We start from the raw sequence: 229946 nt of genomic DNA on the forward strand, positions 1-229946 counted from the left end.
GGCCCCCATCTTCGACCTGGTCGACTACGGCGTGGTCGGCGACCTCTTCGACGTCGTCCCCGCCCTCACCGAAGAGATCAACACCCGCAAGGGCTGAGCTCATCGACTCATCGTGCGCACGAGGCCCTCACCCTGCACCGAGCGGGGTGGGGGCCTCGCCGCGTCACAGGCTCAGCGAGGCCTGCACCGGCAGATGATCGCTCGGGAACTGCCCGCCCTGCGAGAAGGTGTTGATGGCCGCCGAGTGGACGCGCACATCGGGCGTCGCCAGAATCCAGTCGATCCGGTCGCCGTCCGGCACCAGCGGCCGGTAGCCGTGGAAGGTGGCGTAGGCCTTGCTGCGCTCGTCCGCCGCGTCCCACGTGTCGACGAGACCGGCGGCAAGCATCGTGTCGTAGACCGGGTTCTTGTGTGCCGCGACGTTGAAGTCACCCGTGACCAGAAGCGGCAGGGACGGGTCGAGACGGGTGATCCGTTCGGTGATCAGACTCGCGGCACGCGCGCGTGCGTACTGGCTCGCGTTGTCGAGGTGGGTGTTGAGGACGTACAGCTCGGTGCCCGTGCGCAGGTCGTGGAAGCGGACCCAGGTGACCATGCGGATGGAGCCGCCGCCCCAGGTGTTCGAGCCGATGACGTCCGGGGTGTCGGAGAGCCAGTAGTGGTCGTACTCGATGGGCGCGAGTCTGCGGGTGTCGTAGTAGACACTCATGAACTCGTTGCGGCTGCCGCCCGCGCGGCCGGTGCCGATCCAGTCGTAGTGCGGGCCCAGATCCTCGGCGATGTCCCGTACCTGCTGGTAGAGGCCTTCCTGGGTGCCGATGACGTGAGGGCGTGCGCGGCGAAGGAGTTCCCGGGTCACCGGGCGGCGGTCGGCCCAGGCGTTGGGCGGCGTGGTGCTCGCGTAGCGGAGGTTGAACGACATGACCTCCAGGCGGCGCCCCGAGCGTTCCACCGCGTGGGCGGGCGATGCGGCCAGCGCGGTGGTGAACAGGGGCACGGCCACCGCGGCGAGCGCGGTCTGCAGGCCGAGGCGGCGCGTTACTCGGGTGTCATTCGGCACGCGGTCTCCTTCAAGGGGTGGCGGTCAGGATGAGGTGCGGGCACGCGAGTGCGGAAGCAGGATCTGAGACAGGGATGAACGGACGAGGTCCGGCAGACGAGAGGGTGTTGACCAGCGGGAAGGTCGCCGGATAACTTCGCCATACGGATTGTTGATTCCGTGGAGCGGAAACATCGAGTGGTCCTGAGTGTGAGGACCCGATCGTGTGGAGGGTGCAGGAATGGGTCAGCAAGAGAAGGTGGCGACGAGCCTCGCGGGCGCGGTCAGCGAGGGCATCAGCGCTTCCCTCGCCCCGGTGGACGCGGAGCTCGAGCGCCGCTACCCCGGAGACCCGGGCACCCGCCAGCCGGTCCACACCGTGTACGTCCCCGGAGAGCTCTTCGGCGCCGACACCATCCGCACGTGGGGTGACCAGGCGCTGAAGGCCCTCGACGAGCACGCGCCGGACGCCGCCTCCTTCGCGTCCGTCCTCGGCCTCGCCGACGACCTGGCCGCTCCGGTGTACGACCGCGTGCGCGCCAAGCTGGAGCGCGAGCCGATCGAGGACCTGCGCATCGACTTCGAGGACGGCTACAAGGGCGCGGACGAGGACCAGGACGCCGCCCGCGCGGCCCGCCTGATCTCCGAGGCGTACAAGAACGGCACCGCGGCCCCGTACATGGGCATCCGCATGAAGTGCTTCGAGGAGAACGTGCGCGACCGCGCCATCCGCACCCTCGACATCTTCCTTTCCGGCCTCATGGAGGCGGGCGGCCTGCCCGACGGCCTCGTCCTGACCCTGCCCAAGGTCACGTACCCCGAGCAGGTCACCGCGATGGTGCGCCTCCTGGAGGAGTTCGAGAAGGTACGCGGCCTCGAGCCGGGCCGGATCGGCTTCGAGATCCAGATCGAGACCAGCCAGTCCATCCTGGCCGCCGACGGCACCGCCACCGTGGCCCGCATGATCGGCGCCGCCGAGGGCCGCGCCACCGGCCTGCACTACGGCACCTTCGACTACAGCGCCTGCCTCGGCGTCAGCGCCGCCTACCAGACCAGCGACCACCCGGCCGCCGACCACGCCAAGGCGATCATGCAGGTCGCGGCGGCCGGCACCGGCGTCCGCGTCTCGGACGGCTCCACCAACGTCCTGCCCGTCGGCAGCACCGAGAAGGTGCACGACGCCTGGCGGCTGCACTACGGCCTCACGCGCCGCGCCCTGGCTCGCGCCTACTACCAGGGCTGGGACATGCACCCCGGCCACATCCCCACGCGATACGCCGCCGTGTTCGCCTTCTACCGCGAGGGCTTCGAGCAGGCCGCCGCGCGCCTGTCCGCGTACGCCGCACACCGCGAGGGCGGCGACGTGGCGGACGAGCCGGCATCGGCCAAGGCGCTGGCCGGATACCTGCTGCGCGGCCTGGACTGCGGCGCCCTCGACGTCGGCGAGGTCACCCGGCTCACCGGTCTGACGCTGGCCCGCCTGCAGCACTTCTCGGGCCCGCGCCGCGGGGACCTCACGCCCCACGGCAAGTAACTCCCGGCACGCGCCGTCACCCCTGCCCCGTAGTCTGTGAGCCACGCACAGTGGTGTCACAGGAACGGGGCAGCGGTGACTTCGGGGGATCAGGAACAGACCGGCGGTGTGGGCCGCCTGCTCGCCGGGCGCTATCGCGTGACCGCGCAGCTCGGGCGCGGCGGCATGGGCGTCGTCTGGCGCGCCGTCGACGAGGTGCTCGGCCGCGAGGTCGCCGTCAAGGAACTGCGCACGTACACGGACGCGGCCGGGCCCGAACTGGCCGACCTGCGGGTTCGGATGCAGCGCGAGGCCCGCGCGGCCGCCCGGGTGCGCCACCCCGGAGTCGTCGCCGTGCACGACGTGGCGGAGGTCGACGGGCGGCCCCTGATCGTCATGGAGCTGGTCGAAGGACCCTCCCTGGACGACGTGCTGCGGGAGCGCGGCACCCTCGGCCCCCGCGAGGCGGCGGCCATCGGCGCCAAGGTCATGGAGGCGCTCGCCGCCGCCCACCGCGCCGGAGTCCTGCACCGCGACGTGAAGCCCGGCAACATCCTCCTGGAGACCGGTGGCCGCGTCGTCCTGACCGACTTCGGCATCGCCACGATGGACGATCCGGGCGACGGCTCCGCCACCCACCTCACCCGCAGCGGCGAACTCGTCGGCTCCCTGGACTACTTGGCGCCCGAGCGCGCCCAGGGCCAGGACCCGGGACCCGCGTCCGACGTCTGGGCCCTGGGCGCCACCCTCTACGCGGCGGTCGAAGGCGCGTCCCCGTTCCGCCGTACGTCGACCTGGTCCACGCTCACCGCGATCGTCACCGACCCGCTTCCCGAGCCGCGGAGGGCCGGGCCCCTCATCCCCGTGCTGCGACAGCTGATGCACAAGGACCCGCAGGCCCGCCCGGCCGCGGAGCAGGCGGCCCTGATCCTCGCCGACGCGGCCGACGGCGCCGTCACGGCCCCGCCGCGCGAGCCCGCCCCGCGGCCGAGGGAGGCCACCGAGCGCAGCATCCCCAGCGGCCCACCGCCGGGCTTCGGACCACCGCTCGCCGACACGGCGGTGCCCTCCGGGGCCGTGCCGCCGCCCGCCGCCACAGCCACCGGGCGTCGCCCGCGCCGCGGCCGGGCGCTGCTCGCCGCGGTGGCCGTGGTCGTCGTCCTCGCGGCGACCGGCGTAACCGTCGCCCTCCTCAACGGCCAAGAGGACAGCGGAAGTCAGGCCGGGCGAGCCGCCGCCTCCGGGGAAGCCGCCGAGCCGGAGGCCGACAGCAGCCGGGGCGCGCTGGAGGGCACGGACGGCCCCAAGCCGTCGAAGCAGGGTGACGAGAAGTCCCGCAAACCTGAGGCGAAGCCCTCCGCGGGCAAGGACGACGACCCCAAGTCCACGGACAGACCGGCGACCCGCCCCAAACCCTCCACCGAGCCCACCGGGGACGGCGGCACGACAGGCGGCGACTCGGAGGGCTCCGGCGGCACGACGGGCGGCGGCGAACCGGCCCCCGAAGCCGCCTGCCACGCCGCGGGCGGCGGCAAGTACGACTGCTCGGTCTGGCGTACGGCGACGTCGTACACCGCGTCGGGCGCCGAGGCGGGCGTGCTGAACGCGGGCACGAACTACTTCTACTGCCAGCAGAACCTGGGCCGCCGCGAGACGCACGGCGAGTGGACGAACGTCTGGTGGGCGAAGACGGACGACGACAGCGGCAACACCGGCGTCTTCATCAGCGACGTCTACATCAAGGGCGGCGACAACGACAAGCCGCTGCCCGGCCTCCCCGTCTGCTGACCGCCCCCGCACTCCGCCCGCCGGCCGTCAGCCCGCGGGCGGCAGTTCGCCCGACCCGCGCTTGATGAGCCGCGTCGGGAGTTCGATGCGCTCCGGGGCGTCGGACGCGCCGTCCAGCTGACGGAACAGGCGCTCGGCGGCGGTCCTGCCCAACTGCGCGGCGTCCTGGGCGACGACGGTCACGCCCGGCTGCAGGAGGTCCGCGAGTTCGATGTCGTCGAAGCCGACGAGGGCCACGGGGCGGGAGAGCCCGGCGAGGACGCGGACGACGGTCACCGTCACACGGTTGTTGCCCGCGAAGATCGCCGTGACGGGGTCGGGGCCGCCCAGCATCATCCTGGTGGCCTGCTCGACGCGGTCCGGGGCGGTGGGGCCGAGCGACATCCACGCGTCCTCGACGGGGATGTCCGCGTCCTCCATGGCGGCGCGGTAGCCGCGCAGGCGTTCTATGGCGGTGTGGATGCGCGGCTGGTCGCCGATGAAGCCGATGCGGCGGTGACCGTGGGCGATGAGGTGGGCGACGCCGTCACGCGCGCCGCCGAAGCTGTCGGAGAGCACGACATCCGCGTCGATCTTCCCCGCGGGCCGGTCGACGAAGACGGTCGCGACACCCGCGGCGATCTCCGGCTCCAGGTAGCGGTGGTCGTCACCGGCCGGGATGACGACGAGACCGTCGACCCGGCGCGCGCACAGCGCGAGCACCAACTCCTGCTCGCGGTCCGGGTCTTCGGCGCTCGAACCGTTGATGAGGAGCGCGCCGTGGGCGCGGGCCACTTCCTCCACGGCGCGGCTGAGCGGGCCGTAGAAGGGGTCGGCGAGGTCTTCGAGCACGAGGCCGATGCTGGCCGTGCGGCCCTTGCGCAGGACGCGCGCGCTGTCGTTGCGCCGGAAGCCGAGGGCGTCGATGGCCTCCTGCACACGGCGTTCGGTGTCCGGGGTGACGCCCGGCTCGCCGTTGACGACACGGGAGACCGTCTTGAGGCCGACTCCGGCGCGGGCGGCGACGTCCTTCATGGTCGGACGGTTGCCGTAGCGGGGTTCGGGTCGCTCGGGTCGGCTGGCGGTCTCGGCCACGGTGCGCTGTCCTGTCGTCGACGAAGGTGAGCTGAAAGTGGTGCTTAAGTGATGTGGCGTCGAGCATAGAACCTGGACAACGTTGTCAGATGCAAGAGAGACTGTCCATCACATTCTCCGGCCTGCCCTTTCACCAGATGAGCGGCCTGCCCTTTCACCAGGAGATCTGACACTGATGCACACGGACCTCGTCGCCGCACTCGACATCGGCGGCACCAAGATCGCCGGCGCCCTGGTGGACGGGCGCGGCCGGATCCTGCTGCGCGCCCAGCGGCCCACGCCCGCGCGCGAGGACGGCGACATCGTGATGCGGGCGGTCGAAGAGGTCATCGGCGAGCTCACGCGTTCCCCGATGTGGGGCAGGGCGCGCGCGGTGGGCATCGGCAGCGCGGGCCCCGTGGACGCATCGGCGGGCACGGTCAGCCCCGTGAACGTCCCCGGCTGGCGCGGCTACCCGCTGGTCGAGCGGGTACGCGCGGCCACCGGCGGCCTTCGGGTCGAACTGGTGGGAGACGGCGTCGCGATGACGGCGGCCGAGCACTGGCTGGGCGCGGCCCGCGGGCACGACAACGCCCTGTGCCTGGTGGTGTCCACGGGCGTCGGGGGCGGACTGATCCTCGGGGGCAAGCTGCACCCCGGCCCCACCGGGAACGCGGGGCACATCGGTCACATCAGCGTCGACCTGGACGGTGATGCCTGCCCGTGCGGGGCGCGCGGATGCGTGGAGCGCCTGGCCAGTGGGCCCAACATCGCCCGGCGTGCGCTGGAGGGCGGCTGGCTGCCGGGGCCCGACGGCGACACGTCCGCCGCCGCGGTGGCCCTCGCCGCACGTGCCGGGGACCCGGTCGCCGTCGCCTCCTTCGAGCGGGCGGCGCAGGCGCTCGCCGCGGGGATCGCCGCGACGGCGACGCTCGTCGAGATCGACATCGCGGTCATCGGGGGCGGGGTGGGCAAGGCGGGAGACGTGCTCTTCGATCCGCTGCGGCGGTCCTTGAAGGACTACGCCACGCTGTCGTTCGTACGCCAACTGACCGTGGCCCCCGCCCTGATGGGCACGGACGCCGGTCTCGTGGGGGCCGCGGCCGCCGCGCTCAGCCAGGAGGAGAGGGCCGCGGACCTGCGGCCCGCGGTGGGGAGCTGACGGCTCGGGGCCGGACGCCTTCTCGTGGCCGCGGGGCCGGTTCGTCGTCGCGGGGCCGGCGCTGGGGCCGAGCAAGGGGTGAGCCGTCCGCATGACCCGGTCCGTGTCACGGGCTGCCATGTCCCGCGCTGACCAGCGGGATTGAGAGTGTCGGGGCGTGGCCACCGACAACACTCAGCAGACGGAGCGCTCCGCATGAAAGCCCCGAAGTACGCCCGTGACATTCCCGGCCTGTGCTGGGACGAGAGGCCCGGTGACGTCCTGCACTGCACCCTCGGGCAGGACCACGCCGGCGACCACTTTCACGCCTACACCCGGACCCGGTGGCCCAACCGTGCCCGCGCGGCCCGGCCCGCGGCGAAGCCACGGTGAGTGCCCCGTTCACACGGGGTGTGAACGGAATGCATATATGCACCGTGCGCGCCTACTCCCGGCAACGGCGTCCGCGAGGCAGGCTTTTGGTGCTGCCCGGACCCCGCAGCACCCCCCTGAGCCCGTCCAGTGGCCGCGGAGACCCGCCGCCTCTGGTGCGGGCTCACTCCTGCCGCAGTGCTTCCTCAAGCGTGGGGACCGGCGACAGCATGGGCATGAGGCCCGTGAGTCGCAGGACGCGGAGCGTCAGGGGGTCGGTGCAGACCACGGCGAGGCGGGCGTCTCTGGCCTTCGTGCGGCGGCGCGCACGGACGAGCAGTCCGAGGCCGGAGCAGTCGAAGAACGTGGTGTGGGTGAGGTCGATGACCACTGTGGTCGCTGTGCCGCCGGTGATGGGGTCGAGGAGCGGGACGATCTGCTGATAGGCCAACAGGTCGACCTCGCCGTGCAGTTCGACGACGACGGCGCCGTTGTGGCCGTACACGCGGGGCTGGTTGTCGGAGTCCTCGAAGGCGAATTCGTTCAGTGCATCGAGTTGCACGTGTCCCCCAGGTTCGAGCATCGGCCGGATCCTCGCGTGAGCGGGGCGCATCGGAAGAGCCGGATTCAGGAGGTCACCAGGGGCTGGGGCGCCTGGCGGATCACGCTAGCGAAGGGGGGCCTGCCCCGCAGTGAGGGAACGATTCATGCAGGGCGACTGCCACCCGATGGGGTGAAGTGCGTGCGAATCGCTTGACAGTTGAGGGCGCCTTTCGGTCCGGGGAATGGCGGCCTCATCAGGGCCTGGTTTCCGTGGCAGGGTGTTGCGGGCAAGCCACAGGGGGCCAACAGAAGAGGGGGAACCGTGATCGTCTGGGTCAACGGCGCGTTCGGTGCGGGCAAGACCAGCGCCGCACGGGAACTGATCGAGCTGATCCCGAACAGCACACTCTTCGACCCCGAGGTCATCGGCGGCGGACTGCACGAACTGCTGCCCGCCAAGCGCCTCGCCGAGGTGAGCGACTACCAGGACCTGCCGCTCTGGCGGCGGCTCGTCGTGGACACGGCGGCAGCCCTGCTCGCCGAGGTCGGCGGTGTCCTCGTGGTGCCGATGACCCTGCTCAGGCAGGACTACCGCGACGAGATCTTCGGCGGCCTCGCCTCGCGCAGGATCACCGTGTGCCATGTCGTCCTGACCCCGGATGAAACGATCCTGCGCGAACGAATAGCAGGACGCCCCGTCCCGGACCTGCCCGACGGCGAGTCCCGCGTACGGCAGTGGTCGTTCGACCACATCGAGCCCTACCGCACCGCGCTCGCGGGCTGGCTCGGCGCCGACGCCCTCCGCATCGACACCGGCGCGCTCGACCCCTGCGAGACCGCCGCGCGCATCGCCGACGCCGTACGCACCGGGGCGGCGTCCGTCTGCGACATCGTGCAGACCCCGGAGCCCACCGCGGAAACCCTCGCGGCCGGTGTGCTGCTCTTCGACGAGCGGGACCGGGTGCTGCTCGTCGACCCGACGTACAAGGCCGGCTGGGAGTTCCCCGGCGGTGTCGTCGAACCGGGAGAGGCGCCCGCGCGCGCGGGCATGCGCGAGGTGGCCGAGGAGACCGGCATCCAACTCGCCGACGCCCCCCGGCTCCTCGTCGCCGACTGGGAGCCGCCGAGGCCGCCCGGCTACGGCGGCATGCGGTTCCTCTTCGACGGCGGACGCCTCGACGGCGCCGAGGCGCGCCAGATGCTGCTGCCGGGCCCCGAACTGCGCGACTGCCGCTTCGTCACCGAGGAGGAGGCGGCCCGCCTCCTGCCCTCCGTGCGCTACGAACGACTGCGCTGGGCCCTGCGCGCGCGGGAGCGCGGGGTCACCCTGTACCTGGAGGCGGGGGTCCCGGTCGGCCCCGAATGACCTACGGGCCCTCGGTGTACCTCTCCACGGCGGCCCCGCTCAGCTGCGCCGACGCGCCCGGTGGCTCAGCCGGCCGCCGCCGCGTACTTCTGGAGGAACAGCGCCTCCGCGACCGAGAGCCGCTCCAACTCCTGGGGCGACACGCTCTCGTCGACCGCGTGGATCTGCGCCTCCGGCTCGCTCAGGCCGATCAGCAGGATCTCCGCGCCGGGGTACAGCGCGGCGAGGGCGTTGCACAGCGGGATCGAGCCGCCCTGCCCCGCGTACTGCATCTCCTCGCCCGGGTACGCCTCGCCCATCGCCTCCGCCATCGCCGCGTACGCCGGGCTGGTGGTGTCCGCGCGGAACGGCTGGCCCTGCCCGATCTGCTCGGTGGTCACCTGCGCGCCCCAGGGGGTGTGCGTCTCCAGGTGCGCCTGAAGCAGCTTGGTGGCCTCGGCCGCGTCCACGCCCGGCGGCACCCGCAGGCTGATCAGCGCCCGCGCGGCGGCCTGCACGGACGGGGTCGCGCCGACCACCGGCGGGCAGTCGATGCCGAGCACCGTGACCGCGGGGCGCGCCCAGATGCGGTCGGCGACCGTGCCCTTGCCGACCAGACGAACGCCGTCGAGGACCTTGGCGTCCCTGCGGAAATCGTCCTCTTCGTACTGAAGCCCGTCCCACACCTCGTCGCCGGTGAGCCCGTCGACCGTCGTCGAGCCGTCCTCCGCGCGCAGCGAGTCGAGCACCCGTACCAGCGCCGCGAGCGCGTCGGGGGCCGCACCGCCGAACTGTCCCGAGTGCAGGTTGCCCGCAAGGGTGTCGATGCGGACGCGCACCAGCGTCATGCCGCGGAGCGTGGCCGTCACCGTCGGCAGGCCGACACGGAAGTTGCCCGCGTCGCCGATGACGATGGTGTCGGCGGCGAGGAGGTCGGGGTGCTGCTCGGCGTACCGCTCAAGACCGCCCGTGCCCTGCTCCTCGGAACCCTCGGCGATCACCTTGACGGTCACCGGGACGCCGCCGTTCGCCTTCAGGGCGCGCAGCGCGAGCAGGTGCATCAGGACGCCGCCCTTGCAGTCGGCGCTGCCGCGTCCGTACCAGCGGCCGTCGCGCTCCGTCAGCTCGAAGGGCGGGCTCGTCCACGCCGCCTCGTCGAGCGGCGGCTGCACGTCGTAGTGCGCGTAGAGCAGCACGGTGGGCGCGCCCTCGGGGCCCGGCAGCACGCCGTACACCGACTGGGTGCCGTCCGGGGTGTCGAGCAGGGCCACGTCCTGGAACCCCTCGGCGCGCAGGGCGTCCGCCACCCAGTTCGCGGCGGCCTCGCTCTCGCTCCTCGGGAACTGCTCGAAGTCCGCCACCGACTTGAAGGCCACCAGTTCGGCGAGCTCCGCCTTCGCCCTCGGCATGAGTGAGGCGATGGTCTCGGTGATCGGATCCGGCGACATGGGCACGCTCCTCGTGGGTGCGACGTTGTACGTACGTGGGTGTGGTGATCCTCCCACAGCAGGGTGCCCGGGGTGCCCGCCGTAGGATGCCCTGGAAAGCGCGGCCAACAGCTGGATCGGGAGCGGTAGACCAACGTGAGCAGCGAGAACTCAGCGGACGACGCGCAGTACGTATGGGACGTCGTCGTGGTGGGAGCAGGGCCCGCGGGGGCGTCGGCGGCCTACGCGGCAGCCGTCGCGGGACGCAGCGTCCTCGTCCTGGAGAAAGCCGAACTGCCCCGGTACAAGACGTGTGGCGGCGGCATCATCGGCCCCTCGCGTGACTCGCTCCCCCCGGGGTTCGAGCTGCCCTTCAGGGACCGGGTGCACGCGGTGACGTTCTCCCTGGACGGCAAGTTCGCCCGCACGCGCCGCTCGAAGCAGATGCTCTTCGGGCTGATCAACCGCCCCGAGTTCGACCAGCAACTGGTCGAGCACGCGCAGAAGGCGGGCGCCGAGGTGCGCACGGGTGTCACCGTCGCGCGCGTGGAGCAGCACGGCTCCGTGGTGCCCGACCGGCGGACGGTCGCGGTGGTTCTGCAGGGCGGCGAGACGGTGCTTGCGCGCGCGGTCGTCGGGGCCGACGGCAGTGCGAGCCGCATAGGAGCACATGTCGGCGTGAAGCTCGACCAGGTGGACCTGGGCCTGGAGGCCGAGATCCCGGTGCCGCAGAGCGTCGCCGAGGACTGGGCGGGGCGCGTGCTCATCGACTGGGGTCCCATGCCGGGCAGTTACGGCTGGGTGTTCCCCAAGGGCGACACCCTGACCGTCGGCGTCATCTCCGCACGCGGCGAAGGCTCGGCGACCAAGCGGTACTTGGAGGACTTCATCGCCCGCCTCGGGCTCGCGGGCTTCGAGCCGAGCATCTCCTCCGGCCATCTCACGCGCTGCCGCAGTGACGACTCGCCGCTCTCGCGCGGCCGGGTCCTGGTGTGCGGTGACGCGGCGGGCCTGCTCGAACCGTGGACCCGCGAAGGCATCTCCTTCGCGCTGCGCTCGGGGCGGCTCGCGGGGGAGTGGGCGGTGCGGATCGGTGAGGCGCACGACGCGGTCGACGCCCGCCGCCAGGCCCTGAACTACGCCTTCGCCGTCAAGGCCGGCCTCGGTGTCGAGATGAGCGTGGGCAAGCGCATGCTCGCCATCTTCGAGCGCCGTCCGGGCACGCTGCACGCGGCGATCACCGGGTTCCGGCCCGCGTGGAACGCGTTCGCGAGGATCACCCGCGGTTCGACGACGCTCGGCGAGCTGGTGCGCAACCATCCGCTGGCGGGACGGGCGCTGAGCGCCTTCGACCGGTAGTCGCTGAGCGCCTTCGACCGATAGGCGGGGTTCGTCTGCTCGTGGGCGCTCGGCCTCACTTGGTGAGGGTGACGCGGAAGACGGGGTGGTCGCCCGCGGCTGCCTCGATCTCCGCGTCCGTGGACTTCGCGGTGACGCCCTTGAAGTACTGGTTGACCTCCCAGCCCCACTTCTCCAGGTAGCCACGCAGCAGCGGCAGCTTCTGCGCGTCCTGGACCTCCTCGACCGTGAACGCGCGCACCTTGCGGCCCACGCGAAGCTCGCCCCCGCCCGCCGCGCGCATGTTGCGCACCCACTGCGAGTGGCCGCGCGCCGAGACCAGGTACTGGGTGCCTTCGTACGTGAACGGGTTGACCGGGATGCGCTGCATCTGGCCGCTCTTGCGTCCCCGTACGGAGAGCTCGGCCGATCCCATCAGGCTGATCCCGTGCCGCGCCAGCCAGCCGATCACGTTGTTCAGCCGCACGGCGAGCGGGCTGCCCTGGAGGTAGTAGGGGGTGGGGGAGCCCGAAGAGGAGGAAGCGGAGGAGGACGACGAGGACGGGGACGACGAGGACATGGTGACCGCCAGAGTCTGAGGATTTCCGAGAGCACTGCTCTCGCTTAAGAGCAGTGTGCACGAGACGGGTGCTCCATTTCAAGAGCAGTGCTCTCTAATTTGTGCGGGGCTCGCTTAGCGGTGCGCTGCTCACGTTTTGGTGCACTGCTCCGAACTCGTGGCACACTGCCCGTATGAGCAGCGCCACCAGCGGGGCCAGGGCCCGCGCCCGAGTCGAAGTCACCGCCGCCATCAAGGACGAGGCACGCAGACAGCTTGCGGCCGACGGGGCGGCCAAGCTCTCCCTGCGCGCCGTCGCCCGCGAGCTCGGCATGGTGTCCTCCGCCCTCTACCGCTACTTCCCCAGCCGGGACGAACTCCTGACCGCGCTCATCATCGACGCGTACGACTCGCTAGGCGCCGCCGCCGAGTCGGCGCACGCCGAGGTCGCGTCGGCCGAGCCCGTGCGGCGCTGGACGGTCGTGTGCGAAGCCGTGCGGACCTGGGCGCTCGCGCATCCCCACGAGTACGCCCTCATCTACGGCTCGCCCGTCCCCGGGTACAGCGCGCCCGCCTCCACGGTCGAAGCCGCCGCCCGCGTCGGGCTGCTGCTCATCGGGATCGTGCGCGACGCCCACCAGGGACGTGGTGTCGCCGTGCAGCCGCTGCCCAAGGGCCTGCGTCCGGAGGCCGAGCGCATCGCCGCCGACCTCGCCCCCGACCTGCCGCCCGCGGTGATCACGGCGATGGTCGCGGCGTGGGCCCAGCTCTTCGGGCTCGTCGGCTTCGAGGTGTTCGGGCAGTTCAACCGCGTCGTCGAGGACCGTGCGGAGTTCTTCTCGCACGCGGCGACGCAACTCGCCCGCGGGGTCGGGCTGCTGGAGCAGAGCTGAGCCCTCGCCGTCCGGGTTCTCCTCAGGGAGCTACTCCCGCGGGAGTACGCGTGATCGCCACGCTGGGGTGACGACCGCCGAACGGCTCTCGGTCTAGCGTTGCCGCCATGGATGAGCAGCGCGAACGCGGGCGCGGCGGTCCGGCCCTGCCCTGGGGCGGACCGGCGCTGTGGCGGCAGGGGCCGCCCTGGTGGAACCGGCAGGACGAGGCCGAGGGCGCCGGCAGGCTGCCGTGGCTGACGACGCTGGCGATCACCGTGTTCGTACAGATCGGCTCGAAGTACGCGGCGGAGGGCCAGCTCGACCGGGAGCCCCTCGATGTCTACGCCCGGCTGATCCTGCTCGCGGGCACGGCTTCGCTCCTGCTGCGTCACCGCCACCCGGTCCCGGTCGCGTATGTCACGGCCGGGACCGCGCTGCTCTACCTGGGGGCGGGGTATGCGTACGGCCCCGTCCTGATCACCGTCGCCGTCGGCTGCTTCGCCGCCGTCGTCTCGGGGCACCGGCGCGCCGCGTGGGGCGCCGTCGGGATGCTGTGGGCGGGGCATCTGCTGGTCGCGCACTGGCTCTACCAGTGGCTGCCGCCGGACGGCGACAATGCCCGGACCTGGGGCGAGGAAACGGTCGTCGCCGTCTGGGTCGTCGCCATCATCGCCGTGTCCGAACTGGCCCGCGTACGACGTGAGCAGTGGATGAAGGAACGTGCTGAGCGCGCGCAGGCCGCCAGGCGGCGGGCCGACGAGGAGCGGCTGCGGATGGCCCGCGAACTGCACGACGTCCTCGCGCACAGCATCTCCGTGATCAACGTCCAGGCGGGCGTCGGCCTGGCCTTGCTCGACTCCGATCCCGAGCAGGCCCGCACCGCCCTGACCACCATCAAGACCGCGAGCAAGGAAGCCCTGGGGGAGGTCCGCCAGGTCCTCGACACCCTCCGAACGCCCGGTGACGCCCCCCGCGCCCCGGCCCCCGGACTCGACCGGCTGCCCGAACTCGTGCAGCAGGCCGCGAGCACAGGACTCACCGTCGAGGTCGACATACAGGGGCCCCGCAGCAAGCTCGCACCCGGCGTCGATCTCGCCGCGTTCCGCATCGTCCAGGAGGCCCTCACGAACGTCGTACGCCACTCCGGCTCACGCCACGCACGCGTGCTGGTGCGGTACGAGGCCGCGGCGCTCACCCTGCGGATCGACGACGACGGCCCGGCCACCGGCGCCGACGCGGGCGGCAGCGGCAACGGACTCGCGGGAATGCGGGAACGCGCTGCCGCCCTCAATGGCACGATCGACGCGGGCTCGCGCCCGGACGGGGGCTTCCGGGTCACCGCCGTACTGCCCACGCGCACGGCACCTCAGGAGGACCAGTGATCCGCGTACTGCTCGCCGACGACCAGTCGCTGGTCAGGGCCGGTTTCAAGGCGCTGCTCGACGCCCAGCGGGACATCGAGGTCGCGGGGGAGGCGGCGGACGGCGAGGAAGCCGTGCGCAAGGTGCGTGAACTGCGCCCCGACGTCGTCCTGATGGACATCCGCATGCCGCTGCTCGACGGCCTCGCCGCGACCCGCAAGATCACCGACGAGCCGGACCTGAACGACGTCAAGGTGGTCATGCTGACCACCTTCGAGCTGGACGAGTACGTCTTCGAAGCGATCCGCTCCGGGGCCTCGGGCTTCCTGGTCAAGGACACCGAGCCCGAGGAGCTGCTGCGCGCCGTCCGCGCGGTGGTCGACGGCGACGCGCTGCTCTCGCCCGGTGTCACGCGCCGCCTGATCTCCGAGTTCGCGGCCCGCTCCAAGGAGCCCGCGAGTGCCGAGCCGCTGGGTGAACTCACCGAGCGGGAACGGGAGGTGATGGCGCTGGTCGGCATCGGCCTGTCGAACGAGGAGATCGCCCGTCGCCTCGTGGTCAGCCCGCTCACCGCGAAGACGCACGTCAGCCGCACGATGGTGAAGCTCGGTGCCCGCGACCGCGCCCAACTGGTCGTCCTGGCCTATGAGTCGGGCTTGGTGCGCCCCGGCTGGCTCGGCTGACGCGTCGTGCGCCGGTGGCGTACGAGAATCGTCACCAGGACCGCGACGAACACGACGACTCCCACGATCTTGCCGGCCAGGACCAGCGTGCCCTGGCTGGGGGACGTCACGCCGAAGAAGAACGCCGGTGACGCCACGGCCAGCATCGTGGCGCCCGCCAGGGACGTGGCGGCGAAGAGCGCGAAACCGATCTCCACAGTGTTCGCGTCGCGCTCGGCCTGCGTCCTTCGCCCCATCTTCGAAGTGTGCGGTGCGCGCTCCCGGCGGGCAAGCAACTGCACGCCGGGAGCGCTCTGTTGATCGGCCGAGCGGTCAGTCGCGGGCGGCCACCGGCTCCCTCTCCGCCGCCTCCTGGGGCTGAGACTTCGCGACGACGACGGTTTCCCGCGTACGCCGCGTCCGCACCCCGGTGAGAGTGATGAGCAGGCCCGCGACCGCGATGAGCGTCACCACGATCAGGCCGGGCCGGTAGCTGTCGAGCACTGCCTGCGGTGAGGCGTCGGAGCCGTGCGAGGAAGCGGTGATCACCGCGGTGACGACGGCGAGGAAGATCGCGCCGCCCACCTGGATCGAGGTGTTCAGGAGGCCCGACACCATGCCTTGCTCGTCGTCGTCCACGCCGTTGGTGGCCTGGATGTTGAGCGAGGGGAAGACGAGGGCGCACGCGAAGCCGAGCAGGATCATGGACGGCAGCACCATGGACGCGTACGACGGGGCGAGGCTGACGCGCAGGAACAGCGCGTACGAGGCGACGAGCAGGACGAAGCCCGCCACGATGACCCGCGGTGTGCCGAACCGGTCGATCACCGAGCCGACCTTCGTGGACGACAGGGCGACGAGCGCTCCCGCGGGCAGGAAGGCGAGCGCGGTCTCCAGGGCGGACCAGCCGAGCAGCGTCTGGAAGTACTGCGTGGCCAGGAATTGGAAGGACACATAGCCGCCGAAGAACGTCATAGCGCCGATCTGAGCCCGGAGTTGAGGCCCCGAGCGTAGGACGCCGAGGCGGATCAACGGGCTCGCGGAGCGCAGTTCGATGCGTACGAAGACGGTGAGCAGCACGGCCGCGGCGAGGAACGACAGAAGAGTACGGGCCGACGCCCATCCTGCCTCCGGCGCCTCGACGACGGTGAAGACGAGCAGCAGCATCGCCGCTGTGCCGGTGACGGCGCCCGGCACGTCGTAGCCGCCGGCGTTCTTCTCGCGGGCGCTGCGCGGGATCAGCTTGAGTCCGGCGATCAGCGCGATGACGGCGATGGGCGCGGGCAGCAGCATCGTCAGGCGCCAGCTGGCCTCGGTGAGCAGCCCGGAGAGGACCAGGCCCATGGAGAAGCCGGTGGCGGCGCAGGTGGTGTAGATGGTGAGCGCGCGGTTGCGGACCGGGCCCTCGGCGAACGTCGTGGTGATGATGGAGAGGCCGGCGGGCGCGGTGAAGGCGGCGCTCAGGCCCTTGATGAAGCGGCTGGCGATCAACAGCGGACCCGAGTCGACGAACCCGCCGAGCAGCGAGGCGAGGGCGAACACGGCGAGCGCGATCAGGAAGACGCGGCGCCGTCCGAGCAGGTCGGCCGCTCGCCCGCCCAGGAGCAACAGGCCGCCGTATCCGAGGATGTAGCCGCTGACGACCCATTGGAGGGTCGAGGTGGAGAGGTTCAGTTCGGAGCCGATGGAGGGCAGTGCGACGCCGACCATCGACACGTCGAGTGCGTCGAGGAACATCGCGGCGCAGAGCACCAGGAGAGTGCCCCACAGACGCGGGGACCAGCGCTCCGGGGACGCGGAGGCAGCTGTGAGCGGAGAAGTCATGCGGAGCACAGTACATGCACGTGCATTGACTGCAAGTGCATTTAATTCCGATGCAACAAAGGGCGGATTCTCTGCTACCGTGCGATGTCATGGCGGCGAAAAAGGCCGAGCAAGAGCTCAGGACGGTCAATCAAGGGCTCAAGACGGCCGAGCATGAGCTCGTGGATCAATGGCGCGACATCCTCGCGGTGCACGCGCGCACCCTGTGTGAACTCGACGGCGCCCTGCGTGAGCACGGCCTCGGGGCGAGCGACTTCGAGGTCCTCGATGTCCTGTCCGAGGGCGCCGCGGCGGACGGCGACTGCGCCTACCGCGTGCAGGACATCGCGGGCCGGATTCATCTGAGCCAGAGCGCGTTGTCCCGCCTCATCGGCCGCCTGGAGAAGGACGGCCTGGTGGAGCGCGCGATGTGCAGCGAGGACCGGCGCGGGGTGCGGGTCGTGCTCACCGACAAGGGGCGCAGGCTGCACGCCCAGGTACGGCCGTTGCAGCGTGCGGTGCTCGAACGGATGCTGGCGCGCCCCGCCTCCCCCTAGTCCACCCTCGCCCGCCCCCTTACACGCCCGACGTCTCGCTCCACAGCGTGCTCAGCGCGGCGTCGCCGCTGACGTGCGGGAACGCTGCGCGGTTCCACAGCGCGAGATAGAGGCGCTCCGCGGGCCCTGACACCTCGCAGTCGGCCCGGCCGTCCTCGCCCCGCACCGTGACGGGCGGCTCTTGCGAGAGGCGTACGGTCCACACCGCGTCCGCGTCCGTCGGGCGCACCCTCAGAATCCGCGGCTCCTCCGTACGCACCCTGCTGCGTTCACGCGCGTGGAACCCGCACAGCAACTCGTCGATCCCGTCCGCGGCGAACTCGGTGCCGATCGGCGACGGCGCACCCCCGCGCGCGGACTCGGCGTCCACGCGATGGATCGCCGTCTCGTTCGCCTGCCGCCGCGCCCAGAAGGCGAGCGGTGAGGGCGCGGGCAGGAACGCCCAGCACTGTACGTCGGGTGCGGCGGCGCGAAGTGTCGTGACCAGGTCGGCGTGCGCCTGCCGGTACCAGTCGATCAAGGCGGCGCCGTCGAGCTCCGGCGGTTCACCCATGGGGCGCGGCGAGGTCTGCTCATCGGCGACGAACGCCGCGGCCCAGCGGTGCACCACGCCCGTGTGCCTCAGCAGATCGCGCACCGACCAACCGGGACAGGTGGCCACTTTGGCGTCCGTCCCGGCCGCTTCGGCGGTGCGGGCCAGCAACTTGCCTTCCGCATCGAGTATTTCGAGGTGCTCGGAGATCTCCATGCGCGGGATTCTGCCGGATGGAGCGGGTTCGAGGGGAGGCGCGTTCGCCTTGGGGCAGCACCAGTCGCTACCAAGGCGTACGACGTACGGCTTGCCCGCCCCACGAGGGTCAGCGACGGGTCGTGTACCCGATGGCGGCGGCGAGGCCCGCGAGTACGGCGACGCTGGTGAGGGCGATCGGCAGGGAGAACCAGTCGGCCATGAAGCCGATCGCGGGCGGGCCGAGGAGCATGCCGCCGTAGCCGAGGGTGGAGGCGGTGGCGACGCCGTTGGGACCGGCCAGGGCGCCCGCGCGTTCGACGGCCACGGGGAAGATGTTGGCGAGGCCGAGGCCGGTGACGGCGAAGCCGACGAGGGCGAGCCAGACGTTGGGGGCGAGTGCTCCCAGGAGCATGCCGGCGGCGGCCGTAGTGCCACCGCCGACGAGTATCGGGGTCTGGCCGAGGCGTTCGAGCAGGGTGGTTCCGCTGAGGCGGCCGACGGTCATGGCGAGGGCGAAGCAGGAGTAACCGGCGGCTGCGATGCCGGGGTGGGCCGCGAGGTCCTGTTCGAGGTGGAGGGCGCCCCAGTCGGCGAGCGCACCTTCGCCGAAGGCGGTGCACAGGGCGATGAACCCGAAGACGATCACCAGGCGGCGGGTGCGGGTGTCGAGGTGGCGCGGCGTGGTTTCTTGCCCCTGCCGCTCCACGGGTGGGGTGGGGGGTTCGAGCCGCAGCAGGGTTCGCCCCGCGACGGCGGTGACGACCAGGCCGATCACGGTGAGGCCGAGCAGGTGGCGGGTGGGGGAGAGGGACCCGGCGATCAGCCCGCCGAGCCCCGCGCCGACCATGCCGCCCAGGCTGAACGCGGCGTGAAAGCTGGGCATGATCGGTCGCCGCATGGCGGCCACCAGGTCGACGGCGGCGCTGTTCATGGCGACGTTGATGCCGCCGTACGCGGCACCGAACACCAGGAGCACGAGCCCGAGCGCGAGTGCCGAGTGTGTCAGCGGCGGCAGCGCGATGCTCAACGGCAGCAGCACTCCGCAGGCCACGGTGACCGGATGGCTGCCGAAGCGGCGGCAGAGCCGTCCGGTGAGCGTCATCGTGATCACGGCGCCGGCGGACACCCCGAGCAGTGCGAGCCCGAGGTCGCTGGCCGACGCGCCGGTCTGTTCCTTGATGGCGGGGATGCGGACGACCCATCCGGCGAAGATGAAGCCGTCGAGCGCGAAGAAGACGGTGAGTGCGACACGGAGCCGGACAAGGCCCGGGGGAGTGGCCCGCGACGCTGCGGACGTGGTTTTGTTTACTAGCGGCACAAAGTCAGAGTAGAGGTGTGCCCCCATGGCGTACAAGACGCGCAAGACGGTTGCTGTGAGGTGACGGTCACGCGTGGGTGGCGGGGGCCGGTAGGACGGCAGCGACAGTGGCGGAGTGCGGGTGGGGGGCCAGGGCGGTCGGCATGCGAAGAAATCCCGGTACGCGGGTCGACGGCCCGTGCTGAGTGGGATTTCGTTGCGGTCGTCACTGAACGAGTGGCGCGCGTGAGGTGGCTGGAGTGTCCGGAGTGGGAGATAGATCCCTGCGAGGCGGCAGGGGAAGGGAAGTGGGCGGGCGGTGTACGGGCAGATGACGGCTGAACGGCGAGGCGGCGTACGGATCATGGGAGACTCGCCCTCATGAACGGCAAGGCTGCCCCCCGCGTCGAGGGGGATCTGTCCACGCGTACGCGCCTGGAGCGAGGGCGTGGAGCGCTCGGGCCCGCTCTTGAGCTCGTCCACACCGGACGCGCCCCGACCCGTGCCGTACTCACCGCCGAACTCGGCGTCACCCGCGCCACGGCGGGCGCCGTCGCCGCCGAACTGGAGGCGCTCGGCCTGATCAGGATCGACGCGAGGCCGAGTGCGCCCGCGGGATCCCAGGGGCGCCCCTCGCACGGCCTCTCCATCGCGGAGGACGGTCCTGTCGCGCTCGCCGCGCAGGTGCACTCCGACGGTTTCCGGGCGGCGCTCGTCGGGCTCGGCGGCCGGATCGTCGCCACCGCGCCCGGCTGCGAGACGATCGACGCCGACCCCGCGCAGGTGCTCGGCTCGGTCATCGACGCGGGTGCGCAGTTGCTGCGGGAGACCGGCAGGCGATGCGTGGGCGCGGGCCTCGCCGTGCCGTCGGCCGTCGCGGAACCGGAGGGCACCGCGCTCAATCCGCTGCACCTGGCGTGGCCCGCGGGCTCGCAGGTCCGCCAGATCTTCGCCGACTGCGTACGGGACGCGGGGATCGCCGGGCCCGCGTTCGCCGCCAACGACGTCAACCTCGCCGCGCTCGCCGAGCACCGGCACGGCGCCGGGCGTGGCGCACGTGATCTGCTGTGCGTGGCGACCGGACACCGGGGGGTCGGCGGCGCGCTCGTGCTCGACGGGCGTCTGCACACGGGCAGTTCGGGCCTCGCGCTCGAAGTCGGGCACCTCACCGTCAATCCGGAGGGCCGCCCCTGCCACTGCGGCAGCCGGGGCTGCCTGGACGTCGAGACGGACCCGCTGGCCTTCCTCACGGCGGCGGGCCGCGAGCCGGGCCCCGAAGGACTGTTGCTGCAGGCCCGCGAACTGCTCCGTGACGGGGGCGGGGACCCCGCGGTCCGTGCGGCGGCCGAGGAACTCATCGACCGCCTCGGCCTCGGGCTCGCGGGCCTGGTCAACATCCTCAACCCGGATCGCATCATCCTGGGCGGCCTGCACCGCGCACTCCTTGAGGCCGACCCCGAGCGGCTGCGCGCCGTCGTCGCCGACCGGAGCCTGTGGGGGCGCAGCGGAGGCGTACCGATCCTCGCCTGCACGCTGGACCACAACAGCCTGGTGGGGGCCGCCGAACTGGCCTGGCAGCCGGTGCTCGACGACCCCCTCGCGGCGTTGGGTTAGGGGCTTTCAGAAGGCATCAGGCGCGGGCTGCGGTCTCCTTCGCGTTCGCGGGAGCCGCGCCCTGGGGCTCGATGGCTGGCTCCAGGGCCTCAACCCCCGCTGCGGCGGCTGAGGTTCGCTCCTCACGCAGCCGCTTCAGGTCGGGCAGCAGCGTGAGGAGACCGAGCGCCGCGAGGGCGGCGCCGATCCACAGGGGCGCCCGCAGGCCGAACGTATCGATGGCGGGCCCGCCCACGGACGTCGCGATGATGATGCCGAGGGTGATGAACGAGGTGTGGACGGTGTTCACCAGCGGCCGGGCGTTGCCCGTGCGCTGTACGCGCGTCACCAGCGCCGGGTTCATGGTGACGCCGACGAGGCCGATGCCCATCATCAACGCCACGGCCACCACGCTCAGTTGGGCGAATATGGCGAAGCCGGCGAGGAACGCGAGGTTGAGCAGAAGGCCGGTGAGCAGGACCGGCACGGTGTGCTTGTCGGCGAACCGGCCGACGACGGTGTTACCGATCAGGGTGGCCGCTCCGTAGGCGATGAGCAGCAGCGGGACGGTACCCGTGGAGAAGCCGGTGACCTCGGTGAGGATCGGGTTGAAGTAGCTGAAGGCGGAGAACGTGGCGCCGATGACGAAGGTGCTGGTGGTGAGCGTGAGCCAGAGCCGGGGGTTGCGGAAGGCGCCCAGTTCCTGGCGCAGGCTGGGACCTGTCTCGCTGTCGGCGCCCTCGGAACCGGCGTCCTCCATGCGAGGCACTCCGACGAGGGTGGCGAGTGCCGCGACGACGGTCAGACCGGTGATGGCCCAGAACGCGGCGCGCCAGCCCAGGTGTTCACCGACGACGGTGGCGAGCGGCAGCCCGAGGAGAGTGCCGAGCATCAGCCCGTTCAGGGCCACCGAGATGGCCCTGCCCCGCACTTCGGGGCGGGTGAGTTCCGAGCACATCGAGATGGAGACGCCGAAGAAGGCCTGCGACGCGATGCCGGTGATGATGCGGGCCACCAGCATGGTGCGATAGTCCGGGGCCAAGGCGGCGAGGACGTTGCCTGCCAGGAAGACGCCGAACAGGACCATCAGAGCCGACTTGTGACGCACCTTCAGCAGGGCGATCGTCAGGAAGGGCCCGCCGAGAGCCATCGCCGCGGCGAAGGCGGTGATCAAGTAACCGATCTCCGGAATCGTGGCGTCGAGTCCGTCGGCCATCTGCGGCATCAGACCGGCGACCACGAATTCACTGGTCACCATGGCGAAGATGCCGAGGGCCAGTAGGTAGACGGCGCGGGGCATGGGGGCTCCTGTCGGGATGGGGGTGGAGAGATAGTTATGGACTGTCCAGTTCAAAACTTATGGACTGGTCGTTACAAAACGAGGATGTGCGGCATGTGGGGGCAGCCCAGGGGAGCGAAGGGGCGGTCGATGGGTCGAGAGAGTCAGACCGTTAGGTCGTCAAGCTCAGGCCGTCAAGCGTCAATGCGTCAACGCGTCCAAGGCCGTCTCGGCGATGGCCGTCAGGGCCGCGCGGTCGACGCCGCCCTGTGCGGAGACCCGCATGCCGCCGATGACGGCGTTCAGGAAGTGGGCCAGGTCGCCCGCGTCCCGCGTGGAGGTGATGTCGCCGCCGCTCTGTCCCGTACGGATGACGGCGCTCATGGCGGCCAGTCGTACTGCGAGGTCACCGGCGAGCATCTCGGCGGCCTCGGGGTCGCGCCCGGCCAGTTCCACCGTCGTGTTGACCGTGAGGCAGCCGATGCTGTGACCGTTCTCGCGGCACTCGAACTCGGAGTCGATGACGCGCTGGAACAGCGCGCGAAGGCGCTCCATCGGGGACCGTTCCACGTCCTCCAGGATCTCGACCTGGACGGATGTCATGGAGTCCATGTAGCGGGCCAGGGCCCGCCGGAACAGTTCGTGCTTGCTGCTGAAGGTGTTGTAGATGCTGCTGCGGCCCAGGCCGGTGGCTTCGCACAGGTCCTGGGTCGAGGTGGCCTCGTAGCCGTTCGCCCAGAAGGCATGCATCGCCGCGTCCAGGGCCCGTTCCTCGTCAAAGGTTCTCGGTCGGGCCATGTCGGTACGGTACAAGTTTTGGAACGCTCAGTGCAATACGCGAGGCAGTACGCAAGTCTGGCGTGAGGTCGCCCCCGTCCTCGCCCCCGCCCTCGCCCCGATGCCCAAGGTGAACGGGGCTCGCCGATGCCTACGCCCACTCCACCGCGAACGCGCGAGCCGGGTTGTCCCGCAGGATTCTTTCGACCAGCTCTTCCCTCACGGCGAGTTCGAGCCGTGGGCGCACCCTGCGCAGCAGATAGGGCAGACCTGGCCCGCCGTTCACCGCGCGGGCTCCGGCCGTCGTCGTGTCGCCGCCCAGGAGCAGTTGGTCGGCGAAACCCACCTCGACCAGGGTCTGTACCGCTTCCGGCATGCGCCAATCCGTGGCGTGGTGGGCACGGGAGGGCCCGTCGAAGGCGAGGTACGCGCCGGTTTCGGCCGCCTGGCGGTGGATCGCGAGGTCGGGGAGGCGGTTCAGGTGGCCGAGGATCAGGCGATCGGGCGGGACGCTCAACTCGCCGCACAGCAGGTCGAGTACGTCCAGTGCGCCGGTGCCGAGCTCCAGGTGGACGGCGATGGGCGCGCCCGTCGCGTGGTGGGTCTCGGCCGCTGCTTCCATCGTCCAGCGGGCGTGCGCGTCCAGGCCGTGGAACCCGCCTGCGACCTTGATCAGCCCGGCCCGCACGCCGGTGTCGGCGATCCCCTTGGTGATCTCGCGTGCGAAGAGGTCCGCGAGTCCGTCGGCGCGGAGGCGGTCGAGCAACTCCGGTGCGTAGTGGGCCGCTTGGTGGAGACCTGTCGCCGTGACGATGCGTACGCCTGATGTCTGAGACAGCTCCGGCAGGTCCGCCGCGCGGCGTCCCATCCCGTGCGGCGTCCACTGGATCAGGCTTTCACCGCCGGCATTCCGGAAGGCCGCTAGCTCCTGGGCCGCCGCGGTGGGCGAGTCCAGTTCCTGGCCAGGGAGTTGTGGGCTCGTCAGGAAGAGGTGGTCGTGGGCGTCGCAGGTGCCCAGCCCTGCCGGATCGATGTCTCCGAGGACCGTACGGACCGTACGGACCGTACGGACTGGACGGGCCATATGGACCGCGCTCACCATTGCCGACCCTTGGGGAGCATGTGCCGCTCCGGCGCGGACAGGTGCAGCACCTGGAACACATCGCCTTCGCCCTTGCCCTTGGGTGATGCGTGGTCCCAGACGGAGAAGTGCACTGCCTCCCACGTGCGCGGGTCGATGGCCGCTGCCGCGTAGAGCACTCCGTCCTGGCGCGCCAACCGCTCGGTCTCGTGGACGAGTTCGGTCGCCAGGGCGCCGACGGGCGTGCCGGTAGGGATGCGCGTCCGACGTCGTACCGCCGCCTGCGCGGACGGTGCGGCACCTGAGTCAGCCCCCGAGACGGCACCCGAGACGGCACCTGAGGCGACCCCCTCCACGAACGCTAGCCCCGTCCAGTGCTGCACCTCCGGTCTCCCGAAGTCGTCGACGATGCCCTGGAATCCGGGGCCCCAGAGGAAGGAGGTCATGCCTACGGCTGTGTTCCAGAGGTAGAACGGTGCGTACTGGTTGACGGGGGAGCCGTCGACGCCGCGTTCGCGGATCAGGTACGCCTTGGCCCCGAGGCCCGGAAAGTCGTCCAGCAGATGGCCTTTGGCGGCGACTCTGCCGCGGATGATGCCCATGTCGTAGTCGGCCGGAAGTGTGATCTCGTACTGCATCGCGTGCACGGTGTTCCGCTCCTCGCTTTTCAGCTCTCGCTCCGCGTTCTCAAGCCGCCGGGCGATCGCCCCGGCCTTTCAAGTCGCTTGCGGCGAGGGGCTGGTGGCGGTGAAAAGGAGCGCGAGCAACCCCCGCACCCCTGTGTCGAATGCCGCAGGCGATCCCGCGGCGCGGGCCAGCACGTAACCGCCCTGGACCGTCGCGACGACCGTCGCCGCGATCGCCTGTGCGTCGAGCGTTGCCATGAACTCGCCGTTCCTCTTGCCCTCTTCGACGATTCCCGCGATGCGGCCCCGCAGCCAGTCGAGCGTCTCGGTGACGGGTGCGCGCAGCTCCTCGCTCGCGATGACATCCGGGTCCATCGTCAGCCGTCCGATCGGGCATCCGCGCAGTACGTCGCGCTCGCGCAGCAGATACGCCTCGATGCGTTCGTACGCCGATCCGGTGCCGCTGAGCACGCCCTCGGCCGCGGCGCGCATCTCCTCCGCCGTACGCCTGATCGCGGCGAGCGCGAGGTCGGGCTTCCCTGCGAAGTGGTGATACATGCTGCCCTGGCCGGCGCCCGCGTGCTGCTGGATCGCCTTGGGGCTCGTGCCGACGTATCCGCGCTCCCACAACAGTTCGCGGGTGGACTCGATCAGACGCTCCGGGGTGCTCATGAACCCACTGTACATACTAGTAGGTACAGAAGTCTCGCAAACGGGCGGCGGTCAGGCAGCGTGCCCGCTCGCCTCACCCCGGAAGCAGCCCCGCGCCCCCCACGTACTCCCGCAGTGGTACGCGCACTGCCGCTGGCCGTACGACGACTCGGACCCCCTCGGAGCGCGAGCCTGAAGGCACCGGAAGAAACACCGGCCAGAACCGGTCAGCAGCGCACCGAGGAGATGGACACCATGAACACCCTGGCTCACTTCGACGGCGGGCCCGGCCCGTGGATCCTGTTCTTTCCGCTCATCTGGGCAGCCGTCGTGACCGGCGGCATCACCCTCCTCCGCCGCACCGTCTGGCGAGGCCGCCGCGCGCCGTGGCAACGGGACGGCGCCGAGCGGAACGTACGCATCGACGAGAACTCGCCCATCGCCGTTCTCGGTCGCCGGTTCGCCTCCGGCGAGATCGACGAGGACGAGTACTGGCGTCGTCTTTCCGTCCTGAACGAGGAGTTCGGGAGCGCCGCCAAGGGTGGTGCGGCATGACCACCCCGACCGGACCCGGACATCTTGCCGCGACTACGACCACGCCTACGGTCGCGACCACCACCGTCCACGCCGCCCGCGTCACCGACGCCGTCAAGGTCTACGGCAGCGGCGACACCGCCGTACGGGCCCTGGACGGGGTCAGCGTCGGGTTTCCCGCCGGGCGTTTCACCGCGATCATGGGCCCCTCGGGCTCCGGCAAGTCCACGCTGATGCACTGTGCCGCGGGCCTCGACACCCTCACCTCGGGAGCCGCCCACATCGGCGACACCGAGCTCGGCTCGCTCGACGACCGGCGGCTCACCCTCCTGCGCCGCGACCGCATCGGCTTCGTCTTCCAGGCCTTCAACCTGGTGCCGACGCTGACCGTGGCCGAGAACATCACGCTCCCGAGGGACCTCGCGGGCACGCGTCATGACGGGGCATCAGCGGAGTGGAGCGATGCTCTCATCGATGTGGTGGGGCTGCGTGACCGGCTCCATCACCGGCCCGCCGAACTCTCCGGCGGGCAGCAACAACGCGTCGCCGTGGCGCGGGCGTTCGCGGGCCGGCCCGACGTGGTCTTCGCCGACGAGCCGACCGGCAACCTCGACTCGCGCTCCGGCGAGGAGGTGCTGCGCCTCCTCGGCCGCGCGGTGCGGCAGATGGACCGCACCGTCGTCATGGTCACGCATGACCCGGTGGCCGCGGCCCACGCCGACGAGGTCGTCTTCCTGGCCGACGGCCGCCTCGTGGACCGGATGGCGGACCCGACCGCCGACAAGGTCCTCGACCGGCTCAAGGCCTTCGATGCCAAGGGGGCGCCCCCGTCATGAATTCCTTCAACTCGTCCGCGCGCACGAGCAGTTCTCTATGGTCGTCCGCGCGCATCAGCTTGTCCTCCCTACGCGGCCACAAGCGACGTTTCGCGGGTACGTTCCTCGCGGTCATGCTCGGTGTCGCCTTCCTGGCGGGCACGCTGGTCATGGGCGACACCCTGCGCGGCAGCTTCGACACGATGTTCGGCAACGCGACGCGCGGCACCGATGCCGTCGTGCGCAGCGCCGACACCATCACCACCCCCGACGACAGCCAGGGCACCCGGCAGCCCGTCAAGACCTCGCTCGTCGAGAAGATCGAGCGGACCGAAGGCGTCGCCGCCGCCGCGCCCGCCATCCAGGGCGCGGGCCAACTCCTGGGCAAGGACCGCGAGCCCATCGGCGGCGAGGGCCCGCCCACGCTCGCCGGCAACTGGATCGACGACAAGGAGCTGAACGCCTACCAGTTGGCCGAGGGGCGCGCCCCCGCCAAGTCCGGCGAGGTCGTCGTCAACCGCGGCGCCGCGAAATCCGGCGACCTGAAGATCGGCGACACGACCACGCTGCGCACCCCCGACCCCGTCCAGGTGACGATCGTGGGCCTCGCCACCTTCGGCGGCGAGGACGGCATGGCGCAGACCACCTTCACCGGCATGACGCAGGCCGACGCCGAGAAGTACCTGACGCCCAAGCCCGGCGAGGCCGCGACCATCCAGGTGCGGGCCGGGCCCGGCGTGAGCGAGCGGGAACTCGTCGACGCGCTGAGTCCCGTACTGCCCAAGGGAGTTGAGGCGATCACCGGTGAGGCGTCGGCGGCGGAGAACACGGACAACCTCTCCGGCCAGTTCCTGACGCTCTTCACCGGCTTCCTGCTGGTCTTCTCCGGGGTCGCGCTGCTCGTCGCCACCTTCAGCATCCACAACACCTTCGCGATCGTCGTCGCCCAGCGCACCCGCGAGAACGCCCTCCTGCGCGCGCTCGGTGCCTCGCGCCGACAGGTCACGGCGGCCACCCTGATCGAGGCGAGCGTGGTCGCCGTGGTGGCGTCGGCCGCGGGGCTCGCGGGTGGCATCGGGATCGCGGCCGGGCTCCAGGAGCTCTTCCCGGCCATCGGATTCCCCTTCCCCGAGGGCGATTTGGTGATCAGCGGCCTGTCGATGCTGCTGCCGCTCGCCGTGGGCATCGTGGTGTGCGTCGGTTCCGCCCTGCTGCCCGCCGTACGCGCCGGGCGCACCGCGCCCCTGGCCGCGCTGCGCGAGACCGCGGTCGACCACTCCGGGGGATCGCGCACGCGCGCGGTCGCGGGTGGGGTCCTCGCGCTCGCCGCCGTAGGGCTCTCGCTTGTCGGTGTCCTCGTCAGTCCGTCCGTGTGGCTGGCCGGGGCCGGGGCCGTCCTCGCGCTCGTCGCGTTCGTGGTGCTGGGGCCGGTGGCGTCCTCGCGGGCGGTACGTGTTCTCGGCTGGCCCCTCGACCGGCTGCGCGGCGTCACGGGCGGGCTCGCCCGGCGCAACGCGCTGCGCAGTCCCAGGCGGACCGCCGCCACCGCGAGCGCCTTGATGATCGGTGTCGCCGTCGTCTCGCTCTTCACGGTCTTCGGCGCCTCCCTGAAGGCGACCATGGACCAGACGGTGAACCGGTCCTTCGCCGGTGACCTCGCCATCAGCACCCCGGGCTTCGGCGCGGGCGGCAGCGGACTCAGCCCCAGGCTGGCCCCCGCGCTCGCCGAGCGGCCGGAGGTGGCGACCGCGGTGGGCCTCGGCAAGGGCGCGGCGGAGGTCGACGGGGAAGGCCGCGCCCTGACGGTCACCGACCCGGGCCCCTTCGCCAAGTCCTTCGACCTCGGCAAGGTCGACGGGACGCTGGACGGCCTCGGCGCCGACGGCATGGCGATCAACAGGGAGGAGGCTGAGAAGCAGGACCTGAAGGTCGGCTCCAGGACCGAGCTCACCTTCGCGGACGGCAAGAAGGTCACCTTCACCGTCCATGCGTTGTACGGCCGGTCGGAGCTTGCCGGGGATTACGTCATCACCCGCGAGGCCTGGGCGCCGCACCGTATGCAGGACGCCGACAGTCTCGTCTCCGTCAGCTTCGAGGAAGGCGTGAGCGCGGACGAGGGCAGGGCCGCGGTCTCCGAGGTCGCCCGGGAGTACGGAAACCCGGATGTGCAGACGCGCGGTGAGTACGCGCAGTCGGCGGCGGGCGGCATCGACATGATGCTCACGCTGGTCTACGCCCTGCTGGCGCTCGCCGTCCTGATCGCCCTGCTCGGTATCGCCAACACGCTCACCCTCGCCGTCCACGAACGGACCCGTGAGCTGGGGCTGTTGCGCGCCGTCGGGCAGACCAGGGCGCAGCTGCGGGCCATGGTCCGCTGGGAGTCGGTGCTGGTCGCCGCCTTCGGCACGGCCGGTGGCCTGGTGCTCGGCGGCTTCCTCGGGTGGGTGCTCGTCAAGGCTTCGGACGGCGCGACGAGCAGTGCCTTCGCGTTCGCGGTGCCGCCCGTGCAGCTGGCGGTGGTCGTCCTGGTGGGCCTGACGGCGGGAGCCCTCGCGGGTCTGCGTCCGGCACGGCGGGCCGCACGCCTGGACGTGCTGCGTGCCATCGCCACCGAGTGACGTAGGACGCGCGCTCCACGGGGCCTGTCACCGCCCGGTCAGCCGACAACGGCCGACCGGGCGGGAGCATGTCCGGGCGCGTGCCCGTCGGCGAGCGCCCGCGTCCCCGTGTCCAGGTCCGCGAAGGGGCCCGCGGTGGTGGCGCCGTATGCCGGAAAGGCGGACGGCGGCGCGACGGTGGTCGTGGGGGCCGGAAGGGTGAACCAGACGACCTTGCCCGTGTCGCCGTGGGGGCGCACCCCCCAGCTCTCGCTGACGGCGGCGACCATGGCGAGCCCGCGGCCACAGGTCGCGAACGGCTCCGCGTCGCTGACCTCGGGGAGGCGGGGATCGTGGTCGTGCACGGAGACCGTGAGGCGGTCGAGCAGCAGCTCGATCTCCACGGTGCACACCTTGTCCGGCTCCGCGTGCCGGTGCACGTTGGTCAGGAGTTCGGTCACACCGAGCTCCGCCTGGTCTATCAACGGATCGAGATGCCAGTAGCGCAACTGCGCCGATACGATTCTGCGGACCTGGCCGATCCGCGACGGCAGAGCCTGGAGCTCCACCGTGCAATACCTGCTTGGCTGGCTGATCACGACTGCGGCTCCCCGAATTGTGGTCCGGAAGAAGACGACGATCGGATCCAGCAGCGGCCGCGGGGTCTGCCGGTCGTTGTATGTGACCGGCGGGCTGGTTCGCAGCGTCATCGCCGATGAACCCAGAGTGATGTGAGACCAGAGTGACTCAGGGGGTGCGGGCGTGCAACTCGCACCCTCCCGGCCGGGAGCTCGCGGGCTCCTCCTCGGGTTCGTGCCCAGCGGTCAGGCAGGTGCCCGGTGGCCCTTGGCCCTGCGTACCGCGTCGATGAACTTGCGGACCGTGGGCGGCCCACCCTTGCCGGGCGCCGGGTCGTGATCGGCGAGGGTCAGGCGATAGCGCGTGCCGTTCAGTTCGGCAAGGGCCCGGTCGTCGGCGGCGAACCACGGCTTGCCGGCTCGCACCGTCTGCACGGGCGCGCTGTCGATCTCCCTGCCATAACTGGTCAGCAGCTCGAACCTGCCGTCGGTGATACGGATTTGGCCCGCCCGGGTGAGGGAGCGCAGCCGTCGTCCGATCCGCACGCCTGTGGCCGTGAACTCCGGCTCCGCCATGACGTTCCGCCCCCTTGAGCGCTTCGGTATGTCGTTCCGTACGGGACCGCCTTCCCGTGCGGTGCAGTCTGCACGCACCTGACGTCGAGCACCAGTGCGTATGAAGACGTGGTCACAACTGGACCACATCCCCTCCTCAGTGTGCCGTGCCCCTGTGTCAGTCGGCTGTGCCAGGTGTGCCTTTGAGGTGCTCAAAGGTGTGTTTATGCAGGTGAGAAGCGTGCGGAAGGTGCCTATGATCGAGGTGTCCGGCCCGCTCCGAGCGTGGCCAGGTTGACGCCAAGGAGCCGCGCGGTGAGCACCACACAGCAGGATCAAGCCGACGAGCCGATGACCACGCTCGACGTGGACCGCAGCGACGCGGAGTACCGGGCCTGGCTCAAAGAAGCCGTGCGCAAAGTGCAGGCGGACGCCAACCGTTCCGCCGACACGCACCTGCTGCGCTTCCCGCTGCCGGAACAATGGGGCATCGACCTGTATCTCAAGGACGAATCGACCCACCCGACCGGCAGCCTCAAGCACCGCCTCGCCCGCTCGCTCTTCCTCTACGGCCTGTGCAACGGCTGGATCCGGCCGGGACGGCCGGTCATCGAGGCGTCCAGCGGCTCGACGGCCGTCTCCGAGGCGTACTTCGCCAAGCTGATCGGGGTGCCCTTCATCGCGGTGATGCCGCGCACGACCAGCGCCGAGAAGTGCCGCCTGATCGAATTCCACGGCGGTCGATGTCACTTCGTGGACGACTCACGCACGATGTACGCCGAGTCGGCCGCCCTCGCCGTCGAGACCGGCGGCCACTACATGGACCAGTTCACCTACGCGGAACGGGCCACGGACTGGCGGGGCAACAACAACATCGCCGAGTCGATCTACCAGCAGATGAGGCTGGAGCGCTACCCGGAGCCCGCGTGGATCGTCGCCACGGCGGGCACGGGCGGCACGTCGGCGACCATCGCCCGCTATGTGCACTACATGCAGCACGACACCCGGCTCTGCGTCGCCGACCCCGAGAACTCGTGCTTCTTCGACGGCTGGACCCACCACGACCCCGACGCCACCAGTGACTGCGGGTCCCGCATCGAGGGAATCGGCAGGCCGCGGATGGAGCCGAGCTTCGTGCCCGGCGCGATCGACCGCATGATGAAGGTGCCCGACGCGGCGAGCGTCGCCGCCGTGCGCGCCCTGGAGCAGGCGATCGGCCGCAAGGCGGGCGGATCGACCGGCACCGGCCTGTGGAGCTCCCTGAAGATCGTCGCCGAGATGGTGGCCGAGGGCCGCACCGGCAGCGTCGTCACGCTCATCTGCGACCCGGGCGACCGCTACCTGGACAAGTACTACTCGGACGCGTGGCTGGCCGAACAGGGGATGGACATCACGCCGTACTCCGCCGCGATCAAGTCGCTCCTGGCGAACGGGACCTGGACCTAGTCGGCCCTCAACTCCGGTACGGAACTCAGGCGTTGGCCGCGGCCAGGCGCCGGTCCAGGGCGGTGACGGCGTCGCGGAAGGCGCGGCCCATGCCCGGCCTGCCGAGCTTCAGGGCGAGGCGGAACGGCGCGACGCCGTCCGCGGCGAACGTCCACTGCACGCGGGTGCCGGTCCCGGCCGGGGTGAGCCGCCACTCCTCCAACAGGGCCCGCACGCCCGGGGCGTTCGTCTCGTCGACGCGATAGGCGTACCGCTGGGAGGCATCGGCCGCGACGATCGTCTCCCAGAAGCGGGTGCCGCCCTTGAGCCGGACCTCGCGGCCCTTGCCGCCATCCGCACAGTCGATGGGTTCGCACAGCGTGACAGCCGTGAACCACTCGGGCCAGCCGGTCATGTCGTCGGCCAGCGCGCCGTACACCGCCTCCGGGGGTGCGCTCACCTCACGCGCGAAGACCAGACGCACGGGAGCGGACTCGACGAACCGCAGTCCCACGGGCCTCAATCGGCGTGCCATCGAACTCAGCCCCCAAGCGGAATCGGGTCGTTGACCGGGCACCGACACCATAGCTGGCGGGCCGTCAGATGTCTGCGGTGCTCCCGGCGCTCTCCGCCCGCCCCGCGTCCACGCCGTGCTCGGCCCGCCCGTCGGCGCCCGGCTCCTCGGGCTCGCCCGTGATCACCAGACGCCGCAGCCGCTCGGAGATCTCCGTCCGCGCCTCCGCGGGCAGCCCCGCGTCCGTCACCAGCGTGTCGACCTGATCCAGGCCGGCGAACGAACTGAGGCCCACCGTTCCCCACTTGGTGTGGTCGGCGACCACGATGACGCGGCGCGCCGACTGCACCAGACGCCGGTTGGTCTCCGCCTCCGCGAGATTGGGCGTGGACAGACCGGCCTCCGCCGATATGCCGTGCACCCCCAGGAAGAGCACATCGAAGTGCAGCGCGCCGATCGCCTGGTCGGCGACCGGGCCGACCAGCGAGTCCGACGGGGTGCGCACACCGCCGGTGAGGACGACGGTCGCCGCTCCCTGGCGCTGGCCCGAGGTGCGCTGCGCGGAGTGGAAGACATCGGCGACCCGCACCGAGTTCGTCACCACCGTCAGGTCCGGCACGTCCAGCAGATGATGGGCCAGTGCGTACGTCGTCGTGCCGCCGGAGAGCGCGATCGCCGTGCCCGGCGCCACCAGGGAGGCCGCGGTGCGCGCGATGTCCTCCTTGGCGTTCAGCTCGAGGCCCGACTTGGCCTCGAACCCCGGCTCGTGCGTACTCGCCTCCACCACCGGGACGGCGCCGCCGTGCACCTTCTCCAGGACACCCTGGCGGGCGAGGGCGTCGAGATCGCGGCGGACCGTCATGTCCGACACACCCAGCTTGCGGGTCAGTTCATTGACACGGACCCCGCCCCGGCGGCGTACCTCATCGAGGATCAAGGCGCGGCGCTGCTCCGCGAGGAGGTTCTGATTCTCACTCACGTCCGTCCCGGCCCTTCTGCCTCGTCACACCCGTCGCGCCCGTCCATCACGCTGCCTCATCCTCGCACGGGCCACCGACAGGCGGTCCACCGCCCGATTCCGCGCGGTCACCTGGAACGGGGAGATTACGTGATGGCTGGTGTGGACGGGGTCAGGAATGGAGATCCTTCTCCCCTGACCACGCGCACATCGGGGGAAGCGAACAGTGGCAGCTGACCACAGAGAAGAGACGGCTCTCGAACTCCTCGTCCATGGGGTGGGGGGCACGACACCCGAACAGATGCTGGGCGATCCACGGACCGTCCGGATCTCCGGCGACGAGACGGCGGCCGTGTTCCGCCGCACCGAGGACGCCGACGCCGAGAAACGCCCCGACGACTACCGGGGCAAGCCGGTCCCCGAGGCGTACGTCTGGTGCAATCTGACCTCCGGCAACGGCTCACGGGCCCTGTGGCTCCTGCTGCTGCCGTTCATGGTGGTCAATCTCGCGCACTGGATGCGCCCCACCTCACGGCGCATGCGCAAGACCGTCCGGACGTACGGCGTCCTGGTGCGCCTGACCGGGCTCACCCTCACCGTCCTGCTGGTCGCCGCCGCCTGTGAGGTGGCCATCGACCTGGTCGCCTGGCAGTGCGCGGGCACTCCCGAGTGCGCCGCCGAGCGCTCCTGGCTCGGCTTCCTCGCGACCGACGCCTCCGGGCACGGCGGCTGGTGGAGCCAGCCGGGGCGCCGTCTCGCCTTCGCCGCCCTGCTGCCGGCCGCGCTCACCGGGCTGCTCTGGTACCTGTCCCAGCGCACTTGGAGCGCGTACGAGTCCCAGACGCCGCTGCCCCACCAGGACGACCCGGAGGAGGAGGCCGGCCGCGCCGCGCTCGGCAAGCCCGGCTTCTGGTACGGCCGCCGCCTCGTGGCCCGGCTGCGCGCCGCGCACACGGCCGCCGGATTTCTCACGGTGGCCGCCGCGGTCGGCGCCGCTGCCGCTCGCCACGACCGGCGGGCCGGCGGTCCCGCGCTGCTCGACGTCCTCGGCTGGCTTCTCGTCGTGACGCTGCTCCTGGGAGGCGGCTTCGTCGGACTGGTGGTCTGGCGCAGGGGCCGCAGCGAGAGCAGGCTCGACCGGCACCTCGACGAGAAGCTGATCCGCAGGCTGCCCCTGGGCGCGCTCACCCTGCTCGTCCTGACGCTTCTGTACGCGGGGTGGTCACGCCCGGACTGGACCTCCGAGGGCAGACTGCCGGGCAACGCGACCTTCGGCGGCATCGCCCTGGTCCAGGGGCTCCTGGTCGTCGCGCTCGCGGTGGTCGCCCGCATGCTCTACCGCACGGCCCCCGACCCGCGCACCGCCCTGCGGGGCTTCGCGGGCCCCTCCGTTGCCATGCTCGCCTGCGCGCTCGGTGGTGTGATGTCCGGAGGCGGCGCCCAGCGCGTCGCCGACTGGCTCGACGGTGCGGGGGAGCCGGGCTCCGGTGGCACCATCGATGGCCCACCCGTGCTCCTGACCTGGCAGGCATCCGTCATCCCGCCCCTCCTCGTGGTGCTCGCCGCGCTCTGCGGCTGGCTCGGCGTGCGCACCTGGCGGCGGGCACGCCGCGACCGGGAGAACATCCCGCTCGAATACCCCGGCGAGCCGAAGGACGCGGCCCGCAGCCGCCGTATCGCGGGCACACGCGCGCGTGCCGCCCTCACCGACCGTGCCCCCCTTCTGGTGGGGATCACCTCGGCGGTGACGCTGCTGCTCGGCGCGGGCGCTCTGGTGGGCGCATGGGTGAGCGAGGAAGTCCCGAGCAAGGCCGCGCAGGGGCTGCCACTCTTCTTCGAGGGCGCGGCCGAGACCTCGCAGGCGCTCGGCTCCTGGCTGATCGGCTTCGGTTTCATACTGTTCGTGACGTGGGGCCGCCGTGCCTACCGCGACGCTTCCGCACGGCGCACCATCGGCATCCTGTGGGACGTCGGCACCTTCTGGCCGCGTGCCGCCCACCCCTTCGCCCCGCCCTGCTATGCCGAGCGCGCGGTCCCCGACCTGACCTGGCGCATGCACACCTGGACCCGCGCGACGCGCGCCACCGGGGGCAGGCTTGTCATCTCCGGCCACTCGCAGGGCAGCGTTCTCGCCGCCGCGGCCGCCTGGCAGCTGTGGCCGTCCGTCCGCAAGAGGGTCGCTCTCCTCACCTACGGCTCACCCCTGGAGCGCCTCTACGGCCGCTGGTTCCCCGCCCACTTCGGCCCGGCCGCCCTCGGCTCCCTGCACCGCGAGGTCGACTGCTGGCGCAACCTGTACCGCGGCACCGACCCGATCGGCGGCCCCGTCCGGGTCCAGCCCGATGACGACGGACCCAAGGTCGACCACGACGCGCTCAAGGACCCCCTGGTCTACGGACGCACGGAGGAACACCCGCTCCCCGCACCGATCCTGGGCCACTCCGACTACCAGGCCGATCCCGCCTTCGCCGAGGAGCGGGCAAAACTGCTCGCCCGGCTCAAGCCCGCCGTGCCGGCGCCGCGCACCCTCGAACCCGCGGCCGAGCCCGTGGCGGCGGTCACGGCAGCTCCGGCAGATCCTCCGGATACAGCAGGGTGAGGTCGTCCTTGCTCGGCTCCTCGAACTGCGCGACCCGCCCCGCGTGCCGCTCCACCATCGCCTCGAACGTCTGGCGCGCGGTGCGGCCGTTGCCGAACGCGGGACCCTTCGGAAGCGCCGTGAAGTACTTCAGGAGGGCCTCGCCCGTCCCGGTGTCGAGGCGGTACTCGTGCTCCTCTGCCTGCTGCTCGACGATCCGCAGCAGCTCCTCGGGGGCGTAGTCGCCGAAGGTGATGGTCCGTGAGAAGCGGGAGGCCACACCGGGGTTGACCGAAAGGAAGCGCTGCATCTCGGCCGTGTAGCCCGCGACGATCACCACCACGGCCTCGCGGTGGTCCTCCATCAGCTTCACCAGCGTGTCGATGGCCTCCCGGCCGAAGTCGCGCCCGGAGTCCTCGGGCGACAGGGCGTACGCCTCGTCGATGAACAGCACACCGCCGCGCGCCCGGTCGAACGCCTCCTGGGTGCGGATCGCCGTCGACCCGATGTGCTCGCCCACCAGGTCGACCCGGGACACCTCGACGAGATGCCCGCTCTCCAGGACGCCGAGCGAGGCCAGGATCTCGCCGTAGAGCCGCGCCACGGTCGTCTTGCCGGTGCCGGGGGAGCCGGTGAACACCAGATGGCGGCGCACGGACGCGGCCTTGAGACCGGCGAGCTGCCTGCGCCGCCCCACCTCGATCATGTCCGTGAGGGCGCGCACCTCGCGCTTGACGCTCTCCAGGCCGACCAGGGTGTCGAGTTCACCGAGCACGTCCTTGGAGGAGCGGGACGGCGGCTCGGGGGCCGTGGCCGTCGCGGGCGCCAGATCCGTGCGCTGACCGGGGATCGCGCCGAGCAGCCCCACGGTCTGCTTGGCCGTCTGCGGGGCGGCCTCCTGTGCCGTGGACGCCGAGGCTGCCGCGGTCCGTACCCCGCCGCTCTCGTCGCTCGTGCAGTCCTCGATGAGCGGCCCGTCCTCGGCGAACTCGAAGCCGCCGCGCGCGCACCGCTCCGTGCGGCACTTCTTCAGCGTCGTACGGCAGCCGTCGATGACGTGGAAGCCGTACCCTCCGCTGTCGGTCACCCGGCAGCCGTGCAGGCTGCCGCGGCCGCCCGCCGAGACGTAGAAACCCGCCTCCGCGGGTGAAGTGACCGTGCAGCGCTCGAGGGTGGGGTCGGCGCCCTTGGTGACGATGACGCCCGTCTGGACACCGTCGACCGTGCAGTTGGCCAGGGTGCCGCCGCTGCCGTGGTCGCGGAACCACGCGCCGGTGGCGGCATCGCGGATGCGGCAGTCGTCCAGCTGCGCCGTCGCGCCGTCGCTCACGGAAACCGCCGTGTTGCGCACCTGGGAGAGATCGCTGTCGACGACGTCGGCGCGCGAGCCGCGGTCGAGGACGAACAGGGCGTCCGGCACGTCGTGCACCCGGCAGGACTCCAGGACGGCCGTCGCGCCGTCGCTGACCCACACCGCGGGGTAGTCGCCCGTGCTGTCGTGCATCTCGCACTGGTTGGCGTCCACGCGGGTGCCCGGGTCCCACACCGAGAGGCCGTTGCGGCCGAACTGCCGCACGGTGGAACGCGTGAGGGTCAGGACCGAGCGGGAACGCAGGTCGATCGCGTTCTCCGGGATGTCGTGGATGCGGCAGTCGGCGAGCGTGAGGACCGCGTCCGTGTCGAGCGTGACGCCGTCCGACGTCGTGCGGTGCACGTCGCAGTCCGTCAGATGCGCGGCGGCCCGCCCGGTGATCTGCACGCCCGAGCCCTTGACCTCGTACACCTCGCAGCCGATCGCCTCCAGGCCCGAGTGCTCACCGGTCACCGAGAGGCCCGCGCCCGATGCGTGATGCACCCGGCAGCGCTCGAGACGGGGGTGCGCGCCGCCGCGCACCGCTATGCCCGACTGCCCGGCCGAGACGACCTCGCACTCCTCGAAGACGCCGCCCCCGCCGTCGAGCACGGCGATGCCGATGCCGCCGGGGTTGTCGACCGTGCAGCGCCGCACGGTGGGGCGTGCGCCGCCGCGCACCTCGATGCCGCTCGCGGAACGTGTCACCACGCGTACGTCGATGAGTTCGGGCGCGCCGTCCTCGACGAGCAGCGCGGGCGCGGCCGAGTCCTGGCCCTCGACATGCAGGTCCTGCACCACGGCGGAGGACCGGACGGTGAGCGGCACCCCGTCGGAGGGCGCGATGCGGACGGAGCCGGGGGAGCCCTCGGGGCCGCGCAGCGTCACCGCCCGCTGGACGACGAGGTTCTCGCGGTACGTGCCGGGGGCGATGGTGAGGACGTCCCCGTCGCTCGCGGCCTCCAAGGCGGCAGCGAGCGATGCGTACTCACCCGTGCGGCGCCGCCACCGCGAGGTTCCGGTGTGCGTCACCTGGACCGTGCCCTGTGCCATGGAGTTGCTCTGCCCCCACCTTGTCGTACGCGGGACCTCACGACCTCGCGCAAGGCGCCGAAGAGTTCGGCCGGTCCACCGTAGCGCGCGCGGCGAGGGCGAGTTGACCCGATCGCCAGGCTCTCACCTGGTCATCGCCGCTCTCTCACCGGACCCGGAGGTCCGTATCGGTGCCCCGATCAGGGCTTCATGAGCCGGTGCCGGTCCGTCCCCAGTCCGGTCCCGCCTTCTCCCAGGCCTGGTCCCAGCGCTCGTGACGCCGCACCACGATCCGCCAGACGACGATCCGGCGGGCTGCCTCGACGAGTCCGGCGGCCGCCACGGCGGCGCCGATCCCGGCCAGTGCCGCGTGCGTGCTCGCGGTCGCGTCGTCCAGCGGGCGGCCGACCACCTGGCCGTGCTCGTCCGTCCAGAGCCGGAAGCGGTCGCCGGGGTCGGGGGACTCGAGGGCGGCCAGCACCGTGCCGGTGTGCGACGTGCCGTCCGGGGCGGTCCATTCGGCGAGCACACGGCTGTGCCTGTCGCGCGCGGAAGACGTCTCGGGATCGGGGTCGACCGGGGGTCTGGAAACCTTCCTGATCACCGTGCCCGCGACTTCGTGCCGCACTTCGCGCTGTTCCCGCACCGACTGAAGCAGGGCGTCCCGCGAGAGGCCGCCGACCGTGAAGCCGGCCAGCGGCACGGACACGGCGATGAGCAGCACGGCCACGAGGGCCACCCAGGCTTCGACGAGGTCGGTCTTTCGGCGCAGCGGATTGTGCCGCCAGCGCCAGAGCCCGACGAGTGCTCGCACAGTCCCGCACCCCCTTCCGCGTCCGTCCTCACCACGAGCGGCACGGCCCACGCGCCGGCGGGAAGAAGAGAGAGGCAGATCACCCTTCTCATCCACGCTCAACGACCGTGCCGGGCCCTCGAGTTCCCGAGCCGCCGACTCTCAATCGAGGACGGTGAACGCGTCGCCGACCCTGATCGATCCGGTCGTCTCCGGCACCAGATTCTGGCCGAAGACAAGCTGGTCACCGAACCGGCGGTGCTTGGCGAGCGTGCGCAGCGGCTCCTTGCCGCGCTCCGCGCTGCGCTGGTCGGTGGTGGTCACGACACAGCGTCCGCACGTCTTGGCCACCCGGAAGGTGACCTCGCCGATGGCGACGCGCGACCAGTCGTCCTCGGCCCACGGAGCCGTCCCGTCCACGACCACATTCGGCCGGAAACGGTTCATGGGGAGCGGCCCCTCGTCGGAGTGGTCGCCTTGCGCGATGAGCGAGTTCAGGGCGTCGAGGGAGGAGAGCGTGGTCAGGAGCAGCGGATACCCGTCGGCGAAAGAGACGGTCTCGCCGTCCTTGGCGTACGCCGGGTCGATGGGGCGCTTGGTCGCGGGGTCGTCGAGGTGGACGAGCCGGGCGTCCGTGTCCAGGTAGGCGCTGAACCAGGCGTGCGCCGCCGCGTCCGCGGGCACCGCCTCGACCAGGTCCTTCCAGATGTCCACCGTGACGGTCTTGCCCGAGGGCGGCACGGCGACCGTCAGCGGCTCGCGGCCGGGCGCGGACATGCGTATGCCGCCGCCGGGCAGGAGCTCGGCGGCGGCCAACGCCAGCCTCGGATGCGGTCGTTGCGTGATGATTCGTCCGTCGCTGTCCACCAGGACCCACCGCCGGTCACCCGCGAGCCCCCAGGGCTCGACGACGGCCTCACGCGGAGCGTGTCCCCCGACCGCCTTGAGCGGGTAGAAGTGGATCGAGTGCAGCGCTGGATTCGACATGCCGCCATCCTGCCAGCAGCCGCTGACAGGGGCGCATGCGACCGAATCAGTAGCCGCGGTAGGGGCGGTTGTACGGGTCCTCGTACGTCGCCGGGGCGGGGCGGGGTGCCGCGGGGCGCATGGCCTCGTAGCCCGTTCCGGCCGGGGGACGGTGTTGTTGCTGCTGGGGCCCCGGGTAGCCGCGCGGCGCCGAAGGCTGCTGCGGGATGTACGGCGCGGGCGCCTGCTGCAGCGGTGCGGGCTGCTGCGCGTAGCCGTACGAGGGGTTGTGGTGGGACGGGGCTGCGGGCAGCGCGGGAAGAGCCGACTGCAGCGCGGGCAGGTGACTGCCCGTGTCGTACGCGGAGGGGACCCGGATCGGGGCGATCTGAGGAGTACCCCGCTCGGCGACAAGGGAGTCGTAGATCGGAGTGTCCGGGAAGGACGGCGCGGAGTAGTAACCGCCGCCATAGGTGGAGCGGGGGGAGGTCATGACACATAAGTTAAGCCCTTGATGTGCTGGTTGGGGAGACCGATAAGAGGGTTGTTTTACGTGTCGGTAGTGACCGGACGTCCCCAATGTGAGCGAACTTAGGAAAAATCGGTCGCGCGGCGGCGTAGGGATCCTGTAAAAGCCAAGCTCCGTACGGGTTACCGGCGGTTGACGCTCGGTTGACGTGCGGGCCGTGCGGCAGGGTGTCGACGGTGGACATGGGCCTCTCGGGGGTCCGGGTAATAGGTTGGTCATGAACGGGACGGCGGCCTGGCCGGACGTGGCGACTTGCGATGGGGGCGGACATGACAATGCCTAAAGGATCGAATGTTCCCGTGCCGGCACCTGCCGTGCGCGTCGAACTGGGGTGGGCCTCAGGAGCCGGGGTGCCGGACGCCGACGCGTCGGCGTTGCTCCTCGCCGCTTCCGGAAAGGTGCGCTCGGACGACGACTTCGTCTTCTACAACCAGGCGGTCCACACCTCCGGTGCGGTGCGCCACGAGGGCAAGAAGACCGACGGCGGCCGGGTGACCGACGCGCTCGTGGTGGACCTCGCGCGCGTGGAGCCCGCCGTGGAGACCGTGGTGCTCGCCGCCTCGACGGACGGCGGCACGTTCGGGCAGGTCCCCGGCCTCTTCATCCGGGTCGTCGACGCGGCGAACGGCGCCGAGATCGCGCGTTACGACAGCGAGGACGCGACCGTGGAGACGGCGTTCGTCCTCGGCGAGCTCTACCGCCGCCAGGGCGCGTGGAAGTTCCGCGCCGTCGGGCAGGGTTACGGCAGCGGACTCCAGGGGCTTGCCACCGACTACGGGATCTCGGTGGACGAACCGCAGCAGGCGCCCGCGCCCGCCCCGGCCGCGGTGCAGCCGCCGCCCGCGCCGGCCCCGGTGGCTCCCGCCGCCCCCGTCCAGGCCCCGCCGCCACCCGCCGCGTCCCCCGCGCCCGGGGGCCAGCCCGTGCGCCTGACCAAGGTCACGCTCACCAAGGACGCCCCGTCCGTCTCGCTCACCAAGCAGGGCGGCACCTCCGGGGCGATGCGCGTGAACCTCAACTGGGAGGTGCGCAAGCAGTTCAAGGGCTGGGCCAGCAAGCTCGGCCGGGCCGTGGCCATGCACGCGGACCTCGACCTGGACCTGTGCGCCCTGTACGAACTGAGCGACGGCCGCAAGGGCGTCGTCCAGGCGCTCGGCAACGCCTTCGGATCCCTCGACCAGCCGCCGTATCTGCTGCTCGACGGCGACGACCGCACCGGAGCCGTGGCCAGCGGCGAGAACCTCACGGTCAACCTCGACCACATCAAGGACTTCAAGCGCATCGTCATCTTCGTGACGATCTACGAAGGCGCGCGCAGCTTCGCCGACCTGAACGCCACGGTGACCCTGCAGCCGCAGCACGGCGCCTCCATCGACTTCTCGCTGGACGAGTGCACGGTGCCCTCCACGGTGTGCGCGCTCGCGCTGCTCACGAACAACAACGGCGACCTCTTCGTCCAGCGCGAGGCCCGCTACCTGGTCCCGGAGCGCGGCGTGAGCCCGCAGCGCACCATCGACTACGCGTACGGCTGGGGCATGAACTGGACGCCCGGAAGGAAGTAGCGGGGGGGGGGCTTCAGTTCTGCTCGGGAGCGGGGTCGGGGCGGCTGTACGTCCGCCCCTTCCACGCCGCTCCGCGCCCCCTGTAGTGCTGCACCGCCGAATCCACCGTCATGAGGAGGTAGAGGAAAGCGGTGAACGGCAGCAGGGGAGCGAGCCAGAGGGTCTGCCGGTAGTAGCGCAGCATCGGGACGTACGTCGCCGTCATCACCAGCCACGCGAAGCCGCCGAGCACGGCCGGTCCCGCGCTGCCCGTGACCAGCCCGCCGAACAGCGCGACCGGCGGCAGCAGATAGATCAGGGCGAGCCCCAGGACCGTGCCGAGCAGGATCAGCGGGTTGTGGCGGAGCTGGGCGTAGGCGCTGCGCGAGATCATCCGCCATAGGTCGCCGAGCCCGGGGTAGGGGCGCACGCTGTCGACGCGCTCCGCCAGCCCCAGCCAGACGCGGCCGCCCGAGCGCTTCACCGCCCGGGCCAGCGTCACGTCGTCGATCACCGCGTGCCGGATGGAGTCGGGGATCGCCGCGCGCTCGGCGGCGGCCGTGCTCAGCAGGACGCATCCGCCGGCGGCCGCGGCCGTGCGCGAGCCCTTCTTCGCGATCCAGCGGAACGGATAGAGCTGCGCGAAGAAGTAGACGAACGCCGGGACGACGAGCCGCTCCCACAGGCTCGCGACGCGCAGCCGCGCCATCTGCGAGACAAGGTCGAATCCGGCCGTCTCCGCCGCCGCGACCAACTCCCGCAGGCTGTCGGGCTCATGGGCGATGTCCGCGTCGGTGAGCAGCAGATAGCGGGGTGCACGCGCGCGTGCCAGACCGATGCCGTGCCGCAGGGCCCACAGCTTGCCGGTCCAGCCCGGCGGTGGCTCTCCCGGTGAACCGATGGTGAGCGGCAGGCCGCCGTGCCGGTCGGCGAGGGACCGGGCCAGCGTGCCGGTGCCGTCCGAACTCCCGTCGTCGACAAGGAAGATCTCCGCCTGCCCCGGGTAGTCCTGGGCGAGCAGCGAGGGCAGGCTCTCGGGAAGGACGGCGGCCTCGTCGCGGGCGGGGACGATGACGCAGACCGGGGGCCAGACGTCCGGTTCGCGGCGCGGCGGCAGACGCAGGTCCGTGCGCCAGAAGAAGCCCTGTCCCAGCAGGAGCCACAGCCAGGCGGCAAGCGATGCGGCGGCGGTCCACACAACGGCGCTCATCCGCCGCAGTCTGCCCCACGCCGCCGGGCTCAGGAGGCCGATCGACTATGGTGACCGGGTGAAGATCGCGCTCATGGACTCCGGTATCGGCCTGCTCCCCGCCGCGGCGGCGGTACGTCGTCTGCGGCCTGACGCCGATCTCGTCCTCTCCTCGGACCCCGACGGACTGCCCTGGGGACCGCGCACCGCACAGGACATCACGGAGCGCTCGCTCGCCGTCGCGGAGGCCGCCGCCGCGCACCACCCCCAGGCGCTGATCGTGGCCTGCAACACCTCGTCCGTGCACGCCCTGCCCGCCCTGCGCGCCCGCCTCGAACCCGGCCTGCCCGTCATCGGGACCGTACCTGCGATCAAGCCGGCCGTGGCCGGCGGCGGCCCCGTCGCCATCTGGGCCACCCCCGCCACCACCGGTAGCCCCTACCAGCGCGGCCTCATCGAGGAGTTCGCCGGCGGCGTCGCCGTCACGGAGGTGCCGTGCCCCGGCCTCGCGGACGCCGTGCAGTCCGCCGACGAGGCGGCCATCGACAGGGCGGTCGCCGCGGCGGCGGCACTCACCCCGCGTGATGTAAGCGCCGTCGTCCTGGGCTGCACCCATTACGAGCTGGTCGGGGAGCGCATCCGCGCGGCCCTCCAGCAGCCCCACCTGCCGCCCCTGGTCCTGCACGGCTCCGCCGGAGCGGTCGCCGCCCAGGCGCTGCGCAGGGCCGGAGAGCTTCCCGGCCCCGGCAACGGCACGGAAGGCGGCCTCACGGTCATCCTCAGTGGCCGCGCCGCCGAGCTGCCCCTCGCCGCCCACACGTACGCCGAAGGCAGGCTCCTCGCGGCGGCCACTCCCGCACGCTGAGACCCGTACCGCCGGAGTGGTGACGCTCCGCGATGCCGTGCCTTCCCTCCGGAACGTGGGTACTCTCGGTCGCATGAGGGACCACACCCACGGCGAGCGGGGCAGCACGGCCGACGCCCTGCCGGAAGTCTGGACCGGAAGCGCGACCAACCGCGTGCAGTGGCTGCTGGCTCTGGCCGGCGCTCTCTGCCTGGCGCTGGGGATCGAGCTGGCCGTCGACAACATGTGGACGTCCGGGATCGCCGCCCTCGCCATGTCCGTCGTGGGGTGCATCGCCGCCGGGCTGCTGATCCTGTTCGGCACCCTCGCCTTCGTCCATGTCGCCGTGACGGTCGACAAGGACTGCCTGGAGGTGCGCTGCGGGCACATGGGCCTGCCGCGCCGCCGCATCCTTCTCTCCCACGTGGTGGGGGCCGAGTTCGCGCAGGTCGTCTGCCCCAGACAGTGGGGCGGCTGGGGCTACCGCTCGCGGCCCGAACTCGGCACCGCCGTCGTCGTCAGGCGCGGTGAGGGCCTGGTCCTCAGCCTGGGCGACGGCAGGAAGTTCACGGTCACCGTCGACGACGCCGAAGCGGCCGTGCGGATCATCCGCCACCGGCTGTCCCTGGCGGGGCGCCAGGCGGCCTGACCTGCGCCGGTTCATCGCCCAGCGGTCGCGCCGTGGCGATGCCCGCCAGATAGCCCGCTCCCGTCGTCACCGCCGTGAGGCTCAGCGCGTTGCCGACCGACGCCACCGCGGCCAGCGCCGTCAGGGCCGCTCCCGCCGACAGGACGACCTGGGTGGAGCGCGGCGAGCGGTACAGGGCGTACAGAAGCCAGCAGAACACCGCCGCGAGAAGGACCACACCCACCAGGCCCTGCTCGGCCACCTGCTGCAACGGCGCCGAATGGGGCTTGCCGTCGGTCAGGAGATGCTCGGCCACCGTCGGGCTGGAATCGGCGAACCGGCCGGGGCCCACGCCCACCGCGGGTTCCTGGCCCGCGAGCGCCAGCGCGTCCTGCCACAGCTCGACCCGGTGCCCGTCGAGCTGCCCCTCCAGGGACGCGCTCAGCCCCTCCGGCAGTACGTCGTCGGCGATCGCCCAGGTCAGACCGGTCACCACCGCCGTCGCCAGGGCGAGACCCGCCAGGCCGAGCACCCTGCGCCGCATCAGCGCGGTCGCCAGCGAGCACAGCAGGATGCCGGTACAGGCGACGACCCCGGCCACGGAACCCAGCGCCGCGGCGGCCACCACGATCCCCACGGCCAGCAGCCGCATCGCCAGCCGCGTCGAGGCACCGCGGGCCGCCCACGCCGCGGCGCAGGCCGCCCCCGAGGCCAGGATCAAAAGCGCCGCCGTGGCCCCGGTATGGCCGAGCGGCGCCGCGCTGACGGGGCCCGGCGAGAGCTGCGGTGCCGCCGCCGCGAGGCCCACCCCGGCCAGCGCACCGGCACAGGGCGCGGCGACCGGCAGCAGCGCGCCGCAGATGCGCCCGCCCGCGTAGCCCGCGGCCACGGCGAGTACCGCGAGCAGCACTCCCTCGGGCCGGCCGCCGTGCACCCCCGCTGTGATCAAGGTCCAGGCGGCGCACACGCCGAGCAGCGCGCAGCCCGTCGCGTCGGACGCGCTGCGTCTTTCGTATGCCCCTGGCGGCCCGGCCGTAGCGGCCATCCCCGTTGTCCCCACCCCGTCGCCCCCCGCCGTATGACGGGCCCCGAACGCTGTGGCTCGATCCGGCCGCAGGTCAGGGACTCGGGCACACCGTAGTCGCTGGAACGCTGAGATGTGGACGTCTTGCGCAGGAACGATTTGCCGATCGTGTGGAACAAGACCCTCGGCGGCCGGGCACGACCGTCCTGTCTTTGTCCAAGTGACGCGCCGTACACTCCCCGAGTGACCGCCACCACCACCTCCGTAGACGAGTCGGAGCAGCTCGGACCGCAGCCCGCGCCCGTTTCGCGCAAGGCCCGCTTTTTGCGCGCGCTCGTCCCGGCCACCGCGGCGGCACTCTCCGGAGTGCTGCTCTACGTCAGTTTCCCGCCACGCACCCTGTGGTGGCTGGCCCTGCCGGCCTTCGCGGTGTTCGCCTGGTGTCTGCACGGCCGCGGCTGGAAGGCGGGCCTCGGGCTCGGTTACCTCTTCGGCCTCGGCTTCCTCCTTCCGCTCCTGGTGTGGACCGGGGTGGAGGTCGGGCCCGGTCCCTGGCTGGCGCTCGCCGCCATCGAGGCGATGTTCGTCGCCCTCGTCGGAGCGGGCATCGCCGCCGTCTCCCGGCTGCCCGGATATCCGCTGTGGGCCGCCGCCCTGTGGATCGCCGGTGAGGCGGCACGCGCGCGCGTGCCGTTCAGCGGATTCCCCTGGGGGAAGATCGCCTTCGGACAGGCGGACGGCGTCTTCCTGCCCCTTGCCGCGCTCGGCGGCACCCCGGTGCTCGGGTTCGCGGTGGTCCTGTGCGGCTTCGGCCTGTACGAGATCGTCCGGCAGGTGCGCGACGCCCGCGACCCACACGGCCCCCGCGTCGTACGCCGCGGCGCGGCGGCAGCGGCCCTGCTCAGCGTGCTCGTCCCGGTGGCAGGGGCCTTCGCCGCACGCCCGCTCGTCAGTGACGACGCCGAGGACGGCACCGCGACGGTCGCCGCCATCCAGGGCAACGTCCCGCAGGCGGGCCTGGAGTTCAACGCCCAGCGCCGCGCCGTGCTCGACCACCATGTGCGCGAGACCGAGCGGCTCGCGGAGCGGGTGAAGGCGGGCAAGGCGAAGCAGCCCGACTTCGTCCTGTGGCCGGAGAACTCCTCCGACATCGACCCGTTCACCAACCCCGACGCCCACGCGGCGATCGAGCGCGCGGTGAAGGCGATCGGCGCCCCCATCTCGGTGGGCGGGGTCGTCGAGTCCAAGGACGGCAAGCTCTTCAACGAGCAGATCCTGTGGGACCCCAAGAAGGGCCCCACGGACACCTACGACAAGCGGCAGATCCAGCCCTTCGGCGAGTACATCCCGCTGCGCGACGTCGTCGGCTTCTTCAGCAGCGACGTCGGCATGGTGCGCCAGGACTTCAGCCGCGGCACCGAGCCCGGTGTCTTCACCATGGCGGGCACCGAGGTGGGCCTCGCCACCTGCTACGAAGCCGCCTTCGACTGGGCCGTGCGCGACACCGTCACCCATGGCGCGCAGATCATCTCGGTGCCCAGCAACAACGCGACGTTCGACCGCAGCGAGATGACGTACCAGCAGCTGGCCATGTCGCGCATCCGTGCCGTGGAGCACAGCCGCACCGTCACCGTCCCGGTGACCAGCGGCGTCAGCGCGATCATCCGGCCGGACGGCCATGTCTCGCAGAAGACGAAGTGGTTCACCGCCGACTCACTCGTCGAGGAGGTGCCGCTGCGTTCCTCGCAGACCCCGGCCACCCGGTTCGGCACCCTGCCCGAGGGCATCCTCGTGCTGATCGCCGCGGGCGGTCTCGGCTGGGCGGTGACGGGCGCCGTACGGGCCAGGCGCATCCGGCAGGGCCGTTAGGGTCGACTGCATGGCAACTCCTGACTTCATCCGCACGATCCGGGCCGACGCCGGTCACCAGCTGCTCTGGCTCCCCGGGGTCACCGCCATCGTCTTCGACGACGAGGGCAGAGTGCTCCTCGGGCGGCGCTCCGACAACGGCAAGTGGTCGGTCATCGGCGGCATCCCGGACCCGGGGGAGCAGCCCGCCGCGTGCGCCGTGCGCGAGGTCTTCGAGGAGACCGCGGTGCACTGCGTCGCCGAGCGCGTCGTGCTCATCGAGGCCCTGGAGCCGGTCACGTACCCCAACGGCGACACCTGCCAGTTCATGGACATCACCGTGCGCTGCCGCGCCGTCGGCGGCGAGGCCCGCGTCAACGACGACGAGTCGCTCGAAGTGGGCTGGTTCGCGCTCGACCGACTGCCCGACCTGCACGAGACCGGCATCTTCCGGATCAAGCAGGCCATGGCGGAGGACCAGCCCACCTGGTTCGACCGGAGCTGACGGGCCCAGCGGGCCGGCTCAGGTCGCCTTGATCATGTCGGCGCACTTCTCGCCGATCATCATCGTGGTGATGCACGGGTTGACCGCGGGCAGGAACGGCATGACCGAGGCGTCGGCGACCCGGAGCCCGCTGACGCCCTTGACGCGCAGTTGCGGGTCGAGCGGCGAGTCCGCGTCGTCGACCGCTCCCATCCGCACGGTGCCCGCCGGGTGGTAGACGGTGTTGTGGGTCTGGCGGATGTAGGCGAAGAGCTCGTCGTCGGTCGTGGCTTCCGGGCCCGGAGCGAGTTCGGCGCCCGCCCAGTCCGCCATCGGGGCCTGCGCCGCGATCTCCCGGGCGAGCCGCAGCCCGTACGTCATGACGCGGATGTCGTGCTCGTGCGTGAAGTAGCGCGGGTCGACCTTCGGCTTGTCACGGAAGTCGCGGGTGCGCAGCCGGACGATGCCCATCGAGCGGGCCCGGGTGACGTTCGGGGTGAGGCAGAAGGCGTTGTCGGTGGTCGGGTAGCCGCGCCGGTAGGTGTTCATGTCGAAGGGCACCGAGCCGTAGTGGAACATCAGGTCAGGGCGGTCGAGGCCCGGTTCGGTGTCCGCGAAGATCCCGATCTCCCACCACTGGGTGGAGGAGGTGACCATCGGCTGCTTCGCCTCCCACATGATCACGCCCTCGGGGTGGTCCTGGAGGTGGGAGCCGACGCCGGGGGAGTCCACCCGCACCTCCACCCCGCACTCCCGCAGATGCCCGGCGGGACCGATGCCCGACAGCATCAGGAGCTTCGGCGAGTCGATGGCCCCGCAGGCCACGATCACCTCGCGGCGCGCCCCGACGCTGTCGCTGTGAATGGTGTCGGGCTGCAGGAACTCGACGCCCGTGCAGCGCCGGTTCTCGTCGAACAGCAGCCGCCGTGCCTGCAGCCCGGTGCGCACCTCAAGGTTCGGCCGCATGCCGAGGATCGGGTGCAGGTACGACACCGAGGCGGACGAACGGGTGCCGTCCGGACGGGAGTTGATCTGGAACCAGTGCGCGCCGCGCTTCACCGTCTTGCCGGTGTTGAACGGGGTGGTGGGGATACCCGCCGCCGCGCACGCCTCCAGCAGGGCTGATCCGCACGGGTCGTTCGGCGGCACGCTCATGATGTTCACCGGGCCCGAGCGGCCGTGGTGGTCACCGGGCGCGTCGTTGGTCTCCAGGCGCTGGTAGAGGGGGAAGCAGTCCGCCGCGCTCCAGCCCGTGCAGCCCAGCGAGCCCCACTCGTCGAGGTCCTCGGCGGGCGCCCAGAACGCGATGCAGGAGTTGTGCGAGGAGCAGCCGCCGAGCACCTTGGCGCGGGCATGCCGCATGAAGCTGTTGCCGTTCTCCTGCGGCTCCACCGGGTAGTCCCAGTCGTAGCCGGACTCCAGGAGGGCCATCCAGCCCTCCAGGCGCAGGATGTTGTCGTCGCCGACGTCCGAGGGCCCGGCCTCCAGGACGCAGACGCTGACGTCCGGGTCCTCGGTCAGCCGCGCGGCGACGACCGCGCCTGCCGTACCGCCGCCGACCACCACGTAGTCGTACTCGGACCGAGGGCTCTTAGCGGGCATGGTGACTCCAGATCAGCGGGGTTCAGGGGGCGGCCGGGGGCGACGGGGGAGTGGTGGGGTCGGCGGGTGCCTCTTCGAAGCGGTGCTCGGCGAGTACGCCCGCCTTGTGCCGCTGCACGAACCAGTAGTAGGCGAAGCCGCCGCAGGCCACGATGCCGATGAAGACGAACGCGCCCCAGCGCAGGTACCAGTGCTGCGGTCCCGTCGCGTTGTAGACCTCCGCGCGCGGCCAGGCCAGGTTCAGGGACATGGCCGCGCCCCAGAGCACGGCCAGGATATTGACCGGCAGGCCGAACCTGCCGAGCGAGAACTTGCCCTCCGCGGGCTGCCACTGGCCGCGCAGCCGCCTGATCAGCATCGGCAGGGTGACCAGCAGATAGGCCAGGTAGATCATGATGATCGCGATGCTCGTGATCACCGAGAAGATCTGCGGCTGGTTGATGTTGATCACCAGGATGGCGACGCCGACGACGCCGATGATGATCGCGGGCAGCACGGGGGTCTGGAAGCGCGGGCTGACCTTGGCGAGCAGCGAGGAAGCGGGCAGCGTGCCGTCGCGGGCCATGGCGAACGCGAGACGGATGCCCGCCGCCTGGACCGCGAGTTCACAGACGGTGATGGCGACGACCACGCACCACAGCACGATCTCGCCGATCGTCGAACCGAGCGTGCTCAGGACCACGTACTGCAGGCCGTCCACGGACAGTTCCTCCGCGTGCAGGTCCGGCACGGCGAGGAGCGCGAACAGCAGGATGAGCCCGCCGATCAGGAACGAGAAGACGAGCGCCCGCAGGATGGCCCGCGGGGCGTTGCGGCTCGGGTCGAGGGACTCCTCGCCGAGCGAGGACGCGGTGTCGAAGCCGTACATCACGTACGCCGATGCCAGCGACGCCGTCAGGAACGCGCCGAAGTAGCCGAGGTTCTGGCCCTGGCCCAGGCCGCCGGTCTCCATGATGGCGCTGGGGCCGCGCGTGATGTGCGCGGCGAGCAGCACGATCAGGACGACGGCCGCGATCAGCTCGATCAGTACGCCCGCGGAGTTGATCCGGGCCATCAGCTTGACGCCGAACGCGTTGATCAGGGTCGTGAACAGGATCAGCACGGAGCCGAGCAGCACCGCGTTCTTCGCCGCGTCGGTCGTCCCGCTGCCGTCCCCGATGAACTGGAACGTGTCGGAGATCTGCGGCAGCGTGATCTGGTACGCGAGGGCGACCGCCGCCAGGGACACCATGGTGGCCGTCAGCATCATCCAGCCGCCGAGCCAGCCGATGTGCTTGCCGCCGAGCTGTTTGCCCCAGTTGTAGACGGACCCCGCGACGGGGTAGCGGGCGGCGAGCTCGCAGAAGCAGAGCGCCACCATCAGCTGTCCGACGAAGACCATCGGCCAGGACCACCAGTAAGCGGGGCCGCCGAAGCTCACGCCGAAGTAGAAGAGCTGGAAGGTGCCGGTCAGGATCGAGATGTAGCTGATCCCGGCGGCGAAGGTGTGGAAGTTGCCCAGGGTGCGCTTGAGTTCGGGCCGGTAGCCGAGCTTGCCGAGCGCGTCGTCGTCGTCCTGGTGCTGCTGCCGGGCGGCGTCGGCGGCCTCGGCGCCCTTGCCGGGATCCGTGCTCATTCGAACCACCTCTGTGGTGTCGGGGCGAGGTTGCGCCAGATGTGCTTGGCCTCCTGGTACTCGGCGAGACCGGCCGGTCCCAGCTCGCGCCCGAAGCCGGACTGCTTCATGCCGCCCCACTCCGCCTGCGGCACGTAGGGATGGAAGTCGTTGATCCACACCGTGCCCGCGCGCATCCGGGACGCCACCCGGTGCGCCTTGCCGCCGTCCTGCGTCCAGACGGCGCCCGCGAGCCCGTAAACGGTGTCGTTGGCGAGCGCCACCGCCTCGTCCTCGTCCCGGAACCGCTCGACGGTGAGCACCGGTCCGAACGACTCGTCGGTGATCACGGACATGCCCGGGGTGCACTCGTCGAGCACGGTCGGCGGGTAGTAGTAGCCGTCCGCGAGGGCCGCGTCGTCGGGCCGCGCGCCGCCGCACCGCAGCACCGCGCCCTCGGCGAGGCCCGCCGCCACGTACGCCTCGACCTTGTCGCGGTGTGCCGCGGAGATCAGCGGTCCGGTGCGGGCGTCGTCGTCGAAGGGACCGCCGAGCCTGATCCGCTGGGCGCGCGCGACCACCTCGTCGACGAACCTGTCGTGCAGCTCGTCCTCGACGAGCAGCCGGGCCCCGGCCGAACAGACCTGGCCCGAGTGCAGGAAGATCGCCATCAGGGCGTAGTCGACGGCCGCCTCGAAGTCGGCGTCGGCGAAGACGATGTTCGGGTTCTTGCCGCCGAGCTCCAGGGCGACCTTCTTCACCGTGGGGGCCGCGGCGGCCATGATGCGGCGGCCGGTGACGAGCCCGCCGGTGAACGACACCATGTCGACCCGCGGGTCCTCGCTGAGCGGGGCGCCCGCGGTGGGGCCCGCGCCCAGGATCAGGTTGGCGGCACCGCCGGGCAGCCCGGCCTCGGTGAGCAGGCGCATCAGGATGATGGCGGTGTGCGGGGTCAGCTCGCTGGGCTTGAGGACGAAGGTGTTGCCGGCGCCGAGCGCGGGGGCGACCTTCCAGGCGGTCTGGAGCAGCGGATAGTTCCACGGCGTGATCAGCGCGCACACCCCGACCGGCTCGTGCACCACCCGGCTGTCCACCTCCGGGCTGCCGGCGTCGACGACCCGGTCGGTGCCGCCCGCCGCCGTCAGGTTGCCGAAGTAGCGGAAGCAGTTCGCGATGTCGTCCATGTCGTACTCGCTCTCCACGAGCCGCTTCCCGGTGTCGAGGGATTCGGCGCGGGCGAGTGCGTCCTTGTCGCGTTCGAGGAGGTCGGCCACGCGCAGCAGCAGACGGCCGCGTTCGGCCGCCGGGGTGCGGGGCCACGGACCGGTGTCGAAGGCGTCACGCGCGGCGGCGATCGCCGCCGCGGCGTCCTTCGGCCCTGCCTCGTCGACGGTGGCGACCAGGGTGTTGTCCGCCGGGCAGCGGATCTCCCGTGTCTGCCCGTCCACGGCAGTGGTCCATGTTCCGCCGATGAACAGCTCCGGCATGACGGCTCCTCGGGGGGATGGGATGCGCGGGTGCTCCACCAATGGACGCTATGGAGATCGGCCCGCACGCGCACCACAGGAGCCGCTGATCGGGGCAGCCGTCCCCCTCCGTTAGCCTGAAGGCACGATGAACCGGCTGAGCACGTCATGGGGCGCGTACGACCTCACACGATTTCCCGAGGACCCGCGCGACCCGCTGCGCGCCTGGTCCGCCGCCGACGCCTACCTGCTGCGGTACCTCGCGGGCGAGGACGGCGGGCCCGTCGGGGCCGAGGAGGCGGCGAAGCCCGTCGACCTCTCCGGCACCGTGGCCGTCGTCGGTGACCGCTGGGGCGCGCTGACCACCGCGCTCGCCGAACACGGGCCGACGCTGATCACCGACTCGTTCCTCGCGCGCGAGGCGACGCGGGCGAACGTGGCGCGCGCCGGGTTCGCGCCGGACGCGGTGCGCCTGACGACGACGGGCGACGCCCCGCCGAGCCGGATCGACGTACTCCTGGTCCGCGTGCCGAAGAGCCTCGCGCTCCTGGAGGACCAGCTGCACCGGCTCGCGCCCGCCCTGCACGCGGGCACGGTCGTCGTCGGCACCGGGATGGTCACCGAGATCCACACCTCGACGCTCGACCTCTTCGAGCGGATCATCGGGCCCACGCGCACGTCGCTGGCCCGGCAGAAGGCCCGGCTGATCTTCAGCACGCCGGACCCGGAGCGCGACCCCGGTCCCAGCCCCTGGCCGCGCAGCTACGTCCTCGACGACGACTCCGGGGCGGGAGCGGGACTGACGGCCGTCAACCACGCCGGGGTGTTCTGCGCCGAGCGGCTCGACATCGGCACCCGCTTCCTTCTGCAGCACCTGCCGGCCGGCAGGGGAGCCGCCGGGGGCGCCGCGCACGTCGTGGACCTGGGCTGCGGCAACGGCGTGCTCGGCACGGCCGCCGCCGTAGCCGACCCCGAGGCCACGGTCACCTTCATCGACGAGTCGTACCCCGCCGTCGCCTCGGCCGAGGCCACCTTCCGCGCCAACGCCGCCGAGACGGCGCGTGCGGAATTCATCGCGGGCGACGCGCTGGCGGCCGTCCCCGCGGGCACGGTGGACCTCGTCCTGAACAACCCGCCCTTCCACACCCACCAGGCGACGTCCGCCGCGACCGCCTGGCGGATGTTCAGCGGGGCACGCGCCGCGCTGCGCCCCGGCGGCGAGCTCTGGGTGGTCGGCAACCGCCACCTCGACTACCACGTGAAGCTGCGGAAGCTCTTCGGCAACGCTCAAGTCGCCGCCAGTAACCCCAAGTTCGTGATCCTGCGGGCGGTCAAGCGCGACCGCTGACACCGGCCGCTCGCCGCGCCCCCTCGTCTGTCTCAGGCGTCGAAGGCGGTCGCGCGGGTCACCTTCTCCCAGGTCGCGATCTCCGCGCGGACCGAGTCGAGGTGGCCGACGACCGCGTCCACGGCGTCCTCGCCCAGCGGCAGGCGCAGCGGGGTCTCGTCGGCGTCGAGCGCGGTGAGGATCGCCGCCGCGGCCTTGGCCGGGTCGCCGGGCTGCGTGCCGTCACCGCCCGCGACCATCGTGCGGGTGGCGCCCGCCGTCGGCGCGTAGTCCGGGATCTCCACCGGGCTCGCGCTGGTGTTGCCGAACAGGCTCGTCCGGAACGCGCCGGGCTCCACGATCAGGACCTTGATGCCGAGCGGCCCCACCTCGGCGGCCAGCGCCTCGGACATCCCCTCGAGGGCGAACTTCGTGCCGCTGTACGCCGAGAAGCCCGCGAAAGACATCTGCCCGCCCATGCTGCTCATCTGCACGATCGCCCCCGAGCGCCGGGCCCGCATGTGCGGAAGGACGGCGCGGGTCAGCGCGGCGGGACCGAAGACGTGCACGTCGAACAGGGCACGCAGCTCGGCGTCCGAGTCCTCCTCCAGGGCGCCGACATGGCTGCGGCCCGCGTTGTTCACCAGGACGTCGATGCGTCCGTGCCGGTCGGTGACGTCACGCACGGCGGCCTCGATGCCGGCCGTGTCCGTCACGTCCAGGGTGAGGGCCTCGACCTGGTCGGGGTGCGCCGCGACCAGGTCGTCCAGGGAGGACGCGTTACGGGCGGTGGCCACGACCACGCCGCCCGCGGCGACGGCCGCCTCGGTGATCGCCCGGCCGAAGCCGCTGTTCGCGCCTGTCACGAGCCATACCTTCGTCATGCCGAACTCCCCTTGTAAGTACGCCGGTTCACTCATCCCCGGCTCTGGGGATCATCCTGCGGCGGAATCGGATGGCCCGTCCAAGACCTGACGTGATAGCTGATGGTTATGGACTTACACGGCACAGGTACAGGCGCAGGCGTACACGGCACCGACCTGCACGGCAGGGACGTACACAGCAGGGACCTCCGCTACTTCGTCGCGGTGGCGCAGGAGCTGCACTTCACACGGGCCGCCGAGCGGCTCTTCGTCTCGCAGCCCGCGCTGAGCAAGCAGATACGGTCCCTTGAACGGCAGTTGGGCGCCGACCTGTTCGTGCGCGAGAGCCGAGGCGTGCGACTCACCCGCGCGGGTGCGGCGCTCCTGCCGTACGCGCAACAGGTCCTCGACCACTGGCGGTCGGCGGTCGGCGCGGTGGAGCACGCCAAGACCGAGGAGCGGGCGACGCTCTCCGTGGGCATGAGCACGCGACCGGCTCGCGGCGGCATCCTGCCGGCGGTACGGTCCCGCTTCGGCGAAGCCCACCCACAGGCCACGGTCCGTCTCCGGCAGGTGAGTTGGGGGGACGCCAGCGCGGGCCTCGCGGACGGCACGGCGGACGTGGCCTTCGTCTGGCTGCCGCTTCCGGACCTGGAGCGCTATGGGTGGGTGGTGGTCGCCGAGGAGCCGCGCCATGTCGCCCTCCCCGCGACGCACCGCCTCGCGGACCGGGACGAGATCGACTTCGCCGACCTCCTCGACGAACCCTTTCTCGCGCTGCCCCCGAGCGCGGGCGCGCTGCGGGACTACTGGCTCGCCCTGGACGCCCGCGCGGGGCGCCCACCCCGCATCGGCGCGGAGATCGCCAGTACCGACGAGACGTACGAGGCGCTGGTGGACGGCCGCGGGGTCTGCCTGGTCGCCGCGGGCAACGCACCCCTGATCACGCTGGGCGGCGTCGTCACGCGTCCGGTCCGCGGCATCACGCCCAGCAGGTTCGCCCTGGCCTGGCGCTGGGGTGACGACCGGCGCCCGCTGGTGGCCGCGTACATCAAGGCGTGCGGGGAGGCGCTGGGGCGGGCGGAGTAGGGGCTCGGGCATAGGCCGTCCAGCCGCCCGCGGTCACCCGCCCAGGCACCCCCAAGCCGCCCGCGGGTCCATCTCGCCGCATCTCGTCGCAACCGTTGACCTTGCCCCAACACCCCCTTACCGTTTCGGCGTTCGGAGTATCAGATGGCGTTCGAAATGACGAACGTCGGCGTGAGGGGAGCCGCATGAGCCACAGTGAAGTACCCAGTCGCAGAACCATGTTGAGGGGGACGCTGGCCGTCGGCGCCCTCGCCGCAGCACCCGCCCTCACCGCCGCACCCGCGCTCGCCCAGGCGCCCGCCCACGTGGCCTCCCGGGCCCCGGCCTACCGCAATCCGCTCGTCGAGCAGCGTGCCGACCCGCACATCCAGCGCCACACCGACGGCCACTACTACTTCACGGCGACATCACCTGAGTACGACCGCATCATCCTGCGCCGCTCCCGCACCCTGCGGGGCCTGACGCGCGCGGACGAGTCCGTCATCTGGCGGCGGCACACCAGCGGCGACATGGCCTCGCACATCTGGGCGCCGGAACTGCACCACATCAACGGCAAGTGGTACATCTACTTCGCCGCGGCCCCCGCCGACGACGTGTGGAAGATCCGCATCTGGGTCCTGGAGAACGCCAACGCCAACCCCTTCAAGGGAGCGTGGACGGAGAAGGGGCGGCTCACCACGGCCTGGGACACCTTCTCCCTCGACGCCACAACTTTCACGCACCGCAGCAGCCGCTACCTCGCCTGGGCGCAGTACGAGCCCGGCATGGACAACAACACCGGCGTCTTCCTCTCCCGCATGGCAAACCCCTGGACTCTGACGGGCCCTCAAATCCGCCTGACCACACCCGAGTACGACTGGGAGTGCGTCGGCTTCAAGGTGAACGAAGGTCCCAGCGTCATCCAGCGCAACGGCCGCGTCTTCCTCACGTACTCGGCGTCCGCGACCGACTTCAACTACTGCATGGGGCTGCTCACCGCGGACACCCGCAGCGACCTCATGAACCCCGCGTCCTGGGCCAAGTCACCGACCCCCGTCTTCACCAGCAATGACACGACCAAGCAGTACGGCCCCGGGCACAACTGCTTCACCGTGGCCGAGGACGGCCGCACCGACGTCCTCGTCTACCACGCGCGCCAGTACAAGGACATTGTCGGCGACCCCCTGAACGACCCCAACCGGCACACCCGCGTGCAGGGGTTCGGCTGGAAGGCGGACGGCACCCCGGACTTCGGCATCCCGGTCGCCGACGCCGCGTCCTAGGACAGCGGCCCGAGGAAACGCCGCACGAAGGCGTTGCGGAACTTCCCCGCCGGGTCGAGGCGTGCGGCGAGCGCGGCGAAATCAGCCGCGTGCGGATAGCGCGCGCCCAGCTCGGCGGGGTCCGCGGCGAACACCTTGCCCCAATGCGGACGGGCCTCCAGGCGCGCCATGCGTTCCTCGACGCGTGCGACCACCGGGAGCACGGCCGCCGCGTCGGGCACCCAGGTGAAGTGGAACGCCACGGTGTCGCGGCCGTGCGCGGGGCTGAGCCACTGGGCGTCGGCGGCGACCGTGCGCACCTCGCACACCTGAAGGACCGGCGCCACCTCATCCCTGAGGGAGTCCAGGGCGTGCAGGGCCGTCAGGGCGTGCACGCGCGGCAGCAGATACTCCGACTGGAGCTCGGCGCCGCTGCTCGGCGTGAACTCGGCCCGGAAGTGGGGCAACCGCTCGTGCCACGGACCCGGAACACCCAACTGCTGGGTGCAGTTGACGGCGGGCATGCCCGGCACCGGGTGCTGCGGCGCGGTCGCGGGCGCCGCCCAGGGAAAGTCCACGGGAGCCTCGCCGCGCTGCTTGAGCCACACCTGGTTGAAGCGCGGCCCTCGCCAGTCGGTGAACAGACTCACGCTGTACGCAGCCGACGTCACCGCCTCGAAGTCGAGGCCGGCCAGCGGGAGCTCGCCGAACACGTGCTGGCTCACCCCGAAGTCCGGCTCCAGATCGAGGGTGAGCGAGAGGACCACGCCGAGCGCGCCGAGCGAGACGACGGAGCCGTCGAACCCGTCGTCGCCGCGGTTCAGCACCACCGTCTCCCCGTCGGCGGTCACCAGCTCCACCGCCCGCACGATCTCCGCGAGCGACTGATTGCCGTTGCCGGAGCCGTGCGTCCCCGTGGCGACCGAACCGGCCACCGAGATGTGCGGCAGCGAGGCCATGTTCGGCAGCGCGAGCCCGAACGAGGCCACGTACCGCGCGAGTTCGGCGTACCGCACGCCGCCCGACACGCGTACGGTGTGCGCCGAGGTGTCCACGTCGATGGACGGCTCAAGAGCGGACAGGGACAGGAGCACCGCGTCCGCCGCGTCACCGTCCACGTCGGCGATCCGGTTGAACGAGTGGCCGCTGCCGAGCACCCGCACCTGCCGACTGCCCGCGACGAGCGCCCGCACGGCGGACGGCGAGGTGGGCCGGTGCAGCTCACGGGCCGAGAAGGTGATGTTCCCGGCCCAGTTGGTCACGGCCCCCACGGTGCCGTCCCGGCCGGTGGCCGTGCTTCGTCGGCTGTCCGCGCCTGCCCCCGTTGTTTCCATGGTCACGATTTTACGGCTCGGGGCCGGCGGACTCAGGCCCGCATCACCAGCCGGTCCACCGCCGGGTTCCCCGAGCCGTAGGGGACCGGCAGGAGGCCGGGGGTGTCGGCGCCGGTCGCGTACAGCGTCTGTTCCAGGGCGCTGATCAAGGGTTGCACGTCGACCGGTGGGCGGACCACCAGGCGCAGGAAGCGGCTTGAGCTGCCGATCTTGTTGCCGCACTCGCGCACCAGGATGCCGTGCTCCGCGAGCAGCCGGTCGCGCAGGACCGCTCCGTCGACCCCGTCGGGAAGGCGCACGTACACGAAATTGCCCTGCGAGGGATAACTGGTGAGTCCGGGGAGCCGGCCGAGGTGCCAGATCATCTCCTGGCGGTCGCGGCGTACCTGACGCAGGCTCAGGTCGTAGGCGTGGCGGTGCTGTCTCAGCATGAACACCACGGTCTCCGCGAAGGAGTTGAGGTTCCACTTCGGCAGTGCGGCGCGTACCCGGCCCGCGAGGCCTGGGTTGGCGACTAGGTAGCCGAAGCGCACGCCGTGCAGCCCGAAGTTCTTGCCGAGGCTGCGCAGCACGATGACGTTGGGCCGCAGGACCGCCTCGTCGGCGACGCTCGACTCCGGTCCCGCGTCGGCGAACTCCAGGAACGACTCGTCCACGACGACCAGGTCGAGATCCTGCAGCGCGTCGAGCAGCGCGAGCACCGAGCGGCGCGGCAGCATGCCTCCGTCCGGGTTGTTGGGGTTGCAGATGACCGCGGTGCGCGAGCCGCGGGCCCGCACGAAGTCGACGAAGGCAGCCGGATCGAGCACGAAGCCGTCGGCCTCCGGAAGGAGGTACATGTCGACCCGTTTGCCGGTCTCCATCGACTGGTCGGTCCACCGCCCGAACGTCGGCACGGGCACCGCGAGCGCGTCGCGCACCAGCAAGTGGTCGATCCAGGTGATGAGTTCGGTCGAGCCGTTGCCCATCACGACGGTCTGCGGGTTGAGCCCGAGCACGGCGCTGAGCTCGGCGGTGATGGTGTCCGCGCCGCTCGGGTAGTACGTGAGGATGTCCCGCAGCCGGCCGCCCAGCTCCTCGTACATCTCGGGCGTGGGGAAGTACGGATTGCACGGGATGCAGAAGTCGACGAGCGGCCGTCCGCTGTCCGCCGCCGCCCTGTTCAGCGCGGAGTACGAGGGGGTGTGCGCGGTGGACGCACGGAAGAGGGCGGTGACGTTGCCCGCGTCTGCCATGGGAGCACTCCGGATGGGGGAGGGTGGTGTCTCCCGTACATACGTACGCGGGTGAGGGTGTGCTCATCCGTCAGCTTCGTGGAATCCAGACCCGCATGGCCCCCTCTTCCCGGTGTGCCCACGCGTAGTAGGGCACCGCCGTCAGCGGGGTGGGTGTCCCGTCCGAGCGGCGGTGGCCGGTGGTGGTGACGACCGTGACGCCGCCCAGGAGGTCCGGGCGGTGCTCGGGGACGAGGCGGGCGTCCGGTGCCAGGGTCACCTCGTCCAGGCGCGGGGCCACCCGCTGGTCGACGCCTTCCAGGCAGTACACGAGGGGTCCGCGCTCGATGGCGAGGCAGCCGCGCACGGCGTCCACCCGTGGGTCGGGCTCCGTGAGGCGTACATCCAGGGCGAGGTCGAGGACGACGCGCTCGCCGGGCAGCCAGCGGCGGCGTATCCGCAGCCAGCCGCCGTCCGCTTCGGTGCGGTCCTGCCGGTCCGGCGCGGCCACCGTGAACTCGGCGCACCAGGAGGGGATGCGCAACGAGAGCGTCCAGTCGCGGTCAGCCGGTGCCGCGTCGACGGTGACCGTGATGCGGCCCTTCCACGGGTAGTCGGTCCCGACCGTGACGGCGCCGCCCGTGTCCGTCGCGTATGAGCCCGTCGCGTACTGGTGCAGTTGCAGGCCGTCCGCGTCCCCGCTCGCCACGTAGTGGGGGAGCGAGGCGAGCAGCCGCATGACGTTCGGCGGGCAGCACGCGCAGCTGAACCACGGCGTGCGGCGGGGCGCCTGGTCGCCGGTGCGCGCCTCGTGATCGTCACGCACCTGGAGCGGGTTGACGTACAGCCAGCGGTCACCGTCGAGGGCGACCCCGGACAGGAAGCCGTTGTAGAGGGTGCGCTCGACGAGATCGGAGTAGCGGGTCTCGCCCGTGAGCAGCGCCATCCGCCAGGACCACTGCACGGAGGCGATGGCCGCGCAGGTCTCCGCGTACGCCCGGTCCGGCGGCAGCTCGAAGGGGTCGCCGAACGCCTCGCCCTCGTGGCGTGCGCCGACACCGCCCGTGAGATACGTCTTCGTGGCGGCCATCGAGTGCCAGAGCCGCTCCAGGGCCTCGCGCAGGGTCGTCTCGCCCGTCTCCACGGCCAGGTCGGCGGCCCCGGCAAGGAGGTACAGCTGACGCACGGCGTGCCCCGTGACGGTCGGCGCCTCGCGCAGGGGCAGGTGGTCCTGCCAGTACGCCGGGCCCGGATCGCGGGCGCGGTCGATGCCCTCCGCGAGCAGTCCGTGGCCGCGGCGGTCGGTGAGGTGGCCCGCGAGGTCGAGGAAGCGCCGCTCGCCGGTCTCGCGGTACAGCTCCACGAGGGCGGTCTCTATCTCGGGATGTCCGCAGATTCCGTGCTTCTTCTCCGTTCCCTCGCTCGTCGCGTCCGGTCCGAAGAGGGCGTCGATGTGCGTGGCGAACCGGACGGCCACGTCCAGGAGTTCGCGGCGTCCGGTGGCCCGGTGGTGGGCGACGCCCGCCTGGATCAGATGGCCCGCGCAGTACAGCTCGTGGCCCCAGTCGAGCTCGTTCCAGCGCCGGTCGGGGCGGGCGACCTGGTAGTACGTCTGGAGGTAACCGTCGGGGTCCTGGGCGGCGGCGACGAGCGAGGTCAGCCGCTCCACGTCCGCGGCGAGACCGTTCGCGTGCGGGCCCGGTTCGTCGGCCAGCTGCCAGGAGGCGGCCTCCAGCCACTTGTGGACGTCGGAGTCCTGGAACGGGAAGTCCCCGGTGAAAACTCCCGCACCCTCGGCCGCGGCCCGCAGGTTGGCCAGGTTGCCGGCCTGTTCGAGGCGCTCGGGTCCCAGCGGGATGCTCACCGAGGCGTTGGTGTGCCGCCGGGCGGCCCAGAAACCGTCGGTGATGCGTGCGGTGGCCGCCGGGCGCAGGGCGGTGTGGGCGTGGGAGCGAAGGCGGATGGGCCCTTGCGAGCCCTGGGGCCCATGCGAGCCATGGGGTCCCTGAGATCCCGCGGGCTTCTGAGATCCCTGAGGTCCCTGGGGCTTCCGAGATCCATGGGGTGCGGGCGAGGGCGGGAGATCGGGCATACGTGCCATTCCTCGGTGCCATGTGCGTTCGATATCTAGAACATCGTTCGGACATCTGCTACTGGCGCTGACGCTACCGTGGGCCGCGGGGCGCGGGGGAGTGGTCGGCCGCATCCGGCACTTTCGCCTCACGCCTGCCCCCGGCCACGGCTCCTACGATCGGGAGCCATGAGCCCCCGCCTGCTGATCTACAGCCGAACGACCGCTTACCGGCACGCCTCGATCCCCGCCGGGGTCGCCGCCCTGCGCGAGCTCGCCGCCGGGATCGGTTGCCCGGCCGACGCGACCGAGGACCCGGCCGCCTTCGAGCAGGACCTGTCCGCTTACGCGGCGATCGTCTTCCTCTCCACCAGCGGCGACGTCCTGACCCCGGCCGGGCGGTCGGCGCTGCGCGCACACCGGTCGGCGGGCGGCGGCTTCCTGGGCGTCCACGCCGCGGCCTGCACCGAGTACGACTGGCCGTACTACGGAGAGCTCCTCGGCGCGCGCTTCGCCCGCCACCCCGCGCTCCAGCCCGGCCGCCTGATCATCGAGGACCACACGCACCCCGCCACCGAACACCTCCCCGCCACCTGGGAGTTCACTGACGAGTGGTACGACTTCCGGGCCTCGCCGCGTGATGCGGTGCGGGTCCTGGCCTCCGCCGACGAGACCTCGTACGAGGGAGGCGGCATGGGGGCCGACCACCCCCTCGTGTGGTGTCACGACCACGGCGGCGGCCCGGTGTTCTACACGGCCCTCGGCCACGCCGCCGAGGCCTACGCGGACCCGGTCTTCCGCGACCACCTCCTGGGCGGCCTGCGGTATGTGACCGGCGTCGGCTGACGGGCCCGCGCATGGGTGAGCCCCCGCCCGGTGGGGGCGGGGGCTCATGCACCAGGTGCCAGGGGTACCAGAGGTGCTAGAGGGTGCCGGAGGCGGAGATGGCGACCTCGGCCTTGGTGGCGCCCGACTGTGAGCCGAAGCTCTCGATCTTCTTGACGAGGGCCATGCTCTCCTCGTCCGCGACCTCACCGAAGACCACGTGCTTGCCGTCGAGCCAGCTCGTGACGACCGTGGTGATGAAGAACTGCGAGCCGTTCGAGTTCGGGCCCGCGTTGGCCATCGAGAGCAGGCCAGGCTTGGTGTGCTTGAGCTGGAAGTTCTCGTCGGGGAACTTCGCGCCGTAGATGCTCTTGCCACCGGTGCCGTTGCCGGCGGTGAAGTCGCCGCCCTGGAGCATGAAGTCCGGGATGACGCGGTGGAACTTCGAGCCCGCGTAACCGAAGCCCTTCTCGCCGGTGGCGAGCGCGCGGAAGTTCTCCACGGTCTTCGGCACGACGTCGTCGAAGAGGTTGAACGTGATGCGGCCCTCGGGCTTGCCGTCGATGGTGATGTCGAAATAAGCCTTGATTGTCATGGTCCTCATCCTGTCATTGCCCTGTCCCCACTCGCCAACCGAACCCCCCGAAGAGCCTGCCTTTACCCGTTTGACCAGGCATGATGGCGTTTGTGCCCAGGGCGCGCGCCGCGCTGAACGATCTTCTTCAGCCGGTTCGGACCCTCATGAAGGTGATCGAGTTCGCCGGGAACGTGTACGAGAACGAGTCGGAGACGCCCCGGAACGTCGAGGTCACCGGCTTGACCGGCGTCGCGTCCTTCGTGTTCTCCGCCCCCGGGTCGGCCGCGAGCGTGGTCACCCTGGCGCTGGGCCCCACCTTCGTGGCCGCGCCGAGGGCGATCTTGGTGCGCGCGTCCGAGCCCTGTGCGTTGACGACCTTGACGATGAGGTCACCGGTGGCCTTGTCGCGGGTGACGACCTGGCGGAACGGCTCGGCCGGTTTGTCGTCCGTGAAGGACCCCCACTTCTTGCCGTCGAGGAAGAGGGTCACCTGACGCCCGCGCACCTCCACGCGCAGGTCGTAGCTGCGGCTCCTCTCGATGGTCGTCGTGTCCTGGACCATGGTCTGCTTCGCGCCGTCGACGCTCTTCTCGACGGCTGACTGGGTGTTGTTCCAGCCGCCCAGGTTCCACCAGTAGTGGTTGCCGGTGTCCTTGACCCCGAAGGCGACCATGAAGCCCTCCTTGCCGGACTTCTTGGTGGCCTTCACGTTCAGGTCGTAGTTCTGCCAGCTCTTGTCGCCCGCCGTGACCAGGGTGTTCTCCGCGGCTTCGTCGGACTGGACGTACGCGCCGTCCTGGACGGCCCACGTTCCCTTGTCCGCCGCCTTGCTCCACTGGCTGTCACCGCCGGAGAAGTCGTCGGTCAGAAGCGTCCTGCCGTCCTCACCGGTGACCTTCACGTCGTCGTACGCGGCGCTGGTCGCCCAGGTGGACAGGCCGACGGCGCCGGTGATCGGGCCGGACGTGGCGGGGGTGCCGGACGCGGTGGACGGCACGACCTCGTCGCCGACGTTGCGCATGAAGAGCTTCTGCGTCTCGTAGTTGGCCGAGCCCCATGACTGGTCGTTGTCGTACCAGATCATGTTCGGCTTCCACTGCACGTAGTCCTCGTTGGCGAGCAGCGGGGCGTACGAGGCGAGCTTGACGACGTCCGCGTTGCGCTCCAGGCCCGTCATGAAGGCGGCTTCGGAGAGGGCGTTGGAGAACTTGTTGCCCTGCGAGGCGTACTCACCGAGGAAGACCTTGGGTCCCTCGCGGTCGTAGGAGTCGTAGCGGTCGTTGTTCTCCAGGAACCACTGGGGGCTGTTGTAGTAGTGCTCGTCGACCATGGCGACGTCGGCGTCACGGTTGAGCTGCCAGGCCTTGTCGAACGTCGAACCGCTGTCGTCGGGGCCGGAGTTGGAGATGACGGTGATGTCCGGGTACTTCGCCTCGATGGCCGCGCGGAACTCCTTGAAGCGGGCGAAGAACTCCTCGGGGAGGTTCTCCTCGTTGCCGACTTCCAGGTGGGTGAGGCGGAAGGGCTTGGGGTGGCCCATCGCGGCGCGCTTCTTGCCCCACTCGCTGGTCGCCGGGCCGTTGGCGAACTCGATGAGGTCCAGGGTGTCCTGGATGTGCCGCTTGAGGAGGGCCGGATCGTCGGTGGCCTTGTTCTGGCCGCAGCCGGTCACCAGGGCGGGCACCACGGGCAGCGGCATCGCGCCGGTGTCCTCGGCGAACTGGAAGTACTCGTAGTACCCGAGTCCGTAACTCTGGTTGTAGCCCCAGAAGTTGGCGTTGGTGGCGCGCTGCTCGACCGGCCCGATGGTGTCCTTCCACTGGTAGGAGCGCTGGCGCTGCCAGCCGGACTTCTCGTCGTACGCCTCGTGGGAGCCGGTGTTGACCAGGCAGCCGCCGGGGAAGCGCAGGAAGCCGGGGTCCAGGTCGGCGATCTTCTCGGCGAGGTCCTTGCGCAGGCCGTTCGCGCGCCCCTTGTAGGTGTCGCGCGGGAAGAGGGATATCTCGTCGAGCGCGACGGCGGCGCCCGAGGTGACCGCGAGGCGACCGGTGGCGGAGGTGCGGGCGGCGGTGAACGTGGCCTTGTACTTCGCCCAGCCGCCGCGCGCGGTGACGCGGCGCGCCGGGGCGAGGTCGCCGGAGGTGTCGCGCAGGGCGACGGTCAGCGGTGCGCGCTGCGTACCGCCGGTGCGGGCCCAGACCGAGAAGTCGTAGCGCTTGCCCTTGGTGACCGCGATGCCGGTGTTGTAACCGGAGTTGGTGACGGTCGAACCACCCTCCAGGGAGAGGTAGTTGCGGTTACGGGCGTTGAGGCGGCCGTCGTCGTTCACCACCTTCGCGGAACCGGAGCCGGATGCGTCCCACGAAGTCAGCGGCGTATAGGCGGCGTTGTCGGCCGTGGAGTACTCGAAGGAGCGGTTCTGGACGAGTTCGGCGTAGAGGCCGCCGTCCGCCGCGCGGTTGATGTCCTCGTAGAAGACGCCGTACATCGAGTCGTCGATCTTCGCGCCGATGCGGGCCGTGTCGACGTCGATGGTGTAGTCGGTGGGTTCGGCCGCGGCGGTGGGTCCCGCGGCGAGCGTTCCGGCGAGCAGAGCCCCCAGGGTGAGCCCGAGTCTCCATCGTCTGCGTGCCATGCGTACCCCAGTCCTGTGCGACGTGTGCGGTATTTCGAACGCTGATCAGTGGGTCGAACGGCAACTTAGAGAGCGGGGAGCGGCGCGTCAACGCATCGCGCAGGAAGTGGCCCAGGTGAACTTCCGGGGTTCGTGATCTCGAACAACTGCCGTGAGATTCGGGGGCTTGGCCCCCGGTCTCTGTCCGAACCGTTGACTGGCACCGCGTTCGACCCTACGGTCCCGTTCGAAGTTGCGAGCAGCATTCGAGATATCGAACAGAAGTGAGCCGCAATGTCACCACCCCTCCCGAGCCGACGAGGTGTGCTCGGCGGCATCGGAGCGCTCGCCGTAGCGGGCAGCTTCGGACTCGCCGCCGCGAATCGCAGCGCGTCCGCGATCGCGTCGGACGCGGACGTACGGGTCCGCTACTGGAATCTGTTCTCCGGCGGCGACGGCGCCAACATGATCGCGATGCTGGACGCGTTCCGCGCCGCGCACCCCCGGGTCGACGTCAAGGACTCCACCCTCCAGTGGGGCAACCCGTACTACACCAAGCTCGCCATGGCCGCGTCGGGGAACCGCGCCCCCGACCTCGCGGTGATGCACCTGGGCCGCATACCCGGCTTCGCGCCCGGCCGGCTCCTCGACCCCTGGGACGTGCGGCTGCTCGCCCGGTACGGGGTGCGCGAGGCGGACTTCGACCCGGTGCTGTGGAAGCGCGCCACAGTCGACGGCAAGCTCTACGGCCTGCCCCTCGACATCCACGCCCAGCTCTGCTTCTACCGCCGGGACGTGTGCGAGAAGGCGGGGCTGCTCGACGCGGGCGGCGAGCTCGCGCAGGTCACCTCGACCGAGGACTGGTTCAAGGCGCTCAAGGCCGCGAAGAAGGCCGTCAAGGGTGACGTGCACACCATCGGCATCAAGGCGGACGAGCCGAACTTCTCCTGGTGGTTCTTCCTGTCCTTCTACACCCAGCTCGGCGGCACCGTCCTCAGCGCCGACGGCCAGGGCGTCACCCTCGACACCGACAAGGCCACCCAGGTCCTGGAGTTCCTGCGCCGGCACCTGACCGACGGCTACTCCACCGCGATCGGCGTCGCCGACGGCGAGGCCTTCGTCAACGGCGGCGCCTTCGCCTGGGAGGGCAACTGGTCGGTCCCCGTCTTCAGCGGCGCGAAGCTGAAGTACGGCGCGACCCCGCTGCCGCCCATCTTCGGGAAGCCCGCCACCCACACCGAGTCGCACTGCTTCGTCCTGCCGCACCAGGCGCGGCGCGGCGGCGCCACCAACGAGGGCGCGCACCAACTGGCCGCGTACGTCGTCAAGAACGCGACGGCCTGGGCGCGCGGCGGTCACATCCCCGCAGATCTGCCGACGCTCGACGACAAGAAGTACGTGGCACTCAAACCGCAGTCCGAGTACGTGTCCGCCATGGACCACATGGCGGTCGAGCCGCCCGCCTGGTTCGCGGGATCCACCGGGCTCCTCGCCCAGCGCATCGGACCCGTCATCGCCTCCTCCAACGTCGGCTCCGCCAAGCCCGACGCCACCGCGCGCCGCATGAAGGACGTACTCGAAAAGCTGGTCGCGATGAGGAACCCGATGGAAGGCAGAGCCGCCACCGAGGGAGGGTCCGCCGCATGAGCGCCGTCGACACCGCGGTGGCCCCGCCCGCCGTACGGTCCGCCCCGGCGGCGGACGCCGATTCGCTGCGGACCCGGCTGACGCGTCGCGTACAGCACGGCGGCTGGTTCGTGGCCCCGTTCCTCGTCCTGTTCGCGCTGTTCGTGCTGCTGCCGATCGGCCGCGGCCTGTGGCTGAGCTTCACCGACACCAACATCTCCGGCACGGGCGCGAGCTTCGTGGGCCTCGACAACTACCGCGAGGCCCTCGACAGTCCGCTGCTGTGGGACTCCCTGGGCCACAGCGCGTACTTCACCCTGCTCGTGGTGCCCTGCATCGTCGTCCTCGCGTTCCTTCTCGCGATGCTCGCCCACCACATCGAGCGCGCGAAATGGCTGTGGCGGCTGTGCTTCTTCGCCCCCTTCCTGCTGCCGTCGACGGTCGCGGGCAACCTGTGGCAGTGGCTGTTCAACCCGGGCACCGGAATGATCAACCACGTCTTCGGCCTCGACACGCCCTGGCTGACCCAGAAGTCCACCGCCCTGCTCGCCGTCGTGATCACCACCTTGTGGTGGACGGTCGGCTTCAGCTTCCTGCTCTTCCTCGCGGCGCTCCAGAACATCCCGAAGCATCTGTACGAGGCCGCCGAACTCGACGGCGCGGGCGCCTGGCATCGGCTGGTGCACATCACCCTGCCCATGCTGCGCAACATCACCGGTCTGGTGATCACGCTGCAGATACTCGCCTCGCTCCAGGTCTTCGACCAGGCCGTGGTGATGCAGGACTTCGGCCCGGGACCGGAGGAAAGCACCCGCACCTTCGTCCAGTACACCCTCGAGGAGGGCTTCACCGCCTACCGCGTGGGCTACGCCTCGGCGATCTCCATCATCTTCTTCGTGCTCATCGCGGCCGTCGCCCTCGGCCGGATGTGGCTCCTGCGCAAGCGTGAGGAGGGCGTGCGATGAGCACGGCCGTCGTACCCAAGACCCAGCCCAAGACCGCCGCGAAGAGCCGCAGGAAGAAGTGGACCCCGAGCCAGATCGTGCTGACCGCGCTCGGCGTCCTCGTCTCCGCGCTGTGGATGACGCCCCTGCTGTGGGCCCTGTTCACGTCCCTGAAGTCGGAGACCGAGGCCGTCGAGGTGCCCACCCACTGGGTGCCCGAGGAGTGGACCGGCCAGGCGTGGAAGGCGCTCTTCGAGAGCGGCAACATCACCAACTGGTTCGTGAACTCGGTGGTCGTGTCGGTGTGTGTCACCTTCATCGTGGTGTTCGTCAGCGCGCTCGCCGGGTACGGCTTCGCGCGCACCGAGTTCCGCGGCAAGAACGTGCTGCTCGGCCTCGTGATGGCGGGGCTGATGGTGTCGCCGGCCGTGCTCGGCGTCCCGCTCTTCACGACCGTCCAGTCCATGGGGATGGTCGACACCTACTGGGGCATGATCCTGCCGCAGTGCGCGCCCGCCGCGATGGTCTACATCCTCTACAAGTTCTTCCAGTCGATCCCGCACGAGCTGGAGGAGGCCGCGTACATCGACGGCGCCGGACGCTGGCGGGTCTTCTTCACCATCGTCCTTCCGCTGTCCAGGCCCTCGCTCTCGGCCGTCGGGATCTTCACGTTCATCGCGTCCTGGAACAACTTCCTGTGGCCGTACATGGTGACCAACAACCCCGATCTGATGACGATGCCGAACGGCATCGCGACCGTCATGAACTCCTACGGCATCCAGTGGGCGCAGCTCATGGCGGGCGGCCTCATGGCGGGCCTGCCCTTGATCGTCGTCTTCGTCTTCTTCCAGCGCCAGATCGTCAGCGGTGTGGCCCACACGGGCCTGGCCGGCCAGTAGCGGGCCTCACCACCCGGTCCCTCACCACCCGGTCCTCACCACCCGGTCCTTCAACGCTCCGGCGGGCGCCGGGCGGTGGTCTCCCGGGGGACGAGCCGATGGCTGAGCGTGGTGGCCGCACCGCCGTCGGTGCCGGAGCCCGGCGGGGACTCGATGATGTGCCGCGCGGCCAGGGAACCCATCTCGTACAGCGGGAGGCTCACCGAGGTCAGGCCGACGTGCCGGGCGACCGCGAGGTCGTTGATGCCGGCGACGGAGATCTCGCCCGGCACGTCGACACCCGCCTGACGCAAGGCGCCGAGCGCGCCGATCCCGACCTCGTCGTTGGCCGCGAGGACCGCGTCGGGCAGCGGCCGGCGCGCGATGAGCCGCAAAGTCGCCGTGTGACCGGCCTCGTGGTCGAAGCCGCCCGGCACGCAGTGCGCGCCCCCGTCGAGCCCGGCGTCGCGCATGCCCGCGAGGAAGCCCTCCTTGCGCTGCCGGGTGACGGTCATGCCGGGCGGCCCCTCGATGAACGCGATCCGGCGGTGGCCGAGCGCGACGAGGTGGTCCGTGACGTCCCGGGCCGCGGCGTGGTTGTCGACGGTGATCGTCGGGCAGCCGAGGTCGCGGTCGGCGAGTGACACGGCCCGGATGCCCTGCTCCCGCGCCTGGCGGACGGCCTTGACCAGGTCCGTGTGGCGCGGGTCGTCGTCGTGACCGCTGCCCGCGAAGATCACTCCCGCGGCGCGGTAGTCCCGCATCGCCTGCAGCCGGCCGATCTCCGTGCCGGTGTTCCGGTCCACGTTGGACAGCATGGTCACGTAGCCGGCGCGGGTCGCCACGTCGTCCACGCCGCGGGCGATCACGGAGAAGTACGGGTTGGCGATGTCGCTCACCAGGACGCCCACGAGGCGGCTGTTGGGCGAGACCATCGCCCGTGCCAGGGCGCTCGGCGAGTAGTCCAGCTTCTCGGCCGCCGCGATGACCTTGGCGCGTGTGGCGGCCGAGACGGGATGGTCGGACCCGCTCAGCACCCGCGACGCCGTGGCCACGGCCACCCCCGCCGCCCGGGCGACATCCACCAGCGAAGTCACGGCCCACCTCCACGGGAAACGTTTGCCCCAACGTGCCACAGGGCGCCTGAGGTTCGCAACGCTGTCGCACAATGTCCGTTCTGTTGGCCGGAGTTGACCCCTTGACGGCGCGGAGGGCCCCCTCGCTAGCATCCCGGCAAGGAATACGTTTTCCTGCGCGATGACCTTGGGGAACGCGCACGGAACCGAACGCGCACGGAACCGAACGCGCACGGAACGTACCGACGGGACACGGGCGAGAGGAGGACGAACGGATCGGCCGAAGCGAGTGGAGGAATCGAAGGGGGAGATCATGCACGTCTGGACCCGCGCGAAACGGCTCGCCGCCGTCGCGCTCCTGACCGTCGTCACCGCGACCGCCTGCGGCGGCGCGGGCACCCACATCCGCGCGGACGGGAAGCTCTCGTTCACCGTGGCGCTCATCGAACCGGACCTCACGACCGTGCCGCTCCTGGCGGCCGTCGACACCCTCCGCGACCAGGGCCACGAGGTCGACGTCGTGGAACTGGCGGAACCGGAACTGGCCGTCGAAGGGCTGGCCAAGGGGGACTACGCGATCTCGGCCGAGGCGACGGGCCCGGCCTTGAGCGCCATCGAACAGGACGCCCCCATCAAGATCATCGCCGACGTCGTCGGCAACCAGTGGGCGCTGTACGGCAGGTCCGCCGTCTCGTCCTGCGACGACCTGGACGGGCGCCCGTTCGGGATCTTCAGCGAGGGCGCGGTGGCGACCGCCATCGCCAAGGACTGGGTGGCCGCCGAGTGCGGTGCGGGCAAGCGTCCCGACTACCTGACCATCGGCGGTTCGGACGTACGCGCGCAGGCCCTCGCCTCGGGGGAGATCGACGCGACGCCGCTGGAGGTGTCCGACGCGGTCGCCCTGGAGTCGTCGGGCGCCGCCGGGCTCACCAAGGTCGTCGACTTCGCCCGAAGCCTGCCGGACCTGCACCCGCAGACCGTCTACGCGAACGCCGCCTTCCTCGATCGGCACCGTGAGGTGGCCCAGGAGTTCGTCACCGCCCTGGTGCGGGAGCACGGCAGGATCAACGCCGATCCGCGGCACCTGGTGGACCTGGTGAAGCGGTATCTGCCGGACGAGGACCACGAGGACGTGGTCACGACCGCCCGCCGCTACCGCGACGCGAAGCTGTTCGACGCGGCGGCCCTGACCCGGCGCAACGTCCAGGGCACCATCGACTTCTTCGCCCGCGCGGGCGTCATCGGGCGGGGGATGACCGCGAAGGACGCGGCCGACCTCAGCTTCATCGAGGGCGCGTCGTGACGGGCCTCGCGGCGGCACGCCGACGGATTGTGGACGCCAACTGGCCTTATCAACTCCTCACGTTCGCGGTCTTCGCCGCGGCGTGGGAGCTCTACGCCCGCGAACGGGGCGGCCTGCTCCTGCCGGGCTTCACCGAGACGGTCCGAGCCACGGCCGGGCTCCTCGCCGACGCGGAGCTGTGGCGTGCCCTGTACATCAGCAATCAGGCGCTCGTACTCGGCTTCGGTCTCGCCCTGGCCGTCGGCGTCCCGGCCGGTGTTCTCCTCGGCCGGTTCCGGGTCCTGGAGAGGTACGCGGACGTCTACCTCAACATCCTCCTCGTCACACCGATGGCCGCGATCATTCCGCTGCTCGTGATGTCGGTGGGGGTGGGCCTGACGTCGCGAGTCCTGCTGGTCACGGTCTTCTCGGTCGTGATGGTGGTGGTGAACTGCCGGACCGGCGTGCGGCAGGTGGACCCCTCGCTGATCGACATGGCCCGCTCCTTCGGGGCCCGCGAGCGGCAGATCTGGACCCGCGTCCTGCTGCCCGGCGCTCTCCCCGCGGTCATGACGGGCGTCCGGCTCGGCATCGGGCGCGCGGTCACCGGCATGGTCATCGTCGAACTGCTCATGGTTTCCGACGGGTTGGGCGGGCTGATCCTGACGTACCGCGGGCTGCTCAAGGCCCCACAGCTCTACGGCACCGTCGTGATCATCCTGGCGGAGGCGCTGCTCCTGATCTCGGTCGCGCGGTGGGGCGAACACAAGCTGACCCGATGGGCGGCGACACAGACGGCGGGAGGCGCTCGATGATCACGATCCATGGACTGGGCAAGAGCTTCGTCGGACAGGACGGGACCACCGTCCAGGCGTTGCGGGACGTGGACCTGGAGGTGGGCGCGAACGAGTTCCTGACCGTGCTCGGGCCCAGCGGCTGCGGGAAGACCACCCTGCTCAAGGCCGTTGCCGGGCTGACCCCCTGGGATGCCGGTGACATCCTCGTCGACGGCGTGCCGGTGCGCGGTCCTGGCCCCGACCGCAGCGTGGTCTTCCAGAACTTCGCGCTGCTGCCCTGGGCGACGGTCCTCGACAACGTCGCCTTCGGCCTGCGCGTACGCGGTGTCGGCCGGGCCGAACGCGAGGAGCGCGCCCGCTCGCTGATCGGGACGGTGGGCCTCGCGGGCTTCGAGAGCAAGCTGCCCGGTGAGCTGTCCGGCGGCATGCAGCAACGCGTGGGCATCGCGCGGGCCTTGGCCGTGCGGCCCCGGGTGCTGCTCATGGACGAGCCGTTCGGAGCGGTGGACGAGCAGACCCGGCGCCTGCTTCAGGAGGAGCTCCTGTCGATCTGGGAGGAGCACCGGCTGACCGTCGTGTTCATCACCCACAGCATGGCGGAGGCCGTGCTGCTCGCAGACCGCGTCGTCCTGATGAGCGCACGGCCCGGACGGATAGCGGACATCGTGCCGGTGGACCTGCCCCGGCCGCGCTCGGCCGACGTGGGTTCCCTGGAACGCTCGGGCCGGTACGCCGAGATCACGGCGTACCTCTGGGACCGGCTCCGCGCGATGCACACGGAGCACCGCCCGCCGAAGGTGGCCCGGTGAGGGCGCCGGCCACGGCGATCAGTCTCGCCGTCGGCGCCGTGGCCTGGGAGCTGACCGGGCGCCTGGCGGGCGCCTCGTTCTTCCCGCCGCTGAGCACGGTCCTGGCCCGGCTGCGCGAACTGGCCGCCGACGGGCTGATCTACGCGAGCCTGCGCGACAGCCTGGTCAACCTGGCGCTGGGGTTCGCCGTCTCCCTCGTGGCGGGCCTCGCCATCGGCATGGCCATGGGCCACTGGCGCAAGGTCGAGGCCGCGCTCGGCGTGTATGTGTACGCGCTGCTCACGGCCCCGTCGCTGGTCTTCGCGCCGGTCTTCTTCGCGCTGCTCGGCGCGGGCCGCGCCTCGATCGTCGCGGTGGTCGTGATGTACGCGATGTTCGTGATCATCGTCAACACGGCCTCGGCCGTGCGGTTGGCCCCCGCGCATCTGACGGAGATGGCGCGCTCGTACGGCGCGGGGGAGGGGCAGGTGCTGGTGCGCGTCGTGCTGCCGGCCGCCGCGCCCATGATCATGGCCGGGGTGCGCCTCGGCATCGGCCGCGCCGTCACCGGGATGATCAACGGTGAGATGTTCATCGCCGTCGTCGGCCTGGGGCACGTCGTCACCGAGGCGGGCGGGCGCTTCGACAGCGCGGGCGTCCTCGCCGTGCTCCTCGTCGTGATCGCGGTCGCGCTCGCCGCCACCGCACTGGTCCAGGCCGTCGACCGCAGGATCACCCGCTGGGTCCCGAAGACATCGAGGGGACAACGATGACTGTCAGCAAACTGGATGCGTACAGCCACATCCTGCCCGCACCGTACTTCGCGCGCATGCGGGAGCTCGCCGTGGACACGGGCGCCCTCAAACGGTGGCTCGAACTGCCCGCGCTGCACGATCTCGACGCGCGACTGCGCATGATGGACGAGTTCGGCGACGGCTACCAGCAGGTGCTGACCCTGTCCTCACCGCCGGTCGAACTGCTCGCGGGACCGTCCGGGTCCCCGGCCCTGGCGCGGCTCGCCAACACGTCGATGCACGAGTTGTGCGCGCGGCACCCCGACCGGTTCCCGGCGTTCGTCGCCGCCCTGCCGATGAACGCCCCCGATGCCGCACTCGCCGAACTCGCCTTCTCCATCGACGAGTTAGGGGCGCACGGCGTTCAGGTGTTCACCAATGTCAACGGCAGGCCGCTGGACGATCCGGCCTTCCGGGGCGTGTTCGCCGACATGGCGGCGCGGGACCTGCCGATCTGGATGCACCCGACCCGCGGCGCCGCCTTCGCGGACTACGCCGCCGAGAGCACCTCCGCGTACGAGATCTGGTGGGCTCTGGGGTGGCCCTACGAGACCAGCGTCGCCATGGCCCGCCTCGTCTTCTCCGGGCTGCTCGAACGGCACCCGGACATCAAGATCATCACTCATCACCTGGGGGCGATGATCCCTTACCTGGAAGGCAGGATCGGCCTCGGCTGGAGCGATCAGCTCGGCTGCCGCACGGCCGGTGAGGACTACGAACGGCTGCGCCGCGCACGGCTGCCGAAGCCACCGCTGGACTACTTTCGCCGGTTCTACGCCGACACCGCGCTGTCGGGCTCCGCCAACGGCACTCGATGCGGCCTGGACTTCTTCGGTGTCGACCACGTCCTGTTCGGCACCGACTGCCCCTTCGACCCCGAGGGCGGACCGCTGTACGTCCGCGAGACCATCCGCGTCATCGACGCACTGGACCTCACGGACGCCGCACGCGATCAGATCTACCACCGCAACGTCCGGCGTCTGATGCGACTGCCGGTCATGGACTGACGGCTGCGGCCACCTACGGCACTCCCTCCGCGCGGGCCGGTCGGCGCCCCGGCCCGCGTGCCAGGAGCTCGTCGGACCCATTGACCCCCTGGCGGCGACCGCCTTACGGTCTGTCCGGGAATTCGTTCAACGTCCGGTATATCGAACCAAGTTGAGGGGATCATGACCCGTACCGCCCGCTTCACCATCGACCCCGCCTTCACGGTGGGCGAGGTCGACCCGCGGCTCTTCGGCTCCTTCGTCGAGCACCTCGGCCGCTGCGTCTACACCGGCATCCACGAGCCGGGCCACCCCTCGGCCGACGAGGACGGGCTGCGCACCGACGTGCTCGACCTGATCCGCGAGCTCGGCGTGACCGCCGTGCGCTATCCCGGCGGGAACTTCGTCTCGGGATACAAGTGGGAGGACTCCGTCGGCCCCGCCGACGAGCGGCCGCGCCGCCTCGACCTGGCCTGGCACTCCACGGAGACCAACCGCTTCGGGCTCTCCGAGTACATCGCGTTCCTGCGCAAGCTCGGCCCGCAGGCCGAGCCGATGATGGCGCTGAACCTGGGCACGCGGGGCGTCGAGGAGGCCCTCGAACTCCAGGAGTACGCCAACCATCCCTCCGGCACAGCCCTCTCGGACCTGCGCGCGGCGCACGGCGACAAGAGCCCCTTCGGCATCCGCATGTGGTGTCTGGGCAACGAGATGGACGGGCCGTGGCAGACCGGCCACAAGACCGCCGAGGAGTACGGACGTCTGGCCGCCGAGACCGCACGCGCGATGCGCCAGGCGGACCCGGACGTCGAACTGGTCGCCTGCGGCAGCTCCGGCCAGTCGATGGAGACCTTCGCCGCGTGGGAGGCCACGGTCCTCGCCGAGACCTACGACCTCGTCGACCACATCTCCCTGCACGCCTACTACGAGGAGACCGACGGCGACCGGGACTCGTTCCTCGCCTCCGCCGTCGACATGGAGTCCTTCATCGAGAACGTCGTCGCCACCTGCGACCACGTGGGCGCCCGCCTGAAGTCCGAGAAGAAGATCAACCTCTCCTTCGACGAGTGGAACGTCTGGTACCAGTCCCGGCCGCACCCCGAGGTCGAGGAGAGCCTGCGCGACTGGCCCGAGGCCCCGCGCCTCCTGGAGGACAACTACACCGTCACGGACGCGGTCGTCGTCGGCTCGCTCCTGATCGCGCTCCTGCGGCACGCCGACCGGGTGGCCGTCGCCTGCCTGGCCCAGTTGGTCAACGTCATCGCGCCGATCCTGACCGAGCCAGGCGGCCCGGCCTGGCGGCAGACCACCTTCTTCCCCTTCGCGCAGGCCTCACGGCACGGCCGCGGCCAGGTCCTCGACGTACGCGTGGACTCGCCCGCGCACGGGACGCCGAAGTACGGCGAGGTGCCCCTGCTGCACGCCACGGCCGTCCGCGCCGACGACGGCACCGTCACCGTCTTCGCGGTCAACCGCAGCCAGAGTGAACCGCTGCCGCTCGAAGTCGCCCTCCACGGCCTTGAGTTGAGCGACGTCATCGAACACAGCGCCCTCGCCGACGCGGACCCCGACGCGCGCAACACCCTCGCGGAGCCCGAGCGCGTCACCCCGCACGACGTGACCACCGGAACAGCACTCCGGGACGGCACGCTGCGCGCCGTCCTGGAGCCGCTGTCCTGGAACGTGATCCGGCTGGGCTGAGCCCTTCACGCCTGGATCAGTAGGCGACGGGCCACCCCGAGCTCCAGTTCAGGAGGTTGACGCCGAGCTTCGGGGTGCCGTTGTCCTGGCCGTCGTAGTAGTGGTAGACGAGCAGGTCGCCGTCGGTGTCCTTCATGACCGACTGCCCCCCGGGGCCGATGTACCGGCCGTGGCTCTCCTGGACCGGAGTCCCGCCGTTGTTCATCATGCCGACGCCGTTCTTGTCGACGTACGGACCGGTGACCTTGGAGGAGCGGCCGACCTTGATCTTGTACGTGGAGCTGGTGCCGGCGCAGCACGTGTCGTACGAGGCGAAGAGGTAGTAGTAGCCGCCCCGCTTGACGATGTAGGGCGCCTCGACGGCCTTGGTGCCGGTGGGGCGCGAGGCGAGCGAGCGCCGGGCCGTGTCGCCCGCGTACTGCTTGCCGGTCGCGGGGTCGATCCGGATCATCTTGATGCCGGTCCACCAGGAGCCGAAGGACAGCCACCACTTGCCGTCGTCGTCCACGAAGAGGTTCGGGTCGATCGCGTTGTAGTCGCTGGAAGCGGTCGAGGTGTAGACGGCTCCGTAGTCGGTCCAGGAGCCCGGTTCACCCGTGGCGGAGCCCGCGAGGCCGATGGCCGACTTGTTCGAGCCGAACGACGAGACGGAGTAGTACATCAGGTACTTGCCGCCGTGGTACGAGATGTCGGGCGCCCAGACGTCCCCGGTGGAGTTGTAGTCGCTCCACCAGCTCGGCCGGGTGGGGAAGGCGGAGCCGCTGCGGCCGAAGGTGATCCGGTCGGTGGAGGTGCGCAGTTGCAGGCCGTCTCCGGTCGAGTAGAGCAGGTACTTGCCCGATGAGGTGCGGGCCAGGGTCGGGTCGTGCACGACGATGTCGCCGGTGACCCGGCCGGGATTGGGGTAGGCGGTCGCGCTGCTCGGTATGAGGGCGAGCAGGGCGGCGGCGGGCAGGGCGACGAGGGCCCTGCGCCGGAATCGGGTGGGGGTGCGGCTCACTCAGGTCTCCTTGGGGTGGGAAGAGGGGCTCGACGTGTGAGCCCCGGGCCCCGAAGGGGCGCGGGGAACTGCGCGACCAGCCACAGCGGACCCGCGGAAGAAGTACTGCGGCTCATGGTGGGGGAGTCCCTTCGGGTGGGTCGGATGGGGGGAATCAGCCGTCGAGCGCGGCCTGTCGGTCGTCCTGGACGCAGGCGAACGCGCCGCCGGAGCGGTTGGCCCGAGGAGTCGGTGCGCAGCAGTAAGTCGCCGCCGGGAAGGGAAAGGTTGTCGCGTTTCTCAGATTCTCCGGATCGCCTCTGTCGAATTCATTCGACAACTCCCTTTTATGCGCCGGCTCTTGACATCGGGCCCGTACGGCTGAATTTTGGGAGCGCTCCCACTGGTGCTCTCAGTGGTTACCCGGCTCCCCGTGCGGAGCTCGCCCCCCATCGAGCCGTCAGGAGACCTCCCCGCATGTCCGCATTCCCCCCATCCCCCCGCTCGGGCCCCTCAAGACCGGAAATCAGCCGCCGCAACCTGCTGACCCTCGGCGCCGGAGCCGCGCTGGCACCGGTCATCGTGGCCCTCAACCCCGCAGGTCACAGCGCTCATGCCGCCCCCGCGGCCACCGAGTACGAACAGCGCTTCCTCGACCTGTACGCGAAGATCACCGATTCCGCGAACGGCTATTTCTCGCCGGACGGCATTCCCTACCACTCCGTCGAAACCCTCATTGTCGAAGCCCCCGACCACGGGCACGAGACGACATCCGAGGCATACAGCTATCTGCTCTGGCTGCAGGCCATGTACGGCAAGGTCAGCGGCGACTGGACACGTTTCAACGCGGCCTGGGAAACCATGGAAAAATTCATGATCCCGAGCCATGGAGACCAGCCGACGAACAGTTTCTACAATGCGGCGAAACCAGCCACGTACGCCCCCGAACACGACCAGCCCTCGCAGTACCCCGCCCGTCTCGACCCCGCCGTCCAGGCCGGCGCGGACCCGATCGCGGCCGAGCTGAAGAGCGCGTACGGCACCGACGACATCTACGGCATGCACTGGCTCCAGGACGTCGACAACGTCTACGGCTACGGCGGCGGCACCGCGGGGCCCGTCTACATCAACACCTTCCAGCGCGGCTCCCAGGAGTCGGTCTGGGAGACGGTCCCGCACCCCACCCGCGACGAGTTCGCGCACGGCGGCAAGAACGGCTACCTGGACCTTTTCACCGGCGACGCCTCCTACGCCAAGCAGTGGAAGTACACCAACGCACCCGACGCCGACGCCCGAGCCGTCCAAGCCGCCTATTGGGCGCACGTCTGGGCCTCGGCCCAGGGCAAGGAGTCCGAGGTCGCGGCGACGGTCGCCAAGGCGGCCAAGATGGGCGACTACCTGCGCTACGCCCTGTTCGACAAGTACTTCAAGACCATCGGCGACTGCACCGACCCGTCCGGCTGCGCGCCCGGCAGCGGCAAGAACAGCGCCCACTACCTGCTGTCCTGGTACTACGCCTGGGGCGGCGCCACCGACACCTCCGCGGGCTGGGCCTGGCGCATCGGCTCCAGCCACAACCACGGCGGCTACCAGAACCCCCTGGCCGCCTTCGCCCTCAGTGCCTACGCCCCGCTCGCCCCCAAGTCGGCCTCGGGCAAGGCGGACTGGGCCAAGAGCCTGACCCGGCAGATCGAGTTCTACCGCTGGCTGCAGTCCGCCGAGGGCGCCATCGCGGGCGGCGCCACCAACAGCTGGCAGGGCCGTTACGCGAAGCCCCCGGCCGGCACCCCCACCTTCTACGGCATGGCCTACGACGAGAAGCCCGTCTACCACGACCCGCCGTCCAACCAGTGGTTCGGCTTCCAGGCCTGGTCCATGGAGCGCGTCGCCGAGTACCTCCACGAGACCGACGACCCCGCCGCCAAGACCGTCATGGACCAGTGGGTGAAGTGGGCCCTGTCCGAGACGGAGATCGCCGCCGACGGCACCTATACCTTCCCCTCGACGCTGAAGTGGTCCGGTCAGCCCGACACCTGGAACCCCTCAAACCCGGGAGCCAACACGGGACTTCACGTCTCCGTCGTCGACCGCACCAACGACGTGGGCGTGGCCGGCGCCTACGCCAAGACCCTCACGTACTACGCGGCCGCCACCGGCCACACCGAGGCCGCCGCCACGGCCAAGGCCCTCCTGGACGGCATGTGGCAGCACCATCGCGACCCCCTCGGCATCGCCGTGCCCGAGACCCGCGCCGACTACGACCGCTTCGACGACGCGGTGTACGTCCCGAACGGCTGGACCGGCACCATGCCGAACGGCGACACCATCGACTCCGGGTCCGACTTCACCTCCATCCGCTCCTTCTACCGAGACGACCCGGACTGGCCCAAGGTCGAGGCGTATCTCGCCGGGGGAGCGGCCCCGCGGTTCACGTACCACCGCTTCTGGGCGCAGGTGGACATCGCGCTGGCCATGGGCGCCTACGCGGAGCTCCTCGAACCCGGGCCGGGGTCACGATGACCGGCCGTATGACGCGCGGCGGGAAACTGCTCGGCGCCCTCGCCCTGATCCCGGGGCTGCTGCTCGCGGCCGCCCCTTCCTCCGGCGCCGACGACGCCACCAAGAAGAAGCCATCGGCCGCCTACACCTGGAAGAACGTCCGCATCGACGGCGGCGGCTTCGTCCCCGGCATCATCTTCAACCGTGCCGAGAAGAACCTCGCCTACGCCCGCACCGACATCGGCGGCGCCTACCGCTGGCAGGAGTCGTCGCGGAGCTGGACCCCGCTGCTGGACTCCGTCGGCTGGGACGACTGGGGTCACACCGGGGTCGTCAGCCTCGCGTCCGACACCGTCGATCCGGACAAGGTGTACGCCGCCGTCGGGACGTACACCAACGACTGGGACCCCAAAAACGGCGCCGTCATGCGCTCGGCCGACCGGGGCAGGACCTGGAAGAAGGCCGACCTGCCCTTCAAGCTCGGCGGCAACATGCCGGGCCGCGGCATGGGCGAACGCCTCGCCGTCGACCCGCACGACAACCGTGTGCTGTACCTGGGCGCGCCCAGCGGCCACGGTCTGTGGCGCTCCACCGACTCCGGGGCCACCTGGTCGGAAGTGACCGCGTTCCCCAACCCCGGCAACTACCGGCAGGACCCCTCGGACACGACCGGCTACGCCTCCGATAACCAGGGCATCGCCTGGGTCACCTTCGACGAGTCCACGGGGGCGTCCGGCGCCCGCACCAAGACCCTCTACGTGGGCGTCGCCGACAAGGAAAACGCCGTCTACCGCTCGACGGACGCGGGCGCCACCTGGACCCGCCTCGCGGGGCAGCCCACCGGATACCTGGCCCACAAGGGCGTGCTCGACGCCGAGAACGGCTACCTCTACCTCACCTACAGCGACAAGGGCGGCCCCTACGACGGAGGCAAGGGTCAGGTGTGGCGGTACGCGACCCGAACCGGTGAGTGGAAGAACATCAGCCCCGCCGCCGACGCCGACACCTACTACGGCTACAGCGGGCTGAGCGTCGACCGGCAGCGTCCGGGCACCGTCATGGTCACCGGGTACAGCTCCTGGTATCCGGACACCCAGATCTTCCGCTCCACCGACAGCGGCGGCAGCTGGACCGGCGCCTGGAACTACGGCGCCTATCCCGAGCGCACCAACCGCTACACCATGGACATCTCGTCCGTGCCCTGGCTGTCCTGGGGCGCGAGCCCTGCGCCGCCCGAACAGAGCCCGAAACTGGGCTGGATGACCGAGGCCCTGGAGATCGACCCCTTCGACTCCGACCGGATGATGTATGGCACCGGGGCCACCGTCTACGGCACCCGTAACCTCCAGCAGTGGGACAGCGGCGGCAAGTTCACCGTCACGCCGATGGTGAAGGGTCTGGAGGAGACCGCCGTCAACGACCTCGCGGCACCCGCCTCCGGAGCGCCCCTGCTCAGCGCGCTCGGCGACATCGGCGGCTTTCGCCACACGGACGTCACCAAGGTGCCGCCCCTGATGTACACCGAGCCCAACTTCACCACCACGACCAGCATCGACCACGCCGAGTCCGACCCCGACGTCGTGGTGCGGGTCGGCCAGCTCGACAGCGGCCCGCGCATCGCCTTCTCCGGTGACAACGGCGCCACTTGGGCCGCGGGCAAGGAGCCTTCAGGCGTCTCCGGCGGCGGGACGGTCGCCGCGTCGGCCGACGGCAGCCGCTTCGTGTGGAGCCCGGACGGCGCGGGCGTGCACACCAGCGGCGACCGGGGCGCCTCGTGGACGGCGGCCACCGGCATCCCGCAGGGCGCCGTCGTCGAGTCCGACCGGGCCGACCCGAAGACGTTCTACGGCTTCAAGTCCGGCACGTTCTACGTCAGCAGGGACGGTGGGGCGACCTTCACCGCGCGGGCGTCCACCGGTCTTCCGGCCGAAGGAGCGGCGCGTTTCAAGGCCGTTCCGGGACAGGCGGGGGAGATCTGGCTGGCGGGCGGCAAGGCAGGCGGGACGTACGGCCTGTGGCACTCGAAGGACTTCGGTGCGAGCTTCACCCGCGTCCAGGGCGTCGAGGAGGCCGACACGATCGGCTTCGGCAAGGCCGCGCCGGGCTCCGGCCACCAGACGCTCTTCACCAGCGCGAAGATCGAGGGGGTGCGCGGCATCTTCCGCTCCACCGACGGCGGCAAGAGCTGGGTGCGCGTCAACGACGACACCCGTCAGTGGGGCTGGACCGGAGCGGCCATCACCGGCGACCCCCGGATCTTCGGGCGGGTGTACGTGGCCACGAACGGCCGTGGCATCGTTTACGGGGACAACTCCCGCCGCTGAGCGACCAGTCGAAGCGCTTCGACGGATCTATGGACAGCACATGGGTGTCCCTCTAAGGTCACATGTGGCCCCACGTCGAAGCGCTTCGCCACCGCCTCCAGACCTGCCCAGGAGAGCCGCATGGTCACCCTTGCCGAGGTAGCCCACCACGCCGGAGTCTCGGCCAGCACGGTGAGCTACGTACTCAGCGGCAAGCGGTCCATCTCCGCCTCCACCAAGGACCGCGTCGAGCGGTCCATCCGCGAGCTCGGCTACCACCCGAACGCCGGCGCCCGCGCCCTGGCCAGCAGCCGGTCCAACATCATCGCGCTGATGGTCCCGCTGCGCACCGACATGTACGTGCCGGTGATGATGGAGATAGCCATCGCCGTCGCCACCACCGCCCGCACGCACGGGTACGACGTGCTGCTCCTGACCGGCGAGGAGGGCCCCGAGGCGGTCCGCCGCATCGAGGGCAGCGCGCTCGCCGACGCCATGATCCTGATGGACGTGGAACTGCACGACGAGCGGCTCCCGCTGATCCGCGAGACCGACCGGCCCACGGTCCTCATCGGCCTCCCCGCCGACCCCACGGGCCTGACCTGCGTCGACCTCGACTTCACCGCGACCGGCGCCCAGTGCGTGGAGCACCTTGCCGGGCTCGGCCACCGGGAGATCGCCGTGATCGGCGAGGCGCCCGCCGTGTACGAGCGGCACACCGGGTTCGCCGAGCGCACCCTGGAAGGGCTGCGCACGCGGGCCGGGGAACTCGGTGTGCGCGTGCTGCACCGGCCCTGCGAGGGAACGTACGACGCGCTCGCCGCGACCCTCTCGCGCATCTTTGACGAACGCCCCGGCACGACGGGGTTCGTCGTACAGAACGAATCGGCGGTGGAACCACTCCTGAGCCTCCTGCGCCAACAGGGCCGCGCCATCCCGGAAGACGTCTCCGTCATCGCCGTCTGCCCCGACCAGGTGGCCACCCAGGCATCGGTACGCCTCACCTCCGTGGCCATCCCCGCCCAGGAAATGGGCCGCCAGGCAGTGGACAGGGTGGTCGCGAAGCTGCGCGGCCAGGACGCCGCCGAAGTCACGCTGCTCGCCCCTGAGCTGACGGTACGCTCCAGCACGGGCCCCGCGCCGGCGACGGGCTGAGCACGGAAGCCCTCCTACCGCCTACGCCGAAAGTGCAGCCACAGCCGGGCGAGGATCAGGCCAAGGACGACGACGCCGACCGTGATCTGCACCCAGCGGGGGAGGGTACCCGCGCCGGGAAGGTACAGGGCGGTCTGCATCGAGAACGTCATTCCTCACGGTTGGGCCTCGTGACCGGAGAGACGAGGTCACGGCCATTCTGCTACGCGCGGCCTGCGGATACCTGTAGTGACGTCCCGCGCGGCCGTGCGCTGCCGGGTCAGGGAGTGGAGACCGCCGGGCGCGGTGCCTTTGCCATGCCCGCGCCGATGAAGAAGCTTGGGTGCGGGGGTTGGTTGTAGGCCGTGTTCTGCCAGGTGAGGGCTGTGCGGTACTGGAGGTCGTGGAGCAGGGTGGTGATCTTCGTCTTTGTCTCGTGCGGGGTGGAGTAGATCCGTAGCGCCTTGTTGTCCGACGTGCGCCACACGACCTCCTCGCGCCAGTCGCCGAGGATGTCGCCGGAGAGGGCGGGGGTCGCCTTCGTGCCGTTGTTGGACGAGACCGAGGAGCCGGTCAGGAGGCGGGTCTCGCCGCCTGTGCCGTACTTGTCGATGCGGGTGCCGTCGAGGAGTTCGCGGGTGGTGTCGCCGTCCCACCAGTTCACGAAGTTGATGCTGGACGGCTTGCGGCCGACCGACGCCCCGGACGGCGAGCGCAGGGTGCTGTCGGCCGCGGACCACGACTCGGCGCCCGGTGAACCGGCGTGGATGTCGGCGGACACGCCCCGGCCGTTGTCGGAGCCCGAAGCCGTGGTCCACAGGCGCTGGCCCGTGCGGGCGTCCGCCATCCAGGAGCCTGGCTTGGAGCTGTCCTCGGAGACCTTGAAGTACTCCAGGCCCGTGCGCGAGGGGTCGAGGTCGCCGACGTGCCCGGCGTCGCCGTGCCCGAGCTTGGTCGTCCACAGGCCGCTGCCGTTGTCATCGACGGTCATCGCGCCGTAGACGATCTCGTCCTTGCCGTCGTTGTCGACGTCCGCGACCGAAAGGCTGTGGTTGCCCTGGCCGTCGTATCCCTTGCCGGTGTTGGTCGAGGAGTTGGTGTCGAAGGTCCAGCGCCGGGTGAAGGCGCCGTTGCGGAAATCCCAGGCGGCGATGACGGAGCGCGTGTAGTAGCCGCGCGCCATGATCAGTGAGGGCCTGCTGCCGTCGAGGTAGGCGGTCCCGGCGAGGAAGCGGTCCACGTGGTTGCCGTAACTGTCGCCCCAGCTCGACACGTTGCCCCGCGCCGGGACGTAGTCGACCGTGTCGAGCGCGGCGCCGGAGCGGCCGTCGAACATGGTCAGGTACTCGGGTCCGGTCAGGACGTAACCGCCGGAGTTGCGGTGGTCGGCCGAGGAGCTGCCGATCACCTTGCCCGCGCCATCCTTCGTGCCGTCCGCCGTCTTCGTGGCGACCTCGGCCCTGCCGTCGCCGTCGTAGTCGTACACCTGGAACTGCGTGTAGTGGGCGCCCGAGCGGATGTTCCTGCCCAGGTCGATCCGCCACAGCCGGGTGCCGTCCAGCTTGATGCCGTCGATGATCGTGTTGCCGGTGTGGCCGGACTGGGAGTTGTCCTTGGCGTTGGTGGGCTGCCACTTCAGTACGAAGTCGAGCGCGCCGTCGCCGTCGAGGTCGCCGACGGACGCGTCGTTGGCCTCGTAGGTGTACGCCACGCCGTCCGGGGTCGTGCCCCCGGCGGGCGGCGTGATCGGCACGTCCTTGTACCCGGCGCGGAACTGCACCGCGTGTACGGAGTCACCCTGTTCGGTGCCGTCGACCACCGCGCGCACCGTGTAGTCGGCGCTGTTCGGGGCGCCCGCGTGGAAGTAGTTCGTCGAGCCGGTGACCGGGGACGAGTTGACCTTCGTACCGCCTCGGTAGACGTTGAAGGCCACGTCGTCGTCATCGGTGCCGAGCCAGCGCCAGCTCACCAGGTTCCCGGCGTCGGTGTGCACGCTGACCACGCCTCGGTCGAGGGCCTCGGCCTGGCGGGTGGTGGCCGCGGACGAGGTCGACGACAGGGCGATGAGCCCTCCGGCGGCGAGTGCGCCCGCGACGACGGCGGTGAGGAGGACGCGGCCGCGGGTCCGGCGTGCTCTTCGGCCTGGGCCTGGGCCTCGGCTGCGGCGGAGTTCGGTGTACGGGTGCTCGGGCATCGGGGCTCCTGCGGGGGAGAGCGTGAGGGGGAGTGCCTCGACTCAGTTGCCGCTGGACGCGCGAAGGTTGCCGCCTGTACCGGTCCGTCGCCCCGAGAGTCGTCGGTGGTGACATCACCCGGCCCCCGGACCCCGCACGCGGCGTGGTGCGCTACGGCCACATGCGGGGCACCGACACCGACATCGACACCGACGCGGCACCGGTCCCGCAGTACGGCCTGAACCGTGCCGGATGACCTCATATCGCCTGGCTCAGATCCGCCTGGGATTCCGGACGTTGTTCGATCTCTCGCACGGACGTTGCTATGCTCGCGCACCGCGCTTCGGCGGCACGGGGGCCACCCAGCGCGCGGGCAGAGCCGCGCAAGCACAGAAAGAGGTCACCCGTGGGGACAGCCGTCGATGACGCCGCCGCCGCGGAGTTCCACGACTTCTTCGAGCGGCACTACAACGAACTGGCGCGCCTGGCACACATGCTGACCGGTGAGAAGGACGCCGCGGACGATCTGGCGGCCGACGCCCTCGTCGCGCTCTGGAACCGCTGGGACCGCGTCAGGGCCGCCGATCATCCGGCCGCGTACGCCCGTGGCGTCGTCGCCAACATGGCCCGCAGCCGCATCCGCAGCGCCGTGCGGGAACGCCGCCGCGTGGCACTGTTCTGGGGGCAGCGCGCGGAGGGCGTCGACGACCCGGACGTACCCGCTGTCGTCGACGTCCAGGAGGCGTTGCGTACGCTGCCGTTCCGTAAGCGGGCCTGTGTGGTGCTGCGGCACGCCTTCGACCTGTCGGAGAAGGACTGCGCGCTCACCCTCGGGATATCGGTCGGTACGGTGAAGAGCCAGACGTCCAAGGGGATGGCGGAGCTGCAACGGCTCCTCGGTGATCGGGCCGCGTCGCAACTCGTGGGAGGGAGGCAGTGATGGACGACGTACGCAAGCAGCTGCGCGATGCCGCGGCCGAGCACCGCCCCGACAGGGAACGGATGCTCGCCCGCGTCGAGCGCGGCATGGAGCGTGACGCCGTCGACCTCGGTGCCTCCTCCCGCGGCCCGCTGCGCCGGCCCGCCCCCTGGCTGCGGATCGCGGGCGCGACCGCCGCCGTGGCGGGGGTCTTCGCACTCGGCGGATACGCCGTCGCCTCGGTCGTCCAGGGCGAGGAGCCGCCGGCGAGCACCGTGGGCACGCCCGCCGCCCCCGAGTCCCCGGCCGGGCCGAGCCCCTCTGCTTCGGAGCCGGACGACGAGAACGCCGGGCCCAGTTCTCCGGCGGAGCCCGCGCGGCCGTCGGGCAAGGCCACGGAGGGCACGCCCGGCAAGGACGCCGACCCGGACACGAAACGGCCGCCGAAGAAGTCCGACCCGCCGCCCTCCACGCGGCGCCTGGCGCCGGACGCCAAGGGGGTCGAGGACGACTACCTCTGGAGCGACGGCTCCGTCGACCCGCAGAGCAACGACTTCTGGGCGCAGAGCACCCTCACCTTCAAGACAGGCGAACCGCTCACCGCGCTCCGCGTCGAACTGCGCGTCGCGCAGACCGGCGGGGTCGCCGACACGGGCAACTGGCGCTCACTGCCCGCCGACGACTTCACGGTCTCCGTACGCGAGGAGGGCGACGAGCTGGTCTACCGCTGGACGCTGAAGGCGGGCCGGACCGTTCCGAAGGGCGAACACGTCTTCGCGGGTCAGTACAACCACGCCGAGGGCGGCAGGGACGCAGGCGAGGACACGTACGCGGCGGAGGCGACCGGGCCGGGCGGGAAGGCCGCGGTGCGCGGCGACTTCGCGCGCACTTCCTAGCGGGGGCTGCGCGCGCACCTCCTGGCGGGAACTGCGCGCGCACTTCCTGGCGGCGACTTGGCCCGCACTTCCCAGAGAATTCCCCGCAGGGCGGCAACCTTCCGCACCCGGGCGGAGACCAGCAGACGCAAGGTCCGCAAGGTCATCCCCCCAGCGAAAGAGCGGTCTCCATGACCACGCAACCGACCCCGCAACCGACCCCGCAACGAGCCGAACTGCGCAGGAGCCAGAAGCGCCGCCTCACCCGCCGCCGCGCCGTGGGCGCGGCGGGCGGCGCACTCCTGTTGACCGGCGCCACGCTCGGCGCCAACGTGCTGCTCTCCCCGGCGGGAGCGGCGACCACGGCCGCCGCCTGGCCGACCCCCACCGGCAACAAGCCCGTCACCAAGACCATCGAGGTGTCCGGCACCTACGACGGTGGGCTCCAGCGCTTCTACGGCAGCGGAGACCTCGGAGGCGACGGCCAGGAGGAGGGCCAGGACCCGATCTTCAAGCTGAAGGACGGCGCGGTCCTGAAGAACGTCGTCCTTGGCAAGCCAGCCGCCGACGGCGTGCACTGCTCGGGCACCTGCACCATCCAGAACGTGTGGTGGGAGGACGTCGGCGAGGATGCGGCGAGCTTCAAGGGCACCTCGTCCGGCGCGACGTACAACGTCACTGGTGGCGGCGCCAAGAAGGCCGACGACAAGGTCTTCCAGTTCAACGGCGCGGGCAAGCTGAACATCAGCGGCTTCCAGGTCTCGGACTTCGGCAAGCTGGTCCGCTCCTGCGGCAACTGCTCCAAGCAGTACAAGCGCACGATCACCGTGAACGACGTGGACGTGACCGCGCCCGGCAAGTCCCTGGTCGGCATCAACACCAACTACGGCGACACGGCGACCCTCCGCCAGATCCGCATCCACGGCGACTCCAGCAAGAAGATCAAGCCCTGTATCCGCTACACGGGCAACAGCTCGGGCGACGAGCCCAAGGAGACGGGCAGCGGCCCCGACGGGACGTACTGCAAGTACAGCGCGTCGGACATCAGTTACCAGTAGCCGTCACAGCGGACCACCAGTGACCAAGTTCCGGTCACTGGTGGTCCGCTGTCGTCAGTGCTCTCGGCGGAGCCGAGGTGCCCAGTCCCTCAGGTAGGCGTCACGTGTCGCGAACCGGGCCTGTGCACGCGTGAGTTGGGGCCGGTTGTCCGGGACGGTGACCCTCGCTCCCGGGCCCGTGTTGCGGTACTCCGTGAACCGCTGGGCCTGCCATGGGTGGGCGTCGCGCATGTTCGCGTACGGGGTCACCGCGTCGATGCCGGGTCCCAGGTGGGTGTCGCGCACCGTGAGCATGGGGCGGGCCGTCGTGTCGGAGCTGGGGACCCAGGGGCGGGCCAGCTTGTAGTACGCGTGCGGGGCGTCGCTCGTCACCCGGCCGCGGGTGACGAGATAGCCGCGCGGATTGGCGAGCGCGGTGGACGGCGCGAAGACGAAGCCGTACGGTGCCGCCGCCAGGTCGCTCCGGGTCAGTGTGTGGAAGCGGCAGCGCTCGAAGACGGCGGTGGCCCGGCCGAAGACGAAGTCGACGTCGCCCTCCACATAACAGTCGCGGAAGTACTGGCGGGCGAAGGCACCCAGGTCCACGGTGTCGGCGTAGAGGGTGTCCTGGTGGCCCAGGAACCGGCAGCGGAAGAACGCCGAGCGGTCGCCCATGACCTTGAGGGCGACGGCCTGCGTGCCGGTGTACTCGGGGTGGTCGGCGCGCACCCAGTCGTTGGCGAACGTGATCGCGTGGGCGGTGAGACCGGCCGCTCGCACCGTCGTGGTGGCTGAGCCGCTGGTGCCGTAGGTGCCGGACCCGTCGGGCTTCGGGGTGCCCGCCGCGTTGTCGTACACGATGACCGTGTCGCAAGGGTCGCCGCTCGCGCCGATGAGCGTGAGTCCCGTGCTCGTCTCGGGAACGGTCACCGTCTCGCGGTACGTGCCCGGGGCGAGGACCAGTGTCCACCCCGGGCCGGAAGCGGCGTCCACCGCGGCCTGGACCGTGGTGTGGTCGCCGCCGCCCGCCGGATCGACGTACAGCGTCCGGCGGGAGGGGCGCCGCTCGGCGGCGGCGCGGGCGGGCGACGTGCCGCCGAGGACGAGAGCGGCCCCGGCGCCCCCGCCCGCGGCGAGCAACGTACGTCTGCTGACAGGGGAGTTGAGGCGGGCAGGGGAGTGGTGCGAGGGCATGGCTGCTCCTTCGCCGTGCGGTCAGGGGAGGAGAGGAGAGGTGAGGCGGGGAGGAGGGAGAGAGGGCTGCTCAGTGGCGCTTGCCTGCGCCCGCGTGGCGCGCGAGCAAGCCCGGCAGCTTGCGCGGGTCGTCCACCCGCGTCCGGAGGCTCGGCGTCCAGCCCGCACCCGACTGGAGGGTCTCCTCCGGGATCTCCGCGTTGTGCACGGCGATGAGATCGACGCGCTTGCCGTTGACGTAGTTGGCGTCGGCGGTGACCGGTGCCTCCTTCCACTTCTTGAGGATCTTCGCGGCGCTGACCCCGCGCGGGAGCGTGAACGCGTTCTTCTGCGCGACGAGTTGGGACTCCTGGCCGATGCCGAACGAGTACTGGTAGCCGTCCGCGGGGACCACGTAGTGGTTGTTGTAGGCGTCGACCTGACCGAAGCGGACGCGCGGCGCACGCTCGACGATGTCCCTGAAGACGTTGTGGTGCAGGGTGACCCGCAGCTTGCCGCGGTCGGTGGCGCCCGCGCTGTCGCTGTTGCCGATCATCAGGGTCTTGTCGTGGTCGGCGAAGACGTTCCAGGAGGCGGTGACCAGATCCGCGCCGCGCACGATGTCCAGCTCGCCGTCGTGCTGCTGGTAGATCTCGCCGTAGTAGGACGGCAGCGAACTGTCGGGGTGCTCGCCGTCGGTGAACGTGTTGTGATCCACCCACACGTGCGTCGAGCCGTACACGACCATGCTGTCGTACTCGGAGTTCCAGGCACCCCTGTCCCCGTCCGTGGGGTCCCACTGCGGGAAGCAGTCCAGCGGGCTCTCCAGGGTGAGGTTACGGACGACGACGTTGTCCACGCCCTGGATCTGCAGGCTGCCGCCGACGATCCCGGCGTTCCTGCCGACGCCCACGATGGTCGTGTCGGCGGGTACGTACGCCTTGATCGCCGCGGCCTGCCGTGTCGCCGACGCCGCCCGCAGGTCCTCCTGCGCGCCGCTGACCGGTGTGTCACGTCCCCACACGGCGGGGTCGTAGTCGGCGAGATAGCGGTCGAAGTCGTAGCCGTCGGCCTCGAAGGCCGCGCAGCCCTCGGCCGTCGCGTTCAGGGTGCCCTTGACCTTGATGATCCGGGGAGCGCCCGCGTCGCCCGCGAGCGCGGCCCGCAGCTCCTCCCAGGTGGTGACGGTGTAGGTGTGCGCCGCGTCGGCCCCGGCCCCGCCGGTCGTCCCGCCGTCGGCCGACGCCCACCCGTCGCGCGGCGGCAGTACGTCGTGCCAGGCGCCGGCGGCCGAGGCCGGGGCGCTGGTGACCGCCATCACCAGCGCGGTGCATCCGGCGAGCGCTGCCAGGGATCTGCGCGCGGCCACGCTTGTCGTCGTTCTCGTCGTTCTCGTCGTTCTCGTGGTCCTCATCGTCACGGTCCTTCCGGCCAAGTGATCCAGGATGGGGGTATCGCGGCGTCCAGCCGCCGCACGTCCCGCGGCGCGAGCACCTTGTGGTGCAGCAGCCCGGCCGCCACCAGGCGGGCCACCTCGATCGCGCCCGGCGGATTGAAGTGCGTGTTGTCCTGCTCGGTGGCGGTCCAGTTGAAGTGCGCCTTGGTCGCCTCGACGCCGAGCCTCTGCCACAGCGCGAGGGACTGGGTCTGCACGTCGAGCAGCGGCACACCCTCGGCCGCGGCGAGCGCGCGCATCGCCGCCGGGTACGCGCCGTGGGTGGGCAGGGCGGTGCCGTCCGCGTCGAACTTCCTGCGCTCCACGGCGGTCACGAGCACCGGCCGCGCGCCACGGGACCGCGCCCCGTCGACGTACTGCCTGAGGTAGTCCTGGTATGTCGACCAGGGCTCGGTGTAGCGCGTCGGGTCGGCGCTCTTCTCGTCGTTGTGCGCGAACTGGATCAGGAGGCGGTCGCCGGGCCTGATCGTCTCCAGGATGGCCGCGAGCCGGCCCTCGTCGACGAAGCTCTTCGAACTCCGGCCGTTCATCGCGTGGTTGGCGACCCGCAGCCGGTCGCTCAGGAAGAAGGGGAGGGCCATGCCCCAGCCGGTCTCGGGCGCCGCGTCCGCGTACTTCTGTGCGGCGGTGGAATCGCCGGCGATGTAGAGGGTGGGCCTGGTGCCCGCCGGGCGGGCGGACGCCGCCGGGGCCGCGGCCGCCGCGAGCGGAAGGCTCGCGAGGGCCGCGACCGCACGGCGTCGGCCGACGCCGTGCGCGGGGCGCGCTGTCACTTGTTCTGTTCGTTCCACTCGGCCTGAGCCTTGTTGAGCTGCTCGGCGAGGGTGTCGAGGAAGTCCTTCGCGGACATCTTGCCGAGCAGGACCTTCTGGTAGTTCGGCTCGTTGTCGGCCTTGCTGATGGTGTTCCAGTCGGGCAGGTAGTACGGAAGCTGCACGATCTTCAGGGAGCCGTCGTTGAGCGCGGCGGCGGCCAGCTTCGTGGGCTCGGCCTCGTTCACCCAGGCGTCTTTGGAGGCCGCGGTGTTGGCGGGGATGGCGCCCGCGGACTTGTTCCACTTGCTGTTGGACTCGTGCGAGGCGGCGAACTCGATGAACTTCCAGGCCGCAGCCTTCTTCTTGCTGGACTTGAACAGGCCGAGCCCGTCGACGGGGTTGGAGACCTGGACGCGGATGCCCTCGTCGGTCGTCGGGTTGGGCAGGCCGCGGAACTTGTCCTCACCGAGCGCCTTCACGTGGTCCGTGTAGGAGCCGAGGTTGTGGCTGAGCATGCCGATCTGGCCCGTGTCCCACTGGGCGTTCATCTTCTTGAAGTCGTTGTTGACGTCGGCCTCGGGGGTGTTCTTCTTGTAGAGCGCGACGTACTTCTCCAGCGCCTCCACGTTCTTCGGGTCGTTGACGGTGGTCTTCTCGCCGTCCCAGAACGATCCGATGCCGGACTGGCCGTAGGCCGCGTCGAGCGCCTGCGCGATGGAACCCTCGCCGCCGCGGATGGTGTAACCGAACTTGTTGGCGTCCTTGTCGGTGAGCTTGTCGGCCGCCTTGTAGAACTTGCTCCAGGTGGTGGGGGCCTCCAGGCCCGCGGCCTTGAACAGGTCGGTGCGGTAGTACAGGACGCCGTTGCTCGCCGACGTCGGCACCGTGAAGAGCCGGGTGCCGCCGCCCGCGGCCCGGACGCTGTCCACCATGCTCGGGTTCAGCTTGCCCTCGAGGGAGCTGCCGTTGAGCCGGTCGTCCAGCGGCTCCAGGGCGTTCTGCGCGGAGATCCCGGCGAGCATCGCGGCACCGACGCCGCCGACGTCGGGCAGGCCGCCGCCCTGGATCGCGGTGTCGTACTTGGACTGGACGCTCTCGGCGGGGATCGGCACGTACTTGACGTCGATGTCCGGGTTCTTCGCCTCGAAGTCCTTGATGATCTCCTTCCAGACGTCGGTGCGGACACCGCCGTTGTTGTCCCAGAAGGTGATCTCGCCCTTGCCGGAGCCCTCCTGGCCCTTGTCGCCGCCCGCCCCGCTGCCGTCGTCGCCGCAGGCGGTGGCGGTCAGCGCGAACGCGGCGGTGAGGGCGACGGCGGCCACCGCGCGACGGCTTCTGCTTCTGTTTCCGATTCCGCTTCTGTTTCCGCGGATGCTGAGGTTCATGGTCGGCTCTCTTCGTCGGATTACGGGTGGTGCGAGGTGATGTGGGGTCAGGGGGTGCGGTCCGGATTCAGTGGGTGGTGATCCGGAAGTGCGTGAACAGGGCTGTCCCGGCCCCGTTCCGTCCCGTGGGGGCCGTGGCGAACAGGCCGAGCAGCGCGCCCACCCATCGCCATGGCGTCGCGGCGAAGACCTGGCCCGAGGGGCAAAAGCCGTCGCCGGTGTCGGCGGAGAAGCGGCAGCGGGCGCCCTCCGCGATCTCGATCCGCAGCCGCGCTGTCCCGTCGGGGGCGAGGCGCGGGTGCTCGGCGTCGCGCTCGCGCTCCGCGACCGGCTCAGCGAACCGGTGGACGAGGCGGACCGTGCCGTCGTCGCCGCGCTCCAGGCCGATCCAGTCGAAGGCGTCACCGAGCACGGCGAGCCCGGCCCTGGCGCCGTCCGCGGAGCCGTCGAGCCGGAGCCCGACCTCGACGGCGCACGGCGTGAGCGGAAGGCGCTGGGTCAGGACGTGCGGCACGCGGCGCAGGTCATGGGCCTCCGCGGACCTGACGCAGGTCAGCCGCAGTCCGTCCGACCCGTGCGAAGTCGCCCACCCCTCGGTGGGGTTGGCGGACCACTGCCACTGGCGGCCGTGGCGCCCGCCGGGGAAGTCGTCGTCGGTGGCGGGCGCGGACACGGGCTGCGGGGGAAGGGCGGGCTTTTTGTGTACGGCGACGGGGGCGCCGCCGTCCCCGATCACCGGCCAGCCGTCCGTGCCCCAGCGCATCGGCTGGAGGTGCACGACCCTGCCGTACGCGCCGCGCTGCTGGAAGTGCAGGAACCAGTCGTCGCCGGCCGGGGTGCGCACCCAGCCGCCCTGGTGCGGTCCGTTGACGTCGGTGTCGCCCTGCTCCAGGACGATCCGCTCCTCGTAGGGGCCGTGGAAGGTGCGGGAGCGGAAGGCGCCCTGCCAGCCGGTCTCCACGCCGCCGGCGGGGGCGAGGATCCAGAACCAGCCGTCGTGGCGGTACAGCTTGGGGCCCTCCAGCGTGAACCAGCCGGGCAGTTGGTCGGCGTCGACCAACACCCGTCCCTCGTCCAGGAGTTCACGGCCGTCCGGGCTCATGCGGTGACCGGTGAGCCGGTTCTTGATCCCGGAGCGCGACTTGGCCCAGGCGTGCACGAGATAGGCCTCGCCGCGCTCCTCGTCCCACAGCGGGCAGGCGTCGATGAGGCCTTTGCCCGCCTTCACGAGGTGCGGGGTGCTCCAAGGGCCGCGGATGTCAGCGGAGTTGACCTGGAAGACGCCGTGGTCCGGGTCGCCCCAGAAGATCCAGAACCGTCCGTCGTGGTGCCGGATCGACGGTGCCCACACCCCGCAGTCGTGCCGTGGCGCGGCGAACGACTCCGCCGGTTCGAGGCGCTCCAGGGCGTGCCCGATCAGGGTCCAGTTCACCAGGTCGCGGGAGTGCAGGAGCGGCAGCCCCGGGGCGCGCCCGAAGCTGGACGCGGTGAGGTAGAAGTCGTCGCCGACCCGGACGACGTCGGGGTCGGACCAGTCGGCGGCGAGGACGGGGTTGCGGTAGGTCCCGTCGCCGAGATCACCGGTACGGCCGGTGAGACCACCGGGTTCGTCCGGGCCGCTCATCCGGGGCGCGTTCACGCCGTCACCGCCTTGCGGACGAGCCCCGCGGCCTCGGTCCGGCTCGGACGACCGTCGGAGACGACGGTGACCACACGGCGTACGACGGTCTCGCCGGGGCCGATCGGCAGGCGGTGCGAGTGCGCCAGCGAGGAGCCGACGCCGGGATACTCCGCGGTCCGCACGAACCACGGGTCACGCCGCGTCTCCGGCGTCGCCCCGGCGAAGACGAGTGTCCAGCCCTGACCGGAGAGGGCCACCCAGTCGGCCGTCGCCCCGTGCGCGGCGGCCTCGCCCTCGGTGTCCGCGGTGAACACCTCGGGGGGCCGTGTCTCCTTGGGCGCGCGCCAGAAGAAGCCTCCGTAGGCGGCGCCGGGGCGGCCGTTGGTGGCGGGGCTGCCGATCGAGATCTCCGACGCGGCCGGGTTGGTGAGGGAGAACGTGAAGTCGAGGGCCCAGGCGGACGGGGTGAGGGGCGTGACGGCGACGGTGCGCCGCTCGCGCAGCAGCTCGCACTCGCCGTCGAGCCAGCCGATCTCCTCGACGAACCCGTCGGGGTCGCGCAGCTTGAACTCCAGGTGGCGCTGTTCGCCGTGGTTGTCGAGCTCGGTGGGCCCCTGGTCGCGCACGTAGGTGCGCCCGCCCCAGAAGTTGCGGCCCGCCGCGTCGGGCACGGCGACGCCCACGCCGAGGTGGTGCGGGTGGTCGGCCGGTCCGTACTCGGTGACGGGGAGGCCGCCGAAGGTGCGGACGGGGTGGAGGTAGGGGCGGGGCGCGAGGCGTGGGCCGGCCGAGGGGTGGATGACGTAGCGGCCGACGGGACGGCCCGAGCAGCGCAGCATGAGCGCGGTGTCGGTCGCGGTTCTGTTCATGGCGTACTCACCTCGGTGGGGTTTCGGCGGTGGGGGAGTGAGCGGTGGAGGAGTGAGCGGTGGAGGCTGCGGGGCCGGGCTGCTCGGGCAGCGCCCAGAACGTGCCGAGCTCCGCGAAGCCGCACAGCGTGTCGGCGCTCGCCGCGACGAGCCCGTCGATGCCGTGCACGACCCGGCGCCGCACGCCTTCGTGCTCGCCGGGCACCGAACGCCAGGCCTCGACCGGCAGGGGGAGTGGATCGGGTGCCGTGCGGACCGCCTCGACGACCTTCATGAAGGCGCCCGTCGAGGCCGGCGGAACCAGCAGTTCGGCGTGGCCCGCGAGGTGAGCGACAAGGTTCTCGAGGAGGTCCGTCCGCCCGTGAAGGACCTCCTCGGGCCCGTGCCCGGCGCGCTGCACGAGCACCCGGTCCTGCTTGTACCAGAACGTGATGCGGCCCCGGGTGCCGTGGACGACGACGTACGGCTCGTTGGGATGCTCGGCGCAGAGCGTCGCGGCGACACCGATGCGGCCGCCGCGCGCGGTGCTGATCCCGACGAACGAGGTGTCGTCGGACTCGATGGCGTTGGCGCGGAACAGCTCCGTGGCCACCTGTGTGACGTCCTCGGCCCGCGTGGACCCGTCCACCGCCAGGGCGGTGGCGACGGCGTGGGCGAGGGGGTTGGTCAGGACCCCGTCCACGACGTCCACGCCGTCCAGGCGGCGCCGCCCGGCCCAGGGCGCGCGCCGGTAGTACGCCTCGTCGCGGGCCCAGGCGCCCGCCGCGCCGACGCCCGTCGGCTCCCCGACAGCGCCTTCGGCGACCAGGGCGCGGATGGCGGACACGGCGTGCGAGCCGAGCGACTGGAACCCGACCTGGCAGGCCACGCCTCCGGCGGTCACCGCGTCGGTGATCCGCCGGAACGCGGCGTACGAAGGGGCGGGCGGCTTCTCCAGGAGCAGGTGCACGCCTCGCTCTGCGGCGGCCACGGCCAGGTCGGCGTGGGTGGGGATGGGCGTGCAGATGACGGCGACGGCGGCTCCGGTGGCGTCGAGCAGTCCCGCGAAGTCCGCGGACTGCGCGGGATCGCCGAGGCCGTCGAGTTCGCCACCGGTCAGCGGCGCGAGCTCACAGATCCCCACGAGGCGTACGAGACCGGCCTGTTGGAGGCGCCGGATGTTCTCCAGGTGCCACCTGCCGTGCCCGCGCGCTCCGGCGAGGACCAGCGGCAGCGGGGTGCGGGGCGCTTCGGGCCCCGGGCCCGGGGTCATCGGATTCTCCCCGCGCCGGCGCCGTACGCGTAGGGCGCCGCGGCGATGGCGCCTCCAGTCGCGCCGCTGCCGCTGCCGCTGCCGCTGTTGCCGCCGTCGCTCCCGCTGCTCCTGCCGGTCGCCGCCCAGCCGTCGTCGGCGGCCGGCTGGAGGACGCGGTGGTGCCGCAGGCGCGACGTGTGACCGCTCATCCCTTCACCGCCCCGGCGCTGAACCCGGTGACCAGCCACTTCTGGATGAAGGCGAAGACGATCACGACGGGCAGGGCGGCGATGACGCCGCCGGCCGCGAGCGCGCCGAGGTCGACGCTGTCGGCGCCCATCAGGGTGGCGAGACCGACCGGGATCGTCTGCTTGTCCTGGTTGGAGAGGAACATCAGGGCGAACAGGAAGTGGTTCCAGCTGTGCACGAAGGCGAAGGAGCCGACGGCGATCAGACCGGGCCGCAGCAGCGGCAGGACCACCGCGCAGAAGGCGCGGAAGCGTCCGCAGCCGTCCACCCAGGCGGCCTCTTCCAGGGAGTAGGGCACGTTCTTGATGAATCCGCTGATCAGGATCATCGAGAGCGGCAACTGGAAGACGGCCTCGGCGATGATGACGCTGCCGAGCGAGTTGATCATCTGGAGGTTGGCGAAGATCTGGAAGAGCGGCACCAGCATCAGCGCGCCGGGGATGAACTGTGAGCACAGCAGCGCCAGCATGAAACCGCGCTTGATCTTGAAGTCGAAGCGGGCCAGGGCGTAGCCGCCGGCCAGGGCGACGACCGTGGTCATCAGCATCGACAGGACACCGACGATGAGGCTGTTCTGGAAGAAGAGGCCGAAGCTGCGCTCGGTCCACACCTTGTCGAAGTGCTCGAAGGTGATCGGCCAGGGCAGCAGCGAGGTCGAGCCCGCCGGGCGGATCGCGAAGAGCAGCATCCAGTAGAACGGGATGAGCGTGAAGAGGAGGTAGAGGCCGAGCGGCAGGTAGATCTGCCAGCGGGGGGCCTCGTCCCAGGGGCGCCGCTTCGGTGTGCGCGGGCCGCCGGCGCGGGTGTCGGCGGTCGTGGTGATGTCCGCCATGGCGCTTTCCCTGTCCAGGTGCTGAGTGGTGGTCACTTGTCCTGACCTCCGAACTTGCTCAGCCGCAGATAGACCATCGAGCAGAAGAGAAGGATCACGAACGCGATGGAGGTCAGCGCGGAGGCGTAACCGAAGTCGTGCGAGTCGACGGCGATGGACGCGATGCGCAGCGGCAGGGTCGTCGTCTCGCCCGCGGGTCCGCCGCCGGTGAGGGTGTAGAGCAGGTCGACGTTGTTGAACTCCCAGACCGCGCGCAGCAGTGTGGAGAGGATGATCGCGTCCTTCAGGTGCGGCAGCGTGATGTGCAGGAACTGCCGGAAGCGGCTCGCGCCGTCCACCTCCGCCGCCTCGTACAGGTCCTTCGACACGGACTGCAGGTCGGCCAGGATGAGGATCGCGAAGAAGGGCACGCCGCGCCAGAGTTCGGCGACGACGACGGCGGGGAAGACGGTGCTGGTGTCCGAGAGCCAGGACGTCCCGTACGAGCCGATGCCCATGTCCGCGAGGTAACGGGTGATGCCCGTCTGCGAGTTGAAGATCAGCAGCCAGATCGTCGAGGTCAGCACGCCGGAGACGGCCCACGGCGAGAAGACCATGGCGCGGGCCATCGCGCGGCCGATGAAGGTCTGGTTCACGATCAGCGCGAGCCCGAGGCCGAGGAGCAGCTGCAGGACGACCTCGACGACGACCCACTGGAGGCTGAAGCCGAGCGTCTGCCAGAACTGCGGGTCCTCGGTGAACGCGGTGACGAAGTTGTCGAAGCCCGCGAAGCCGTCGCGCCAGGGCTTGGTCGGGTTGTGGTGGCGCAGGCTGTAGTAGAAGACGCTGATGACGGGGTAGGCGATGAAGCCCACCATCAGGAGTCCGGCCGGCGCGATCAGCAGATACGGGAGCCTGCGCGGGGTCGCTCCCGTTCGGCGCCGGTGCGCACCCGGCACGCGGCGCCGGGGCGGTGGCTGCGGTGGCGCTTTCGCCACAGCTGAGGCCATGTCTGCTTCTCCGTTCTCAGGGGCGGCACACGGTCCGCGAGATGAAGCGCTTCGCAGACGTCGTTCGAGATCTCGTGCAAAGGGGGTAGTGCGTGAGAGGTCGTGCGAGGGAGCTGTGGAGCTGGAACTGGAGCTGGTGCTGGAGCTGTGGAGCTGCTGTGGGGCTCAGCCCACGTACGGGTCGGGCACGTCGCCGTCCCGGGCCAGGAACGCGAAGTCGCAACCGGTGTCGGCCTGGGTGATCTGCTCGTCGTAGAGCGCGCCGTAGCCGCGTCCGAAGCGGGCGGGCGGCGGCGTCCACGCGGCCCGCCGCCGCGCCAGCTCCTCGTCGGACACGTCGAGGCTGAGGGAGCGCGCCTCGACGTCCAGGGTGATCTGATCGCCCGTGCGGACCAGGGCGAGCGGCCCGCCCACGTGCGACTCGGGGGCGACGTGCAGCACACACGCGCCGTACGACGTGCCGCTCATCCGCGCGTCGGAGATGCGCACCATGTCGCGCACCCCCTGCTTGAGCAGGTGGTCGGGGATCGGCAGCATGCCGTACTCGGGCATCCCGGGGCCGCCCCTGGGGCCCGAACCCCGCAGCACGAGGACGTGGTCGGCGGTGATGCCGAGCTCCGGGTCGTTGATGGTGCGCTGCATCTGCCGGTAGTCGTCGAAGACGACGGCCGGGCCGGTGTGGCGCAGCAGGTGCGGCTCGGCGGCGATGTGCTTGATGACGGCGCCGTCCGGGCAGAGGTTGCCGCGCAGGACCGCCACGCCGCCCTCGTCGGCCAGGGGCTTCGTGCGGGGCCGGATGACCTCGGGGTTGTGCACGACGGCGCCCGCGAGCTGTTCGCACAGGCTGTCATGGGCGACGGTGGGCCGGTCCAGGTGCAGCACGTCGGTCAACTGGGCCAGAAAGGCCGGGAGTCCGCCCGCGAAGTGGAAGTCCTCCATGAGGTACTGCCCGCCGGGGCGCAGGTTGGCGAGCACCGGCACGGTCCGCGCGATCCGGTCGAAGTCGTCGAGCGTGAGCCGTACGCCGCTGCGGCCCGCCATGGCGATCAGGTGGATCACCGCGTTGGTGGAGCCGCCGAGCGCGAGCACGGTGGCGACCGCGTCCTCGTAGGCGTCGGCGGTGAGGAACCGCGACAACTTCAGGTCCTTGCGCACGAGTTCGACGATCCGCAGGCCGGACGCGGCCGCCATCCGGTCGTGCCCGGAGTCCACCGCGGGGATGGAGGAGGCGCCGGGCATCGTCACGCCGAGGGCCTCGGCCGCCGCGGTCAGCGTGGAGGCGGTGCCCATGGTCATGCAGTGTCCGGGGGAGCGGGCAAGGCCGTTCTCCAGCTCGGCGAGTTCGCAGTCGCCGATGAGGCCGGCGCGCTTGTCGTCCCAGTACTTCCACATGTCGGTGCCGGAACCGAGCACCTCGTTGCGCCAGTGGCCGGGGAGCATGGGTCCCGCGGGCACGAAGACGGTCGGCAGGTCGACGCTCGCGGCGCCCATGAGCAGGGCGGGCGTCGTCTTGTCGCAACCGCCCATCAGCACGGCGCCGTCCACGGGATAGGACCGCAGCAGCTCCTCCGTCTCCATGGCGAGGAGATTCCGGTAGAGCATCGGCGTCGGCTTCTGGAAGGTCTCCGAGAGCGTGGAGACGGGGAACTCCAGGGGGAAGCCGCCCGCCTGCCACACCCCGCGCTTGACCGCCTGGGCGCGGTCGCGCAGGTGGACGTGGCAGGGGTTGATGTCGGACCAGGTGTTGAGGACCGCGATGACGGGCTTGCCCAGATGCTCCTCGGGCAGATACCCGAGCTGCCGGGTGCGCGCCCGGTGGCTGAAGGACCGCAGGCCGTCCGTGCCGTACCACTGGTGGCTGCGCAGCTCGTCGGGCCTCATGCCGACCACGCCTTCACCAGGACCGCTATCTCGTCGCGCCGCTCATCGGGCAGCACCCGGCTCGGCGGGCGCACCTCGCGGCGGCACAGGCCGAGGGCTGCCAGGGCTTCCTTGACGACCGTGACGTTGTCCGCGGACTGGTCGGCGGCGCGCAGTTCCTCGAAGCGGCGGATCTTCTCCCAGACGTCCATGGCCGCCGGATAGTCGCCGGCCCGCAGGGCCCGCAGCATGCTCAGCGACACCTCGGGTGCGACGTTGACCAGACCCGAGGTGAAGCCGGTGGCGCCGACGGCCCAGTAGGCGGGCGCGTACAACTCGGCGAGCCCCGCCACCCACACGAACCGTTCGAGCCCCGCGTCCCGGGCGAACGCGGCGAAGGCGGCGGCGTCCGGGGTCGCGTACTTCGCTCCGATCACGTTGGGGCACAACTCCGCTAGGTCCGCGAGGCGTTGGCCGGCCAGGCGCGGGTTGCGGATGTAGGGGACGACGCCCAGCTCGGGCACGGCGTCGGCGACGGCACGGTGGTAGTCGACCCAGCCGTCCTGCGACACGTAGGGATGCACCGGCTGATGGACCATCACCATGTGCGCGCCGACGTCCCGCGCATGCCGGGCCGCGGCGATCGCGGTCGGCAGATCATGGCCGACGCCGACGAGCACGAAGGCGTCCCCGTCCCCGACCTCCTCCATGGTCAACTCGGTCACCAGGCGCCGCTCTTCGGGGTCGAGCGCATAGAACTCGCCGGTGTTCCCGTTCGGGGTGAGGGTGCGCACGCCCCCGTCGGTGAGCCGCCTGACCAGGGTGCGATAGGTGTCCCGCTCCACCGATCCGTCCTCGGCGAACGGCGTCACCGGGATCGCCACCACGTCGGCGAGCGCCGCACGCAGGTCAGCGAAGCGGGAGTCGAGGATCGGGCCGGTCATGAAAGCTCACCTTCCGGGAACGCCCGCCGCACGAACGAGGCGATGTGGTCGTGGAGTCCGCGTGCCGCCGCGTCGGCCTCACCCGCGAGCGCGAGCCGCAGGATCTCCCGGTGCTCGGCCGCCTCCCGCTCCCAGGAGGGCAGCGTCGCCCAGGCGACGGCGGAGACCAGGGCCGCCTGGTCGCGTACCTCGTCGAGCATCCGGGAGAGCAGCGGGTTGCCGCACGGGACGTAGAGAGCGCGGTGGAACTCCCGGTTGGCCAGAGAGCGTTCGGCCGCGTCCACGGCCGAGTCCGCACGTTCCAGTGCGTCGCGCGCCTCCTCCAGGAGGGCGCCGCTGCGGACGGTGCGCCGCAGGGCCTCCGGTTCGAGCAGCAGGCGTACGTCGTATACCTCCTGCGCCATCGCCGCGTCCACCGTGCGCACGGTGGCGCCCTTGTACTGACTCATGACGACGAGGCCGGTCCCGGCGAGCGTCTTCAGCGCTTCCCGTACGGGCGTCTTGGAGACGGCGAACTGGGCGGCGAGCTCGGTCTCGACGAGGGGCTGGCCGGGCGCCAACTGCCCGGTGAGGATGCGGTGCTTGACCGCCTCGAGCACGTACTGCGTGCGCGAGGGGATGGGGTGGGGCGCAAAGTTCATCGATGCTCTCAGTCGTCGTGCGGCCGTCGTGAGGACATCGCTCACGGCCGTCGTGCAGTCATCGCGTATCGCGTCTCATATATGACGTACGAAGTACGACGCGATGAAGCTAGGGCGCCGACCGGCCCGCGTCAACGTTTCGCGCAAGAAAACTCGTTCGAAATATCGGAGTTGGAGGTCGCCGGCCCGAAGCGCTTCAACTGTTCCTGCACGAACCGTTGACGTACTCATCGCGGCTCCCTACCTTGACCCGGCAAGCGCTTTCCTAAAACGATTCAATCGCGTAGCGGAGGACGAACTGTGCCGACGAATGCGGAAGTTGACAGGCGCGGCCTGTTGAAGCTGGCCGGTGGCTCCTTGGCGGCCCTCGGGCTGACCGCGACGGGCTGCGGCGGCGGAAGCGGAGCCGGGGACGGGACCGTCACCATCCGGTACGCGTGGTGGGGCTCCGACGACCGCGCCAAGCGGATCAACCGCACCATCGAGCTCTTCGAGAAGAAGCACCCGAAGATCAAGGTGAAGACGGACTTCCAGCCCTACCTCGACTTCTGGAAGAAGTTCAACACCCAGGCGTCCGGCGGGAATCCGCCCGACGTCTTCCAGAACGCGATCGGCTTCGTGCGCAAGTACGACCAGCGCAACGTGCTGCTCGACCTGAACGCGCAGGCCAAGGCGGGCAACCTGCGCCTGGACGGCTTCCGGGCGGGCCTGGAGAAGTTCGGCGAGGTCGACGGCAAGCTGCTCGGCGTCCCCGTCGGCAGCAACTCCATGGCCCTGGTGATCGACAAGCCGGTCTTCGAGAAGGCCGGGGTCACCCCCGAGATGGGCTGGACCTGGGACGACTTCCACGAGGCGATGGAGAAGATCCGCAAGCAGGGCAGGGCGGGCGACAGCGGACTCTACGGCGTCATGTACCTCTACGACCCCTACCTGCGCCAGCAGGGCAAGGCCTTCTTCACCGAGAAGGGCCTGGGCTTCGACGAGGCCGACCTCAAGGAGTGGTGGACCAAGGGGTACGCCGGGGTGCAGTCGGGCATCTACGCCGACCCGAAGAAGGTCGCCCAGATCAAGCCCAAGTCGGCCGTGGCCGCCGAGATCGCCGCGTCCGAGTTCACCTGGGACAACTTCACCGTCCGCTACAGCGCCGAGGGCAAGAGCGAGTACGGCCTGGCCCCGCTGCCGACCACCGACGGCAAGAAGACGGGGCAGTACCTCGGCTCGCTGATGCTCAGCGGCTCCAAGCGCACCCAACACCCCAAGGAAGTCGCGCAGTTCATCGACTTCATGGTGCACGACCCCGAGGTCGCCAAGATCATGGGATACGACCGCGGGGTGCCGACCACGACCGCGCAGTACGAGGCGTACAAGCCCGCCGAGGAGAAGGACAAGGTGATCGCCTCGGTCAACAAGGAGATCGCCGCCTACGAGGAGCAGTTGGTCGACTCCGGTGTCCTGGAGACCATCACGCCGCACCCCGCCGGCGCGGACGTCTGCGAGGCGGCGTTCCTGCGCATCGCGGAGGAACTGGCCCTGGGGGAACGGTCGGTGGATGAAGCGGTGAAGCAGTTCTTCACCGAGTGCAAGACCGCGCTCGGCTCCTGATGGGCGGCACGATGGCGTCCCTCCAGGCCTCGGTGGCCGCACCCGCCCCCGAGAAGCCCTCGCCGCCGGGCAGTCGACGCCTCCCCGAGGCCGCCCGGCGGCGACGGCGGGGCGAGAACATCGCCGGGTTCCTCTTCATGTCGCCGTGGCTCGCGGGATTCCTGCTGCTCACGGCAGGGCCCATGGTCGCCTCGCTCTACTTCGCGTTCACCGACTACAACCTGTTCGACGCCCCGAAATGGATCGGCGTCGACAACTTCACCGAGATGTTCGGCGACCCGCGCTGGCGCAAATCGGTGGAGGTGACCCTCTGGTACGTCGTCGTCGGCACCCCGCTGAAACTGGCGGCCGCCCTCGGCGTGGCGCTGCTGCTCAACCAGAAGCGGCGCGGACAGGTCTTCTATCGGGCCGCGTTCTACGCGCCGTCCCTGATCGGGGCCAGTGTCTCGATCGCCGTCGTCTGGAAGGCGATCTTCTCCGACGACGCCATCGTCGACCGCACGCAGCGGGCGATCTTCGGCATGGACGTCGGCGGCTGGACCGGTGACCCGCAGTGGATCATCTACAGCCTGGTGGCGCTGACCGTCTGGCAGTTCGGCGCGCCGATGGTCATCTTCCTGGCCGGTCTGAAGCAGGTGCCGCGCGAGCTGTACGAGGCGGCGGAGGTGGACGGCGCGGGCACCTGGCGGCGGTTCTGGAACATCACGCTGCCGATGATCTCCCCGGTCCTGTTCTTCAACGTCCTCCTGGAGACCATCCACTCCTTCCAGATCTTCGCCTCGGCGTACATCGTCGGCGGCGGGGCGGGCGGCAACGCCTGCGGTCCGGCGGACGGTTCGCTCGTCTACACCTGCTATCTCTACGTCCAGGGCTTCGAGAACAGCCGGATGGGCCTCGCGTCGGCCATGGCCTGGATGCTGCTGCTCGCGGTGGCGCTGGTGACGGCGGTCCTGTTCTGGTCCCAGAAGCGCTGGGTGCACTACGAGGAGGGCGCCCGATGACCGCGTCGCACACACAGCCCGCACCGCACACACCGCCCGCACCGCACGCGCGGTCCGGCCGTCGACGGCGTTCGGCAGGTTCGCTCGCCTGGCACATCGGGTCCCTGGCGGTCCTCGCCGTGGTCCTCTACCCGGTGATCTGGGCGCTCGGCGGTTCGTTCAAGCCGAACGACGAGATCGTCGGCAGCCTCGACCTGTTCCCGACCGACCCCATCGTCGCGAACTACGCCGGTCTGGCCGACGGGATCGCCGACATCCCCATCTCCACCTTCTTCTCCAACTCCCTGTTCCTGGCGCTCGGTTCGGTGGTGGGAGTGCTGGTCTCCTGCTCCCTGGCGGCGTACGCCTTCGCGCGGATCAAGTTCGCGGGCCGCAACCTGCTCTTCGCCCTGATGATCGGCACCCTGCTCCTCCCGTACCACGTGCTCCTGATCCCGCAGTACGTGCTGTTCCAGAAGATGGGGCTGATCAACACCTATACGCCGCTCCTGCTCGGCAAGTATCTGGCGGTCGACGCCTTCTTCGTCTTCCTGATGGTGCAGTTCATGCGCAACCTGCCCAAGGAGCTGGACGAGGCGGCGCGGCTCGACGGCTGCGGGCACCTGCGCATCTACTGGTCGATCGTGCTGCCGCTGTGCAGGCCCGCGCTCATCACCAGCGCGATCTTCACCTTCATCAACTCCTGGAACGACTTCATGGGGCCGCTGATCTATCTCAACGACCCCTCGAAGTACACCGTCTCGCTCGGCCTGAAGATGTTCGTCGACCAGGAGGGCCTGGCCAACTACGGCGGCATGATCGCCCTGTCCCTCGTCGCGCTGCTGCCCGTCCTCGCGTTCTTCCTGGCCTTCCAGCGCTATCTGATCGACGGCATGGCCACGTCGGGTCTGAAGGGCTGAGGCCGCGTGAGCGGGACATCCATCAGAAGGTCCGTCTTCATGGACCGCTTCGGCGCCTTCGCCGAGTGCCTGCTCACCGGGGTGTGGATCGCGCTCGCGTCCCTGCCCCTGGTCACGCTCCCCGCCGCCTTCGCGGCGGGCGCCCGCCACTTGAACCGGCATCTGGCCCACGAGACCTCCGGATGGCGGGAGTTCACCGCGGATCTGCGTGCGGCGGCCCGGCGCGGCTGGCTGGTGGGCCTCGCCGGCTGGGCGGCGCTCGCCCTGCTCCTCGCCGACATCGCGTTCGTACGGGCGGGACTTCCCGGTGGTGCGTTCGTCGGCGCGGTCGGGGTCGTCGCCCTGTTCGTCCTGGTCGTCGCGGGGCTGCGGGCTGCCGCGAACTGGGCCCCCGGGGCGTCGTGGCGCGCGCTCCTGACCGCGGCGGTGCGCCGCACGCTGCGCGATCCCGCCGCTTCGCTGGTGATCGTGTGCGGATTCGCGGTGGTCGTGGCGTCCGCGTGGTTCGCCCTGCCGCTGGCGGCACCCGCCCTGGGGATGGTCGCGGCGGCTGCCCTGGCCGTCGAGCGGCGTGGCGCGGCGGCGGTCTGACGCGCGCGTTTCGCACCTGACTCCGGCCGCACACGTCGTCGTCTGCCACGACTCCCTGTCTGTCATGTCCATGTAAATCATGCACAGAGAAAGGACCACCATGTCTCCGATCCCCCGCAGGTCCCTGCTCAAGGCCGCCGCCGTGGCAGGTGCCGCCGCGCAGTTCAGCTGGGTCCTCGGCCGCGGCGACGCCGAGGCGGCTCCCCGTGCGGCGGCGGACGAAGGGCCCGTCGGCGTCGGCTGGCTGGAGAAGGGCGGGCTCGGTGCCGCGCCGGGCTCCACCTTCGGCGTCCCGTGGCCCAAGGGCGCCCACCCCGCCGGGCAGGAGTTCGCCCTCGCCACCGCCGAGGGCAAGGACGTCCCCGTACAGACCTGGACCACCGCCCGCTGGCCCGACGGATCGGTGAAGTGGACGGCGCACGCGGTGGGCCCGGCGGCGCGCGGCACCGACAAGTTCACCCTCAAGGCCGGGACACCCGCCGCCCCCGCCAAGGCGGTCAAGGTCACCGAGACCCGCCGGGCGATCACCGTCGACACCGGCGTCATCAAGGCCGTCATCGCCAAGGACGGCGAGCGGCTCGTCGAGTCCGTCACCCGCGACGGCGTGAAGATCACCACGGACGGGCGGCTCGTCCTCCTGCGGCAGGGCGACCTGGACGACGGTGACCGCGGCAACGCCAAGTGGGACCGCTTCGACGGCGAGATCAGCGGGGCCAAGGCCGAGCAGGACGGTCCCGTGCGCGCCGTGGTCCGCATCGACGGCAAGCACCGCAAGGGCGGCCGGAGCTGGCTGCCCTTCAGTGTGCGGCTCTACTTCTACGCGGGCGCCGACTCCTTCCGCATGGTGCACACCATCACCTACGACGGTGACGCGGAGAAGGACTTCATCCGCGGCCTGGGCGTCCGCTTCAGCGTGCCGATGCGCGACGCGGCGTACGACCGGCACATCCGCATCGCGGGCGAGGGCAAGGGGTTCCTGACCGAGGCGGTCAAGGGCATCACGGGCCTGCGCCGCGACCCGGGCGCCGCGATCCGCACCGCCCAGGTCAAGGGCGAGAAACTGCCGGACCCGGCGACCTGGGACCAGCGGGTCACCACCCGCCTGCAGTACATCCCCACCTGGGGCGACTACACCCTCTCCCAGCTCTCCGCCGACGGGTTCACCCTGCGCAAGCGGACCAAGCCGGGGCACACCTGGGTCACGGCCGGAGGCGGCGGCCGGGCGAGCGGATTCGGGTACGTCGGCGGGGTCGGCGGCGGATTCTCCTTCGGTCTGCGCGACTTCTGGGAGAAGCACCCCGCCCAGCTCGACATCCGGGGCGCCGCCGGCGACGAGGCCGAGGTCACCCTCTGGCTCTGGTCGCCCGAGGCGCAGCCGATGGACCTGCGCACGTACCACGACGGGCTGGGCCAGGACACCTACCCGGAGCAGATCGAGGGCCTCAACATCACCTACGAGGACTACGAACCCGGCTTCGGCACCCCGTACGGCATCGCCCGCACCAGCGAGCTGATGTTCTGGGCGAACGCGGCCACCCCCTCGGCGGCCACCCTCGTCGACCAGGCCGCCGCCGTCCGCACCCCGCCCCAGCTGGCCGCCGCCCCCGAGCACATGACGAAGACGGGCGTCTTCGGCGGTCTCTTCTCACCGGTCGACCGCTCCACGCCCGCGAAGGCGACGATCGAGGACCACCTCGACTTCCTCTTCACGTACTACAAGGACCAGGCCGAACAGCGCCGCTGGTACGGCTTCTGGGACTACGGCGACATCATGCACACCTACGACGAGGACCGGCACCAGTGGCGGTACGACGTCGGGGGCTACGCCTGGGACAACTCCGAGCTTTCGCCAGACCTCTGGCTCTGGTACGCCTACCTGCGCTCGGGCCGCGCCGACATCTTCCGCTTCGCCGAGGTCATGACCCGGCACACCGGCGAGGTCGACTCCTATCACCTCGGCAAGTGGGCGGGCCTCGGCACCCGGCACGGCGTGCAGCACTTCGCGGACAGCGCCAAGCAGCAGCGGATCTCCACCGCCGTCTACCGCCGCCCCTACTACTTCCTCACCGCCGACGAACGGGTCGGCGACCTGATGCACGCCCTGGTCGACTCCGACGAGACGTTCCTCGTCCTCGACCCCCTGCGCAAGATCCGCACCGAGCCCTACGAACCCGACCGCAACGCCCTGTCCATCGGCTTCGGCACCGACTGGAGCGGTCTCGCCGCGGCCTGGCTCACCGAATGGGAACGCGGCGGCCCCAAGGCGGCCAAGGCCGAGGCGCGCCTGCGCTCCACCATGGAGACCATCGCGGCCCAGCCCAACGGTTTCGTCCAGGGCAGCGGGCTCTACGACCTGGACACCGGGAAGTTCGCGGTGGCCGCCGAGCCCGCCGTGAACGTCTCGCACCTGTCGGCGATGTTCGGCCTGGTCGAGATGTGCGCCGAACTCATCGACCTCGTCGACCAGCCGAAGTTCAAGGAGGCCTGGCTGGACTATTGCCGCTACTTCAACGCCACCAAGGCCGAGCAGAAGGAGCGCTACGGCAAGGACTTCGGCAGCCTGCTGCTCTTCCAGGGGCACTCCCGCCAGGACGCGTACGCCGCCGCCCAGTTGAAGGACGAGAAGCTCGCGGCGCGCGCCTGGCGGAAGTTCCACGACAGCGACGGCTACACGAAGGCGATGAGCTGGGCCAGGACGGACCTGGAGGGCCCGGCGGCCCTGGAGCCCGGTTACGAGAACATGCGGATCAACACCAACGAGACCGCGCTGTTCGGGCTCGCCGCCATCCAGAACCTCGCCCTGGTCGGCGACGAGCTGCCCGATTAACCGCCCGAGACCGTCAGGGAGTTGGTGGTGAAGTCCAGGCCGCCGGCCGAGCCGCTGATCTCGTAGCCGAACTGCACGTCGCCGATGGTCTCGTTGCCCATCCAGCCCTTGGTGTTCTTGATCCACTTGAGGATCGGGAGGATGTCGACGGTCCCGGACGAGGAGTCGGAGGTGCGCAGGAAGGAGAACACCTCGTTGGCGCCGTTGCTGCCCTTGTAGACCGCCCAGGTGTGACCGCCCAGGCTCACCGTGCCCTGGGCGGTGCCGAGGGGGCCGACGTTCCCGTTGTAGTTGACCCAGAGCATGATCTCGTAGTCGTAGTCGGTGTCCCAGATGTCGTACGAGGAGTTGTAGTCGCCCGCCGACGGGACCTTGACGTCGTACGAGCTCTTCAGTGAGGACAGCGAGTCGACGGGCTTGCCGATGACCTTCTTGGAGTTGGGGTAGGACTTGATGCCGCTGGTGTTGGGGTGGTCGGCGCGCACGCTCCACTTCGTGCCCGAGTCCGCGGATATGCACTGGCTGCCCGCGCCCGAGCCCCAGATGTTGTTGTAGAGGGTGTAGCCGTTCAGGCTCGTGTTGCCCCACTGGTCGCAGGAGCTCCAGACGGCGGCCTGGGCGGGCGCGGAGGCGAGGCCGAGTACCGCGCCCGCCGCCAGGGCGGGGGCGAGCAGCAGGCGGGTGAGGGTGCGGCGGGGGTGTCGTGTCATGTGTCGTCTCCAGGGTGGGGGGAGCACCGCGGGTCCGGGGCGGAACCGCGGTCGTCTTATGCGGTGGGGCGCAGGACGGCCACACCGTGGCGGCCCAGGGTGATCGCACCCTCGGCCGCGCGGCCGGTCAGCAGATCGAGGTGCCGGCCGGGCAGGGGTACGGTCACCTGCTCGCGTCCGTGGTGCAGGAGGAACAGCAGGTCACCGCGGCGTACGGCCTCCACCGCGCGGGGGAGGCCCGCGAGCGGGGGCCGTACGCCTGCTTCGGCGGCCACGCGCGCGAGCAGGTCGCGCAGGGCCTCGGGCTCGGGGAGCGTGGACAGGTACCAGGCGCGGTCGCGGCGCAGCAGCGCGGGCAGCCCGTCGAGTTCGCCGCCCCGGTAGGCGGCGACCGTCTTCGCGCCGTCGTCGGCCTGCAGCTCCTCCGACCAGAGCGTGCCGGTGAACTCCCCGCAGTCCACGCTCTCCCCGGCCTCCAGCGGCCACCATTCGTGCACGGTGCGGATGCCGAACAGCGCGCGCAGCCGGGCGTCCATCCCGCCCGGCCGCACCCGGTCGTCCGCGTCGGCGACGCCGGTGAGGAAGCCGCAGACGAGGGTGCCGCCGTCGCGGACATACGTCAGGAGGTTGTCGATCGCGGCGTCGGTGAGGAGATAGAGGTGCGGCACGGCGACCAGGCGGTACGGGGTCAGATCGTGCTCGGGGTGGGCGAAGTCGACGGGGGTGTTCGCCTCCCACAGGGCGCGGTGCCAGGCGCCGAGCACCTGCGCGTGGTCGACCAGGGACGAGGGGCGTCCCTCCTGGCCGCTCGCCCACCAGGAGTCCCAGTCGTGCAGGACGGCGACCTCGGCGTTCACGCGGCTGCCCGCCACCTCGGGGCCCACCAGGGCCAGCTCGGCGCCCAGCTCCTTGACCTCCTGGAAGGTGCGGCCGTGCTCGCCCGCGTGGCTCAGCATCCCGGAGTGGAACTTCTCCGCGCCCTGCCGGGACTGGCGCCACTGGAAGTAGCAGACGGCGTCCGCGCCGCGCGCCACCGCCTGCCAGGACCAGAGGCGGTTCAGGCCGCGCGGCTTGGGATGGTTCACGCCGCGCCAGTTGACCGGACCCGCTGCCTGCTCCATGAGCATCCACGGACCGCCGCGCGCCTGGGAGCGCGTCATGTCCTGTACGAGTGCGCCTTGTTGGGCTCCGAGCGGGTCTCTGGGGTCCGGGTAGATGTCGACGGAGACGACGTCCTCCTGCGCGGCCCACATCCACGCGTCCTGCCCCGGCCACATCGGCATGAAATTGGTGGTGACCGGCAGGTGCGGGGTGTGCGCGGTGACGATGTCCCGCTCGGCGCGGAAGCATGCGAGGAGGGCGTCGGACGTGAAGCGTTTGAAGTCGAGCACCTGGGCGGGATTCTTCAGGTAGTGGGCGCGGCGGGGCGGCAGGATCTCCTCCCAGTCGGTGTAGCCCTGGCCCCAGAAGGCGCTTCCCCAGGCCGAGTTGAGCGCGTCGAGCGAGGGGTACTTCGCCCGGAGCCAGCGCCGGAACGCGGCCGCCGCCTCGTCGCCCCAGTCGTAGGTGCAGTACTCGTTGTTGATGTGCCACATCGTGAGCGCGGGGTGGTGCGCGTACCGGGTCGCCAGGTCCTCGGTGATCGCGGCGGCGCAGTCGCGGTAGACGGCGCTGGAGTGGGCGAAGTGCTGGCGCGATCCCCACCACTCCACCTGCCCGTTCTCGTCCCGTGGCAGCGTCTCGGGGTGCAGCCGGCCGAGCCAGGGCGGGGGAGCGGAGGTCGGCGTGGCGAGGACGACTCCGATGCCGTGCGCGTGGAGCAGGTCCATCAGTCGGTCCAGCCAGCCGAACTCCCGCGCTCCTGGACGTGGTTCGAGCCGCGCCCAGGAGAAGACCCCGACGGTGACGGAGTTGACCGAGGCCTCGCGCATCAGGCGTACGTCGTCGAACCAGACCTCCTCGGGCCACTGCTCGGGGTTGTAGTCGCCGCCGAACAGGATCCGGCCGCGGGTGGTGTCGTCGAGGGAAGGCATCGGTGGGAGTCAGCCCTTCACTGCGCCGGTGAGCATGCCCTGCTTGAAATGCCGCTGCACGAACGGGGAGAGGACGGCGACCGGCAGGAGCGCGAGGACCATCACCGCCATCTGGATGGCGAGCGGCGACAGGTGCCCGGTGTTGATCGCCTGGGACAGGCCCGTCGGCCGCTGCTGTTTGATCACCAGCTGCTGCATGACGTTCTGCAGCGGCATCATGTCCGGGTCGCTGAGGTAGATCGACGCGTTGAACCAGGCGCTCCAGTAGCCCACCGCGTAGAAGAGGGTGATGACCGCGATGACCGCGCGGGACAGGGGCATGACGATCCGCCACAGGATGCGCAGGTCACCGGCCCCGTCGATGCGGGCGCTCTCGATCAGCTCCTGTGCCGTGCCCATGAAGAACGCCCGCAGGACGAGGATGTTGAAGACGTTCAGGGCGCTCGGCAGGATAAGCGACAGATAGGTGTCCGTGAGACCGAGGCCCTGCACCACCAGGTAGGTGGGGATGAGCCCGGCGCCGAAGAACATCGTGGCGACGATGAGGAGCAGGATCGGACGGTGCAGGACCGACCCGGGGCGCGAGAGGCCGTACGCGCACAGGATGGACACCACCATGCTGAAGAGCGTGCCGACGACCGTGACGCCGACGCTGACCAGCGTGGCCCGTGACACCTGACCGCCGCCGAGCAGCTCCTGGTAGTGGACGAAGGTGACGCCCCGGGGGATCACCACCAGACCGCCGGTCTCGGTGATCGTCCTGACCGAGGAGAGGCTGGTGACGACCACCACCCACACCGGGAAGAGGACCGCCAGGCAGACCAGGGTCAGGGTCACGCCCTTGGTGGCCAGGCCGGCCCGCGTCGGGGGCTCCTCCCACACCGGGCGCAGACCGGTTCTGCTGCCCGGCTTGATGCCGAAGCTGAGCACGCTCACCGCTTGTACACCCCCTGCTCGCCCATGAGGTGGGCGGCCTTGTTGGCGCCGAGCACCATCAGGAGGCCGAAGACGCCCTTGACGATGCCGATGGCGGCGCCGTAGCCGAAGTTGCCGTTGTCCAGGCCGGTGTTCCACACATAGGTGTCCAGGACCTCGGATGCCGTGGGGCCCACGGCGGTGCGCTGGAGCAGGATCTGCTCGAAGCCGACCGTGAGCGCGTTGCCGACCTGGAGCACGAGGAGCAGGGCCACCACCGGGCGAAGGGCGGGCAGCTGGATGTGCCACATGCGCCGCCAGCGGTTCGCGCCGTCCATCGCCGAGGCCTCGTACAGGTCGGGGCTGACGGCGGCGAGCGCGGCGAGGAAGACGATGACGCCCCAGCCCGCGTCCTTCCAGACCATCTCGAAGGTGACCAGGAACTTGAACAGGCCCGGGTCGGTCATCAGGTCGAAGCCCTCGTGCCCGTGGTCCCGCAGGACCTGCGCGACCAGGCCCGCCCCGCCGAACATCTGCTGGAAGACCGTGATGACCAGGACCCAGGAGAAGAAGTGCGGCAGATAGAGGATCGCTTGGGCGACCGCCCGCACCCGGGGGCGCACGAAGCTGTTGATGAACAGCGCGAGCGCGATCGGCAGCGGGAAGAACAGCGTCAGCTGGATCGCGAAGATCGCCAGGGTGTTCCCGACCGCCTGCCAGAACAGCCGGTCCTCGACCATGTGCCGGAAGTGCTCGACGCCGATCCAGGGGCTCTGCGTCATTGCCTGGAACGCGTTGTCGGCGATGTAGGGGTCGTAGTCCTGGAAGGCGACGACGTTGCCGATCAGCGGCACGTAGTTGAAGACGAGCAGGAGAAGGAGCGCGGGCAGCACCATCAGGAGCAGTACGCGGTCGCGGCGCAGGCGGTGCCGCAGCGGGACGCGGGCAGGTGGCTTCTTCTGGGCGGGGGGCGCGGCCTCGGTGGGGTCGGCGGGCACGCGCCCGGTGGTGGTCTCGCGTGCGTGAGCCGTGCTCTGCGCCATGTCAGGACGCCGAGTCGCCGGTCGCCCCGGTCTCGTCGAGCAGCTTCTTGTACCAGTCGCGCAGCTTGTCGCCGCCGCCCGACTTCCAGTCCGAAGCCGCCTGCTGCATGTCGGAGACCTTCTTGCGGCCCCGCACGATGTCCTTCTCCAGGTCCTCGAACTCGGCGTTCAGCTCGGTGTACCGGGTCGGCTCGATGATCATCATGCCGTGGAAGAGCGGCTTCTGCGCGTGCGCGCCCTGCCGTTGCTGCCACCCGACCATGCCCTCGGTGACGTCCGGCAGATCGGGGTAGGCGACGAAGGGCGCGGGCGAGGCCAGGTACTCGTATGTCGAGAAGACCTCGTTGTTGCCCTTGCCGTTCTTGGTGAGGACGCCGTCCTTGTACGTGTGGTGGACGCCCTCGACGCCGTACATGCGAAGGCGCTGCTCCTTGGAGCCGTAGGGCGCGGCGGTGAAGTTGGCGAGGGCGAGGATGTCGCGGACGGTCTTCTCGTCGGCCTTCTCGCTGATGAACGTCCAGATGTCGGCCGGTGGACGCGCGTACAGCGTGGGCGCTCCGCCGTCGGGGGCGAAGTAGTCGAACGCCTCCATGCGGAACTTCTTGTTGTCCACGCGCTGCACGGCCGCCTTGCCGTACCAGTCGGAGAGGTCCTGGCAGTACATCCAGACCTTGCCCGCCGCGCACAGGTCGCCGATGCTGCCGGTCTCGGCCTTCGCGTCGGGGTGGACGAAGCCCGCCGAGTAGAGCTTGCGCGACCATTCCAGGGCTTCGAGGTACTCGTCGGTCTCGTAGCGGTTGACGAGCTTGCCGTCGACGAGCTTCCAGTAGTACGGCTTCTCGGGCAGCACCCCGAAGATGTTCCAGGCGGCCCAGGACATGTCACCGCAGGCCCACACCTTGCTCTTGGGGGCGTTGAGCTGCTTGCACAGGTCGTAGAACTCCTGGGCGCTGGTGGGAGCTTCGAGGCCCTCCTTCTCGAAGAGGTCGGTGCGGTAGAAGGGCGCGATGTTCGGGGTGGTCGCGGCCGGCATCGGCAGGCCGCGCAGCTTGCCGCCGAAGATGGAGCGCTGCCAGGCGCCGCTCGGGATCGCCGCGAGGTTCGGGTACTCCTTGACCTTGTCGCCGCTCAGGTACGGCCCGAGGTCGAGGAACTTGTTGGCGATGGCGCTGGGTATCTTGCCGGTCAGTTCCCAGCCGGGCACGACCACGGCGTCCGGGACCCCGCTGGAGGCGAGGACGGCGCCCAGCTTCTGGCCGTACGTGTCGCCCTGCTGGTTCTGCCACTTGACGCGGACCCCGGCGGCCTTGTCCATCGCCGTCCAGTAGGGGTTGCCCTGCCCCGGCACGTTCCCCCAGATCGGCGCCATGACGGTGAACCCGCCGCCCTTGCCCAGCTTCTGCGGCACCGAGGTCTTCAGCTCGGACGCGGGTAGGGCCTTGGTGAAGCCCGCGGCCGAGCCGTTCTTGGCGGGGATGTCCGGGCTGACGACCTCCGACGCGGTGTACGCGGGAAGCAGGTCCTTGAGCTTCTTCCCCGTCGTGGTGCCCTCGTTGTTCGACCCGCTGCCTCCGCAGGCCGCGAGCAGAGGCGCTCCGCCGGCCACCGCGATCGCGGCGAGGCCCGAGGAGGTGAGGAAAGATCTCCGGCTCGAACGAGAGCTGCTGGAGAGGGAGTTCGGCGTCATTGCGTCAACCCTTCGTGGCGCGGTGCCCGGACACACGGCGGTCACCGCCGGTCGGCATTCGAAGCGCTTCGATATTGCTGCGAGGTTAAGTGAAGGCCTTGTTCGTCACAAGACTCGTTCCTGAATTGGTCCGAAGCACACGGGAGTTGCCCGTGAGGGCCGGACTGGAGGGGATCGGCGGATGTCGCACGACCGCCACCTTGACATCGGCTTGAGCTGCGCACAGCATCGAAGCGCTTCGAAGAGCATCGACGCGTACGAGAACGAGTTGCCTCCTCCGTGCCCACCGCTCGCCAAGGGGACCCGCACGTGACCGAAAGCCCGCCGCCCTTCCGTGACCCTGAACTGCCCCTGGCCCAGCGCGTGGACGACCTGCTGTCCCGGCTGACCACCGACGAACGCGTCGCGCTCCTGCACCAGTTCACGCCCGGCGTCGAAAGACTGGGCATCGCCCCGTTCCGCACCGGCCAGGAAGCCCTGCACGGCGTCGCCTGGATGGGCCCCGCCACCGTCTTCCCGCAGGCCGTCGGGCTCGGCGCCACCTGGAACGACGGCCTCGTGCGCCGCGTCGGCGAGGCCGTCGCCACCGAGGTCCGCGCCATGCGCGCGCGGGACGACCGGGTCGGCCTCAACGTCTGGGCGCCCACCGTGAACCTCCTGCGCCACCCGCTGTGGGGCAGGAACGAGGAGGGCTACTCGGAGGACCCGAGGCTCACCTCCGCGATCGCCGTCGCGTACACCCGGGGCCTGCGCGGCGACCATCCGCGCCACTGGCGCACCGCCCCCGTGCTCAAGCACTGGCTGGCCCACAACAACGAGACACACAGGGACACGTCGTCGGCGTCCGTGCGCCCGCGTGTCCTGCACGAGTACGACCTGCGGGCCTTCCGCGCCGCCGTCGAGGCAGGCGCCGTGGCGGGGGTGATGCCCGCGTACAACCTGGTCAACGGCCGGCCCAACCATCTCTCGCCCTACCTCGGCGAGCACCTGCGCACCTGGACCGGCCAGGACCTGCTGGTCTGCTCCGACGCGGGCGCGCCCAGCAATCTCGTGGACTCCGAGAAGTACTTCGACACCCACGAGGAGGCCACCGCGGCGGCGCTCGTCGCGGGCGTGGACAGCTTCACCGACCACGGCACCGACGCGAGCATCATCACCGGGCGCATACAAAGAGCCCTGGACCAGGGCCTGTTGAGCCAAGAGGACATCGACACGGCGGTCCGCCGTCATCTGTCCGTCCGCTTCCGGCTCGGCGAGTTCGACCCCGGTCAAGGGCCGTACGCGGAACCGGCGTCGCACGCCTTCGACACCCCCGGACACCGCGCGCTCGCCCAGGAGGCCGCCGAGCAGGCCGTCGTCCTGCTGAAGAACGACGGGCTGCTTCCCCTGGACGAAGGGGCCCACATCGCGGTCGTCGGACTCCTCGCCGACGAGTGCAAGACCGACTGGTACAGCGGCACCCTGATCCACCGCAGCACCCCGCTCGACGGACTGCGCGAACGGTTCGGCGCCGAAGGCGCGGACAGGGTCACCTTCACCGAAGGCGCCGACCGGGTGCGCCTGAAGTGCGCGGCCGGCTGGCTCCAGGTGCCGCACCACGCGGAGGACGAGCGGACCGGAGGCGCCGAGATCGCCCTGGACCCGGCGCTGCTCGCGGGCCGCACCGACCTGCCGCCGCTGACCTGCGGCCCCGAGCCCACCGAGTTCGCCCTCGTCGACTGGGGAGGCGGCGCGTGGACCCTGCGCGCCCCCGACGGCCGCTACCTCTCGGTCGCCGACGACGGCTTCGTGCGCGCCTCGGCGGACCGACCCGGCGGCTGGGTCGTACAGGAGACATTCGCGCTGGTCGACCACGGGGACGGGTACCTCATCGCACACACGGGGACGGGTGGGTACGTCTCTGTCGCCGCCGACGGCGTGAAGGTTGCCGACGAGCCGGAGGTCTTCACCGTCGACATCCTGGAACGCGGCGAGGACGCCGTGGCCCGTGCCGCCGCGCAGGCCGACACGGTGATCGTCGTCGCCGGGAACGACCCCCACATCAACGGCCGCGAGACCGAGGACCGCACCACGCTCGCCCTGCCGCCCCACCAGGACCGACTGTGGCGCGCGGCCCGTGCCGCCAACCCCCGCACCGCGCTCGCCCTGGTCTCCGCCTACCCGTACGCGGTCGCCGACGCCCACGCCGAGCTGCCCGCACTGCTGTGGACCGCACACGGCGGGCAGGCCGCGGGAACCGCGCTCGCCCGGGTGCTCGCGGGCGACGTGTCCCCGGCCGGACGCCTCCCGCAGACCTGGTACGCCGCCGACACCGACCTGCCGGACCTGCTCGACTACGACATCATCGGCTCCCGGCAGACCTACCTCTACTTCGATGGAGCCCCGCTCTACCCTTTCGGGCACGGCCTGGGCTACTCGTCCTTCGCGTACGAGGACCTGGTGGCCGAGCGCGAAGGCCAGTCGCTGCACGTCGCGTTCACCCTCACCAACACCGGGACCCGCGACGCCGACGAAGTCGCCCAGCTCTACACCCGGGCTCCCCGGGAGGCCGCCGCGCTCTTCGCCCCGCCGCACCGGCAGCTCGCCGCGCACCGCCGCGTCCATCTCGCGGCCGGAGCCTCCTGCCGTCTGGAGTTCCAACTGCCTCTCTCCGGCCTGGGGTTCTGGGACGTGCGGCACGACCGCTGGGCCCTGGCTCCCGGCGCGTACGAAATCCTCGCCGGGGCCTCCAGCGCCGACATCCGGCTCAGCGCCACCGTGGACATCGACGGTGAGCCGGTCGCCGCGCGGCCGGTGCGGCGAGCGGGCCTCACGGCGACCGGCTACGACGAACAGAAGGGCACCGAGATCGTCGACCGCGCCAGGACGTCCGGCGACGCCGTCCGTCCGCTGGACGACGGCACGGGCGAACTCCTCTTCCGCGCCTGCGACTTCGCCGAAGGGGTGAGCGGCGTGGCGGTCGAGGCCGCCGGGTCCGGAGCCGTCGACCTCATCTCCGGCAGCACCGCCACCACCGTCACCGTCCCCGCGACCGGCGGCGGCATTTACGACTACGCCACGCTCATCTCCGGCTTCACCGTCTCCGGAGTGCGCGACCTGCGCGTGCGGCTGCGCGGCCCCCTGCGGCTGGCCCGGCTCACCTTCACCGCCACCACCGCCCGGCCGAGGGAGACCGCATGAAGTTCACCGACGGCTTCTGGCTGATGCGTGACGGGGTGCGCGCCTCGTACGCGACCGACGTGCGCGAGGTGCGCGAAGGCGAGGGGCGGTTCACCGCGTACGCCGCCGTCCACCGGGTCCGCGAGCGCGGCGACACCCTCAACACGCCGCTCGTCACCGTCGAATGCTTCTCGCCCGCCGAGGGCGTGATCGGCGTACGGGCCACCCATCACGCGGGAAAGGCCGCGCACGGACCGGAGTTCGGCCTGAACGCCACCGAGGGCGTGGGGCTCGTACGACGCGAGGGCGCGGTCGTCGAACTCACCAGCGGACCGCTCACCGTACGCCTCGACAGCGACAAGCCCTGGGGCCTCGAATTCCTCGACGCCGACCGGCAGCGGCTGACGGCCGTCGAGCGCAGGGGCACCGGCTTCGCCACGGCGCCCGACGGCAGCCACCACATGATCGGCCAACTCGCGCTGGGAGTAGGGGAGTACATCTACGGCCTCGGCGAACGCTTCACCCCGTACGTCAAGAACGGCCAGAACGTCGACATCTGGCAGGCCGACGGCGGCACCAGCAGCGAGCAGGCCTACAAGAACATCCCCTTCCACCTCTCCTCGCGCGGCTACGGCGTCTTCGTCAACCATCCCGGCAAGGTCTCGTACGAGATCGGCTCGGAGTCCGTCGGGCAGGTGCAGTTCAGTGTCGAGGACCAGTCGATCGAGTACTTCGTCATCGCCGGACCCACCCCGAAGGACGTCCTGCGCCGCTACACCGCGCTGACCGGCCGCCCCGCGCTGCCGCCCGCCTGGTCGTTCGGGCTGTGGCTGACGACCTCCTTCTGCACCCCCTACGACGAGGAGACCGTCACCGCCTTCGTCGACGGCATGGCCGAGCGCGACATCCCGCTCGGTGTCTTCCACTTCGACTGCTTCTGGATGCGCGAGTACCAGTGGACCGACTTCCGCTGGGACCCCGAGGTGTTCCCCGACCCCGAGGGCATGCTGCGCAGGCTCCGCGAGCGCGGCCTGAAGGTCAGCGTGTGGATCAACCCGTACATCGCGCAGAGGTCAGCGCTCTTCGCCGAGGCCGCCGACCGGGGATACCTCGTGAGACGGCCGAACGGCGACATCTGGCAGTGGGACCTCTGGCAGCCCGGCATGGCCCTCGTGGACTTCACGAACCCGGCCGCCCGCGAGTGGTACTCGGGCCACCTGCGCAACCTGCTCGACCAGGGCGTCGACTGCTTCAAGACGGACTTCGGCGAACGCGTCCCCACCGACGTCGTCTGGCACGACGGCTCAGACCCCGCGCGCATGCACAACTACTACGCGCAGCTCTACAACAGCACCGTCTTCGAACTCCTGGAGAAGGAACGCGGCCCCGGGGAAGCCGTCCTCTTCGCCCGCTCCGCGACGGCCGGCGGCCAGCAGTTCCCCGTGCACTGGGGCGGCGACTGCTTCGCCTCGCTGGGCGCCATGGCCGAGTCGCTGCGCGGCGGCCTCTCCCTCGCACTGTCCGGCTTCGGCTTCTGGAGCCACGACATCGGCGGCTTCGAGGGCACCCCGGACCCGGCGGTCTTCAAACGCTGGCTCGCCTTCGGACTGCTCTCCTCCCACAGCCGGCTGCACGGCAACGTCTCCTACCGGGTGCCGTGGGCGTTCGGTGACGAGGCCGTGGAGGTGGCCCGGAAGTTCACGCGGCTCAAGCACCGCCTCATGCCGTACCTGTACGCGGCCGCCGTCGAGGCCCACCGCACGGGCGTCCCCGTCATGCGTCCGATGCTCCTGGAGTTCCCGGCCGACCCCGCGTGCCGCACCCTGGACCGCCAGTACATGCTGGGCCCCGACCTCCTGGTCGCCCCGGTCTTCACCGCCGAGGGGGACGTCGAGTTCTACGTCCCCGAAGGCACCTGGACGCACCTCCTGACCGGCGAGACGGTCCACGGTCCTGGCTGGCGCCGGGAGACCCACGGCTTCGACAGCCTCCCCCTGTATGTGCGGCCCGGCGCGCTGCTCCCGCTGGGCGCCGACACGCAGCGCGCGGACGGCGACTGGCTCCGAGACCTCACCCTCCTGCTCACCCCGGAGGCGGACGGCACGCGGATCACCGTGCCGGACCTGGCGGGCCGCCCCGCGGCCGTCTTCCGCGCCGCCCGGGACGGCGCGGAGGTCAAGATCAGCGTCGAGGGGAGCGCGCGCCCCTTCACGGTGCGGACGGCCGCGAATTGGCCGGACCTGGGCGGCAACCCTTCGGCAAGCGGCGGCGACAAGGACATGTAAGCCGACCCTCACCGAAGGAATGAACCGGGAACATGACCCCACGAGCGAACAAGCGCGTCCGTCATCGCCGAGGTCTCACCAAGCGCCGTGCCGTCGTCGGCGGCATCGCCGCGCTCGGCATGACCGGCGCCGCCCTCCTCACCACGACCATGATGTCGACGGCGGGGGCGGCGTCCGCCTGGCCCGAGGCCAAGGGCCAGAAGCCGACCTCCAAGACCATCGAGGTCTCCGGCACCTACGACGGCGGTCTCAAGCGCCACTACGGCACCGGTGCCCTGGGCGGTGACGGCCAGGACGAGGGCCAGGACCCGGTCTTCAAGCTGAAGGACGGCGCGACCCTCAAGAACGTCATCCTCGGCTCCCCGGCCGCGGACGGCGTGCACTGCGCGGGCAGCTGCACGCTGCAGAACGTGTGGTGGGAGGACATCGGCGAGGACGCGGCCACCTTCAAGGGGACGTCGGCGGGCTCGACGTACACCGTCTACGGCGGTGGCGCGAAGAAGGCCGACGACAAGGTCTTCCAGTTCAACGGCGCGGGCAAGCTGGTCGTCACCAAGTTCCAGGTCTCCGACTTCGGCAAGCTGGTGCGGGCCTGCGGCAACTGCTCCAAGCAGCACCAGCGGAACATCATCGTGAACGACGTCGACATCACCGCCCCCGGCAAGTCGATCGTCGGCATCAACACCAACTACGGTGACACGGCCGCCCTGCGCAACATCCGCATCCACGGCGACAGCGGCAAGAAGATCGCCACCTGCGACCGCTTCACCGGCAACAACACCGGCGCCGAACCGACCAAGACGGGCACCGGCCCCGACGGCAAGCACTGCAAGTTCACGTCCGCGGACATCAGCTACAAGTAGCGGACACGGCGATGCGGCACGGCCCCACCGGGCCGTGCCGCATCGCCGTTCCGGCTCAGCGTGCCGAGAAGCTGTGCACCGTGCTCGACCGGTAGGTCTGGCCGGGGCGCAGCACCGTCGAGGGGAACTTCGGCTGGTTGGGGGAGTCCGGGAAGTGCTGGGTCTCCAGGCACATGCCGTCACCCTGCCGGTAGGTGCGCCCCGAAGGCCCGGTGAGGGTGCCGTCCAGGAAGTTCCCGGAGTAGAACTGCACGCCGGGCTCGGTCGTGGCGATCTTCAGGGTGCGCCCCGACTCCGGGTCCCGCAGCGTCGCGAAGTGTTCGGGGCGCTTGGTGATGCCCTTGTCCAGGACCCAGTTGTGGTCGAATCCCTTGGCGGTCACCAACTGCGGGTGGGCGACGCGGATGTCCTCGCCGATCTTCTTCGCGCGCCGGAAGTCGAAGGGCGTGCCCGCCACCTTCGCCAGCTCGCCCGTCGGGATGAGTCCGGCGTCGGTGGGCGTGAACCGGGAGGCGGCCAGGGCCAGTTCATGGCCCATGACGTCACCGCTGCCCTCGCCCGCGAGGTTGTAGTACGTGTGGTTGGTCAGGTTCACCACGGTGGCCTTGTCCGTGGTCGCCGCGTAGTCGATGCGCCAGTCGCCGCGCGCGTCGAGCGTGTACGTCACGGTCACCCGCAGCGTTCCGGGGTAACCCATCTCGCCGTCGACGCTCGTGTAGTGCATGCGCAGACCGACGCCGGAGGAGTCCTTGAACGGCTCGACGTCCCACACCCGCGTGTCGAAGCCCTTGGCCCCGCCGTGCAGGCTGTTCTCGCCGTCGTTCACGGAGAGCTGGTGGGTCTTGCCGTCCAGGGTGAAGCGGCCCTTGGCGATGCGGTTGCCGTAGCGGCCGATGAGCGCGCCGAAGAAGGTGGTCCCGGCGACGTACGCCTCGATGGTGTCGTAGCCGAGGGACACATTGGTGTACCGGCCGCGGCGGTCCGGGAGTTCGAGGGACTGCACGATGCCGCCGTACGAGAGCACCTTCATGCGGGTGCCGCCGTTGGCCAGGGACCAGCGGTACACCTTGGTGCCGTCGGCCAGCGTGCCGAAGAGCTCCTTGGTGGGCGTGCGGCCGGAACCCGGTGTCGCGTACGAGGTGCCGGCGACGGCGGCGGTGAGGCCGACGGCGGCGGCCGATGCCAGAACGGTGCGTCTGCTCGTTTCCATGTGCGGCTCCAGACAGGGGAGTTGGGGAGAGGACTAGCGACCGACCTTGCGCTTGTTCCAGACGTCGAACCCGACCGCGGCCAGCAGCACCAGGCCCTTGATGACCTGCTGGTAGTCGGTGCCGATGTTCACCAGGGACATGCCGTTGTTGAGGACGCCGAGCACCAGGCCGCCGATCACGGCGCCCATCACCGTGCCGACGCCGCCGCTCATCGACGCACCGCCGATGAACGCCGCCGCGATGGCCTCGAGTTCGAAGTTCAGGCCCGCCTGCGGGGTGCCCGCGTTCAGGCGCGCCGCGTACACACAGCCCGCGAGCGCGGCGAGCACGCCCATGTTCACGAAGATCAGGAAGGTGACGCGCTTGTCCTTGACGCCGGAGAGCTTCGCCGCCGCCTTGTTGCCGCCGAGGGCGTAGACGTGCCGGCCGACGACCGCGTTGCGCATCACATAGCCGAGGGTGATGAGCAGACCGCACATGATGAGCAGGACCACGGGTACGCCGTGGAAGCTCGCGAGGGTCAGCGTGAAGGCGATGACGGCGGCGGAGATCGCCACCAGCTTGGTCACCCACAGGCCCGTCGGCATCACGTCGAGGTCGTAGGCCAACTGCTGCTTGCGGCTGCGCCACTCGCGGAACAGCAGGAACGCGACCGTCACGAAGCCGAGCACCAGCGTCGGGTTGTGGTACTGGGTGTACGGGCCCATCTCGGGGATGAAGCCCTTGGCGATGTTCTGGAAGCCCTCGGGGAACGGCGAGAGCGACTGGCCCTCCAGGACGATCTGCGTGAGACCGCGGAAGAGCAGCATCCCGGCCAGGGTCACGATGAACGACGGGATGCCGACGTAGGCGATGAAGAAGCCCTGCCACGCTCCCGCGACGGCGCCGATGAGGAGCGAGAGGACGAGGGCGAGCACCCAGGGCATGTCGTGCTTGACCATCATCACCGCCGACATGGCGCCGACGAAGGCGACCAGGGAGCCGACGGACAGGTCGATGTGACCGGCGATGATGACGATCATCATGCCGATGGCCAGGATGAGGATGTAGCCGTTCTGCTGGATCAGGTTGGACACGTTGTTCGGCAGGAGCAGCGTGCCGTCGGTCCAGATCTGGAACAGGATGACGATGAAGGCCAGGGCGACGAGCATGCCGTACTGGCGCATGTTGGAGCGCACGCTCTGCAGCAGCAGAGCACCCGTGGACTCCTTCGCGGACGGCGTGGACGACGCGTCACGTGGTGGTGTGGTCGTGGTGGTCATGGCGGCTGCCTCAGCTTCTGTTCTTGGTCATGTGGCGCATCAGGAGTTCCTGGGTGGCGTCCGCGCGGTCGACCTCACCGGTCAGCCGGCCCTCGGCCATCGTGTAGATCCGGTCGCACATCCCGAGCAGCTCGGACAGTTCGGAGGAGATGAACAGCACCGCCTTGCCCGAGGCCGCCAGCTTGTCGATGACGGTGTAGATCTCGTACTTCGCGCCGATGTCGATGCCGCGCGTCGGCTCGTCGAGGATCAGTACCTCGGGGTCGGCGTGGATCCACTTGCTCAGGACGACCTTCTGCTGATTGCCGCCCGAGAGCCGCCCCACCTGTTCGAAGACGGTGGGGGCCTTGATGTTCATCGACTTGCGGTAGCGCTCGGAGACCGAGCGTTCCTTGTGCTCGTCGACGAAGCCGTCCTTGCGTCGCATGCCGGAGAGCGAGGCCAGGGAGATGTTGCGGTTGATGTTGTCGATGAGGTTGAGGCCGTACTGCTTGCGGTCCTCGGTGACGTACGCGATCCCCGCGTCGACCGCGGAGGGCACGTTCTTCGTCAGGACCTCGCGCCCGCCGACGGTCACCGTGCCGGTCACGTACTGGCCGTAGGAACGCCCGAAGACGGACATCGCGAGCTCGGTGCGGCCCGCGCCCATCAGGCCCGCGATGCCGACGATCTCGCCGCGCCGCACGGTGAGCGACACGTCGTCGACGACCTTGCGGTGGTGGTCGACCGGATGCCGCACCGTCCAGCCCTCGACGGACAGGGCGAGCGTTCCGGCGTCCTCGCCGTCGTAGGGCGTGCGGTCGGGGAAGCGGTGGTCGAGGTCGCGGCCGACCATGCCGCGGATGATGCGGTCCTCGGACAACTGCGGGTCCGAGGACGGAGTCTCACGCACCGTCAGGGTCTCGATGGTCTGCCCGTCGCGCAGGATCGTCACCGAGTCGGCGATGGTCCTGATCTCGTTGAGCTTGTGCGAGATGATGATGCAGGCGATGCCCTGGTCGCGCAGTTCCAGGATGAGGTCGAGAAGTTTGGCGCTGTCCTCGTCGTTCAGGGCGGCCGTCGGCTCATCGAGGATGAGCAGCTTCACCTCCTTCGACAGGGCCTTGGCGATCTCGACCAGCTGCTGCTTGCCCACGCCGATGTCGGCCACCGGGGTCTGCGGCTTCTCCTTCAGGCCGACTCGCTTGAGCAGCGCGCTGGCCCTGCGCAGGGTGTCGTTCCAGTCGATGAAGCCCCGGGTGCTCTGCTCGTTGCCGAGGAAGATGTTCTCGGCGATGGACAGATACGGGACGAGCGCCAGCTCCTGATGGATGATCACGATGCCGTGCTTCTCGCTGGCGCGGATGTCCTTGAAGGCCATCTGCCGGCCCTCGAAGTGGATCTCGCCGTCGTAACTGCCGTGCTCGTGGACGCCGCTGAGGACCTTCATCAGCGTCGACTTGCCCGCGCCGTTCTCGCCGCAGATCGCGTGGATCTCCCCGGGGCCCACGGTCAGGTTCACGTCGGAGAGCGCCTTGACGCCGGGGAACGTCTTGGTGATGCCGCGCATCTCCAGTACGGGCCCGCTCATGAGAGCTGACCGGCCTTGAAGTAGCCCTCGTCGACGAGGAGTTGGGTGTTGGACTTGTCGATGCTGACCGGGTCGAGAAGGTAGGACGGCACGGTCTTCTTGCCGTTGTTGTAGTCCTTGGTGTTGTTGACCTCGGGCTTCTTGTCGTTCAGGACCGCGTCACCCATGGCGACCGTCTGCTTGGCCAGCTTGCGGGTGTCCTTGAACACCGTCTGCGTCTGCTCGCCGCGGATGATGGACTTCACCGACGCGAGCTCCGCGTCCTGCCCGGTGATGACCGGCAGGGGCTGGCTCTTGGAGCCGTATCCCGCGCTCTTGAGCGCGGAGATGATGCCGATCGAGATGCCGTCGTACGGCGAGAGGACCGCGTCGACCTTCGCGGAGCCGTAGTTCTTGCTGATCAGGTCGTCCATGCGCTTCTGCGCGGTGCCGCCGTCCCAGCGCAGCGTGGTGGCCTGGTTCATCTTCGTCTGCTTGCTGCGGACGGTGAGCTGGCCGCTCTTGAAGTACGGCTCCAGCACCTTCATGGCGCCGTTCCAGAAGTACTTGGTGTTGTTGTCGTCCGGTGAGCCCGCGAACAGCTCGATGTTCTTCGTGTCGCCGCCCTTCTCGGGCTTGCCCAGCTTCAGCTTGTCGACGATGTACTGGGCTTCCAGGCGGCCGACGCGCTCGTTGTCGAACGACGCGTAGTAGTCGACGTTCTCGGTGCCGAGGATGAGGCGGTCGTACGAGATCACGGGGATGTTCGCGTCGGCCGCGCGCTGGAGGACCTCGGTGAGCGCGGAGCCGTCGATGGCGGCGACCACCAGGAGACTGCGCCCCTTGGTGATCATGTTCTCCAGCTGGGCGATCTGGTTCTCGACCTTGTCGTCGCCGTACTGCAGATCGGTCTTGTATCCGGCCTTCTGGAACTGCTCTGCCATGTTGTTGCCGTCGGCTATCCACCGCTCGGAGGACTTGGTGGGCATCGCGAGGCCGATGGTGCTGCCCTTGCCCTCGTCCGGCTGGTAGCGGCTGCCGCCCTTGGCCTCCTGACCGCAGGCGGTCAGTGAGCCGAGGAGCACGACGGTGGCCACCGCGGCGGTGAGCCGCATGCGGGATATGCGGGTTCTCATTGGATCAGTCCCCTTCCGGGACGGGGAAGCGCTGGAGCTCGCCGGGCAGGCGTGAGCCGAGCGGAGACATGCCGCCGTCCGCGCCGTGCCGGGCGAGCAGGTCGAGGGCGAGACGGCCACGTCGGACCCGCTCGCGGGCGGTGTCCAGGGTGCGGTCGCGCAGGTGGGCACCGTAGGGGTAGATGCCGGGTGACTTGCTCAGGCCGAACTTGAGGTAGAGCGGGGCGCCGCGCCGGATCAGCTCGGCCGCCTCGTACATCCGGACGTAGCCGCCGAGGTCGTCGGGCGCCTCGACATACAGGTCCATCGGGGCGCGGCTGGCCCGGCGGATCTCGGTGAAGTGGTCCAGCGTGAGGTCGGAGGGGACGTTGAGCGAGTCCGCGCCGAGCCGCTCGTAGACCGCGTACGAGGCCGGGTTGACCGGGCCGATCAGGGCCGACACCTTGAACGTGGTGTCGGCGGGGAGCACACCGGCCACCCGCAGCCGGTGCAGCGTCCACAGCACGCCCTCGTCGGCGACGAGCAGGCACTTCACGCCCAGCTCGGTGGCCCGCACGGCGTCTTCGACGCATCCGGCGAGCGCGTCATGGCCGCGCGAGCGGAGCCCCGCGCCACCGGAGTCGGTGCGGGTGGCGGCACCGGTGTCCCAGGTGCCGCGCGGCCCGGTGAACAGGCACAGCTCGATGTCCCGCTCGGCGCAGGCCTCCACCATCTCGGTGATCTCGACGTCGGAGAGCATCCAGATGCCACTGCCCTGGCTGATCCGGTGGACCGGCACGTCGAGCCGTGAGCTCTCCTTGAGGACGACGGCCAGCGCCTCGGGGCCCTCGACGGAGGGGATCTCGGTGCGCCAGGTGCCACCGTCGGGGAATGCGTGCGGGGACGCGTCCGCCGGATCGACGGCGGGTACGGGGTGCCCGATGCGGGCGAGGGCGTCGACGCCGGGGCGGCGGGGTGCTGACGGGCTGGTCACGGGACTCCCATACGCGGTGAATTCTGCTGTGATCTTCACTGTGAACTCTGTGGTGAACTCTGCTGTGTTCGATATTTCGTACGTTGGTCGGTTCGATGGGTACGTCTCAGGCACGTCTCAGGGGCGCAGCAGCACCTTCCCGGTCTTCGGGTCGCCGCCGCCGACCAACGCCACCGCCTCGCCGAACTGCTCCAGCGGGAACTCGTGCGTGATGAGCGGCGCCGGGTCGAGCAGTCCGAGCCCGAACGCGCGGACCGCGTCCGACCAGGCGCGGGACGGCGCGCCGAAGACGCTGCGCACCTCCAGCTGACTCAGCGAGAGATGCACCGGATCGATGCCGGCCGCGCCGGGCGTGAACATGCCGGTCAGCACGACCCGGCCGCCCCTGCGCGCGAGCAGACACGAGGAGGCGGCCGTGCCCGGCGCCCCCGCGGTCTCCACCACGAGGTCGAAACGGCCGTGGTATCCCTCCGCCTCGGCGGGCGTCAGGCTCTCGCTCGCCCCGAAGCCCAGCGCCTGGCGGCCGCGCTCGGCCCGCGGGTCGATCACGACCAGCCCACCGGGCGACGACGCGGCGAGGAGCTGCACCGCCAGCATCCCGAGGGTGCCCGCACCGACCACCGCGATCCGCTCGCCGGGCCTCGGCCGCCCCGTCCGCACCGCGCCCGCGATCACCGCGGCGGGTTCGAGCAGGGCCGCGGCGGCCAGGTCCGCGTCCGCGGGCAGGAGGTGCAAGAGCCTGGCGGGTACGACGACATGGTCGGCGAAGGCGCCGGGCTCGGTGAAGCCGGTCTCCGCGTACCCGCCGCCGCACAGGCTCGTCTCGCCCTCGCGGCAGCGCTCGCAGGTGCCGCAGGCCCTGAACCCCTCGGCGACGGTCTTCTGCCCGGTGAGCGCCGGGTCGACGCCCTCGCCGGTGGCCTCGACGGTGCCGGACCACTCGTGCCCGGGGATCACCGGATAGCGCACGTAGGCGGGGTCCCGGTGACCGTCGTACACCTCGCGGTCGCTCATGCAGATGCCCGCCGCCGCCACCCGGACCAGGACCTCACCGCGCCCCGGCTCGGGGCGCGCCCCGGCCGTGAGCCGGTGCGCGCCCGGCCGGTCGACGACGATCGCGCGTGAGTCGCCGCTCACGTGCCGGCCGCCTTGGGGGCGCGCTTCTCCCAGCCCTCGGCCCACAGGTCGAACCGCGCCTGCTGCTGCGGGAACTCGGCCGCCGCGTCCGTGTCGAGCTCCACGCCGAGGCCCGGTGCGTGCGACACCTCGAAGTAGCCGTCGACCACCTGGGGAGCGCCCTTGACGACCTTCTTGATCTCCGCGTCCGCGAAGTCGTTGAAGTGCTCCAGGATCTTGAAGTTGGGTGTGCAGGCGGCGACTTGGAGCGAGGCCGCCGTCAGCACCGAGCCGCCGACGTTGTGCGGCGCGACCAGCGTGTAGTGCGTCTCCGCGGTCGCGGCCAGCTTGCGGGCCTCCAGGATGCCGCCGATGTGGCCGACGTCCGGCTGGATGATGTCGGCGACCTGCGACTCGAAAAGCTCGCGGAACTCGATCCGGTCGTGGATGCGCTCGCCGGTGGCGATCGGCATGTCCACCTTGGCGGCGACCTTCTCGAGGGCCTTGAGGTTCTCCGGCGGCACCGGCTCCTCGAGCCAGGCCGGCTTGAACGGCGCCAGCTCCCGCGCGAGGCGCACGGCGGTGGACGGGCTGAACCGGCCGTGCATCTCCAGCATCAGCTCGGCGTCCGGGCCGATCGCGTCCCGCACCGCCTCGATCAGCGAGACCGCGTACGACGTGCCCGCCTGGTCGAGCTCGAAGTGCCCGGTCCCGAACGGGTCGATCTTCAGGGCGCGGTAGCCGCGCTCCATCACGGCCTGGGCGGCCTTGTGGTAGGCCTCCGGAGTGCGCTCGGTGGTGTACCAGCCGTTGGCGTAGGCCTTGACCTTGTCGGTGACCTTTCCGCCCAGAAGCTGCCAGACCGGCACGCCGAGGGCCTTGCCCTTGATGTCCCAGCAGGCCATCTCCACACAGGCGATGCCCGACATGACGATCTCGCCGGCCCGGCCGTAGTCGCCGTACTTCATCCGCCGCACGAGGTCCTCGACCGCGAACGGGTCGGACCCCACGATGTGATTGGCCGCTGCCTCGTGGAGGTAGCCGAGCAGTGCGTCGGTGTGGCCGAGCATGCGGGTCTCGCCGACGCCGGTGAGCCCTTCGTCGGTGTGGACCTGGACGTAGGTGAGATTGCGCCACGGCGTTCCCACCACGTGCGTGCTGATTCCCGTAATACGCAAGGCAGTTGCCCCTTGGTTGTTCGGTATTTCGTCACACGTTCGAAATGTTGGCGTGACCGTATTCACGCAGGCGGCAGGGTGTCAATGGGTCGCGCGAAACGGTCTTGGGCCGACCGGCGCCCCTCGGGCCGTTGCGCGCCGAACGTCGCTGTGTCTAGCCTGTGTTCGTCATATCGATCGTTGACCGAAGTTTCGGACGCATCTGCAAGCCTGACGCGGACGCGATTTCGGCCGCACGGGGTGGGAGGCCGACCATGGGACGACTCGTTCCCGCGGTGACCAGGGCGCTGGACATACTGGAACTGTTCCTGGAGGGCGACGGGACGCTGTCCGCCCCCGAGGTCACCCGCAGGCTCCGGCTGCCGCGGACCACCGTGCACGAACTGCTCACCACCCTCGCCGCCCGCTCGTACCTTGTCCAGATACCGGACCAGACAGGCCGCTACCGCCTCGGCGTACGCGCCTACCAGCTCGGCAGCCGGTACGCGGAACAGCTCGACCTCGCCGCGGAAGGGCAGCAGGTGGCCCGCGAGGTCGCCGAGACCTGCGACGAGACGGTCCATGTGGCGGTCCTCGAGGACACGGACGTCATCTACATCGCCAAGGTGGACTCCACGCACGCCGTGCGCATGGTCTCCGCCGCGGGCCGCAAACTGCCCGCCCACTGCACGTCGGTCGGCAAGATGCTGCTCGCCTCACTGCCCCAGACGGAGCTCGAATCCCGGCTCGCGGGGCGGGAGTTGGTGGCGATGACGCAGAACAGCATCACGGAGCCGGACGCGCTGCTCGCCGCGCTCGCCGACATCCGGGAGCGCGGTGTCGCGGCCGAACACCGCGAGTCGAACCCGGACGTCAGCTGCGTGGCCGCCCCGGTCCGTGACAGCGCGGGCCACGTCGTCGCGGCGCTCTCCATCTCCGTGCCGATGATCCGCTGGAGCGAGCAGCGTGAAGAGGAACTGGCCGAGCTGGCGGCCAAGGGCGCGGGCGACCTCTCGGAGCGCCTCGGCCACCGGGGACGCTAGTGCGCCGACTCCAGGTCCAGGAGCCGCCGCTTGGCTTCCAGGCCGCCCGCGTACCCGGTCAGTGAGCCGTCGGCGCCGATGACCCGGTGGCAAGGGCGGACGACGAGCAGCGGGTTGCGCCCGATCGCCGTGCCCAGGGCGCGGACCGCCACACGCGAGAGGCCGAGCTGTTCGGCGAGCTTCCCGTACGTGGTGGTCGTGCCGTAGGGGAGCGTGTCGAGGGCCTGCCAGACCCGCCGCTGGAAGTCGGTGCCGGTGCCGCTCGCGTACTGGATGTCGAAACGCGTCAGCGTCCCGTCGAAGTACGCGCGCAGCTGCCCGGCGATCACGGCGAAGGCCTCGTCGTCGCGCACCCACCCGTCCTGGACGACGGCGCCGCCCTTCTGCCCCGGCAGGGACAGGGAGGCCAGCGCGGTGCCGCCGTGCGCGGTGGCCGACTCCTCGCCGACCAGCAGCAGCTCGCCCAGCGGGCTCTCGACGGTCGTGTAGACGGCCTTGGCCATGACCTTGTTCATCCAGATGCTCCCTCTTACCCCGGTGACCTGTCCCCGGTGACGTTCCCCAGTCTGCGGGGTGCGGGAGCGCGCGGCTGGCGGGATTCGGACGTGGCGCTCATGGGGGTGTCAGCGTCAGAAGGGCGCCGCTCGTGCGGTCGGACGAAGGCCCGGTTTCCAGCAGGAGCTCGCCGGGCTCCACGACGGACTCCAGGGCGCGGTCCAGCGAGGAAAGGGTATCGGCCTCGACGACGAAGGCGACCTCGGCCCGTTCGCCGGGGGCCAGGTCCACGCGGGCGAAGCCGCGCAGCTCGCGGAGACGCGGCCAGGAGCAGGACCCCGAAAGGCGGCGCACATAGAGCTGCACGGTCTCCCGCACGGGTCGCGCGCCCGTGTTCGTCACGGCGACGGTGCAGGTGAGCGCCGGATCGGTGACCGGGGCCCGGGTGCGCGAGAGCCGGGGCTCCCCGTACTCGACTCTCGTGTACGAGAGCCCGTGGCCGAAGGCGTGCAGCGCGCTGGCGGGCTGGTCGACGTAGCCCCGGTATCCGTGATCCTTGGCGTTGTAGAACACCGGCAGCTGGGCGGCCGAGCGCGGTACGGAGAGCGGAAGCCGCCCCACGGGCTCCGCGCGCCCGAAGAGCACGTCGGCCACCGCCCGCCCTCCCCACGGTCCCGGATACCAGGCGCAGAGCACGGCACGGGCCCGCCCGGACAGCTCCGGCACGGCATGGGGCCGCCCCTGGACGAGGACCACGACGACGGGCGTGCCGGTGGCGGCCACGGCGTCGAGCAGCGCCGACTGGCCGCCCGGCAGCCCCAGTTCGGCGAGGTCGACCCCTTCGCCGCACGTCATGCCCACGGGGGCGCCCGAGCTGATGACGGCCGCCCCGTTGCTGTCGAAGCGCGTGTCGGCCTCCCGTGCGCTTGACCCGCCGAGCACGAGCACGGCCGTGTCCGCGCCCGCGGCGAGCGCCACCGCTTCCGCGACCCCGGAGTGATCGTCGCCGACCAGCTCACAGCCCCGCGCGTACGTCACGTCGACCCCCGGCGGCGCCACCGCCCTGATGCCGTCGAGGACGGTCAGGCCGGTGCCGGGGCGTTGCGGCGCGGTGTAGTCGCCGAGCTGCTGGGGGAGCGCGTCGGCGTTCGGGCCGATGACGGCGATACGGGGAGGGGCCGCCAGGGGCAGGGTCGCCCCGTCATGGCCGAGCAGGACGACGGACTCGCGGGCCAGGCGCTCGCTCAGCTCCTCCAGGGCGTGCGGGCTCTCACGGGTCTTTCCGCCGACGTAGGGCCGCTCGAAGAGGCCCAGCCGGAACTTCAACGTCAGGACGCGGGCGACCGCCGCGTCCAGGGCGTCCTCGGAGACCAGGCCCCGCCGCACCGCATCCGCGAGCCGCGGGAAGCAGCCGTCCCACAGGCTCAGGTCGGTGCCCGCGTCCAGGGCGAGCGCGCCCGCGGCGACCGGGTCACCGGCCAGGCGCACGAGACGGTCGAGCGCGCACCCGTCGGCCATGACCAGACCGGTGAACCCCCAGCGCTCGCGCAGCAGGCCGGTGAGCAGCTCGCGGTTGGCCGCGCAGGGCAGGCCGTCGAACTCGTTGTACGCGGCCATGACACCGGCAGCCCCGGCGCGTACCCCCGCCCGCGCCGCGACCAGATGGATCTCGTGCAGTTCGCGCGGGCCGAGCTCCGTGGCCGCGCTGTTGCGGCCGCCGACCGTCGCGCCCTGCCCGGCGAAGTGCTTGAGCACGACCGCCGCCCGGTCCGGGGCGTACGAGGTGCCGTCACCCTGCATGCCGCGCACCAGCGCCTCCGTGAAGCGCGCCGCGAGATACGGGTCCTCGCCGAAGCACTCCTCCGCGCGGCCCCAGCGTGGGTCCCTGACCAGGTCGAGCGCGGAGACGAGGGCGACATGGCCGCCCCGGGCACGCAGCTCGGCCGCCGCGCCCGCCGCCGCGGCCTCGTACAGCTCCGGGTCCCAGGTCGCGCCCACCGCGAGATTCACCGGCAGGACCGTGCCGTCCAGGGCCTGATGGCCGTGCGGGACCTCCTCGACGAGGAGGACGGGGATGCCGAGCCGGGTGCTGGACATGATGTGCCGCTGCACCGAGTCGGCCACCCGCGCCGCGTCCGCCGCGGTGATGCCGTCCGCGAACGTCACTCCCGACCACGGGTCGGCGCGCTGAAGGCCGTACAGGGCGCCCATCCCGTCGAACGCGGCGACCTCGGCGCGGAAGGCGTCCGTCAGGCGGTGTCCCTCGGCCGTGCGCTCGTAGGCGTCCCAGCCGTACATCCGCTGGTTGACCTGGCCCACCTTCTCGGTGAGCGTCATCCGCGAGAGCAGGTCGCGCACCCGGTCGGCGACCGGGGCTGCCGGGTCCCGGTACGGCGGCCCGCTCATCGCTGTTCGAGGACGCGCACGCCGAACGGGGCGAGCCGCACCTCCTCCACCGCCTCGCCCGTCTCCAGGTCGTGCAGCGAACCGTCCACCGCGGGACGCGCCGTCAGCTCCTCGTCCGACTGGCTGACCAGCCACACGAAGCGCCGCCCGTCCTCGTGCACCAGGGCGTCCGCCGATATGTAAGCGCTGTCGACGGTGACCGGACGCTCGGCGCCCGCGAGTTCGGCCAGGGCCGCGTACAGCCGGTGCGTCTGCTCGGGGTTGACGCGGGCCGTGCGCGCGGCCATGTGCTCCAGGGGGTAGGTGGCGAGGACCGTGCGGCCCCGGCCTGTCTCGTGGACAAGGAGCGCCGGACGGCCGTGCGCGTCCTTCGCGACGACGCGCGCCCCGGTCGGGACGACCGGCAGATAGGCGCGGCTGTCCTCGTTGCCCGCGACCGGGAAGCGCAGGGTCTCGCCCGCCGCGATGTCCCCGAACTCCTCGGTGAAGGTCATCTCGAGGACTTCGTCCTCGATGGGTTCGGCCACCCCGTAGGTGAGCTGGAGCTCGACCCCGAAGAGGCCGTCCAGATCGTCGAACCACGGACCGCGCGTCCCGGGGTGCTCGCCGGAGCAGAACGACAGGTACACGGTGGCGCCCTCGCGGGCCCGCCGCTCGAGCTCGCGCCGCGTGCGGGTGGTCAACTGCCGTGTGGACGGCAGGAGATACAGCGCCGCCTCTCCGGGGAGCCCGTCCGCCTCGCGCATCAGGCCCACCGGGAGGTCGGCCCCGCGCGCGGCGACGTACCCCTGGTGCAGGGACGTGAAGATCAGCGGACGGTCGGCGGGGCGGCTGTAGGGGTAGCCGCGCTCCAGGAACGCGGGCACGACGAGCGCCGCGTCCGCGTCAGTGCGGCGGCAGCGGGCGAAGTCGACCTGCTTCAACACGGCGGAGAACGCGGCGAGTTCGTGCAGAGGTGCCTTGGGGGCGCCCGTGCTGTCCGTGATGCCGAAGTGCATCTCGAAGGGGTGGTGGTCGTACGGCGACTGGTCCCACAGGTCGTCGTAGTCGGTGTTGTTCCAGGCCATCCAGCCGGTCGCGCCGCCGAGGAGGGAGTTGTGGAGCGTCTGGCGGTAGTAGATGCCCGCGTTCTCGGCCGACACGGTGTCCGTGGAGAGGCCGAACTCCTCCAGGATCACCGGCTGTTCGGTGACTCCGGCCAGTTCGCACTCGAACGCGGCGCGGTAGTGCTGACGTACGCGGTCCGTGTCGGAGCGGTAGACGTGCGGGCCCACGAAGTCGACGTACTCGGCGGTGTCCCGCAGCGAGAAGCCGTTGTCGCGGCCCGTGACCTCGATGCCCCAGGCGCCGTCGCCGAGCGACACCGGCTGGGTGCCGCCCGCCGCGCGCACCGCGTCACACATGAACTGGGCCCAGGCGGTGACGACATCGCTCGACGGCGGGTCGACCTGGTAGACGCGGCCGTAGCCCGGCATCTCGTTGGTGATGAGCCAGCCGGTGACGGCCGGATGGTCCTTGAAGCGGCGCGTCATCTGCGACACGAACCACGCCTGGCGGCCGACCAGCCACACGTCCTCGTACAGGTCGCGGTCCCCGCGCCACGCCGGGTCCCAGTTCTCGCCGGACATGTGCCCGACGATGAAGGTGGGCACCGTGCCCATCCCCGACTCGGTGTGCGCGTCGAGGAAGTCGCGGAAACGGTCGCACAACTCCTCGTCGATCCGGTGCGGTTCGGGGTGGAAGTCCGGCCAGTAGAAGAACGAGCGGGTCATCGTCAGGCCGTGCTCACGCAGCACGGAGAGTTCCTCGCGGATCGTCTTCGGGTCGTAGTTCCGCCACATCAGTGGGCCGCCGGTACGGGACCAGAAGTTGGCGCCGATCCAGGGCAGGACGGCGGAGTCGTGGGTGAGCTGGGCGCTGTGGCGTCGCATGGTGGTACTCAGGTCTTTCCGTACGGGGGTGGAGAGGTGATCTGGCGCGGCGGTCAGTGGGCGGGGCCCGTCGACTCGCGGACGACCAGGCGTGGCCGGTCGTCGAGCGACACGGGTGGCACGTCCTCGCCGCACTGCGCGAGCAGCGCCCGCGCGGCGGCGGCGCCGACCCGTTGCACCTGCTGGTCGACGGTCGTCAGGCGCGGGTGCAGCCAGCGGCCCATCGGGAGGTTGTCGTAGCCGACGACGGACAGGTCGTCCGGGACGCGAAGGCCGGCGCGTTGAGCCGCGCCGATGCCGCACACCGCCATGGAGTCATTGGCGTACATGACGGCGGTCGGGCGCTGCGCCATGCCGAGGAGTTCCTCCGTCGCGGCGACCGCCGCCGCCTCGGAGAAGTCGGTGCTCAGGACGGCGGCGGGCTCAAGTCCCTTGAGCAGCAGGGTCTCTTCGAAGACCGACCGGCGCAGCCCGGTGTGCAGCAGTTCGCCGGGCCCCGACACATAGGCCACGCGCCGGTGGCCGAGGTCCATGAGGTGGTCGACGGCCTCGTGTATGCCGGCGCCCTGGTTGCCCAGGCCCACCGTGGGCACGGGCGCGTCCGGGTGGGGCGCGCCGAGCAGCACGGCGGGCAGCCCCAGGCCGCGCAGGAGCGGCGGTCGCGGATCGTCGGCGCGGGCGTCGGTCAGGACGGCGCCGTCGACGCGGCCCTCGGCGGCCAGACGTTCGTACAGCGCGCTCTCCTCGGCCACGTCCGTGACCAGGTGGAGCAGCAAGCCGTAGCCGCGCGGCGCCAGTTCACCCTCAAGGCCGGTGATCAGCTCGCTGAAGTGCGGGTCGGCGCCGAGCACGTCGGTGGGACGGCGCACGACGAGGGCGAGCGTGCGGGTCCGCGCGCTGCGCAGCGCCGTGGCCGTGGCGCTGGGTGACCAGCCCAGCTCTGCGGCGGCGTCCAGGATGCGGCGCCGGGTGGCCCCGGAGATGCGGCCCTTGGCGTTGAAGGCCTGCGAGACGGCGGCCGTGGAGACCCCGGCCGCCGCGGCGACGGCCTTGATCGTCGGACGTCCGCCGCTGTCCCTGCCCGACGTGATCGACCCGTTCACATCTTCACCGCCCCACTGACGAGGGCCTGCTGCATCCGCTTCTGCAACACGGTGTAGACGGCCCATACCGGTACGAGAGTCAGTACCGTACCGGCGGTCAGCACCCCGTAATCCGTGCCCGTCAGGGACTTCAGCGTGGGCAGGGCGACCTGCACGGTGCGCTGGGAGGGGTCGGGGCCGATGATGACGAGCGAGTACAGGTACTCGTTCCAGAACGTCAGGAAGTTCAGGAGCAGCACCGTCGCGATGCCGGGCAGACACATCGGCGTATAGACGTGCCGGAGGACCGCGAACGTCGACGCGCCGTCCATCCGCGCCGCCTCCTCCATCTCCCTGGGGATAGTCCGCATGAACTGCACCAGGATCACGACGGACAGCGGCATCGCGGTGGCCGGCAGGAAGAGCACCATGAACATGCGGGTGTGGAACAGACCGGTCGCCGCCGCCAGCAGGAACGTGGGGAAGAGCGCGGCGAACGTCGGGATGAGGAAGCCGAGCGAGAAGACCTTCTCCACGAAGGCGCCGAGCGGGCCCGTCGCGCGGGCGATCGCGAACGCCGCCGGAATCGCGAGGGCCAGCGTCAGCGCGAGCGAAAAGACCGTCACCAGCGCCGAGTTGACGACCGCGAGCCCCAGGTCGGCGCTCTCGAAAGCCGTGCCGAAGTTGCCGAAGGACAGCGAGGTGGGCAGGGAGAAGGGGCTTGCGAAGATCTGCTCGTTCGTCTTGAAGGCGGAGGCGAGCAGATAGTAGAGGGGCACGACGAGCAGGGCCGCGTACGCCCAGGCGAGGATGTGCGCGGGCAGCCAGGACTTTCCGTTTTTCACAGTGACCTCAGTAGTTCTGGCGAAATGCGCGGCGGATGGTGAGCAGGCCGACGAGGCCGACCAGGAAGAGGATCACGCCGACGGTCTGGCTGTAGCCGAGGTCGGCCGCGATGAACGCCTTCTGGTAGACGAGGAACGACAGCGTGGTCGACGAGCTGCCGGGGCCGCCCTGTGTAAGGAGCAGGACGTGCTGGGCCGACCCGAAGAACGTCCAGAGGAACTGGAGCATCGTCACCACGCCCACGTACTCGCGGATGACCGGGAAGTGCACGCGCCACATCGTCCGCCAGTGCCCGGCGCCGTCGAGCTGCGCAGCCTCGCCCAGCTCCTCGGGCACACTGCCGAGCCGGGCGGCGAACAGGACGGCGGTGAAGCCGATCCCGCCCCAGATGTCGAGCACGATCAGACAGGCGAGCGCCGTCGAGGGGGAGGCGAGCCAGGCGTCGGTCACCGAGCCGAGGCCCACCGACTTCAGCGCGCCGTTGACCAGGCCGTCGGGGGAGAGCGCCGCGTAGAACACCATCGCCTTGGCCGGGGTGGAGATCAGGCCGGGGATGAACAGGAGGTAGCGCAGGACGCGGTGGCCCGGCGGCTTCTGGGCCACGTAATAGCCCAGCATGTACGCGCACACGATCATGATCGGCAGTGCGACGGCGAGCTGCACCGCCGTGTTGCGCACGGCGTCCCAGAACACCGGGTCGTCGAAGACCGTGCGGACGTTGTCGAACCCGGCGAACGAGACGGGCTGGAGCATGCCCGGCCAGTGCAGGGCCGCGATCACGAAGATCGCGATCATCGGGCCGACCATGAACACCAGGTACCAGACCAGGGCGGGGACGGCGAGGATCGTGCCGCCTTCCTGGCGGCGCCTGCGGACGGGTGGCGCGGAGGGTGCGGGGCGGACCTCGGTCCCGCCCGGCGGCACGTTCGTCGACATCGTCGGCGTCGTCATCTCGGGTGACTCCCAGAAGGCTCGGGCGGCTCGGGCGGGCGGCTCATGCGGTGCGGTACGCGGCTTCGAGCACGGAGCGCACCTTGGCGGGACTCGTGCCGCGCGTGAACGCCGTGCTGGTCGCGGTGATCAGCGGCTGGGTCGCGGCAGGCGGCACGTACAGATCGGGCAGCAGGGCCTGGCTGACGTCCGTGCCGAGCTGCTGCGCGGCGGCGACCAGCGGGAAATCCGTGCTGAGGGTGTCGGAGCGCAGCGCCATGTCGCGGCCGCTCTCCTTGATGAAGCGCGAGACGGTGTCGGGGCGGTACATGAAGCGCAGGAACTTCTCGACCGCGTCCAGCTTCTTCGTGCCGTTCGGGCTGATCCAGAAGCCGATCAGGGTGTATGTGCGCAGGATCGTCGGCTTCTTGTGCGCGGCGTCCGGCGCGAGCGGCCAGCCGCCGACCTCGGTGTGCCGCGCGACCTTCTCCGGGACCTTGGCGAGCGCCGACGACATGGCGGACTCGATGGCGGCGGCCTCGGTGTTGAACTGCGTGGTCATCGTGTCGGAGGTCAGGCCCTGCGCCTTGTCGGCGAAGACACCCGCGTCGCGCAGGGCGGTGAAGTACTCGATGCCGTCGCGGGCGCCGCGGCTGCCGCTGAAGTCGCCGCTCGTGAAGACCTTCCGCGCCTCGTCGGGGGAGAGGAAGGTCTGGATGATCTGGGCGAGGAGCTTCTGGCCCGTCCAGTCGTTGCCGCCGACGGTCACCGGCGCGATGCCCTTGGCGCGGAGCCTGCGGGCGGCGGCGATGAGCTGGTCGCCGGTGGTGGGGATCGCGTCGACCCCGGCCTTGTCGAGCAGCGCGGTGTTGTAGGCGACCGGCCAGTTGGTGGCGAAGTACGGGAAGGCCCGCAGGCGCCCTTTGCCGTCGGTCCAGGCGTCGAGGGCGACGGGCAGGACGCGCTTTCGCAGCCCCCAGTCGTCCATGTAGCCCTTGACGTCGACGGTGGCCCCGACATCGGTCCAGGCCAGCGTCTTGTCGTAGAGGTTCACCATGACGACGTCCGGCTCCTTGCGGGCAAGCCGTGAGGTCTCGTAGACCTGCGCGAGGTCGTCGCCGTTGACCAGGTTCTTCACCTTCAGGCCCGGGTTCTCGTCCCGGAAGGTGTTCAGGGCGGACAGGTACGTGGGCGAGCCCGGCGCGGTGGTGCCGAGCTGGCTGTGCACCACGAGCGTGTCGGGATCGGAATCCGCCGACGCCAGCGTGGAACAGCCGGCGAGGGCGGGCAGGGTGGTGGCGGCGGCCAGGCCTGAACCTGCGGCGAGGAAGCCGCGCCGACTCATCGTTGAGCGCACAGCGGGATGACTCCAACCAGGGCGATGACAACCAGGGGTTAATCGATATACCTGCGGGGGTGCGAGGAGCGTAGGAGCGCTTCGTTGAATGGTCAATCCCCTGTTGCGCACAGTGAATCTTCCGGCGAAAGCGGCAAAACGGTCACCGAGTGCCGGTAATCCGGTCACCGAGTGCCGGTAATCCGGTCACCGGGCGTCGACCGGGCCGAAGTGGCTCCCGCCACGTCTTTATGCAACTAGTTGCACAAGGGGTCGGCGTCCTCTAGAACTGTTCCGACGACACATCGCGTACGGAGGGCCCGCATGAGCCGCTACCCCAACCTGCTGAACCCCCTGGACCTGGGCTTCACCACCCTGCCCAACCGGGTCCTGATGGGATCGATGCACGTGGGCCTGGAGGAGGCGCCGGACGGTTTCCGGCGGATGGCGGAGTTCTATGCGACCCGTGCGCGCGGCGGTGTCGGCCTCATCGTCACGGGCGGCATCGCCCCGAACGAGCTCGGCCGCCCCTGGGACGGCGGCGCCAAGCTGACCACCGAGGCGGAGGCCGAGGAGCACGCGGGCATCACGGCCGCCGTGCACGCCGAGGGCGGCAAGATCGCCATGCAGATCCTGCACTTCGGGCGGTACGCCTACCACGAGGGCCTGGTCGCGCCGAGCGCGATCAAGGCGCCGATCAGCCCCTTCGTGCCGCGCGCCCTTCAGGACGCCGAGGTCGAGCAGACCATCGAGGACTTCGTGCGCGCCGCCGAGCTCGCCAAGCTCGCGGGCTACGACGGCGTCGAGGTCATGGGCTCCGAGGGCTACCTGATCAACGAGTTCGTCGCGGCCCCCACCAACCAGCGCGACGACCGCTGGGGCGGCGCCTACGAGAACCGCATCCGCTTCCCCGTCGAGATCGTCCGGCGCATACGCGAGCGCGTCGGCGCGGACTTCATCATCATCTACCGCCTCTCCATGCTGGACCTCGTCCCCGGCGGCTCGACCCTCGAAGAGGTCGTCCACCTCGCCAAGGAGATCGAGGCCGCGGGTGCCACGATCATCAACACCGGCATCGGCTGGCACGAGGCGCGCATCCCCACCATCGCCACCTCCGTGCCGCGCGGCGCGTACACCTTCGTCACGAAGAAGGTCATGGGCCAGGTCTCCGTGCCGCTCGTGACCACCAACCGCATCAACACCCCGGAGATCGCCGAGCAGTTGCTCGCCGACGGCGCCGCCGACATGGTCTCCCTGGCCCGCCCGCTGCTCGCCGACCCGGACTTCGTCGCCAAGGCGAAGGCCGAGCAGGCCGACGCCATCAACACCTGCATCGGCTGCAACCAGGCCTGCCTGGACCACACCTTCAACCTACAGATCACCTCCTGCCTGGTGAACCCGCGCGCCTGCCACGAGACCGAGCTCGTCCTCGCGCCGACCCGCACGAAGAAGCGCGTCGCGGTCGTCGGCGCGGGACCGGCCGGGCTCGCCTTCGCGGTGTCGGCGGCCGAGCGCGGCCACGACGTCACGCTCATCGACGCGGCCTCCGAGATCGGCGGCCAGCTCAACGTCGCCCGCAAGGTGCCCGGCAAGGAAGAGTTCGACGAGACCCTGCGCTACTTCCGCACCCAGCTCGAACTGCACGGCGTGGACGTGCGGTTGAACACCCGCGCCACCGCGGAGAGCCTCGCGAAGGCGGCGTACGACGAGGTCGTCATCGCCACCGGAGTCACCCCGCGCACCCCCGAGATCCCCGGCATCGACCACCCCAGCGTGGTCGGCTACCTCGACGTGCTGCGCGACAGCGCGCCTGTGGGGGAGCGCGTCGCGATCATCGGCGCGGGCGGCATCGGCTTCGACGTGGCCGAGTACCTCACCGACAGCGGCGACAAGGCGAGCCTCGACCCGGCGACGTACTTCCGTCAGTGGGGCGTCGACATGGACTACAAGGACCGCGGCGGCCTGACCGCGCCCGACCGCCCCACCCCGCCGCGCTCGGTCCACCTCCTGCAGCGCAAGACCTCCAAGGTCGGCCAGGGCCTCGGCAAGACCACGGGCTGGATCCACCGCACCGAGCTGCGCCACCGCGGCGTCACGATGGTCGCGGGCGCGAGCTACGACCTCATCGACGACGCGGGCCTGCACATCACGGTCGACGGACAGTCCACGGTCATCCCCGTCGACACGGTCGTCCTGTGCTCGGGCCAGGACCCGCGCCGCGACCTGTACGAGGAACTGCTCGCCGGCGGGCACAGCGCGCACCTCATCGGGGGCGCGGACGTGGCGGCCGAGCTGGACGCCAAGCGCGCCATCAAGCAGGGCACGGAGCTGGCCGCGGCCCTGTGACACCGGGCGTCCGCCGTGGACGCCGTACTTAGGATGGCCGCCATGTCACTCCCGCACGCGATCCTCACCGCCCTGTTGGAAAAGCCTTCGTCAGGGCTCGAGCTGACCCGCAGGTTCGACAAGTCGATCGGCTACTTCTGGTCGGCCACGCACCAGCAGATCTACCGCGAGCTGGGAAAACTGGAGCGGGAGGGGTCCATCCGCGCGCTCGAGCAGCAGCAGGCGACCCGCGGGCAGAAGAAGGAGTACGAGGTCCTGCCCGCGGGCCGCGCCGAGCTGGCCCGCTGGACGGCCGCGAGCCAGGACCCCAAACCGATGCGGGACACCCTCCTGCTGCGCCTGCGCGCGGCGGCGGTCGTCGGCACGGAGGGCATCGAGGCGGATCTGCGCCGCCATCTCACCCTGCATCGGAGGCAGTTGGCCGAGTACGAGGAGATCGAGGAACGGGACTTCCCGCCGGGCAAGGACGCGGTGGAGGACCGCCTGAGGCATGTGGTGCTGCGGGCCGGGATCGACCTGGAGACGTTCTGGACGCAGTGGCTGGAGCGGACCCTGGAAGAACTCGGGGCGCCGGACACCTCACGTGACGCCTGAAGCCCGAAGCTTGAGGCCGGACGCCTGACGCCTGACGCCTCACGCCTGACGCCTCACGCCTGACGCCTCACGCCCACGCGAACGACGGCCGCCGCCGGTCCCGACCTGAGTCGGGTCCGGCGGCAGCCGCTTCTTCGTGGCCCTGGATCAGAGCCGGTGCTGCGCACCGCGGCGACGCAGGTACCAGGCGCCGCCACCGCCCGCGGCCAGGACCACGAGGGCCCCGCCCGCGACGAGGGTGGTCGTGCCGTAGTCCTCGCTGCCGCCGCCGAGACCGCCCCGGACGCCGCGCGCGGGCGACGTTGTGGACGCGGTGGTCGGCGACGCCCCGACGGTGACCGTCTGGGAACCGGCCGTCGTGCCGTCCTCGCAGATCACCGCCACCGTGTGCAGGCCGGTGCTGACGTTCTGCCAGGAGGCGCTGCCGCCCGTCAGTTCCATCTGCCTGCCCTGGGCGAAGCTTGCCTGGCCGTTGCTCATCAGCGAGGCGTTGCCTCCGTCGGGGCACGCCGCCGTGGTCACCGTGACCGTCGATCCCCTGGCGGTGACCGTGATTCCTCCGGCGGCGGCGGACGCCGACGGAGCGGTCAGTGCCATCGGAAGCGCAGCCGCGGCGGCGATGGTCAGGCCGGAGCGGACGAATATCTGGAAAGTGCGCATGAGTCTGCCCTCCGGTGGCACGGGAGGCGGTACATCCCATGCGCCGCCGGGGGTAGGGAAGCGCCCGTGCTACCTGCCGATGAGCCAACGTGCCATCCGGCAAGGCCGCATGCGGACAGCCACCGGGCAGGTGACGGAATCCTTCGTACGGCCGACAGCCGACGCCCCGGCCTGCGGCTCGTCTGGCGGCTGACCCGGCGTCAAGGGCGCTGGCCAGTGGTGACCGTCCGCTCGGGGGACCAGCCGCCCCATGTCCCGTCGGGAAGCTTGGCCCGGAGCTTCACGCGGTGGGTGTCGCCCGGCTTCCTGCCCACGTAGAAGCTGTGCTTGGCCTTGTCCCGAGGCGCCGTGCCGCCGAACACCAGCGAGGTGGCGTTCTTCCCGTCGAGATGGATCTGGTACTCCGCGACCGCGCCGCCGGTACGCGGAGGCGTCCACGCCAGGTCGATGTAGTACGCCCCGTCGTCGAGGCGCGTCGTCGCGCGGAAGTCCGTCGGTGCCGTGCCGCTCCCGTCGTCCCGGCCCGCCGCGGTGGTGAGGCGCACGACGCGGCTCGCGGGGGACGCGTTGTCGGCCACGTCCAGGGCCTTGACGGTGAAGCGGTAGGCCGTGCCCGGCCGCAGCCCCGTGACCAGGGTGCTGCGCTCGTTCCCGCCCACGCTGTGGATCTTCGACGAGCCCTGGTAGATCTCGTACGAGGCGACGCCCTGGTCGTCCTTCGCGGCTCCCCAGGACAGGGTCACCGCCCGGCTTCCCTCGACCGTGCCCCGCGGTGAGCCGGGGCGGGAGGGCGGCTCGCGGTCGGCGGAGGCCGCGGCGGGTGTGGTGACCGTCAGCTTCTTGCTGGCGGGTCCGACGTTCCCCTCGGCGTCGCGGGCGCGGACGGTGAAGGTGTAGGCCGTGGACGGCTTCAGGCCGACGACGTCCACCATGTGCTTGCCGCCGGGGACGCGCTCGACCCTGGTGGCGCCCCGGTAGACGTCGTAGCCGGTGACCTTCGTGTCGTCCGTCGCCTGGTTCCACATGACGTGGGCGGTGGTGGCGCTGCCCGCCTGGACCGTGACGCCGCGGGGCGCGGCCGGGGGCTGCACGTCCTTCGCGTCCTGGTCGCCGCCCCATGCGCAGGAGGTGAGGGCGCAGGCGGTGAGCGTGCAGGCGGTGACGGCCAGGAGGGTGGACAGGTGGGGGGTCCGTCGCACGGTGTGCCTTCCGTTCGGGCGGCATTGGTCCGGACCTATTTGACAGGGGTGTCGGGTGCACATCAAGGGGTCGGGCGTGCGTCGTCCGCGCCTCGGCGGCGGCCGAGGTGTAGGACCCGGGACAGATTGGGATGTCTGGTCACGTGCTCCAGGCTGGCGGCCCCCCGTCCGACCGGCCGTCAGTTCCCCCCCCACACGGAAGGTCTTTCCTCGTGCACACCAGAATCCCGGCGCTCGCCGTCGCCGCCGTCGCCACCCTGATCGTCCCCGCGTCCCTCCCCGCCTCGGCGCACCCCCAGGAGAGCGGAACGGCCCGTAAGACCGTGCAGGACAGCGGGAGTTCAGCCGACCGGACGCGGGAGGGATCAGTGTCCGCCGACGCGCTCCTGGCCAAGGTGACGACCTGTGAGCAGGTGTCGAGCGGCAACTACCGTACGGACAGCGGAGCCCAGGCGGACGTCCCCGTCTGCGGCAAGCGCGGCGCGGTGTTCTGGAAGGCCGACATGGACATCGACTGCGACGGCCGGCCGAGCAAGGCCTGCAACCGGCGCACCGACCCGCTGTTCCAGGACACCACCGCGTTCCAGGAATCCAACGGCCGCCAGCTCAGCGCGGAGTACCTTCCCTACGTCGTCGTGCCGGGCCCGAGCAGCCGCTGGAACTACGCGAAGCACGGCATCTCGGGAGGCTCGGTGGTCGCCGTGATCCACCAGGGCAAGGTCGTGTACGCCGTCGTCGGCGACACCGGACCCACCGACCTCATCGGCGAGGCGTCGTACGCGACCGCGAAGTCGCTCGGCATCGACCCCGACCCCAGGACGGGCGGCACCGGCGCGGGTGTCACCTACATCGTCTTCGACGGTCCCAAGGCGTCCCCCATCGAGAGCCACCGGGCCGCGGTCACCCAAGGTGACGCGCTGGCCCGGCAGTTCCTCCGCCAGAACTGACCTCCTGGCCTCACACCTTCCGGTAGGAGTACGCCTCAGCCGCCGCGGCCTCCACCGCCGCGAGGTCGGCGCCCGCCGACGCGGTCACCACCGCCGCGACCGCGCCCTCCACGAAGGGGGCGTCCACCAGACGGGCGCCCTCCGGGAGCTCGTCGCCCTCGGCGATCAGCGCCTTCACGGTGAGCACCGCGCTGCCCAGGTCGGTGAGGATCGCGACGCCCGCGCCGCCGTCCACCTTCGCGGCCGCCGCGGAGATGAGCTCCGCGCTGGTGCCGAGGCCGCCGTCCTCGGTGCCGCCCGCGGCGGCCACGGGCGCGGTGGACCCGCCGCCCGCGAGCCCGGTGGCCAGGGCGGCGACGGCTTCGGCGACGGGACCGCTGTGCGAGACGAGCACGATGCCGACCAGCTTGTCGTCACTCACGGCCGGCCTCCGCGGTCTGTGCGAGCGCGTCGAAGAGCAGCGCCGACGAGGTCGCCCCGGGGTCCTGGTGCCCGATGCTGCGCTCGCCCAGATAGCTGGCCCGTCCCTTGCGTGCCTGGAGCGGTGTCGTGGCCAGGGCGCCTTCGTTCGCCGCCGTGCGCGCCGCCGCGAACGACTCCGAGAGCGCGTCGACCGCGGGGACGAGGGCGTCCAGCATGGTCTTGTCGCCGGGCGCCGCGCCACCGAGGGCGCTGACGGCGTCCACGCCCGTGCGCAGCGCGTCGGCGAACTCCTGCTCGCTGACCTCGGCGGCGTCGCCGAGAGTCTTGCCGGTGCGCCGGAGCAGCGTGCCGTAGAGCGGCCCGGACGCGCCCCCCACGGTCGAGATCAGCTGCCGTCCCGCCAGGGTGAGCACGGCCCCCGGAGTGGCCGGCGCCTCCTTCTCCAGCGTGGCCACCACGGCGGTGAACCCGCGCTGCAGATTGCTGCCGTGGTCGGCGTCGCCGATCGGCGAGTCCAGTTCGGTGAGCCGCTGCGCCTCCCGGTCGACGAGTGCGGCGGCCGAGGTCAGCCAGTGACGGAAGAATGCGGCATCGAGCACGGAAACTCCTTGCGCGGTAGAACAGTTGGGCAAAGCACGAGTGGTACGGGTGGCGCGAGCGGTACGAGTGGCGCGAGTGGTACGTGGTGAGGGCGGGGGGCCGGTACGGATCAGATACCCCAGCGAAGGCCCGCCGTACGCACCGGGGCGTTCCAGAGCCGCAGCAGCTCCTCGTCGACCTGGCACAGCGTGACGGAGGCCCCGGCCATGTCGAGCGAGGTGACGTAGTTGCCGACCAGCGTGTGGGCCACGACGATCCCGCGCTCGGCGAGGACCCGCTGGACCTCGGCGTTGAATCCGTACAGCTCGAGCAGGGGAGTGGCCCCCATGCCGTTGACGAGCACGAGCACCGGGTTGCGGGGGCTGAGGTCGTCGAGCACCACGTTCACCGCGTACTCGGCGATCTCGCTCGACGTCATCATCGGGCGCCGCTCACGTCCGGGCTCGCCGTGGATTCCGACGCCCAACTCCAGCTCGCCCGCGGGCAGATCGAAGGTCGGGCTGCCCTTGGCGGGCGTGGAACAGGCGCTCAGGGCGACCCCGAAGCTCCGCGCGTTCTCGTTCACCTGCCGGGCGATCGACTCGACCCGTTCCAGCGGCATGCCCTCGTCGGCCGCGGCTCCCGCGATCTTCTCCACGTACAGCGTCGCGCCGGTGCCGCGGCGTCCCGCCGTGTAGAGGCTGTCGGTGACGGCCACATCGTCGTTGACGAGCACCTTGGCGACCTGGATGCCCTCGTCCTCGGCGAGCTCCGCGGCCATGTCGAAGTTGAGGACGTCCCCCGTGTAGTTCTTCACGACGAACAAGACCCCCGCCCCGCTGTCCACGGCGGCCGCGGCCCGCACCATCTGATCCGGCACGGGTGAGGTGAACACCTCGCCGGGGCAGGCGGCCGAGAGCATCCCCAGCCCCACGAACCCGCCGTGCAGCGGTTCATGCCCGGAACCCCCGCCGGAGACGAGGGCCACCTTCCCCTCGACGGGGGCGTCCCGGCGCACGATCACACGGTTCTCCACGTCGATCGTCAGGTCGGGATGCGCGGCCGCCATGCCTCGCAGCGCGTCCGCTACGACTGTCTCCGCGACGTTGATCAGCATCTTCACGGGTACCTCCTGGTGACATCGGCAAGGCTGGGTGTCGCTGGGACCCGAGGTCCCGAGGTCAGTATCAAGGCAGTGGCGTAAAGATGCGCGAAGCTCGGACGAAGGTGCCCGTCGGCCGTGCGGACCAGAGTCCTGGAGAGCCGTGACGCGGCATGTGCCAGTGGCCTCTTTCGGCCGTTGTTCCGGGTCGTCCCCCTGACTGTCTTCGGTCGCCGAAACGGCTTGTTGGAGAGGGTGCCGGGTGCCTGCGCAACCCTGCGCGCGCTCCGTGCGCCCTTGGGGTGCCGGGGCTTGGAACGTGTCATTCGGGTGAGTGGGGGCGCGGCACGTGCGCGTCTTATTGCAGTCGGTTCGCAACTACTTATGGATGGCCAGAAGGTGACAGGGGGGCCTTTGCGACGCCTGGGGACAGGGGTGATCGTGTGGGAAGCGGAGGGGCTCCCTCTGCGTCAGGGCCACCGTGGACGACCACCGCGGCGCGGCCCGAATGCACCCGCCATCCCGACGTGACATTCCCTCCCCGCACTCACCCGACGGGGGCCACACCCCGGCCCCAGCAAGGGAGTTGGACCGAACGATGCATGGTGTACGCCCTCCGGACCCGCCGTCCGTCCGGGAGAAACCCGCCCCCGGCGCACCCGCCACGCCCACCGACGCCGGACCGGCCACCGTCGCCGTCGCGGGCGCCGAGTTCGGCTGGGGAAGCTCCGGCAAGCTCAGCGCCGTCCTCGCCGCGCTGCGCGAACGGTCCGCTCGTCCGCTGAGGTTCGTCGGCCTCGCGTCCGGCCTCGGCCGGCCGCTCCTGGCCCGGCACGGGGTCGACCGCTGGTACGACCTGCCGGTCGGGGGCGCCGCGGGGGAGGCCGCCGATGCCGTGGCGAAGGTCGTGGCGGCGGAGCGGATCGACGCCGCCGTCGTCGTGCTCGACGGACCGGCGGCCATGGCCCTGGAGGCGGCGGGTGTGCCGACCGTGTTCGTGGACAGCCTGCCGTTCCTGTGGACCGAGGGCGACCTGCCCGAACTTCCGCTGAAGGTCTCCGTCTACTGCGCGCAGCAGTGCGTCGAGCTGCCGCAGGAGTGCCTCGGCGTACTGGCCGCCGTACGCGAACTGCGCTGGGTCGAGGCCGTGATCGGCGCTCCCCCCGACCCTCCGGCGCCCCGGCTGGGCCGCCCACAGCCCTTCCGGCGCGCCCTGGTGAACCTGGGCGGCCTGCGCGCCCCCGGCCTGGCCGACTGGACGCGCTATCCGGAGATCGTGGTGCCCGCGGTGCTGGAGGCCCTCGCCACGTACGGGGTCGGTGAGGCGCATGTGGCCGGCAACCTGCCCGCCGATCTGGCCGGGCGGCTCTGCGCGGCGAGCGGCGCGGACCTGCGCGTCACGGCGGGCCCGCTCTCCCACGGCGAGTTCCTCCACCGGCTCGCGGCCTGCGACCTGCTGCTCACCTCGCCGGGTCTGACCACCCTGCTTGAGGCCGGCAGTCTCTCGGTGCCCACCATCTGCCTGCCCCCGCAGAACCTCAGCCAGATCTTCAACGGCCGCTTCCACAGCAGGGCCGTGCTCGCCGACGTCCGAGTCGTCTGGCCGTCGTCGGTCTTCTCCGAGAGCGAGGTCCTGGCCCATCGGTCGCAGGGCGAGGAGGCGGCACTCCGCGTCATCTACGGGGGGATCACCGCCGCGGCCGGGGAGCACGAGGCCCCGGGCAGCGTGACCGCCGTGCGCGACGGCGTACTTGAGGCCCTGCGGCGCGCGTCGGAGGGCGCCGTGTGGGGAGGACTCGCCGCTCACGTCGGCATCGGCGGCGCCGCGCAAGTGGCCGACGCCCTGCTCGGCGTACTCGACAGGGAGCCGCTGCCCGGCCCCGCCCGGACCTCGGCTCCGCGTACCGTCCAGGAAGGCATCGACGTACATGACTGAGCGTCAGCGCTACCTCTTCATCAGAATCCTGGAAGCCTGCAACGCGGACTGCTTCATGTGCGAGTTCGCGCTCTCCCGCGACACGTTCCGCTTCTCGACGGAGGACTTCGCCGACCTGCTGCCCAAGGCCCGCGCGGCCGGAGTGGCGTACGTACGGTTCACCGGCGGCGAGCCGCTCATGCACCGGGACATCGTCGAACTCGTGCGGGCGGGCACGGACGCGGGCATGAAGATGTCCATGATCACCAACGGCATGATGCTGCCGAAGAAGGCCCGGCGGCTCGCCGAGGCGGGCCTCGCCCAAGTGATCGTCAGCCTCGACGGCGCATCCGCCGCGACGCACGACGTCTACCGGCGTTCCCCGGGCATGTTCGACAACGGCCTGCAAGGGCTGCGCGACGCCGCGGCCCTCGGCGTCCTGCCCCGGGTCAACACCGTGGTCGGGCCGCACAACTACACCGAGATGCCGCAACTGCAGAAGGTCCTCACCGAGGCCGGCGTCAAGCAGTGGGAACTCTCCGCGCTGAAGCTGGAGCGCTCCATCACCTACCCGGACCCCGATCACGTGCGCGCGGTCTGCGACCCGATCTACGACGCCGACCCCGCCACCCACCTCGTGCCCCTCGGCAAACGCTTCTACGGCGACACCCGCGAGGAGCAGGACCGCTACTTCGCGGAGTCACTGACCCCGCGCGCCTCCGAGCCCCTGTGCCATGTCGTGGACGACGTGATCTACATCGACGGCAAGTACGGGCGCATGTACGCCTGCAGCTGCCTCCCGCACCGGGAGGGGGAAGACCTGGGCGGAGCCCCGCTGCGAGAGGGCGGCGTCATCCACCTCGACACCCCGGTCTTCCGCGGCCACGCCGACTTCTTCCGCGAGCGGGGGCCCGACATGTGCGGCGGCTGCTCCACCACGGCCGCCGGTTACAGCGACGACGTCGCACGGCTCGGGACGGCGGCGCCGTGGCAGTACTGAACACCGGCGGGCCCGCCCCGCAGCCGTCAGGGCCCGCCCCGCGCCGGGTGCTGCTCGTGACGCGGGAGGAGGAACTCGACTCGCTGCTCGCCGGGCGACGGATCGCCGCGCACCTGACGGACCTGGAGCCCACCGCGGGCGATGGACCGCCACCGGACGTGGCCCTGGTCTGCGACGACGATGCCGCCACCCGCCGTCTGCTCGACCTCGGCGTGCCGGTGGTGCGGCTGCACTCGGGACACCGGGCCGCCGTCGACCCCGTGACCGACGGGGCACTGCACCGGGTGCACCGTCCGGGATGGCTCCCGGGACCGTGGCCCGCGACTCCGGGCGGCGCGCGCACCACCGGGGTGCTCGCTCCCGTACGGACGGCTCGTGGGCGGCAGCGGAGCGGCAGTCTGCTGCTGGTCTCGCTGTGGGGCGTACCGGCCGGGGAGGCGGACGCGTTCACCTCCGGGCCGCTGCGCGAGCTCGCCGCGGAGGCGGTGCGCCACGCGCAGCGGTGCGAGGTGGTGTGCGACACGCGCGTCGAGAGTGTGCGTGCCGCGCTCGAAGGGCTCGACGGCGTACGGGTCCTGCGCGCCGCCGACACCGACGTCGACGCCCTGCACGCCGACGCCGAACTGCTCCTCGCCGCCCCCATCCTGGGCGCCGTGGCGCTCGCCCAGGCCCGCCGCGCGCCGCTCGCCTTCCTGCCGCCGCTCGGCGACGGGCAGCGCGACCTCGCCGGCCGGGTGGCCCGCGCGGTCCCCGTCCCCGTGGCCGCCGATCCACGCGATCCGTCCCTCTGGGCCCCCGGGCAGCCGGGCGCACCGGACCCGTGGTCCGCGCTCGACGGCGGCGCGGACGACCTGCGTGGGGCACAGCGCGTCGCCCGCACCCTGCGCCAGCTCTCCCTCGCACCCCTGTGACAGGTCACTCACCCGCAGAACCTGGAGACACCATGCCCCGCACTCCTGGAGCCACAGACGCGGACCGCCACCCCGTACCGGACCGGCCGGGAATCCCCGCCGTCACCGAGGCGGAGTGGAACGACTGGCGCTGGCACATGCGCAAACGTGTCACCAACGTCGACAAGGCACGGCAGTGGATCAATCTCACCGCCGACGAGGAACAGGCCATCGACAAGTCGGCGGGCAAGTACCGCTGGAGCGTCACCCCGTACTACGCGTCCCTGATGGACCCCGACGACCCCACCTGCCCGATCCGGCAGCAGGCCGTACCCGCGCTCGGCGAGCTCGCGGAGTACAGCGGCGCCGAGGTCGACCCCGTGGGTGACATGTTCTACCGCAGGACCAACCGGGTGGTGCACAAATACCCCGACCGCGTGATCATGCTGATCACCGAGGCCTGCCCGGTCTACTGCCGGCACTGCACACGCAAGTTCCACACCACCGACGTCGACGGCAGCTACTTCCGCGACAACGAGGGCGAGTCCTTCGAGGAGGACCTGCGCTACATCGCCGAACACCCCGAGATCCGGGACGTTTTGCTCACCGGCGGCGACCCGCTCTCGTACCGCGACGGCAAGCTGGAGGAGATCATCTCCGGTCTGCGGGCGATCCCCAGCGTGGAGATCATCCGCATCGGCAGCCGCTTCCCCGTCCTGCTGCCCCAGCGCGTCACGGACGAGCTCTGCGAGATGCTCGCGCGCTACCACCCGGTCTGGCTGAACACGCACTTCAACCATCCGAAGGAGATCACCCCGGAGTCCGCCGCCGCGGTCGACCGGCTGCTGCGGCACGGCATCCCGGTGGGCAACCAGACCGTTCTCCTGCGCGGCGTCAACGACGACGTCACGACGATGCGCACCCTGATGACCGAACTCCTGCGCATCAGGGTCAGGCCGTACTACCTCTACCACTGCGACAACGTCACCGGCGTGTCCCACTTCATGACCTCCATCGAGAAGGGCTGGGAAATCATGGAGGGCCTGCAGGGACACATCACCGGCTTCGGCGTACCGCAGTACGTACTGACGACGAAGATCGGCAAGATCCCCATCGCCCAGCCGTACTACTCCCGCGTGCCCGAAGGCCTGCTGCTCCGCAACTACCGAGGCCAGGAGATGGTCGTCGACGCCTCGGTGCACCCCATCACGGAGGCTGACGCGTCATGACCCTCGACAAACGGCTCGGACTGCGCTTCCTCCCCTACGGCGCCAACTACCTCGACTGGTCCGACATGCGGGAGCTGCGTGCCGCGATCGAGCACGGGGTCCTCTTCCGCTACCAGACGGAGACCGAGAGCGTCGCCTCGCGCCTCGAACGGCGGGTCGGGGAGCGCCTCGGCGCCGGCCATGTGCTCGCGGTGCACAACTGCACCGAGGCGCTGCGGCTCGCCCTGGTCTCCACCCGCCCACGCGTCGGCGACGTCGTGCACATACCCGCGGTCACGTTCGTCGCGGTGGCGGGGGCCGTCCTGTCCAGCGGGCTCATCCCGGTCCTGGTGGACGTCGACGAGTCGCTCTCCATGGACACCTCGCTGATCCCCGACGGCGCCCAACGGGCCATCGTCGCCCACATGGAGGGCACGGTCGCGCCGCTGCCCGAGGGCGTCCCGTACGTCATCGAGGACAGTGCCCAGGCGCTCGGCGCCAAATTCCCCGACGGGCGGCACACCGGCACCCGTGGGTACGCGGGCACCTTCAGCTTCCACCACAACAAGGTGCTGACCTCGGGGGAGGGCGGGCTGCTCGTCACGAACGACCCCGCCGCCTGGGAGACCATGCGCTGCTACCACGACCACGGCTCCGCACGTGTGCCCGGCCGCTACCCCACCTGGAACGAGGACGCCTACTACGGCGAGAACCTGGTCACCAGCGAGGAGGTCGCCGCCATCCAGTACCAGCAGTTCCGCCACCTCGACGAGGTGCTCTCCGGCCTGGAGCGCCACCACACCATCGCCATGGAGGAGCTGCCCGACCGCAGCGGGCTCGACATCCTGCCCAGAGCGGCCGGCGACGTGAAGATCAGCCTGCGGTTCCGTTGCGAGAGCCGGGAGTTACGGGACGCCGCCGTGTCCGCGCTCACCGAGCGGTCCATCGCGAACTGGACGCTCAACAAGTACCTGCTGCCCGACCACCCGGTGGTCGCCGGACGGCGCTCGCTCTACGCCGACGGCTTCCCCTGGAACCTCGCCCCCGACCAGCCGCTCGCCCTCAGCCGCGACGGATTCGCCCGCACCAGGGACCTCCTCGACCGCACCCTGTGCGTGCCGCTCTCACCAGAACTCTCCGAGTCCGAACAGGTCCTCGCCGTCAAGGCGGTCCGCCAGGCGCTGGAGGGCGTGTGAACGCGCCGCCGGTGCTCCTGCTGGCGGACGACCGCGCCTCCTCCTTCACCCGGTACGCCGTGGACGCCCTGCCCGGCCGGCTTGCCCTGCTGCGCTTCGCCTCGGCACGCCAGGACCTCTCCGAGGCGTACGTACGGCAGACCGCGCACGTGCCCGCGTTCTGGGTGAACGAGCGGGTTCCGCTGGAGGACGAGGCGGCCCGCTATCGCGCCTGGGCCGCCCAACTCCCCGCCGAGCCCACCCGGTTCTGCAACCCGTCCGAACCGCGCCAGGACATCGCCCAGCGGTTCGCCGCCCTCGCCGGACTACCTCACCTGACGGAACGTCAGGTGAGCTGGGTGCGCGACAAGGTGGCGATGAAGGACAAGTTCCGGGAGCTGGGCCTGCTCACCGCCCGGTACACGCGGGTCTCCACGGCGCGGGAGATCGGGGAGTTCGCCGCGCGGTGCGGCTGGCCCGTCGTGCTGAAGCCCGTGGACTCCTTCGCCTGCGTCGACACCTTCCGGCTCACCGGCCCCGAACAACTGCCCGACGTGGCCCTGGAAGGCCGGTCCTGGCTGATCGAGGAACACCTGGGCGGCACCGAGTGGGAGGTGTGCGCGCTCATCCACGAGGGCGAGGTGCTCGACGCGTGGCCGAGCGCGATGCCGTGCCGGCCGCTGGACATCGTCGACGGCGCGATGAACGCCAACATAAGCGTCGCCACCGACGAGGGCCCGCCCTTCGACCTGCGCGGCATGCTCCAGCGGATCGTCTCCGGCATGGGGATCGACCACGGGTACGCGCACATGGAGTTCTTCGTCGTCGGCAGCGAGGTCTACGCGGGGGAGATCGGGATCCGGCTCGCGGGCTGCGAGATCACCGCCAACCACGGGTACTCCTACGGCTTCGACGTGTTCGGCGCCGCGCTCGACGCCTACCTCGGACGGCGCCCCTTCCTCGACTACTCCGGGCGCCGCTGCGCGGGCGACCTGCTGCTGCCGCTGCCCGGCTCGGGGACCGTGCAGCGCATCACCGCCGAAGAGGATCTGCTGCGCCTGCCGGGCGTGGTCAAGAGCGTCCTCCGATACCGCGAGGGAGACCTCGTGGAAGCACGCCGCGCCTCGCACAACGCGTCCGGCCACGTCCACGTGACCGGGGGGTCGATCGCCGAGGTGGAACGGCGCATGCGCGGCGTGCTCGACGCCTTCACGATCGAAGTGATCACCCAGACGCCGGCGGCCAGAACGCTCCAGCACTGAGTCACCCCCCCTCGCCGGCCCGCGACGGGCCACCACGGAACAGGAACCATGGAATCGAAGCCGAACGGTCTTGCCCGCCGTCTCGCCGCCCTGCTCACCCGCCGCCAGATCGCGGGCCCCGCCTGGTGGAGCGTCGTCTCCAGGCTGCCCGTCTACCTCATGTCCCTCGCCATGGTGCTCCTCGTGCGCGAACAGGGCGGCAGCTACGCCCAGGCCGGCCTGGTCTCCGCGCTCTACACCGTCGGCATGGCGCTCGGCAGCCCGCTCATCGCCCGCCGGGTCGACCGGCGGGGCCGCAGGACCGTCCTGCTGCTGACCGGCATCGGCTACCCGGCGGCGCTCACCGCGCTGGTGTGGGCGACCGAGCCGGGCGACTGGGCGCAGCCTGCACTCGCGGTGCTCGCCGGCATCGCGCTTCCCCCGGCGAACGCCTGCATGCGGTCGCTGTGGGCCCGCCTGCCGCTGCGCGACGACGAGCGGGAGACCGCCTACCTGTGGGAGGCGCTGCTCACCGAAGTCCTGGTCATCGGGGCGCCGTTGATGCTCGCGGGCCTGATGCTGACCGGGTCCGCCGGGGCCGCGCTGACCACCGTCTCGGTGATCGGCGGGATCGGGGCGATCGGCCTCGCCTTCACCCGCGTCCCCGAGGAGGTCGACGGCGAGACGGCGACGCAGGGCAAGGACGGCGCGGGGGGCGGGGCCGGCCGCGGCGGTCTCCTCGGCCCCCTGCGCTCCTCGCCGATGCTCGCGCTGACCGCCGTCATGGCACTCAGCGCCGTGCCCGTCGGCCTGATGACGCTGGCCATCCCCGCCTTCGTCGACGACCACGGCTCACGGGGCAGCACCGGCCTGGTGTACGCCTGCTGGGGCATCGGCAGCGCCCTGGGAGCCCTGTGGCTGGGGCGCTCCCAGTCCGAGGTCGCGGTGCACCTGCGCTTCCCGCGTCTGGTGCTCGCGTTCGCCGTCGGCACGGGGCTTCCGCTGCTCGCGACCTCCCAGCTCACCCTCGCGCTCGCGCTCGCGGTCGGCAGCGTGCCCATCGCGCTCGTCTCCGCCAGCGAGATGTCCCTGGTCAGCCTGCTTGCGGACAGCGGTTCACTCACCGAGGCGTTCACCTGGGCGTCGCTGGCCACGGTGGTGGGGGACGCCCTCGGCCAGCAGGCGGGCGGGCTCCTCATGGAACCGGCGGGCCCACGGGGCGTCTTCGCGGCGGCCTTCGCCACGGCACTCGTCGCCGCCCTGGTCGCCTTCGCCTGCCGGGGCCTGATGGGGCGCACGGCAGCGGTCCGCGTGCCCACCCAAGCGGGGGAGCGGTGACCGGACGGGGAGCGGTCCGCGCGCCTCCGGCGGCCCCGCTCCCGAACAGTCACCCGCCCCACACGTCACTCCTCGCAGGGTCGGCGTGGAAAACGCCGGTCAGCGTACGAGCACGCCGGTCAGCGTAAGAAAACGCAGGTCAGCGTAAGAACACGAGGTAACGCTTCATGACATCCGCCGTCTCCCGACAGAGCCACGAGCCGTCGCGACCAGAGCCTGACAGCGCGCTGTTCGGTCCGGTGAAGTACGCCGATCTCGCCACGGCCGTACGGGAGTTCCTCGACGCGCCCGAGCGGACGCCGATCCCCGTCCCGGTCGACGACCGGGACGACCTGGTCCACAGCGTGGCCCTGGCATCGCGCCTCTACTCCGGTGTGCGCCGCCCGGCCCCCCTGGACTTCGGCGTCGTGCTCGGCCCGGCCGAACTGGCCGACGCCGTCGTGGATCTGGCCCGTCCGCTCGCCCGCGAGTGGCTCACCGAGGACGACCTCGCCGGCTTCCACGAGCGGCCCCCGGGCACGCTCCTGCTGGTGGGCACCTACGCCCGGCTCAACCTCGACCCGGTGCGCCCGCTGCTCCTCGCCACCTACCGGGACGCCCGGCGGGGCCTGTCCCTGCTCAGCGGCCGCGACGGGACGTCGGTGGCGTGGAACATCGCCAAGCAGTACGCGCACATCCCCGCGGACCTCGATGCGCTCGGCCTGTTCACGGACACCGACCGGCCGCCGCGGCTCCCCGGGGTCAAGGTCTTCGACGACCGCGACTTCGAACGGCACGACATCCAGTCCGAGATCCTCGGCACCCGGTGGCGCCGCGTCGTCTTCCAGGGCCACGGCAAGGACGACAGCATCAACCTCGGCGAGTTCACCATCTGCGGCCTGAACGAGACCGCGACCGCCGAACCCGGTGTCCTGGCCCCTCGGTGCGCGTACGGACTGCCCTGCTACAAACCCGAGGACAAGCTCGTCCCGCTCAACAAGGTCGAGGCGGCGGAGCTGGTCCTCAGCGCCTGCAACAGCGGCCCGCTCGCCGACCTCGCGCTCTACGACCCCAAGTACCAACTCCTGCTCAACGCCCTCGACAGCCCCGCACGCACGATCGTGTCCGCCGTCTCCGTGCACGACTCCGACCGGCCCGAGAACGTCGCCTGGATGCGCGCCGCCGCCACCGGGGCGGACTCCGTGGACACCCTCAACGCCAGCCTGGCGGGCTCGCATCCCTACCCCGCGTTCATGCGCTTCGGGCTGCCGGGAGAGCCGGACGACACCCCGCCACCGCCGCCGCCCTCCGACCACGCCCCCGACCCGCTGGTCCTCACCGTCGGCCGCCGGCTCTCCGCGCTGCTCACGTCGGAGCTGCTGCCGCACAACCACAGCCTGCGCCCACGCCTCGGCAAACTCGCCCGCAAGGTGGACCTCCTGGTGGCCCGGCCCACCCACCTCGCGGACCAGTCACCCGAGGAGATCCGCTCGTCCCTCTCGGCGGACCTGCAGTCCCTCGACCATGTGATCGCGGGGCAGGTCGCGGAGAACCCCGAGAACGAGCTGATGAACTACCCCGCCCACTTCGGTGACCGCAGTTCCCTGGACCCCGACGTCCACGAGGTGGTCTGCCACTGCGGCCGTCCCGCCCAGGAGTTCGCCCGCCGCGGGCTGCTCCCGCACATCCTCGACACCCTCTGCGTGGTGTGCATGCGCTGCGGTGATGTCACCTTCCGCGTCCCCGACGCGCCTCAACTCCTCGCCTACGCCGCCGACGAGGTGGCACAGGGCGGTGTCCTCGAAGTGCGCGCCTCTCTCACCGCGGCGCGCCCCGGCCCCGTACGGCTCGGTCTGTTCCTGCCGAGCTATCTGCGCGACGACACCACCGTGGAACCGGAGCGGATCAAGGTGCGGGGCTCCGACGACCGCGCCAGGGACGTCGTCTTCACGGTGCGGTTCGCGCCCGACACCGCCCCGCAGGCCTACTACTTCACGGTGTTCGCCGTGCAGGACCTCGCTGTCTCGACCGCCCGGCGACACTTCGGAGTCGTCCCGGGCCATGACTGAAAAAGCGCCCCGACCACCCCAACACCCACACGACGAAGGACGGCTGTCATGGAGAAGACCCCCGCGAAGAGCCCCGGGACGACCCCCGCACCGGACATCCAGCTCATCGACCACGACGGCGAAGTGACCCTGAGCATCGGCGGCGAGCAAGCCATGCAGGCCTGGGAACGCGACCTGATGTGGGCCAGCGCCGACATGCTCTGCCGCCACGGCCAGGACTTCTACGAGGTGGGCCTCGGCCTCGGACTCTCGGCCCTGCGCATCGCCGAGAACCCCGCCACCCGCAGCCACACCGTCCTCGAACTCTTCGGCGAGGTCGAAGACCTCTTCCGCGAGCAGCACCCGCAACTGCCCGGCACGCTCTCCATCGAGCGGGGCAACTTCTTCGAGCGGGTCTTCGACCTGGAGACGGAGAGCATCGACGGCATGTTCTTCGACCCCGCGCTCGACATGGAGGTGTGGAAGGACGAGGAACTGTGGCACAAGGCCATGCCCGAGGTCGTCCGCGCGCTGCGCCCCGGCGGGGTGTTCATCCCCTTCTTCAGCACCAAGCCCGAACTGCGATGGCAGTACGTCAAGCACTTCCGCACCATCCGCGTGGAGCGCCACCCGTACACCGCCTACGACACCACCGAGTACACCTACGGCACCTCGGGTGACGCGTACATCCAGTGCTTCTACAAGGACTGACGGGGGCCACGTGCACAGCACCTATGAAACCGTCGAGGACGCCTACCTGACGGAGTTACGGAGCACCTACCTCGGCGCGCCCTTCCGCAACGCCCCGCGCGGCTTTCCCAGCCGTGAGCGGCTGGGCGCCGGATTCCTGGTCCGCCGCCCCGTCCAGCGGCATGTCGCGCTGCCGGCCCGCAGGTCCAACCTGGTCTTCAACTTCGCCGAGGCCCTCTGGTACCTGTCCGGCTCGGCCGACCTGGAGCTCGTCGCCCACTACGCGCCGAGCATCCGCAAGTACTCGTCCGACGGCGCCACCCTGACCGGGACCGCTTACGGGCCACGGATATTCGACTACCGGGGGACAGGGCTCGACCAGTGGCGCAGCGTCATCGACGTACTGGCGGAGGACCCCGACAGCAAACGCGCGGTCGTGCAGATCTTCCACCCGGGCGAGCTGCGCGAGCCGGGCAACATCGACGTCGCGTGCACCCTCGCCCTGCAGTTCATGCTCCGCGAGGGGAAGCTGCACGCCGTCGGCTACATGCGTGCCAACGACGCCTACCGCGGCATGGTCAGCGACGTCTTCTCCTTCACCTTCCTCCTGGAGATGCTCGCCCGGCAGCTGGGTGTCGAGGTCGGGAGCTACGTCCACCAGGTGGGCTCCCTGCACGTGTACGACAGTGACGCCCCGCTCGTGGAACGCGTCCTGCGGGAGGGCGCGGACCACCCGGACCCGGAGCCGTTCCCCACGATGCCCGCCGGGGACAACTGGCCGCACGTGCGCGACGTGCTGCGGATCGAGGCACAACTGCGCGCCGACCGGCTGCGGCTCGGCCCCGCCGCGCTGCGCGCCCTTGACCTGCCCCGCTACTGGCAGGACGTGACCGGGCTCTTCGAGCTGCACCGTCAACTGACCTTCGAGGGCGGAACGGACCGTGAGCTGCTCGACGAACTCCCGCCCCTGTACCGCCACATGATGCTGTCCCGCTGGCCCCGTACCACTGCCGACCAGGAGGTCTCCGCATGACGATGACACCCGCCCGTGAGCTCGCCGGTGAGCTCGGCGTCGACACCCTGTTCCTCGCCGGACCCTTCCTCCAGCTGCTCGATCCCGCCACCGGTGAGATGCCGTCGGGGACACGGGCGCCCTTCGCCTCCTTGATCGAGCACTTCGAGGGGCACGGGTTCAGCGTCCACAACGCGCACCGCCGCGAGGCGTGGGGCGCGGAACTGATGTCCCCCGACCAGTGCACCCCGCTGGACCAGGAGGAGATCCGCAAGGCCGACGTGTTCGTGGCCTTCCCCGGGCTCCCCGCCTCTCCCGGCACGCACATAGAGATGGGCTGGGCCAGCGCCTTCGACAAACCGATCGTGCTGCTCCTGGAGGAGGGCCGGGAGTACGCGTTCCTCGTCCGCGGGCTGCACGCGGTCGCGACGGTCGAGTACGTCGTCTTCAGCGACCTGGAGTCATCGCTTCCCGCCATCGACGCGGCGGTCCGGCGCGCGGTCGCGCGACAGCGGGAGGCGCGGGACGGCAGCCGCTGAGGCGCGGAGCCCCCGTCGGCCGGCCGACGGGGGCTCCCCGGGCTCCCCGCGTGCGCCGCGTGCCGCCGTGCCGCCCGCCGTCGTGAGAGGCACCGGGAAAGCGGTGGGTTTACGGTGAAACGGCGGGGAACCCGATTCCCCTCTGCACGTCGAGACGCGGGAGGCGAACCGTCCATGGCGATCGCGACCTACCAGCTCGTTGCGCTGGACTGCCCCGAGCCCGAACCGTTGGCCCGCTTCTACCAAGCGGTGCTCGGCGGCGAGATCCGGCAGTACGACGAGGACTGGTACGACCTGTACGCCACGGGCGGCGCCCGGATCTCCTTCCAGCGCGCGCCGGACCACCGACCGCCCAAGTGGCCGCAGGCGGAGACGGATTCGCAGCAGCTGCACCTCGACTTCACCGTCTCCGACATGGACAAGGCGCACGACGAGGTGCTCGCGGTCGGTGCGACGCCGCTCGACGTCGACGACCAGGGCGGTGAGCGGGGCTGGCGGGTCTACGCCGACCCGGCCGGCCACCCCTTCTGCCTCTGCCAGGACTGAACGGCCTCAGGCGGCGTCGCGGGCGGACTGCGCGAGCTTGCGGTCGAGGGCGGCACGGACGAGTGCCGCCGCGGTCACCCCCGGCTTCTCGTCGCCCGCGAGCCGCACGAGCGCCGCGGTGTCCTTGGGCAGGCCCAGGCGCTCGGCTCCTTGCAGCACCTTGGCGTCGAAGCGGGGCGCGTACTCGGTCCACACGTCCTGTACCTCGCGCAGGAAGATGTCCGCGCCGGTGGGCCCGAGGCCCGGCACCGCACGAAGCAGGCGTTGCAGGTCCGCCGCGTCGCCGTCGGCCTTCTCCCGCAGTCGGCGCAGGTCACCGCCCCATTCGTCGAGCACCAGGCGGGCGCCGTCGCCGAGCTGGGTCGCGGTCCGTTCGTCGTAGCGACGGTAGCCGCCGCGGCCCAGGGCGTCGACCCGCTGCTGCCAGGTGGCGTCGGCCATCCGGCGCGGACCGCGCATCCCCGCCTCGTACAGCGCACGCGTGCTCGCCACCGCGACGGACGCCCGGATCCGGGCGCTGAGCAGGCACGACAGGACGAGCGTGCGATAGAGCGGCTGGGGGGTGTCGGCCAACTTGATGCCCGCCTCCGCCGCGTACGTCTGTCCGGACGTCCTGAGCAATTCCCGCATCACAGCCTTTTGGCCGGCCATGTCTCCCCTTCCTGGTTCAGTGCTGTGGGCCGTCGTGGTCCCGGTGGCGGTGGTGCAGGGCCGTAAGGGCGGCCAGGGCCAGCAGAGCCAGGATCGCGAAGAGGAGCGCGAGGCCCGCCAGGGCCCAGGGGCTGGGCGGCTCGCCGCTGAGGGAACGCGTCGCCCACACCCCGAAGAGCACGGCGAGGGCCAGGAAGAGCGGTGTGTAGAGGTAGGTGAGCAGATGGCGCAGGCGATGGGCCCGGTGTGTCTCCGGGTATGGGTGGCCGCGACGGCCGGGATGTTCGCCTTTCATGGCCGCCTCCAGCAGCGCGGGGCGCGGGCTGCCGTCGGTACTTGACAAACTCCAGGATAGTCCTGCCCGAGCGCGATCCCGGCGTCATGCGGGATGGCCGGGGGAGAGGTCGGAGACGTCGCTCAGGCGCAGCAGCTTCTCGTGCGGCGGCGGGCCCGCGCCCGCCTCCACCGGAGTGAGATGAAAGCCCACGTGATCTCCCCAGTCGGCGTGCCGCTCGATCTTGCCGACGTACCAGGCGCAGGAGTCCGTGAGCACGGGCGTCCCGCCCGCGCGCGGCTCCCACCGCACCCGGGCGAACTTGTCGACGCGCTTGCCGCACTCGCCGCCGAAGATCTGCGCAAGGTGATGCTGATCGCGCCTGAGGAGGTGCACGCCGAGGAACTCCGCGTCGCGGGCCACCTCGTACGTGTGGTTGGCCCGGGACAGCCACACCACGAAGCGAGGCGGTTCCAGCGCGCACTGCGAGGCGAAGCCGACCAGACAGCCGGCCGGTGCGCCGTCGGCGCCCGCCGTCGTCACCACGTACATCGGGTAGTCGAGCCGGTCGGTGAATCCGTCCACAGCCACCAAAGCGACCACCTCTCCTAGGCCGGGGAGTCCGGGGTCTCGCGCGGCTCCAGGGGACGGGTGGCGGGGCCGTGCAGGACCGAGCCGTCCGTCGCGAAGCGCGAGCCGTGGCAGGGGCACTCCCAGGCGCACTCCGCGTCGTTGAACTGCACCAGGCAGCCCAGATGGGTGCACCGGGCGGAGACCGCGGTGGTGTTCCCGTCCTCGTCGCGGTAGACCGCGCACCGCTTGCCCTTCACGCGTACGACGGCGCCGCTGCCCGGCGGGATGTCGGTCAGCGAGTCGACGTGGCTGGTGTGCAGCCGGTCGCCGACGAAGTGCTTGGCCGCGGACGCCTGATAGGAGGCGAGCTGCCCGGCGTCGCGCATCGGGGGCAGCCGCCGCGGGTCGTACAGGTCGGTCCAGGCCGGTCGGGGTCCGCCCGCGATGTGGGCGGTGAGCAGGCGGCCCGCCATCACGCCGTTGCTCATGCCCCAGCCGCCGAAGCCGGTGGCGACGAAGACGTGCTGGGTGCCGGGGTGGGCGTGGCCGACGTACGGCAGTTGGTCGGCGGAGTCGTTGTCCTGCGCCGCCCAACGGTAGGCCTCGCCCTTCTCGGCGAAGTGCGGCAGGTGCTCGCGCGCCCAGGCCTCCAGCCGGTCGAAGCGTTCGCTGACGCCGCCCGCGCCCGGCTCGAAGGACTCTCCGGTGACGATGAGCAGCCGGCGCCCGTCGTCGTAGGGGGCGCTGCGCAGCGAACGGGTCCCGCCCTCCGGCGTGATGTACATGCCCTGGGGGGCCGCGTCCGACGGCACGGGTGCCGCGATCACCAGCTCCCGGTGGGGCTTGATCCGGGTGAAGAGCAGGGTGCGGTCGAAGATCGGGTAGTGCGTGGCGATGACCGCGTCGCGTGCGTCGATCGTGATCCCGGACTCCGTGGTGAGCCGGCAGCGGGCGCCGTCGTGCAGCGCGGTGACGCGGGCCCGCTCGAAGATGCGGCCCCCGGCGCGGGTGATGTTCTCGGCCAGGCCGAGCAGGAACTTCCTGGGGTGGAACTGCAGTTGGCCGTCCACGCGTACCGCGCCCGCGACCTCGAAGGGCAGCTCGGTCTCGGTGACGAAGGAGGCGTCGAGTCCGGCCCGGCGCGCCGCGTCGGCTTCCTGCCGCAGCTCGTCGACGCGTGCGGGGTCCTGTGCGTAGGTGAAGGCGGGGGCGCGTTCCAGCTCGGCGTCGATGTCCAGTTCGGCGCAGAGGGCCGCGGTCCGCTCCACCGCCTCCTGCTGCGAGAGCGCGTACAGCCGGGCGTCGTCGGCGCCGTGCTTCGATTCGAGACCGGCGTAGATGAGGCCGTGCGCGGCGGTCAGCTTGGCCGTGGTGTAGCCGCTTACGCCCGCGGCGATCCGGTCGGCCTCCAGGACGACGACGTCGAGACCGGCGCGAACCAGGTCCCAGGCGGTGCAGAGCCCGGCGATGCCTCCGCCGATGACCGCGACGTCAGCCGACAGGTCCGCCTCGGGGGCCGGATATCCGGTGGTGGGCGTGGTCGTGATCCAGTACGACTCGTCGACTGTCCGGTGCTGCGTGGTCATGTCTTCTCCTGGGGGACCGGTGGGGCGCCACGGCGAGGCCGCGGTACGTGGTCGTCACGACGCGGACGAGTACCCCCGGCGCGGGATCTCAGTGGTCCGACATTCCGCGTCGCACATACTGCCGAGGGGCGCACCCAAGCGCTTGGGTGCGCCCCTCGGGGCCGTGCGCGGTCCGTGCGTCAGACCAGGTCGTCGTCCATGTCCGGACGACGCCGGGCGCGCTCGTCGCCCTGCTCACGCTCCTGCTGGCGGTGCTGGCCCGGCTGCGCGGGGTCCTGGTCGCGACGGCCCCGCTGCGGGGGCTCCTGCCGGGCGGGGGCCTGACGGGACGGGTCGGCGGACCGCTTTTGCTTGCCCATGAGTTCACTCCTGGTGAGGGCGGATTGGTCTTTTCCAGCGTGACACGCCCGGTAACCCTTCGCATATCGAACGGTCGCAGAGTGTGATAACGCCAGGTGGGCCCGGTTCCTAGGTCAGGTCACATCGGTCACCCGCCAGCGCTGGTTGGCGCCGGAGTTCGGTGTCCACGTCGTGACGGCCGCTCCGTCGTGCGTGGCCTGGCCGCCGACCTCAAGAAGCCTGCCCGTGGCGGCGTTGACCAGGGTCCATGTGCCGTCACCGGTCGTGGACATGACCCACTGGGCGGCCCTGCCGCGGGGACCGGTGTCGGCCTCGGCCACCGGGACACCGTCACGGACGGCCAGCCGCTTGCCTTCGGCGGGGCTGGTGAAGACGTACCGCCGCTGATTGCCGGTGTCGCCGCTGATCTGCCGCAGCCGCCAGCGCCGGTCCGCCGTGTCCGCGGCCGACGCGATGACGAGGCCGGTGCCGTCGTCGGCGACCGTGAGTTCCTTGCCGCTCTGGACGCCGGTCAGCTCGTACGTGTGGTTCTTCCGCAGCAGGGCGGCGTCCTTCGCGACTCCGGAGACCCCCTTGACGAGGAAGGACGTCACCGACTGCGCGGGCACCTCGAAGGTGGCCTGCTTGCCGCGGACGTCGACGGCGTCGTGCCGTTCGAGCTTGCCCTCGGCGCTGGTCACCACGGGAGTGACGGTGGCTCTGCCGCTCACGTGGCCGAACTTGGAGAGGTCGACGGTGACCGACCGCGCGGCGGTCGAGCCGTTGACGTGGACGACTGTCGCCCCGTCGCCCTCGCGGGTCACGGCGGTGGCGCTCGACGTGTCGCCGACCTTGACCAGCCGGTCGCCGGGCCTGATGAAGTGGGTGAAGTTGCGGGCCGTGTCGAACTTGGTGTTCGTCCGGACCGGGCAGGTCTCCAGGGTGTCCTCGGAGGTACAGCTGAACGGCAGCTGGATGCTGCCCCAGTTGCCGCCCTTGGCGGATTCGCCGCCGGGCTTCATGTTGTCGTAGTCCTCGACCGGCTGCCAGAACACCCAGGCCTTCGGCTCCAGTTCGCGCAGGTCGTCGACGATCCGCTGGGCCATGCCGAGGCCCGGCCGCATGTCGTCGAAGTCCTGCCCGTCGCCCCAGTCGCCCTCGACCTCGCTCATCCACAGCGGTTCGTCCTCGGCCTTGGCCAGGTCGCGCACGCTGGTGCGGCCGTCCGTGCCGTAGGTGTGGACGTTCATCTGGCCGACGGCGTCCCTGACCTCGCGCGGGTAGGAGTTCCAGTTCCGCGTGAAGATGGTGGGGTTGGTCTCGTCCATCGCGGCGATCTCCGTGCCGCTCCGGGCCTTCTTGAGCGCCGGGCCGAGAGCGCTGATCACCTTCTGCTGGAGCTCGGGGCCGATGTGGGCCCCCTCCTGACGGCCGCCCACGGGCTCGCCGTCCGCTCCCAGGCGGGTCCCCCAGTAGTCGGTGTTGGGTTCGTTGAACGGGTCGAGCGTGTCGACCTTGATGCCGTGCGCCTTCTCGAGACGCTGGGTCGCGCCCACCAGGTAGGAGGCGAAGTCGTCGACCGACTCGGTCTTGAGCTGGTCCTCGCTCGCGTCGAAACCACCTGAGACGTAACCGCTCTTGGTCATGAACCAGGGCGGCGAATTGCTGAACGTCTCCCAGTGGTCGACGTCGTCCTTGATCCGGTCGACCCACCAGCGCTGGGTGGCGTCGGCCTTGGGGTTCCAGTCGGCCGGGTCCGTGGCGCTCCACCAGACGGGGTCCTCGCGGGTGGTGCCCGCCGGTGCCTTCCACCAGCCCTCGACCGCGCCCCCGGGGCGCAGATAGTCCTTGACGTCGGGGGCGTTGCCGCCGCCGATGTTGTAGCGGGCGATGTTGAGGCCGAGCCCGTCGTCACCGAAGAGCAGCTCCGCCAGTTTCTCGCGTATCTCCTTCGGATAGCCGCCGGTGGCGTTCGCGAACCAGACCAGGCTCGTGCCCCAGCCCTCGAACTTCTCGTGCTGATAGGAGGGGTCGGGCCGGACGGTGACGGCCGCGGAGGCCGCCGCGGCCGGCTGCGACGGGACGGTGAGCAGGGCCGCCCCGGTGGCCAGAGCGGTGGTGCCGACGACGCCGATGAGCCGCCTCGTACGGGTTCTCGTGCGGATGGAGGGTGCCAACGTGTGCTCCCAACGCGGGTGCGCTTGGGGGCGTGCCGTGCCGCGTCAGAGCAGGACGGCACGCCCCGTGGACGGGGTGGCGCTGAACAGGAGGGGGTGTCAGGGGGCGGGCTGTCGCAGGACGGCGACTTCCCTGGGCGGCAGGACGAGACCGCCCTCGGGGGCATCGGGGGTGGCGCCGACGAGGATCTCGCCGGTCAGGCCGGGCAGCGGCACGGTCTCGTCGGTCCGGTTGACCAGGAACAGGTAGCGGCTTGCGGCGTCACGCCGCACGGCCAGCTCGACGCGTCCGCGTGCGGGCGCGGGCAGTTCGCTCTCGACACCGGCCGGGGCGAGGAGCTCCGGCAGCAGGACGGTGAGGCCGTCCGCGCCGAGCCGGGTGGAGACGTACGCCGCCGAACCGCGGCCCGCGGCACGGCGGGTGACGGCGGGACGCTCGGCGTAGGCGCCGCTGCGGTAGCGGGCGAGCACCTGGACCCCAGGGTCCGTGACGGTGATCCGGTCGGTCCACACCGTGCCCGTGGTGGCGTTGTCCAGCGTGACCGTGTCGTCGGCGAGCAGCGGCCCGAACTCCTCGACCCGGATGCCGAGCAGCTCGCGCAGCGCCCCCGGATAGCCGCCGAGCCAGATGTGGTCGTTCTCGTCGACGATGCCGGAGAAGTAGGTCGTGACCAGATGGCCGCCGCCCTCGGCAAAGCGCGTGAGCTCCTTGGCGAGCGACTCGGGAACCACATGAAGGACGGGCGCGATCAGGACGTCGTACGAGGTGATGTCGGCGCGGGTGGTGACGACGTCGGCGCGGACGCCGAGGGCCAGGAGCGCGGAGTACCAGTCGAGCGCCTCCTGGTGGTAGTCGAGACGGGAGGTGGGGTGGGAGTCCTGCTCGCTGGCCCACCACGAGTCCCAGTCGAAGAGGACGGCCACGCGTGCCGGTTCGCGCACCGCCCCCGCGACGGGCGTCAGCGCCCTCAGGGTCCGCCCCAGGGCGGTCACCGCACGGAACACCTCGCTGTCGGCGCCGGCGTGCGGCACCATCGCCGAGTGGTACTTCTCGGCACCGGCCGCGGACTGGCGCCACTGGAAGAAGCACACCGCGTCGGCGCCGTGCGCCACGTGCAGCAGGGAGTCGCGGGCCAGGTCGCCCTGGCGCTTGGCGAGGTTGACGGGCTGCCAGTTGACGGCACTGGTGGAGTGCTCCATGAGGAACCACGGGCGGTGGCCCGCCACGGAGCTGGTGAGGTTGGCGGAGAAGGACAGCTCGTCACGGGCCTGCGGCCCCGGCACGACGTAGTGGTCGTTCGAGACGAAGTCGATCTCGCCGGCCCAGTCGGCGTAGTCCATGCCCTTGGTGCCGCCCATCACCATGAAGTTCGTGGTGACGGGCACCTCCGGCGTGAGCTCGCGCAGCACGTCACGCTCGGCGCGCAGATACTCCTTGAGTGCGTCCGACGAGAAGCGCTTGAAGTCCAGCTGCTGGGTGGGATTGGGATGCGATGCCGCGAGCCGCGGCGGCAGGATCTGCTCCCAGTCGCTGTAGCGCTGAGCCCAAAAGGACGTGCCCCAGGCGTGGTTGAGTCCGTCGAGGGTGGTGTAGCGGGTGCGCAGCCAGTCGCGAAAGGCGCGGGCCGCGTCGTCGGAGTAGTCGTAGATGTTGTGGCAGCCCAGTTCGTTGGAGACGTGCCAGGCCGCGAGCGCCGGATGGCCGGCGTAACGCAGCGCCATCTCGCGCACCAGGCGCAGCGCGTGCTCCCGGAAGACGGGGGAGGTCGGCCGCCAGTGCTGCCGCGCTCCCGGCCACACCGTCTCACCGGAGGCGGTCACCGGGAGGATCTCCGGGTGCGCCGCGGTGAGCCAGGGCGGCGGGGACGCGGTGGCGGTGGCCAGGTCGACCCCGATGCCGCCCGTGTGCAGCAGGTCCATGACCTCGTCGAGCCACGCGAAGTCCCAGGTGTCCGCGTCCGGCTGGATGCGGGCCCAGGAGAAGATCCCCACGGAGACGATGTTGACGCCGGCCTCGCGCATCAGCCGGACGTCCTCCTCCCAGACCGCGCGCGGCCACTGCTCGGGGTTGTAGTCGGCGCCGTACGCGAGCCGGGGGGAGGTGTCACCGTCCGGTCCGCGCAGCAGCCGGGACGGGAGGGTGGGGGGCATGGTGGTCCTTCCGGTGTGGTGCTCGGGATGTGCGGGGGCGGCCCGTGAGGTAGGGCGGGGAGGCGTCACTTCTGGATGCTGAATCCCTGCTCGGAGCCGTACTTGACGGAGGCGTCCTGCCAGGACTTCAGGCCCTTGGACAGGGGGGTGCCGGAGACGTAGGCCTTGCCCGCGGTGTCGTTGAAGATCGAGTTCGCGTACACCTGGTAGGGCAGGTAGCTCCAGTCGTCGGCGACGTTCGCCGCGGACTCGGCGAACACCTTGTTGGCCTTCTGGCCGCCGAAGTAGGGGAACTCAGTGTTCTGGAACGCCTTGGACTCCAGGTCCTTGGTGGTGGCGGGGAAGGCGCCTTCCTCGATGCGGGTCTGCACGCCCTTGCCGGAGTTGGCGTACTCGACGAAGGCGTAGGCGAGTTCCTTGTTCTTGCCGAGTTCGGGCAGGGCGAGGGAACTGCCGCCGTTCTCGGCGCTCGCCCGGTTGCCCGCGGTCCACTGGGGCAGCGGAGCCGCGCGCCAGTCGCCGGACGCCTCCTTCACGCCCGAGGCGAAGTTGGCGGGCATCCAGGCGCCGGTGGGCAGGGTCGCGACGGTGCCGTCACCGAAGGACTTGTACCACTCGTCGGTCCAGGGGTTGATCGGTGCGAGCAGCTTCTCGTCGATGAGCCTCTGCCAGGTCTCGGTGTAGGCGCGGGCGCCCTTGTCGGAGAAGTCGATGCCCACCTTGGTGCCGTCGACCTGGTAGGGACGCGAACCGGCCTGCCACAGCAGGCTCGTGGTCAGGCCCGCGTCTCCCGTGTCGCTGGTGATGTACGCCTTCGGGTCGGCCTTGTGCAGCTTACGGGCCGCCTGGAGGTACTCGTCCCAGGTCGTCGGCACCTTGATCTTGTGCTTGTCGAAGACCTTCTTGTTGTAGAAGAGGGCCATGGGGCCGGAGTCCATCGGCAGGGCGTAGACGCCGTCGCCGGACTTCACCGCGTTCCAGGGGCCCGGCGAGTAGGACTTGGCGAGCTTGTCCGCGCCGAAGGGGGTCAGGTCGGTGATGTCCTTGGTCAGGGCGTACTGACCCAGCGCGTAATACTCGACCTGCGCGACGTCGGGGACGCCCTTCTTCGCCGAGATGGCGTTCTGCAGGGCCGTGTACTGGTCCTTGTTGGTGCCCGCGTTCACCAGCTCGACGTCCACGGCAGGGTGTTCCTTCTCGAAGTCGGCGACGACCTTCTTCAGGGTGGGCTCCCACGCCCACACCTTGACCTTGCCGCCCTTCTTCAGGGCCGCCTCGATGTCCGCCGACGAGACCTGCTTCTGGTCGGACGCGTCGTCGTCGGAGCCGCCGCAGGCGGTCGCCCCCAGGGTGAGGGCGCAGACGAGACCTATGCCGCGCAGCAGGCGGCGGGTGTTCTGGGGCATGGCGATGCTTCCACTTCTTCGTGGTTCGGCAGGGGCGGTATGAGATCAACTGGCGTGCGGGTGTTACTCCTTGACGCTTCCGGCGGCGAGTCCGGACTGCCAGTACTTCTGGAGCAGCAGGAACGCGGCGATCAGCGGCAGGACGGTGATCAGCGAACCGGTGATCACGAGATGGAAGACGGGGTCGCCGCCCGCTGTCGCGGCCTGGGCGTTCCAGCTGTCGAGGCCCAGGGTCAGCGGGTACCAGTCCGGGTCCTTGAGCATGATCAGCGGCAGGAAGTAGTTGTTCCAGGTCGCGACCATCGTGAACAGCAGGACGGTCACGGTGCCGGGTGCGAGCAGCGGCAGGGCGACCTGGAAGAAGGTGCGCAGCTCGCTCGCCCCGTCGATGCGGGCGGCCTCCATCAGCTCGGTGGGAATGGCCTCGGTGGCGAACACCCACATCAGATAGAGGCCGAAGGGCGAGATGAGCGAGGGGATCAGGACGGCCCAGGGGGTGTCGGTCAGGCCCATCTTGCTGAACATCAGGAAGGTGGGCACCGCAAGCGCTGTGCCCGGTACGGCGACGGCGCCGATGACGACGGCGAAGACGGCGCGTTTGCCGGGGAAGTCGAACTTCGCGAGGGCGTAGCCGCCCAGGACCGCGAGGAAGGTGGCGCCCCCGGCGCCGACCACGACGTACAGCAGGGTGTTCAGGAACCAGCGGGTGAAGACGCCGTCGTCGTACGTGAACGTCGAGCTGATGTTGTCCCACAGGGCGAAGTCCCCGCCGAACCACAGGCCGAACGAACCGGCGAGCCCCTCCTGGGTCTTGGTCGCGCTGATGACCAGCCACAGCAGTGGTATCAGGCTGTAGAGCAGGACCAGACCGGTGAGCACGGTGAGCAGGACGCTGCGCCGGGGCCGGCCCGCGGTGTGCCGCCGGGAGGCGCGGACGCGTGGTGTCCGCAGCCGGGGTGCGGCCCTTGGGGTGCGGGCGGGTGCGGAGGCGGTCGGGGGAGCGGTGGTGACGGGGCTGCTCGGTCCGGTCATCGGGTCACGCTCCCTTGCGCATGCCGCGCAGTTGGACGACGTAGGCGATGACCATGGTGATCAGGCCCATCACGATGGCGACCGTCGCGGAGTAGTTCTGCTGCCGGCCCGAGAAGGACAGCGAGTACGTGTAGAGGTTGGGGGTGTAGTCGGTGGTGATGGCGTTGGGCGCGAGGTTCTGCAGGATGCTCGGCTCGTTGAACAGCTGGAAGCTGCCGATGATCGAGAAGATCGTCGCGATGATCAGGGCGCCGCGGATCGCGGGCAGCTTGACGGCCGTGATCACGCGGAGCTGACCGGCACCGTCGATCTCCGCGGCCTCGTACAGGGAGTGCGGGATGACGCGGAGCGCGGAGTAGAAGATCAGCATGTTGTAGCCCACGAACTCCCAGGTGACGATGTTGCCGATCGACGCGAGGACCAGGTCGGGCGAGAGCGGCTCGGGCAGCGAGACGCCGAGGGCGTCGTTGATGTCACCCACGAGCCCGAAGCGGGTGCCGTACATGAAGCCCCACATCAGCGAGGCCACCACGGCGGGCACGGCATAGGGCAGGAAGACCGAGATCCGGAAGAAGTCCTTGCCGTAGAGGCGTCCGCTGTCCAGGGCGAGGGCCACCAGCAGGGCGATGCCCAGCATGATCGGGACCTGCACCGCGAGGAACAGCGACACCCGGCCCAGGGACGCCCAGAACTGGCTGTCGGTCAGGGCCTGTTGGTAGTTGTCGAGGCCCACGAACGTGGTGCCGCCGATGAGTTGGTCGCGAAAGAGGCTCAGGTAGACCGAGTAGGCGAGGGGAGCGAGGAAGACCAGGGCGAACACCGCCACGAAGGGGCCGATGAACCCCCAGCCCGTCCAGGAACGGCGGTTCCCCGGTGACGGGGGCCGGGCCGGACGCCGCTCGGCGGCCCGCTGCGGGTGAAGCGTCGTCATGTCGTTCCTCGCTCGTCCATCTCACTCGTCCGTCTCGGAGCAGGCGTCACGTGGCGCGATGTTTGCGTAAACATCGCGCTGCGCACAGGGCGGGAGCCAGCCAGTGCCGGGTGTTATGTTTACGTAAACATTCGGTGGCGGAATGTCTACACTGCCCCGATGGCGACGGTCAAGAGTCGTCGGGAAGACCGGGACACACGCGGCGAGGGAGACAGTGACAGCACCACGGAACACTTCGGCGAACGGCACCCCGAACAGGCGGGAGCGGGCCGCGCGCCGCGGGCAGAGCGCGTCCATGGCCGACGTGGCCCGGCTCGCCGGCGTCTCCTCGCAGACCGTCTCCCGCGTCTCCAACGGGTTCCCGGGCGTCAACGAAGAGACCCGGCAGCAGGTCCTCGCCGCCATGAAGGAACTCGGCTACCGGCCCAACAGCGCCGCCCGCGCCCTCAAACGCGGCGAGTTCCGCACCATCGGCCTGATCACCTTCACCCTCTCCACCACCGGCAACGTACGCACCATCGACGCGATCGCCACCTCCGCCGCACAGGAGGGGTACGCCGTCACCCTGCTCCCCGTCGCCGTCCCCACCCAGGACGAGGTGCGCGGCGCCTTCTCCCGGCTCGGGGAACTCGCCGTCGACGCCGTCATCGTCATCATGGAGAAGCACCTCCTCGACGCGGCGGCCCTCTCCCTGCCGCCCCACGTCCAGGTCGTCGTGGCCGACTCGGACGCCGGGGACCGCTACACCGTGGTCGACACCGACCAGGCGGGCGGCACCCGCGACGCCGTACGGCACCTGCTCGACCTCGGCCACCGGACGGTCTGGCACCTCGCCGGGCCCGAGGACTCCTACGCCGCGCAACGCCGCGCCGACGCCTGGCACACGACTCTCGAAGCGGCCGGACGCGCCGTGCCGCCCCTCGTGCGCGGCGACTGGTCGGCCGAGTCGGGCTACCGGGCAGGTCTCGGGATCGCCGACCACGAGGACTGCACGGCGGTGTTCGCGGCCAACGACCAGATGGCACTCGGCCTGCTGCGTGCCCTGCACGAGCGCGGCCGCAGGGTTCCGCAGGACGTCAGCGTCATCGGCTTCGACGACATCCCCGAGTCCGGTTCCTTCCAGCCTCCTCTGACGACCGTCCACCAGGACTTCGCCGAAGTCGGGCGCCGCTGCGTCGAGGGAGTCCTGCGCCAGATGCGGCAGAGCGCCCCGGAGCGCGGCACCACCCTGGTGCCCACGCGGCTCGTCCTGCGCGAGAGCACCGCACGGCCGCCCGCGCGGACGCCTTCCCGCTGAATCCGGGGGAAGGTGGGGAGGCGAGGACATCGTTCGAGGCCGGAGGCTCCCATGAACGGCGGCGGCAGTGGCGGCAGCGGCGAGGGTGCGCAGGGGCTGCGCTGCCTGGTGACCGGGGCGACCGGATACATCGGCGGGCGGCTGGTTCCCGAACTGCTCGACGCGGGGCACCAGGTGCGGTGCATGGCCCGCTCGCCCGGGAAGCTGCGCGACTACCCCTGGGCCGGGCGGGCCGAGGTGGTGCGGGGCGATGCCTCCGACGCCGAGTCGGTCGGCGACGCCATGCGGGACATCGACGTCGCGTACTACCTCATCCACGCGCTCGGCACCGGCTCCGGCTTCGAGGAGACGGACCGCACAGCGGCCCGGATCTTCGCCGAGCAGGCCCGTGCCGCGGGCGTACGGCGCATCGTCTACCTGGGCGGTCTGACCCCCGAGGGCATCCCGGAGAAGGACCTCTCCCCGCATCTGCGCTCACGGGCCGAAGTGGGCCGCATCCTCATGGAGTCCGGCGTGCCGGCCACCGTGCTCCGCGCCGCCGTGATCATCGGCTCCGGCTCCGCGTCCTTCGAGATGCTGCGCTACCTCACCGAGCGCCTGCCGGTCATGGTCACCCCGAGCTGGGTGCGCACCAGAATCCAGCCCATCGCCGTGCGCGACGTCCTGCGCTACCTCGTGGGCAGCGCCACCATGCCCGACGACGTGAGCCGCACCTTCGACATCGGCGGCCCCGACGTCGTCACCTACCGCGACATGATGGCCAGGTACGCGGCCGTGGCGAAGCTGCCGCACCGCCTCATCCTGCCGGTGCCCATGCTCTCCCCGGGCCTCTCCAGCCACTGGGTCGGCCTGATCACCCCCGTACCGGCCTCGATCGCCCGGCCGCTCGCGGAGTCCCTGCGGCATGAGGTCATCTGCCACGAACACGACATCGCCCGGTACGTGCCCGACGCCCCCGGCGTCCCGATGAGCTTCGACAGGGCGCTCTCCCTGGCCCTTGAACGCGTGAAGGACGCGCAGGTCAGCACCCGCTGGTCGTCCGCGTCGGTGCCCGGCGCCCCCAGCGACCCGCTGCCCACCGACCCCGACTGGGCGGGCGGCAGCCTCTACTCCGACTGCCGGGAACGGACCGTCGACGCCTCGCCGCAGGCCCTGTGGAGCGTCGTGGAAGGCGTGGGGGGCGACAACGGCTGGTACTCCTTCCCGCTCGCCTGGGCGGTGCGCGGCTGGCTCGACCGGCTCGTCGGCGGGGTCGGGCTGAGACGGGGCCGCCGCGACGCCCAGCGGCTGCGGGTGGGCGACTCGCTGGACTTCTGGCGCGTCGAGGAGATCGAACCGGGACGGCTGCTGCGGCTGCGGGCCGAGATGCGGCTGCCCGGCCTCGCCTGGCTGGAGATGCGCGCGGACGAGGACGACAAGGGCCGTACCCGCTACCGGCAGCGGGCGCTCTTCCACCCGCACGGCCTCCTCGGCCACGCTTACTGGTGGAGCGTCTCGCCGTTCCACTCGCTCGTCTTCGGCGGCATGGCCCGCAACATCACACGTACGGCCGAACAGCGCACCGCCAAAATCTCCCGGAAATCGTGACCCACGGGCAATCCGGCGGCGCAACGGCTCCGAATCACCTCTGAAGGCGACCAGCGTCCAGGAGGATCACCGGGTGAACGAAGTGGTGCACATCAGCGGGGCCCCCTCCGCGGGCCCCGATCTGGCGGAACTGCTCGGCAGGGTGGCGCGCGGCGACCAACACGCCTTCGCCTCGCTGTACGACGCGGTCTGCTCTCCCGTCCTCGGGCTCGTGCGCACGGTGCTGCGCGACCCGGCCCAGTCCGAAGAGGTCACCCAGGAAGTGCTGGTGGAGGTGTGGCGGACGGCCGCCCGCTACCGGCAGGAGCGGGGGAGTGTCATGAACTGGGTCCTGACGATGGCGCACCGCAGGGCGGTGGACCGCGTGCGGTCCGTCCAGGCCTCGGCCGAGCGCGAGCACAAGGCGGCGCTGCTCGAACGCACCCCGGCCTTCGACGAGGTGAGCGAGCAGGTGGAGACGCGCCTGGAGCGTGAGCAGGTGCGCCGCTGTCTGCGCACCCTGACCGAACTGCAGCGGCAGTCGGTGACGCTGGCCTACTACCGGGGCCTGACCTACCGGGAGGTCGGCGAGCTGCTCTCCGTGCCCCTGGGGACGGTCAAGACGCGGCTGCGCGACGGTCTCATCCGGCTGCGCGACTGCCTGGGGGTGAGCGCGTGAGCGCCGCCGACCTGCACACGCTGACGGGCGCGTACGTCCTGCACGCCCTCTCCGACGAGGAGCGCGCGGAGTTCGAGCGGCACCTGGAGGTGTGCGAGGCCTGCGCCCAGGAGGTGCGTGAACTGGCCGCCACGGCGGGGCGTCTCGCCCGCGCCGTCTCGGTCGCCCCGCCCCCGGACATGAGGGCCGAGGTGCTGCGGCGCATCGCCACCGTCCGCCAGCAGCCGCCGCACACGCCCACCCCCGGAAAGCCCACCGGTGGCACGGGCACCGGCCGGCGCCTGTCCCGCTTCGCCCTCGCCGCGTGCCTGGCCGCCGCCGCGGGGTTCGGTGGCATCGCCGTATGGCAGTACGAGCGGGCCGACGAGGCGGGGCAACGCGAGCAGGAGGCCAGGCGCCAGACCGAGCAGCTCGCCCAGGTGCTCGCGGCGCCGGACGCCAAGGCCTCGACCAAACAGCTCTCCGACGGCGCGACCGGCACGCTCGTGGTGGCCAAGAGCCGCAACCAGGCCGCCTTCGTGGCGGGCGGCATGCCCGAGCCGCCGTCGGGCAAGGTCTACCAACTCTGGTTCAACGACGACGGATCGATGCGTTCGGCCGGCCTGATGAATCCGGGCCGCAGCACCGAGGCGGTGCTCCTGGACGGCCCGGTGGACCAGGCGTCCGGCATCGGCATCACCGTCGAACCGGCGGGCGGCTCCGAGGAGCCGACGACCGACCCGGTCGCCCTGATGAACTTCCCCACGGCATGAGGAGCCGCAGAAAGTGACTGTATCCATCGTCCTGTTCACCTCCGACCTGCGCCTGCACGACCATCCGCCGCTGCGGGCGGCACTGGACGAAGCGGACCGGATCGTCCCGCTGTTCGTGTACGACGAGGGGGTGCGGGCCACGGGCTTCGCCGTGCCGAACCGGCGAGCCTTTCTCGCCGACTGCCTGGAGGACCTCGACGCGGGGCTCCGCAAGCGCGGTGGCCGCCTCGTGATCCGCAGCGGTGATGTCGTCGACCAGGTCCGCGGGGTGGTGAAGGAGACCGGGGCGCAGCGGCTGCATGTCTCGGGAGGCGTGAGCCGTTACGCGACGCGGCGCGAGGAGCGGCTGCGCACCGCGCTGGACGACAGCGGCTGCGAACTGGTCGTGCACGACGCGGTCATCACGGCTGTCGCTCCGGGGGAGGTGCTCCCGACGGGCAAGGACCACTACGCGGTGTTCACCCCGTACTTCCGGCGCTGGACCTCGGAAGGGGTCAGGGACGTCCTGGCCGCCCCGCGCAAGGTGCGGGTCGCCGACGTGGAGTCGGACCCGGTGCTGCCGAGAGCGGAGATCACCGGCGTCTCGCCGGGGCTCGGCGCCGGCGGCGAGGCCGCCGGGCGCCGGCTGCTGCGGTCCTGGCTGACGGGCGGCGTCGAGGGGTACGAGGACGGTCAGGACGATGTCGCCGGTGACGCGACGTCGCGGCTCTCGCCCCACCTCCACTTCGGCACCCTGTCGGCGGCCGAGGTCATCCACGGGGCGCACCGCGAGGGCTCGTCGGGGGCGCAGGCGTTCGTCCGGCAGCTGGCCTGGCGGGACTTTCACCACCAGGTCCTCGCGGCGCGCCCGGACGCGGCGGGCAAGGACTACCGCCCGCACGGCGACCGGTGGCGCACCAACGAGAAGGAGATCAACGCCTGGATCGAGGGGCGCACCGGCTATCCCTTCGTGGACGCGGCGATGCGGCAGCTGCGTCATGAGGGCTGGATGCACAACCGGGGGCGTCTGGTGGTGGCCAGCTTCCTCACCAAGACCCTCTACGTCGACTGGCGGGTGGGCGCCAGGCACTTCCTGAGCCTCTTGGTGGACGGCGACGTCGCCAACAACCAGATGAACTGGCAGTGGGCGGCGGGCACCGGCACCGACACGCGCCCCAACCGGGTCCTCAACCCCGTCATCCAGGGCAAGCGCTTCGACCCGGGCGGCGGTTACGTACGCCGCTGGGTGCCCGAACTCGCGGAGGTCCCCGACCGGTACGTCCACGAGCCGTGGAAGCTCCCGGACCGCGACCGGGCGGATCTCGACTACCCCGGACCGGTCGTCGAACTGGCCGAGGCCCGCGCCCGCTTCGAGCAGGCCCGAGACGTCTGACGGCCCCAGGGGCAGGGGGCAACCGGAGGGGCGTGCGCGCCCGAACGGGTGAATGCGGATCTGTGACCAATCCCCGGCCCGCTCGGTGACGAATTCCCTGTGTGAGCGAAGAACGGACGACGTGGGGGCGGCGCGCGGGGGCGGTGGCGCCCGATCCCTGACGTCGCCCGCTCCCGGCTACCCCCGCATGCCATGACGCAAGGAGAAGACCATGTCCATGTACTCCACCCGAATCCGCCGTGCCGCGGTCGCCGTCGCCGCCGCGGCGGTGCTGCCGATCGCCCTGACGGCCTGCTCGGACAGCGGCGACAAGGACACCAAGGCCGCGGACTCCACGCCCAGCGCGCAGGAGACCACGTCGGACGACGCCATGAAGGCGAACGAGCCGTTCGGACCTGCCTGTTCCTCGGTTCCCGAGAGCGGCGCGGGCTCCTTCGACGGGATGGCGAAGGACCCGGTCGCCACCGCGGCGTCGAACAACCCCGAGCTGTCCACCCTGGTCACGGCTGTCAAGAAGGCCGGGCTCGTGGACACCCTGAACAACGCCAAGAACATCACGGTGTTCGCGCCGACCAACGACGCGTTCGCCAAGATCCCCAAGGCCGACCTGGACAAGGTGCTCAACGACAAGGCCCAGTTGACCAAGATCCTCACCTACCACGTGGTGGGCGAGAAGCTGACGCCGCAGCAGCTGGAGAACGGCTCCTTCGAGACCCTGGAGAAGAGCAAGCTCACCACCGCCGGCTCCGGCACGGAGTACAAGGTCAACGACACGTCGAACGTCGTCTGCGGCAACGTCCCGACGGCCAACGCCACGGTCTACATCGTCGACACGGTCCTGATGCCGAAGAGCTGACGCGGACCGCTGCCCCGATACGCCTTCGCCGCCCCTGCCCCGGGGCGGCGAAGGCTTCGGGCGTTCAGGGCCAGGGAGCTCCGGCCAGGAATCTCACGCCAGCGAGAGGAAGAGCTTCTCCAGGCGGGCCCGCATCTCGTCGCGGTCGGCGGGGGACTGCCCGCCCTCGGCCATGCAGTGCTGGAGTCCTGTCGCGATGATCGCGAACCCCGCCCGGTCAAGGGCGCGGGAGACCGCGGCCAACTGCGTGATCACGTCCTCGCAGTCCCTGCCGTCCTCGATCATCTTGATGATGCCGGTGATCTGTCCCTGCGCCCTGCGCAGCCGGTTCAGCACGGATCTCAGCTCGTCGGCCGCCATCTCTAGCCGCACGCTGCCACCCTCCATTAATAATACCCCTGGGGGTATTGTAGCCTGCGAGGGTGAGAGCCTTGGCTCAACGAAAGGACAGCCCCACATGACTCCCCCCACCGATCTGGCGCCCGCCCAGGCGGCCGCCCGCCTGGACCGCTACACCGTCATCGACGTGCGCACCCCGGGCGAGTTCGCCTCCGGTCACCTTCCCGGAGCCCACAACATCCCCGTCGACCACCTGCACATGGCGCTGCCCGAGCTCAAGGCCGCCGCCGCCCGCGGCGAGCTCCTGATGGTCTGCGCCTCCGGGAACCGCTCCGCCTCCGCCTGCGACGAGCTGGCCGCCGCCGACATTCCCGCCGCCACCCTCGCCGGGGGCACCACGGCCTGGGCCGCGGAGGGGCACCCCCTGCACCCCTCCCAGGGGGCGCCGACGGCCTGGTCGATGGAGCGCCAGGTGCGGCTCGCCGCCGGGTCCCTGGTGGTGCTCGGCCTCGCCGCGGGCACCCGGTTCAAGCCCGCGCGCTGGCTGGCCGCGGGCGTCGGCGCCGGCCTGGTCTTCTCCGCCGTCACCGACACCTGCGGCATGGCCGCCGTCCTCGCCAGGCTTCCGCACAACCGCCCTCGCGCCGCGGACCTGCGCACCACGCTGGAAGCCCTGTAGCCCACCGGTCCGCTCAGTGGATGCGGCGCGCCCGGTGCGCCCGGGTCGTCAGGCGTACGTCGGCCTCCAGGACGCGGGGTGCCGCCGCCGCCCGTGCCTCGGCGACGGCGCCCCCGGCCAGCTCGCGCAGCACCGCGTCCGGGGAGCCGTCGGGGTCCAGGACCAGCGTGATGCGGGCGCGCAGCCGCCGGGGCCGCCCGAGCAGCCGTACGCGGGCGCGGGCCACGCCGTCGACGGCCCGGGCGCGGTCGGCCATGACGGAGGCCAGCGCCTTGGCCGAGAGAGTGACGCCCGGTTGCCCCAGCGGCAGTTCGCGCGGGCGGCCGGTGCGGAGCTGGGCCACGGCCCAGCCGAGGAACAGGACGGCGCCGACCGTGAGGGCGGCGATCACGACCGGCGTCCACCAGCCGTGATCGCGCCAGCGGCCGAGCGTCTCCTCGTCCAGCCACACCCGGTCCGCGCCGACACGGGGCACTTCCGACGGCAGCCGCTCACGGACGGGAGCCGCAGCGGACGCCAGTACGGCCCCCGCGAGCAGGAGAACTGCCGCCACGCAGAACAGGGTTGAGCGATTCGTACTGCTACGGAGTCGGCTCATCGGGAGCGCCCCTCTCCGCCTCGTCGGGCCCGCCCTCGGTATTCGCCGGGGCGCGCCAGGCGGGTTCCGTGCTCAGCCGCACGCGCAGCCGCAGCGGCCGGGCGAGTCCGAACCCGGCGACCGCCGCCTCGGCGGCCTCGGTCACCGCTCGCCGTGCGCCCTCCAAGTCGCCGAACCCGAGCCCGGCACGCACCCGTGCCGTGCGGCGGCCGACCCTCACCCGGACCCGGCCGACGCCCGGAACGTCGGTCACGGCATCCCGCAGGAGCACCGCGACCGTCCGGCGGTCCAGGACGGCGCGCACCCCCCTCAGCGGCGGCCGCATCGCCAGGACACCGCGCCTGCCCGGTGTGAGGGCGAGGACCAGCAGCCACACACCGAGCGCGAACACACCGATCGCCGCGAGGACACCGGTGGCCGCGGCACTGTCCGGGCCATGCGTGGAGAGCCACTCCAGCGCGTCGGTCCGCCACCGCGCGGGAGGGTTCCCGGCGGCGTGCACCGACACCACGTCGTACAGCAGCACCCCACAGAGCGCGGCGGCCAGCAGCGCCAACACCCCCACGGGCAGACGGCGTTGGGACCACGGCCGGTGTGCGCGCACCTCGGCGGCCTCGACCGGCGGCGCGAACTGCCCGGCGGACAGCTCGCGCCGCGCAAGGCCCCGAACGCGGATGCGCGCCGAGGACACGGTCAGGCCGGTGAGCCGGGCGGTGCGCTCGGCGACGTGCGCGCGCACGCTCTCGCCCGACTCGTCGAGCACCGCGGGGTAGGGCAGGGTCACGGTGACGTCGACCCGGGCGCGACGGCCGCGTACGGCCGCCGAACCCTTGCGGACCTCGACCGCGCCGGATGCCGGCGCCTCCGTCGCGGCGCGCTCCGCGATGCGGCGCACCGCGCGGTCCGCGACGGTCGTCGTGCCGCGCTGTGCCGCGGGCGTGGTCATCGGCGCTCCCGGTCACGCCCGCCGATGAAGGCGCGTAGATCCGTGCCGTCGTCGACGAGACGCCCCAGGACGAAGCCGACCGCGCCGAGCGCGGCGACCAGGAGGAACGCGCCGAAGCCGCCGAACCACCCGGCGAATCCCAGGGCCATGCCCGCCATCAGGCCGACCAGAGCTGTGCTCACCACTCACCTCACACCGCAGAAGGGGACGTCCTGGACCACCGGCGTGCTACTCGACGCGCGTCTCGGCGCCGGAGTCCGTGCTGTCGTCCTCGGGCAGATGGACGTCGTTGACGGCGACGTTCACCTCGACCACCTCCAGGCCGGTGATGCGCTCCACCGCCGAGATGACGTTCTCGCGCACGTCGTGGGCGACGTCCGTGATGGGCACGCCGTACTCGACGACGATGTCGAGGTCGATGGCCGTCTGCCGCTCGCCGACCTCGACCTTCACCCCGCGGCCGACGTTGGGGCGCCCGCCGGGGACGCGGTCGCGCACGGCGCCGATGGTGCGCGACAGGCCGCCGCCCATGTCGAACACGCCCGGGATCTCGCGGGCCGCCATGCCGGCGATCTTCACGACCACGACATCGGCGATGGACGTCTTGCCGCGCGTCGCCGCCGGCTGGGCCGCGCCGGTGGCCCCGCTGACGGTGATGGCTCCCGTGCTCCTGCGGGCCTCGCCGGTGAGTTCCTTCTCGGTGGTGCCGGGCGCGGCCGCTTTCGAAGTGAGGTCCTGCGTCGTCATGGTGGCATCTCCTCGGGGATCGTCGGAATCATCGGGTTTGTCGGGGTCGTCGGGCTCTTCTTCTGCTCCGACCCGGGTACCCCCGGTCCGTTACGCGCCTCACGGGATTTTCCTCGCCCGGGATGTAGCTTTTCTGGGCCGCGTAACGCGGTGGGCCCTGCGTGTGTCGTACGAGCGCGACCGAAATGAGAGGAGCCGCGTGTGCCGGGCGACCGGGGCGGAACAGCCGATGAGGCGGACGCGTCCGCCAGGCGTGACGACGGGCTGCTCGCGGTGCGGGCGGCCGAAGGTGACGAGGAGGCCTTCGAGGCCCTCGTGCACCGGCACGCGCCGATGGCGCTGCGCCTGGCCACGCGCCTGCTCGGGAGCCGCCCGGAGGCGGAGGACGCCGTGCAGGAGTCCTTCGTCAGTGCCTGGCGCAAGCTGCCGGAGTTCCGCGGGGACGCGCAGTTCGGTACGTGGATCTACCGCATCGTCACCAACCGCTGCCTCAACGCGCTGCGTTCGCGGCGGCCCGTCGTGGCGCTCGACGGGCTGCCCGAGCCGGCCGCTCCGGAGCACGAGGTCTCGCCCGCGCGGGTGGCCGAGGGGCACGCCGCGGTGGCGGACCTGGCGCGCGCGATGGAGGGTCTCTCGCCGGAGCAGCGGGTGTGCTGGGTGCTGCGGGAGCTGGACGGCGCGTCGTACGAGTCCATCGCCGAGACGGTCGGCATCAGTACGGAGGCGGTCCGCGGCCGTGTCTTCCGGGCGCGGCGCTATCTGACGGAGGCGATGGCCGCATGGCGATGAACGGGGAATCCGTACCGGACGACGAGCGGGAGGCGGGCTTCGGAGTGCTGCCCGAGGACGAACTGCTGCCCTGCGGGCGCGAGTTGTCGCACGTGTGGGAACAGTGGGAGGCGGGCGTGCCCGACCCCCACGCCGACGGCTGCCCGCACTGCACGCAGGCCCTGGACGCCCTGCGACAGCTGGAGGGGATCGTCACCGAGGCGCGCGAGACCGCACCGCGCGAACAGGACACCTCCGCCCTCACCGGCCGTGTCATGGAGGTGGTGCGGCTGGAACTGCGGCCCGGCAGGACGCTGCCCCTGGGCGACGAGGACGAGGACGCCTGGATTGTGGAGGCCGCGGCGGCCAGGACGGTGCGGGCCGCCGCGGAGTCCCTGCCGGGCGTGCGCGCGGGAAGCTGCCGCATCGGCCCGCTGGACGAGGCAGCGGCCCCCGCGCCCACGGGGCGCCTCGCGCGCGGGCCGGTCCGCATCCGCGTCGAGGTGCAGGTCCCGCTCCCCTGGAACCTGCCGGAGGTCGCCGACCGGGTGCGCGGCCGCGTCCTCGAAGCGGTGGACGAGGAACTGGGGATGCGGATCGCGGTCGTCGACGTGACGATCAGCGACCTCATCGACGACGCGGATGACGACAGCGGGGAAGGGCGGCAGCGGTGAGCGATCGAGACGTTTCGCGCGGGGTGGCGAACGCCGTCATAGAGGCGGTCCTCGCCACTCCGGGGGTGGCCTTTTTGCGGCCGGGTCTCGCGGACCTCCTGCGGTCGTCCGCCGTGCTCAGGCGCGGTCTCCCCAGCACCCCGGCGGGCTCCGCGGGCGTGCAGGTGCGACAGGAGAAGGACGGCCGGAGCTGGGGCGTGGAGGTGTACGTCGTCCTGCACCGGGGGCGGCGGACCCTGGACGTGACCCGGGAGGTGCGCTCGGCGGCGGCCGAGGCCGTCGGCCTTGCGACTGGGGAGCCGGGCACGCCCCGGGTCACCGTCACGGTCACGGGCCTGGTCTGAGCCGCCCTCGGGGGAGCATGGGGGCTGACATTCAAGCTACTGGTGAGTAAGGTCGCGGGTCGAGGAACGGAGTTGTCATGACCCGCACGTTCACAGTGTCCCGAAGCATCCTGGTCGAGGCGTCACCCCAGACGGTGTACGAGCAGGTCAGCCAGCCCGCTCTGATGGGGCGCTGGAGCCCCGAGAACCTCGGCGCGACCGTGCCCGGAGGCGAGGTGCCCGCCACCGTCGGCCTGGTCTTCGAGGGGCACAACAAGCGCGGCCCGTTCCGCTGGACCACCCGCTGCACGGTGACCAAGGCCGAGCCGGGGCGGCGCTTCGCCTTCCGCGTGCACGCGATCGGACTGAAGCGCCCCCGGCTGCGGGCCCCCATCGCCACCTGGGAGTACCGCTTCGAGGACAGCGGCGGCGGCACCAAGGTGACCGAGACGTGGACGGACGACAGGCGTTCCTGGCCCACCTTCGCGGCCAACGCCTTCGACCGCCTGGCCACGGGTGGCCGCACCTTCGCGGTCTTCCAGGTCGGCAACATCGACCGGACGCTGAAGAACCTCAAGCGGGAGCTAGAGACGGCTCGTTGAGCGGGCGGCGGCGGCCTCGTCGGTGGTGCCGCCGCCGGACGGTCCGGTGATCGGGGCGATCGGCGTATCGGACGCGCGTACCCAGCGCGGCCCCTCGGGCCCGTACACCCCGCGCGGCTCCGGGAACGCCGAGAGCAGCGCCAGATAGACGACCGCCGCGACGACCGCCCCCAGCGGGAGGCTGATGTCGGCGCCGTTCGCAAGGTCGCCGAGCGGCCCGACGAACTGTCCGGGGATGTTGGTGAACAGCACCCCGGTCACCGCGCCGGTCCACCAGGCGGCCATGCCGCGCCAGTTCCAGCCGCGCGCGAACCAGTAGCGGCCGCCGTGCTGGCGGCGCGTGAAGACCTGCAGCGCCTCGGGGTCGTACCAGCCGCGCCGGGTGACGTAGCCGAGCATCATGACGATCATCCACGGCACGGTGCAGGTGACGATCATCGTGGCGAAGGTGGAGATCGCCTGCACGAGGTTGAAGCCGAAGCGGCCCACGAAGATGAACGTGATGGACAGGACGCCGATCAGGACGGTGGCCCGGACGCGGCTGAGCCGCGGGAACACCGAGGAGAAGTCCAGGCCGGTGCCGTACAGCGCGGTGGTCCCGGTCGACATGCCGCCGATCAGGGCGATCAGGCAGACGGGCAGGAAATACCAGCCGGGCGCGATCGCGAGCAGGCCGCCGACGAAGTTGGGGGCGGCCGGGTCCATGTACTTCGGTGCCTGCTCGGCGATGATCGCCGCCGTCGCCAGGCCGAAGCCGAACGGCAGGACCGTGGCGATCTGCGAGAGGAAGGCAGCCCCCATCACCTTGCGGCGCGGGGTCTCGGCGGGGATGTAGCGCGCCCAGTCGCCCAGAAAGGCGCCGAAGGAGACCGGGTTGGACAGCACGATCAGCGCGGCGCCGATGAAGGACGGCCAGAACAGGTCCTGGGTGGCCTGATCGGCGTCCGCGGTGAAGATCCCCGCGTACGAGGGGTCGAAGTCCCCGGCGAAGGCGACGAGACCGAGCACGAACAGCAGGGTCGCCGCCACGACCGCGATCTTGTTGACGAGCAGCATGAAGCGGAAGCCGTAGACGCACACGGCGAGGACGAGCGCGGCGAAGACCGCGTACGCGCAGCCGTAGGCCACGTCGCTCTCCGGTACGCCGAGCAGCCGGTGCGCCCCGCCGATGAGCGCGTCGCCCGAGCTCCACACCGACAGGGAGAAGAACGCCACGGCGGTGAGCAGGGAGAGGAAGGAGCCGACGATCCTGCCGTGCACGCCCAGATGGGCCGACGAGGAGACGGCGTTGTTCGTGCCGTTGCGCGGCCCGAACACCGCCATCGGCGCAAGGAGCAGAGAACCGACGAGCAGCCCCAGGAGCATCGCCGCGAGCCCTTGCCAGAAGGAGAGCCCGAACAGGATCGGGAACGCCCCGAGCACGCAGGTGGCGAAGGTGTTGGCGCCGCCGAACGCGAGCCGGAACAGATCGAGCGGTCCCGCCGAACGGTCCGCGTCCGGAATGCGTTCGACTCCGTGCGTCTCGACCTCGGTGACGGACGGAGAAGGCTCCTTGGGCACAGGCGGCTCCCTGATCGGCGGCACCACGGAGTGCGAGGTGCCGAGACGGAAATGCAGGGACCGTAGACGCCCTGCGCGTGGCCGCACCAGTGCCCGATTCGCACTGTCCACACCGAGGCGATGGATGAATCGCACATCCATCGCCTCAACTGCGGTCACAGGAAGGGCTATTGACGGGGACGCGTCACTCGGTATGGTCTAGTCCAACGGTAGGAGCCATTCCGGAGAGCTGCAGCCTCCGGTGCTCCGGTGCGATCACCGGTGGGTCCTGCCGCGTCTCTTCGTGCCTCCCACCCCTCGTGCGCGCCCAAGAGACGGACTTGAATCCCTCCCCCCCCACCACGTGACGGGTGGCCGTGCGCACGCATGGGTCGACCCGCCAAGGAGTGATCCCCCATGCGTCCTCGTGTCCTCGCCGCGCTGACCGCGACCGCTTCGGCCGCCGCACTCGCCCTTCTGACCCTCGCGCCCAACGCCTCCGCCGAGAAGGCGCCGGGGGAGCGGGCCGCGGCGGAATTCCTCGTCAGCGAGGCCCAGTTCAACGAGATGTTCCCGAATCGGAACTCCTTCTACACCTACAGCGGGCTCACCCAGGCGCTCAGCGCCTATCCCGAGTTCACCGGGACCGGCAGCGACACCGTACGCAAGCAGGAGGCCGCGGCCTTCCTGGCGAACGTCAGTCACGAGACGGGCGGCCTGGTCCACGTCGTCGAGCAGAACACCGCCAACTACCCGCACTATTGCGACAGTTCGCAGCCCTACGGATGCCCGGCGGGCAACGACAAGTACTACGGGCGCGGCCCGATCCAGCTCAGCTGGAACTTCAACTACAAGGCGGCGGGCGACGCCCTGAAGATCGACCTCCTGAACAACCCCGACCTCGTGCAGAACGATCCGGCCGTGGCGTGGAAGACCGGTCTCTGGTACTGGAACACGCAGAACGGCCCGGGGACCATGACGCCGCACAACGCCATGGTCAACGGCGCGGGCTTCGGCGAGACGATCCGCAGCATCAACGGCAGCCTGGAATGCGACGGGAAGAACCCCGAGCAGGTGCAGAGCCGCATCAACAACTACACGAAGTTCACCGGAATCCTCGGCGTCACCCCGGGCGACAAGCTCAGCTGCTGACGGCCCCGGCCCCCCGGCCCCGGCCGCGGGTTCGGCGCTCCCCCTCGCCCCACCGGTTTCGAGCCGATGGGGCGAGGGGCGATTTTCGGCCAACATTAGTGTAGTGCTCAACGATCGGCCGGGAGGGGCTGGTTGGCTCCGTAAGTGATCAATAGCCTGGGCGCGTCGCCTTTCCCGACCTAGGAGCCACATGTCCACCGCGCAGCAGGTCCCTGACATCCTCTCGCCCGAGTTCGCCAAGGACCCGTACCCGGCCTACCAGCTGATGCGGGAGAACGCACCGCTCTTCTGGCACGAGGCGACCCAGAGCTGGATCATCTCGCGGTACGCGGACGTCGAGCGCGTGTTCAAGGACAAGGCATCGCAGTTCACCACCGACAACTACGACTGGCAGATCGAGCCCGTCCACGGAAAGACGATCCTCCAGCTCAGCGGCCGCGAGCACTCCGTGCGGCGCGCGCTCGTCGCACCGGCCTTCCGCGGCAGCGACCTGCAGGAGAAATTCCTGCCCGTCATAGAACGCAACTCCCGCGAACTCATCGACACCTTCCGGCACACCGGCAGCGTCGACCTGGTCGAGGGCTACGCCACCCGCTTCCCGGTCAACGTCATCGCCGACATGCTGGGCCTGGACAAGTCCGACCACGCCCGCTTCCACGGCTGGTACACCACCGTCATCGCCTTCCTCGGCAACCTGGCGGGCGACGCCGAGGTCGCGGCGGCCGGTGAACGCACCCGGGTGGAGTTCGCCGAGTACATGATCCCGATCATCCGGGAGCGCCGCGACAACCTCGGCGACGACCTGCTTTCCACACTGTGCGCCGCCGAGGTGGACGGCGTACGCATGAGCGACGAGGACATCAAGGCCTTCTGCAGCCTGCTGCTCGCGGCGGGCGGCGAGACCACCGACAAGGCCATCGCCAGCATCTTCGCCAACCTCCTGATGCACCCCGAGCAGCTCGAGGCCGTCCGGCAGGACCGCGGTCTGATCGCCCGCGCCTTCGCCGAGACCCTGCGCTACACCCCGCCCGTCCACATGATCATGCGGCAGTCCGCGACCGACGTGGAGGTCACCGGCGGCACCATCCCCGCCGGGGCCACCGTCACCTGCCTGATCGGCTCGGCCAACCGTGACGAGGAGCGCTACCGCGAGCCGGACCGCTTCGACATCTTCCGCGACGACCTGACCACGACGACCGCGTTCTCCGCCGCTGCCGACCACCTGTCCTTCGCCCTCGGTCGGCACTTCTGCGTGGGCGCGCTCCTGGCCAAGGCAGAGGTGGAGATCGGCGTCGACCAGCTCCTGGACGCGATGCCGGACGTGCGGCTCGCGAAGGGCTTCGACCCCGTGGAGCAGGGCGTGTTCACCCGGGGGCCGCAGTCGCTGCCGGTGGAGTTCACCCCCGCCACCGCCTGATCCCACCGGGGCGCCGACAGAAGGCGGCGCCCCGGTACCGGCTCAGTGCGCCACAGGCGTGAACTGCACCGGCAGCGACGTCAGGCCGCGCATCCAGATGGACGGCCGCCACGTCAACTCGTGCGGCTCCACCGCGAGGACGAGGTCGGGCAGCCGCTCCAGGAGCGTCTCGACCGCGGTCCTCGCGATGACGTCGGCGAGCAGCGGAGCCGGGTAGGGGCAGCGGTGCTCGCCGTGGCTGAAGGAGAGATGCGCGGAGTTCTCCGGGCCGACATGCGACTCGGGCCAGATCTGCGGGTCGGTGTTGGCCGCGGCGAGGCCGAGCACCAGACAGTCGCCCGCCCGGATCTGCCGCCCGCCGAGCTGGGTGTCGCGCACCGCCCAGCGGCCGATGAAGTTCTGTGTCGGCGTGTCCAGCCACAACACCTCGTTGAGCGCCTCGCCCACGCTCAGCCGCCCGCCGGACACGTTGAGCGCGAACCGCTCGTCGGTCAGCATCAACCGCAGGGTGTTGCAGATCCAGTTGGCCGTCGGCTGCTGGGCCGCCGCGATGATGGAGATCAGGTCCTGGACGATCTCCTCGTCGGTGAGGCCCGCCGGGTGCGTCAGCATCCGCGAGGTGACATCCGCGCCGGGCTTCTCGCGCTTCTCCTTCACCAGGAGCTGGATCCGCTCCCCGACGCGCGTGTAGGCCGCGACGGGGTCGTCCCCCTCATGCGCGTCGAGCGAGATCCGCAGGTCGTCCACGAGCTGCTGCGTGTCCGTGCCCTCGTGCGGCATCCCGCACATCTGCACCGCGGCCACCATGGGCAGCGCGTGCGCGTACGCGTCCATCAGCTCGGCCTGGCCGCTGCCGGCGAACTCGGCGATCAGCCGGTCGGCGATCCGGGCGCTGTCCCTGGCGAGTTCGAACTGGTCGACCCCCTCAAGGGCCTCCGTGATCACCCCGGCCCGCCTGCGGTGCTCCTCGCCCTCGGCGAACAGGACCGAGGGCTGGTAGCCGACGAACGGCAGCAGCGGCCAGTCGGCGGGAATGTTCTCCCACTGGTTCCAGCGCCGCGAGTCGCGGGCGAACAGCTCGTCGTGGCCCGTCACATAGCTGACCTCGGAGTAGCCGAGCACCAGCCACGCGGGCACGTCACCGTCGAGGAGCACCGGCGCCACCGCGCCGTGCTCCCTGCGCAGGCTGCGGTAGAGCTGCGACGGCGTCTGCTGGTACTCCAGACCACCCAGGCGCACCGCGCCCGTACCCGCGTGTGCCGGGCACCCGGGCGGCGGGCTCTGTTCGAAGGGGGATCCGGTCGGCTCGGTCACGTTGTCATCTCCTGGGCCATGGCCAGTGCGTAGAGGTGGTCCACGAGGGTGATCAGGACGTCCTTGCCCGACGACCTCACCCGTGCGTCGCAGTCGATCAGCGGCACGTGGTCGGGCAGCGCGAGCGCCTGCCGGATCTCCTGAAGCGAATGCGTCGAGGTGTCGTCGTCGAACCGGTTGACGGCCACCACGAACGGCGTCTTGTGGTGTTCGAGCCGGTCGATGGCGTACCAGGAGTCGTCCATCCGCCGTGTGTCGACCAGGACGACCGCCCCGAGCGTGCCGGAGAAGAGCCGGTCCCACAGGAACCAGAAACGCTCCTGCCCGGGCGCGCCGAACAGGTAGAGCACCACACGCTCGTTGAGGCTGATGCGGCCGAAGTCGAACGCCACGGTCGTCGTGGTCTTGGCGGCCACGTCGGTCGTCTCGTCGACGCCGACACCGGCCTGCGTCATGACCTCTTCGGTGTTCAGTGGACGGATCTCGCTGACCGAGCGGACCAGCGTCGTCTTGCCGACCCCGAAGCCGCCCACGACGACGATCTTCAGGCCGGTCTCGGCAGTGTCGGACAGCGGCGTCCGGGAGGGCAGCTCAGATGTTGCGGAGCCCATGGAGCACCTCCTTGAGAAGGGCGGAATCGGGGATCGAGGCGGCCGAGCCGGCCGCGCGGGGGTGGCGGGCGGTGATCCGGCCCATCGCGAGCAGGTCACCAAGGAGGATCCGCACCACCGTGATCGGCAGCTTCATCTCCGCCGCGATCTCCACCACGGCCGTCGGATGCCGGCACAGTTCGAGGATCCGTACGTGCTCCGACTGCATCCCGGCAGTGGGCTCGCACTCGCTCACCACCAGCGTGACCAGGTCGAACGAATCGTCGTCGGCGCGGCTGCGACCGCCGGTGACCGTGTAGAGCCGGTCCGGATCACCGATGTCCACGGGCTTGCGCGGCGTCACGAGGAGCCGCTGCCTTCGGTCTGGGCGCGCGGCTCGGCGCGCAGGTGCTCACCGATCTGTTCGACCAGTTCGGTCATCTGATGCCCCACCACTCCGGGATCGGCGTTCTCCTCGGCCACCACCGCCAGGTGCGCTCCCTGGCCGGCCTCGACGATGAAGAGCAGTCCGCCGTGGAACTCGGTCATGGAGTGCCGGACGCCGCCGGTCCCGTCACCGAACTCCATGGAGGCGCCCTGGGCGAGGGCCTGGATACCGGAGCAGATCGCCGCCAGCTGGTCAGCCTGATCGAGCGTCAGATGCTCGCTCCAGCACAGCTTCAGGCCGTCCCGGGAGAGCACCAGGGCGTGCCGCGTTCCGGGGGTGCGCTTCAGGAGGCTCTGCAGGAGCCAGGTCAGGCTGTTGTCAGTGGTCTGCATGGTAGGCGGGGCGAGATGCGCGGGTCGTCCGGTCACCTGCCCGTCCCTCCAATCTCACGAATTTCGAGCGGGGAAGGGGGCGCCAGAGCCCGGGCGCCGTGCGGGTGGCTTCGGTCTACTCGGCGGGCGGCGGCCCGGAATCGGCGGGGGACTCGGGCGCCGCGGGGGAGCCGGGCACGTCGCCCGCCGCCCGCCGCCCGCGGTGGAAGGCACCGAAACGGGAACCGGCGTCGCGCGGCGGCAGCCCCGCGTCGCCGGAGAGCGCCCCGGTTCCGGCCGCGGCGTCGGACGCCGCCCTGCGCTGCTCGCGCTCGCGCTCCGCCTCGGCCATGGTGCGCCCGGGGGCGCGCACGGGCAGGCCGTTGGCCGTGGCGGCCGCGGGACGGGCGTGCTCGGGCCGGGGCTGTGCCTGAGCGGCCGCAGGCTGCGCCTGAGCGACTTCCACGGGCCGCGCCGGGGCGGCGGGATGCTCCGGGGCCGCGGGGGTCTCAGCGGCCGCCGGTGCGGGGGCCGCGGGCAGCGGTGCGGGCGTCGGCTCGACGCCGTGAGGGGCGAGCTGCTGGGGAGCGGGGTCGCGCTGCTGGGCCAGGAGCTGCGGGGGCAGGAGCACCACGACGCCCGTGCCGCCGCGTGAGGACGGACGGAAGTTGACGCTCATCCCGTACTTCGCGGCGAGACGCCCGACCACCGCGAGACCGAGGCGGGTGCCCTGCAGCGAGGCCAGGTCCGTGACGTGCCCGGAGACCGACTCCTCGGCGCGGCGCATCGCCGCGTCGGCCATCTTCAGGCCGCTGTCCTCGATCGTCACGACGATCCCGGCGCTGCGCTCCTCCACATAGACGTGCACCTCGTCGATGGGCGGGGAGAAGTTCGCCGCGTTGTCCATCAGTTCGGCGAGGACGTGCATGACGCCCTCAGCGGCGAATCCGGCGATGGCCACCGTCGTCGAGCAGTGCAGCCGCACCCGCTGATACGCGGAGATCCGGCCCACCGCGCCCCGCAGGATGCTCTCCATGACGATCGGCTTGTTCCAGGCGCGGCTGGAGCGGCCACCCATCAGCAGGGCGAGACGGTCGGTCATGAGACCCAGCTGGGAGGTGCTGTGGTCCAGGCGCAGCAGATCGCCGAAGACCTCCACGCCGTGCCGCTCCTGCATGTCCCGCAGGTCGGCGAGCATGCTCACGGACTTGGCCTGCACGCGGCTCAGCGCCTTGGCTGAGGCCGCCTGCGCGGCCGCGGCGCGCCGCTCGCTGTAGGCGAGCTCGCGGACGAACGATTCGGCGGGCACGCGCAGCAGGGGATTGCGCGGCCATTCGAGGCCGGCGAGGACCGTGTCCGCGGAGGCGCCGTCGCGCAGCCGCTCGATCGCGGCGGGCAGCGTCACCGCCGTCAGCTGGTCCAACTCCGTGGCGGCCTGGGCGAGTTGCGCCTGGGCGTGGTCGCGGCGCGAGTCGACCTCGGCCGCGTGCCGTACGGTCTCCTCCACCACGGAGGCGAACTCGTGGACGATCTGGCGCAGTTGCGGATCCGACGGCGGCGCGGTCTGCGCCAGCGTCTCACTCGCGCTGGTCCCGTCGCGCAACCGTTTCATCACGGTCGGCAGCGTCACGGTCAGCAGGTGCGCGGACTCGGCACCCTGACGCGCGATCTGCGCCTTGAGGGCGGCGGCCTCGGCGTGGTCCGCGTCGGCGGCTCCACGGACCCGCTTGACGTGCAGGGACGTCGTCACCAGCGCGATCGCCAGACACAGCCAGCCGGCCAGGACCGAGGCCACCGTCCAGACCCGGGCGTTCTCCGGTGCCATGACGCCCGCCACGGCACCGGCCACGGCGGTCACCACCAGCACGACCACGGGCAGGGTCGACGCGGGCCGGCGCGCCTTCGCTATTCGGTGCGGGCTGGGGGGAGCAGGCACGGGCATTCAGCGGTCCCTCGGTCCTTGAGTGCAGGTAAGCAACGAGCCGACCGATGTACGCATCGGTCGCGGGCCCGGCGGGAACGCCAAAGAGGACGGCGATCTTCCGGACCACACATCGCGCCATGCTAGTCACCTCGCGGAGCGCGCAGGACAGTGAGGCGGAACAGGCCGCACCGAAGGGGCTTTCGTCGTGATCTGGCCCTTCGAACATGGCGCCGTGATAATGGAGTTCGACTTTACGGCGCCACATTCGGCCGCCACTTTACGGCGCCACGTCGCGGCGCCCACCAGACGGCGGGTCAGTCGACCGGCGAGGTCTCGGTGATCTCGTACGCCTCGAGCCCCGGAGCCGCGAGGAGATCCGCGACGCAGGCCGCCGTTCCGCCGACGTACGTGCTCACCAGATCGACGTCCCCGGCCACGCACCAGGCGCGGTCCTCGGGCCACCAGAGGTCGGGGAGCTCGGGTGGCGCCTCATCAGGTTCGCCCCCGGGAACGGGGAACGCGGGTGAGTCGGCGTCGTCCAGCGGTCCGGAGAGCAGGATCTCGTGACGGCCCGGTGTGCGGAACACGGGATACCCGTCCCAGTTGTACTGGCCGTACCCCTCCCAGAGTCCGTACCAGCAGCGGTCGGGGGTGCGGGTGTGTCCGGACAGCACGGAGATCAGGGCGCGGGCCACGCCGGCGGGGGTCGGGCCCTCGTCGGGGTGTTCGTCCCAGACGCCGGGGACGGCCGGGGTGTCGTCGTTGCGATAGAGAAGCCGGTCGTCCCCGAGACCGATCAGCTCGTGCCAGCGTGTCCCCGCCGACACCGGCCGGCCGTACGCGGCGGCGACTTCGTCCCACCGCACCGGTTTCGTGCCGAGCCAGGCCGGGTGCAGGATGCGCGCGTACGCCTCGAAGCCGGGGGCGCAGACTCCCGCGACCGTGCCGAATCCGTCGTCATGGGGCGGGCGTTGCTCCAGCCAGCGGGCGGGCGAGAGGTCGTGCCGCTCGACACGGAGACGGCCGTAGGCGGACGGGGGCTGGCATTGGTCGACGAGGCGCATGCCCCCAGTGTCACCCGTGCCGTGACGCCCCACGGCCACCCACGGACGCCGATTGAGGCGGGCGGGGCGGGGCACTCGGACAGCCGTGGGGCGGCCGGCTGAGCGGCCGCCCGTCTCCATTCCGATCCACGCCGACCTGATGCCGACCGAAGAGGGACCCCATGGGTGTGAAGAAGACCGCCGTCGTCGTCCTCGACTGCGCGAAGCCCGAGGAGCTCGCGGAGTTCTACGCGGGCTTGCTCGGAGGCACGGCCGGCATGGGCACCGACCCCGACTACGTCGAGGTGTCCGACGCGCAGGGCATCCGCATGGCGATCCACCGCGACTACGGCTACGCGCCTCCGAGCTGGCCGCGCCCCGAGGACTCCCAGCAGGCGCACCTCAGGATTCTGGTGGACCGCGGCGACATCGACGAGGCGGAGCGCGAGGCCATCGGCCTGGGCGCCCGGCCCGTGGACACCAAGGACAACTCCGGCCCCCGGGACACCCGGACCTACAGCGACCCGGCAGGGCACTCGTTCACCCTTGCCGTGTCCGCCGAGCCGAGGGTGACCAGGTGACCCGCTGAGCGCGCTGACTCCCGCTCAGCCGGAGGGCTCGTCCGGCACCGGCTGGTCCGGACGCACGCCGCCCGAGTGCGGCGCACCGCGCCGGCCGGTGCCCGCCTCGTCCGTGTCCGGTACGTCGTCGTCGGCGTCCGGGGCGTTGCCCGTGGTGGCCGCGTCGTCGTCCGGCTCCCAGTGGTCCTCCGCGTCCGACGCCTGCTGATCGGGCAGATCCCTCGGCACGGGTGTCTCGTCCTCGCCCCGGGTCTCGGGCAGTTCCTCGCTCACGGTGTTCCCTCCAGTCCTCGTCACCGCGTCCCGCGCGGTCTCACGGCGCTTCCGCTGCGCAGGCGCGGCTACCCGCCGCACTCGCGTCAACACCTCGTACTGGTTCACGGTGGCCTGTTGCGGGCGGGTTGGCCACGCGAGTGGGGCCGGTTGACACGAAGCCGCGCGCGAACGCCGTCAAGGGCGCCAGTACAGGGCCGGGTCGGGGTGGTCGACGAAGCCCAGGTCCCGGTAGAGGGGGGCGCCCTCGGGGGAGGCGTACAAGTCCACGCGGGTCACCTCGCGTTCCCGGAACCAGTCGAGCAGGGCTCCCATCAGCGCGCGGCTGTGGCCCCGTCGCCGGTGTGCCGGGTCCGTGACCACGCCGATCACCAGGCCGACCCGGCCGTTGCGCAGATGCGGGCCCGGCAGGCGCTGCTCGACCGAGCCGATGGCGCAGGCGGCCAGGCCTTTGCCGCTCCCGGCGTCCCCGTCGCCGTCGCCGTCCACGACGAGGATCCGCATGCCTTCCGTGGCCATGTGGTTCTTCAGGACCACGGCCAGGTCGTCCTGCCAGCCGGAGTCTCCCGAGGGCGGGCTGAAGTACTCGCCGCCGAGGTTCTCGAACAGCAGCGCCCGCAAGCGTACGAGCTCGGCGATGTCGTCGTACGTCGCCGGGCGCGCTGCTGGGCCGGTGGATGAGTGTGCGTATGGGTGTGCGGATGGGCCTGCGTATGGGCGTGCAGGAGTGCTCTCTTCGGTGCGTCGTGACATGACGATCAGCCTGATGTAATGGTCTTGTGCACCTCAACCCTTATGGCGAGGGGGTCGTGAAGCTGGCCGCCGACCTCGCCAACCGGCGCCCGTCGACCGCCGGTGAACTCGCGGACCGCTGCCGCGCCGCCGGGCTCGCCCTGGAGCGCCCCGTCACGCCGGGGGACCTGGACCGCGCGCAGGACGCGCTGGACCGGTGGGAGAAGGTCGTCGACGCCACCGAGGAGGACGAGCGCGCCGAACTGCTCAACCAGATGCTGGCGGCGTCCGCCGCCCACCCGCGGCTGACCGACCACGCGGGTTCGGGCTGGCACCTGCACTACCGCGACGACCGGCAGCCGCTCGGCGCCCTGCTGTACCAACTGATCTCCGTGGGCACGGCGCTGCACCTGGCCGGGCGGGGGATGCACCGGCTCCGGCGGTGCGCCGTGACCGAGTGCGTCACGATCTTCGCCGACACCTCACGCACCGGGCGGCAGCGTTACTGCTCCCAGCGGTGCGCCAACCGGGACGCGGTCCGCCGGCACCGGGCGCGCTAGACGGACCGGGACGGCTGAAGCAGACCGCGGCGACTGAATCCGTCCCCAAGTGCTGGTAGCGGGGCCTGTTTTCCGGGCGGACTTCTGGTATTCACTCCTGGGATCGACCGCCGTCCGCGCGCTCACGTTCGCTGCGTCTCGACGCGCGTTCCGAGCGCTCCGCGCCTGCGCCCGCAGGTGCGCCCATGTGCCCGCAGGTGTACCTACGCGATCCGGGAGTCCCCGTGGCCCTTGCCCGCCGCCCCTTCAGAGCCGCCGCGCAGGCCTCGGCGGTCGCCGTCGCCGCCGCGGGACTCCTCGTTCCCGGCGTCGTCGTCGACCGCTACGGGGACACCGCGTCGGCCGCCGCCCCAACTGCCGCCGTCCCCACCGCTGTCCCAACGCCGATCGCCGACTGGCCCCGCGAGCGACTCGCCTCCGGGGCCGATCTGTACCAGGGGAGCATCTCGGGGCGTCCCGGCGCCGACCACTGGACGGTGACGGTGCGTGCGAACGGAGCGCATCTCGCCGCCGGGCGGGAGGCGCGGACGCTGGCCCAGAAGGTGCGCGGGGCCGGGTTCGACGCGCGGGCCGAGGCGGTCACGTGGCCGCGGGGTTCGGACCGGCACGGGGTGGTCGGGGTGCGGGTGCGGGTGGGGGAGTACGGCACGCGGGCCGAGGCCGACGCCGGACGCAAGGCTCTGGCCGACGCAGGCTTCGACGCGGTGAGCGAGTGGACCGGCGCCGACGGTGTACCCGGCACCGGAGTGGCCCGTGTCAAGGTGGCCGTCGTCGACCCGAAGCGCTACGGCGGCGCGATGAAGGGAACGTACGGCGCGGGCGTCGCGGGCCGCGAGACGGTGAGCGCCATGGCCGCGCGCGACGACGCCCTGCTCGGTGCCAACGCGGGCTTCTTCGTCATGGAGGGCAAGGACGGGGTGCCGGGCGCGGCAGCCGGCATCGCCGCGTACGACGGGGAGTTGCAGAGCGCGGCGACCGGCGGCCGGATCGCGGTGGTGCTGCGCGGCGACGGCCTGCGCCCCGAGTTCAAGAAGCTCAGGACCGAGTTCCGGGTCCGCGCGGGGGCGGCCTCCGCGGTCGTGGACGGCATCAACCGTGTGCCGGGCCTGATCCGCAACTGCGGCGGTGTCGGGGGCGATTCCCCGACCGAACGCCCGCAGCACGACGTGACCTGCACCGACCCCGACGAGATCGTGAGCTTCACCGACGAGCTCGGCGCGGACACCCCGGCGGGCGAGGGAGTGGAGGTGGTGCTCGACGCGAGCGGACACGTACGGGAGGTGCGTGCGCGCGGTGGCGCGGTGCCGGAAGGCGGCAGCGTCCTCGCGGGCATCGGTACGGGCGCCACCTGGCTGCGTACGCACGTGAAGCCGGGCTCCGCTTTGCACATGGACCAGCGGATTCTCGACGAGCGGGGCCGGAAGCTGAAGCTGGGCCCGCAGGACGACATCGTCAACGGCGGCCCCGAGCTGGTGCGCGATGGCAAGGTCGCGGTGAACTACGGCGCCGACGGCATCGTGCGCGCCGGGGACCGTTCCTTCGCGTACACCTGGGGAATCAAGCGCAACCCGCGCATGCTCCTGGGCGTCGACCGGCAGGGCCGCCTGCTCCTGGTGGGCGCGGACGGTAGGCAGCCCGGCATCAGCGACGGCCTCGGCCTCGGCGAGGCGGCGGAACTGATGAAGTCGCTCGGCGCGGTGCACGCCATGGCCCTGGACGGCGGCGGCTCCGTCACGATGACGGTGAACGGCAAGGTCGTCAACGCCCCGTCGGACGGCACCGAACGCCCGGTGGGCGACGCGCTGTTGCTCACACGCTGACGGGGAGACGGCGGGGGCCCCGGACCAACAGGCCTGGGCGGTAGGGGAGTTGGTGCGGGTCCGCCGTCAGGTGGAGGGTGGGGAAGGCCGCCATGAGCCGGGGGAGTGCGATCGTCGCCTCCAGGCGGGCGAGCCGTGAGCCGACGCAGAAGTGGGGCCCGTGGCCGAAGGCGGCGTGGGGCACTGTGCGGGTGCCTTCGGGCGTCGTCGTCTCGTCCGGAAGGTGACGGCCGGGGCGGAAGGCGTCCGGGTCGGGGAAGTGGCGCGGGTCGCGGTTGGCCGCGGCGAGTACGGCGAGGACGGAGGCGCCCGCGGGTATGACCACGCCCTCGCCGAGGTCCACCTCCTCGGTCGTGTGCCGCCACGTCGTGCCCTCCAGCGGGCTGGCGTGGCGGAGTGTCTCCTCTACGACGGCGGGCCAGCGCGCGGGATCGCGGCGGGCCGCCGCCAGCTCCTCGGGGTGGGTGAGCAGCAGCAGCGACGCCGATGCCAGCAGGTTCATCGTGGTCTCGTAACCTGCGAAGAGGAGGAGGAACGCCATGGCGAGCAGTTCCCCGTCGTCGAGGCCGCTGTCCTGGCCGGAGCCGGAGCCGGAGCCGGAGCCGGAGCTGGGGCTGCAGCCGGAGCCTGCGCCTCGCGTCAGCGCGCTGAACAGGTCGGGGCCGGGCGCCCGCCGCTTCCGAGCGATGAGCTCGGTGAAGTAGCCGTACAGACCGGTCCACGCCTCGTCCACCGCCCCCGGCTCCAGCGCGTCGGCGGGCGAGCCGACCCGGTAGGTCCAGTCCCGCAGATCCGCGCGGTCGGCCTCCGGCACCCCGAGCACCTCGCCGATCACGAGCACGGGCAGCGGGAAGGCGAAGGCGTCCACGAGGTCCACGCCGCCCTCCCGCCGCATCTGCCGCTCCATCTCCCGCAGGAGTCCGGCGGTCAGCTCCTCGATCCGGGGCCGCAGCGCGTCGACGCGGCGCGGGGCGAACGCCGCGGTGGTCAGGCGGCGCAGCCGGGTGTGGTCGGGGGCGTCGGAGTTGAGCATGTGCCGGGCCAGGCAGGCGCGGGCGTGCTGCCCGGGAGTATCCGCGTTCGCCTTGGGCCGCCCGGCGCCCCGCGGGGGCACGTTCGAGAAGCGGGGGTCGGCGAGGACGGCCCGCGTCCGCTCGTACCCGGTGACGAGCCAGGCGTACGTCCCGTTGGCGAGCGGGACCCGCACGGCGGGCCCCTGGTCGCGCAGGCGGGCGTAGTACGGAAACGGGTCGCGTGCGAAGGCGGGATCGGCGGGGTCCAGGGGAGCGATCATCCGCTCATCCTCGCCGCGCGAGCCCGACCGCGAGGGCCCGGTGACCGCCAGGAACAGCGGACCGGACCTTGTGGGAACCGGACAGCAACCATCTGTGGCAGCCAGGACCACGGAGCGTGACGGGGGCTACGGGCTGTGACGCCCGCAATGCGGGGCCGCTTCGTGGAAGCGTGCGATCACGAGATATCTTGATGTCGAGCAATGTTGCAGACGTGGAGCGGAGCACCCGGTGACTGACTCGACCATCATCTACACCCAGACCGACGAGGCCCCGGCCCTCGCGACCTATTCGTTCTTGCCGGTGGTCAGGGCCTACGCCTCGACGGCCGGGGTCGCCGTGGAGAGCCGTGACATCTCCCTGGCGGGGCGCATCATCGCTCTCTTCCCCGAGTTCCTCGAGGAGAGCCAGCGCATCGACGACGCCCTCGCCGAGCTGGGCGAGCTGGCCAAGACGCCCGGCGCGAACATCATCAAGCTGCCGAACATCTCGGCCTCGACCCCGCAGCTGAAGGCGGCCATCGCCGAGCTGCAGTCGCAGGGCTACGCGCTGCCGAACTACCCGGAGGACCCGAAGACCGACGCGGAGAAGGACATCCGCGCCCGGTACGACAAGGTCAAGGGCAGCGCCGTCAACCCGGTCCTGCGCGAGGGCAACTCCGACCGCCGCGCCCCCGCCTCGGTGAAGAACTACGCCAAGGCACACCCGCACCGCATGGGCGCCTGGACGGCCGACTCGAAGACGAACGTCGCCACCATGGGCGTCGACGACTTCCGCTCCACCGAGAAGTCCGTGACCGTCGCCGAGGCCGGCACGCTGCGCATCGAGTTCACCGGCGAGGACGGCAGCACCACCGTGCTGCGCGAGTCCGTACCGGTCCTCGCGGGCGAGGTCGTCGACACCTCCGTCATGCGCGTGGCCAAGCTGCGTGAGTTCCTCACCGCGCAGATCGCCAAGGCCAAGGCCGACGGCGTGCTCTTCTCCGTGCACCTCAAGGCCACGATGATGAAGGTCTCCGACCCGATCATCTTCGGCCACGTCGTGCGCGCCTTCTTCCCGAAGACGTTCGCCGCGTACGGCGAGGCGCTCGCCGGCGCGGGCCTGAGCCCGAACGACGGTCTCGGCGGCATCCTCAACGGTCTCGACGCGCTTCCCGAGGGCGAGCAGATCAAGGCGTCCTTCGAGGCCGAGCTGGCCGAGGGCCCGGAGCTCGCGATGGTCGACTCCGACAAGGGCATCACCAACCTGCACGTGCCGTCCGACGTCATCGTCGACGCCTCGATGCCCGCGATGATCCGCACCTCCGGCCACATGTGGGGCCCGGACGGCGGCGAGCACGACACCCTCGCGGTGCTGCCCGACTCCAGCTACGCCGGCGTGTACCAGGTCGTCATCGACGACTGCCGCGCCAACGGCGCCTTCGACCCGGCGACGATGGGCTCGGTGCCCAACGTCGGCCTCATGGCGCAGAAGGCCGAGGAGTACGGCAGCCACGACAAGACCTTCGAGATCGCCGCGCCCGGCACGGTGCGCGTCCTGAACGAGGCCGGCGACGTCGTCCTGGAGCAGGCCGTCTCCACCGGTGACATCTTCCGGATGTGCCAGGCCAAGGACGCCCCGATCCGCGACTGGGTCAAGCTGGCCGTCAACCGCGCCCGCGCGACCGGCTCGCCGGCCGTGTTCTGGCTCGACGAGACCCGCGCGCACGACGCGCAGCTCATCGAGAAGGTCAAGGCGTACCTGCCCGAGCACGACACCGACGGTCTGCAGATCGAGATCATGTCGCCGGTGGACGCGACCGCGTTCTCCCTGGAGCGCATCCGTCGCGGCGAGGACACCATCTCGGTGACCGGCAACGTGCTCCGTGACTACCTCACGGACCTGTTCCCGATCCTGGAGCTCGGCACCAGCGCCAAGATGCTCTCCATCGTTCCGCTCATGAACGGCGGCGGCCTCTTCGAGACGGGCGCGGGCGGCTCCGCCCCCAAGCACGTCCAGCAGCTGGTCCGCGAGAACTACCTGCGCTGGGACAGCCTGGGTGAGTTCCTCGCCCTCGCCTCCAGCTTCGAGCACCTCGCGCAGACGACGGACAACGCGAGCGCCCAGGTCCTCGCGGACACCCTCGACCGCGCCACGGCGACGTTCCTGGAGAACGACAAGTCGCCGACGCGTCGCATCGGCGGCATCGACAACCGCGGCAGCCACTTCTACCTGGCCATGTACTGGGCCCAGGAGCTGGCCAAGCAGACCGCGGACGCACAGCTCGCCGAGTCGTTCGCCCCGCTGGCCAAGACGCTGGTCGAGCAGGAGCAGACGATCGTCGACGAACTGAACGGCGTCCAGGGCTCGCCCGCCGACATCGGCGGCTACTACCAGCCCGACGAGGCAAAGGCCGCATCGGTAATGCGCCCGTCCGCCACGCTGAACAAGGCGTTGGCCTTGCTCAGCTGAGTCAACTCCAGCTGACACTGGTCCGCCCCGGTGGGAACAATCCCACCGGGGCGGACCTGTGCCAGGGTCCGTCGGAGGAGTCCGGCAATACGGTTCCGGCAGGACCAGGGCCATAACACGATCACCGCAATCGTCCGGCCCTCCTTGCGATGAATCCCCGGGGGGGCTTCTCTTGGCGATCAGTGATGGTGAACTCCATCCACTCGATGCCGACGACGCCAAACCTGGCTCCGACGTTAGAGGACGCGATGCCCCAGAACTCGTGACGTACCCCTGGTTCCGGGCCGCTGAGGCTCCAGGGCGTCGCGACCTTCCATGCCCACTGAAGGGTGGTCAGGAGTGCGTCCTCCGGGGTGCTGCAACAAAGGGGAGAGACGAACCGCAGCTCGGCCAGTTCTGGGAACTTCCAGTACCGCTCGTAACTTTCGATCTCGATGGTGTGCGTTAACAGCTCTCCGATGCGGTCGACCACACGCTCGGCCCCACGGAGGTCGCCCACATGCGCGTAGCAGCGCCAACGGATCGTCTCAAACATCCCGGCACTGTATGGCTCTTGCGAAACCGTGCCGCGGCTCCTCCCGTTCCAGACCGCTAGTCCATCTCTCGAAACCTCAGCTCGGCAAACTGAGGTGATCGTTGGATGGCTGCTCCCCTGAGCACAATGTCAGCGGAGTTGTAACTCAGTCCTGCTGGTGGGGCTTGGCGGGTGTCAAGTAGGTCCAATCACCCACGCGATGATCGCTGTGTCAGCCCCTTCACTGGTACAGGCTGCAGAGAATGGCTCTCGCTGTCGGCCTTCCTAGCGGGTTTCCTATCGGTCCCCCACTAGATCGGTAGCCCTTGTTGCGGGGCTCTGTACAGGTCAGGCCCGTATTGACCCAGCCTGCGCATTCTGTAACTCAGTTGGGGTGGAGCTTCCATACCGATGCCGGTAGGTGGCCGTGGCGCGCGGCATTGAGTTGGGTGAGGTGTGGGAGTGCTTCGGTCGTGAGGCCCAGGGCCTCGGCCAGGCGGCGGACTGTTGTGTGTGTGACTCCTCGTGTACTTACGGCCTTCTCGAATTCCTTGATTTGGGGCAGTAGGTCGTGCGGGGTGATGGGACTTCTCTGTTGTCGGAGCAGCAGTCTTTGTGCCTTCTCGCGTTCGTAGTCGATCTCGGAGGTGCCGCAGATGGTGCGGCATGCTTCCTCTGCTTCGGCGAGCGTCGTCGTGGCGGTGATGGCCTGGGCTAGGCGGTTGGCGGCGAGCGCCGTTGTGAGGTCGACCTGGTGGACGGTGGGGCCTTCGGCGGTGAGAGGGACCGGGAGTCCGGCGTCGCGGATCTCGCAGAGGCCTCGGGCGCCCAGCGCGGTGGCGGTTAGCAGGGCTGTTGCTTCGGAGGGGTGCCAAGTGAGGACGGGGATGATGGATTGGGTGTGCTCGGGCGTGAACGTGGTGATCAGAGGACCTAGGCGTGGGCTGAGGACGTCTGCGGGGAGTTCGCCGTCGAGGCCTGGGCCTGCCACGAGGAGGCGTACCGGTGCCTCGGTCCGTGCGCAGGCGGCCAGGGTGAGTGCGTCGGCCAGGGGGCTGCGCAGGGTGGGTTCGTCGCCGTGGGCCAGGATGTCGCCGCCGACGTCCAGGAGGTCGATCGTCTACGGGGTGAAGTGGGCGATGAGGTCGTTTAGTTGGCGGGTGATGCCTTCCGTCCCGGTATACGGGTCGAGCAAGGCGAAAGTGTGGGGGAGCTCCGCCGCCAGGCGGGGGAGTGTCGCCGCGTGCGGTGGCCGTAGCGTCGCGGTGCCGGGGACTGCCCAGACGTGGGGGGTGAGGTGGCGTAGGCCGAGGAAGTCGGTGGGGGAGCGAGGGCCCGGGACCGGATCGATGATCAGGCGGTCCCAGGAGTACGTCAGGATCAGCGCCGGCTCGTCGTCGTCCCCGTACAGGGCGGCGTGCAGCATCGCCGCCGCTACCGCGTCGCCGCCGCCTCCGGCCGCCACAATGAGCCGTTTCACGAGAACAGGGTAAGGGTGTGTCCTTCGGCGCACCGCTTGGGCGAAGCGCTGCGCGTGGACGTGCACAATCCCGGCTGTCCCGCCCACGTCCGCCTGCGTACACCCCAGGCCACGGAAGCCCATGGCCGCGGCCTGCTCCTCGTCGATGCGCTGACCGATGAGTGGTGGTCCGGCCCGAGCCGGCACGGTGGGACGGTTGTCGTTTTCCTCATGCACCGCGCCTTCAAGCCTGAGTAAGTCCCACCAGGACACTGAGGGTTGGGGTACTGGCGTGAAGCGGCCACCCCCGGCGGTTCGGAGGTGGCCGCGGTCGCGCAGGAGGCCAATGTCCGGTCGCGTTGCCTGCTCGAGTCGATCGGCATGGAGCAGGCGGAGGCCTTCGTCGAATGGGGCGCGGTGCAGGTTCTGTACTCCGCGGGTGCTGTACTCCGCGGGGCCACGGACCTAGCCGAAGGTCACCGAGGCGATCCTGTTGTCGAAGCCGATGGTGGACAGGTCGGCCACGTCACCGTTGATGACCTTGGACGTGCCCTTGCAGTCGGAGGACGACCAGAGCTTCATCGAACCGCTCACGGAGAGGGACGACGTCACCTTCGGGCGGGCGACGTTCTGGCAGCCCTTGCCCGCGACTCCCTGCGCGGGCCCGTTGTCCGAGAAATTGGCGTCGTCGAAGAGGATGGCGCTGCTCGCGGGCGCGGCCTGAGGCTGGTCCCCGTCCTGGTCCCCGTCCTGGTCCTGGTTCTGGCCCGGGGTCTCGGTCGGCTCGGCCCCGCCGCCCTGCGCGCCGGACTTCTGACCGTCGGGCTGGACGCCGAACCAGGTGCCGCCCACTCCCTGGCCGTTGGTGTCGCCGGGCTTGAGGTCCTTGCTGAAGCGGTAGACCGGCCAGCCGCCGATGGTGACCTGCCGGGTTCCGTCGTCCCGCTTGACCACACCCACGTCGGACGCGTTCACGCCGTCGACGAAGAGCTTGCTGCCCCGGTCCACGAGGACCGGCGGCCAGGTGGTGGCGCAGGCGCCGTTGCAGGTGGACTTGGAGGGCGACGCGGTGTCCTTGTCGAAGCGGTAGAGCGTGAAGCCGGAGCCGTTGACGACGACCGGGTCCAGGTCGCCCGCCCTGGACGCCGAAAGCTGAACCCACCTGCGCTGCACAGGCTTTGACGCCGCCTTGCCGGGCAGGTTGGCCCAGTCCCCGGTCTTCTCGGGCGCGTTGTTCTGCTCGGCGGTGCCGGTCTTCAAAGCGAGGTTCATGGAGCCGGAGCCAAAGGCGGAGGCGGCAGCGCCGTCGTCACCGTCCCCGCCACCGCAGGCGGAGAGCAGCAGGACTCCCGCCGTGGCGAAGGAGGCGAAGAGGGCGGTCTTCTTGCTGGTCGTGCGGGTGGTCGTGCGGGTGGTCATGCGGGTGCTGGTGTCCTTGCTGAGCATCGGAGGTCCCCCTAAATCAGTGTTCAGATCACTTCGGATTGCTTCGGATCACTTCAGGTCGCTTTGGTTCCTTCGAAGCGTGAGTACGGGCACCACCCAGTACCGCACTCATCGATTTTGCGACCGAGACCAAACCGAGACAATATCCAAAGTGGGATCTCATCCGGAGGGCGCGCGTGAGCGCATGTGCCGCCGCCATTCCCTATTTCTGCAACGCGTTCTACTCTGTGCGCCGTCAAGCCCGAGCCCGGGGAGCCAGCGGAAGCAGGAGGGGTCGTGCACCTCGAATACACGCCTGAGCAGCGGCAGTTGCGCACCGAGCTGCGGTCGTACTTCGCCGAGCTGGTGCCCGACAACGCGTACGCGCGCTATGCCGATCCCGCCACACAGAAGCAGTTCTACCGGGAGACCATCCGGCGGCTCGGCGGTGACGGGTGGCTCGGTGTCGGGTGGCCCGAGGAGTACGGCGGACGTGGGCTCTCGCCGATGGAGCAGTTCATCTTCTTCGACGAGGCCGCGCAGGCGGGTGTGCCGCTGCCGCTGATGGCCCTGAACACCGTCGGGCCGACCCTGATGCAGTTCGGGACGGAGGAGCAGAAGGCGTACTTCCTGCCGAAGATCCTCTCCGGCGAGCTCGACTTCGCGATCGGCTACAGCGAGCCGGACGCGGGCACCGACCTGGCCGCCCTGAAGACCAAGGCGGTCCGCGAAGGCGACGAGTATGTCGTCAACGGGCAGAAGATCTGGACCACCAACGGCGACACCGCCGACTGGGTCTGGCTCGCCGTCCGTACCGACCCGGACGCCCCGCCGCACAAGGGCATCACCATGCTCCTCGTGCCGACGAGCGACCCCGGTTACTCCTGCACCATCATCAACACCCTCGCCTCGCACGACACCACGGCGAGCTACTACGAGAACATCCGCGTCCCCGTCTCGCGCCGCGTGGGCGAGGAGAACAAGGGCTGGCGGCTCATCACCAACCAGCTCAACCACGAACGCGTCACGCTCGCCGCGCACGGCACCATGGCCATCCGCGCGTTCCACAACGTGCAGCGCTGGGCGGCCGACACCAAGCTCGCCGACGGCCGTCGCGTCATCGACTTGGGCTGGGTGCGTCAGCGCCTGGCCAGGACGCACACCAAGCTGGACGCGATGAAGCTCCTCAACTGGCAGATGGTGAACGCCGTCCAGGAGGGCACCCTCACCCCCCAGGACGCCTCCGCCGTGAAGGTGTACGGCTCCGAGGCGCGCAGGGACGCGTACGCCTGGCTCATGGAAGTGGTCGGCGCGGTGGGTGCGCTCAAGGAGGGTTCCGCGGGTGCCGTGCTCCACGGCGAGCTCGAACGCGGCTACCGCAGCGCCGTCATCTTCACCTTCGGCGGCGGCAACAACGAGATCCAGCGCGAGATCATCTCCTGGATCGGGTTGGGTATGCCGCGGGTGCGCCGCTGACACGGCGGGTGCCTTGCTCTGACGCCGGCTGGCACCGGCTGACACCGGCTGACACCGCGGATACTGCGTCGCTGACCCCGCCGTAGACACCCCCGGGGGCGGCCGCCGAGACCGATCGTGTCTCGGTGGCCGCCCCCGTCGGCGTGGCGGCGGGATCCGGCCAGGCTGTTACGGCCAGATGTATTGACACGACCCGAGGGGCGGGCGAGCATCTCACCCAAGTTAATTAACTATCTAGTGCGTTAACTACGTCCCCTCGCAGCCTGCCTCCCCGTTCGTGGTCAGGCCGCTCTCCCCGAGGAGTTCACGTGTCCGCTCACCCGCAGGCCGATCAGCCACCGGCCGCGCCGCCCCAGGGCAGGCCACGCAAGGCCGCCTTCGCCGCCTGGATCGGCAGCGCGCTGGAGTACTACGACTTCTTCATCTACGGAAGCGCCGCCGCCCTCGTCTTCCCCAAGGTCTTCTTCGACCCGGACGACCCGGCCACCGCCACCCTGATCTCCCTGGCGACGTTCGGAGTCGCGTACGCCGCCCGCCCGCTCGGTGCTCTCGTCCTCGGCCACTTCGGCGACCGGCTCGGCCGCCGGAAGATCATGGTCTGGACGCTGATCCTGATGGGGCTCTCCACCTTCCTCATCGGCTGTCTCCCCACGTACGCCCAGGTCGGCACCATCGCCCCGGTGCTCCTCGTCCTGATGCGCGTGTTCCAGGGGCTGTCCGCGGCCGGTGAGCAGGCCAGCGCCAACGCGATGACGCTGGAGCACGCGCCGGAAGGCCGGCGCGGCTACTACACGAGCTTCACCCTCAACGGCACCCAGGCCGGTCAGCTCCTGGCGACCCTGGTGTTCCTGCCGGTCGCCGCGCTGCCCGACGAGCAGCTCTACAGCTGGGGCTGGCGCATCCCCTTCCTGCTGAGCGCCCTCGTCGCCGTCGCCGGTTACGTCATCCGCCGCACCCTCGACGAGACCCCCGTCTTCCAACAGGTCTCCGCCGACCAGGAGGTGGCCAAGATGCCGCTGGCGGATCTGCTCAGGAACCACTGGGCCGACGTGCTGCGGGTGGTCGCCGCCGCGCTGATCGCGACGGTCAGCACGATCTTCTCCGTCTGGGCCCTCTCCTTCGCCACGAGCGACGCGGTCGGCCTCGACAAGACGGGCATGCTCTGGGTCGCGGGCAGCGCCAACGCCGTCGCCCTGCTCGCCATCCCGCTCTGGGCCAGGCTCTCGGACCGGATCGGCCGCAAGCCCGTCTTCCTCGTCGGGGCGATCGGCAGCGGAATGATGATCTTTGTTTATCTGTGGGCCATCTCCACCGGCAACTACCCCCTGGTCTTCGTGACCGGCGTCCTCCTCTTCGGTGTCGTCTACAGCGCGGCCAACGGCATCTGGCCCTCGTTCTACGGCGAGATGTTCCCCGCCAGGGTCCGTCTCTCCGGCATGGCCGTCGGCACCCAGATCGGCTTCGCCATCGCCGGTTTCGCGGTCACCTTCGCGGCCCAGATCGACGGCCCCGACGGAGACGGCTGGGTCGGCGTCGCGATCTTCACCGCCGCCTTCTGCGCGATCTGCGCGATCGCCGTGGCCACCGGACGCGAGACGCACCGCGTGCCCACCGCGGAACTGGGGCTGCGCCCCGGGGACGCGAAGGCGCCGGCGGCGACGCCCGAGGCCGCCGCCCTCTGAACCGGCCGCGCCTTGACCGCGCCCTTGTGAACGACCGTGCCAAGACGACCCACAGGAAGCATCGATGACCTCGTACCTCACAGGCCTGATCGGCTCCGGCATCGGCCCCTCCCTGAGCCCCGCCCTGCACGAACGCGAGGCGGACCGGCACGGTGTCCGCCTCGTCTACCGCACCCTCGACATCGACGTGCTGGGCGTCGCACCCGAGGCCGTGGGGGAGCTGGTGCATGCCGCCCGGCTCCTCGGCTTCGACGGCCTGAACATCACCCACCCCTGCAAGCAACTGGTCATCGAGCACCTGGACGAGCTCGCCCCCGACGCCGCCGAACTCGGCGCCGTCAACACCGTTGTCTTCAAGGACGGTCGCGCCATCGGGCACAACACCGATGCCACCGGCTTCGCCCAGTCCTTCGCCCGCGGCCTGGCCGACGCGCCGACCGGTGACGTCGTACAGCTCGGCGCGGGAGGCGCGGGCGCCGCGGTGGCGCACGCCCTGCTGAACCTCGGCGTCGACCGCGTCACCCTCATCGACACCGACCCGGCCCGCTCCGCCGCCCTCGCCACCGCGCTGACCTCACGCTTCGGCCCCGGCCGTGCGGCATCCGCGCCCGCCGCGGCGACGGCCGAGCGCCTCGCCGCCGCGGACGGGCTCGTGCACGCCACCCCGACCGGCATGGTCGCGCACCCGGGCCTGCCCTTGCCGGCCGCTCTGCTCAGGCCCGGACTCTGGGTGGCCGAAGTCGTCTACCGGCCGCTGGAGACCGAGCTGTTGCGCGAGGCCCGCGCGATCGGCTGCCGCACCCTCGACGGCGGCGGCATGGCCGTGTTCCAGGCGGCCGACGCCTTCCGGCTCTTCACCGGGCTCGAACCGCACACCGGACCGATGCTCGCCGACCTCGGCGATCTGGCCGCCTTCCCGGCCTGACAGGAGACATCCATGCGTAAATCGATCGCCACCGTCTCGCTCAGCGGCCCGCTCTCCGAGAAGCTCACCGCCATCGCCACCGCCGGATTCGACGGCGTGGAGATCTTCGAGAACGACCTGCTCGGCGCCCCGCTCAGCCCCGAGGACGTACGGCTGCGCTGTGCGGACCTCGGCCTGGGCATCGACCTCTACCAGCCGTTCCGCGACTTCGAGGCCGTCCCCGCCGACGTGCTCGCCCGCAATCTGCGGCGCGCGGAACGCAAGTTCGCGGTGATGGAGCGCCTGGGCGCCGACCTGCTCCTCGTCTGCTCCAGCGTCGCCCCCGAGTCCGTCGACGACGACGCGCTCGCCGCCGAGCAACTGCGGCTGCTCGCCGACCGGGCGGCGGACCACGGCATCCGCATCGCCTACGAGGCCCTGGCCTGGGGCCGGCACGTCAGCACGTACGACCACGCCTGGCGGATCGTCGAACAGGCGGATCACCCGGCGCTCGGCACCTGCCTCGACAGCTTCCACATCCTCTCCCGCGGCTCTGACCCCAAGGGCATCGCGGACATCCCCGGCGAGAAGATCTTCTTCCTGCAGCTCGCGGACGCGCCCCTGATGGCGGTGGACGTCCTCCAGTGGAGCAGGCACTACCGCTGCTTCCCCGGCCAGGGCGGCTTCGACCTCGCCGCCCTGGTGTCCGCCACCGTGCGCGCCGGATACCAAGGGCCCCTGTCCCTGGAGGTGTTCAACGACGTGTTCCGGCAGGCGGGGGCGGCCTCCACCGCCGTCGACGCGCTGCGCTCGCTGCTCCTCCTGGAGGAGCAGGCAGGCCTGTCCACGCTCCCCGCCGCGGCCGTCCCCTCCGGCTTCGCCTTCGCCGAGCTGACCGCGGCCGACACCGAACCGCTGCGCGGAGTCCTGGAGGCACTCGGCTTCGCCCACACCGCACGGCACCACTGGAAACCGGTCGAACTGTGGGAACAGGGCGAGGCCCGTATCCTGCTCAACACCGGTGTCAGCGGGCGCCGTCAGGACCCCGCGCTGACCGCCGTCGGCGTGGAGACCCCCGATCCGGGCCGGGCCGCGCGGCGCGCCGAGGAGGTGCTCGCCCCCGTCGTGCCGAGGCGCCGGGCGCCGCAGGACGCGCCGCTGGACGCGGTGGCCGCGCCCGACGGCACGGAATTCTTCTTCTGCCGCACGGAGCAGCCCGACCACCCGAGTTGGACCGGCGACTTCACCGGCGTCGCGTCGCGCGCGCTGCCGGGGGAGGGAGCCGGCGAGCAGGCCGGGGCCGTCCGCCGCATCGACCACATCGCCCTCACCCAGCCCTGGCACCAGTTCGACGAGGCGTCGCTGTTCCACCGGGGGGTGCTGGGCCTGGAGGCGGACGACAGCCTCGATCTGGCCGACCCCTACGGGCTCGTGCGCAGCCGTGCCGTCGCGTCCCCCGACGGAGGTGTCCGCATCGTCCTCAACGTCGCGCCGGCGCCGGACGCCGAGGGCTCCCGCCTGCAGCACATCGCCCTGGCCACCGACGACATCGTCCGCGCCGCCCGGCGCGTCCGCGAGACCGGCGCGAGCCTGCTCCCGATCCCCGCCAACTACTACGACGACCTCGACGCCCGCCACGAACTGGAGCCAGAACTCCTGTCCACCCTCGCGGAGCTGGGCATCCTCTACGACCGTGACGAGAACGGGGAGTTCCTGCACTGCTACACCGCCACGGTCGGGCGCGTCTTCTTCGAGCTGGTGCAGCGCACGGGCGGCTACCGGGGCTACGGGGCACAGAACGCGGCCGTACGGCTCGCGGCCCAGTATCTGCACCAGCATTAGACTGACCGGCGCCGATGAGTCCGCCCTGAGGAGCCGCATGGCCGCCGCCGTCCCCCCGTCGCCCCCGCCCGTCAAACGCACCCGGGACGCGGCCCGTACGCAGGGGGAGATCCTGGACGTGGCCACCGAGGAGTTCGCCCGCATGGGCTACGCGGGAGCCAGGGTGGACGAGATCGCCGCCCGCATGCGGACCACGAAGCGGATGATCTACTACTACTTCGGCAGCAAGGACCAGCTCTTCACCGCGGTCCTCGAGCGGGCGTACAAGGTCATCCGGCACGAGGAGCAGCAGCTGGACGTCGGGCACCTGGACCCGGTGTCCGCGATCCGCCGCCTGGCCGAGCTCACCTTCGACCACCACGAGGCCCATCCGGACTTCATCCGTCTCGTCAGCATCGAGAACATCCACGAGGCCAAGCACATCGGCGCCTCGCCCAGTCTCGGCTCCCTCAGCTCCCCGGCGATCGACGTCATCGCCTCGATCCTCGAAGCCGGGCGCGAACAGGGCGTGTTCACCGCCGACGTGGACGCCGTCGACCTGCACGCGATGATCAGCTCGTTCTGCTTCTTCCGCGTCTCCAACCGGCACACCTTCCGCACGCTCTTCGGCCGCGACCTCACCGAGACCTCGCGCCGTGCGCACTACCGGACGATGCTGGGCGACATGGTCATCTCCTACCTGACCTCGGAACGGCCGCCCGCACAGGGGAGTTGAGGCCGCCTCCGGAGGCGTAGCCTGCGGCCAGGAGGTGGTTGTATGCGCGAGGCATCCTCATCAGAACGCCCGACCGCACCGGACCCGGGGCTCTTCGGCCCCTCGTCCGTGACCTGGCAGATGCACGGCGACCCGATGATGTGGGTCGCCGGTATCCGCGCCCTGTATCTGCAGGCGCTGCACCCCCGCGCGGTCCGCGGCGTCATGCAGAACTCCGACTTCCGCAAGGACGCGTGGGGCCGCCTCATGCGGACCGCCAACTTCGTGGGCACCATCTCGTACGGCACCACCGAGGTCGCCGAGCACGCGGGCGCACGCGTGCGGAAGATCCACACGATGATAAAAGCCACCGATCCCGGCACGGGGGAGCGGTACGGCGTCGACGAGCCCGAGCTGCTCCTGTGGGTGCACTGCGCCGAGATCGACTCCTATCTGCACGTCGCGCGCCGGTCGGGGTTCCGGCTCACCGGCGAACTCGCCGACCGGTATGTCGATGAACAGCGGGAGAGCGCCCGGCTCGTCGGCCTCGACCCCGACGGCGTACCGGCCTCGACCGCCGAGCTCGCCGCGTACTTCGAGCGCGTGCGGCCCGAACTGGCCGCCGGGCCCGAGGCGCGCGACGTCGACGACTTCCTCCAACGGCCGCCGACGCACCCCCTGTTGATCCCGGCGCGCGCCCTCCTGTGGCGGCGCGTGGCGAACCTCGCGTACGCCTCGTTGCCGCCGTACGCCCACGAGCTGTACGGCAGGACGGCCCCGCCGCCCGCCACCGTGACCCGGCGGCTCGGCACCACCGGCACCATCCTGCGCACCGTTCCCGCACGTCTACGCTGGCAACTTCCCCCGAAGCACATTCTGCGGGCCATGGCCAGGCTCGGGCCCGGCGCCCGGCCTGCCCCGTACAAACTCGACAGTCGGACAGCCATACTGGACGAGCCGGGGAGGGCGAGGCTAGGCAACGGGGGCGACGGACGGAGATGGCGGACACCAGGCTGATCCAGGGCCGGTACCGGCTACTGGACCTGATCGGGCGCGGCGGCATGGGCGAGGTGTGGCGTGCCCGCGACGAGTCACTCGGGCGCAGGGTCGCCGTGAAGTGCCTCAAGCCGATGGGGCCCCAGCACGACCAGTCCTTCACGCGTGTGCTGCGCGAGCGCTTCCGGCGCGAGGCACGGGTCGCGGCGGCGCTCCAGCACCGCGGCGTCACCGTCGTCCATGACTTCGGGGAGCACGACGGCGTCCTGTATCTGGTCATGGAGCTGCTCGAAGGACGCAACCTCAGTCAGCTCCTGGAGGACAACAAACAGCATCCGCTGCCCGTCGCGGACGTCGTGGAGATCGCCGACCAGGTCGCCGCCGCGCTCGCGTACACCCATGAGCAGGGCATCGTGCACCGCGACCTGAAGCCCGCGAACATCATGCGGCTCACGGACGGCACGGTGAAGATCTGCGACTTCGGGATCGCCAGGCTCGGCCACGACATCGGCTTCACCTCGCGCCTGACCGGCACGGGCATCGCGATGGGCACGCCCCACTACATGTCGCCCGAGCAGATCAGCGGCGCCCAGGTCGACCAGCGCAGCGACCTCTACTCCTTCGGGTGCGTGCTCTACGAGATCGCCACCGGGGCGCCGCCCTTCGACCTGGACGACGCCTGGGCGGTGCTCGTCGGCCACCGTGACACGCCGCCCGAGCCGCCGCGCAGGCACCGGGACGAGCTGCCCGAGTACTTCGAGAAGATCGTCCTCGACCTGCTCGCCAAGGAACCGGACGAGCGCCCCGGCGACGCACGCGAACTGGGGCGCCGCATCGTCACCGGCCGCACGGTCCCCTCGTACATCCCGACCGTCGTCACCCCGTCCGTGCGCCGCCCCGAGCAGCCGCCCTCGCGCGAGCCCCGGCTGCCCTCGTGGACCCGCGGCATGACCACCGGGCACAAGGCGAACGGCGCCTCCGAACTGCGGACGACGCCGCCCGACGCGGCGGCGGGCCTGACCGGCGAATGGATTCCGCGCGCCGACGCGCGCCGGGCCGCCGCCCCGCCCCGGCCCGAACGGCCCACACCGTCACCCGAGGTGGTCGCCACCCTCGTCAGCCGGCACAACGCGGGCCTGAGCCTCGGGCGCCTCGGCCGGTGGGCGGAGGCGGGCGAGGTGCACCGCGCGGTGGCCGCCGAGCGGGAGCACGCGCTGGGCCCCGACCACCCGGACACGCTCGCCAGCCGGTACGAGGTGGGCTTCACGCTCAGCCGCACCGGCCGGGCCGCCGACGCCCTGCGGGAGTACGGCCGCGTCGCCCAGGGCAGGGAGCGCACGCTGGGCCCCGAGCACCCGGACACGCTGGCCGCGCGGCAGGAAATGGCTTACGTCATGGGGCAGTTGGGGCGGCACTTCGAGGCCCACCAGGTCTACACGTCGGTCCTCGCCGTCCGGGAGCGGACCGCGGGCCCCGATCACCCCGACACCCTGCGCTGCCGGCACAACCTGGCATACAACCTCAGCAGGCTCGGCCGCCTGGAGGACTCCTACAAGCTGGCCCGCGACGTGGCGACAGCCCGGGCGCGCGTCCTCGGCGCCACGCACCCCGACACCCTCGTCACGCGATACGAAGTCGCTTACGCGCTCGGCCAGTTGGGGCGCTGGCCCGAGGCTCTCCAGACGTACCGCGAGGTCGCCGACGCGCGCGTGCGGGCGCTGGGCGCCGACCACCCCGACACCCTCGCCGCCCGCTACGAGGTGGGCATCAGCCTCGGCAGGCTCGGCCGCAGCGGCGAGGCCCTGGAGCTGTACCGCGACCTGATCGACGACCGCACCCGGGTGAACGGCCCCTCCGACCCCGAGACCCTGCGCGCCCGGCACGGCCTCGGCGTCAACCTCGGCCGCCAGGGCCGCTGGGAGGAAGCCCTCGCCGAGGCCCGCGACGTCTGCGCGATCCGTGAACGCGTCCTCGGCGGCGATCATCCGGACACCCTGGTGAGCCGCCGCGAGGTGGCCGTGGGTCTCGGCTGGCTCGGCCGCTGGGCCGACGCCCTGACCGAGTACCGCCGGGTCGCCGCCGCCCGCGAGCAGGTACTCGGCGCCGACCACCCCGACGCCCTGGCCAGCCGCAACGACGAGGCGCACTGTCTGGAGCAGCTGGGCCGCGGCACGGAGGCGGTCGAGCTCTACCGCCGGGTGGCGGCGTTGCGCCAGCGGCGGGCTACTGGGGGCCACTAGGCAGCGCCCCGAAGGGGCGCGGGGAACTGCGCGACCAGCCACGACGCGCCCGCAGGAGTCGGCCGAGGGGAGCCGACGCTCTCACCGCGCGGCGCGCGAACGTGTTACCAAGGGCTATGTCTCCTCGCGATCGATACGACACCGTCATCGTCGGCGGTGGTCACAACGGACTGGTGGCCGCCGCCTATCTCGCCCGCGCCGGACGTTCCGTCCTGCTCCTGGAGCGGCTCTCCGGGACCGGGGGCGCCGCCGTGTCCAGCCGCCCCTTCGCCGGTGTTGACGCCCGGCTCTCGCGCTACTCGTACCTGGTCAGCCTGCTGCCGCGGAAGATCGTCAGGGACCTGGACCTCGATTTCCGGGTGCGCACCCGGACCGTCTCCTCGTACACACCGACGGAACGCGACGGCGCGTCGACGGGACTCCTGGTCGGCGGTGGCGAGGCGCGCACCAGGGACGCGTTCGAGCGGCTCACCGGCGGGCCGCGTGAGTACGAGGCCTGGCGGGAGTTCTACGCGATGACGGGACACGTGGCCGAGCAGGTGTTCCCCACGCTCACCGAGCCCCTGCCCACCCGCGACGCCCTGCGCGAGCGGATCGGCGACGAGGCCGCCTGGCGCGCCCTGTTCGAGGAACCCATCGGCGCCGCCATCGAGGAGTGCTTCGCCGACGACCTGGTGCGCGGGGTGGTACTCACCGACGCCCTCATCGGCACGTTCGCCGACGCCCACGACCCGTCCCTGCGGCAGAACCGCTGCTTCCTCTACCACGTCATCGGCGGCGGCACCGGCGACTGGAACGTGCCCGTCGGCGGCATGGGCGCCCTCACCGCAGCCCTCGCCGCCTCGGCCCGCGCGGCGGGCGCCGAGCTCGCCACCGGCCACGAGGTCACCCGCATCGAGTCGGACGGACAGAGCGCCGAGGTCACGTACCGCACCGCTGAGCGCGAGGCCACCGTCGCCACCCGGCACGTCCTGGTCAACGCCTCACCCCAGGAGCTCGCCGCCCTCGTCGGCGACGCCCCGCCCGCCCCGGCCGAAGGCGCCCAGCTCAAGGTCAACATGCTGCTCGAACGGCTGCCGAGGCTGCGCGACTCATCGGTCGACCCGCACGAGGCCTTCGCCGGGACCTTCCACATCGGGGAGGGCTACGGCGAGTTGGGAGCCGCGTACGCGCAGGCCGCAGCAGGCGAGCTGCCCGCCGCGCCGCCCTCCGAGATCTACTGCCACTCCCTGACCGACCCCAGCATCCTCGCCCCCGAACTCGTGGAGCGCGGCTGCCAGACCCTCACCCTCTTCGGGCTCCACACCCCCGCCCGTCTCTTCGCCGAGGACAACGACGCCGTACGCGCCGAACTCCTGAAGTCGACCCTGGCGCAGTTGGACGCGCACCTGGCCGAGCCGCTCGCCGACTGCCTGGCCACCGACGCCGAAGGCCGCCCCTGCATCGAGGCCAAGACCCCGCTGGACCTGGAACGCGACCTGCGCCTGCCCGGCGGCAACATCTTCCACCGCGACCTCGCCTTCCCCTACGCCCAGGAGGACACCGGCCGCTGGGGCGTGGAGACACGGCACGCGAACGTCCTGCTGTGCGGGGCGGGCGCCGTGCGCGGTGGCGGGGTCAGCGGCATCCCCGGGCACAACGCCGCGATGGCCGCGCTGGGGGAGTAGGTACCGACCCGACCTCAGTCGGCCGAAGGGGCCCAGCCGACCGCCTCGATACGGGCCGCGTCGGCGGGCCGTGCCTCGTCGAAGACCGTACGGGCGCCGTCCTCGACCCGCAGCCCGTCGGCGTAGGCGCCGCGCCCCACGTAGAGCTGGTCCGTCGCGTACCGCCAGCGCAGCTTGACCCGTTCGCCCCGCCACGGCGAGAGGTCCGCGGCGAGGCGGTGCCAGACGCGCCCCGACCAGCCGGACGCCGTGCCGTCGGGGTGCTGCCGAGGGGGCGCCCCCCGGTGCTCGGTGGTGAACGGGACCGGCTGCCATGTCGTGCCGTCGTCGCGCGAGGCCTCCAGGCGCAGGGTGTCCGAACCCGGTTCGGTGTCCCACCACAGCTCGCACCGCAGCTTCGCCCGGTCCGTGGCCAGGGTGAGGGGCGGCAGGGTCAGGGTGGCCGTCGCCGCGTTCGCCATGCCGGAGAACCACGCGGTGCGCCCGCGCTCGGGACGCACCGGGACGGCGCGTGCCATGCGGTTCGCCGCGGCCACCCTGGGGGCCGAGCCGGAGCGCCAACTGCGCACCGGGTGGACCGAGTTGCCGAGGACGACGAGGAACGAGTCGGTCGTCGGGTCGAGGACGAGGGAGGTGCCGGTGAATCCGGTGTGGCCCGCGGTGCGCGGAGTGGCCATCGCGCCCATGTACCAGTGCTGGTAGAGCTCGAAGCCCAGGCCGTGCTCGTCCCCGGGGAAGGCGGTGTTGAAGTCGGTGAACAGCAGCTTCACGGACGCGTCCGTGAGGATGCGGGAGCGTCCGTACACCCCGCCGTTGAGCAGCGTGCGCCCGAGGATCGCGAGGTCCCAGGCGCAGGAGAAGACCCCCGCGTGCCCCGCGACCCCGCCGAGGCCGAAGGCGTTCTCGTCGTGCACCTCGCCCCACACCATGCCGCGGTCGAGGCCCGACCAGGGCAGCCGGGCGTCCTCGGTGGCGGCGGTCTTCGGCCGCCAGGAAGCGGGCGGGTTGAAGCGCGTGCGGCGCATCCCGAGGGGAGCGGTGATCTCGTCGCGGAGCAGTGTGTCCAGGCGGCGGCCGGTGATCTCTTCCAGGACCAGCTGGAGCGAGATCAGGTTCAGGTCCGAGTAGAGGTACTTGGTGCCGGGCGGGTTGAGGGGTGCCTCGTTCCAGATGAGGCGCAACTGGCCCTCGCGCGTCGGCTCCTTGAACAGGGGGATCCAGGAACGGAACCCCGAGGTGTGGGTGAGGAGCTGAAGGACGGTGATGTCCTGCTTGCCGGCGCCCCCGAAATCGGGGAGGTACGAGGCGACCTTCGCCTCCAGCTCCAGCCTGCCCCGCTCGATCTGCTGCACCGCGAGCAGCGAGGTGAACAGCTTGGAGACCGAGGCGAGGTCGAAGACCGTGTCCTTGGCCATCGGGATCTGCCGGTCGGCCGGCAGCTCGACACCGGTGTCGGTCTTCTCGTCGTACGCCGCGTAGCGCACGGCCTTGCCGATGGGCTGGTGCAGGGCGACCGTGCCGCCGCGTCCCGCGAGCAGGACGGCGCCCGCGTACCACGGGTGCTTGGGGGACGGGTCGAGGAACCGCTCGGCGTCGGCCACCAGTTGCCGCAGGTGCCCGGCGAGCAGCCCGGCGCGCTCGGGGGAGCCGGGCCGCAGCGTCGGACGCTTGGCCCCGGCCGCGGACTCCGCCGCCGCGGCAGGGCCCGCGGGGAACGGCACCAGCGCCAGCGCACCACCCAACGCCACGACGCGCGCGCCCAGTTGGCGTCTGCTCAGTCCGCCGCCCGCTCCGCCGGACGCCGCTCTGCCGGACGCCGCCCCGTTGTCCTCGGCCATGACCGTGCTCCCTCCTGGAACGCTCCTGGAACGCGTTCGGGCTGAAATTATCTTTCGGGATCACAAGAGACTGCTGAAACTTTCATGTCAGTGCCCGGCCCTGTCAACCACAGGCGCCCGCCAAAGATCTGACACTGCATCAGAAATTCTCTTCCGTCGTCCGGACGGCTGCGGCATCCTGCGCCCATGCAGACAGACCTGAGCAGGAAACTGGGGATCGAGCACGCCATCTTCGGCTTCACGCCCTTCCCTGCGGTGGCCGCCGCCATCAGCAGAGCGGGCGGATTCGGTGTGCTCGGCGCGGTCCGCTACACGGCGCCCGACGAGCTGGCCCGGGATCTCGACTGGATGCAGGAGCATGTCGGCGACCGGCCCTACGGACTCGATGTCGTGATGCCCGCCAAGAAGGTCGAGGGGGTGAGCGAGGCCGACGTCGAGGCGATGATCCCCGAAGGCCACCGCCAGTTCGTCAAGGACACTCTCGCCAAGCACGGCGTACCCGAGCTGGCCGAAGGGGAGGCGTCCGGCTGGCGCATCACCGGGTGGATGGAGCAGGTCGCCCGCAATCAGCTCGACGTCGCCTTCGACTACCCGATCAAGCTCCTCGCCAACGCGCTCGGTTCCCCGCCCGCCGACGTCATTCAGCGCGCCCACGACCATGACGTCCTGGTCGCCGCGCTCGCGGGCAGCGCCCGCCACGCCCGCAAGCACGCCGACGCGGGCATCGACATCGTCGTCGCGCAGGGCTACGAGGCAGGCGGCCACACCGGCGAGATCGCCTCCATGGTCCTGACGCCGGAGGCCGTCGAGGCCGTCGCGCCGCTGCCGGTGCTCGCGGCGGGCGGCATCGGCAGCGGCGAGCAGATCGCGGCCGCGTTCGCGCTCGGCGCGCAGGGCGTGTGGCTCGGCTCCCTGTGGCTCACCACGACGGAGGCCGACATGCACTCGCGGGCCCTCACCGAGAAACTCCTGGCGGCGGGCTCGGGCGACACGGTCCGCTCACGCGCCCTGACGGGCAAGCCCGCACGCCAGTTGCGCACCGAATGGACCGACGCCTGGGACGACCCGGACGGACCCGGCACGCTGCCCATGCCGCTGCAGGGGCTCCTGGTCGCCGAGGCGGTCTCGCGTATCCAGAAGTACGAGGTCCAGGCGCTGCTCGGCACACCCGTCGGGCAGATCGTCGGCCGCATGAACAGCGAACGCGGTGTCCAGGCCGTGTTCGACGACCTGACCAGCGGGTTCGAGCGCGCCATCGACCGCGTGAACCGCGTCGCCGGACGCGACTGACGCCTGACGACCGACGACAGACGACCGACGAGACGGAGGAGAGGTCCTAATGAGCAGCATGCCGGGCAGCACGCCCCCCAACGGCTTCTGGGCGCAGGCCGAGGCGGACCCGGACCGCGTGGTCCTGACCGCGCCCGACGGCGAGGAGTGGACCGCGCGGCGCCTGCACGCGGCGACCAACCAACTCGTGCACGGGCTGCGCGCCGCGGGCCTGGAGCGCGGCGACGCCTTCGCCGTCGTGCTGCCCAACGGCGTCGAGTTCCTCACCGCGTATCTGGCGGCATCCCAGGCCGGTCTCTATCTCGTCCCGGTCAACCACCACCTGGTCGGACCCGAGATCGCCTGGATCGTCGCCGACTCCGGGGCGAAGGTGCTGATCGCGCACGAGCGGTTCGCGCGGGCGGCGACCGACGCCGCCGACGAGGCGAAGCTCCCGGCCACGCACCGGTACGCCGTGGGCGACGTGCCCGGCTTCCGCCCCTACCCCGAACTCCTCGCGGGCCAACCGGAGTCGGCGCCCGCGGACCGCACGCTCGGCTGGGTCATGAACTACACCTCGGGCACGACGGGACGCCCGCGCGGCATCCGCCGCCCGCTGTCCGGCAAACTCCCCGAGGAGTCCTACCTCGGCGGCTTCCTCGGCATCTTCGGCATCAAGCCCTTCGACGGCAACGTGCACCTCGTCTGCTCGCCGCTCTACCACACCGCGGTCCTCCAGTTCGCGGGCGCGGCCCTGCACATCGGCCACCCCCTGGTCCTGATGGACAAGTGGACGCCCGAGGAGATGCTGCGCCTCATCGACACCTACAAGTGCACGCACACCCACATGGTGCCGACCCAGTTCCACCGCCTCCTCGCGCTGCCGGACGCGACGAAGGCGGCGTACGACGTGTCATCCATGCGGCACGCCATCCACGGCGCCGCGCCCTGCCCCGACCACGTCAAACGGGCGATGATCGAGTGGTGGGGCGAGTGCGTCGAGGAGTACTACGCGGCCAGCGAGGGCGGCGGCGCGTTCGCCACCGCACAGGACTGGCTGAAGCGGCCGGGCACCGTCGGCAAGGCCTGGCCCATCAGCGAACTCGCCGTCTTCGACGACGACGGCAACCCGCTGCCGCCCGGTGAACTCGGCACTGTCTACATGAAGATGAGCACCGGCGGATTCTCGTACCACAAAGACGAGTCCAAGACGAAGAAGAACCGCATCGGCGACTTCTTCACCGTCGGGGACCTCGGCTACCTGGACGAGGACGGCTACCTCTACCTCCGCGACCGCAAGATCGACATGATCATCTCGGGCGGCGTCAACATCTACCCCGCAGAGATCGAGTCGGCGCTGCTCACGCACCCGGCCGTCGCGGACGCGGCCGCGTTCGGCATCCCGCACGACGAGTGGGGCGAGCAGGTCAAGGCGGTGGTGGAGGCGGCCGAAGGCCACGAGGCGGGCGACGCGCTCGCCACCGAGATCCTCGACCACTGCGAACGCCGGCTGGCCGGCTACAAACGCCCCAAGAGCGTCGACTTCATCGAAGCCATGCCGCGCGACCCGAACGGCAAGCTCTACAAGCGGCGCCTGCGGGAGCCGTACTGGGAGGGGCGGGAGCGGGCGCTCTAGCCACACACCCCCGCCCGCCCGGCCGGCACCGCGCCGCGGTGCCGACCGGGCGAGGGGTCGGTCAGTGGGCTTCGAGCGGGCCGAGGAGCCATGACCCGGCCGAATGCGGGTCGTCGTCGAAGTAGAACTCCCGGATGGCCTCGAGGAGTTCCTCCCGTTCGATCGCGCCGTCCGTGTCGTAGTCGAGGCGTCCGAAGACCTCGCGCGCGTCCGCCTCCGGCAGGTTCATCAGGGCCCCGCTCCAGCGCACCTGCTCGTCACGGGTCAGTTTGCCGTCGCCGTCCGCGTCCGCGATGTCCATGATCGCGTCGAGGAACGGCACGTACCCGTCGTCGAAGGACTCGGGAGTCTCCAGGAGCCCGGCCGTGAACGCGGACTTGTACTCCGCCTCGCTGATGCGGCCGTCCTTGTCCACGTCGGCGACCAGCGCGAGGTGCTCCCACAGCCCCAGGGAAAGCTCGCGCAGCCGCGACAGCGGCTTGGAGTCGGGGCCGTGGCCGAAGGCTTCGCCGAGCCGGGCCACGGACCTCTCGAAGTCCGCGCGCTCGATGAACCCGTCGCCGTCGTCGTCGTACGTCGCGAACCTCCGGGACAGCTTGCGGTCCAGGAACGCGGATGCCTTCACCATGGATCCTCCCCTGAGAGACGTCCCCGCCTTTGGAGACGGCCCCACCTTTCTAACGGAGCCGGCCGGGTCCGCCCAGGGAGCGCGGGGCTCCTTCCAGGACGTTCCCGGCCGGCCTCGGTGAGGTCAGGGGACGAGGCCTCAGCGGCGCTCGCGCACCTTCACCACCTTCAGCTTCGGGTCCCGCATGATGTCCTTCTCGCAGAACCGCGACGTCACCCAGCGCTCATCGGCGTACAGCCGCGTCTGATCGCGGTAGTGCGGCGAGTTCGGGTTGGACGACTGCGAGTAGGTGAGCAGCGTGCGTGCCTTCGGGCAGTGGCTCTTGTCCCAGCCGACCGCCTGGATATGGCTCGAACCGTGTGCCACCTCGGTGTAGCCGCCGCCCTTCGCGTCCCACACCGGCTCGACCTTGTTCCACACGCCGATCGACTCCGTGCCGCCATGGATGGGCAGCCGCTCCCCGCCGCGTACGACGAACTGGTTCCTGGCCAGCGGCGCGTCGAGCGCGATGCCCGCCCCGCGCAGCTCGGACACCGCGTCGGCCAGCGCGGTCGCGAAGCCCGGCGCGGCCGTGTCGAGGGTGTTCGGCGTACGCACCGGGTCGGCGGCGGAGAACGGCACCTTCCACAGCTGCGCGTTCGGCACGGCGGCGACCAGCTTGCGCCAGAACCGGTCGAAGAGCAGGGCACCCCTGCTGTCCGTGTCCATGTCGTGGTCCCACGCCTTGAGGGCGGCGCAGGCCCTGCGCACGTCAACAGCCTTGCCGTCGCTGCCCGTTGCCTTGCCGCCCGGCAGCGCCGCGCACGCACGCGCCGCGTCGTCGGCGGCCAGGTCGCCCGCGGGGGCACGGTTCGCGAACTGCTGCTTCTGCAGGTCCTCGACCGTCAGGCCGCCCTGCTTCGCCATCGCGGCGACATCCTCGACGGCGCCGCGCGTGCGCATGGAGCGCTGCGTGCCGATCGTCCCGAAGACCCGCTCGTAGCCCGTGATCGGCCGGTCGGCGTTGGTCAGCCAGGCGCTGTCGTTGGAGTTCTCCGCGTACGGCGCGTCCTTGAGGGTGGGCATCTTCGACGGGCCGAAGATGCCGGGCTGCACGGCGTCCTTGTCCGAACCGATCGCGCAGTCACCCCGCGAACCGTCCAGCACGGCCACGCCCGACGCCGGATACGTCACCTTGCCCAGGTCCGTGGAGCAGCGCTCGGCCAGGTCGTCGGTGATGCGGGGCAGCACCTGCGACTGGCTCAGCAGCGAGTGGCCCTTGCGGTCCGCCGCGATGGTGTTGACCCAGGGCAGGCCCTGCGTGTCCCGCAGCGCCTTCAGCACGCCGTCGGTGGAGCGGGCCTTGCCGAAGCCGAGGTTGGTGTCGGTGCCGCGCAGGTTCACGGCGTTGGGGTCGTTCAGGGCGTACGCCGTCTTCGCCGACCAGGGCAGCGGAAGCTGTGCGCCGAGGCCGGTGGTGACCGGGCCGTACCGGGTCCACCACTGAGTGCGGGTCACGGGGCTGCCGTTCTTGACCGGCACCTCGACCGTCCGCTTCGTCATCTTCTCCGGCTTGCCGTCCACCAGGTAGGTGGTCGGGTCGGCGGGGTCCAGCGTGAGCTGATGCAGATTGAGGGTCACGCCGGTCGCCACCGTGTGGCTCCACGCCACATCACCGTTGAAACCGATGTTGATGACGCTCGTGCCGAGCAGCGAACCGCCCGAGACGTTCAGCTCGCCGGGGATGGTCTGCTGCGACTGCCAGAAACGCCGGCCGCCCTGCCAGGGGTAGTGCGGATTGCCGAGCAGCAGCCCCTTGCCGTTCGCGGTGGTCTTCCCGCTGAACGCGACGGCGTTGGAGCCCATCACGGCGTCCTCGGCCGAGAAGAGATCACGCGCGGCCTTCGCCGTGCGCTCGGGATCGGCCTCGCGGTCCGGGGCGTCGGCGCCCGGCGGCTGCGCGGCGGTGATGCCGTCGATGCCGCGCCCCTGACCGCCGAGCACCTGGACGGCGAAGCCCTGCCGGGCCACGTCAAGGGCGGTGATCGGGCGCAGCCACTTGGCGCCCGCGCAGGCGGGGTCGGTGACGCGGTTCTGCTTCAGCCAGGCGTTGTAGCCCGCCGCGAAGCCGCTCATCAGCTTCTTCGACGTGGCGCTCGGGCCCGCCGGGGCGGGCTGCTCGAGGAGCTTCTCCACCGTGCGCGTGTCCCGCACACCGCCGAAGTAGAGGTCGCTGGCGAGGTTCGTGGTCGCCGAGGACAGCGAGCCGTCCGGCTTGCCGTCGGCGCCGAAGTGGCGTGACCGTTCCCCGCGCACGGTCACATACCCCTCGGCGAGGGTGCACACCTGGTCGGCGGCCTGCGCCCAGCCGGTGCCGAAGCCGAGGTTCTCGTAATCCTTGGCGAGGATGTGCGGGATGCCGTACTGGGTGTAGCGCAGGGTGGCGGACAGGCCGCCGCCGGACGGGCGGACGTCACGGTCCTCCGCCGCGCCCGCGGTGGCGGCGGAGGACGGCAGGAAGGCCGCGGCGGTCAACAGGCTGATGCCCAGGGCCGTGAGGCGTCTGGTGCGGGTACGCACACGCATGGTGCCTCCCAACAGAGGTGAGGGAAGGGGCGGTTGAGCGTACCAAGCGGTATGTCCCTTGATCGAGTAGTGCGACGGGCCGGGTTCGCACCTCGTACGAGTCGGGTTCGCACTCCGTCTCTGGAGCCCTGGCAGCGCTTCACCCTGGACGGGCGTCGCCCTGGGCGTGCTGCTCACCGTCGCCATGGGGGCGAGGCTGTTCCAGGTCGATACCAACATGGACCGCATTGACGCCCTGGCGCAGCGCCTGGACACAACGAAGTCCGAGACCAGACGGGGTGCGTTCTGTCCGCTCTACCAGCTGCCTTTCCAGTCGAAGTCCCAGGCGGGCCGCAAGCGTTCGACGATCCCGAGGCTTACGACTATGCGTGCAGGTCAGCGAGGACGGTTATGCGGCGCTGCGCTGCGACGAGTTCGGACGGCTAGAAGTAGCCGTTCAAGCAGAGTGAGAAGGGATACCTCATGCACCCACGCAGGCGCACTCTGTGAAGTGATCTCAGAAGCGCCCCCTCTTCCTTCGGGACGAAGAGGTCGTGGGTTAAAATCCCGCCACCCCGACAGCTGAAACACCAGGTCAAGCCCGGTTTCCAGAAATGGAAACCGGGCTTGACTCGTTGTCTGGGGCCGCTTGGGGAGTGAGCGGGGAGTGGATCTCGGCAGTGAGTCTCGATATGCCGGAGCGCAGGCAGATGTGCCAGGGCACTCTCCGCCTTGATTCGAATGGGTTTCTGGCCGGGAGGTTCATGTATCGAGGCGTCAAGGACTCAGAGGCCGAACCGCGGCCAGGCCCAAAGGGCCCATCAGGTGAGCGGGGACGCCGCCCCTCATGCCTCACACGCCGCTGCCACAGGATTCGCCACAGGCCGGCACACGTCCGTGGCATTTTCGGCCACTAACCGACGGCGCCCGTATGCGCCGCGTAACCTCACGGGCATGGGGGCATCAGCATCCGGTGCAGGTCAGGACGCCGACGAGGAGGCGCGGCGGCGGCTGAACGCGTACACGTACCTCAGCGCGCCCGAGCGGCTGGAGCACGTCGCGATCATGCGGGTCTTCTGCGGAACGCTGCTGGCGGATCTCGCCGTCCCGGACATCATGGCGAAACTGCGCCAGACCGGTGCTTCCGCCGCAGGACTCGACGCCGACACCCTCACAGTCCGACTGGAGCAGCTGGTCCAGTGGGGAAACCTGCTCCGCAGCAGCCACACGGTGAACGCGTCCAGCATCAGCGAGTACCAGCGTTCCCGCTCGCGCTACCAGCTGTCGAAACTGGGCGAACGTATCCAGCGGGACGCCGACGGGGTCCTGGCCGAAGCCGACGCCGCCCGCGAGGTGAGCAACGAACTGCTGGCACTGGTCGAGCGCGGACTACGGGAGCTGGCCGACCTCGTGACCGCGCCGGGCGGCGTCGAGCCACAGAACGGACTGGAGCGGATCAGCACGCTGTTCGTACAGTTCACCGAGTTTGCGGATTCCATACGCGACTTCTACGCCTACCTCGGCCAGGTGCTGTCCCGCTATGACCTGGACAGCGCCGAGTACCAGGGCTTCAAGGAGCTGCTCCTGGACTACGTCGAGGCGATCACGGAGGACGTGGCGTTCCGCGCGCCTCGGATTTCGGCGGCATTGGACACCCTGTGGCCGCACATTCCGGCTCTGCTGAACCGACTGGACTCCCACGCCCAGGGGCTCACCGGGCTCTCGGCGCAGGCACAGGGAGAAAGCCGCCCGGACGTCCGGATCCAGCGCAGCCGGGGCCGCGAATTCGCGGACTGGGAGGGCCTGCGCGGCTGGTTCAGCAACACCGACGGTCAGGGCAGCCAGGTCGACCAGCTACGCGATGCCACCCTGCGTGCGTTGCAGTCGCTGCTCGCCAACGCCAAGCGGATGCTGCGGTCGGCCACCGGGGAGATGTCCCGGCGCAAGGATCTGCTTCGGCTGGCCCGCTGGTTCGACGAAGCGGCGCCGCGGGACGCACACGACATAGCCGTCGCCGCCTTCGGGCTGTACGGCGCCCGCCATCTGGGCATACCTCCGGCCACCGACGAGGTGGTGCCCGCCTACACAAGCTGGTGGACCGGTCCGGTGGTCGAGGTGCCGGTTGCCCTGCGTGAAAGAGGCAGCCGGGCCCAGCGGGGCCGGGCCTCAGCGGTGGAGGACCACTCCGCGCAAAAGCATTTGCTGAGGGAGGCAGCCCGTCAGCGGGCGGCGGCCAGAGCAGCGGCAGCCGACGAACTGCGCAGCGCGTCCGGCCGGTTCGCCGAGGTACGCCTCACGTCAGCAGCGCTCGGCCTGCTCCTGGAGCTGCTGGCCACAGCGCTCGGAAACGCACAACTCAGCAGGCCCGTCAGCGCGGACGGGGAGATGACGGCGGGGTTCGACCTCGACTCGGCCAGCAGTGAAGACGCCGAACTGCGTATCCGCCTCACCGTGCGCCGGACGGCGGGCACGCAAACAGTGCTGTACTCGGCCGACGGCGACCTATTGCTCGACGATCTGGAGCTGGACATCGGTCGCCTCTCCGCCGCGGTCGACGGCGAAGCGGAGGCGAGCGTGTCATGACCCTCCCCTCGACTCACGACGTAGCCCTGGCAGCCGAGCGCCGCACCGCAGCCCGGCTGCTGCTCGCCCACCCGCTGATCGCGTCGGACGGCCCCCACGCCGACCTCTTCCCGCTGATCCGCAGGCACGCCGACTGGCTGGGCAAACGGTTCCAGCAAGTGCTCGGCTACCGCCTGCTGGTCGACAGCTCCTACGCCCGGCTGTTCAAGGCGGGGCTGGGGGCGGGCTCGGGTCATCGGCTGGAGCGCTCCACCGGCACCCCGTTCACCCCACACACGTACGCCTGCCTCGCGCTGGCCCTGTCCGTGCTGGTGACCGCGCCCGAGCAGATGCTGCTGTCACACCTGGTCGCCGATATCAGGGCTGCCGCAGCCGACGCCGGGATCGAGCTGGAGGAAACGGGCCGAGCGGCCGGGAAGCGCACCCTGGTCGCGGCTCTGCGCCAGCTCGTCGACTGGGGCGTGCTCATCGAGACCGAGGGCCATGTGGCCGCGCTTGCACAGGAGGCGGGCGGAGAAGCCCTGATCACGATAGACCGGGAGCTGGCACGCGTGGTCGTCGCCGGCCCGCTCTCCCAGGCACGGGACGGCGCCGACCTGGTCCGGCGGGCAGCGGACCCGGGCTTCGGCGGACCACGCACCTACGTGCGCCGGATGCTCGTCGAGACACCCGTCGTCCACCTCGACGAGCTGACGAACGCCGAGCGCGACTGGCTGCGCACCCGGCAGCGCCGGGAAGCCCAGGCTTTCTCCGAACTCCTGGGCCTGGAGATGGAGATCCGTGCCGAGGGCGTGGCGCTGGTGGACCCCGAGGAGGAGCTCACGGATCTGCACCTGCCGGGCACCGGGACCGTCGCACAGGCCGCGCTGCTGCTGACGGAACGGCTCGTGGAACGGCTTCGGCCGCAGGAACCGGGGCATCCGGCGACCGGCGGCACGCTCGTCATCGGGATGGCCGTCCCTGACGGCCTGGTGGACGAGGTGCTGGCCGGGCTGGTCACCGAGTACGGGCAGCGCAGCAACTGGCAACGCGGCTACCTGGAGGACCTTCCCTCCCTGCGAGAGGCCGTACTGGACCTGCTGGTCCGCATGCGGCTGATGGCCCGCGCGGGCCGGCTGCGCGCCGAGGGCGAAGGACTGCCGGACGGTTACGTCGAAGAGGCGTCGGAAGGCCGCACAGTGACCGATGTCCATGGTGCACGGCCCGGCGGCGACGGCTGGGTGCTGCTGGCAGCAGCGGCCCGCTACGCCACCCGAGTCACGGTGCGCCCGGCCACCGCAGCCGGCAAAGACACAAACGTTCAAGAGGAGTTGCCGCTATGACCACCGACGCGCGTGGCCTCGTTCCGCTGCCGCGTTCCAGCGCTGCGACACCCACCGGCCCTGCGACGACCGCCAGCACCCGCTTCCGGCTGCACCGGGCGGGCATCCAGAACGTCTGGCAGTACGACGAGCA

Annotated in this window: 198 protein-coding genes and 2 pseudogenes (1 of these 200 running past the window's edge); 95 read left to right on the top strand and 105 right to left on the bottom strand. The window is 70.9% G+C overall.

The window, feature by feature from the left end; all coding sequences use genetic code 11:
• Positions 1-163: 163 nt before the first annotated feature.
• A complete protein-coding gene (locus ACWFRU_RS23880) occupies positions 164-1060 on the bottom strand; it encodes an endonuclease/exonuclease/phosphatase family protein (RefSeq protein WP_453690024.1) in 897 nt (298 codons plus the stop codon).
• A gap of 220 nt (positions 1061-1280) precedes the next feature.
• On the opposite strand from ACWFRU_RS23880, the gene ACWFRU_RS23885 reads away from it, so the two are divergent.
• Positions 1281-2573 carry a DUF6986 family protein gene (locus ACWFRU_RS23885; RefSeq protein ID WP_453690026.1) on the top strand — a complete coding sequence of 431 codons (1293 nt, stop codon included), beginning with the start codon at positions 1281-1283 and terminating at the stop codon, positions 2571-2573.
• Positions 2574-2648: 75 nt separating this feature from the next.
• Positions 2649-4340, top strand: a complete 1692-nt coding sequence (locus ACWFRU_RS23890) for a serine/threonine-protein kinase (RefSeq protein ID WP_453690028.1) — start codon at positions 2649-2651, stop codon at positions 4338-4340.
• Between the two features lie 27 nt (positions 4341-4367).
• Here the strand turns inward: ACWFRU_RS23890 and ACWFRU_RS23895 are convergent, their stop codons facing one another.
• On the bottom strand, positions 4368-5354 hold the full coding sequence (locus ACWFRU_RS23895; protein ID WP_453690466.1) for a LacI family DNA-binding transcriptional regulator: 987 nt from the start codon (positions 5352-5354) through the stop codon (positions 4368-4370).
• 235 nt (positions 5355-5589) lie between these two features.
• Between ACWFRU_RS23895 and ACWFRU_RS23900 the strand changes: the two genes are divergently transcribed.
• Entirely contained in the window at positions 5590-6555 is a 966-nt protein-coding gene (locus ACWFRU_RS23900; RefSeq protein WP_453690030.1) for an ROK family protein, read from the top strand.
• A gap of 195 nt (positions 6556-6750) precedes the next feature.
• Complete coding sequence (locus ACWFRU_RS23905) at positions 6751-6927, top strand: hypothetical protein (protein WP_160503428.1); 177 nt, start codon at positions 6751-6753, stop codon at positions 6925-6927.
• 163 nt (positions 6928-7090) lie between these two features.
• Here ACWFRU_RS23905 and ACWFRU_RS23910 read toward each other — a convergent pair whose 3' ends face one another.
• Positions 7091-7489: an STAS domain-containing protein gene (locus ACWFRU_RS23910; protein WP_453690032.1), complete on the bottom strand. Its 399-nt coding sequence runs from the start codon at positions 7487-7489 to the stop codon at positions 7091-7093.
• Between the two features lie 282 nt (positions 7490-7771).
• On the opposite strand from ACWFRU_RS23910, the gene ACWFRU_RS23915 reads away from it, so the two are divergent.
• Positions 7772-8815 (top strand): NUDIX domain-containing protein, encoded by a 1044-nt coding sequence (locus tag ACWFRU_RS23915; protein WP_453690034.1) that lies wholly within the window; start codon positions 7772-7774, stop codon positions 8813-8815.
• 65 nt (positions 8816-8880) lie between these two features.
• On the opposite strand, the gene ACWFRU_RS23920 is transcribed toward ACWFRU_RS23915, so the two are convergent.
• A complete protein-coding gene (locus tag ACWFRU_RS23920) occupies positions 8881-10242 on the bottom strand; it encodes a M20/M25/M40 family metallo-hydrolase (protein ID WP_453690036.1) in 1362 nt (453 codons plus the stop codon).
• A 135-nt stretch (positions 10243-10377) separates the two neighbouring features.
• Here ACWFRU_RS23920 and ACWFRU_RS23925 point away from each other — a divergent pair, with 135 nt between their 5' ends.
• A complete protein-coding gene (locus ACWFRU_RS23925) occupies positions 10378-11580 on the top strand; it encodes a geranylgeranyl reductase family protein (RefSeq protein WP_453690038.1) in 1203 nt (400 codons plus the stop codon).
• Between the two features lie 55 nt (positions 11581-11635).
• Here ACWFRU_RS23925 and ACWFRU_RS23930 read toward each other — a convergent pair whose 3' ends face one another.
• Positions 11636-12139: a nitroreductase family deazaflavin-dependent oxidoreductase gene (locus ACWFRU_RS23930; protein WP_453690040.1), complete on the bottom strand. Its 504-nt coding sequence runs from the start codon at positions 12137-12139 to the stop codon at positions 11636-11638.
• Positions 12140-12312: 173 nt separating this feature from the next.
• On the opposite strand from ACWFRU_RS23930, the gene ACWFRU_RS23935 reads away from it, so the two are divergent.
• The 3 genes from ACWFRU_RS23935 (at position 12313) to ACWFRU_RS23945 (ending at position 15037) form a co-directional block, all read left to right on the top strand.
• Positions 12313-13011, top strand: coding sequence for a TetR/AcrR family transcriptional regulator (locus ACWFRU_RS23935; RefSeq protein WP_453690042.1), 699 nt, complete (start codon positions 12313-12315; stop codon positions 13009-13011).
• A 107-nt stretch (positions 13012-13118) separates the two neighbouring features.
• On the top strand, positions 13119-14375 hold the full coding sequence (locus ACWFRU_RS23940) for a sensor histidine kinase (RefSeq protein ID WP_453690044.1): 1257 nt from the start codon (positions 13119-13121) through the stop codon (positions 14373-14375).
• Complete coding sequence (locus ACWFRU_RS23945; RefSeq protein ID WP_453690046.1) at positions 14372-15037, top strand: response regulator; 666 nt, start codon at positions 14372-14374, stop codon at positions 15035-15037. Before ACWFRU_RS23940 ends, ACWFRU_RS23945 begins: the two co-directional genes overlap by 4 nt.
• Here the strand turns inward: ACWFRU_RS23945 and ACWFRU_RS23950 are convergent.
• Positions 14998-15273, bottom strand: a complete 276-nt coding sequence (locus ACWFRU_RS23950; RefSeq protein WP_453690048.1) for a DUF6332 family protein — start codon at positions 15271-15273, stop codon at positions 14998-15000. The genes ACWFRU_RS23945 and ACWFRU_RS23950 overlap by 40 nt on opposite strands.
• A 76-nt stretch (positions 15274-15349) precedes the next feature.
• The gene (locus tag ACWFRU_RS23955; protein ID WP_453690049.1) at positions 15350-16840 is read right to left on the bottom strand and encodes an MFS transporter; all 1491 of its coding nucleotides are present in this window, start codon (positions 16838-16840) and stop codon (positions 15350-15352) included.
• Between the two features lie 89 nt (positions 16841-16929).
• Here ACWFRU_RS23955 and ACWFRU_RS23960 point away from each other — a divergent pair, with 89 nt between their 5' ends.
• Complete coding sequence (locus ACWFRU_RS23960; protein ID WP_453690051.1) at positions 16930-17376, top strand: MarR family winged helix-turn-helix transcriptional regulator; 447 nt, start codon at positions 16930-16932, stop codon at positions 17374-17376.
• 19 nt (positions 17377-17395) lie between these two features.
• Here ACWFRU_RS23960 and ACWFRU_RS23965 read toward each other — a convergent pair whose 3' ends face one another.
• The gene (locus ACWFRU_RS23965; RefSeq protein WP_453690053.1) at positions 17396-18124 is read right to left on the bottom strand and encodes a maleylpyruvate isomerase family mycothiol-dependent enzyme; all 729 of its coding nucleotides are present in this window, start codon (positions 18122-18124) and stop codon (positions 17396-17398) included.
• A 109-nt stretch (positions 18125-18233) separates the two neighbouring features.
• Positions 18234-19424: an MFS transporter gene (locus ACWFRU_RS23970; protein WP_453690055.1), complete on the bottom strand. Its 1191-nt coding sequence runs from the start codon at positions 19422-19424 to the stop codon at positions 18234-18236.
• 360 nt (positions 19425-19784) lie between these two features.
• Here ACWFRU_RS23970 and ACWFRU_RS23975 point away from each other — a divergent pair, with 360 nt between their 5' ends.
• Positions 19785-21017 carry an ROK family protein gene (locus ACWFRU_RS23975; protein WP_453690057.1) on the top strand — a complete coding sequence of 411 codons (1233 nt, stop codon included), beginning with the start codon at positions 19785-19787 and terminating at the stop codon, positions 21015-21017.
• 16 nt (positions 21018-21033) lie between these two features.
• Here the strand turns inward: ACWFRU_RS23975 and ACWFRU_RS23980 are convergent, their stop codons facing one another.
• The 5 genes from ACWFRU_RS23980 to ACWFRU_RS24000 all read right to left on the bottom strand — a co-directional run bounded on the left by ACWFRU_RS23980 (position 21034) and on the right by ACWFRU_RS24000 (position 25431).
• Positions 21034-22296 carry an MFS transporter gene (locus ACWFRU_RS23980; protein WP_453690059.1) on the bottom strand — a complete coding sequence of 421 codons (1263 nt, stop codon included), beginning with the start codon at positions 22294-22296 and terminating at the stop codon, positions 21034-21036.
• A 180-nt stretch (positions 22297-22476) separates the two neighbouring features.
• Positions 22477-23073, bottom strand: a complete 597-nt coding sequence (locus tag ACWFRU_RS23985; RefSeq protein ID WP_453690061.1) for a TetR/AcrR family transcriptional regulator — start codon at positions 23071-23073, stop codon at positions 22477-22479.
• 130 nt (positions 23074-23203) lie between these two features.
• On the bottom strand, positions 23204-24136 hold the full coding sequence (locus tag ACWFRU_RS23990) for a phosphotriesterase family protein (protein ID WP_453690063.1): 933 nt from the start codon (positions 24134-24136) through the stop codon (positions 23204-23206).
• 11 nt (positions 24137-24147) lie between these two features.
• Positions 24148-24780, bottom strand: coding sequence for a DUF4865 family protein (locus ACWFRU_RS23995; protein WP_453690064.1), 633 nt, complete (start codon positions 24778-24780; stop codon positions 24148-24150).
• A gap of 69 nt (positions 24781-24849) precedes the next feature.
• A complete protein-coding gene (locus ACWFRU_RS24000; RefSeq protein ID WP_453690066.1) occupies positions 24850-25431 on the bottom strand; it encodes a TetR/AcrR family transcriptional regulator in 582 nt (193 codons plus the stop codon).
• 234 nt (positions 25432-25665) lie between these two features.
• Between ACWFRU_RS24000 and ACWFRU_RS24005 the strand changes: the two genes are divergently transcribed.
• The 3 genes from ACWFRU_RS24005 to ACWFRU_RS24015 are packed head-to-tail and all read left to right on the top strand — an operon-like array spanning position 25666 to position 29377.
• A complete protein-coding gene (locus tag ACWFRU_RS24005) occupies positions 25666-25965 on the top strand; it encodes an SHOCT domain-containing protein (protein WP_453690068.1) in 300 nt (99 codons plus the stop codon).
• Complete coding sequence (locus ACWFRU_RS24010) at positions 25962-26780, top strand: ABC transporter ATP-binding protein (RefSeq protein WP_453690070.1); 819 nt, start codon at positions 25962-25964, stop codon at positions 26778-26780. The genes ACWFRU_RS24005 and ACWFRU_RS24010 overlap by 4 nt, the downstream gene beginning before the upstream one ends.
• The gene (locus ACWFRU_RS24015) at positions 26777-29377 is read left to right on the top strand and encodes an ABC transporter permease (RefSeq protein WP_453690072.1); all 2601 of its coding nucleotides are present in this window, start codon (positions 26777-26779) and stop codon (positions 29375-29377) included. The genes ACWFRU_RS24010 and ACWFRU_RS24015 overlap by 4 nt, the downstream gene beginning before the upstream one ends.
• A gap of 38 nt (positions 29378-29415) precedes the next feature.
• On the opposite strand, the gene ACWFRU_RS24020 is transcribed toward ACWFRU_RS24015, so the two are convergent.
• On the bottom strand, positions 29416-29955 hold the full coding sequence (locus tag ACWFRU_RS24020) for an ATP-binding protein (protein ID WP_453690074.1): 540 nt from the start codon (positions 29953-29955) through the stop codon (positions 29416-29418).
• Positions 29956-30180: 225 nt separating this feature from the next.
• Positions 30181-30510 (bottom strand): hypothetical protein, encoded by a 330-nt coding sequence (locus ACWFRU_RS24025; protein WP_453690076.1) that lies wholly within the window; start codon positions 30508-30510, stop codon positions 30181-30183.
• Between the two features lie 330 nt (positions 30511-30840).
• Between ACWFRU_RS24025 and ACWFRU_RS24030 the strand changes: the two genes are divergently transcribed.
• A complete protein-coding gene (locus ACWFRU_RS24030) occupies positions 30841-31935 on the top strand; it encodes an L-cysteine desulfhydrase Cds1 (RefSeq protein WP_365822373.1) in 1095 nt (364 codons plus the stop codon).
• Between the two features lie 25 nt (positions 31936-31960).
• On the opposite strand, the gene ACWFRU_RS24035 is transcribed toward ACWFRU_RS24030, so the two are convergent.
• Complete coding sequence (locus tag ACWFRU_RS24035) at positions 31961-32449, bottom strand: SRPBCC family protein (RefSeq protein ID WP_453690078.1); 489 nt, start codon at positions 32447-32449, stop codon at positions 31961-31963.
• A 64-nt stretch (positions 32450-32513) separates the two neighbouring features.
• Positions 32514-33407 (bottom strand): DeoR/GlpR family DNA-binding transcription regulator, encoded by an 894-nt coding sequence (locus ACWFRU_RS24040; protein ID WP_453690080.1) that lies wholly within the window; start codon positions 33405-33407, stop codon positions 32514-32516.
• 205 nt (positions 33408-33612) lie between these two features.
• Between ACWFRU_RS24040 and ACWFRU_RS24045 the strand changes: the two genes are divergently transcribed.
• Positions 33613-35985, top strand: a complete 2373-nt coding sequence (locus ACWFRU_RS24045; protein WP_453690082.1) for a hypothetical protein — start codon at positions 33613-33615, stop codon at positions 35983-35985.
• On the opposite strand, the gene ACWFRU_RS24050 is transcribed toward ACWFRU_RS24045, so the two are convergent.
• The 4 genes from ACWFRU_RS24050 to ACWFRU_RS24065 all read right to left on the bottom strand — a co-directional run bounded on the left by ACWFRU_RS24050 (position 35945) and on the right by ACWFRU_RS24065 (position 40599).
• Positions 35945-38368, bottom strand: a complete 2424-nt coding sequence (locus ACWFRU_RS24050) for a right-handed parallel beta-helix repeat-containing protein (RefSeq protein ID WP_453690084.1) — start codon at positions 38366-38368, stop codon at positions 35945-35947. The two genes, ACWFRU_RS24045 and ACWFRU_RS24050, sit on opposite strands and share 41 nt — an antisense overlap.
• A 187-nt stretch (positions 38369-38555) precedes the next feature.
• Positions 38556-39161 (bottom strand): Rv1733c family protein, encoded by a 606-nt coding sequence (locus ACWFRU_RS24055; RefSeq protein WP_453690086.1) that lies wholly within the window; start codon positions 39159-39161, stop codon positions 38556-38558.
• Positions 39162-39302: 141 nt separating this feature from the next.
• Positions 39303-40127: an MOSC domain-containing protein gene (locus tag ACWFRU_RS24060; protein WP_453690088.1), complete on the bottom strand. Its 825-nt coding sequence runs from the start codon at positions 40125-40127 to the stop codon at positions 39303-39305.
• Between the two features lie 46 nt (positions 40128-40173).
• Complete coding sequence (locus ACWFRU_RS24065; protein WP_453690090.1) at positions 40174-40599, bottom strand: DUF6643 family protein; 426 nt, start codon at positions 40597-40599, stop codon at positions 40174-40176.
• A gap of 293 nt (positions 40600-40892) precedes the next feature.
• Here ACWFRU_RS24065 and ACWFRU_RS24070 point away from each other — a divergent pair, with 293 nt between their 5' ends.
• Entirely contained in the window at positions 40893-42197 is a 1305-nt protein-coding gene (locus ACWFRU_RS24070) for a TerD family protein (protein ID WP_453690091.1), read from the top strand.
• A 13-nt stretch (positions 42198-42210) separates the two neighbouring features.
• Here the strand turns inward: ACWFRU_RS24070 and ACWFRU_RS24075 are convergent, their stop codons facing one another.
• Complete coding sequence (locus ACWFRU_RS24075) at positions 42211-43386, bottom strand: glycosyltransferase (RefSeq protein WP_453690093.1); 1176 nt, start codon at positions 43384-43386, stop codon at positions 42211-42213.
• Between the two features lie 58 nt (positions 43387-43444).
• Here ACWFRU_RS24075 and ACWFRU_RS24080 point away from each other — a divergent pair, with 58 nt between their 5' ends.
• Complete coding sequence (locus ACWFRU_RS24080; RefSeq protein ID WP_453690095.1) at positions 43445-44230, top strand: glutamate racemase; 786 nt, start codon at positions 43445-43447, stop codon at positions 44228-44230.
• Between the two features lie 73 nt (positions 44231-44303).
• Entirely contained in the window at positions 44304-44858 is a 555-nt protein-coding gene (locus ACWFRU_RS24085) for a hypothetical protein (protein WP_453690097.1), read from the top strand.
• On the opposite strand, the gene ACWFRU_RS24090 is transcribed toward ACWFRU_RS24085, so the two are convergent.
• Entirely contained in the window at positions 44815-45882 is a 1068-nt protein-coding gene (locus ACWFRU_RS24090) for an O-antigen ligase family protein (RefSeq protein WP_453690099.1), read from the bottom strand. The two genes, ACWFRU_RS24085 and ACWFRU_RS24090, sit on opposite strands and share 44 nt — an antisense overlap.
• Before the next feature lie 222 nt (positions 45883-46104).
• Here ACWFRU_RS24090 and lnt point away from each other — a divergent pair, with 222 nt between their 5' ends.
• Positions 46105-47730, top strand: a complete 1626-nt coding sequence (gene lnt, locus ACWFRU_RS24095) for an apolipoprotein N-acyltransferase (protein WP_453690100.1) — start codon at positions 46105-46107, stop codon at positions 47728-47730.
• A gap of 10 nt (positions 47731-47740) precedes the next feature.
• Complete coding sequence (locus ACWFRU_RS24100) at positions 47741-48214, top strand: NUDIX hydrolase (RefSeq protein ID WP_453690102.1); 474 nt, start codon at positions 47741-47743, stop codon at positions 48212-48214.
• 18 nt (positions 48215-48232) lie between these two features.
• On the opposite strand, the gene ACWFRU_RS24105 is transcribed toward ACWFRU_RS24100, so the two are convergent.
• Genes ACWFRU_RS24105 through ACWFRU_RS24115 form a run of 3 tightly spaced genes read right to left on the bottom strand, consistent with a single transcriptional unit; the run spans position 48233 to position 52876 of the window.
• Positions 48233-49795 carry a GMC family oxidoreductase gene (locus ACWFRU_RS24105; RefSeq protein WP_453690104.1) on the bottom strand — a complete coding sequence of 521 codons (1563 nt, stop codon included), beginning with the start codon at positions 49793-49795 and terminating at the stop codon, positions 48233-48235.
• Between the two features lie 22 nt (positions 49796-49817).
• Complete coding sequence (locus ACWFRU_RS24110; RefSeq protein WP_453690106.1) at positions 49818-51410, bottom strand: APC family permease; 1593 nt, start codon at positions 51408-51410, stop codon at positions 49818-49820.
• Positions 51407-52876, bottom strand: a complete 1470-nt coding sequence (locus ACWFRU_RS24115; RefSeq protein WP_453690108.1) for an aldehyde dehydrogenase family protein — start codon at positions 52874-52876, stop codon at positions 51407-51409. The genes ACWFRU_RS24110 and ACWFRU_RS24115 overlap by 4 nt, the downstream gene beginning before the upstream one ends.
• Positions 52877-53003: 127 nt before the next feature.
• Here ACWFRU_RS24115 and ACWFRU_RS24120 point away from each other — a divergent pair, with 127 nt between their 5' ends.
• Complete coding sequence (locus ACWFRU_RS24120) at positions 53004-54203, top strand: methyltransferase (protein WP_453690110.1); 1200 nt, start codon at positions 53004-53006, stop codon at positions 54201-54203.
• Between the two features lie 32 nt (positions 54204-54235).
• Here the strand turns inward: ACWFRU_RS24120 and ACWFRU_RS24125 are convergent, their stop codons facing one another.
• Entirely contained in the window at positions 54236-55066 is an 831-nt protein-coding gene (locus ACWFRU_RS24125) for an oxidoreductase (RefSeq protein WP_453690112.1), read from the bottom strand.
• Between the two features lie 108 nt (positions 55067-55174).
• Between ACWFRU_RS24125 and ACWFRU_RS24130 the strand changes: the two genes are divergently transcribed.
• Together ACWFRU_RS24130 and ACWFRU_RS24135 are read left to right on the top strand one after the other, a co-directional pair.
• Positions 55175-56134, top strand: coding sequence for a LysR family transcriptional regulator (locus ACWFRU_RS24130; RefSeq protein WP_453690114.1), 960 nt, complete (start codon positions 55175-55177; stop codon positions 56132-56134).
• Positions 56135-56319: 185 nt separating this feature from the next.
• Complete coding sequence (locus ACWFRU_RS24135) at positions 56320-57396, top strand: glycoside hydrolase family 43 protein (RefSeq protein ID WP_453690115.1); 1077 nt, start codon at positions 56320-56322, stop codon at positions 57394-57396.
• Here the strand turns inward: ACWFRU_RS24135 and ACWFRU_RS24140 are convergent.
• The 3 genes from ACWFRU_RS24140 to ACWFRU_RS24150 all read right to left on the bottom strand — a co-directional run bounded on the left by ACWFRU_RS24140 (position 57393) and on the right by ACWFRU_RS24150 (position 61886).
• On the bottom strand, positions 57393-58709 hold the full coding sequence (locus ACWFRU_RS24140; protein WP_453690117.1) for an FAD-binding protein: 1317 nt from the start codon (positions 58707-58709) through the stop codon (positions 57393-57395). The genes ACWFRU_RS24135 and ACWFRU_RS24140 overlap by 4 nt on opposite strands.
• Before the next feature lie 32 nt (positions 58710-58741).
• A complete protein-coding gene (locus ACWFRU_RS24145) occupies positions 58742-59944 on the bottom strand; it encodes a pyridoxal phosphate-dependent aminotransferase (protein ID WP_453690119.1) in 1203 nt (400 codons plus the stop codon).
• Between the two features lie 70 nt (positions 59945-60014).
• Positions 60015-61886 (bottom strand): glycoside hydrolase family 127 protein, encoded by a 1872-nt coding sequence (locus ACWFRU_RS24150; protein WP_453690467.1) that lies wholly within the window; start codon positions 61884-61886, stop codon positions 60015-60017.
• Between the two features lie 297 nt (positions 61887-62183).
• Here ACWFRU_RS24150 and ACWFRU_RS24155 point away from each other — a divergent pair, with 297 nt between their 5' ends.
• Entirely contained in the window at positions 62184-62840 is a 657-nt protein-coding gene (locus ACWFRU_RS24155; RefSeq protein ID WP_453690121.1) for a ThuA domain-containing protein, read from the top strand.
• Positions 62841-62916: 76 nt separating this feature from the next.
• Here ACWFRU_RS24155 and ACWFRU_RS24160 read toward each other — a convergent pair whose 3' ends face one another.
• Positions 62917-63414 carry a peptidylprolyl isomerase gene (locus ACWFRU_RS24160; RefSeq protein WP_453690123.1) on the bottom strand — a complete coding sequence of 166 codons (498 nt, stop codon included), beginning with the start codon at positions 63412-63414 and terminating at the stop codon, positions 62917-62919.
• A gap of 127 nt (positions 63415-63541) precedes the next feature.
• Entirely contained in the window at positions 63542-66031 is a 2490-nt protein-coding gene (locus tag ACWFRU_RS24165) for an alpha-L-arabinofuranosidase C-terminal domain-containing protein (protein WP_453690125.1), read from the bottom strand.
• Between the two features lie 273 nt (positions 66032-66304).
• Here ACWFRU_RS24165 and ACWFRU_RS24170 point away from each other — a divergent pair, with 273 nt between their 5' ends.
• From ACWFRU_RS24170 to ACWFRU_RS24180, 3 genes are read left to right on the top strand one after another with little or no spacing between them, the layout of a single operon-like run.
• The gene (locus tag ACWFRU_RS24170) at positions 66305-67657 is read left to right on the top strand and encodes an extracellular solute-binding protein (RefSeq protein WP_453690127.1); all 1353 of its coding nucleotides are present in this window, start codon (positions 66305-66307) and stop codon (positions 67655-67657) included.
• Positions 67654-68601: a carbohydrate ABC transporter permease gene (locus tag ACWFRU_RS24175; protein WP_453690129.1), complete on the top strand. Its 948-nt coding sequence runs from the start codon at positions 67654-67656 to the stop codon at positions 68599-68601. Before ACWFRU_RS24170 ends, ACWFRU_RS24175 begins: the two co-directional genes overlap by 4 nt.
• Positions 68598-69479 (top strand): carbohydrate ABC transporter permease, encoded by an 882-nt coding sequence (locus ACWFRU_RS24180; protein WP_453690131.1) that lies wholly within the window; start codon positions 68598-68600, stop codon positions 69477-69479. The genes ACWFRU_RS24175 and ACWFRU_RS24180 overlap by 4 nt, the downstream gene beginning before the upstream one ends.
• Before the next feature lie 50 nt (positions 69480-69529).
• Here ACWFRU_RS24180 and ACWFRU_RS24185 read toward each other — a convergent pair whose 3' ends face one another.
• Positions 69530-70555 (bottom strand): LacI family DNA-binding transcriptional regulator, encoded by a 1026-nt coding sequence (locus ACWFRU_RS24185; RefSeq protein ID WP_453690133.1) that lies wholly within the window; start codon positions 70553-70555, stop codon positions 69530-69532.
• 292 nt (positions 70556-70847) lie between these two features.
• Here ACWFRU_RS24185 and ACWFRU_RS24190 point away from each other — a divergent pair, with 292 nt between their 5' ends.
• The 6 genes from ACWFRU_RS24190 to arfA all read left to right on the top strand — a co-directional run bounded on the left by ACWFRU_RS24190 (position 70848) and on the right by arfA (position 76882).
• Positions 70848-71837: an ABC transporter substrate-binding protein gene (locus ACWFRU_RS24190; RefSeq protein ID WP_453690135.1), complete on the top strand. Its 990-nt coding sequence runs from the start codon at positions 70848-70850 to the stop codon at positions 71835-71837.
• Complete coding sequence (locus ACWFRU_RS24195; RefSeq protein WP_453690137.1) at positions 71834-72631, top strand: ABC transporter permease; 798 nt, start codon at positions 71834-71836, stop codon at positions 72629-72631. The genes ACWFRU_RS24190 and ACWFRU_RS24195 overlap by 4 nt, the downstream gene beginning before the upstream one ends.
• Positions 72628-73422: an ABC transporter ATP-binding protein gene (locus ACWFRU_RS24200; protein ID WP_453690139.1), complete on the top strand. Its 795-nt coding sequence runs from the start codon at positions 72628-72630 to the stop codon at positions 73420-73422. Before ACWFRU_RS24195 ends, ACWFRU_RS24200 begins: the two co-directional genes overlap by 4 nt.
• Complete coding sequence (locus ACWFRU_RS24205) at positions 73419-74174, top strand: ABC transporter permease (protein ID WP_453690141.1); 756 nt, start codon at positions 73419-73421, stop codon at positions 74172-74174. Before ACWFRU_RS24200 ends, ACWFRU_RS24205 begins: the two co-directional genes overlap by 4 nt.
• Complete coding sequence (locus ACWFRU_RS24210) at positions 74171-75202, top strand: amidohydrolase family protein (RefSeq protein WP_453690143.1); 1032 nt, start codon at positions 74171-74173, stop codon at positions 75200-75202. The genes ACWFRU_RS24205 and ACWFRU_RS24210 overlap by 4 nt, the downstream gene beginning before the upstream one ends.
• A gap of 162 nt (positions 75203-75364) precedes the next feature.
• Positions 75365-76882 carry an arabinosylfuranosidase ArfA gene (gene arfA, locus ACWFRU_RS24215; RefSeq protein ID WP_453690145.1) on the top strand — a complete coding sequence of 506 codons (1518 nt, stop codon included), beginning with the start codon at positions 75365-75367 and terminating at the stop codon, positions 76880-76882.
• 16 nt (positions 76883-76898) lie between these two features.
• Here the strand turns inward: arfA and ACWFRU_RS24220 are convergent, their stop codons facing one another.
• Positions 76899-77882, bottom strand: coding sequence for an arabinan endo-1,5-alpha-L-arabinosidase (locus ACWFRU_RS24220; protein ID WP_453690147.1), 984 nt, complete (start codon positions 77880-77882; stop codon positions 76899-76901).
• A 615-nt stretch (positions 77883-78497) separates the two neighbouring features.
• Between ACWFRU_RS24220 and ACWFRU_RS24225 the strand changes: the two are divergent.
• The 3 genes and pseudogenes from ACWFRU_RS24225 to ACWFRU_RS24235 all read left to right on the top strand — a co-directional run.
• Positions 78498-80381, top strand: a pseudogene (locus ACWFRU_RS24225) (glycoside hydrolase family 48 protein); the annotation flags it as partial.
• Positions 80378-82684 (top strand): xyloglucanase, encoded by a 2307-nt coding sequence (locus ACWFRU_RS24230; RefSeq protein WP_453690148.1) that lies wholly within the window; start codon positions 80378-80380, stop codon positions 82682-82684. The pseudogene ACWFRU_RS24225 and the gene ACWFRU_RS24230, both read left to right, overlap by 4 nt.
• A 120-nt stretch (positions 82685-82804) precedes the next feature.
• The gene (locus ACWFRU_RS24235; protein WP_453690150.1) at positions 82805-83818 is read left to right on the top strand and encodes a LacI family DNA-binding transcriptional regulator; all 1014 of its coding nucleotides are present in this window, start codon (positions 82805-82807) and stop codon (positions 83816-83818) included.
• 14 nt (positions 83819-83832) lie between these two features.
• Here ACWFRU_RS24235 and ACWFRU_RS24240 read toward each other — a convergent pair whose 3' ends face one another.
• Both ACWFRU_RS24240 and ACWFRU_RS24245 read right to left on the bottom strand, forming a co-directional pair.
• A complete protein-coding gene (locus tag ACWFRU_RS24240) occupies positions 83833-83958 on the bottom strand; it encodes a hypothetical protein (protein WP_453690152.1) in 126 nt (41 codons plus the stop codon).
• A 119-nt stretch (positions 83959-84077) separates the two neighbouring features.
• On the bottom strand, positions 84078-85991 hold the full coding sequence (locus ACWFRU_RS24245) for a rhamnogalacturonan lyase (protein ID WP_453690154.1): 1914 nt from the start codon (positions 85989-85991) through the stop codon (positions 84078-84080).
• Positions 85992-86023: 32 nt separating this feature from the next.
• On the opposite strand from ACWFRU_RS24245, the gene ACWFRU_RS24250 reads away from it, so the two are divergent.
• The 4 genes from ACWFRU_RS24250 to ACWFRU_RS24265 all read left to right on the top strand — a co-directional run bounded on the left by ACWFRU_RS24250 (position 86024) and on the right by ACWFRU_RS24265 (position 88823).
• Positions 86024-86227, top strand: a complete 204-nt coding sequence (locus ACWFRU_RS24250; RefSeq protein ID WP_453690156.1) for a hypothetical protein — start codon at positions 86024-86026, stop codon at positions 86225-86227.
• A 150-nt stretch (positions 86228-86377) separates the two neighbouring features.
• On the top strand, positions 86378-86911 hold the full coding sequence (locus ACWFRU_RS24255; protein ID WP_453690158.1) for a SigE family RNA polymerase sigma factor: 534 nt from the start codon (positions 86378-86380) through the stop codon (positions 86909-86911).
• Positions 86911-87786 (top strand): hypothetical protein, encoded by an 876-nt coding sequence (locus ACWFRU_RS24260; protein WP_453690160.1) that lies wholly within the window; start codon positions 86911-86913, stop codon positions 87784-87786. The genes ACWFRU_RS24255 and ACWFRU_RS24260 overlap by 1 nt, the downstream gene beginning before the upstream one ends.
• Before the next feature lie 170 nt (positions 87787-87956).
• A complete protein-coding gene (locus ACWFRU_RS24265; RefSeq protein WP_453690162.1) occupies positions 87957-88823 on the top strand; it encodes a pectate lyase in 867 nt (288 codons plus the stop codon).
• A gap of 54 nt (positions 88824-88877) precedes the next feature.
• On the opposite strand, the gene ACWFRU_RS24270 is transcribed toward ACWFRU_RS24265, so the two are convergent.
• The 13 genes from ACWFRU_RS24270 to ACWFRU_RS24330 all read right to left on the bottom strand — a co-directional run bounded on the left by ACWFRU_RS24270 (position 88878) and on the right by ACWFRU_RS24330 (position 102810).
• A complete protein-coding gene (locus ACWFRU_RS24270) occupies positions 88878-89996 on the bottom strand; it encodes a pectinesterase family protein (RefSeq protein WP_453690164.1) in 1119 nt (372 codons plus the stop codon).
• A gap of 70 nt (positions 89997-90066) precedes the next feature.
• The gene (locus ACWFRU_RS24275) at positions 90067-91389 is read right to left on the bottom strand and encodes a pectate lyase family protein (RefSeq protein ID WP_453690166.1); all 1323 of its coding nucleotides are present in this window, start codon (positions 91387-91389) and stop codon (positions 90067-90069) included.
• A 2-nt stretch (positions 91390-91391) separates the two neighbouring features.
• A complete protein-coding gene (locus ACWFRU_RS24280) occupies positions 91392-92204 on the bottom strand; it encodes a rhamnogalacturonan acetylesterase (RefSeq protein WP_453690168.1) in 813 nt (270 codons plus the stop codon).
• Positions 92201-93571: an ABC transporter substrate-binding protein gene (locus ACWFRU_RS24285; RefSeq protein WP_453690170.1), complete on the bottom strand. Its 1371-nt coding sequence runs from the start codon at positions 93569-93571 to the stop codon at positions 92201-92203. Before ACWFRU_RS24285 ends, ACWFRU_RS24280 begins: the two co-directional genes overlap by 4 nt.
• A gap of 67 nt (positions 93572-93638) precedes the next feature.
• Entirely contained in the window at positions 93639-95195 is a 1557-nt protein-coding gene (locus ACWFRU_RS24290) for a family 43 glycosylhydrolase (RefSeq protein ID WP_453690468.1), read from the bottom strand.
• 11 nt (positions 95196-95206) lie between these two features.
• Positions 95207-96061: a DUF6807 domain-containing protein gene (locus ACWFRU_RS24295; RefSeq protein WP_453690172.1), complete on the bottom strand. Its 855-nt coding sequence runs from the start codon at positions 96059-96061 to the stop codon at positions 95207-95209.
• 7 nt (positions 96062-96068) lie between these two features.
• A complete protein-coding gene (locus ACWFRU_RS24300; protein ID WP_453690174.1) occupies positions 96069-97313 on the bottom strand; it encodes a Gfo/Idh/MocA family protein in 1245 nt (414 codons plus the stop codon).
• Positions 97310-97504: a hypothetical protein gene (locus ACWFRU_RS24305; protein ID WP_453690176.1), complete on the bottom strand. Its 195-nt coding sequence runs from the start codon at positions 97502-97504 to the stop codon at positions 97310-97312. The genes ACWFRU_RS24300 and ACWFRU_RS24305 overlap by 4 nt, the downstream gene beginning before the upstream one ends.
• Entirely contained in the window at positions 97501-98376 is an 876-nt protein-coding gene (locus tag ACWFRU_RS24310; RefSeq protein ID WP_453690469.1) for a carbohydrate ABC transporter permease, read from the bottom strand. Before ACWFRU_RS24310 ends, ACWFRU_RS24305 begins: the two co-directional genes overlap by 4 nt.
• A 32-nt stretch (positions 98377-98408) precedes the next feature.
• Positions 98409-99365, bottom strand: a complete 957-nt coding sequence (locus ACWFRU_RS24315; protein ID WP_453690178.1) for a carbohydrate ABC transporter permease — start codon at positions 99363-99365, stop codon at positions 98409-98411.
• 165 nt (positions 99366-99530) lie between these two features.
• A complete protein-coding gene (gene araD / locus ACWFRU_RS24320) occupies positions 99531-101246 on the bottom strand; it encodes an L-arabinonate dehydratase (RefSeq protein WP_453690180.1) in 1716 nt (571 codons plus the stop codon).
• The gene (locus ACWFRU_RS24325; RefSeq protein ID WP_453690182.1) at positions 101243-102169 is read right to left on the bottom strand and encodes a dihydrodipicolinate synthase family protein; all 927 of its coding nucleotides are present in this window, start codon (positions 102167-102169) and stop codon (positions 101243-101245) included. The genes araD and ACWFRU_RS24325 overlap by 4 nt, the downstream gene beginning before the upstream one ends.
• Positions 102166-102810, bottom strand: a complete 645-nt coding sequence (locus ACWFRU_RS24330; RefSeq protein ID WP_363308351.1) for a GntR family transcriptional regulator — start codon at positions 102808-102810, stop codon at positions 102166-102168. The genes ACWFRU_RS24325 and ACWFRU_RS24330 overlap by 4 nt, the downstream gene beginning before the upstream one ends.
• Before the next feature lie 300 nt (positions 102811-103110).
• On the opposite strand from ACWFRU_RS24330, the gene ACWFRU_RS24335 reads away from it, so the two are divergent.
• The 5 genes from ACWFRU_RS24335 to ACWFRU_RS24355 all read left to right on the top strand — a co-directional run bounded on the left by ACWFRU_RS24335 (position 103111) and on the right by ACWFRU_RS24355 (position 109730).
• The gene (locus tag ACWFRU_RS24335; protein ID WP_453690184.1) at positions 103111-104412 is read left to right on the top strand and encodes an ABC transporter substrate-binding protein; all 1302 of its coding nucleotides are present in this window, start codon (positions 103111-103113) and stop codon (positions 104410-104412) included.
• Positions 104412-105413 (top strand): carbohydrate ABC transporter permease, encoded by a 1002-nt coding sequence (locus tag ACWFRU_RS24340; protein ID WP_453690470.1) that lies wholly within the window; start codon positions 104412-104414, stop codon positions 105411-105413. Before ACWFRU_RS24335 ends, ACWFRU_RS24340 begins: the two co-directional genes overlap by 1 nt.
• Complete coding sequence (locus tag ACWFRU_RS24345; RefSeq protein WP_453690186.1) at positions 105410-106312, top strand: carbohydrate ABC transporter permease; 903 nt, start codon at positions 105410-105412, stop codon at positions 106310-106312. Before ACWFRU_RS24340 ends, ACWFRU_RS24345 begins: the two co-directional genes overlap by 4 nt.
• 39 nt (positions 106313-106351) lie before the next feature.
• Positions 106352-106903 carry a hypothetical protein gene (locus ACWFRU_RS24350; protein ID WP_453690188.1) on the top strand — a complete coding sequence of 184 codons (552 nt, stop codon included), beginning with the start codon at positions 106352-106354 and terminating at the stop codon, positions 106901-106903.
• A 100-nt stretch (positions 106904-107003) separates the two neighbouring features.
• Entirely contained in the window at positions 107004-109730 is a 2727-nt protein-coding gene (locus tag ACWFRU_RS24355) for an exo-rhamnogalacturonan lyase family protein (protein WP_453690190.1), read from the top strand.
• Here the strand turns inward: ACWFRU_RS24355 and ACWFRU_RS24360 are convergent.
• From ACWFRU_RS24360 to ACWFRU_RS24380, 5 genes are read right to left on the bottom strand one after another with little or no spacing between them, the layout of a single operon-like run.
• The gene (locus ACWFRU_RS24360; RefSeq protein WP_453690192.1) at positions 109727-110440 is read right to left on the bottom strand and encodes a glycoside hydrolase family 12 protein; all 714 of its coding nucleotides are present in this window, start codon (positions 110438-110440) and stop codon (positions 109727-109729) included. The genes ACWFRU_RS24355 and ACWFRU_RS24360 overlap by 4 nt on opposite strands.
• A 56-nt stretch (positions 110441-110496) precedes the next feature.
• A complete protein-coding gene (locus ACWFRU_RS24365) occupies positions 110497-112473 on the bottom strand; it encodes a beta-galactosidase (protein ID WP_453690194.1) in 1977 nt (658 codons plus the stop codon).
• 9 nt (positions 112474-112482) lie between these two features.
• A complete protein-coding gene (locus ACWFRU_RS24370; RefSeq protein ID WP_453690196.1) occupies positions 112483-113409 on the bottom strand; it encodes a carbohydrate ABC transporter permease in 927 nt (308 codons plus the stop codon).
• On the bottom strand, positions 113406-114431 hold the full coding sequence (locus tag ACWFRU_RS24375) for an ABC transporter permease (protein ID WP_453690198.1): 1026 nt from the start codon (positions 114429-114431) through the stop codon (positions 113406-113408). The genes ACWFRU_RS24370 and ACWFRU_RS24375 overlap by 4 nt, the downstream gene beginning before the upstream one ends.
• A 1-nt stretch (position 114432) precedes the next feature.
• Positions 114433-116118, bottom strand: a complete 1686-nt coding sequence (locus ACWFRU_RS24380) for an extracellular solute-binding protein (RefSeq protein WP_453690200.1) — start codon at positions 116116-116118, stop codon at positions 114433-114435.
• A 309-nt stretch (positions 116119-116427) separates the two neighbouring features.
• Between ACWFRU_RS24380 and ACWFRU_RS24385 the strand changes: the two genes are divergently transcribed.
• Genes ACWFRU_RS24385 through ACWFRU_RS24395 form a run of 3 tightly spaced genes read left to right on the top strand, consistent with a single transcriptional unit; the run spans position 116428 to position 122425 of the window.
• On the top strand, positions 116428-119298 hold the full coding sequence (locus ACWFRU_RS24385) for a glycoside hydrolase family 3 C-terminal domain-containing protein (RefSeq protein ID WP_453690202.1): 2871 nt from the start codon (positions 116428-116430) through the stop codon (positions 119296-119298).
• Positions 119295-121562, top strand: a complete 2268-nt coding sequence (yicI, locus tag ACWFRU_RS24390) for an alpha-xylosidase (protein ID WP_453690204.1) — start codon at positions 119295-119297, stop codon at positions 121560-121562. The genes ACWFRU_RS24385 and yicI overlap by 4 nt, the downstream gene beginning before the upstream one ends.
• Positions 121563-121594: 32 nt before the next feature.
• Positions 121595-122425, top strand: coding sequence for a pectate lyase (locus ACWFRU_RS24395; RefSeq protein WP_453690206.1), 831 nt, complete (start codon positions 121595-121597; stop codon positions 122423-122425).
• Between the two features lie 55 nt (positions 122426-122480).
• Here ACWFRU_RS24395 and ACWFRU_RS24400 read toward each other — a convergent pair whose 3' ends face one another.
• The 7 genes from ACWFRU_RS24400 to ACWFRU_RS24430 all read right to left on the bottom strand — a co-directional run bounded on the left by ACWFRU_RS24400 (position 122481) and on the right by ACWFRU_RS24430 (position 130850).
• The gene (locus ACWFRU_RS24400; protein ID WP_453690208.1) at positions 122481-123635 is read right to left on the bottom strand and encodes an aldose epimerase family protein; all 1155 of its coding nucleotides are present in this window, start codon (positions 123633-123635) and stop codon (positions 122481-122483) included.
• A gap of 33 nt (positions 123636-123668) precedes the next feature.
• On the bottom strand, positions 123669-124898 hold the full coding sequence (mmsB, locus tag ACWFRU_RS24405) for a multiple monosaccharide ABC transporter permease (protein WP_363206334.1): 1230 nt from the start codon (positions 124896-124898) through the stop codon (positions 123669-123671).
• A gap of 10 nt (positions 124899-124908) precedes the next feature.
• Complete coding sequence (mmsA, locus tag ACWFRU_RS24410; RefSeq protein ID WP_453690210.1) at positions 124909-126468, bottom strand: multiple monosaccharide ABC transporter ATP-binding protein; 1560 nt, start codon at positions 126466-126468, stop codon at positions 124909-124911.
• Positions 126465-127583, bottom strand: coding sequence for a multiple monosaccharide ABC transporter substrate-binding protein (chvE, locus tag ACWFRU_RS24415; protein ID WP_453690211.1), 1119 nt, complete (start codon positions 127581-127583; stop codon positions 126465-126467). Before chvE ends, mmsA begins: the two co-directional genes overlap by 4 nt.
• Before the next feature lie 4 nt (positions 127584-127587).
• Positions 127588-128556 carry a hypothetical protein gene (locus ACWFRU_RS24420; RefSeq protein WP_453690213.1) on the bottom strand — a complete coding sequence of 323 codons (969 nt, stop codon included), beginning with the start codon at positions 128554-128556 and terminating at the stop codon, positions 127588-127590.
• Positions 128557-128673: 117 nt separating this feature from the next.
• Entirely contained in the window at positions 128674-129693 is a 1020-nt protein-coding gene (locus ACWFRU_RS24425) for a zinc-dependent alcohol dehydrogenase (RefSeq protein ID WP_453690215.1), read from the bottom strand.
• A complete protein-coding gene (locus ACWFRU_RS24430) occupies positions 129690-130850 on the bottom strand; it encodes a mandelate racemase/muconate lactonizing enzyme family protein (protein WP_453690217.1) in 1161 nt (386 codons plus the stop codon). Before ACWFRU_RS24430 ends, ACWFRU_RS24425 begins: the two co-directional genes overlap by 4 nt.
• A gap of 254 nt (positions 130851-131104) precedes the next feature.
• Between ACWFRU_RS24430 and ACWFRU_RS24435 the strand changes: the two genes are divergently transcribed.
• Positions 131105-131872 carry an IclR family transcriptional regulator gene (locus ACWFRU_RS24435; RefSeq protein ID WP_453690219.1) on the top strand — a complete coding sequence of 256 codons (768 nt, stop codon included), beginning with the start codon at positions 131105-131107 and terminating at the stop codon, positions 131870-131872.
• On the opposite strand, the gene ACWFRU_RS24440 is transcribed toward ACWFRU_RS24435, so the two are convergent.
• From ACWFRU_RS24440 to ACWFRU_RS24470, 7 genes are all read right to left on the bottom strand, one after another.
• On the bottom strand, positions 131869-132387 hold the full coding sequence (locus ACWFRU_RS24440; protein WP_453690221.1) for a methylated-DNA--[protein]-cysteine S-methyltransferase: 519 nt from the start codon (positions 132385-132387) through the stop codon (positions 131869-131871). The genes ACWFRU_RS24435 and ACWFRU_RS24440 overlap by 4 nt on opposite strands.
• Positions 132388-132484: 97 nt before the next feature.
• Positions 132485-134773 (bottom strand): glycoside hydrolase family 3 N-terminal domain-containing protein, encoded by a 2289-nt coding sequence (locus tag ACWFRU_RS24445; protein ID WP_453690223.1) that lies wholly within the window; start codon positions 134771-134773, stop codon positions 132485-132487.
• Positions 134770-136704: a glycoside hydrolase 5 family protein gene (locus ACWFRU_RS24450; protein WP_453690225.1), complete on the bottom strand. Its 1935-nt coding sequence runs from the start codon at positions 136702-136704 to the stop codon at positions 134770-134772. Before ACWFRU_RS24450 ends, ACWFRU_RS24445 begins: the two co-directional genes overlap by 4 nt.
• Positions 136705-136757: 53 nt before the next feature.
• Entirely contained in the window at positions 136758-137807 is a 1050-nt protein-coding gene (locus ACWFRU_RS24455; RefSeq protein ID WP_453690226.1) for a LacI family DNA-binding transcriptional regulator, read from the bottom strand.
• Positions 137804-138631, bottom strand: a complete 828-nt coding sequence (locus ACWFRU_RS24460; protein WP_453690228.1) for a carbohydrate ABC transporter permease — start codon at positions 138629-138631, stop codon at positions 137804-137806. Before ACWFRU_RS24460 ends, ACWFRU_RS24455 begins: the two co-directional genes overlap by 4 nt.
• A gap of 7 nt (positions 138632-138638) precedes the next feature.
• Entirely contained in the window at positions 138639-139583 is a 945-nt protein-coding gene (locus ACWFRU_RS24465; protein WP_453690230.1) for a carbohydrate ABC transporter permease, read from the bottom strand.
• A 43-nt stretch (positions 139584-139626) separates the two neighbouring features.
• Positions 139627-140919: an ABC transporter substrate-binding protein gene (locus ACWFRU_RS24470; protein WP_453690232.1), complete on the bottom strand. Its 1293-nt coding sequence runs from the start codon at positions 140917-140919 to the stop codon at positions 139627-139629.
• 303 nt (positions 140920-141222) lie between these two features.
• Between ACWFRU_RS24470 and ACWFRU_RS24475 the strand changes: the two genes are divergently transcribed.
• Both ACWFRU_RS24475 and ACWFRU_RS24480 read left to right on the top strand, forming a co-directional pair.
• Positions 141223-143244, top strand: coding sequence for an oxidoreductase (locus ACWFRU_RS24475; protein WP_453690234.1), 2022 nt, complete (start codon positions 141223-141225; stop codon positions 143242-143244).
• 42 nt (positions 143245-143286) lie between these two features.
• Positions 143287-143838 (top strand): PadR family transcriptional regulator, encoded by a 552-nt coding sequence (locus ACWFRU_RS24480; protein WP_453690236.1) that lies wholly within the window; start codon positions 143287-143289, stop codon positions 143836-143838.
• Positions 143839-143985: 147 nt separating this feature from the next.
• Here ACWFRU_RS24480 and ACWFRU_RS24485 read toward each other — a convergent pair whose 3' ends face one another.
• Positions 143986-144498 carry a hypothetical protein gene (locus ACWFRU_RS24485; protein WP_453690238.1) on the bottom strand — a complete coding sequence of 171 codons (513 nt, stop codon included), beginning with the start codon at positions 144496-144498 and terminating at the stop codon, positions 143986-143988.
• 200 nt (positions 144499-144698) lie between these two features.
• Entirely contained in the window at positions 144699-145697 is a 999-nt protein-coding gene (locus ACWFRU_RS24490) for a fibronectin type III domain-containing protein (protein WP_453690240.1), read from the bottom strand.
• Positions 145698-145909: 212 nt separating this feature from the next.
• On the opposite strand from ACWFRU_RS24490, the gene ACWFRU_RS24495 reads away from it, so the two are divergent.
• A complete protein-coding gene (locus tag ACWFRU_RS24495; protein ID WP_453690242.1) occupies positions 145910-146644 on the top strand; it encodes a glycoside hydrolase family 75 protein in 735 nt (244 codons plus the stop codon).
• A gap of 10 nt (positions 146645-146654) precedes the next feature.
• Here the strand turns inward: ACWFRU_RS24495 and ACWFRU_RS24500 are convergent, their stop codons facing one another.
• From ACWFRU_RS24500 to dhaK, 3 genes are all read right to left on the bottom strand, one after another.
• Positions 146655-147065, bottom strand: coding sequence for a PTS-dependent dihydroxyacetone kinase phosphotransferase subunit DhaM (locus ACWFRU_RS24500; protein WP_365821653.1), 411 nt, complete (start codon positions 147063-147065; stop codon positions 146655-146657).
• Positions 147058-147666, bottom strand: coding sequence for a dihydroxyacetone kinase subunit DhaL (dhaL, locus tag ACWFRU_RS24505; protein WP_453690245.1), 609 nt, complete (start codon positions 147664-147666; stop codon positions 147058-147060). Before dhaL ends, ACWFRU_RS24500 begins: the two co-directional genes overlap by 8 nt.
• A gap of 110 nt (positions 147667-147776) precedes the next feature.
• Positions 147777-148769, bottom strand: a complete 993-nt coding sequence (gene dhaK / locus ACWFRU_RS24510) for a dihydroxyacetone kinase subunit DhaK (protein WP_453690246.1) — start codon at positions 148767-148769, stop codon at positions 147777-147779.
• A gap of 577 nt (positions 148770-149346) precedes the next feature.
• Between dhaK and ACWFRU_RS24515 the strand changes: the two genes are divergently transcribed.
• The 12 genes from ACWFRU_RS24515 (at position 149347) to ACWFRU_RS24570 (ending at position 162329) form a co-directional block, all read left to right on the top strand.
• On the top strand, positions 149347-150684 hold the full coding sequence (locus ACWFRU_RS24515; protein ID WP_453690247.1) for a hydroxymethylcytosylglucuronate/cytosylglucuronate synthase: 1338 nt from the start codon (positions 149347-149349) through the stop codon (positions 150682-150684).
• Entirely contained in the window at positions 150677-151663 is a 987-nt protein-coding gene (gene blsE / locus ACWFRU_RS24520; protein ID WP_453690249.1) for a cytosylglucuronate decarboxylase, read from the top strand. Before ACWFRU_RS24515 ends, blsE begins: the two co-directional genes overlap by 8 nt.
• Positions 151651-152574 (top strand): CGA synthase-related protein, encoded by a 924-nt coding sequence (gene blsF / locus ACWFRU_RS24525; RefSeq protein WP_453690251.1) that lies wholly within the window; start codon positions 151651-151653, stop codon positions 152572-152574. Before blsE ends, blsF begins: the two co-directional genes overlap by 13 nt.
• A gap of 32 nt (positions 152575-152606) precedes the next feature.
• Positions 152607-153782, top strand: a complete 1176-nt coding sequence (blsG, locus tag ACWFRU_RS24530; protein ID WP_453690253.1) for an arginine 2,3-aminomutase — start codon at positions 152607-152609, stop codon at positions 153780-153782.
• A complete protein-coding gene (locus tag ACWFRU_RS24535) occupies positions 153779-154957 on the top strand; it encodes a DegT/DnrJ/EryC1/StrS family aminotransferase (RefSeq protein ID WP_453690255.1) in 1179 nt (392 codons plus the stop codon). The genes blsG and ACWFRU_RS24535 overlap by 4 nt, the downstream gene beginning before the upstream one ends.
• Positions 154954-156198, top strand: coding sequence for an ATP-grasp domain-containing protein (locus ACWFRU_RS24540; RefSeq protein ID WP_453690257.1), 1245 nt, complete (start codon positions 154954-154956; stop codon positions 156196-156198). Before ACWFRU_RS24535 ends, ACWFRU_RS24540 begins: the two co-directional genes overlap by 4 nt.
• 48 nt (positions 156199-156246) lie before the next feature.
• Positions 156247-157515: an MFS transporter gene (locus ACWFRU_RS24545; protein WP_453690259.1), complete on the top strand. Its 1269-nt coding sequence runs from the start codon at positions 156247-156249 to the stop codon at positions 157513-157515.
• 167 nt (positions 157516-157682) lie between these two features.
• The gene (locus ACWFRU_RS24550) at positions 157683-159563 is read left to right on the top strand and encodes a hypothetical protein (RefSeq protein WP_453690261.1); all 1881 of its coding nucleotides are present in this window, start codon (positions 157683-157685) and stop codon (positions 159561-159563) included.
• Between the two features lie 48 nt (positions 159564-159611).
• Positions 159612-160253 carry a class I SAM-dependent methyltransferase gene (locus ACWFRU_RS24555; RefSeq protein WP_453690263.1) on the top strand — a complete coding sequence of 214 codons (642 nt, stop codon included), beginning with the start codon at positions 159612-159614 and terminating at the stop codon, positions 160251-160253.
• A gap of 10 nt (positions 160254-160263) precedes the next feature.
• Positions 160264-161265 (top strand): thymidylate synthase, encoded by a 1002-nt coding sequence (locus tag ACWFRU_RS24560; RefSeq protein WP_453690265.1) that lies wholly within the window; start codon positions 160264-160266, stop codon positions 161263-161265.
• A complete protein-coding gene (locus tag ACWFRU_RS24565) occupies positions 161262-161783 on the top strand; it encodes a nucleoside 2-deoxyribosyltransferase (RefSeq protein WP_453690267.1) in 522 nt (173 codons plus the stop codon). The genes ACWFRU_RS24560 and ACWFRU_RS24565 overlap by 4 nt, the downstream gene beginning before the upstream one ends.
• 174 nt (positions 161784-161957) lie before the next feature.
• Complete coding sequence (locus ACWFRU_RS24570; RefSeq protein ID WP_453690269.1) at positions 161958-162329, top strand: VOC family protein; 372 nt, start codon at positions 161958-161960, stop codon at positions 162327-162329.
• Between the two features lie 6 nt (positions 162330-162335).
• On the opposite strand, the gene ACWFRU_RS24575 is transcribed toward ACWFRU_RS24570, so the two are convergent.
• From ACWFRU_RS24575 to ACWFRU_RS24620, 10 genes are all read right to left on the bottom strand, one after another.
• Positions 162336-162980 carry an endonuclease gene (locus ACWFRU_RS24575; RefSeq protein ID WP_453690271.1) on the bottom strand — a complete coding sequence of 215 codons (645 nt, stop codon included), beginning with the start codon at positions 162978-162980 and terminating at the stop codon, positions 162336-162338.
• A 16-nt stretch (positions 162981-162996) separates the two neighbouring features.
• The gene (locus tag ACWFRU_RS24580) at positions 162997-163275 is read right to left on the bottom strand and encodes a DUF6343 family protein (RefSeq protein WP_453690273.1); all 279 of its coding nucleotides are present in this window, start codon (positions 163273-163275) and stop codon (positions 162997-162999) included.
• 84 nt (positions 163276-163359) lie between these two features.
• Positions 163360-163848, bottom strand: a complete 489-nt coding sequence (locus ACWFRU_RS24585) for a flavin reductase family protein (RefSeq protein ID WP_453690275.1) — start codon at positions 163846-163848, stop codon at positions 163360-163362.
• A 14-nt stretch (positions 163849-163862) separates the two neighbouring features.
• On the bottom strand, positions 163863-165413 hold the full coding sequence (locus ACWFRU_RS24590; protein ID WP_453690277.1) for an FAD-dependent oxidoreductase: 1551 nt from the start codon (positions 165411-165413) through the stop codon (positions 163863-163865).
• Positions 165414-165592: 179 nt separating this feature from the next.
• Entirely contained in the window at positions 165593-165772 is a 180-nt protein-coding gene (locus tag ACWFRU_RS24595; RefSeq protein ID WP_453690279.1) for a hypothetical protein, read from the bottom strand.
• Between the two features lie 114 nt (positions 165773-165886).
• Positions 165887-167917 carry a glycoside hydrolase gene (locus ACWFRU_RS24600; RefSeq protein WP_453690471.1) on the bottom strand — a complete coding sequence of 677 codons (2031 nt, stop codon included), beginning with the start codon at positions 167915-167917 and terminating at the stop codon, positions 165887-165889.
• Between the two features lie 111 nt (positions 167918-168028).
• Positions 168029-170080, bottom strand: a complete 2052-nt coding sequence (locus ACWFRU_RS24605) for a beta-galactosidase (RefSeq protein ID WP_453690281.1) — start codon at positions 170078-170080, stop codon at positions 168029-168031.
• 65 nt (positions 170081-170145) lie between these two features.
• Positions 170146-171486: an ABC transporter substrate-binding protein gene (locus ACWFRU_RS24610; protein ID WP_453690283.1), complete on the bottom strand. Its 1341-nt coding sequence runs from the start codon at positions 171484-171486 to the stop codon at positions 170146-170148.
• A 63-nt stretch (positions 171487-171549) separates the two neighbouring features.
• Positions 171550-172518 carry a carbohydrate ABC transporter permease gene (locus ACWFRU_RS24615; protein WP_453690285.1) on the bottom strand — a complete coding sequence of 323 codons (969 nt, stop codon included), beginning with the start codon at positions 172516-172518 and terminating at the stop codon, positions 171550-171552.
• Between the two features lie 4 nt (positions 172519-172522).
• Positions 172523-173449 carry a carbohydrate ABC transporter permease gene (locus tag ACWFRU_RS24620; RefSeq protein ID WP_453690287.1) on the bottom strand — a complete coding sequence of 309 codons (927 nt, stop codon included), beginning with the start codon at positions 173447-173449 and terminating at the stop codon, positions 172523-172525.
• Between the two features lie 295 nt (positions 173450-173744).
• On the opposite strand from ACWFRU_RS24620, the gene ACWFRU_RS24625 reads away from it, so the two are divergent.
• From ACWFRU_RS24625 to ACWFRU_RS24650, 6 genes are all read left to right on the top strand, one after another.
• Positions 173745-174746 carry a LacI family DNA-binding transcriptional regulator gene (locus tag ACWFRU_RS24625; RefSeq protein ID WP_453690472.1) on the top strand — a complete coding sequence of 334 codons (1002 nt, stop codon included), beginning with the start codon at positions 173745-173747 and terminating at the stop codon, positions 174744-174746.
• Between the two features lie 51 nt (positions 174747-174797).
• A complete protein-coding gene (locus ACWFRU_RS24630) occupies positions 174798-176333 on the top strand; it encodes an SDR family oxidoreductase (RefSeq protein WP_453690289.1) in 1536 nt (511 codons plus the stop codon).
• Between the two features lie 73 nt (positions 176334-176406).
• On the top strand, positions 176407-176991 hold the full coding sequence (locus ACWFRU_RS24635) for a sigma-70 family RNA polymerase sigma factor (RefSeq protein WP_453690291.1): 585 nt from the start codon (positions 176407-176409) through the stop codon (positions 176989-176991).
• On the top strand, positions 176988-177743 hold the full coding sequence (locus ACWFRU_RS24640) for an anti-sigma factor (protein ID WP_453690293.1): 756 nt from the start codon (positions 176988-176990) through the stop codon (positions 177741-177743). Before ACWFRU_RS24635 ends, ACWFRU_RS24640 begins: the two co-directional genes overlap by 4 nt.
• A 13-nt stretch (positions 177744-177756) precedes the next feature.
• Positions 177757-179115 carry a cryptochrome/photolyase family protein gene (locus ACWFRU_RS24645; protein ID WP_453690295.1) on the top strand — a complete coding sequence of 453 codons (1359 nt, stop codon included), beginning with the start codon at positions 177757-177759 and terminating at the stop codon, positions 179113-179115.
• Between the two features lie 217 nt (positions 179116-179332).
• Positions 179333-179971, top strand: a complete 639-nt coding sequence (locus ACWFRU_RS24650) for a fasciclin domain-containing protein (RefSeq protein WP_453690473.1) — start codon at positions 179333-179335, stop codon at positions 179969-179971.
• Positions 179972-180064: 93 nt separating this feature from the next.
• Here ACWFRU_RS24650 and ACWFRU_RS24655 read toward each other — a convergent pair whose 3' ends face one another.
• Positions 180065-180343: a metal-sensitive transcriptional regulator gene (locus ACWFRU_RS24655; RefSeq protein WP_453690297.1), complete on the bottom strand. Its 279-nt coding sequence runs from the start codon at positions 180341-180343 to the stop codon at positions 180065-180067.
• Between the two features lie 85 nt (positions 180344-180428).
• Here ACWFRU_RS24655 and ACWFRU_RS24660 point away from each other — a divergent pair, with 85 nt between their 5' ends.
• Positions 180429-180989: a rhodanese-like domain-containing protein gene (locus ACWFRU_RS24660; protein ID WP_453690299.1), complete on the top strand. Its 561-nt coding sequence runs from the start codon at positions 180429-180431 to the stop codon at positions 180987-180989.
• Positions 180990-181002: 13 nt separating this feature from the next.
• Here the strand turns inward: ACWFRU_RS24660 and ACWFRU_RS24665 are convergent, their stop codons facing one another.
• The 4 genes from ACWFRU_RS24665 to ACWFRU_RS24680 are packed head-to-tail and all read right to left on the bottom strand — an operon-like array spanning position 181003 to position 183280.
• The gene (locus tag ACWFRU_RS24665; RefSeq protein ID WP_453690301.1) at positions 181003-181542 is read right to left on the bottom strand and encodes a hypothetical protein; all 540 of its coding nucleotides are present in this window, start codon (positions 181540-181542) and stop codon (positions 181003-181005) included.
• A gap of 28 nt (positions 181543-181570) precedes the next feature.
• Complete coding sequence (locus ACWFRU_RS24670) at positions 181571-182533, bottom strand: DUF6286 domain-containing Asp23/Gls24 family envelope stress response protein (protein ID WP_453690303.1); 963 nt, start codon at positions 182531-182533, stop codon at positions 181571-181573.
• Positions 182530-182715: a hypothetical protein gene (locus ACWFRU_RS24675; RefSeq protein ID WP_365821589.1), complete on the bottom strand. Its 186-nt coding sequence runs from the start codon at positions 182713-182715 to the stop codon at positions 182530-182532. Before ACWFRU_RS24675 ends, ACWFRU_RS24670 begins: the two co-directional genes overlap by 4 nt.
• Before the next feature lie 46 nt (positions 182716-182761).
• On the bottom strand, positions 182762-183280 hold the full coding sequence (locus ACWFRU_RS24680) for an Asp23/Gls24 family envelope stress response protein (RefSeq protein WP_453690305.1): 519 nt from the start codon (positions 183278-183280) through the stop codon (positions 182762-182764).
• 201 nt (positions 183281-183481) lie between these two features.
• Here ACWFRU_RS24680 and ACWFRU_RS24685 point away from each other — a divergent pair, with 201 nt between their 5' ends.
• From ACWFRU_RS24685 to ACWFRU_RS24700, 4 genes are all read left to right on the top strand, one after another.
• On the top strand, positions 183482-184069 hold the full coding sequence (locus tag ACWFRU_RS24685) for an RNA polymerase sigma factor (RefSeq protein ID WP_453690307.1): 588 nt from the start codon (positions 183482-183484) through the stop codon (positions 184067-184069).
• Positions 184060-184722, top strand: coding sequence for an Asp23/Gls24 family envelope stress response protein (locus ACWFRU_RS24690; protein ID WP_453690309.1), 663 nt, complete (start codon positions 184060-184062; stop codon positions 184720-184722). Before ACWFRU_RS24685 ends, ACWFRU_RS24690 begins: the two co-directional genes overlap by 10 nt.
• The gene (locus tag ACWFRU_RS24695) at positions 184719-185066 is read left to right on the top strand and encodes a hypothetical protein (protein ID WP_453690311.1); all 348 of its coding nucleotides are present in this window, start codon (positions 184719-184721) and stop codon (positions 185064-185066) included. Before ACWFRU_RS24690 ends, ACWFRU_RS24695 begins: the two co-directional genes overlap by 4 nt.
• Before the next feature lie 77 nt (positions 185067-185143).
• On the top strand, positions 185144-185647 hold the full coding sequence (locus ACWFRU_RS24700; protein WP_453690313.1) for an SRPBCC family protein: 504 nt from the start codon (positions 185144-185146) through the stop codon (positions 185645-185647).
• On the opposite strand, the gene ACWFRU_RS24705 is transcribed toward ACWFRU_RS24700, so the two are convergent.
• Complete coding sequence (locus ACWFRU_RS24705; protein ID WP_453690315.1) at positions 185630-187207, bottom strand: purine-cytosine permease family protein; 1578 nt, start codon at positions 187205-187207, stop codon at positions 185630-185632. The two genes, ACWFRU_RS24700 and ACWFRU_RS24705, sit on opposite strands and share 18 nt — an antisense overlap.
• Positions 187208-187603: 396 nt before the next feature.
• Here ACWFRU_RS24705 and ACWFRU_RS24710 point away from each other — a divergent pair, with 396 nt between their 5' ends.
• Together ACWFRU_RS24710 and ACWFRU_RS24715 are read left to right on the top strand one after the other, a co-directional pair.
• Positions 187604-188338 (top strand): chitinase, encoded by a 735-nt coding sequence (locus ACWFRU_RS24710; RefSeq protein ID WP_453690317.1) that lies wholly within the window; start codon positions 187604-187606, stop codon positions 188336-188338.
• Positions 188339-188528: 190 nt separating this feature from the next.
• Positions 188529-189755 carry a cytochrome P450 gene (locus tag ACWFRU_RS24715; RefSeq protein WP_453690319.1) on the top strand — a complete coding sequence of 409 codons (1227 nt, stop codon included), beginning with the start codon at positions 188529-188531 and terminating at the stop codon, positions 189753-189755.
• Positions 189756-189797: 42 nt separating this feature from the next.
• Here the strand turns inward: ACWFRU_RS24715 and ACWFRU_RS24720 are convergent, their stop codons facing one another.
• The 6 genes from ACWFRU_RS24720 to ACWFRU_RS24745 all read right to left on the bottom strand — a co-directional run bounded on the left by ACWFRU_RS24720 (position 189798) and on the right by ACWFRU_RS24745 (position 195406).
• Complete coding sequence (locus ACWFRU_RS24720) at positions 189798-191069, bottom strand: cytochrome P450 (RefSeq protein WP_453690321.1); 1272 nt, start codon at positions 191067-191069, stop codon at positions 189798-189800.
• The gene (locus ACWFRU_RS24725; protein WP_453690323.1) at positions 191066-191680 is read right to left on the bottom strand and encodes a GTP-binding protein; all 615 of its coding nucleotides are present in this window, start codon (positions 191678-191680) and stop codon (positions 191066-191068) included. The genes ACWFRU_RS24720 and ACWFRU_RS24725 overlap by 4 nt, the downstream gene beginning before the upstream one ends.
• Positions 191661-192023 carry a DUF742 domain-containing protein gene (locus ACWFRU_RS24730; protein WP_453690325.1) on the bottom strand — a complete coding sequence of 121 codons (363 nt, stop codon included), beginning with the start codon at positions 192021-192023 and terminating at the stop codon, positions 191661-191663. Before ACWFRU_RS24730 ends, ACWFRU_RS24725 begins: the two co-directional genes overlap by 20 nt.
• On the bottom strand, positions 192020-192439 hold the full coding sequence (locus tag ACWFRU_RS24735) for a roadblock/LC7 domain-containing protein (RefSeq protein ID WP_363206274.1): 420 nt from the start codon (positions 192437-192439) through the stop codon (positions 192020-192022). The genes ACWFRU_RS24730 and ACWFRU_RS24735 overlap by 4 nt, the downstream gene beginning before the upstream one ends.
• A gap of 115 nt (positions 192440-192554) precedes the next feature.
• Complete coding sequence (locus tag ACWFRU_RS24740; protein WP_453690328.1) at positions 192555-194360, bottom strand: sensor histidine kinase; 1806 nt, start codon at positions 194358-194360, stop codon at positions 192555-192557.
• 296 nt (positions 194361-194656) lie between these two features.
• Complete coding sequence (locus tag ACWFRU_RS24745) at positions 194657-195406, bottom strand: hypothetical protein (RefSeq protein ID WP_453690330.1); 750 nt, start codon at positions 195404-195406, stop codon at positions 194657-194659.
• Between the two features lie 161 nt (positions 195407-195567).
• Between ACWFRU_RS24745 and ACWFRU_RS24750 the strand changes: the two genes are divergently transcribed.
• Complete coding sequence (locus ACWFRU_RS24750) at positions 195568-195966, top strand: VOC family protein (RefSeq protein ID WP_453690331.1); 399 nt, start codon at positions 195568-195570, stop codon at positions 195964-195966.
• Between the two features lie 24 nt (positions 195967-195990).
• On the opposite strand, the gene ACWFRU_RS24755 is transcribed toward ACWFRU_RS24750, so the two are convergent.
• Positions 195991-196239 (bottom strand): hypothetical protein, encoded by a 249-nt coding sequence (locus ACWFRU_RS24755; RefSeq protein ID WP_453690333.1) that lies wholly within the window; start codon positions 196237-196239, stop codon positions 195991-195993.
• A 177-nt stretch (positions 196240-196416) separates the two neighbouring features.
• A complete protein-coding gene (locus ACWFRU_RS24760) occupies positions 196417-196860 on the bottom strand; it encodes a GNAT family N-acetyltransferase (RefSeq protein ID WP_453690335.1) in 444 nt (147 codons plus the stop codon).
• A gap of 158 nt (positions 196861-197018) precedes the next feature.
• On the opposite strand from ACWFRU_RS24760, the gene ACWFRU_RS24765 reads away from it, so the two are divergent.
• Positions 197019-197531 carry a CGNR zinc finger domain-containing protein gene (locus ACWFRU_RS24765; protein WP_453690337.1) on the top strand — a complete coding sequence of 171 codons (513 nt, stop codon included), beginning with the start codon at positions 197019-197021 and terminating at the stop codon, positions 197529-197531.
• 224 nt (positions 197532-197755) lie between these two features.
• The gene (locus tag ACWFRU_RS24770; protein ID WP_453690339.1) at positions 197756-199351 is read left to right on the top strand and encodes a phosphodiester glycosidase family protein; all 1596 of its coding nucleotides are present in this window, start codon (positions 197756-197758) and stop codon (positions 199349-199351) included.
• On the opposite strand, the gene ACWFRU_RS24775 is transcribed toward ACWFRU_RS24770, so the two are convergent.
• The gene (locus ACWFRU_RS24775; protein ID WP_453690341.1) at positions 199341-200645 is read right to left on the bottom strand and encodes a cytochrome P450; all 1305 of its coding nucleotides are present in this window, start codon (positions 200643-200645) and stop codon (positions 199341-199343) included. The two genes, ACWFRU_RS24770 and ACWFRU_RS24775, sit on opposite strands and share 11 nt — an antisense overlap.
• A gap of 229 nt (positions 200646-200874) precedes the next feature.
• On the opposite strand from ACWFRU_RS24775, the gene ACWFRU_RS24780 reads away from it, so the two are divergent.
• Entirely contained in the window at positions 200875-203094 is a 2220-nt protein-coding gene (locus ACWFRU_RS24780) for an NADP-dependent isocitrate dehydrogenase (RefSeq protein WP_453690343.1), read from the top strand.
• A 121-nt stretch (positions 203095-203215) separates the two neighbouring features.
• Here the strand turns inward: ACWFRU_RS24780 and ACWFRU_RS24785 are convergent, their stop codons facing one another.
• From ACWFRU_RS24785 to ACWFRU_RS24795, 3 genes and pseudogenes are all read right to left on the bottom strand, one after another.
• Complete coding sequence (locus ACWFRU_RS24785; protein ID WP_453690345.1) at positions 203216-203629, bottom strand: hypothetical protein; 414 nt, start codon at positions 203627-203629, stop codon at positions 203216-203218.
• A gap of 364 nt (positions 203630-203993) precedes the next feature.
• Positions 203994-205034: pseudogene (locus tag ACWFRU_RS24790) on the bottom strand (DUF1152 domain-containing protein).
• Between the two features lie 498 nt (positions 205035-205532).
• Entirely contained in the window at positions 205533-206513 is a 981-nt protein-coding gene (locus ACWFRU_RS24795) for a hypothetical protein (RefSeq protein ID WP_453690347.1), read from the bottom strand.
• A 276-nt stretch (positions 206514-206789) separates the two neighbouring features.
• Here ACWFRU_RS24795 and ACWFRU_RS24800 point away from each other — a divergent pair, with 276 nt between their 5' ends.
• The 8 genes from ACWFRU_RS24800 to ACWFRU_RS24835 all read left to right on the top strand — a co-directional run bounded on the left by ACWFRU_RS24800 (position 206790) and on the right by ACWFRU_RS24835 (position 217993).
• Positions 206790-207968, top strand: coding sequence for an acyl-CoA dehydrogenase family protein (locus ACWFRU_RS24800; RefSeq protein WP_453690349.1), 1179 nt, complete (start codon positions 206790-206792; stop codon positions 207966-207968).
• A 308-nt stretch (positions 207969-208276) separates the two neighbouring features.
• Positions 208277-209650, top strand: coding sequence for an MFS transporter (locus tag ACWFRU_RS24805; RefSeq protein ID WP_453690351.1), 1374 nt, complete (start codon positions 208277-208279; stop codon positions 209648-209650).
• A 64-nt stretch (positions 209651-209714) separates the two neighbouring features.
• Positions 209715-210575, top strand: coding sequence for a shikimate dehydrogenase (locus tag ACWFRU_RS24810; RefSeq protein ID WP_453690353.1), 861 nt, complete (start codon positions 209715-209717; stop codon positions 210573-210575).
• A 12-nt stretch (positions 210576-210587) separates the two neighbouring features.
• Positions 210588-212396, top strand: a complete 1809-nt coding sequence (locus ACWFRU_RS24815) for a bifunctional sugar phosphate isomerase/epimerase/4-hydroxyphenylpyruvate dioxygenase family protein (protein WP_453690355.1) — start codon at positions 210588-210590, stop codon at positions 212394-212396.
• Between the two features lie 37 nt (positions 212397-212433).
• Positions 212434-213111, top strand: a complete 678-nt coding sequence (locus tag ACWFRU_RS24820; protein ID WP_453690357.1) for a TetR/AcrR family transcriptional regulator — start codon at positions 212434-212436, stop codon at positions 213109-213111.
• A 42-nt stretch (positions 213112-213153) separates the two neighbouring features.
• Positions 213154-214107, top strand: a complete 954-nt coding sequence (locus tag ACWFRU_RS24825) for an oxygenase MpaB family protein (RefSeq protein ID WP_453690359.1) — start codon at positions 213154-213156, stop codon at positions 214105-214107.
• Complete coding sequence (locus ACWFRU_RS24830; protein ID WP_453690361.1) at positions 214089-216326, top strand: tetratricopeptide repeat protein; 2238 nt, start codon at positions 214089-214091, stop codon at positions 216324-216326. The genes ACWFRU_RS24825 and ACWFRU_RS24830 overlap by 19 nt, the downstream gene beginning before the upstream one ends.
• Positions 216327-216442: 116 nt before the next feature.
• Positions 216443-217993 carry a phytoene desaturase family protein gene (locus ACWFRU_RS24835; protein ID WP_453690363.1) on the top strand — a complete coding sequence of 517 codons (1551 nt, stop codon included), beginning with the start codon at positions 216443-216445 and terminating at the stop codon, positions 217991-217993.
• A gap of 14 nt (positions 217994-218007) precedes the next feature.
• On the opposite strand, the gene ACWFRU_RS24840 is transcribed toward ACWFRU_RS24835, so the two are convergent.
• The gene (locus ACWFRU_RS24840) at positions 218008-219831 is read right to left on the bottom strand and encodes a serine hydrolase (RefSeq protein ID WP_453690365.1); all 1824 of its coding nucleotides are present in this window, start codon (positions 219829-219831) and stop codon (positions 218008-218010) included.
• A 186-nt stretch (positions 219832-220017) separates the two neighbouring features.
• On the opposite strand from ACWFRU_RS24840, the gene ACWFRU_RS24845 reads away from it, so the two are divergent.
• Both ACWFRU_RS24845 and ACWFRU_RS24850 read left to right on the top strand, forming a co-directional pair.
• Positions 220018-221121, top strand: a complete 1104-nt coding sequence (locus ACWFRU_RS24845; protein WP_453690366.1) for an NAD(P)H-dependent flavin oxidoreductase — start codon at positions 220018-220020, stop codon at positions 221119-221121.
• A 58-nt stretch (positions 221122-221179) separates the two neighbouring features.
• Entirely contained in the window at positions 221180-222736 is a 1557-nt protein-coding gene (locus ACWFRU_RS24850) for an acyl-CoA synthetase (RefSeq protein WP_453690474.1), read from the top strand.
• 61 nt (positions 222737-222797) lie between these two features.
• Here ACWFRU_RS24850 and ACWFRU_RS24855 read toward each other — a convergent pair whose 3' ends face one another.
• Positions 222798-223364: an EF-hand domain-containing protein gene (locus tag ACWFRU_RS24855; protein WP_453690367.1), complete on the bottom strand. Its 567-nt coding sequence runs from the start codon at positions 223362-223364 to the stop codon at positions 222798-222800.
• Positions 223365-223502: 138 nt separating this feature from the next.
• Positions 223503-225929, bottom strand: a complete 2427-nt coding sequence (locus tag ACWFRU_RS24860) for a penicillin acylase family protein (protein ID WP_453690368.1) — start codon at positions 225927-225929, stop codon at positions 223503-223505.
• A gap of 933 nt (positions 225930-226862) precedes the next feature.
• Here ACWFRU_RS24860 and ACWFRU_RS24865 point away from each other — a divergent pair.
• The 3 genes in view from ACWFRU_RS24865 to ACWFRU_RS24875 are tightly spaced (each overlapping or abutting the next) and all read left to right on the top strand, a layout consistent with a single transcriptional unit that may run on beyond the window.
• Positions 226863-228491, top strand: coding sequence for a TIGR02677 family protein (locus tag ACWFRU_RS24865; protein WP_453690369.1), 1629 nt, complete (start codon positions 226863-226865; stop codon positions 228489-228491).
• On the top strand, positions 228488-229813 hold the full coding sequence (locus tag ACWFRU_RS24870) for a TIGR02678 family protein (RefSeq protein WP_453690370.1): 1326 nt from the start codon (positions 228488-228490) through the stop codon (positions 229811-229813). The genes ACWFRU_RS24865 and ACWFRU_RS24870 overlap by 4 nt, the downstream gene beginning before the upstream one ends.
• Positions 229810-229946, top strand: the beginning of a protein-coding gene (locus ACWFRU_RS24875) for a TIGR02680 family protein (protein ID WP_453690371.1). It continues 4120 nt past the right edge of the window; 137 of the gene's 4257 nt are visible here — the first part of the coding sequence; the start codon lies at positions 229810-229812; its stop codon lies off the right edge, out of view. The genes ACWFRU_RS24870 and ACWFRU_RS24875 overlap by 4 nt, the downstream gene beginning before the upstream one ends.

The sequence above is a fragment of the Streptomyces sp. NPDC055099 genome (assembly GCF_053607685.1).

What these genes read in the sequence shown, in the direction of transcription:
- ACWFRU_RS24345 (WP_453690186.1), top strand. Translation starts at nt 105,410, where the DNA reads ATGACCGCGTCGCACACACAGCCCGCACCGCACACACCGCCCGCACCG.
- ACWFRU_RS24865 (WP_453690369.1), top strand. Translation starts at nt 226,863, where the DNA reads ATGGGGGCATCAGCATCCGGTGCAGGTCAGGACGCCGACGAGGAGGCG.
- ACWFRU_RS24270 (WP_453690164.1), bottom strand. Translation starts at nt 89,996, where the DNA reads ATGCCCTCGCACCACTCCCCTGCCCGCCTCAACTCCCCTGTCAGCAGA.
- ACWFRU_RS24360 (WP_453690192.1), bottom strand. Translation starts at nt 110,440, where the DNA reads ATGACACGACACCCCCGCCGCACCCTCACCCGCCTGCTGCTCGCCCCC.
- mmsB (WP_363206334.1), bottom strand. Translation starts at nt 124,898, where the DNA reads ATGACCACCACGACCACACCACCACGTGACGCGTCGTCCACGCCGTCC.
- ACWFRU_RS24235 (WP_453690150.1), top strand. Translation starts at nt 82,805, where the DNA reads ATGGTCACCCTTGCCGAGGTAGCCCACCACGCCGGAGTCTCGGCCAGC.
- ACWFRU_RS24435 (WP_453690219.1), top strand. Translation starts at nt 131,105, where the DNA reads ATGGGACGACTCGTTCCCGCGGTGACCAGGGCGCTGGACATACTGGAA.
- ACWFRU_RS24845 (WP_453690366.1), top strand. Translation starts at nt 220,018, where the DNA reads ATGCAGACAGACCTGAGCAGGAAACTGGGGATCGAGCACGCCATCTTC.
- ACWFRU_RS24835 (WP_453690363.1), top strand. Translation starts at nt 216,443, where the DNA reads ATGTCTCCTCGCGATCGATACGACACCGTCATCGTCGGCGGTGGTCAC.
- ACWFRU_RS24680 (WP_453690305.1), bottom strand. Translation starts at nt 183,280, where the DNA reads ATGACGACGCAGGACCTCACTTCGAAAGCGGCCGCGCCCGGCACCACC.
- ACWFRU_RS23960 (WP_453690051.1), top strand. Translation starts at nt 16,930, where the DNA reads ATGGCGGCGAAAAAGGCCGAGCAAGAGCTCAGGACGGTCAATCAAGGG.
- ACWFRU_RS23985 (WP_453690061.1), bottom strand. Translation starts at nt 23,073, where the DNA reads ATGGCCCGACCGAGAACCTTTGACGAGGAACGGGCCCTGGACGCGGCG.
- ACWFRU_RS24445 (WP_453690223.1), bottom strand. Translation starts at nt 134,773, where the DNA reads ATGAGCGGGCCGCCGTACCGGGACCCGGCAGCCCCGGTCGCCGACCGG.
- ACWFRU_RS24715 (WP_453690319.1), top strand. Translation starts at nt 188,529, where the DNA reads ATGTCCACCGCGCAGCAGGTCCCTGACATCCTCTCGCCCGAGTTCGCC.
- ACWFRU_RS24155 (WP_453690121.1), top strand. Translation starts at nt 62,184, where the DNA reads ATGAGCCCCCGCCTGCTGATCTACAGCCGAACGACCGCTTACCGGCAC.
- ACWFRU_RS23905 (WP_160503428.1), top strand. Translation starts at nt 6,751, where the DNA reads ATGAAAGCCCCGAAGTACGCCCGTGACATTCCCGGCCTGTGCTGGGAC.
- ACWFRU_RS24860 (WP_453690368.1), bottom strand. Translation starts at nt 225,929, where the DNA reads ATGCGTGTGCGTACCCGCACCAGACGCCTCACGGCCCTGGGCATCAGC.
- ACWFRU_RS24775 (WP_453690341.1), bottom strand. Translation starts at nt 200,645, where the DNA reads ATGATCGCTCCCCTGGACCCCGCCGATCCCGCCTTCGCACGCGACCCG.
- arfA (WP_453690145.1), top strand. Translation starts at nt 75,365, where the DNA reads ATGACCCGTACCGCCCGCTTCACCATCGACCCCGCCTTCACGGTGGGC.
- ACWFRU_RS24300 (WP_453690174.1), bottom strand. Translation starts at nt 97,313, where the DNA reads ATGACCCCGGGCCCGGGGCCCGAAGCGCCCCGCACCCCGCTGCCGCTG.
- ACWFRU_RS24785 (WP_453690345.1), bottom strand. Translation starts at nt 203,629, where the DNA reads ATGTTTGAGACGATCCGTTGGCGCTGCTACGCGCATGTGGGCGACCTC.
- ACWFRU_RS23930 (WP_453690040.1), bottom strand. Translation starts at nt 12,139, where the DNA reads ATGTCCTCGTCGTCCCCGTCCTCGTCGTCCTCCTCCGCTTCCTCCTCT.
- ACWFRU_RS24165 (WP_453690125.1), bottom strand. Translation starts at nt 66,031, where the DNA reads ATGGCACGCAGACGATGGAGACTCGGGCTCACCCTGGGGGCTCTGCTC.
- blsE (WP_453690249.1), top strand. Translation starts at nt 150,677, where the DNA reads ATGACTGAGCGTCAGCGCTACCTCTTCATCAGAATCCTGGAAGCCTGC.
- ACWFRU_RS23935 (WP_453690042.1), top strand. Translation starts at nt 12,313, where the DNA reads ATGAGCAGCGCCACCAGCGGGGCCAGGGCCCGCGCCCGAGTCGAAGTC.
- ACWFRU_RS23975 (WP_453690057.1), top strand. Translation starts at nt 19,785, where the DNA reads ATGAACGGCAAGGCTGCCCCCCGCGTCGAGGGGGATCTGTCCACGCGT.
- ACWFRU_RS24815 (WP_453690355.1), top strand. Translation starts at nt 210,588, where the DNA reads ATGCGTAAATCGATCGCCACCGTCTCGCTCAGCGGCCCGCTCTCCGAG.
- ACWFRU_RS24365 (WP_453690194.1), bottom strand. Translation starts at nt 112,473, where the DNA reads ATGCCTTCCCTCGACGACACCACCCGCGGCCGGATCCTGTTCGGCGGC.
- ACWFRU_RS23920 (WP_453690036.1), bottom strand. Translation starts at nt 10,242, where the DNA reads ATGTCGCCGGATCCGATCACCGAGACCATCGCCTCACTCATGCCGAGG.
- ACWFRU_RS24440 (WP_453690221.1), bottom strand. Translation starts at nt 132,387, where the DNA reads ATGAACAAGGTCATGGCCAAGGCCGTCTACACGACCGTCGAGAGCCCG.
- ACWFRU_RS24305 (WP_453690176.1), bottom strand. Translation starts at nt 97,504, where the DNA reads ATGAGCGGTCACACGTCGCGCCTGCGGCACCACCGCGTCCTCCAGCCG.
- ACWFRU_RS24295 (WP_453690172.1), bottom strand. Translation starts at nt 96,061, where the DNA reads ATGAACAGAACCGCGACCGACACCGCGCTCATGCTGCGCTGCTCGGGC.
- ACWFRU_RS24610 (WP_453690283.1), bottom strand. Translation starts at nt 171,486, where the DNA reads ATGCCCCAGAACACCCGCCGCCTGCTGCGCGGCATAGGTCTCGTCTGC.
- ACWFRU_RS23990 (WP_453690063.1), bottom strand. Translation starts at nt 24,136, where the DNA reads ATGGCCCGTCCAGTCCGTACGGTCCGTACGGTCCGTACGGTCCTCGGA.
- ACWFRU_RS24030 (WP_365822373.1), top strand. Translation starts at nt 30,841, where the DNA reads ATGACCACGCTCGACGTGGACCGCAGCGACGCGGAGTACCGGGCCTGG.
- ACWFRU_RS24710 (WP_453690317.1), top strand. Translation starts at nt 187,604, where the DNA reads ATGCGTCCTCGTGTCCTCGCCGCGCTGACCGCGACCGCTTCGGCCGCC.
- ACWFRU_RS24110 (WP_453690106.1), bottom strand. Translation starts at nt 51,410, where the DNA reads ATGAGCACGGATCCCGGCAAGGGCGCCGAGGCCGCCGACGCCGCCCGG.
- ACWFRU_RS23955 (WP_453690049.1), bottom strand. Translation starts at nt 16,840, where the DNA reads ATGACTTCTCCGCTCACAGCTGCCTCCGCGTCCCCGGAGCGCTGGTCC.
- ACWFRU_RS24590 (WP_453690277.1), bottom strand. Translation starts at nt 165,413, where the DNA reads ATGACCACGCAGCACCGGACAGTCGACGAGTCGTACTGGATCACGACC.
- ACWFRU_RS24340 (WP_453690470.1), top strand. Translation starts at nt 104,412, where the DNA reads ATGGGCGGCACGATGGCGTCCCTCCAGGCCTCGGTGGCCGCACCCGCC.
- ACWFRU_RS23940 (WP_453690044.1), top strand. Translation starts at nt 13,119, where the DNA reads ATGGATGAGCAGCGCGAACGCGGGCGCGGCGGTCCGGCCCTGCCCTGG.
- ACWFRU_RS24615 (WP_453690285.1), bottom strand. Translation starts at nt 172,518, where the DNA reads ATGACCGGACCGAGCAGCCCCGTCACCACCGCTCCCCCGACCGCCTCC.
- ACWFRU_RS24565 (WP_453690267.1), top strand. Translation starts at nt 161,262, where the DNA reads ATGACGATGACACCCGCCCGTGAGCTCGCCGGTGAGCTCGGCGTCGAC.
- ACWFRU_RS24535 (WP_453690255.1), top strand. Translation starts at nt 153,779, where the DNA reads ATGACCCTCGACAAACGGCTCGGACTGCGCTTCCTCCCCTACGGCGCC.
- ACWFRU_RS24130 (WP_453690114.1), top strand. Translation starts at nt 55,175, where the DNA reads ATGGACTTACACGGCACAGGTACAGGCGCAGGCGTACACGGCACCGAC.
- ACWFRU_RS24015 (WP_453690072.1), top strand. Translation starts at nt 26,777, where the DNA reads ATGAATTCCTTCAACTCGTCCGCGCGCACGAGCAGTTCTCTATGGTCG.
- ACWFRU_RS24400 (WP_453690208.1), bottom strand. Translation starts at nt 123,635, where the DNA reads ATGGAAACGAGCAGACGCACCGTTCTGGCATCGGCCGCCGCCGTCGGC.
- ACWFRU_RS24570 (WP_453690269.1), top strand. Translation starts at nt 161,958, where the DNA reads ATGGCGATCGCGACCTACCAGCTCGTTGCGCTGGACTGCCCCGAGCCC.
- ACWFRU_RS24725 (WP_453690323.1), bottom strand. Translation starts at nt 191,680, where the DNA reads ATGGGCTCCGCAACATCTGAGCTGCCCTCCCGGACGCCGCTGTCCGAC.
- ACWFRU_RS24515 (WP_453690247.1), top strand. Translation starts at nt 149,347, where the DNA reads ATGCATGGTGTACGCCCTCCGGACCCGCCGTCCGTCCGGGAGAAACCC.
- ACWFRU_RS24005 (WP_453690068.1), top strand. Translation starts at nt 25,666, where the DNA reads ATGAACACCCTGGCTCACTTCGACGGCGGGCCCGGCCCGTGGATCCTG.
- ACWFRU_RS24050 (WP_453690084.1), bottom strand. Translation starts at nt 38,368, where the DNA reads ATGGCACAGGGCACGGTCCAGGTGACGCACACCGGAACCTCGCGGTGG.
- ACWFRU_RS24740 (WP_453690328.1), bottom strand. Translation starts at nt 194,360, where the DNA reads ATGCCCGTGCCTGCTCCCCCCAGCCCGCACCGAATAGCGAAGGCGCGC.
- ACWFRU_RS24700 (WP_453690313.1), top strand. Translation starts at nt 185,144, where the DNA reads ATGACCCGCACGTTCACAGTGTCCCGAAGCATCCTGGTCGAGGCGTCA.
- ACWFRU_RS23900 (WP_453690030.1), top strand. Translation starts at nt 5,590, where the DNA reads ATGCACACGGACCTCGTCGCCGCACTCGACATCGGCGGCACCAAGATC.
- ACWFRU_RS24090 (WP_453690099.1), bottom strand. Translation starts at nt 45,882, where the DNA reads ATGGCCGCTACGGCCGGGCCGCCAGGGGCATACGAAAGACGCAGCGCG.
- blsG (WP_453690253.1), top strand. Translation starts at nt 152,607, where the DNA reads ATGCCCCGCACTCCTGGAGCCACAGACGCGGACCGCCACCCCGTACCG.
- ACWFRU_RS24315 (WP_453690178.1), bottom strand. Translation starts at nt 99,365, where the DNA reads ATGGCCTCAGCTGTGGCGAAAGCGCCACCGCAGCCACCGCCCCGGCGC.
- ACWFRU_RS24630 (WP_453690289.1), top strand. Translation starts at nt 174,798, where the DNA reads ATGAACGGCGGCGGCAGTGGCGGCAGCGGCGAGGGTGCGCAGGGGCTG.
- chvE (WP_453690211.1), bottom strand. Translation starts at nt 127,583, where the DNA reads ATGAGAACCCGCATATCCCGCATGCGGCTCACCGCCGCGGTGGCCACC.
- ACWFRU_RS24355 (WP_453690190.1), top strand. Translation starts at nt 107,004, where the DNA reads ATGTCTCCGATCCCCCGCAGGTCCCTGCTCAAGGCCGCCGCCGTGGCA.
- ACWFRU_RS24035 (WP_453690078.1), bottom strand. Translation starts at nt 32,449, where the DNA reads ATGGCACGCCGATTGAGGCCCGTGGGACTGCGGTTCGTCGAGTCCGCT.
- ACWFRU_RS24580 (WP_453690273.1), bottom strand. Translation starts at nt 163,275, where the DNA reads ATGAAAGGCGAACATCCCGGCCGTCGCGGCCACCCATACCCGGAGACA.
- ACWFRU_RS24375 (WP_453690198.1), bottom strand. Translation starts at nt 114,431, where the DNA reads ATGGCGCAGAGCACGGCTCACGCACGCGAGACCACCACCGGGCGCGTG.
- ACWFRU_RS24870 (WP_453690370.1), top strand. Translation starts at nt 228,488, where the DNA reads ATGACCCTCCCCTCGACTCACGACGTAGCCCTGGCAGCCGAGCGCCGC.
- mmsA (WP_453690210.1), bottom strand. Translation starts at nt 126,468, where the DNA reads ATGAGCGGGCCCGTACTGGAGATGCGCGGCATCACCAAGACGTTCCCC.
- ACWFRU_RS24330 (WP_363308351.1), bottom strand. Translation starts at nt 102,810, where the DNA reads ATGAACTTTGCGCCCCACCCCATCCCCTCGCGCACGCAGTACGTGCTC.
- ACWFRU_RS24200 (WP_453690139.1), top strand. Translation starts at nt 72,628, where the DNA reads ATGATCACGATCCATGGACTGGGCAAGAGCTTCGTCGGACAGGACGGG.
- ACWFRU_RS24160 (WP_453690123.1), bottom strand. Translation starts at nt 63,414, where the DNA reads ATGACAATCAAGGCTTATTTCGACATCACCATCGACGGCAAGCCCGAG.
- ACWFRU_RS24010 (WP_453690070.1), top strand. Translation starts at nt 25,962, where the DNA reads ATGACCACCCCGACCGGACCCGGACATCTTGCCGCGACTACGACCACG.
- ACWFRU_RS24650 (WP_453690473.1), top strand. Translation starts at nt 179,333, where the DNA reads ATGTACTCCACCCGAATCCGCCGTGCCGCGGTCGCCGTCGCCGCCGCG.
- ACWFRU_RS24135 (WP_453690115.1), top strand. Translation starts at nt 56,320, where the DNA reads ATGAGCCACAGTGAAGTACCCAGTCGCAGAACCATGTTGAGGGGGACG.
- ACWFRU_RS24595 (WP_453690279.1), bottom strand. Translation starts at nt 165,772, where the DNA reads ATGGGCAAGCAAAAGCGGTCCGCCGACCCGTCCCGTCAGGCCCCCGCC.
- ACWFRU_RS24115 (WP_453690108.1), bottom strand. Translation starts at nt 52,876, where the DNA reads ATGCCGGAGCTGTTCATCGGCGGAACATGGACCACTGCCGTGGACGGG.
- ACWFRU_RS24555 (WP_453690263.1), top strand. Translation starts at nt 159,612, where the DNA reads ATGGAGAAGACCCCCGCGAAGAGCCCCGGGACGACCCCCGCACCGGAC.
- ACWFRU_RS24075 (WP_453690093.1), bottom strand. Translation starts at nt 43,386, where the DNA reads ATGAGCGCCGTTGTGTGGACCGCCGCCGCATCGCTTGCCGCCTGGCTG.
- ACWFRU_RS24485 (WP_453690238.1), bottom strand. Translation starts at nt 144,498, where the DNA reads ATGCGCACTTTCCAGATATTCGTCCGCTCCGGCCTGACCATCGCCGCC.
- ACWFRU_RS24620 (WP_453690287.1), bottom strand. Translation starts at nt 173,449, where the DNA reads ATGACGACGCTTCACCCGCAGCGGGCCGCCGAGCGGCGTCCGGCCCGG.
- ACWFRU_RS24830 (WP_453690361.1), top strand. Translation starts at nt 214,089, where the DNA reads ATGGCGGACACCAGGCTGATCCAGGGCCGGTACCGGCTACTGGACCTG.
- ACWFRU_RS24285 (WP_453690170.1), bottom strand. Translation starts at nt 93,571, where the DNA reads ATGAACCTCAGCATCCGCGGAAACAGAAGCGGAATCGGAAACAGAAGC.
- ACWFRU_RS24350 (WP_453690188.1), top strand. Translation starts at nt 106,352, where the DNA reads ATGGACCGCTTCGGCGCCTTCGCCGAGTGCCTGCTCACCGGGGTGTGG.
- ACWFRU_RS23965 (WP_453690053.1), bottom strand. Translation starts at nt 18,124, where the DNA reads ATGGAGATCTCCGAGCACCTCGAAATACTCGATGCGGAAGGCAAGTTG.
- ACWFRU_RS24230 (WP_453690148.1), top strand. Translation starts at nt 80,378, where the DNA reads ATGACCGGCCGTATGACGCGCGGCGGGAAACTGCTCGGCGCCCTCGCC.
- ACWFRU_RS24745 (WP_453690330.1), bottom strand. Translation starts at nt 195,406, where the DNA reads ATGCGCCTCGTCGACCAATGCCAGCCCCCGTCCGCCTACGGCCGTCTC.
- ACWFRU_RS24625 (WP_453690472.1), top strand. Translation starts at nt 173,745, where the DNA reads ATGGCCGACGTGGCCCGGCTCGCCGGCGTCTCCTCGCAGACCGTCTCC.
- ACWFRU_RS24475 (WP_453690234.1), top strand. Translation starts at nt 141,223, where the DNA reads ATGAGCCGCTACCCCAACCTGCTGAACCCCCTGGACCTGGGCTTCACC.
- ACWFRU_RS24465 (WP_453690230.1), bottom strand. Translation starts at nt 139,583, where the DNA reads ATGACGACGCCGACGATGTCGACGAACGTGCCGCCGGGCGGGACCGAG.
- ACWFRU_RS24545 (WP_453690259.1), top strand. Translation starts at nt 156,247, where the DNA reads ATGGAATCGAAGCCGAACGGTCTTGCCCGCCGTCTCGCCGCCCTGCTC.
- ACWFRU_RS24065 (WP_453690090.1), bottom strand. Translation starts at nt 40,599, where the DNA reads ATGACCTCCCCCCGCTCCACCTATGGCGGCGGTTACTACTCCGCGCCG.
- ACWFRU_RS24855 (WP_453690367.1), bottom strand. Translation starts at nt 223,364, where the DNA reads ATGGTGAAGGCATCCGCGTTCCTGGACCGCAAGCTGTCCCGGAGGTTC.
- ACWFRU_RS24690 (WP_453690309.1), top strand. Translation starts at nt 184,060, where the DNA reads ATGGCGATGAACGGGGAATCCGTACCGGACGACGAGCGGGAGGCGGGC.
- yicI (WP_453690204.1), top strand. Translation starts at nt 119,295, where the DNA reads ATGAAGTTCACCGACGGCTTCTGGCTGATGCGTGACGGGGTGCGCGCC.
- ACWFRU_RS24290 (WP_453690468.1), bottom strand. Translation starts at nt 95,195, where the DNA reads ATGAGCGGCCCGGACGAACCCGGTGGTCTCACCGGCCGTACCGGTGAT.
- ACWFRU_RS24325 (WP_453690182.1), bottom strand. Translation starts at nt 102,169, where the DNA reads ATGACCGGCCCGATCCTCGACTCCCGCTTCGCTGACCTGCGTGCGGCG.
- ACWFRU_RS24735 (WP_363206274.1), bottom strand. Translation starts at nt 192,439, where the DNA reads ATGCAGACCACTGACAACAGCCTGACCTGGCTCCTGCAGAGCCTCCTG.
- ACWFRU_RS24125 (WP_453690112.1), bottom strand. Translation starts at nt 55,066, where the DNA reads ATGACGAAGGTATGGCTCGTGACAGGCGCGAACAGCGGCTTCGGCCGG.
- ACWFRU_RS24575 (WP_453690271.1), bottom strand. Translation starts at nt 162,980, where the DNA reads ATGGCCGGCCAAAAGGCTGTGATGCGGGAATTGCTCAGGACGTCCGGA.
- ACWFRU_RS24810 (WP_453690353.1), top strand. Translation starts at nt 209,715, where the DNA reads ATGACCTCGTACCTCACAGGCCTGATCGGCTCCGGCATCGGCCCCTCC.
- ACWFRU_RS24265 (WP_453690162.1), top strand. Translation starts at nt 87,957, where the DNA reads ATGACCACGCAACCGACCCCGCAACCGACCCCGCAACGAGCCGAACTG.
- ACWFRU_RS24750 (WP_453690331.1), top strand. Translation starts at nt 195,568, where the DNA reads ATGGGTGTGAAGAAGACCGCCGTCGTCGTCCTCGACTGCGCGAAGCCC.
- ACWFRU_RS24480 (WP_453690236.1), top strand. Translation starts at nt 143,287, where the DNA reads ATGTCACTCCCGCACGCGATCCTCACCGCCCTGTTGGAAAAGCCTTCG.
- ACWFRU_RS24120 (WP_453690110.1), top strand. Translation starts at nt 53,004, where the DNA reads ATGAACCGGCTGAGCACGTCATGGGGCGCGTACGACCTCACACGATTT.
- ACWFRU_RS24310 (WP_453690469.1), bottom strand. Translation starts at nt 98,376, where the DNA reads ATGGCGGACATCACCACGACCGCCGACACCCGCGCCGGCGGCCCGCGC.
- ACWFRU_RS24060 (WP_453690088.1), bottom strand. Translation starts at nt 40,127, where the DNA reads ATGTCGAATCCAGCGCTGCACTCGATCCACTTCTACCCGCTCAAGGCG.
- ACWFRU_RS24380 (WP_453690200.1), bottom strand. Translation starts at nt 116,118, where the DNA reads ATGACGCCGAACTCCCTCTCCAGCAGCTCTCGTTCGAGCCGGAGATCT.
- araD (WP_453690180.1), bottom strand. Translation starts at nt 101,246, where the DNA reads ATGAGGCCCGACGAGCTGCGCAGCCACCAGTGGTACGGCACGGACGGC.
- ACWFRU_RS24085 (WP_453690097.1), top strand. Translation starts at nt 44,304, where the DNA reads ATGAGGGACCACACCCACGGCGAGCGGGGCAGCACGGCCGACGCCCTG.
- ACWFRU_RS24210 (WP_453690143.1), top strand. Translation starts at nt 74,171, where the DNA reads ATGACTGTCAGCAAACTGGATGCGTACAGCCACATCCTGCCCGCACCG.
- ACWFRU_RS24395 (WP_453690206.1), top strand. Translation starts at nt 121,595, where the DNA reads ATGACCCCACGAGCGAACAAGCGCGTCCGTCATCGCCGAGGTCTCACC.
- ACWFRU_RS23885 (WP_453690026.1), top strand. Translation starts at nt 1,281, where the DNA reads ATGGGTCAGCAAGAGAAGGTGGCGACGAGCCTCGCGGGCGCGGTCAGC.
- ACWFRU_RS24550 (WP_453690261.1), top strand. Translation starts at nt 157,683, where the DNA reads ATGACATCCGCCGTCTCCCGACAGAGCCACGAGCCGTCGCGACCAGAG.
- ACWFRU_RS24000 (WP_453690066.1), bottom strand. Translation starts at nt 25,431, where the DNA reads ATGAGCACCCCGGAGCGTCTGATCGAGTCCACCCGCGAACTGTTGTGG.
- ACWFRU_RS24240 (WP_453690152.1), bottom strand. Translation starts at nt 83,958, where the DNA reads ATGCAGACCGCCCTGTACCTTCCCGGCGCGGGTACCCTCCCCCGCTGG.
- ACWFRU_RS24450 (WP_453690225.1), bottom strand. Translation starts at nt 136,704, where the DNA reads ATGCGACGCCACAGCGCCCAGCTCACCCACGACTCCGCCGTCCTGCCC.
- ACWFRU_RS24605 (WP_453690281.1), bottom strand. Translation starts at nt 170,080, where the DNA reads ATGCCCCCCACCCTCCCGTCCCGGCTGCTGCGCGGACCGGACGGTGAC.
- ACWFRU_RS24170 (WP_453690127.1), top strand. Translation starts at nt 66,305, where the DNA reads ATGTCACCACCCCTCCCGAGCCGACGAGGTGTGCTCGGCGGCATCGGA.
- ACWFRU_RS24245 (WP_453690154.1), bottom strand. Translation starts at nt 85,991, where the DNA reads ATGCCCGAGCACCCGTACACCGAACTCCGCCGCAGCCGAGGCCCAGGC.
- ACWFRU_RS24260 (WP_453690160.1), top strand. Translation starts at nt 86,911, where the DNA reads ATGGACGACGTACGCAAGCAGCTGCGCGATGCCGCGGCCGAGCACCGC.
- ACWFRU_RS23980 (WP_453690059.1), bottom strand. Translation starts at nt 22,296, where the DNA reads ATGCCCCGCGCCGTCTACCTACTGGCCCTCGGCATCTTCGCCATGGTG.
- ACWFRU_RS24820 (WP_453690357.1), top strand. Translation starts at nt 212,434, where the DNA reads ATGGCCGCCGCCGTCCCCCCGTCGCCCCCGCCCGTCAAACGCACCCGG.
- ACWFRU_RS24100 (WP_453690102.1), top strand. Translation starts at nt 47,741, where the DNA reads ATGGCAACTCCTGACTTCATCCGCACGATCCGGGCCGACGCCGGTCAC.
- ACWFRU_RS24145 (WP_453690119.1), bottom strand. Translation starts at nt 59,944, where the DNA reads ATGGCAGACGCGGGCAACGTCACCGCCCTCTTCCGTGCGTCCACCGCG.
- ACWFRU_RS24105 (WP_453690104.1), bottom strand. Translation starts at nt 49,795, where the DNA reads ATGCCCGCTAAGAGCCCTCGGTCCGAGTACGACTACGTGGTGGTCGGC.
- ACWFRU_RS23910 (WP_453690032.1), bottom strand. Translation starts at nt 7,489, where the DNA reads ATGCTCGAACCTGGGGGACACGTGCAACTCGATGCACTGAACGAATTC.
- ACWFRU_RS24070 (WP_453690091.1), top strand. Translation starts at nt 40,893, where the DNA reads ATGGGGGCGGACATGACAATGCCTAAAGGATCGAATGTTCCCGTGCCG.
- ACWFRU_RS24175 (WP_453690129.1), top strand. Translation starts at nt 67,654, where the DNA reads ATGAGCGCCGTCGACACCGCGGTGGCCCCGCCCGCCGTACGGTCCGCC.
- ACWFRU_RS24850 (WP_453690474.1), top strand. Translation starts at nt 221,180, where the DNA reads ATGCCGGGCAGCACGCCCCCCAACGGCTTCTGGGCGCAGGCCGAGGCG.
- ACWFRU_RS23950 (WP_453690048.1), bottom strand. Translation starts at nt 15,273, where the DNA reads ATGGGGCGAAGGACGCAGGCCGAGCGCGACGCGAACACTGTGGAGATC.
- ACWFRU_RS24795 (WP_453690347.1), bottom strand. Translation starts at nt 206,513, where the DNA reads ATGCTCAGCAAGGACACCAGCACCCGCATGACCACCCGCACGACCACC.
- ACWFRU_RS24025 (WP_453690076.1), bottom strand. Translation starts at nt 30,510, where the DNA reads ATGGCGGAGCCGGAGTTCACGGCCACAGGCGTGCGGATCGGACGACGG.
- ACWFRU_RS24180 (WP_453690131.1), top strand. Translation starts at nt 68,598, where the DNA reads ATGAGCACGGCCGTCGTACCCAAGACCCAGCCCAAGACCGCCGCGAAG.
- ACWFRU_RS24275 (WP_453690166.1), bottom strand. Translation starts at nt 91,389, where the DNA reads ATGAGGACCACGAGAACGACGAGAACGACGAGAACGACGACAAGCGTG.
- ACWFRU_RS24840 (WP_453690365.1), bottom strand. Translation starts at nt 219,831, where the DNA reads ATGGCCGAGGACAACGGGGCGGCGTCCGGCAGAGCGGCGTCCGGCGGA.
- ACWFRU_RS24670 (WP_453690303.1), bottom strand. Translation starts at nt 182,533, where the DNA reads ATGACCACGCCCGCGGCACAGCGCGGCACGACGACCGTCGCGGACCGC.
- ACWFRU_RS24825 (WP_453690359.1), top strand. Translation starts at nt 213,154, where the DNA reads ATGCGCGAGGCATCCTCATCAGAACGCCCGACCGCACCGGACCCGGGG.
- ACWFRU_RS24660 (WP_453690299.1), top strand. Translation starts at nt 180,429, where the DNA reads ATGACTCCCCCCACCGATCTGGCGCCCGCCCAGGCGGCCGCCCGCCTG.
- ACWFRU_RS24190 (WP_453690135.1), top strand. Translation starts at nt 70,848, where the DNA reads ATGCACGTCTGGACCCGCGCGAAACGGCTCGCCGCCGTCGCGCTCCTG.
- ACWFRU_RS24140 (WP_453690117.1), bottom strand. Translation starts at nt 58,709, where the DNA reads ATGGAAACAACGGGGGCAGGCGCGGACAGCCGACGAAGCACGGCCACC.
- ACWFRU_RS23895 (WP_453690466.1), bottom strand. Translation starts at nt 5,354, where the DNA reads ATGAAGGACGTCGCCGCCCGCGCCGGAGTCGGCCTCAAGACGGTCTCC.